146 protein-coding genes, 1 tRNA gene, 16 pseudogenes and 1 riboswitch (1 of these 164 cut by a window edge) are annotated in these 170,294 nt (G+C 46.7%); of the genes and pseudogenes, 103 read left to right on the top strand and 60 right to left on the bottom strand.

Annotated elements, in window-relative coordinates; genetic code table 11:
- Positions 1–808 precede the first annotated feature (808 nt).
- From rpmH to LBPC_RS14640, 10 genes are all read left to right on the top strand, one after another.
- Positions 809–949: a 50S ribosomal protein L34 gene (rpmH, locus tag LBPC_RS14690; protein ID WP_003568442.1), complete on the top strand. Its 141-nt coding sequence runs from the start codon at positions 809–811 to the stop codon at positions 947–949.
- Positions 950–1,277: 328 nt separating this feature from the next.
- Positions 1,278–1,634 carry a ribonuclease P protein component gene (gene rnpA, locus LBPC_RS16855; protein ID WP_012492235.1) on the top strand — a complete coding sequence of 119 codons (357 nt, stop codon included), beginning with the start codon at positions 1,278–1,280 and terminating at the stop codon, positions 1,632–1,634.
- Positions 1,635–1,778: 144 nt separating this feature from the next.
- A complete protein-coding gene (gene yidC, locus LBPC_RS14680; RefSeq protein WP_016365313.1) occupies positions 1,779–2,615 on the top strand; it encodes a membrane protein insertase YidC in 837 nt (278 codons plus the stop codon).
- A 17-nt stretch (positions 2,616–2,632) separates the two neighbouring features.
- Positions 2,633–3,397, top strand: a complete 765-nt coding sequence (jag, locus tag LBPC_RS14675; protein WP_003572793.1) for an RNA-binding cell elongation regulator Jag/EloR — start codon at positions 2,633–2,635, stop codon at positions 3,395–3,397.
- A gap of 511 nt (positions 3,398–3,908) precedes the next feature.
- Positions 3,909–5,297, top strand: coding sequence for a tRNA uridine-5-carboxymethylaminomethyl(34) synthesis GTPase MnmE (gene mnmE / locus LBPC_RS14665; RefSeq protein WP_003568424.1), 1,389 nt, complete (start codon positions 3,909–3,911; stop codon positions 5,295–5,297).
- A 41-nt stretch (positions 5,298–5,338) separates the two neighbouring features.
- Entirely contained in the window at positions 5,339–7,240 is a 1,902-nt protein-coding gene (gene mnmG, locus LBPC_RS14660) for a tRNA uridine-5-carboxymethylaminomethyl(34) synthesis enzyme MnmG (protein ID WP_003572790.1), read from the top strand.
- A gap of 260 nt (positions 7,241–7,500) precedes the next feature.
- Positions 7,501–7,710: a hypothetical protein gene (locus LBPC_RS14655; RefSeq protein WP_003568420.1), complete on the top strand. Its 210-nt coding sequence runs from the start codon at positions 7,501–7,503 to the stop codon at positions 7,708–7,710.
- A 161-nt stretch (positions 7,711–7,871) separates the two neighbouring features.
- Positions 7,872–8,636 (top strand): threonine/serine exporter family protein, encoded by a 765-nt coding sequence (locus LBPC_RS14650; protein ID WP_003568534.1) that lies wholly within the window; start codon positions 7,872–7,874, stop codon positions 8,634–8,636.
- Position 8,637: 1 nt separating this feature from the next.
- A complete protein-coding gene (locus LBPC_RS14645) occupies positions 8,638–9,126 on the top strand; it encodes a threonine/serine exporter family protein (RefSeq protein WP_004559880.1) in 489 nt (162 codons plus the stop codon).
- Positions 9,123–10,322 carry an amidohydrolase gene (locus tag LBPC_RS14640; protein ID WP_003662326.1) on the top strand — a complete coding sequence of 400 codons (1,200 nt, stop codon included), beginning with the start codon at positions 9,123–9,125 and terminating at the stop codon, positions 10,320–10,322. Before LBPC_RS14645 ends, LBPC_RS14640 begins: the two co-directional genes overlap by 4 nt.
- A gap of 143 nt (positions 10,323–10,465) precedes the next feature.
- Here LBPC_RS14640 and LBPC_RS14635 read toward each other — a convergent pair whose 3' ends face one another.
- A complete protein-coding gene (locus tag LBPC_RS14635) occupies positions 10,466–11,551 on the bottom strand; it encodes an iron-containing alcohol dehydrogenase family protein (RefSeq protein ID WP_003662328.1) in 1,086 nt (361 codons plus the stop codon).
- 641 nt (positions 11,552–12,192) lie between these two features.
- On the opposite strand from LBPC_RS14635, the gene LBPC_RS17520 reads away from it, so the two are divergent.
- Positions 12,193–15,402, top strand: coding sequence for a leucine-rich repeat protein (locus LBPC_RS17520; RefSeq protein WP_003662332.1), 3,210 nt, complete (start codon positions 12,193–12,195; stop codon positions 15,400–15,402).
- A gap of 12 nt (positions 15,403–15,414) precedes the next feature.
- The gene (locus LBPC_RS17515) at positions 15,415–19,017 is read left to right on the top strand and encodes an MBG domain-containing protein (protein ID WP_253733087.1); all 3,603 of its coding nucleotides are present in this window, start codon (positions 15,415–15,417) and stop codon (positions 19,015–19,017) included.
- Between the two features lie 155 nt (positions 19,018–19,172).
- Here the strand turns inward: LBPC_RS17515 and LBPC_RS14620 are convergent, their stop codons facing one another.
- From LBPC_RS14620 to nagB, 7 genes are all read right to left on the bottom strand, one after another.
- On the bottom strand, positions 19,173–20,363 hold the full coding sequence (locus LBPC_RS14620; protein ID WP_003662335.1) for an ABC transporter permease: 1,191 nt from the start codon (positions 20,361–20,363) through the stop codon (positions 19,173–19,175).
- Complete coding sequence (locus LBPC_RS14615; protein ID WP_003577163.1) at positions 20,350–21,039, bottom strand: ABC transporter ATP-binding protein; 690 nt, start codon at positions 21,037–21,039, stop codon at positions 20,350–20,352. The genes LBPC_RS14620 and LBPC_RS14615 overlap by 14 nt, the downstream gene beginning before the upstream one ends.
- Complete coding sequence (locus LBPC_RS14610) at positions 21,032–22,096, bottom strand: efflux RND transporter periplasmic adaptor subunit (protein ID WP_032775392.1); 1,065 nt, start codon at positions 22,094–22,096, stop codon at positions 21,032–21,034. The genes LBPC_RS14615 and LBPC_RS14610 overlap by 8 nt, the downstream gene beginning before the upstream one ends.
- Positions 22,097–22,666: 570 nt before the next feature.
- Positions 22,667–22,843 (bottom strand): hypothetical protein, encoded by a 177-nt coding sequence (locus LBPC_RS17145; RefSeq protein WP_003662341.1) that lies wholly within the window; start codon positions 22,841–22,843, stop codon positions 22,667–22,669.
- Positions 22,844–22,853: 10 nt separating this feature from the next.
- Positions 22,854–23,114, bottom strand: coding sequence for a hypothetical protein (locus tag LBPC_RS14600; RefSeq protein WP_003568398.1), 261 nt, complete (start codon positions 23,112–23,114; stop codon positions 22,854–22,856).
- A gap of 342 nt (positions 23,115–23,456) precedes the next feature.
- Entirely contained in the window at positions 23,457–24,242 is a 786-nt protein-coding gene (locus LBPC_RS14595; protein ID WP_003568396.1) for a Cof-type HAD-IIB family hydrolase, read from the bottom strand.
- A gap of 297 nt (positions 24,243–24,539) precedes the next feature.
- Positions 24,540–25,250 carry a glucosamine-6-phosphate deaminase gene (gene nagB / locus LBPC_RS14590; RefSeq protein ID WP_016365389.1) on the bottom strand — a complete coding sequence of 237 codons (711 nt, stop codon included), beginning with the start codon at positions 25,248–25,250 and terminating at the stop codon, positions 24,540–24,542.
- Positions 25,251–25,651: 401 nt separating this feature from the next.
- Between nagB and LBPC_RS14585 the strand changes: the two genes are divergently transcribed.
- The 5 genes from LBPC_RS14585 to LBPC_RS14565 all read left to right on the top strand — a co-directional run bounded on the left by LBPC_RS14585 (position 25,652) and on the right by LBPC_RS14565 (position 32,252).
- Positions 25,652–27,478, top strand: a complete 1,827-nt coding sequence (locus tag LBPC_RS14585) for a PTS mannitol transporter subunit IIBC (RefSeq protein ID WP_003568392.1) — start codon at positions 25,652–25,654, stop codon at positions 27,476–27,478.
- Positions 27,479–27,514: 36 nt separating this feature from the next.
- A complete protein-coding gene (locus LBPC_RS14580; protein WP_003662350.1) occupies positions 27,515–29,572 on the top strand; it encodes a BglG family transcription antiterminator in 2,058 nt (685 codons plus the stop codon).
- Between the two features lie 4 nt (positions 29,573–29,576).
- On the top strand, positions 29,577–30,020 hold the full coding sequence (locus LBPC_RS14575; protein ID WP_003658978.1) for a PTS mannitol transporter subunit IIA: 444 nt from the start codon (positions 29,577–29,579) through the stop codon (positions 30,018–30,020).
- Between the two features lie 3 nt (positions 30,021–30,023).
- Positions 30,024–31,178: a mannitol-1-phosphate 5-dehydrogenase gene (locus tag LBPC_RS14570; RefSeq protein ID WP_003568386.1), complete on the top strand. Its 1,155-nt coding sequence runs from the start codon at positions 30,024–30,026 to the stop codon at positions 31,176–31,178.
- A 117-nt stretch (positions 31,179–31,295) separates the two neighbouring features.
- Positions 31,296–32,252, top strand: a complete 957-nt coding sequence (locus LBPC_RS14565) for an alpha/beta hydrolase (protein ID WP_003581611.1) — start codon at positions 31,296–31,298, stop codon at positions 32,250–32,252.
- Positions 32,253–32,349: 97 nt separating this feature from the next.
- Here the strand turns inward: LBPC_RS14565 and LBPC_RS14560 are convergent, their stop codons facing one another.
- Positions 32,350–33,279: an alpha/beta hydrolase gene (locus LBPC_RS14560; RefSeq protein WP_003662352.1), complete on the bottom strand. Its 930-nt coding sequence runs from the start codon at positions 33,277–33,279 to the stop codon at positions 32,350–32,352.
- Positions 33,280–33,478: 199 nt separating this feature from the next.
- Here LBPC_RS14560 and LBPC_RS14555 point away from each other — a divergent pair, with 199 nt between their 5' ends.
- The 4 genes from LBPC_RS14555 (at position 33,479) to LBPC_RS17140 (ending at position 35,496) form a co-directional block, all read left to right on the top strand.
- Positions 33,479–34,399 carry a ribose-phosphate diphosphokinase gene (locus tag LBPC_RS14555; RefSeq protein WP_003568380.1) on the top strand — a complete coding sequence of 307 codons (921 nt, stop codon included), beginning with the start codon at positions 33,479–33,481 and terminating at the stop codon, positions 34,397–34,399.
- Between the two features lie 370 nt (positions 34,400–34,769).
- A tRNA-Lys gene (locus LBPC_RS14550) sits at positions 34,770–34,842 on the top strand.
- A 249-nt stretch (positions 34,843–35,091) separates the two neighbouring features.
- Positions 35,092–35,340, top strand: coding sequence for a GlsB/YeaQ/YmgE family stress response membrane protein (locus LBPC_RS14545; protein WP_003568375.1), 249 nt, complete (start codon positions 35,092–35,094; stop codon positions 35,338–35,340).
- 15 nt (positions 35,341–35,355) lie between these two features.
- Positions 35,356–35,496 (top strand): hypothetical protein, encoded by a 141-nt coding sequence (locus LBPC_RS17140; protein WP_003568371.1) that lies wholly within the window; start codon positions 35,356–35,358, stop codon positions 35,494–35,496.
- A 206-nt stretch (positions 35,497–35,702) separates the two neighbouring features.
- Here the strand turns inward: LBPC_RS17140 and LBPC_RS14540 are convergent, their stop codons facing one another.
- A complete protein-coding gene (locus LBPC_RS14540) occupies positions 35,703–36,593 on the bottom strand; it encodes an IS3 family transposase (protein ID WP_121497147.1) in 891 nt (296 codons plus the stop codon).
- Positions 36,594–36,859: 266 nt separating this feature from the next.
- Positions 36,860–37,789 (bottom strand): IS30-like element ISLpl1 family transposase, encoded by a 930-nt coding sequence (locus LBPC_RS14535; RefSeq protein ID WP_041091633.1) that lies wholly within the window; start codon positions 37,787–37,789, stop codon positions 36,860–36,862.
- 99 nt (positions 37,790–37,888) lie between these two features.
- Here LBPC_RS14535 and LBPC_RS14530 point away from each other — a divergent pair.
- The 3 genes and pseudogenes from LBPC_RS14530 to LBPC_RS14520 form a co-directional block, all read left to right on the top strand.
- Positions 37,889–38,893: pseudogene (locus tag LBPC_RS14530) on the top strand (IS91 family transposase); the annotation flags it as partial.
- Positions 38,894–38,994: 101 nt separating this feature from the next.
- The gene (locus tag LBPC_RS14525) at positions 38,995–40,011 is read left to right on the top strand and encodes an IS30 family transposase (protein WP_011674977.1); all 1,017 of its coding nucleotides are present in this window, start codon (positions 38,995–38,997) and stop codon (positions 40,009–40,011) included.
- A 59-nt stretch (positions 40,012–40,070) separates the two neighbouring features.
- Positions 40,071–40,298: pseudogene (locus LBPC_RS14520) on the top strand (IS91 family transposase); the annotation flags it as partial.
- Between the two features lie 188 nt (positions 40,299–40,486).
- On the opposite strand, the gene LBPC_RS14515 reads toward LBPC_RS14520, so the two are convergent.
- The 3 genes and pseudogenes from LBPC_RS14515 to LBPC_RS14505 form a co-directional block, all read right to left on the bottom strand.
- Positions 40,487–40,732, bottom strand: coding sequence for an IS3 family transposase (locus LBPC_RS14515; RefSeq protein WP_016383505.1), 246 nt, complete (start codon positions 40,730–40,732; stop codon positions 40,487–40,489).
- Positions 40,733–40,814: 82 nt separating this feature from the next.
- Positions 40,815–41,087: pseudogene (locus tag LBPC_RS14510) on the bottom strand (response regulator); the annotation flags it as partial.
- A pseudogene (locus LBPC_RS14505) lies at positions 41,065–41,712 on the bottom strand (Spo0B domain-containing protein); the annotation flags it as partial. The pseudogenes LBPC_RS14510 and LBPC_RS14505, both read right to left, overlap by 23 nt.
- Positions 41,713–41,817: 105 nt before the next feature.
- Between LBPC_RS14505 and LBPC_RS14500 the strand changes: the two are divergent.
- Positions 41,818–42,738, top strand: a complete 921-nt coding sequence (locus LBPC_RS14500; RefSeq protein ID WP_003574021.1) for an IS30 family transposase — start codon at positions 41,818–41,820, stop codon at positions 42,736–42,738.
- Positions 42,739–42,758: 20 nt separating this feature from the next.
- Here the strand turns inward: LBPC_RS14500 and LBPC_RS14495 are convergent.
- Positions 42,759–43,664 (bottom strand): annotated as a pseudogene (locus tag LBPC_RS14495) (PAS domain-containing protein); the annotation flags it as partial.
- Positions 43,665–43,816: 152 nt separating this feature from the next.
- Between LBPC_RS14495 and LBPC_RS14490 the strand changes: the two are divergent.
- The 5 genes from LBPC_RS14490 (at position 43,817) to LBPC_RS14470 (ending at position 49,836) form a co-directional block, all read left to right on the top strand.
- The gene (locus LBPC_RS14490; protein ID WP_003568305.1) at positions 43,817–45,142 is read left to right on the top strand and encodes a 2-hydroxycarboxylate transporter family protein; all 1,326 of its coding nucleotides are present in this window, start codon (positions 43,817–43,819) and stop codon (positions 45,140–45,142) included.
- Positions 45,143–45,334: 192 nt separating this feature from the next.
- Positions 45,335–46,513 carry an NAD(P)-dependent malic enzyme gene (locus LBPC_RS14485; protein ID WP_003662358.1) on the top strand — a complete coding sequence of 393 codons (1,179 nt, stop codon included), beginning with the start codon at positions 45,335–45,337 and terminating at the stop codon, positions 46,511–46,513.
- 658 nt (positions 46,514–47,171) lie between these two features.
- Positions 47,172–47,591: a YjdF family protein gene (locus LBPC_RS14480; protein ID WP_003596605.1), complete on the top strand. Its 420-nt coding sequence runs from the start codon at positions 47,172–47,174 to the stop codon at positions 47,589–47,591.
- 111 nt (positions 47,592–47,702) lie between these two features.
- Positions 47,703–48,287: a YdeI/OmpD-associated family protein gene (locus LBPC_RS14475; protein WP_016365255.1), complete on the top strand. Its 585-nt coding sequence runs from the start codon at positions 47,703–47,705 to the stop codon at positions 48,285–48,287.
- Positions 48,288–48,441: 154 nt separating this feature from the next.
- Positions 48,442–49,836, top strand: coding sequence for an aspartate ammonia-lyase (locus LBPC_RS14470; protein ID WP_003662365.1), 1,395 nt, complete (start codon positions 48,442–48,444; stop codon positions 49,834–49,836).
- A 139-nt stretch (positions 49,837–49,975) separates the two neighbouring features.
- Here the strand turns inward: LBPC_RS14470 and LBPC_RS14465 are convergent, their stop codons facing one another.
- The 7 genes and pseudogenes from LBPC_RS14465 to LBPC_RS14435 form a co-directional block, all read right to left on the bottom strand.
- Positions 49,976–50,770 (bottom strand): Cof-type HAD-IIB family hydrolase, encoded by a 795-nt coding sequence (locus LBPC_RS14465; protein WP_003662366.1) that lies wholly within the window; start codon positions 50,768–50,770, stop codon positions 49,976–49,978.
- A 22-nt stretch (positions 50,771–50,792) separates the two neighbouring features.
- Positions 50,793–51,440 carry a sugar O-acetyltransferase gene (locus LBPC_RS14460; protein WP_003568292.1) on the bottom strand — a complete coding sequence of 216 codons (648 nt, stop codon included), beginning with the start codon at positions 51,438–51,440 and terminating at the stop codon, positions 50,793–50,795.
- 167 nt (positions 51,441–51,607) lie between these two features.
- A pseudogene (locus tag LBPC_RS14455) lies at positions 51,608–52,639 on the bottom strand (glycosyltransferase family 4 protein); the annotation flags it as partial.
- Positions 52,640–52,660: 21 nt separating this feature from the next.
- The gene (locus LBPC_RS14450) at positions 52,661–53,581 is read right to left on the bottom strand and encodes an IS30 family transposase (RefSeq protein ID WP_003574021.1); all 921 of its coding nucleotides are present in this window, start codon (positions 53,579–53,581) and stop codon (positions 52,661–52,663) included.
- Positions 53,582–54,251: 670 nt separating this feature from the next.
- The gene (locus LBPC_RS14445; protein ID WP_003662371.1) at positions 54,252–56,414 is read right to left on the bottom strand and encodes a transglutaminase domain-containing protein; all 2,163 of its coding nucleotides are present in this window, start codon (positions 56,412–56,414) and stop codon (positions 54,252–54,254) included.
- Positions 56,407–57,399 (bottom strand): annotated as a pseudogene (locus LBPC_RS14440) (DUF58 domain-containing protein). Before LBPC_RS14440 ends, LBPC_RS14445 begins: the two are co-directional and overlap by 8 nt.
- A gap of 4 nt (positions 57,400–57,403) precedes the next feature.
- A complete protein-coding gene (locus LBPC_RS14435; RefSeq protein ID WP_016376561.1) occupies positions 57,404–58,339 on the bottom strand; it encodes an AAA family ATPase in 936 nt (311 codons plus the stop codon).
- Positions 58,340–58,705: 366 nt separating this feature from the next.
- On the opposite strand from LBPC_RS14435, the gene LBPC_RS14430 reads away from it, so the two are divergent.
- A complete protein-coding gene (locus tag LBPC_RS14430; RefSeq protein WP_003581575.1) occupies positions 58,706–59,329 on the top strand; it encodes a stage II sporulation protein M in 624 nt (207 codons plus the stop codon).
- A gap of 107 nt (positions 59,330–59,436) precedes the next feature.
- On the opposite strand, the gene LBPC_RS14425 is transcribed toward LBPC_RS14430, so the two are convergent.
- Complete coding sequence (locus LBPC_RS14425) at positions 59,437–59,985, bottom strand: GNAT family N-acetyltransferase (RefSeq protein WP_003662379.1); 549 nt, start codon at positions 59,983–59,985, stop codon at positions 59,437–59,439.
- A 207-nt stretch (positions 59,986–60,192) separates the two neighbouring features.
- Between LBPC_RS14425 and LBPC_RS14420 the strand changes: the two genes are divergently transcribed.
- The 3 genes from LBPC_RS14420 (at position 60,193) to LBPC_RS14410 (ending at position 64,043) form a co-directional block, all read left to right on the top strand.
- Entirely contained in the window at positions 60,193–61,653 is a 1,461-nt protein-coding gene (locus LBPC_RS14420; RefSeq protein ID WP_003571929.1) for an ABC transporter substrate-binding protein/permease, read from the top strand.
- Positions 61,654–61,896: 243 nt separating this feature from the next.
- A complete protein-coding gene (locus tag LBPC_RS14415; protein WP_223602832.1) occupies positions 61,897–63,306 on the top strand; it encodes an amino acid ABC transporter substrate-binding protein/permease in 1,410 nt (469 codons plus the stop codon).
- The gene (locus LBPC_RS14410) at positions 63,303–64,043 is read left to right on the top strand and encodes an amino acid ABC transporter ATP-binding protein (protein WP_003568275.1); all 741 of its coding nucleotides are present in this window, start codon (positions 63,303–63,305) and stop codon (positions 64,041–64,043) included. The genes LBPC_RS14415 and LBPC_RS14410 overlap by 4 nt, the downstream gene beginning before the upstream one ends.
- A gap of 116 nt (positions 64,044–64,159) precedes the next feature.
- On the opposite strand, the gene LBPC_RS14405 is transcribed toward LBPC_RS14410, so the two are convergent.
- The 5 genes from LBPC_RS14405 to LBPC_RS14385 all read right to left on the bottom strand — a co-directional run bounded on the left by LBPC_RS14405 (position 64,160) and on the right by LBPC_RS14385 (position 68,426).
- Complete coding sequence (locus LBPC_RS14405) at positions 64,160–65,029, bottom strand: fructosamine kinase family protein (RefSeq protein ID WP_011675049.1); 870 nt, start codon at positions 65,027–65,029, stop codon at positions 64,160–64,162.
- A gap of 97 nt (positions 65,030–65,126) precedes the next feature.
- Positions 65,127–65,903, bottom strand: coding sequence for an AAA family ATPase (locus tag LBPC_RS14400; RefSeq protein ID WP_003662385.1), 777 nt, complete (start codon positions 65,901–65,903; stop codon positions 65,127–65,129).
- Entirely contained in the window at positions 65,893–67,458 is a 1,566-nt protein-coding gene (locus LBPC_RS14395; protein ID WP_003662386.1) for a PH domain-containing protein, read from the bottom strand. Before LBPC_RS14395 ends, LBPC_RS14400 begins: the two co-directional genes overlap by 11 nt.
- Positions 67,448–67,921: a PH domain-containing protein gene (locus LBPC_RS14390; protein ID WP_003662387.1), complete on the bottom strand. Its 474-nt coding sequence runs from the start codon at positions 67,919–67,921 to the stop codon at positions 67,448–67,450. Before LBPC_RS14390 ends, LBPC_RS14395 begins: the two co-directional genes overlap by 11 nt.
- 181 nt (positions 67,922–68,102) lie before the next feature.
- Positions 68,103–68,426 (bottom strand): hypothetical protein, encoded by a 324-nt coding sequence (locus LBPC_RS14385; RefSeq protein WP_003568265.1) that lies wholly within the window; start codon positions 68,424–68,426, stop codon positions 68,103–68,105.
- 157 nt (positions 68,427–68,583) lie between these two features.
- Between LBPC_RS14385 and LBPC_RS14380 the strand changes: the two genes are divergently transcribed.
- From LBPC_RS14380 to LBPC_RS14365, 4 genes are all read left to right on the top strand, one after another.
- Entirely contained in the window at positions 68,584–68,922 is a 339-nt protein-coding gene (locus tag LBPC_RS14380) for an iron-sulfur cluster biosynthesis family protein (RefSeq protein ID WP_003568263.1), read from the top strand.
- 72 nt (positions 68,923–68,994) lie between these two features.
- Complete coding sequence (locus LBPC_RS14375; RefSeq protein WP_003568260.1) at positions 68,995–69,705, top strand: DUF975 family protein; 711 nt, start codon at positions 68,995–68,997, stop codon at positions 69,703–69,705.
- A 179-nt stretch (positions 69,706–69,884) separates the two neighbouring features.
- Complete coding sequence (locus tag LBPC_RS14370; RefSeq protein WP_003662388.1) at positions 69,885–71,159, top strand: ABC transporter substrate-binding protein; 1,275 nt, start codon at positions 69,885–69,887, stop codon at positions 71,157–71,159.
- A 25-nt stretch (positions 71,160–71,184) separates the two neighbouring features.
- A complete protein-coding gene (locus LBPC_RS14365; protein WP_003662389.1) occupies positions 71,185–71,439 on the top strand; it encodes a hypothetical protein in 255 nt (84 codons plus the stop codon).
- Positions 71,440–71,461: 22 nt separating this feature from the next.
- Here LBPC_RS14365 and LBPC_RS17355 read toward each other — a convergent pair.
- From LBPC_RS17355 to LBPC_RS14355, 3 genes and pseudogenes are all read right to left on the bottom strand, one after another.
- Positions 71,462–71,660 (bottom strand): annotated as a pseudogene (locus LBPC_RS17355) (hypothetical protein).
- Positions 71,661–71,807: 147 nt separating this feature from the next.
- The gene (locus LBPC_RS14360) at positions 71,808–72,554 is read right to left on the bottom strand and encodes an amino acid ABC transporter ATP-binding protein (protein ID WP_003568254.1); all 747 of its coding nucleotides are present in this window, start codon (positions 72,552–72,554) and stop codon (positions 71,808–71,810) included.
- Between the two features lie 3 nt (positions 72,555–72,557).
- Positions 72,558–74,165 (bottom strand): ABC transporter permease subunit, encoded by a 1,608-nt coding sequence (locus LBPC_RS14355; protein WP_003568253.1) that lies wholly within the window; start codon positions 74,163–74,165, stop codon positions 72,558–72,560.
- 103 nt (positions 74,166–74,268) lie between these two features.
- A riboswitch (Lysine riboswitch) is annotated at positions 74,269–74,441 on the bottom strand.
- Between the two features lie 426 nt (positions 74,442–74,867).
- Between LBPC_RS14355 and LBPC_RS14345 the strand changes: the two genes are divergently transcribed.
- Both LBPC_RS14345 and LBPC_RS14340 read left to right on the top strand, forming a co-directional pair.
- A complete protein-coding gene (locus LBPC_RS14345; protein ID WP_003662391.1) occupies positions 74,868–75,743 on the top strand; it encodes a helix-turn-helix domain-containing protein in 876 nt (291 codons plus the stop codon).
- Positions 75,740–76,588, top strand: a complete 849-nt coding sequence (locus tag LBPC_RS14340; RefSeq protein WP_003662392.1) for a helix-turn-helix domain-containing protein — start codon at positions 75,740–75,742, stop codon at positions 76,586–76,588. Before LBPC_RS14345 ends, LBPC_RS14340 begins: the two co-directional genes overlap by 4 nt.
- 166 nt (positions 76,589–76,754) lie before the next feature.
- On the opposite strand, the gene LBPC_RS14335 is transcribed toward LBPC_RS14340, so the two are convergent.
- On the bottom strand, positions 76,755–77,774 hold the full coding sequence (locus tag LBPC_RS14335) for a helix-turn-helix domain-containing protein (protein ID WP_003662393.1): 1,020 nt from the start codon (positions 77,772–77,774) through the stop codon (positions 76,755–76,757).
- A 234-nt stretch (positions 77,775–78,008) separates the two neighbouring features.
- Between LBPC_RS14335 and LBPC_RS14330 the strand changes: the two genes are divergently transcribed.
- From LBPC_RS14330 to LBPC_RS14310, 5 genes are all read left to right on the top strand, one after another.
- The gene (locus tag LBPC_RS14330) at positions 78,009–79,280 is read left to right on the top strand and encodes an MFS transporter (RefSeq protein WP_003662396.1); all 1,272 of its coding nucleotides are present in this window, start codon (positions 78,009–78,011) and stop codon (positions 79,278–79,280) included.
- 234 nt (positions 79,281–79,514) lie between these two features.
- Positions 79,515–80,489 carry a mannose/fructose/sorbose PTS transporter subunit IIA gene (locus tag LBPC_RS14325; RefSeq protein ID WP_003662397.1) on the top strand — a complete coding sequence of 325 codons (975 nt, stop codon included), beginning with the start codon at positions 79,515–79,517 and terminating at the stop codon, positions 80,487–80,489.
- Between the two features lie 27 nt (positions 80,490–80,516).
- Complete coding sequence (locus LBPC_RS14320; RefSeq protein ID WP_003568238.1) at positions 80,517–81,332, top strand: PTS mannose/fructose/sorbose transporter subunit IIC; 816 nt, start codon at positions 80,517–80,519, stop codon at positions 81,330–81,332.
- A gap of 17 nt (positions 81,333–81,349) precedes the next feature.
- Positions 81,350–82,261: a PTS system mannose/fructose/sorbose family transporter subunit IID gene (locus LBPC_RS14315; protein ID WP_003581553.1), complete on the top strand. Its 912-nt coding sequence runs from the start codon at positions 81,350–81,352 to the stop codon at positions 82,259–82,261.
- A 298-nt stretch (positions 82,262–82,559) separates the two neighbouring features.
- On the top strand, positions 82,560–82,925 hold the full coding sequence (locus tag LBPC_RS14310; RefSeq protein WP_003568234.1) for a DUF956 family protein: 366 nt from the start codon (positions 82,560–82,562) through the stop codon (positions 82,923–82,925).
- A 125-nt stretch (positions 82,926–83,050) separates the two neighbouring features.
- Here the strand turns inward: LBPC_RS14310 and LBPC_RS14305 are convergent, their stop codons facing one another.
- The 6 genes from LBPC_RS14305 to LBPC_RS14280 form a co-directional block, all read right to left on the bottom strand.
- A complete protein-coding gene (locus LBPC_RS14305) occupies positions 83,051–83,980 on the bottom strand; it encodes an aldo/keto reductase (RefSeq protein WP_003662399.1) in 930 nt (309 codons plus the stop codon).
- Positions 83,981–84,040: 60 nt separating this feature from the next.
- Positions 84,041–85,234 carry an MFS transporter gene (locus LBPC_RS14300; protein ID WP_003662400.1) on the bottom strand — a complete coding sequence of 398 codons (1,194 nt, stop codon included), beginning with the start codon at positions 85,232–85,234 and terminating at the stop codon, positions 84,041–84,043.
- Between the two features lie 267 nt (positions 85,235–85,501).
- Entirely contained in the window at positions 85,502–86,923 is a 1,422-nt protein-coding gene (locus LBPC_RS14295; RefSeq protein WP_016365955.1) for an MFS transporter, read from the bottom strand.
- 260 nt (positions 86,924–87,183) lie between these two features.
- Positions 87,184–87,807 carry a hydrolase gene (locus LBPC_RS14290; protein ID WP_003662402.1) on the bottom strand — a complete coding sequence of 208 codons (624 nt, stop codon included), beginning with the start codon at positions 87,805–87,807 and terminating at the stop codon, positions 87,184–87,186.
- A 296-nt stretch (positions 87,808–88,103) separates the two neighbouring features.
- Positions 88,104–88,625 carry a kinase gene (locus LBPC_RS14285; RefSeq protein WP_003662403.1) on the bottom strand — a complete coding sequence of 174 codons (522 nt, stop codon included), beginning with the start codon at positions 88,623–88,625 and terminating at the stop codon, positions 88,104–88,106.
- Entirely contained in the window at positions 88,622–89,086 is a 465-nt protein-coding gene (locus LBPC_RS14280) for an NUDIX hydrolase (protein ID WP_003568221.1), read from the bottom strand. The genes LBPC_RS14285 and LBPC_RS14280 overlap by 4 nt, the downstream gene beginning before the upstream one ends.
- 137 nt (positions 89,087–89,223) lie before the next feature.
- Between LBPC_RS14280 and LBPC_RS14275 the strand changes: the two genes are divergently transcribed.
- Positions 89,224–89,745, top strand: a complete 522-nt coding sequence (locus tag LBPC_RS14275; RefSeq protein ID WP_003662405.1) for a GNAT family N-acetyltransferase — start codon at positions 89,224–89,226, stop codon at positions 89,743–89,745.
- A gap of 173 nt (positions 89,746–89,918) precedes the next feature.
- On the opposite strand, the gene LBPC_RS14270 is transcribed toward LBPC_RS14275, so the two are convergent.
- Positions 89,919–90,248 (bottom strand): PTS lactose/cellobiose transporter subunit IIA, encoded by a 330-nt coding sequence (locus LBPC_RS14270; RefSeq protein WP_003577029.1) that lies wholly within the window; start codon positions 90,246–90,248, stop codon positions 89,919–89,921.
- Entirely contained in the window at positions 90,248–90,580 is a 333-nt protein-coding gene (locus tag LBPC_RS14265; protein ID WP_003568216.1) for a PTS sugar transporter subunit IIB, read from the bottom strand. Before LBPC_RS14265 ends, LBPC_RS14270 begins: the two co-directional genes overlap by 1 nt.
- 116 nt (positions 90,581–90,696) lie before the next feature.
- Here LBPC_RS14265 and LBPC_RS14260 point away from each other — a divergent pair, with 116 nt between their 5' ends.
- From LBPC_RS14260 to LBPC_RS14245, 4 genes are all read left to right on the top strand, one after another.
- A complete protein-coding gene (locus LBPC_RS14260) occupies positions 90,697–91,407 on the top strand; it encodes a GntR family transcriptional regulator (protein ID WP_003662409.1) in 711 nt (236 codons plus the stop codon).
- Positions 91,408–91,575: 168 nt separating this feature from the next.
- Positions 91,576–92,934: a PTS sugar transporter subunit IIC gene (locus LBPC_RS14255; protein ID WP_003581533.1), complete on the top strand. Its 1,359-nt coding sequence runs from the start codon at positions 91,576–91,578 to the stop codon at positions 92,932–92,934.
- 55 nt (positions 92,935–92,989) lie between these two features.
- Complete coding sequence (locus LBPC_RS14250; RefSeq protein ID WP_003568211.1) at positions 92,990–93,409, top strand: DUF3284 domain-containing protein; 420 nt, start codon at positions 92,990–92,992, stop codon at positions 93,407–93,409.
- Positions 93,410–93,421: 12 nt separating this feature from the next.
- The gene (locus tag LBPC_RS14245; protein WP_003662413.1) at positions 93,422–94,522 is read left to right on the top strand and encodes a DUF871 domain-containing protein; all 1,101 of its coding nucleotides are present in this window, start codon (positions 93,422–93,424) and stop codon (positions 94,520–94,522) included.
- A gap of 353 nt (positions 94,523–94,875) precedes the next feature.
- Here LBPC_RS14245 and argH read toward each other — a convergent pair whose 3' ends face one another.
- The 4 genes from argH to LBPC_RS14220 form a co-directional block, all read right to left on the bottom strand.
- Complete coding sequence (gene argH / locus LBPC_RS14235; RefSeq protein WP_003568204.1) at positions 94,876–96,258, bottom strand: argininosuccinate lyase; 1,383 nt, start codon at positions 96,256–96,258, stop codon at positions 94,876–94,878.
- A complete protein-coding gene (locus LBPC_RS14230) occupies positions 96,251–97,471 on the bottom strand; it encodes an argininosuccinate synthase (protein ID WP_003600136.1) in 1,221 nt (406 codons plus the stop codon). Before LBPC_RS14230 ends, argH begins: the two co-directional genes overlap by 8 nt.
- A 52-nt stretch (positions 97,472–97,523) precedes the next feature.
- Entirely contained in the window at positions 97,524–98,972 is a 1,449-nt protein-coding gene (locus LBPC_RS14225) for an ABC transporter substrate-binding protein/permease (protein ID WP_003662415.1), read from the bottom strand.
- A 100-nt stretch (positions 98,973–99,072) separates the two neighbouring features.
- Positions 99,073–99,747: an alpha/beta fold hydrolase gene (locus tag LBPC_RS14220; RefSeq protein WP_003577014.1), complete on the bottom strand. Its 675-nt coding sequence runs from the start codon at positions 99,745–99,747 to the stop codon at positions 99,073–99,075.
- Positions 99,748–100,325: 578 nt separating this feature from the next.
- Between LBPC_RS14220 and yycF the strand changes: the two genes are divergently transcribed.
- The 9 genes from yycF (at position 100,326) to LBPC_RS14170 (ending at position 111,786) form a co-directional block, all read left to right on the top strand.
- Entirely contained in the window at positions 100,326–101,039 is a 714-nt protein-coding gene (yycF, locus tag LBPC_RS14215; RefSeq protein WP_003658889.1) for a response regulator YycF, read from the top strand.
- 15 nt (positions 101,040–101,054) lie between these two features.
- Positions 101,055–102,965, top strand: a complete 1,911-nt coding sequence (gene walK, locus LBPC_RS14210; protein ID WP_003662416.1) for a cell wall metabolism sensor histidine kinase WalK — start codon at positions 101,055–101,057, stop codon at positions 102,963–102,965.
- Positions 102,955–104,382, top strand: a complete 1,428-nt coding sequence (locus LBPC_RS14205) for a YycH family regulatory protein (RefSeq protein ID WP_003568191.1) — start codon at positions 102,955–102,957, stop codon at positions 104,380–104,382. Before walK ends, LBPC_RS14205 begins: the two co-directional genes overlap by 11 nt.
- A 54-nt stretch (positions 104,383–104,436) precedes the next feature.
- Complete coding sequence (locus LBPC_RS14200; RefSeq protein WP_003662418.1) at positions 104,437–105,234, top strand: two-component system regulatory protein YycI; 798 nt, start codon at positions 104,437–104,439, stop codon at positions 105,232–105,234.
- A gap of 69 nt (positions 105,235–105,303) precedes the next feature.
- Positions 105,304–106,122, top strand: coding sequence for an MBL fold metallo-hydrolase (locus LBPC_RS14195; RefSeq protein ID WP_003568187.1), 819 nt, complete (start codon positions 105,304–105,306; stop codon positions 106,120–106,122).
- Between the two features lie 508 nt (positions 106,123–106,630).
- Positions 106,631–107,959, top strand: a complete 1,329-nt coding sequence (locus tag LBPC_RS14185; RefSeq protein WP_003662420.1) for a S1C family serine protease — start codon at positions 106,631–106,633, stop codon at positions 107,957–107,959.
- Positions 107,960–108,571: 612 nt separating this feature from the next.
- On the top strand, positions 108,572–108,976 hold the full coding sequence (locus tag LBPC_RS14180) for an iron-sulfur cluster biosynthesis family protein (protein ID WP_016376159.1): 405 nt from the start codon (positions 108,572–108,574) through the stop codon (positions 108,974–108,976).
- 159 nt (positions 108,977–109,135) lie between these two features.
- Entirely contained in the window at positions 109,136–109,573 is a 438-nt protein-coding gene (locus LBPC_RS14175; RefSeq protein ID WP_003571862.1) for an Hsp20/alpha crystallin family protein, read from the top strand.
- Between the two features lie 365 nt (positions 109,574–109,938).
- Positions 109,939–111,786, top strand: a complete 1,848-nt coding sequence (locus LBPC_RS14170) for a heavy metal translocating P-type ATPase (protein ID WP_003577000.1) — start codon at positions 109,939–109,941, stop codon at positions 111,784–111,786.
- A gap of 160 nt (positions 111,787–111,946) precedes the next feature.
- Here the strand turns inward: LBPC_RS14170 and LBPC_RS14165 are convergent, their stop codons facing one another.
- On the bottom strand, positions 111,947–113,119 hold the full coding sequence (locus tag LBPC_RS14165; protein ID WP_032781149.1) for a hypothetical protein: 1,173 nt from the start codon (positions 113,117–113,119) through the stop codon (positions 111,947–111,949).
- Between the two features lie 795 nt (positions 113,120–113,914).
- Between LBPC_RS14165 and LBPC_RS14160 the strand changes: the two genes are divergently transcribed.
- Both LBPC_RS14160 and LBPC_RS14155 read left to right on the top strand, forming a co-directional pair.
- Positions 113,915–115,525: a peptide ABC transporter substrate-binding protein gene (locus LBPC_RS14160; RefSeq protein ID WP_003662428.1), complete on the top strand. Its 1,611-nt coding sequence runs from the start codon at positions 113,915–113,917 to the stop codon at positions 115,523–115,525.
- A 24-nt stretch (positions 115,526–115,549) separates the two neighbouring features.
- The gene (locus tag LBPC_RS14155) at positions 115,550–116,893 is read left to right on the top strand and encodes a M20 family metallopeptidase (RefSeq protein WP_003662429.1); all 1,344 of its coding nucleotides are present in this window, start codon (positions 115,550–115,552) and stop codon (positions 116,891–116,893) included.
- A 123-nt stretch (positions 116,894–117,016) separates the two neighbouring features.
- On the opposite strand, the gene LBPC_RS14150 is transcribed toward LBPC_RS14155, so the two are convergent.
- Positions 117,017–117,847 (bottom strand): hypothetical protein, encoded by an 831-nt coding sequence (locus LBPC_RS14150; RefSeq protein WP_003662430.1) that lies wholly within the window; start codon positions 117,845–117,847, stop codon positions 117,017–117,019.
- Between the two features lie 375 nt (positions 117,848–118,222).
- Positions 118,223–119,323, bottom strand: a complete 1,101-nt coding sequence (locus LBPC_RS14145) for an SLC13 family permease (RefSeq protein ID WP_003662431.1) — start codon at positions 119,321–119,323, stop codon at positions 118,223–118,225.
- Positions 119,324–119,687: 364 nt separating this feature from the next.
- Here LBPC_RS14145 and rlmH point away from each other — a divergent pair, with 364 nt between their 5' ends.
- The 5 genes from rlmH (at position 119,688) to LBPC_RS14120 (ending at position 122,725) form a co-directional block, all read left to right on the top strand.
- A complete protein-coding gene (gene rlmH, locus LBPC_RS14140; RefSeq protein ID WP_032781151.1) occupies positions 119,688–120,167 on the top strand; it encodes a 23S rRNA (pseudouridine(1915)-N(3))-methyltransferase RlmH in 480 nt (159 codons plus the stop codon).
- Between the two features lie 190 nt (positions 120,168–120,357).
- Positions 120,358–120,819 (top strand): GNAT family N-acetyltransferase, encoded by a 462-nt coding sequence (locus LBPC_RS14135; protein WP_003662436.1) that lies wholly within the window; start codon positions 120,358–120,360, stop codon positions 120,817–120,819.
- Positions 120,820–120,860: 41 nt separating this feature from the next.
- On the top strand, positions 120,861–121,361 hold the full coding sequence (locus LBPC_RS14130; protein WP_003662438.1) for a GNAT family N-acetyltransferase: 501 nt from the start codon (positions 120,861–120,863) through the stop codon (positions 121,359–121,361).
- Between the two features lie 90 nt (positions 121,362–121,451).
- On the top strand, positions 121,452–121,973 hold the full coding sequence (locus LBPC_RS14125) for a GNAT family N-acetyltransferase (protein ID WP_003576872.1): 522 nt from the start codon (positions 121,452–121,454) through the stop codon (positions 121,971–121,973).
- Positions 121,970–122,725 carry a tyrosine-protein phosphatase gene (locus tag LBPC_RS14120; protein ID WP_003585954.1) on the top strand — a complete coding sequence of 252 codons (756 nt, stop codon included), beginning with the start codon at positions 121,970–121,972 and terminating at the stop codon, positions 122,723–122,725. Before LBPC_RS14125 ends, LBPC_RS14120 begins: the two co-directional genes overlap by 4 nt.
- Here LBPC_RS14120 and LBPC_RS14115 read toward each other — a convergent pair.
- Positions 122,708–123,743 (bottom strand): annotated as a pseudogene (locus LBPC_RS14115) (NADP-dependent oxidoreductase). The gene LBPC_RS14120 and the pseudogene LBPC_RS14115 overlap by 18 nt on opposite strands.
- A gap of 231 nt (positions 123,744–123,974) precedes the next feature.
- Between LBPC_RS14115 and LBPC_RS14110 the strand changes: the two are divergent.
- Positions 123,975–124,259 (top strand): annotated as a pseudogene (locus LBPC_RS14110) (HAD-IIIA family hydrolase); the annotation flags it as partial.
- 4 nt (positions 124,260–124,263) lie between these two features.
- Here LBPC_RS14110 and LBPC_RS14105 read toward each other — a convergent pair.
- A protein-coding gene (locus LBPC_RS14105) for an IS5 family transposase (protein ID WP_371859054.1) occupies positions 124,264–125,063 on the bottom strand; the annotation gives its coding sequence in 2 pieces (ribosomal slippage) (positions 124,264–124,784 and positions 124,784–125,063; 801 coding nt in all).
- 70 nt (positions 125,064–125,133) lie between these two features.
- Here LBPC_RS14105 and LBPC_RS14100 point away from each other — a divergent pair.
- From LBPC_RS14100 to LBPC_RS14075, 6 genes and pseudogenes are all read left to right on the top strand, one after another.
- Positions 125,134–125,376 (top strand): annotated as a pseudogene (locus LBPC_RS14100) (HAD hydrolase-like protein); the annotation flags it as partial.
- Positions 125,377–125,386: 10 nt separating this feature from the next.
- Positions 125,387–125,887 (top strand): GNAT family N-acetyltransferase, encoded by a 501-nt coding sequence (locus tag LBPC_RS14095; protein ID WP_003662443.1) that lies wholly within the window; start codon positions 125,387–125,389, stop codon positions 125,885–125,887.
- Positions 125,888–125,923: 36 nt separating this feature from the next.
- Positions 125,924–126,655: pseudogene (locus LBPC_RS14090) on the top strand (GNAT family N-acetyltransferase).
- Positions 126,656–126,755: 100 nt separating this feature from the next.
- Positions 126,756–127,010 carry a hypothetical protein gene (locus LBPC_RS14085; protein ID WP_003568143.1) on the top strand — a complete coding sequence of 85 codons (255 nt, stop codon included), beginning with the start codon at positions 126,756–126,758 and terminating at the stop codon, positions 127,008–127,010.
- Between the two features lie 170 nt (positions 127,011–127,180).
- On the top strand, positions 127,181–127,501 hold the full coding sequence (locus LBPC_RS14080; protein ID WP_003662448.1) for a DMT family transporter: 321 nt from the start codon (positions 127,181–127,183) through the stop codon (positions 127,499–127,501).
- A 79-nt stretch (positions 127,502–127,580) separates the two neighbouring features.
- Positions 127,581–128,330, top strand: coding sequence for a class I SAM-dependent methyltransferase (locus LBPC_RS14075; protein WP_016365311.1), 750 nt, complete (start codon positions 127,581–127,583; stop codon positions 128,328–128,330).
- Between the two features lie 579 nt (positions 128,331–128,909).
- On the opposite strand, the gene LBPC_RS14070 is transcribed toward LBPC_RS14075, so the two are convergent.
- Complete coding sequence (locus LBPC_RS14070; protein ID WP_003662450.1) at positions 128,910–129,842, bottom strand: DHH family phosphoesterase; 933 nt, start codon at positions 129,840–129,842, stop codon at positions 128,910–128,912.
- Between the two features lie 102 nt (positions 129,843–129,944).
- Between LBPC_RS14070 and LBPC_RS14065 the strand changes: the two genes are divergently transcribed.
- The 9 genes from LBPC_RS14065 (at position 129,945) to LBPC_RS14025 (ending at position 138,169) form a co-directional block, all read left to right on the top strand.
- Positions 129,945–131,012, top strand: coding sequence for an endonuclease/exonuclease/phosphatase family protein (locus tag LBPC_RS14065; RefSeq protein WP_003568135.1), 1,068 nt, complete (start codon positions 129,945–129,947; stop codon positions 131,010–131,012).
- A gap of 327 nt (positions 131,013–131,339) precedes the next feature.
- Positions 131,340–132,176, top strand: a complete 837-nt coding sequence (locus tag LBPC_RS14060; RefSeq protein WP_003568133.1) for a PTS mannose/fructose/sorbose/N-acetylgalactosamine transporter subunit IIC — start codon at positions 131,340–131,342, stop codon at positions 132,174–132,176.
- Positions 132,169–133,005, top strand: coding sequence for a PTS system mannose/fructose/sorbose family transporter subunit IID (locus LBPC_RS14055; protein WP_003568131.1), 837 nt, complete (start codon positions 132,169–132,171; stop codon positions 133,003–133,005). Before LBPC_RS14060 ends, LBPC_RS14055 begins: the two co-directional genes overlap by 8 nt.
- Before the next feature lie 66 nt (positions 133,006–133,071).
- A complete protein-coding gene (locus LBPC_RS14050) occupies positions 133,072–133,557 on the top strand; it encodes a PTS sugar transporter subunit IIB (protein ID WP_003568129.1) in 486 nt (161 codons plus the stop codon).
- Entirely contained in the window at positions 133,554–134,486 is a 933-nt protein-coding gene (locus tag LBPC_RS14045) for a MurR/RpiR family transcriptional regulator (RefSeq protein WP_003585938.1), read from the top strand. The genes LBPC_RS14050 and LBPC_RS14045 overlap by 4 nt, the downstream gene beginning before the upstream one ends.
- Positions 134,413–135,330, top strand: coding sequence for an N-acetylmuramic acid 6-phosphate etherase (murQ, locus tag LBPC_RS14040; protein ID WP_080543870.1), 918 nt, complete (start codon positions 134,413–134,415; stop codon positions 135,328–135,330). The genes LBPC_RS14045 and murQ overlap by 74 nt, the downstream gene beginning before the upstream one ends.
- Positions 135,317–136,339, top strand: coding sequence for a serine hydrolase domain-containing protein (locus LBPC_RS14035; protein ID WP_003662453.1), 1,023 nt, complete (start codon positions 135,317–135,319; stop codon positions 136,337–136,339). The genes murQ and LBPC_RS14035 overlap by 14 nt, the downstream gene beginning before the upstream one ends.
- Positions 136,327–137,394, top strand: a complete 1,068-nt coding sequence (locus tag LBPC_RS14030; RefSeq protein WP_003662454.1) for a dipeptide epimerase — start codon at positions 136,327–136,329, stop codon at positions 137,392–137,394. Before LBPC_RS14035 ends, LBPC_RS14030 begins: the two co-directional genes overlap by 13 nt.
- On the top strand, positions 137,384–138,169 hold the full coding sequence (locus LBPC_RS14025; protein ID WP_003662456.1) for a serine hydrolase: 786 nt from the start codon (positions 137,384–137,386) through the stop codon (positions 138,167–138,169). The genes LBPC_RS14030 and LBPC_RS14025 overlap by 11 nt, the downstream gene beginning before the upstream one ends.
- Before the next feature lie 413 nt (positions 138,170–138,582).
- On the opposite strand, the pseudogene LBPC_RS17475 reads toward LBPC_RS14025, so the two are convergent.
- A pseudogene (locus LBPC_RS17475) lies at positions 138,583–142,848 on the bottom strand (TIM-barrel domain-containing protein); the annotation flags it as partial.
- A 98-nt stretch (positions 142,849–142,946) separates the two neighbouring features.
- Between LBPC_RS17475 and LBPC_RS14015 the strand changes: the two are divergent.
- Positions 142,947–143,963 carry an IS30 family transposase gene (locus LBPC_RS14015; protein ID WP_011674977.1) on the top strand — a complete coding sequence of 339 codons (1,017 nt, stop codon included), beginning with the start codon at positions 142,947–142,949 and terminating at the stop codon, positions 143,961–143,963.
- 47 nt (positions 143,964–144,010) lie between these two features.
- On the opposite strand, the pseudogene LBPC_RS16690 reads toward LBPC_RS14015, so the two are convergent.
- From LBPC_RS16690 to LBPC_RS17340, 3 genes and pseudogenes are all read right to left on the bottom strand, one after another.
- Positions 144,011–144,760, bottom strand: a pseudogene (locus tag LBPC_RS16690) (hypothetical protein); the annotation flags it as partial.
- Positions 144,761–144,813: 53 nt separating this feature from the next.
- Entirely contained in the window at positions 144,814–145,830 is a 1,017-nt protein-coding gene (locus tag LBPC_RS14005) for an IS30 family transposase (RefSeq protein WP_041091620.1), read from the bottom strand.
- Positions 145,831–145,922: 92 nt separating this feature from the next.
- Positions 145,923–146,282: pseudogene (locus tag LBPC_RS17340) on the bottom strand (maltodextrin glucosidase); the annotation flags it as partial.
- 396 nt (positions 146,283–146,678) lie between these two features.
- Here LBPC_RS17340 and LBPC_RS13995 point away from each other — a divergent pair.
- The 11 genes and pseudogenes from LBPC_RS13995 to LBPC_RS13945 all read left to right on the top strand — a co-directional run bounded on the left by LBPC_RS13995 (position 146,679) and on the right by LBPC_RS13945 (position 156,905).
- A complete protein-coding gene (locus LBPC_RS13995) occupies positions 146,679–147,410 on the top strand; it encodes an NrtR DNA-binding winged helix domain-containing protein (RefSeq protein WP_003662464.1) in 732 nt (243 codons plus the stop codon).
- A 93-nt stretch (positions 147,411–147,503) separates the two neighbouring features.
- On the top strand, positions 147,504–148,064 hold the full coding sequence (locus tag LBPC_RS13990) for a cysteine hydrolase family protein (RefSeq protein WP_003662465.1): 561 nt from the start codon (positions 147,504–147,506) through the stop codon (positions 148,062–148,064).
- Positions 148,065–148,097: 33 nt separating this feature from the next.
- Positions 148,098–149,534, top strand: coding sequence for a nicotinate phosphoribosyltransferase (locus tag LBPC_RS13985; RefSeq protein ID WP_003662466.1), 1,437 nt, complete (start codon positions 148,098–148,100; stop codon positions 149,532–149,534).
- Between the two features lie 256 nt (positions 149,535–149,790).
- Positions 149,791–150,936 carry an ABC transporter ATP-binding protein gene (locus LBPC_RS13980; protein ID WP_016365304.1) on the top strand — a complete coding sequence of 382 codons (1,146 nt, stop codon included), beginning with the start codon at positions 149,791–149,793 and terminating at the stop codon, positions 150,934–150,936.
- Complete coding sequence (locus LBPC_RS13975; protein ID WP_003662470.1) at positions 150,899–151,831, top strand: carbohydrate ABC transporter permease; 933 nt, start codon at positions 150,899–150,901, stop codon at positions 151,829–151,831. The genes LBPC_RS13980 and LBPC_RS13975 overlap by 38 nt, the downstream gene beginning before the upstream one ends.
- On the top strand, positions 151,828–152,643 hold the full coding sequence (locus LBPC_RS13970) for a carbohydrate ABC transporter permease (protein ID WP_003568106.1): 816 nt from the start codon (positions 151,828–151,830) through the stop codon (positions 152,641–152,643). The genes LBPC_RS13975 and LBPC_RS13970 overlap by 4 nt, the downstream gene beginning before the upstream one ends.
- A complete protein-coding gene (locus LBPC_RS13965) occupies positions 152,640–154,016 on the top strand; it encodes an ABC transporter substrate-binding protein (protein ID WP_003568103.1) in 1,377 nt (458 codons plus the stop codon). Before LBPC_RS13970 ends, LBPC_RS13965 begins: the two co-directional genes overlap by 4 nt.
- A gap of 166 nt (positions 154,017–154,182) precedes the next feature.
- Positions 154,183–154,596: an arsenate reductase (thioredoxin) gene (arsC, locus tag LBPC_RS13960; protein ID WP_003576828.1), complete on the top strand. Its 414-nt coding sequence runs from the start codon at positions 154,183–154,185 to the stop codon at positions 154,594–154,596.
- A gap of 50 nt (positions 154,597–154,646) precedes the next feature.
- Positions 154,647–155,344 (top strand): annotated as a pseudogene (locus LBPC_RS13955) (glycerophosphodiester phosphodiesterase family protein).
- 753 nt (positions 155,345–156,097) lie between these two features.
- Positions 156,098–156,655, top strand: a complete 558-nt coding sequence (locus tag LBPC_RS13950) for a helix-turn-helix transcriptional regulator (RefSeq protein WP_003662474.1) — start codon at positions 156,098–156,100, stop codon at positions 156,653–156,655.
- Positions 156,656–156,677: 22 nt separating this feature from the next.
- On the top strand, positions 156,678–156,905 hold the full coding sequence (locus LBPC_RS13945) for a DUF3923 family protein (protein WP_003576821.1): 228 nt from the start codon (positions 156,678–156,680) through the stop codon (positions 156,903–156,905).
- A 208-nt stretch (positions 156,906–157,113) separates the two neighbouring features.
- Here the strand turns inward: LBPC_RS13945 and LBPC_RS13940 are convergent, their stop codons facing one another.
- Positions 157,114–157,431 (bottom strand): hypothetical protein, encoded by a 318-nt coding sequence (locus tag LBPC_RS13940; protein WP_003662475.1) that lies wholly within the window; start codon positions 157,429–157,431, stop codon positions 157,114–157,116.
- A 213-nt stretch (positions 157,432–157,644) separates the two neighbouring features.
- Entirely contained in the window at positions 157,645–158,148 is a 504-nt protein-coding gene (locus LBPC_RS13935) for an isochorismatase family protein (protein ID WP_003662476.1), read from the bottom strand.
- A gap of 113 nt (positions 158,149–158,261) precedes the next feature.
- Here LBPC_RS13935 and LBPC_RS13930 point away from each other — a divergent pair, with 113 nt between their 5' ends.
- On the top strand, positions 158,262–158,741 hold the full coding sequence (locus LBPC_RS13930; protein ID WP_003662478.1) for a GNAT family N-acetyltransferase: 480 nt from the start codon (positions 158,262–158,264) through the stop codon (positions 158,739–158,741).
- Positions 158,742–159,388: 647 nt separating this feature from the next.
- Here the strand turns inward: LBPC_RS13930 and LBPC_RS13925 are convergent.
- From LBPC_RS13925 to LBPC_RS17330, 3 genes are all read right to left on the bottom strand, one after another.
- Positions 159,389–161,029 carry an AAA family ATPase gene (locus tag LBPC_RS13925; protein WP_025376083.1) on the bottom strand — a complete coding sequence of 547 codons (1,641 nt, stop codon included), beginning with the start codon at positions 161,027–161,029 and terminating at the stop codon, positions 159,389–159,391.
- 101 nt (positions 161,030–161,130) lie between these two features.
- The gene (locus LBPC_RS17335) at positions 161,131–162,042 is read right to left on the bottom strand and encodes an IS3 family transposase (RefSeq protein ID WP_275451469.1); all 912 of its coding nucleotides are present in this window, start codon (positions 162,040–162,042) and stop codon (positions 161,131–161,133) included.
- Positions 162,043–162,059: 17 nt separating this feature from the next.
- On the bottom strand, positions 162,060–162,311 hold the full coding sequence (locus LBPC_RS17330; RefSeq protein ID WP_041091356.1) for an IS3 family transposase: 252 nt from the start codon (positions 162,309–162,311) through the stop codon (positions 162,060–162,062).
- Positions 162,312–162,588: 277 nt separating this feature from the next.
- Here LBPC_RS17330 and rpiA point away from each other — a divergent pair, with 277 nt between their 5' ends.
- From rpiA to LBPC_RS13875, 8 genes are all read left to right on the top strand, one after another.
- Positions 162,589–163,278: a ribose-5-phosphate isomerase RpiA gene (gene rpiA / locus LBPC_RS13910; protein ID WP_003662483.1), complete on the top strand. Its 690-nt coding sequence runs from the start codon at positions 162,589–162,591 to the stop codon at positions 163,276–163,278.
- A gap of 427 nt (positions 163,279–163,705) precedes the next feature.
- Complete coding sequence (ulaG, locus tag LBPC_RS13905; protein ID WP_003571790.1) at positions 163,706–164,776, top strand: L-ascorbate 6-phosphate lactonase; 1,071 nt, start codon at positions 163,706–163,708, stop codon at positions 164,774–164,776.
- Positions 164,777–164,913: 137 nt separating this feature from the next.
- Positions 164,914–165,372 carry a PTS sugar transporter subunit IIA gene (locus LBPC_RS13900; RefSeq protein WP_003568036.1) on the top strand — a complete coding sequence of 153 codons (459 nt, stop codon included), beginning with the start codon at positions 164,914–164,916 and terminating at the stop codon, positions 165,370–165,372.
- A gap of 19 nt (positions 165,373–165,391) precedes the next feature.
- Positions 165,392–166,912 (top strand): PTS ascorbate transporter subunit IIC, encoded by a 1,521-nt coding sequence (locus tag LBPC_RS13895; RefSeq protein WP_003568034.1) that lies wholly within the window; start codon positions 165,392–165,394, stop codon positions 166,910–166,912.
- 30 nt (positions 166,913–166,942) lie between these two features.
- Complete coding sequence (locus tag LBPC_RS13890) at positions 166,943–167,236, top strand: PTS sugar transporter subunit IIB (protein WP_003568032.1); 294 nt, start codon at positions 166,943–166,945, stop codon at positions 167,234–167,236.
- A gap of 116 nt (positions 167,237–167,352) precedes the next feature.
- Entirely contained in the window at positions 167,353–167,994 is a 642-nt protein-coding gene (locus LBPC_RS13885; protein WP_003568031.1) for a 3-keto-L-gulonate-6-phosphate decarboxylase UlaD, read from the top strand.
- A 29-nt stretch (positions 167,995–168,023) separates the two neighbouring features.
- On the top strand, positions 168,024–168,803 hold the full coding sequence (locus LBPC_RS13880) for a DeoR/GlpR family DNA-binding transcription regulator (RefSeq protein ID WP_003568030.1): 780 nt from the start codon (positions 168,024–168,026) through the stop codon (positions 168,801–168,803).
- A 189-nt stretch (positions 168,804–168,992) separates the two neighbouring features.
- Complete coding sequence (locus LBPC_RS13875; protein ID WP_003662486.1) at positions 168,993–169,862, top strand: L-ribulose-5-phosphate 3-epimerase; 870 nt, start codon at positions 168,993–168,995, stop codon at positions 169,860–169,862.
- Positions 169,863–169,955: 93 nt separating this feature from the next.
- On the opposite strand, the gene LBPC_RS13870 is transcribed toward LBPC_RS13875, so the two are convergent.
- Positions 169,956–170,294: the 3' end of a Cof-type HAD-IIB family hydrolase gene (locus LBPC_RS13870; protein ID WP_003568028.1), read on the bottom strand. It continues 483 nt past the right edge of the window; 339 of the gene's 822 nt are visible here — the last part of the coding sequence; the start codon falls outside the window, past its right edge; the stop codon is at positions 169,956–169,958.

Below are 170,294 nucleotides of genomic sequence, written 5' to 3'. Positions count from 1 at the left end.
TCATGCCCCTCCTCCAATTATGTCCGGTAGCAAACCAGCTTATAGCTATGCTGACGAGTGATGACGGACATTCCTATATAAAAACGCGCTCATTGGCACCGAAACCTGCGTGTAAGGACCTTGACTGTATTGACCAAAGCCCGGTCATCACAGTCAAGGCCGCTTACACTTCGGTTACTGAACGCGCCAATTCACGCTCTGCTGAAACGCGCTCGCATGCCCAGAAACCTCCACATAAGGACCTCGAGTCTAAATGGCCAAAGAGCAGCCATTTAGACTCGAGGCCACTTATGTTCCGGTTTCTAACCGGGCATGCGAGTGCTCTGTAAAAATAAGTTTAGCATTGCTGGCGTAAGTTTTCCACAGAAAGCACAGTTTTCCACAAACAAAAAATTGAGAAATGAACAGGGTGCGAACAGACTATCCCCAAGGTCGGGGACAACGAAAGCGAGATGACAATAAATTCGCAGTTATGCACATTAACACTGTGGAACAAAAACCTTGTAGCAGTAAGTGTTTCACAAGATATGAACAGGGCTTTGACAACTTGTGGATAACTTTCTTCACACCCCTGTTTATCTGCGAATTTCCTGTGATTGGTTTGTGGAAATGACCGAAACCTAAAAATTTGAGACACAAGTTATCCACAGGTTCATAACTATCTGTGGATGTCGTGTCATCATCATGAGATCCTGCTTTCAATGGAAAAAACCTTGACGATAGTTGCTTCCTCGTGTAAACTAGGATGATGTCTGATAATGCAAGTCATCTTAATAAGATAAATCGTTTTTCATAGGAGGTGTCGTCAATGACAACCAAACGGACTTTCCAACCAAAGAAACGTCACCGTGAACGTGTTCATGGTTTCATGAAGCGGATGAGCACAAAGAACGGCCGCAAAGTTTTAGCACGCCGTCGCGCTAAAGGACGTAAAGTATTATCTGCCTAAGCCACTGACCGCGTCAGTGGTTTTTTTTAGAGCGCAAACAAACGCGGTTAGGAACCGGAGCGTAAGCGGCCTAAGTCGTGATGACCGGTCTTTGGTCATTGCGACTTAGGTCCTTACGTGCAGGTTTCTGCGCTTGTTCACGCGTTTCGGCGGCAGCAGCATGACCCCAATGAACGGCAATGGCCCAATCGTTGGTCGTTGCCGTTCATTTTCTGCTCAACAGCTTAATTTCAATGTGCAGATTAGAAACCGTCAACAAACCGCTGATACATATAGGAAAACACCGAGTCATCTTGTATACTTAGAACCAGATTGTGAGGGAGCATCATTGCGCAAGTCATATCGGATCAAAAAAGAAGCTGAATTTCAGAATGTGTTTGACCATGGCGATTCGGTTGCCAACCGCAATTTTGTGATCTATCACATGAAACGCGACCAACCGCATTTTCGTGTTGGTATCTCAGTGGGGAAGAAAGTTGGCCACACTGCGGTCATGCGTAACCAGATTAAGCGCTATATTCGGCAAAGTTTACTGGAGTTAAAACCTAATATTGACGCGCAAACCGATTTTTTGGTTATTGCACGTAAATCTGCTAACCAGCTCGACATGGCTGGCACCAAGAAAAATTTGATTCATGTCATGCGATTGGCTGGCATCCTGAACGAAGACATCGAGGTCATCTGACCAGAGCGTGAGCAGGCGCGTTTAGAAACCGGAGCATAAGCGGACTCAAATCTAAATGGCTGGGCTTTAGCCATTTAAATTTGAGGTCCTTCTGTGCAGATTTCTGCGCCTAGCGACCGCGTTTAAAAAAGAGAGGGATCATTTGTGAAAAATCGTCAAATCAAACGTGTGCTCGTCATTTTGAGCATGCTAAGTCTGGTCTTCATTTTGACGGCCTGCGGAACCGGACCCGTTACGCAAAATAGTACGGGGTTCTGGGATCGCTATGTTGTCTACACAGCCGGTCAATTTGTTATCTGGCTGGCGAATTTGTTCGGTGGCAACCCTGGTGTCGGGATTATTGCCTTCACCTTGATCATCCGAATTTTGATTTTCCCGCTGAGTTACATGTCAATCAAGAGCATGTCCAAACAGCAGGAAATTGCGCCGCAGCTAAAAGAACTACAAAAGAAGTACAGTTCAAAGGATACGGAAAGCCAGACACGACTGCGTGATGAAACACAGAAACTTTATGCTTCAGCTGGGGTTAACCCAGTGATGGGCTGTCTGCCGATTGTGATCCAGATGCCATTCCTGATTGCGCTGTATCAAGCAATTTTGCGCACATCATCACTGCAAACTGGTACTTTCCTTTGGATGAACCTGTCACAACCAGATCCGTTGTGGATTATGCAGATTCTGGCAACTTTATTCACGTTGGGTACTAGTGTCTTATCCATGATGGCACAACCAACGCGTAATTCTAGCAGCTGGCTCATGATGATCGTCTCGCCTGTCATGATTTTCGTTTTCTCAATTACCTTGCCAAGTGCGCTGGCCATTTACTGGGTAGTTACCAATGCCTTTTCAATGATTCAGCAGTTGCTGATCCAGAACCCATTCAAGATTCGCCGCGAACGTGAAGCAAAAGCGCAGGCTGAAAAAGAAAAAGAACGGGCACTCAAGCGAGCGTACAAAAAAGCAACCAAACGGCGTAAATAACAACGGGAGGAAGCAAGATGCCAACCTTTCAAGGCAGTACGATTCAAAAAGCCATCGAAACTGGTCTCAAGCAGCTTGGCTTGCCGCGTGATGCCGTTAGCGTTGAAGTCGTTCGAGAAAATAAGAACGGATTTCTGGGCTTGATGCGTAAGCCAGCGATTGTTAATTTAAAACCCTTGGAACCGCCGATAGACGCTGATCCGACGCCAAGCGACGATCCGCCTGCCAAACCGCGGGCAGGGAAAAAACTTGCAACGGCTTTAACTGATGGTGCAGGCAAGAAAATTGCCAGTGCTTTCAACGATATCACCACCAAAAAGCGAGATAATCAAACCGCATTGGCCATGGTGCAGAGTTATCTGGAAGACATCACCACTGGTATGGGGATCGACACTCAAGTCACAAGTGAACGGCAAGGTAACACGGTCACATTTCAGTTGAAAACAGATGAAGAAGGCCTGTTGATCGGTAAGCATGGCAAAATCATCAATGCAATTCAATACTTAGCCCAAACTGAGTTCAATCATTATGCCAAAAGTAAATGGACAATCATGCTTGATGTCGGCGATTATCGCGAACGACGGCAGGCGACCGTCACACGTTTAGCAGAACGCACCGCTCGCGAGGTTTTAGCAACTGGCAAAGCCGTCTATCTCGACCCGATGCCATCATTTGAACGCAAAACGATTCATACGACACTTGTGGACAATACGTACGTTGAGACCCATTCAGAAGGCGTCGATCCTCGGCGATATGTCGTAGTCACACCCAAAAGACCGTAACTAACTTTTGACAAGTGACCGTTGCTTAAGTATGATAGTCACAGTTTAATAACGATGAAGTAGTCAAAGTGCTTTATCCAGTCTTTCCCTGATAGGGGGAAAGACTGGATTTTGCGCTTTTTTTGTAGAGCGCAATCAGACGCGGTTAGAAACCGGAGCATAAGTGGCATCAGACCTAATGGCTGGTTTTGCCATTTAGGTCTGATGTCCTTATGTGCAGGTTTCTGCGCCTGATTGCGCGTTTCGGAACCGCCTAGCCCCTTAACCAGAAAGTCTGGGCTTTGGGCCATCTGGTTGGACTGTCCTTCGCATAGCCGAGATGCGCCTGATTGCGCGTTTCAGAGGCCATGAAGGGATTGGCCTTTACCACACAAATCCCTACATGCAGGCTCTACAATTCCATTGCGTGTTTCAGAGGCCGCCACATCACTCATCCGCCTCAGTCGCCTGCCGTGTCCAATCCCATCAACTCATTGTTCTTACCGAATCATCTCAAAAAGGAGTCTTTCAAATGTCTGCATCCATCACTGCGTACGACACCATCGCTGCCATCTCCACCCCGCCTGGCGAAGGTGCTATCAGCATCGTTCGGCTCAGCGGTGAGACAGCCGTAGCGACAGCTAATCAAGTTTTCAAGGGAAAAGACCTCTCGCAGGTTAAAAGCCATACGATTCATTATGGCCATATTGTCGACCCTGAAAGCGGCGAGTTGATTGATGAGGTCATGGTTAGTGTCATGTTGGCACCTAAGACCTTTACCCGTGAAGATGTTGTCGAGATTAATTGTCATGGCGGTATTGTTGCCACTAACCGCATTTTGCAGTTGCTCTTAGGCGAAGGCGCACGGATGGCTGAGCCAGGTGAGTTCACCAAACGGGCATTCCTGAACGGCCGCATTGATCTCACAGAAGCTGAGTCGGTCATGGATCTGATTCGAGCCAAAACCGATCGGGCGATGCAGGTGGCAGTCAATCAGCTAGACGGTAATCTGCATACATTGATCAAACGCCTTCGTCAGGAAATCCTCGAAGTGTTGGCACAGGTGGAAGTCAACATTGACTATCCTGAGTATGATACTGATGAAATGACCACCAAAATGCTGCTTGAAAAGGCGCAAACCGTTCAAAAAGCTATCAGCAATTTGCTGAGTACCGCCAGTCAAGGCAAGGTCTTGCGCGAAGGTTTAGCCACCGCAATTGTTGGCCGTCCCAACGTTGGAAAAAGTTCGCTGTTAAATCACATGTTGCATGAGGATAAAGCGATTGTGACCGATGTAGCTGGTACGACTCGTGATGTGCTAGAGGAGTATGTCAACGTGCGTGGTGTCCCGCTAAAACTGGTCGACACAGCCGGTATTCATGACACGACTGACAAAGTCGAGAAAATCGGTGTTGAACGCTCACGTCAAGCCATCACACAAGCCGATTTGATTTTGCTAGTGTTGGATCAAAGTGAACCATTGACGGATGAAGACGAACAGCTCATTCAAGCAACAGCTAATAAAAAACGGATTATCGTTTTGAATAAACAGGACTTACCTGCACAGCTAGATACCACCGCCTTGTTGAAGTTGGTTTCGCCGGATGAAATCATCAAGACCGCTATCCCGACTAGCGCAGGCATGGATGCCTTAGACGAACGGATTGCGAAGTTGTTCTTCGGCGGCATCGAAAATAGCCAAACAACAGTGATGGTTTCCAACGCTCGGCAGATCGGGCTATTACGCCAAGCCAACAAGAGCTTGGACGCTGTGATCGCCGGAATCCATGCTGGTATGCCAATTGATCTCGTGCAAATCGACATGACTGCGGCGTGGGATAAACTTGGTGAAATTACTGGTGAAAGTGCGCCAGATGAACTAATCACCCAATTGTTTAGTCAATTCTGCTTGGGCAAGTAAAGCTCAGTGCCAATTAGAAACTTATTCATGGAGGAAATCGAATGCCTGATGTCAAAAAATTTGAAGCCGGTACCTATGATGTCATCGTTGTTGGTGCTGGTCACGCTGGTTGTGAGGCCGCTTTGGCAGCCGCGCGGATGGGCCAAAAGACGTTACTATTGACGATCAGCTTGGAAATGCTGGCGTTTATGCCGTGTAATCCAAGTCTGGGCGGCCCAGCCAAGGGAATCGTAGTGCGTGAAATTGATGCACTCGGTGGTGAAATGGGCAAGAATATTGATCGAACATATATTCAGATGCGGATGCTTAACACCGGCAAGGGCCCAGCCGTTCGTGCATTACGGGCCCAGGCTGATAAGGCAGCCTATCACCGCAGCATGAAACACGTGATTGAAAACACGCCAAATCTGGATCTGCGTCAAGGCCTCGCTACTGAGGTGCTCGTCGAAAATGGCCAAGCTGTCGGTATCGTGGCGGCAACTGGCGCAATGTATCGGGCCAAGAGTGTTGTTTTGACCGCAGGCACCAGTTCTCGCGGCAAGATTATCATCGGTGAGTTGATGTACAGTTCTGGCCCTAATAACAGCCTGCCAAGTATCAAGCTGTCAGAAAATCTTGAACAGCTCGGCTTCAAATTGCGGCGATTTAAAACCGGGACTCCGCCGCGAGTCAATGGCAACACCATCGACTTTGATAAAACCGAGGAACAGCCTGGCGATAAGACTCCGAATCATTTTAGCTTCACGACGCCGGATTCAGTTTATTTGAAGGATCAGCTTAGTTGCTGGATGACTTACACTAATGCAACGACCCATCAAATTATTCGCGATAATTTGGATCGGGCGCCAATGTTTTCCGGTGTGATCAAAGGGGTTGGCCCGCGCTATTGCCCATCAATTGAGGATAAGATCGTTCGTTTTGCTGACAAGCCGCGGCATCAACTGTTTTTAGAGCCAGAAGGTCGCGATACCTCCGAATACTATGTCGGTGATTTTTCGACTTCTATGCCAGAAGAAATTCAACTGAAAATGCTGCATAGTGTGGCTGGGTTGGAACATGCCGAACTCATGCGTGCCGGGTATGCAATTGAGTACGATGTGATCGAGCCATGGCAACTGAAGGCCACGTTAGAAACCAAAGTCGTTGATAATCTTTTCACTGCCGGCCAGATGAATGGTACCAGCGGCTATGAAGAAGCAGCTGGCCAAGGCATTATGGCTGGCATCAATGCGGCGTTGCGTGCCCAAGGCAAAGGGCCGTTCACGCTCAAGCGTTCCGATGCCTATATTGGTGTGATGATTGATGATTTGGTGACTAAGGGCACGAATGAACCTTATCGCCTGTTGACCAGCCGTGCTGAATATCGACTTTTGTTGCGCCATGACAATGCCGATCTGCGGCTGACACCAATGGGCCATGAGCTTGGTTTAATTAGCGATGAGCGCTATGCTGAATTTTTGGCAAAGCGTCAGGCCATTGAAACTGAACTTAACCGGCTGAATACGACCCGGTTGAAGCCTAAAGACGTGAATCCATGGCTAGAGGCCCATCATTATGCGCCACTTAAGGATGGCGTCTTGGCTAGCGACTTCCTGAAGCGGCCGGAAATCGACTATCAGACGATGGCGCAATTCTTGCCAGATAATCCGACTTTGGATCATCGTGTCATTGAGCAGGTTGAGATTCAAATTAAGTATGCTGGCTATATTGCAAAGGAAGAAGCCAGTGTCGCCAAACTGAAGCGCCTAGAAGGCAAAAAGATTCCGCTACGTATTAACTACGCGGCCATCAATGGTTTGGCAACTGAAGCACGTCAGAAGTTGGTTAAAATCCAGCCAGAAACCATTGCGCAGGCGAGTCGTATCAGCGGCGTCAATCCTGCTGATGTGGCGATTTTGTCAGTGTACATTGAGCAGGGACGCATTAGTAAAGTGGCCCAATAAATTGGAAACCGAATTGCCAAACTAGCTGGCGATTCGGTTTTTTTGATGCCAAGCCAGCCCGGGAAGAGACCGACATGTGTAGCCTTGGACGGGGGCGCGTGATCATGAGAAGCAACAGTTTTGTGCTTTGAAGCAACCTTTGATAAGCTGAAAAAGTCTACTGGACATGACGCCTTTTTGCCTTGTCACTGTCGGCGAATTATCGATTTAAAAAATGGGGAACGGCTAAGTAGCAAGATGAAATTAGAGGAGTGGTAACCATGTTAGGCTTTTGGACATCTAGAGCACTACTTTTTTTCTTTTTATTTCTGGTGCTCATCTTATTAGGACTTGGGATAGTCGTCATTTTGCGCAGAAAAGATTTTTCATTAGCAGTGAAACTGGCTTTGGCGCTACTGCTGATAATCGCATTTTTAGGCATTGGTTATGTTTTGTTATTTATTTCTTTCATTGGTTTTAACACGCCATAACGCGCTTGTGTTTTCATTTGTTTAAGGGGTTAATAAATGAAAAACCTTTTCAGAAAAATTTGCTGATGATTGCCTAATGTCATCACTTGCCACCGCTATCAAAAAAGCCGACAATTAATAAAATGCAAAATGCGGAAACGCGATCTTGAGGAGCAAACGCGATGAGTCAACCAGGAACAGAGGAAATTTTAGAAGTCTGCGGCAAGGTGGGAGAGATTTTACTGAATGCCGGCGCCGAGACATCACGGATTGAGACAACCGTGGAATATATCGGGCATGCGGCAGGGGCAAGCGTTGCGTGTTATGCCACGATTACGGCAGTTTTTGTCAGTTTGGAGAACGAAAGTCGTACGCGCTTAATCAAATCAACATTAGGCGGATTCAACTTGCAAAAGGTCGATGAGTTGAATCAACTGTCACGTGAATTCGTCGCTCATCGGATAACATTTGAAGCCCTTAAGCAAGAAGTTGCGCGAATTGATCACCAAGTCATTAATTTCCCATGGTGGGCGCGGATTCTGGGCGCCGGTTGGGTTTCGGTCGCGCCAATGCTGCTTTTCAAAGCGACAAATGGTGATTTGGCTTTAGCCTTTTTTGTTGGTATTTTTGGTTATCTTGCGGCTGAGTATGTCGGTCGCCGCACGACGACGCCTTATTTCAAAGAAGCGACTGGTGCCTTTGTGGTGGCCATTTTAGCTGAATTACTGGTGAGCATCGGGTGGGGCGATAGTTCCGGCAATATTATTATTAGTGCCCTCATGCCGTTGGTTCCTGGGGTGGCCATCACCAATGCGATTCGGGAAATTCTTTCGCGGCAAATCATCAGCGGCATTGTTCGCACTGTAGACGCCATTTTTGTAGCGGGCGCGATTGGTTCTGGGGTCGTTATTGCGATTGTACTGAATAATGTTTGGGGAGGGCGCTAGCATGCGCTTATTAATTGAATTTATGATTAGCGTCTTGTCGAGCATCGGGTTTGGCGTCATCACCAACATCCCCAAACGCGCCTTGCTGCCAGCTGGGATCACGGGCGGCGTTTCGTGGTGTGCATACTGGCTCATCAGCCTGCAGGATCACAGCCTCATATTACCGAACTTCACGGCCACGGTAATCATCGGGTTGCTGGGGAATTATTTTGCTATTCGTCACCGGGTGCCGGTTAATACGATTTACATACCAAGTCTTGTATCACTGGTGCCAGGCGGCATTGCTTATCTGGGTGCGCGCAGTTTCACCATGGGAAAAGCCGCGAGTGCTGCGCAGCAAATCTATAACGTCATTTTGATTGCGATGGCACTGGCAGTCGGTTTTGTGGTCGCGGAGGTTATTTTTAAGGCCGTTCGACCGCAACTTGTTCGCCTAATTGCAAAGTTGCCGAAAGTTCAGACAAAATCACAGAGAGGAAAAAGACCATGACTTTAACAGAACAATTGATGCAGACACTGGCTGCCGATGAATCAGAAATGCTTGCGATTCGGCGGCATCTCCATGCTCATCCGGAAATTTCGTTTCATGAGAAACAAACGGCTGCTTATATCAAACAATATTATGCAGCCTTGAACGTCCCCGTGACGCCGTGTGGGGAGGGCTATGGCATGTACGTTGATATTCAAGGCGGTCAACCGGGTCCGACGTTATCGTTGCGGGCGGATTTTGATGCCTTGGCGATTCAAGAGGATAACGACCTGTCGTTCAAGTCTCAGAATCCTGGGGTGATGCATGCGTGTGGCCATGATGCGCATACGGCTTATTTGCTGGTGTTGGCTAAAGAATTGATCAAGATCAAAGCCAAATTGGCCGGTACCATTCGAATCATTCACCAGCCCGCTGAGGAAGTCTCTCCAGGTGGTGCCAAGGGGATGGTAGCAGCAGGGGTTCTCGAAGGCGTTGATAATGTGTTAGGCGTTCATGTCATGTCATCGATGCCGACAGGGTTGATTGGCTACCATACAGGCGCAACCCAAACCGGGCGGGCCAACTTTACCGATACGATTATCGGCAAAGGTGGACACGCTTCTATGCCGCACCTGAGCAACGATGCTATCGTGGCTGGCAGCTATTTGGTGACGGCACTGCAAACGATTGTGTCGCGGCGAGTTGATCCTTTTGACACGGCAAGCGTCACCATCGGCTCATTTGACGGCGCTGGTTCTTTCAATGCGATTAAGCAAGACGCTGTATTGAAAGGCGATGTCCGGATGATGAAGGAAACAACGCGCAAAACGATTCGACAACAGATCGTCACCATGAACCAAGGACTAGAAACCATGTTTGGGGTTAAAACAAAGCTGGACTATGATGACAATTATCCGGTTTTGATGAATGATGCGACCTTAACCGAAAATGCGATGGCCGCGATCAAAGCAGCAAATATTCCGGAGATTAAGGCCATTAAGGACACTGGCGTTCAAGACCCATCCGAAGATTTTGCGTATTTTGCCCAAAAGGTACCAAGCAGTTTCTTCTACATTGGCTGTCAACTGCCAGACGGCTCTAATCATCCTCACCACAGTCCCGACTTTATGATGGACGAAGATGCGATTCTGATTGCTGCCAAGGCTGTTGGCGCGGCGGCGTTAGGGTATTTGCAAAGTGAATCGACAACGCGATGAACAGGTAGGACTTTGCGCGGTCGTGGTTTGATATGCTTTCTTTAATACAAAAACGAAAAAACCTTGCAACCATTTTAAGAGGGCTGCAAGGTTTTTTAAAATTTTTGTGAAACAGTATTCATTAGATTGTCCGATTTCGGACTTTAAGCTGCTGGCTCACTGGTGACTTGTTCCACTTTTGTCATCGCATCTGCTACTTTGGCAGGGGTTAAAGTTGGATCAACCAAGATGAAGGTTTCATCTGGTTTAGCGGCAAATTCGGCCACTTGCTTAATCTTTTCATCGACTTGATCGGTGACATGCAAATCTTCAAGGTTCAATGGCAAACCGATTTTTTCATAGAATGGAATCAAGTTGCGAATTTCGCTATCATCTCCGGTTTCAGCCAGTTGCACCAGAATGCCGTAAGCCACTTTTGAACCGTGCAAGATGGCATGGGTTTCTGGTAAGTAGGACAGGCCATTGTGAGTGGCGTGAGCACCGGCAGCGCGACCATCAATGCCGCCGAAGCCACCGACTTCACCAGCCAAGCCGATAATGGTATCGGCAACCGCCTCAAAAGCCGGGGTGTCGCGGCCGGCATCCAAATCGGCCAAGGCCTGTTCAGCATCTTTAAAGAGAATCTTTTGAATCGTTTTGGCCGCGGCACGACTCAACTGGCCGTATGCCTTTAACTGATCCACTTTATCACGGGTAATGCCGTCCATCTCGTACCATTTGGCCAAGGTATCGCCAATCCCAGCAACAAAGAAATCATGTGGGGTGGACAATAAGAGGTTATAGTCTACCAAAGTAATATAGGCAGATTTTTTAAAATATTCAACGTAACTAAAGGTATGACCTTGCGGATGATAAATCGCAGCAAGCGGTGTGAATGGCGCACAGTTAGAGGCCAAGGTGGGGATGCTGATGAGCTCAGCACCCAAGGCTTCGGCCGCAACTTTGGCGGTATCGATCAAGCGACCAGCACCGATTCCTACCACGGCATCAGCATGACCGATTTCCTGTGCAAGTTCGTGTCCATTCTCATCACTGGCGGAGCCGTCGTAATGATAGACTGGCAAGTTCAGTTCGCCGGGATAAGCCTTGGTGAAAGCAGCAAAACTTTTTTCGCCGGTAATCACAACTGGTTGATTAAAATCCGCTAAGATCGTATCTAAGTATGCCAAGGCACCTGACTCACTCACAAAACGATTTGCCCCAGGGCGTAGTTCCAAATCTAACTTCATCGACAAAAATCCTCTCATGTAAATCTCATCTTATGTGATAATTTTTAACATACGCGATGTTCTGTATGAAGTCAACTAGAAAATGAAAACAATCTGCAAAGCCTTATTGTTACGATTACAACAAAATGCTTGCCATTTGTTTAGAATGCAAACAAACGAATCTTAATTAAAAATATACTGATAGAATGATGAAAAGCTTTGAAGATAAGTGTGGTCAGAAGCTCAACTTAAGCAAGTTGCTGATGAGTCCGGCACGATTAAAAGAATCAGCTGCGCAAAAATTGGTAAGTAGGGTCTGCTCTAAAAAGATACTTGTCAAAAAACACGATGGATCGTTGACCAACATCGTGTTTTTTTATTGTGATCGAAGATGTAGCTGATTTGCAGAAACAACAGAGGATCGGCGATACATTTAAAAACAAGCACTTGAGTTAATGCCGGTTTCAGACTGGTTCTATCGCAATATTTATAAAATTATTTTCTGAAAATTGGATACAAATTTTTCCGTTTTTTTAATAAAATCAGTTATATAATGAAAAACAGATTCTACACGCTTACTGTTTCCAAGTGAATCATCGTATCTGAGATGGTTCGTTAAGCGTCGTGACGGGAATCGCTATTAACATGGCTGTAGGAGGATCATGATCTTGAAACTAGATTCTAAACGGATTCAATTGGCTCGACAGGCGGAACAGACGGTTCATGTCCGTTTTCGGATGTATAAAGCAAAAAAGCGGTGGCTTATTGCCGGAGCTGCTTTACTGTTTATACCAGCCTTTTTTCAACCAGGTCATGAAGTTAAGGCGGATACAAGCTCGCCACAGACACAAGTAACGGCAACGTCACAGGCAGCGGAGCCAGCGACATCTCAAAGTGCGGTGACTAGTGATCAAGCGACAACATCAAGCAATGCTGTGAATGCTACTAACTCCGGCGAGGCTGTCAAGGCTTCATCTGCGGCGAGCGCGGCTAGCAGTCAAACATCCAGTTCATCAGCAGCGCAAACACTTACGAGTCAGGCGGCTGTCCCTGAACAGACAACTGATGCGTCACAGGTAGCCTCAGCAACCTCGGCACAGGTGGCCTCGGGGTCTGGAGCGGCTCAATCAGCCGCGGCTGCAGACCAAGCTGCTACACAGGCTGCCACTGCTAGTGAAACAGCAGCATCTTCAGCTGCGAGCAGCCAAGCTTCCAGTGCACAGCAGTCGGCCAGTAGTCAAGCCCAACCGGTTGCGACAGCTGCTGCTCAACCTACAGTAACAGCCAATACCACGACCACTGACGCAACGGTTGACGGTTTAACTTACAGTTTTGATGAGACAACCAAAACGGCAACCGTTACGGGTCATGACTCTGGTGCAACGCTTACCGACATTAATATTGGGCCAACTGTCTCGTATAATGGTCAAGCTTATACGGTGACTGCGATTCAGGATGTTGCATTCTTTAACTTGAGTAATTTGACTAGCTTACATGTTGCCTCTACGGTCACGACAATTGGTGCTTCAGCCTTTGCCTATAGTAAATTCACTGGTGGGATCACCGTCGATAATGCGGCTGTTATTGATAAAGAGGCTTTTGCCGGTGTCAATGCGAGTGCGATTACATTGAACGGTGCAGGGAACATTGGTGAGTCGTCTTTTGCCTATGCCACGATTACTGGTGCGGTCAGTGTCGCGGGTCCGGCAACAATCGGTCAAAATGCTTTTTATGGGCTTAAGGCCGAGTCGCTGACGTTGGATGATGAAGTTGCTAATATTGGCGAAGCGGCGTTTGCCTACGAAACCATTAATGACACGATTAATGTGGCAGGATCAGCGACGATCGGTAAGAATGCCTTTTACGGTACTAAGGCTACATCGCTGACGCTGGGCGGCAAGGCAACAACGCTTGCTGAAACTGCTTTTGGCTATGCACGCATTACGAATGTGACCGTCGATGCAGCAACGATTAGCAACCAAGCCTTCTTCCATCTCTTCACGGATAATCTGATGTTTGGTCCTGATGTTCAGACGATTACAGGCGGCGCTTTTCAATTTATCCAAAACATGAAGGATTTGCCTAACATTAATGGTCAGGATAATCCTGGCAATCAAATTCCGACGCTGACAATACCGGCGAACATCAGCGTAATTGATGGATCGGCTTTTTATGGGTCAAAACTAGGAACGGTTGCAATCGCAGACAATAGTCGGCTGACAACATTGGGCTTTCAGGCATTCGCATTTTCCAGTGCGATGGCGATTAATTTACCAGACTCACTTGAACAAATTGGGGATCAAGCTTTTTACGGTGGACACCTCATCCAAGTAGCATTTGGTCCTAATCTCCAGACAATTGGTGATCTAGCTTTTACTGAGTTTGGACCGTTGCAAAATGTTGACTTCAGTCGGGCAACAGCGCTGGAATCGATTGGTGACAGTGCTTTTGCCTATAATACGATTAACAATGCAATTGTGTTGCCACCAAATTTGAAGATAATTAAAAATGCGGCGTTTGTCGGCAACAAGATCCCGGCACTAACTTTAAATGACGGGTTACAGACAATTGGCGACAGTGCTTTTGGCTACAATAAGATTCAAAATGGTTTGGCTGTGCCGGATAGTGTCACCGCGATTGGCAAATATGCGTTTGTCTATAACTCAATTAGCAACTTAACCTTGGGGACAGGTCTGCAGACAATAGGCCAAGAGGCGTTTGAAGCAAACATCATCTTAAATGCGCTCAATATCCCAGCGAGTGTGACTGCCATTGGTGCTAAAGCTTTTAATGCTAATCTGATTCCTGAAGTGGCGATTGCTGGGACACCGACAATTGATCAAGAGGCGTTTTCCAATAACCGGATCACAGTTTTGCATGCCGCGACGGCTGTACCGACAACCCCGGATGCTCTAAATCAAAATGCCGACGCCTATACAGATTCTGCTCATGTTAGTTTGCGTGATCTATTTAGTGTGGCGATTTCAGGTGTCAGTCAGGATCAAATTGTGGTTTCGAATATTCAGGGAACCGGCGTGGCCTTTAATACCGCGACAAAATCCTTTACGATGCCTGCAGGAACTGAACAATTCAGTTTTAATTGGTCATTAAAGGCGGCAGATGGCACAACGTACACTGGTCTTTACAAGGTTCATCTGAATGACCCCGTTATCCATGCCCATGACATTAACCTTTTCACGGGTCAGGTTTGGAAACCAGAACTGAACTTTGGCGGCGCCGTGAAAAAGAATGGCACTGAGATCATTGAGATACCACTTAGCGATTTGACTTGGACTGTAACGGACCAGAACGGGGCTGTGATCGCCTCTAAAGATAGAGACGGTGTTGTCACAGGCAGTGTGCCTAGTGATCAGGTGACTTGGTATACAGTCACTTACGCGTATGGGGCTGAAAGTGGCTCAGCTAAAATTTTTTATAATCAACGGCTGGCGGCGTCATATTCGTTGACTGGTACTCAAACGGCAACTGCGACGGGTCAACCGATTACGGTGGATCTGACGGCCTTTTCTCTGAGTCTTGGGGATGGCTTCAATGCTGGTGCTTTACAACTGAGTGACCTTAATTTTTTTGATGCATCTGGCAACCAGATTGCTGCTGATGCATTGACGAAAACGGGTGTCTACCGTGTTGAACTTTCAAAGGCGGCATGGGCGCGGATTGCTGAATTGACAAATGATGCTGGTGAGTCAGCGGCTAACTATAATTTTACCGGTACGAGTACGGCACAACTTATCATCGGTCGCACAGCTACAGGTCAGTTGAATAATAGTGGGTTCACTTATGATGGCACGACATTGGCCAGTCAGGCGCCAAAACTGGTTCTTAATGTGACTTTGAGTGATGGCTCATAGCAAGCCATTGATTTGACTTCGACAGATATTTCACTTGTTGAAGCAGACTCACCAGATGTAGGTACGTATCGATATCTTCTTAATGGTAGTGGATTGACACGTATTCAAGCGATTTTGGGTGATGAAGTCACGATTGATCAGACAGATATCAATACTCACCCAGGGGTTATCACGATCACACCTGCTACTGCAACTGCAACTGTTAATGGGACACAATTTGTATATGATGGCAAAACGACTGCTAGTCAGGCTTCAGGATTGCAGTTAACATTAACGGCCGGTTCTGGCACGACAGTTGTTGATCTTAGCTCGACTGATATTGTGGTGGGATCGGACAGCGTCAATGTCGGTGATTATCAATATCAACTGAGTCAGAGTGGTGTAGCGAAAGTCGAGCAGGCGTTGAATGCCAATTATCAGTTGCCAAGTGACTTGCTGGGCAGCTTAACAGGCACGATTACGATTGCACCAGCACAAGGCACTGCGGAGTTGCGTGATGACTCATTTATTTATGACGGGCAGACGGAGGCAAGTCAGGTACAAGGTTTGACCGGCGATGTCACAATTGGCAATGTCACGGTGCCGGTGATCTTGACGTCAGCCGACTTTGTTGTTGCCAATGATGGTGTGAATGTTGGGAGTTACCAGTACACGCTGACCGCCACCGGTATAGCAAAACTACAACAGGCCGTCGGTAATAACTATCAGTTAAACGCTTCTGAACTGGCAAAACTGACTGGTACGATCACGATTACGCCAGCTGAAGGTGCCGTAAATCTCAGTGACACATCGTTTGTTTATGATGGGAAGACGAAGGCAAGTCAGGCACAAGGCTTGACTGCAAACGTCACAGTTGGCAATGAGACGGTGCCGGTGACCGTGACGTCCGCCGACATTGCTGTTGCCAATGACGGTCTGAATGTTGGAAATTATCAGTACAGCCTTACAAACACTGGTATCGTAAAGCTACAACGGGCAGTCGGTAATAACTATCAGTTAAACGCTTCTGAGCTGGCAAAACTGGCTGGTACAATCACAATTACGCCAGCTGAAGGTGCCGTAAATCTCAGTGACACATCGTTTGTTTATGATGGGAAGACGAAGGCAAGTCAGGCACAAGGCTTGACTGAAAACGTCACAGTTGGCAATGAGACGGTGCCGGTGACCGTGACGTCCGCCGACATTGCTGTTGCCAATGACGGTGTGAATGTTGGGAGTTACCAGTACACGCTGACCGCCACCGGTATTGCAAAACTACAACAGGCGGCCGGCAGCAATTATCAGCTAAACGCTGACGACTTAGCAAAATTGACTGGTACAATCACAATTACGCCAGCTAAGAGTACTGCTGATGTGAACAATGCCTCGTTTGTTTATGATGGGAAGACGAAAGCCGGTCAGGCACAAGGCTTGACTGCAAACGTCATAGTTGGCAGTGCAACGGTGCCGGTAACCTTGACGTCAGTTGACTTTGTTGTTGGCAATGACGGTGTGAATGTTGGGAATTATCAGTACAGCCTTACAAACACTGGTATCGCAAAGCTACAACAGGCAGTCGGTAGCAATTATCAGCTAAACGCTGATGACTTAGCAAAATTGACTGGTACAATCACAATTACGCCTGCAGCAAGCACCGCAACTCTGACCAATACTTCGTTTGTTTATGATGGGAAGACGAAGGCAAGTCAGGCACAAGGCTTGACTGCAAACGTCACAGTTGGCAGTGCAACGGTGCCGGTAACCTTGACGTCAGTTGACTTTGTTGTTGTCAATGATGGTGTGAATGTTGGAAGTTATCAGTACAGCCTTACAAACATTGGTATCGCAAAGCTACAACAGGCAGTCGGCAGCAACTATCAGTTAAATGCTTCTGAGCTGGCAAAGTTGATTGGTACAATCACAATTACGCCTGCAGCAAGCACCGCAACTCTGACCAATACTTCGTTTGTTTATGATGGGAAGACGAAAGCCGGTCAGGCACAAGGCTTGACTGCAAACGTCACAGTTGGCAATGAGACGGTGCCAGTAACCTTGCCGCCAGCCGACTTTGTTGTTGCCAATGATGGTGTGAATGTTGGGAGTTACCAGTACACGCTGACTGACGCCGGCATTGCAAAACTACAACAGGCAGTCGGCAGCAACTATCAGTTAACAGTTTCAGAATTAGCAAAATTGACGGGCAACATTAACATTACACCGGCAACAACAACCGCTGATTCGAATGATGGTTCATTTATGTATGATGGCCAAACAAAGGCGAGTCAGGCTCAAGGGTTAACAGCAGTGATTGAACTTGGCGACGATACAACATCAATTAAGTTAGACGCTTCAGATATCGTGGTTGCTGATGATGGTGTCAATGTTGGCAGTTACCACTACCGGCTAAGTACTGACGCCATCACGAAACTGCAACAAGTAGCTGGACCAAATTATCAATTGAAAGCAGATGATCTAGCAGCATTAATGGGTATTATTACGATCACCCCAGCTGAAGGAACTGCAACGGTAAATGATACGACATTTGTTTATGATGGTCGTACAAAGGCAAGTGAAGCGTCAGGTCTCAATGGCGTCGTTTACCTCTCGCGCGGGACTGCTAGGCTAACTGTTGCATTGACGACGCAGGACATTGTTGTTGACGGCGATAACACGACAACTGGCACGTATCATTATCATCTTAGTCATTCAGGAATAGCGAAGTTGAAAGCAGCAGCCGGCACCAACTATGCACTTAATGAAACCGATTTGAACGCATTGACCGGCACGATCACCCTCACGCCACTGACAGTCGTGGCCACCGTTAATAATGGTCATTTCCAGTATGACGGGGTTACCCGAGCAAGCCAAGCTAGTGGATTACTGGTAACAGTTCAACTACCAACTGGTGCACAAACAGTCGCCTTAACGAATGCAGATATAGATGTTGCCAATGATAGCGTTAATGTTGGCACCTACACGTATCGATTAAGTGCTAGTGGCATTGCTAAAGTGATGGTTGCACTTGGTCCTAATTATCAAATTAACGACACAACAATGAATGGTACCATTACGATCACACCCGCGGTTTTGTCAGGACAGCTCAGCGGCATGCAGCAAAAAATCTATGATGGCCAACCTGGAGAACTGAATGCTCAACATTTCGAATTGATTTTTACGGATGGTAGTCACATCATACTTGAAGACAGTGACTTGGCTTTTGCTGATGGTATTGCCCCAATTGTTGTTGGTCGTTACGCCGTGACACTTAGCGCAGGCGGCCTCAAGCGTATCCAAGCGTTGCTGCCAAATTATCTGCTTGAAAATGTCGATACCCAGCAAGCGGTCTTTGAAATCGTTGCGAAATCAGGGCCGCTTCCTGATACAGGTACTGGTACAGATAGCGGCACTGGCACAAATACCGGTACGAGTACTGGTCATGAGACAGGCAAAGTGCCGAGTGTTACTGGTCGACCTAGTCAGTCAATTAATCAGCAAACACCTGTGAAAACGACTCATCAGCTACCGCAAACAGGTGATAGATCGGCGAATGATTTGTCTATTGTTGGGCTGATCTTGACTAGCATAGCGAGCTTGTTTGGGTTAGCAGGGGTTCGCAATAAGAAGCGCTCGGAATGATGTCTTCAGCAATGACGGCTTTTGGCTAAAAGCAGTAGCAGTAATAGCGTATAAAAAACGGTTAGATCTCGCAGATCTAACCGTTTTTTCGTTGGTTCAAGAACTTTCAATGTAGAAATAGAAAGCTGCATGCTGCCACTTAGATGGGAGCATTTTTATGATTTCAGAATATCGATCAGGTTCTTATTGGCAGCACTTTTAGCTGGCAGGATGCCAAAAACAATGCCGACAATGCTGGAAATTGCAAAGGTGCCGATGATGGAACCAAGCGTTATGACGGGTTTAAATGGCAAGAACGCTGTGATCATCCAGGCAATCAAGCCACCGAGAACAAGACCCACAACGCCGCCGGTTAATGTCAGCATGACTGACTCTAACAGAAACTGTTTCATAATTTCTGCTGGGGTAGCGCCAACGGCCATTCTGATGCCAATTTCCTGTGAACGTTCGGAGGCGGAAATGTACATCATGTTCATGACACCGACACCTGCGATCAGTAGCGAAATACCCGCAATGGCCCCGACGAACAACGTTAAACCGCTGATCACATCACCGATACCCTTTAGTAATTCACCATAATCAAAATATTGGTACGAGCCATTGCGGCGTTCAGTACCAGATTTCTTCAACTGACGAACGATGGCGTTTGCCAACTGGGAAATGTCACTGCCACGTTGGAAGGTGATGGCCAATTTTTGCCCTCCTGGGTTTAACTGGCCAGCGGTATAAGCCTTTTCAGGAATTAAAACGTCAACATCTAAAGCTGAATAGGACTCTTTAGGCGTGTTGAAAATACCAACAATGTTGTAGCTTCGCTTCCCGATAAAAACAGATGACGTCAACGCGGCCGCATTACCATGAAAGACCTTTTTAGCTAACTTTTTCGACAAAAGCACATCATGTCCATCTGTTTGTAAAGAATCAGGGTTTAGTTTATGCCCAGCTGCAAGTTGCACTTTAGGCATAGATGTAACAAGTGTGGCAGATAGCATCGTATCTTGATTGGCTAACTGACCATTCAGTTGTAGGCGTTCTTTTTCATGTTTGATAGTCACTTTTTTGATTTTGTCTGGAGCGGTTTGATAGGTGAGATCCACATCATCTTCCTTAAAACCAGCAGTGGAGGCAGTGCTACTTTCAGGAAGGAAGGTGATTTCAGCCGTTTGTTGGCCAAATTGATCAGTTTGCAAATTTTTGAGTGTGGCAGCTTTGATACCGTTACCGAGTGCCATGATGGTTACAACAGAAGTGATACCGATGACAATGCCAAGCATGGTTAGGAGGCTGCGGCGTTTGTTAGCAGTTAGCGCACGGAAGGAAATTCGAATTAATTCAGTTATTCGCATGGCTAACCTCCGTGTCACTGATGATCTGCCCGTCTAATACTTTAATCATGCGATCACTTTGTAGCGCCACGTGTTCATCATGCGTCACCATAATGATGGTCACGCCTTGTTGATGGAGTGTTTTAAAGAGTCGCATGATCTCTGCCGAAGTATGGCTGTCTAAGGCGCCGGTCGGTTCATCGGCAATTAAGAATTGCGGCGAATTTGCAAGGGCACGAGCGATTGCCACCCGCTGCTGCTGACCGCCAGATAAATTGCGCGGTAATTTCGTTTCAACATCGACTAGGCCAACAGAATGCAGCAACTCAGTGATTTTTTCTTTAACATCACTTCGTCGATTGCCACCATAACTCAGAGGAATAAGAACATTTTCAAAAATGTTTAAGTTATTGATTAGGCTGAAATTTTGAAAGACAAAGCCGACATGCTGATTTCGCATTTTTGACGCAGTGGCGCGATTAAAGGCGGCGACATTTTCGTTTTGAAAAAGGTAGTCGCCCTCAAAAGCTGTATCAAGGAAGCCAATAATATTGATTAATGTGGTTTTGCCAGAGCCAGACGGGCCCATAATTGCGACGAACTCGCCTTCATCAATGTGTAAGTTGATATCTTTAAGCACTGGGAAGGCTGTGTCGCCTTGCAGATAGCTTTTGTTGACATGCCGTAAATCAATCATCAACGTTCACCTTCGCCCCGTCTTTGATTGTTTTGTCGGGTTTTTGAAGAATGCGGTCGCCGCTGCTGAGGCCATCTGAGACTTCATACATATCGTCTTTTGCCACATAGGTTACTTTAGTTCGGATGGCGCGTTTATTGACGATTTTGAAAACGGCCCCGTCCTTAACCGCTTCTTTGGGAATTAACAAACCGCTTAGGGGAATCGTGATGGTGATGGATTGGCCGTTTAAAAAGCCGTCACGTAATTTCGTCGTGAGTTCATACTTGGCGAGATTCGGCTTGCTGGATTTAGCCGGATCACTGCTAATAAAATTGATGTCTGTCGCTTGCTTTGTTTTGCTTGCCAGCGCCTGTACGGTTGCAGATTGACCGATTTTAACACTTGAATAATCAAATTCGGAGACCTCACCAACGGCTTCAACTTCAGCCGAGGTTTCCGTGATGGTCTGACTGCCATTTGCTTGATAGTCAATGTACAGCCGACCTGCAAAGGGAGCCTTAACCACCGTATTCAGACTTTGCTTTAATTTAGCGATATCCTGATTCGATTGGGTGATGGCATCAGCCGAATCTTGGCGATTATTCTGCGCCTCATCAAGTTGTGTCTGCAAGGCGGACTTCTGTGGATCATCGGCGGCGGTCTTACTTAAAGTAGCTTTGATTTGGCTGATTTGCTGATCAAGTGTGGCTTGACTGCGTTGCTGTTTTTCAAGTGCCCGCGAAGCTTCATCAACCTTGGTTTGTACGTCAGGCTTGTAAACTGTCAAAAGCTGTTGATCAGCCGTCACACTATCGCCATTTTTAACCGTCATGTTTTGGACGGTGCCTTCAGGAATGTCGATTTTTTGCGTACGTACGGCCTGTACCTGTCCCGGCACTCGTAACTCATGCTTCTTCACTTGGAAGGTGGCTATCGTTGTCGGTGCGGGTGATGATGTCGGTTTTTTGGATGTGACTAGGAAAAAAACGGTGACGCCAATCATGGCTAATGCACCAATCCCAATGATCACCATGCGTTGCGAAATACGTTTACCCTTTGATCGTCCTTTATTCATACTTGCCCCTCCTGAAAGTGCTTCCCTAATCGCTTTGTTGGTGCAAGTATACGGATAGAATTGGATGACGTCCATTAATAAAAACGCTATTTGGCGGAAAAGTTTCCTTATTTTGACAGGCTTAAAATTGCTTCAATTCGCGGGTATTCGGATTCTAATACATCAAAATGTTCAATTTTGCGACAAATGCGATGTTGAATTTTAACATCTTGGGTCGTCTTCAAGGAATTCAAATGCTGTATTTTGCGCGTTTTATTTGCTAAAGGGTGTTGCATAAAGAGGGAGGGCATCAGCCAAGTCATTTAATTTTGAAGAAAAGTAGTGATCAATGGCATCAACTGTGAAGGCCAATCATCCGATGCCAAAAATAAAATCCATTATATTGCGGTTGTTGGGCCATATTAGACGAGAAGAAGGCCTTTTGTTCCACGTGGAACCAAACGAAAAGGCCGCTTTATAACGCAAAGCGGCCAACTATATAGTGAATAATAATTTTTTTAAATCCTGCAACATGTTGAAAGCTCAAGTGTGCCAGCCTCAGAACAGACTTGGCTGTTTTACCAAGTTGCCTCATCTAACTGTTAGCAAGCTAATACCAACGCCCAGTAGGACCACGGCGACAACCGATTGAACACCGAGTTGCCAAGGTTTAAAATTTTTAGCGCGCCATTCTGCAAAAATGACGAGCAGTGTTACCAGAAAAGCAACAACGACCATGATCAGAAGCTGAATAACCAGACTATCCATGTGTACACCTCTAAACCTCTAAGTCGAAATACGGGTTGATCTTCTTTTGAATGTTGTGAATCTGAATCAAGTCGATCTGTGGGAAGAGTCGATAGATGAATCCGGCAAAGTTATCACGGTGATATTTGTAATTCATCCGGGCCATCCGATGCTGCCGATTTTCGTCGGTAATCTCCCAGACTTCTAAATTATAATCCGCATTTTTGACGATACTGATATAAGTATGTTGATTGATCCAAACCACCGGATGCATTGTCGATTGTTCTAACATGAGAGACCCCTCCATCAGCAGATTTTGCGCTGTTGTACGATTATTGATCGGTGTTTCGACCACGCCCAAATAACGCACAGCATGCTTTGAGTATAGCAGAAAATTTGCGCTGCCGCGGTCTTGACTTTAATTGGCCAACACGGTATAGCAAGTGTTACAAACCTTAATATGACAGTGTTTTTGCACCTAAAATTAAATTTTTAAGTTCACAGTTCACACTTATTATTATGGGAACATACGTTTGCAAAGTCAACCGAAATTTAGCGGAAAATGCTGCTGGATAAGCGCCATAAAAAAAGCACACCAATAGGCTAATATTGATGTGTTTTTACGCATTAAAAATTAAATCAAGTTAAAATGTGCAAGTGCATTTGGAATACCGTTTTCGCGATAATCGTCCGTTTGATAATCCGCAACAGCCGCAACTTTTGGATAAGCGTTCCCCATCGCAATTCCGGTGTCAGCTGCTTGCAACAACGGAATGTCATTATAACCGTCGCCAAATGCGTAGGTTGGCAGACCACGTAAGGATGGCTGATTTAACAGGATGGCCATGCCACTGCCTTTGGAAATGCCATGATTGACAACATCAAACGTATAATGCGAGTTGCGGTAGAACGTCATTTCTGGGAAATCTTGGATGAATTGTTTCCCAATCTGGTCACCTGCATCGGTCCATGGTACAAACATTAACATCATACAGATTGCTTCATGCTCGTAGAAAGATGGCTTGACCGGCGGCGGTGTTTGCCGCACCTGCGCATAGTTATCGGTTGTGAGCTGATTATGGCCGGTCAGCGCCGATGCTTCACTGTTGTACATGGCAACTTGAATGTCTTGTGCTGCACTCGTATTGAGAAAACGGGTGAGTTGCGGCTCGCCAATCACACTTTGAAAAATGTGATCGCCGTCAAGAAAAATGTCACCACCATTAGCAGCAATTGCACTGCGGACCCCAGTTGCTGCCATAATGTCAGCCAGTTCGTAGTAATTTCTGCCAGTCGCAATGACCGGCAGAATCTGGTTGGCTTCAAGGGCTTTGAGCGCAGCAACATTTTCGGGTGGCACCTGTTTGTCATCATTGAGCAGCGTTTGATCTAAATCAAAAAAAACGACAGCTTTGTACATAATTTCCTCCGTTACTAAATGTTGTGATGGCCTCATTCTACCATGGAATACGTACGGCAGAGGGCAAGAAATCGAAACGCTTACAGGAAAAGACGGATACTACTGGGTTGAAAGGGATTCACACGCTTGTCAGCCCGGAAACCTGCTTGCAAGGAGCGCGGGGTCATGGCCAAAACCCGGTCATCACAGCCAAGGCTGCTTACACGCCGTTTTCTAACTGGGTTAAGCTACACTTCCATAAAAAAACAGGCCGATGAGCATCGGCCTGTTTCATCTCAGCTGATTGAAAGAAATAGCTTATTTCTTGCTCAGCTTGCTTGCAGCTGCTTTGTCCAAGATGACAACAACATCTGAATGCTTTTGCAGTGCGGACGCTGGCACATCGTTGGTGACAGGGCCTTCAATCATTTTTTTGACAGCATCTGCCTTGTTTTCGCCAAAGGCTAACAGCAAAATCTTCTTGCTCTTCAAGATTGAGCCGATCCCCATGGAGTAGGCGTAGCGAGGTACGTCATCTTCACTTGCAAAGAACCGGGCGTTAGCGTCAATAGTGCTTTGGGTCAGCGGTACTTTGCGGGTTTCTGCGTCAAATGGTGAACCGGGTTCGTTGAAGCCAATGTGACCGTTACGGCCAATGCCAAGTACTTGGATGTTGATCGGATGGTCGGCGATTACTTTGTTGTAACGCGTGGTTTCTTCTTCAGGATCCTTAGCCAAGCCGTTTGGAACAAAGGTTTCCTTGAATGGCTTTTTGTCGAAGAGGTTACTCTGCATGAAGTAACGGTAGCTCTGGTCATTGTCTGGAGCCAACCCAACATATTCATCCAAGTTAATGGAAGTCATGTTGCTGAAATCAACATCACTATTAACCATTGCTTTGTACATGGTGACTGGTGTGCTGCCGGTAGCCAAGCCGAGCACTTTGGCACCGTTATCCATACCTTGCTTGATCAAATCAAATGCGTACTTGCCTGCTTCTGTATCGTTATCAAAAATTTTTACATCCATCATTGATATCCCCCTATCTGGTCTAGTCCAATGTAGCATCAAAAAACCTCCATGTCAATAGTGGTCTATACCGTAATGCCGAAAATTTTGATTTTCTGTGTTTATGCTGAGTCGATAGGGCGTCAGGCACAACTGACATATAGTAGATAACAACATCAGATAACAGCGTCCTCAGTATGATGCGAGCAAAAAAGTAGACAGCGGTAGCGTTTTCCATAACTTGTGAAACAGTTAACGTACACTGTTATGGTTTTAAACCAGATGCTTTCCTTAGTAAACTGTTAGCTGGGGATTCAACCTGAATGTTTGGCACAGACAACTGTGCCAAAGAAGCTTTTGTCAGCGATTACATGAAGCGGTTACAATAATACTTGTAAATAAGGGAAAGGAGTGTGTTTGCCTTGGGTGCAAAAACAGCAAACACGCCGGCAGCAGAAAAAAAGAAATTTAATCTGAAAGCCGGTATGCAATCATTCGGAACCAAGCTTTCTGGCATGGTGTTGCCAAACATCGGTGCCTTTATTGCTTGGGGTCTTATTACAGCCATCTTCCTTAAAGGTGGTTGGTATCCAAACGCTCAGCTCGCAAAAATGATTTCGCCAATGGTAACTTATCTGTTACCATTACTGATCGCTTTTTCAGGCGGTTCGATGGTGGCAGGTCATCGTGGCGGCGTTGTTGGTGCGATTGCTGCCATGGGGGTCATCGTCGGTACTGATGTGCCAATGTTTATTGGCGCAATGGTGATGGGTCCACTTGGTGGCTGGTGTATTAAGAAGTGGGACGACCGTTTTCAAGATAAGATCAAACAAGGCTTTGAAATGTTGGTCAACAACTTTAGTGCCGGCATTATTGGGATGTTGCTAGCAATCGTTGGCTTCTTCCTAATGGGTCCAATTATCTCTACGTTGACTAACGGCATGGCAACTGGGGTTGATTGGATTATCAATCACGGGTTGTTGTGGGTAGCAAACGTCTTTATTGAACCCGCAAAGATTTTGTTCCTAAATAATGCGATCAATCAGGGGATTTTGACACCGCTTGGGATTCAGGCGGCAGCCGAACATGGTAAGTCAATCCTGTTCTTACTGGAACCTGATCCAGGTCCAGGCCTTGGTGTTTTGTTAGCATTTGCGCTGTTTGGTAAGGGATCTGCTAAAGGTTCCGCACCTTCCGCCATCATCATTCACTTCCTTGGCGGGATTCACGAAATCTATTTCCCATATGTTTTGATGAAGCCAGCACTGTTCCTGTCTGTTATGGCTGGTGGTGTTACTGGGACGACACTTTTCTCCATCTTCAATGTTGGTTTGAAGAGCTCGCCATCTCCAGGTTCTATCTTCGCATTATTCGCAATGTCACCGGTTAACATTGGGAATTATATTGGTTTAATTGTTGGTGTCACAGGTGCTACACTTGTTTCTTTCCTGATCTCGGCTGTCATTTTACGCCGCGATAAGAGCGCAAGCGGTGACGAATTAGCCGAAAGCGAAGCCAAAATGAAGTCCATGAAGGCTGAAGCTAAGGGTCAGCAAAATGTTGCGGCAGCTAAAGATGTGATGTCAGCCGCCAAGGGCATTAAGCAGATTATCTTTGCTTGCGATGCCGGCATGGGTTCCAGTGCCATGGGTGCTTCCATCTTGCGCGACAAGGTAAAGAAGGCAGGTCTGGATCTTTCGGTTACCAACACAGCAATCAGTAACCTGCAAGACAAGCCAGGACTGCTGGTTGTGACACAAGAAGAATTAGCTGATCGGGCTAAGGACAAGACACCTGATGCCGCTCATATTGCGGTTGATAATTTCCTGAACAGTCCGAAGTATGATGAAATCATCGCAAGTTTGAAGGCTGAAGCAGTTGGCGGTACTGACGAGGCAATGCCAGCAACTGAGACGTCTAAAGCTAAACAAGAAACACCGGAAGACGAATTAAAGGAACTTGATCTCGATAAGATTACCGAAGTTGACTTCCTGCATCATGATCAAAACATTGGTTCCGCAACCATGGCACAGGCAACATTCCGTGCTGAATTACGGAAACTGAATAAAGACGTGAAAGTTCGTAATGTCGCAATCGGCGAGATTGATGACAAGGACAATGTGCTGATTATTGCTTCGAAAGAAACAGCACGTCGCGTTAAATTGCAGTTTGCCAATGTTCAGGTCTACACCGTTGATGGCCTCTTGAACGCAACGAACTATGATAAGCTTATTGAGAAGATGAAATAAGTTCGGTCGGTGTTGCGGCCGCTTGAGGCGAAAAATATGTTACTAACGAATCGTGAACAGGAAATGATCAGACTCATGATGAGTCAGCCCGCCGGTGTTAGCCGAGATGAGCTGGAACGGCAGCTGGGTGTCAGCCGTCGGACCATTTACCGTGAGCTTTCGCAATTGGAAAGTGACATCGCCACAATCGGTTTAAAACTCGATAAAGGCACTGGCAGCACGTATCGGTTGGTCGGGGATACCAATGATTTGGCTACCTTAACCGCGACTTTGGCAAAACAGGATCAGGTGGTGACATTTGATCCTAGCCAACGACAAAGTGCTTTAACATTACGGTTGCTGAATGCCAACGGTCCGGAAACAATGACGGCGTTAGCGGCAGCGGTTGACGTGAGTGTCACCACCATTAAGCAAGATCTGGATATTCTTGAACCCGCTTTGAATGAATATCATCTGCAATTAAATCGCCAAAAAGCTGCCGGTATCTGGATTGATGGTGCGGAAGGCGATATTCGCGGAGTATTGGTAGGCGTGTTGAATGCTGAGATTAATCCGTACGTTTTCTTCCGCTTTCTCCGTGATCCTCAGCAGACATTCGATCCAGTCACACATTATTTTGTTGAACGATTACCGCAGGAAGAGTTACTGGCAGCAAACGCGGCTTTGCTGCGCATCAAGGCGTTGGCGGATCTCAGCGACAACCAGCGCAAAGCGGTGTTACTGACAGTAGCAGTTAATACCCGCCGATTGCGAGAAGATCAGCATGTTGAAGCGCAACGCCATTTCGACCAGGAACGGCTTTTCCAGGACCAACAATTGGCTCTCGAGTTTCTGGCGGAGATGGACTCCGCGATTCGCCAGAAAGTCCGCGTTGGCGATTATCAGTTTCTTGCCGTTGAGCTCAGTACCATTCGCGGTGGCTTGGCTGGAGAACCAGTTGATCCGTTTGATTTAACGGTTAACCTTGAAGTGCAGGAATTGATTCGTGAAGTTGCCAGATCATTTCCCGGGAAATTTTCCGGGAATACGCAGCTTTACTCATCGCTGTTGGCTCATGTCCAACGAACCGCTGGCGGTGATTGGCTGCCAGGCGTCACGATGACGAATCCAGTGCTGGCTCATCTGCGCGACGATTATCCTGAACTTTACCACGCAGTTCAACAAGCGGCTGACGATGTTTTTGGTCGCGATGCCTTTACTGGAAATGCGCTCGGGTATCTGGTGTTGTACTTTGCTTCAGTCTTGGACCATACCCACACCGAAGTGCCAGCAGCTGTCTTGCTGATTACGAGCGATGGTCCGGGGACCGGCAGTCTGATTGCTGGGAAGCTACGTGTACAGGTGCCGGAAATTCGAGAGATCAAGATCATTCAGGTTAGTGATCTGCCGAACCAGAATCTGGCACATTACGGTTTGATTCTTGCGACGATGCCATTGCCGGGATTCAAGCATCAGTATCTTGTCATCACGCCAATCTTGGCGCGTGATGAGATTAGTGAAATCAGACGGTTATTGCAACAGGTCAAGCCGAAAGAAGCGACCCAGCAAAGACAACCGTCATTAGATCAGACTGTGACGGCGTTTGAAAGTCTCAAAACCATGGTATTAGCAGCTGATGACATGTTACAGCACTTCGCTGTGACAGAGATCACCGAAGCGGTGACAACCTCAGGAGCGACAATCGATGTCATGCTAGCACATTTACCAGACGTGGTGGCAGAAGCGCCGGTCGTCAAAGACGCCTTGCTAAAGCGACTAGAATTAGCGCCAGTTGGGATTCCCGATACCGGACTCGCCATGATTCATACCAGTAGCCAAGGTGTGACAGTGCCTTACATCGGCGCATTCGATTTAAAAACGCCGCTGTCGCTTCCAGCCATGGATATGGGCACGATCATGTTGCATCGGGTATTGCTCCTTTTGACACCGAACCCAGTTGCTCAGGAAACACTGACGCTATTGAGCGCTGTCAGCGCAAAGCTGATTGCGTCAACAACGAATTTACAACTTTTTGAAAAAGGGCATTATAGCCAGTTGTATCAAATCATCACAGAAGTATTTATGAATGAAATCAAAAAAATTGATCGAAGGTGACATGATGAAAGGACTAGACGTTAAAACGATCAAACTTGGTCAGGAAGCAAAGACCAAGGAAGAAGCCATTCGTCAGGCCGGCCAACTCTTGGTCGACAATGGTAATGTCGAACCAGCTTATATTGATTCGATGCTTGATCGGAATCGCGATGTTTCTGTTTATATGGGTAACTTCATTGCTATTCCCCACGGCACTGAGGCCGGGATGAAATATATTAAGTCGACGGCTATTTCGATTGTGCAATATCCATGGGGTGTTGACTGGTCGGATGATCCGGCTGATGAGAACTTGGTCACGGTTGTTTTTGGGATTGCTGGCTTAAATGGCGAACATCTCAAATTGTTGTCGCAAATTGCGCTTTATTGCAGTGATGTTGAAAATGTTCAGAAACTTGCCGACGCCCAAACGCCGGAGGAAATCGTCAATTTACTGAAGGAAGTTGAATAAATTATGATGGAAGCAGTACATTTTGGTGCAGGTAATATTGGTCGCGGATTTATCGGTGAAACACTTGCCGCTAACGGTTTCAAAATCAATTTTGTCGATGTTAACGAGACGATCATCAATGCGTTAAACCAACGCGGCGAATATACGATCACCTTAGCAGCGCCCGGTGAGAAGAAGATTCATGTGGACAATGTTGACGGGTTGAACAATGCCAAGGATCCCGAGGCAGTTGTGAAGGCAATTGCGCAGGCTGATCTGGTGACCACCGCCATTGGTCCGAAGATTCTGCCAATCATTGCACCCCTAATTGCCCAAGGCTTGCAGGCACGTGATGCAGCCAACAATCATCAGGCATTAGATGTGATTGCATGTGAAAATATGATCGGTGGCTCTCAGTCACTTAAGAAGAGTGTCTACGAGCATCTCGATGACGCCGGCAAGACCTTTGCTGATACGTACGTTGGCTTCCCTAACGCCGCGGTTGATCGAATCGTGCCACAACAAAAGCACGATGATCCCTTGGCCGTTAGTGTTGAAGATTTCAAGGAATGGGTTGTTGACGAGAGTCAGATGAAGAACAAGGATCTGAAACTCAAGACTGTAGACTATGTGCCCGACCTGGAACCTTATATCGAACGGAAACTCTTCTCCGTCAACACTGGTCACGCTACCACGGCTTACACCGGCAAGTACCTTGGCTATACAACAATTGGCGACGCCATCAAGGATCCTAAAGTCTTCAATCAGGCAAAGGGTGCGCTGGCCGAAACCCGTTCGTTGTTGTTGTCAGAGTTCAAGAATTTTGACGAAAAAGACCTCGAAAACTATCAAAATCGGGTGTTGCAACGTTTCCAGAATCCGTACATCTCAGATGATATTTCTCGAGTTGCCCGGACACCAATCCGCAAACTAGGTTACGACGAACGCTTTATTCGCCCAATTCGCGAATTGAAGGAACGCGGTTTGAATTACAGCGTTTTGATGGACACCGTTGGCATGATGTTCCATTATGTTGAACCTAATGATGCCGAAGCTGTGAAGTTGCAAGCGATGCTGAAGGATCAGCCGCTGGTGGATGTCATCAAAGAAGTGACCGGTTTGAAAGATGCTGGCTTGATTGATGAAGTCGAAGCTAGCGTTAAGTCCAAAGATCGTTAATAGATAAGGTTAATTCATACGATTAGACTGTCAGTTGACTCACTGGCAGTCTTTTTGCGTTAAGATGGGATTAATCTTTTAATGCGATTTGAACATGGTGAAATGGAGGCCTTGGTAATGGCAGATGATGACATTTTAGCAAAAATTCAGGCAGGCTGGGCGCAGACGGCAGCGCGCGATAAGGCACGCTATGCGGATGAACGGGTGCCAGAGGATGTCCACTGGGAAACGGAATACCGGTATGAAAACTCTGCTGACCCGCAGCAGACCTTGAACTTATATTATCCGGCAAAACGCCGCAATGCGACGTTGCCAACTGTGATTGATGTTCATGGCGGCGGTTGGTTTTATGGCGATCGCAATCTCAACCGAAATTATTGCCGCTATTTGGCGAGTCAAGGTTATGCGGTGATGGGCATGGGGTATCGCTTGCTGCCAGATGTCGATGTGCGCGGGCAGATTCAAGACATCTTTGCTAGCTTACGTTGGTTGTCGCATTTTGGTCCACAGCGCGGCTTTGATCTCGATCATGTTCTATTGACCGGTGACTCGGCAGGCGGCCATCTAGCGTCACTAGTGGCCTGCATTCAGCAAAGCGAAGAGCTGCAAGAACTTTTTGGCGTTGATCGAGTTAATTTCAATTTCACTTTGGTGGCCTTGGTGTGCCCAGTCGCTGAACCTGGCAAACTGCCAGAAGCCGCTGGTGATATGAGCGATATGGCCGCTTTTTATCTTGATAAGCTGAGCGGTGGCGATGCTGCATTGGCTGACCACCTTAACTTTTCTCAAGTTGCCAAAGACCTCAAGTTGCCGCCATTCATGCTGATTGGCGGCCAAAATGACAGCTTCTATTTGCAAAGTCAGGCTTTGCTAGAAGTGTTTGCTGCCGATAAGGTGACCTATACGACCAAATTGTGGCCAGCCAGCGCCGGTCCGCACCTCAAGCACGTTTTTAATGTTCAGCATTGGGAATGGCCGGAAAGTATCGAGACAAATTTGGCCATGTTGCGTCAATTCGACGCGCTAAGTAAACAACGCGATGAGGCTGAAGCAGATGATGAGGATGACCTCTAGACTGTGCTGCGCGTTTTTGATTAGACATTAAAATGGACCGTTTGAATGGTGGTGATCATTCAGACGATCCATTTTTGTGATGGTTACAAAGCAACAGTTAGAAAAAGATATCTAGAAAACGTTTGACGTGTGCCTGATAAGCTTCCGGGTTGATCCAGTAGCTTTCCGCGTGCGCCGCGCCCGGAACGATCCAGAGGGCTTTAGGACCCGCAGAAGCCGCATAATTTTGCCGACCCATTTTCGTTGGCACATAGACATCTTCCGCACCGTGAATAACCAATAGTGGCAAATGGTTGCGGGTGAGTGCTTGGCGGATGTTGACAACGCGTAAAGGATAACCTAACCGGCGATAGTTAAGAAAACTTGCCAGTGGCACCAACGGCATTGGTGGCAGGTGAAACTGCTTTTTCAGTAAGTAGGCCAATTCGGTTTCAACATCAGTGTAGCCGCAGTCTTCAATGACAGCCTTCACTTGTTTGGGCAAACTGGGTTCGCCTGCCACCAACGAAACTGTGGCACCACCCATGCTGGTACCAAACAACAGCAGTTGACTGTCTGCACCGATTCGATCAATGATACGTTGCAGCCAACCCAAATAATCCAGCCGATCCAGCCAGCCGAAACTAATGTATTGGCCATCCGATTCACCATGCCCGCGATCATCCGGTAGCAGGACATTGAAGCCTAGATCGTAAAACATGTGGGCAAAGTTGCTCATCGTAATCCCAGTACCTTTGTAACCGTGGCCCACAATCACCGCTTTTTTACTGCCGGGATGCGGCAACCAAAGAGCTTCAAGTCGTTGATTATCCGGGGCTGTCATATGCCATGCCTCAATATTGGCCTGACTTTCTACCCAGTGGACATGGCGATAATATGAAGCCGCATACTTTTGCATCGAACGCCGCGCGTCTGGAATATAGTTAATGCGGCGAAATGCATATTGATAAAAGCTTTCGGCGGTCGCTAACGTGCCAGCCGATAATAACAGTGGGGTTGCAAGGCCGATCAAATGGCTTTGTTTCATGACTCAGTGCCTCCCATTTCCAAGTCTTGCAGTCAGGGCAAAGCACGGCGGAGACCGGGGTGCCGCCTGCTGGAGCGCTGCTTATGAATCTGCAAATGTTATGATATTACTTTACCGCATTGGATAATCAGTCGCAATTTCTTGCCTTTTCTCGTATAATGACGGTGCAGACCGTTAAATACGAAAAAGGGAGAAATCGATGCACGAATTAAAATTATTCAGTCTTAATGGGAACCGGCCATTAGCTGAAAAGATTGCGGAAGAGGTCGGGCTACCGCTGTCGCCAGCTCGAGTGAATCATTTTGCTGATGGGGAAGTTCAAATTGAACTACCGGAAAGTGTTCGTGGCGCTGATGTATATGTGATCCAGTCGGTCTCTGATCCGGTTAATGAGAACTTCATGGAACTTATGATCATGGTTGATGCGTTGCGGCGGGCGAGTGCTCACCATATTAATGTCGTGATTCCTTATTATGGCTACGCACGGGCTGATCGCAAGGCGCGCTCCCGTGAGCCAATCACAGCCAAACTTGTTGCTAACATGCTGGAGATGGATGGCGTTAATCGGATCATTGCTGTTGAACTTCATGCGGATCAGATTCAAGGCTTTTTCGATATCCCAGTTGACCATCTCAAGGCCCACCACTTGATCGGTGATTACTTCAAGAAGCTAGATCTTGGCGATAATGTCGTTGTCATCGCGCCTGATCACAGTGGTACCAAGCAAGCGCGGGCATTGGCTGAAGAATTACATACGCCAATTGCTATTGTTGATAAGCGCGATCAAGAGCACATCGGGGTTATCGGGGACGTTGCCGGCATGCACGCCATCGTGATTGATGACCTAATCGATACCGGCGATCGCATCGTGGACTCTTACAAAGCCCTGAGTGAAGCAGGTGCACTTGATGTCTACGCGGCAGCCACCCACGGCGTATTCTCCCGTGGCGCTGTTGATCGCATCAAGCATCTGGGACTCAAGCGGGTCGTCATCACTGATACCATTAAGCTCGATCCTAAGCACAAATTCGAAGGCTTAGATCAGATCTCGGTCGGTCCAATGCTTGGCAAGGCGATCAAACTGATCAACAGCAATCAATCCATTCACGTTTTATTCTAGAATAGGTTAGTGAAAAAAAGGCGGCGATGGCCGTCTTTTTTTGTGAGCGCGAGCAGGAGCGCATTTAAACCGGAGTGTAAGTGGCCTTGAAGCCAAATGGCCAAGTTTTGGTCATTCGACTTCAAGGTCTTTACATGCAAGGCGAATGCGAGCACATTATCACGAAATAAGAGCGTGAACAACCACTCGTCAAATGACCATCAGCAAATTGCCAGTAACCGACGAAATCGCTGCCTAACCGCTTGATGACACAATGCAGCAGTCAGCTTTTTGTCACATTCTTTGAAAAAAGATTTGCAAAACACTTGCGCCAGTAAGGGGTACATGATATTATATTTAAGTCGTGAAGCGCGACAGACATAAGCAGCATGGGTGGTTAGCTCAGCTGGCAGAGCAACGGACTCTTAATCCGTGGGTCCAGGGTTCGATCCCCTGACCACCCAGAATAGCGTTATCAACCAGTAGCAAACGTTGTCAAAACAGCGTCGTTACTGGTTTTTATTTTAACCAGATTGTCATTGGTTATCATTGATTATCAATAAAAGAAAACCACGAGAAAACCACGGAGTTCATTTCTGCTTGGCAGGCGGTGGCCGTCCATTATGGGCGGCTATTTTATTATCTATTGTTGCTACTGTATGTTATACTGTGTTCGTCTATAGAGACAATATAACCAAAAAGGAGGAATTATCATGCATTTTCTTTGGGCTTTAATTGTTGGTGCTATTATTGGTGCAATTGCTGGTGCTATCACTAGCAAGGGCAAATCGATGGGCTGGTTTGCTAACATCATTGCAGGATTAGTGGGTTCTGCAATTGGTGAGGGACTTTTAGGCCATTGGGGGCCACAGCTGGCAGGAATGGCTTTGATTCCTTCAATTATCGGCGCAATTATTGTTGTTGCCGTAGTCTCCTTCTTTGTTGGCAGATCAAAAGACTGATAGGAGGCCATCTTTATGGACGCTTTAAAAGCTGCATTTAAGTTTATGGTTGCTAGTACTCTCATCGTTGGCGGTGTTTTAGTTGCAGGTACAGTCTTCGCAGCTAAGGGCATTGATAATGCTGGAGATAAACTACAAGAAAAGCTACATGACTAACACAAAATTGCCACTTCATTATGAGGTGGCTATTTTTGTATCCATTGACTAGGTGAATATTTGTCACTTGGTTCTCATAAGCAGTGGATTGAAGTCAATATTTGAGACAGATTTTAAGAGACATTCAGGACCGCGTTTACCTTCCACAGCTCAAATAAATCATTAATCGCGATTAATAACTTATTTGAACCCTGGAAAGCATTAAATCAGGCGGCCATTTGGCTCGTAAGTGTTGCAATTTCAACTTGTAAGGGGGTCTGGTAGCCCAGTGAACTATGAATTCTCTTCCTATTGTAGAAAGCATGCACATATTCAAAAAGGACGGCAGCGGCAGTTTCATAATCTTCAAAGACCGGCACTGGATAAACACATTCCTTTTTGAGGGAAGCGTGAAAGGATTCCATTGGCGCATTATCATACGGACAACCCTTACGGCTGTATGAGTGGCGGATATGTAGTTCAGTTAAACGTTGATTGTAATTATCGCTGGTATACTGTGATCCTAAATCCGTATGGATAATCAGGTCCCCAGTAATGGTTCGATTTTTAACCGCGCTTTCAAGGGTCTTTAAGACTAAATCAGTATCCATCTTTTTTGAGAACGAATAGCCGATAATCCGTCGTGAGTGCAGGTCCATGATGGTTGATAAGTAACACCAGCCATTACGCTTCGTTTGAATATAGGTCATATCAGCGGTCCATTTTTGATTTAAACCAGTGGTCGAGAAATCCTGCTTAAGCAAGTTGGGACGCTGTTCAACCTTGGTTTTGGAAGCCGAAGCCGCTTTCCACTTATTGACGGTAACGGAGTGGATATCCAGTTCCTTCATGAGCCGGGAAATCCGTCGTGGACTGCACCGAAGCTGCAGTGGTTGAAGTTCCAGATTCAATTCATGGTGGATCTTCATAACACCGTATCGCTGCTTAAATTCCGCAAAGATCCGCAGAATCCGTTGTTTCAAGTCCGCATCTTCGGCCCGGCGTTTTGAAGTTTTGGGGGATCGATAACGATAATACTGAGCTCTGGAAACACCGAGGATTCGGCACATCTTGGTTACCTGGTGGTGATGGCTTTCTTGGTGAATGTAATCAAAGATATTGGTTACTTCTGCGCAAGGAAGCCCAGGGCTTTTTTTAACGTATAAGGGATTATAAAATTTTGGGGTTCATGAATCCTTGGTACTCAAGGGTTCAATTACTTTTGATCCCGTCAAAACTTCGGTAAAATTTTGGTATGAAAAAGAATATTCTTCAGACGATCTTTTTCGACAAACATCAGAACTGGGCTAAATTCTTGAAGAATCATGGACGAAGAATTCGGCCGGTGGTCAAAAAAGAAGTTGCCAAATGGTAGATTGCAAATTTAATCCGAATTTTTGGACAAATTTGTCAGCATAACCTGATACGGTGTTTGCCAGTCGAGTATTTTAAGCGGTCGCTGGTTAATTTGGAGTAACGTCGTCGTTAAATCTTGAGCACTAATGTGCTCAAAACGAGTCCCTTTAGGATAAAAATAACGTAAATTCCGATTAAAGCGTTCATTACTACCACGTTCAGCTGGAGTATAAGCATGGCAGTAATAGGTCTTAATACCATATTGTGATTCAAGTGATACTAGCCCACTAAACTCAGTGCCACGGTCCACAGTAAAGCTGTGCACCGGACCATTAAAAGTGGTTAGGAACTTAGTTAGTGCTTCATTAACAGTCGCTGTCGTCCAATCTTTTAACCGGTATGCCCAAAGGAACCGTGATTTTCGATCGATTAAAGTTAATAAAACTGCCTTACTATGCCCACGAGGACCAACGACTGTATCTAGTTCAAAATCGCCGATGCGATTACGTTGATTAATCATCATGGGACGCTGTTCAATTGATCGCCCCAAAGATTGATTATATTTGGATCGTTGGTCAACGTTACGCCGTTGGCGTACGCCATGTTCAGGTAGATCATTCAAGGAGAAACCAATTCTCCCCTGATTTAGCCAATTATAAATAGATTTAGTAGCTAGTTTAAATTCGTGAGCAATCATTCCTGGTGACCAGCTTAGACGTAAATGGTTGAGAATTTTTTGCTTTAACTCATCGCTCAGCTTAGTTTTCCGACCACATCGTGATCGCTTGTATTCGGCATCTGTTTGTGCTAATTCAGCCTGATAAGGTTGACATCGAGATAATTCATAAGAAATTGTTGACGGTGATCGGTTCAGCCGAACGCCCATTTGGATATTGGACAGCCCTAGTTCACAAAAGGTTTCGATTTTAATTCGTTCGGAATAGGTTATACTAGACAAAAGATCAGCTCCTAAAAGATGGGTTTGTGGTAAACACCATTTTAAAGGAAGCTGATCTTTTTTGTCCGAACAGCGTTCGGATTAATTTTACAATCTACCAAATTTGAATCTTGTGGTGATATTCGGAAAGGCTATCGCTTATTTGTTTGTGAAGGCTGTCATAGCACCAAACTCATTGCGTTAAAATGCAAAGGCAAGTTTTGCCCGACTTGTGCTGTGGGCGAAAGCCAGCGATGGAGCGATTTGGTTGCACATGATATGTTTGCCGTTAATCATCGACATGTGATCTTTACGATTGATGAAGGCTTACGCGAGATCTTTCTCATGGACAAATATCGATCGGTGCTACTCAAGGGTTTGATGGATGAAGCGGCGCGAGTAGTTTTGGAAGCGTTGGGAAAGAATAGGAAGGTACAGGGCGGTGTGGTGGCCGCCCTGCATACCTTTGGATCAAAACTAGAATTTAATCCGCATGTGCATATGGTGGTCACGATGGGCGGGATTACCCCGGATGGACAGTGGAAGACCTATGATTATCTTCCGTATAAGCGCCTAAGAGTTTACTGGCAAAATGCAGTGCTTAAGCTAATTCGCCGGACACTCTCGCCATGGGATAAGAAAAGAGTTCAACCACGCTTACAACGAGCCTACAAAGCCAATGCGGAAGGCTTTTACGTGAATGCCCCAAAGCGAAGTCGTACACACCTCAAAGGGTTACTAAAATACATCAGCCGTTACATGAAGCGGGGTCCCATCGCCATGGATCGAATTGTCATGTACGACGGCGAATCTGTGCTCTTTTCGTACAAAGATAAACGAACCAATCGCAAAGAGACGCATTTAATGTCAGTAGAAGCCTTCATTGGGGTGTTGACTCGGCATATTCCCGATCGACATTTTAAAACGATTCGCCGTTACGGCATTTACAGTCGACGCATCAAGACATTAATGAAACAAGTTATGGCAGTGTATCAAAAAGCCGTTAGGCGGCGCTTGGTCGAACTGAAACAGGTTATGAGGGTTAAGTCATGGACAGAAAAAACAGTCGAAGTATTTGGTTATGATCCCTTGAAATGTTCCGATTGTGGTGAGTTTTTCGAGTTCCCCAGTTTACAATTCAAGTGCAACACCCTGACGACTAGACCATAAAGGCCATGAAGACCTATTCTTGTTAGTGCTAGCTAAACAAGAAAGCAGGAATCTTCATGACCCACTCTCAGACTAACACTCACAAGCATTACCAACAACTCAGTTTTAGCGACCGTGCTACAATTCAGGCCCTTCAGGCTGCTGGTGACACCGCGACCGTGATTGCACAGAAGCTTCATCGCAGTAAAGCGACAATCTCACGAGAAATCACGCGTGGATCTGTAACTCAGCTCGACTCGAAGCGTCACTCGCATCAAGTCTATCTTGCGGAAACTGCCCAAGCCATGCACGACCGTAAACGCGATAGAACCGGTCACTACGCCTTTCTTAAGACCGGCCGTGCGTTCTTCAAGGCTCTCTCCAGGGAGCTTACTCGTAAGCCGCGCGTACACAGCGTTGATAGCTTCGTACACTTCTATCGCGACCAGGGCAAGGCTTGCCCTTCAACGACAACTGTGTATCGCTACATCGACGCCGGGCTGCTTGAGCTAGACAACATGACACTTCCCAAGAAGCTCCGACGCCGCATCAAAGGCTATAAGAACGCCCACAAGCGCAAGAATAAGAAGATATACGGCGACTCAATCGAGTTGCGTCCTGCGGCCGTGAATGACCGCACAGGCGTGGGACATTGGGAAGGCGACTTGGTCAAGGGTATTCGCTTAGCTGATGAGCCAGCATTAATGACGCTCACAGAACGGTACAGCCGGACTGAGATCATCGTCAAGATTCCTGACTATCATGCGGGCACCTGCCTTAAAGCCTTGCAGGACACGATCGACGACTACGGGGCCAAGGAATTTGAGAGTATCACTTTTGACAATGGTTCCGAGTTTGCCAAGTTATCAGAGATTGTTGGAACCCAGATTTACTTCGCACATCCGTACTCGCCTTGGGAGCGTGGCACAAACGAGAACGCCAATGGACTGCTTAGGGAATTCTTCCCGAAAGGGAAGTCTCTCAGAGCAGTTACCCTGGTTGAAATTCAAGCAGTCCAATCCGCACTGAACCATCGTCCCAGACGTATTCTGAACTATCTTCGCCCATGCGATTACTACCGATGCATGGCGTAACAGCCTAGACCACTATCAAGAATTCGTTATCATCGTTGCACTTGCCTTGAAAATTGAGGGAGTTTTTCGAGTTCATGGGGACGAGTGTGGCCAAAAATGGGCGCCTCAAGGTACAATATGCGAAAGATCGACAAGCACGCCACTACATGTTGGAGGTAAATCAAAACATTGCGAAAGAAGCCTATCAAACCAAATACAAGCAAGCAGAAGCAGCAGCATATGACCGATGCCGCTTCAGTTGGGAACGACAACGTCGAATTTATCTGTCAGAAATGCCACAAGCATGAGGAAATACCACGAGAGATTGTGATCATGCTTGATGGAAGTGACTTAGCGTATAGTCCTGATCAACCGCCTCAATTTGTGTGTGAAGATTGTGGTGGTGCCATGTCACCGGTGTATTACCGAAACGAACTTGGCTATGAATTTAGACTCGAAGACAAGTAAGTGGCAGTGGCCACTAACTAAAAAGACCTCAGGGCGGGTTTCCCTGAGGTTTTCTTAGGATTTCGTTCTCCTCAGACAGCGAAGCCAGTCGCTTTTCCATCGCTTTGATTTCGTCTGGCGATTTACCGGATTGAGTTTTGGCCTGGCCCTGGATCCACTTATGAACTGTTGAATAGCCAATGCCATATTCTCTGGCCAGTTGAGCAGCTGATTCGCCTTGCTTATATAGGTTGATAATGTTTTGTTTGAATTCTTTGTCGTAACGAGTTGGCATGTAAAAATTCCTTCCTTTTGAGAGACGATTTATTCATTATACCCTCTCTTAAAAGTTGTCTCAGGAATCAGCTTACATCCACATTGACAATGTTGACCTCGTTTGCCGCGGTGATGAGGATGACATCAACGGTTTGTTTGGTGCGGCGCAGGTCGGTTAAAAAATCAATGCCGTTCCCGTCTTTGAGGCGAATGTCGAGTAAAACGAGTTGGATGGATCGGCTGGACAAGAGTTTTTTGGCTTCAGCGATGGTTTCTGAAGAGTAGATGGTGTCAAAAGTACCGATTTTTTCTAAATAATTGCGGTAGATAAATTGCACCATTGGATCATCTTCAACGATTAGAATGTTCGTCATTTTGAGCCTCCTCGTGGTAGTCCACAGTTAATGTTAGTGTCAGCGGATCGGTTGAGCTAACGGTGACTGAGCCGTTCAACTCCGTCAGCAGTTGTTGGAAGTAGTCTTGATGAATAAGCGAGATAAAGTCCGTTCGTTTGGCTGGTTCGTCTAAATGATAGGCGATCGTGAGACGATTCTGTGCGTACTCTAGCTGGATCAAAATGGTGTCCGGCAAATCGTGCTGCAGTAGCCCGAAATGTAGATAGCGGCTTAATGTTAACAGCGTTTTGGTTTCTTGGGTATTAGGATTAGGTGGTAGTTCGGGGGAAATTTCAAAGTCGAGGGTCGTTTTGCGCTCGGCAAACTTTTCGCGTTCACCAATCATGAAGCCGGCAACGAGTGGATTTTTGACCAGCAAGGCCAAGCAATTTGCAAATTCCTGCTCTGGTTTTAACAAATCTTGCAAGTAGATGGCCAATTCGTCATATTGTTTTATTGCCACCAAGCCGTAAATCACGTGCAGCTTATTCATGAATTCATGTGACTGGCTTTGCAGTGCGTTGGCATAGGCGGTGGTGTTGGCCAACTGATCGGCGACAAAGATCGCTTCGGTAGCGTTTCGTAGAAAGATAACGTAACCTAGATTGCATAATTAAAGTTACCACCCAGAAAATGTGAAAAAAGACCTGTCCGTTCTTGCTAAAATGGTGTTTGCATAACATACCATCTAGAGAGAAGGACAGGTCCCATGGCCATTATAACCTTAATTGAACGATCTCAGATAGAACTGATGCAACACCACACGATTCAATACATCGCCGCGACCTTAGGCCGCTCTCGTATTTCTATTAGGCATGAGCTTCACCGTTGCCCTGAAGGTGATTACTGCGCCATTATAGCTCAGGATCATGCCGATACTTGTCGGCATCGTTGTGGTCGGCACTCGATTTTAACGCCTAAGTTGAAGCGGATGGTAACTGAGAAGCTAAACCTAGGTTGGTCCCCTGAAATGGTCGGTTATGCCGTTCACTGTGCGCCACACACGATTTACCACTGGATTTATCAAAGACAAGTCGATTTTCAGCCAAGCCAACTCTTTGATCACGGTAAACGTCATAAAAGAAGACAAGACCTTCGGTCGCGCTATAACCAAGCAGTAGGCACCTCAATTGAGATTCGCAGTGAGTCAGCTAATCGGCGAACCGAAAAAGGACATTTAGAGATGGATACAGTTCGCGGTGGTCGCGGGTCAAAGGCTGCTGTTTTGACCATTGTCGATCGGGTGACACGTTTAATGGCGACAACTAAGCTTGAAAACTTATCACAAAATGCTGTTCTCAAGGGATTTGCAAGACTGATGGTGGACTTTCCGGGTCCGGTTCGATCAGTGACGGTTGATCACGGTAAAGAGTTTTCCTGCGATCAGGCGCTTACAAAGCGCTATCGGATACCGGTTTACTTTTGCCACGCCTATCACCCGAATGAACGGGGCACAAATGAACGGTTCAATCGAGAACTTCGCTACTATTTCCCGAAGGGAACACAGTTTGATCAGGTTTCAGAGACCGATATTCAACAAGCCACAGCGCTTATCAATAACAAACCTAGAAAATGTCTCCGTTGGCAAACCCCAGTTCAAGCAGTGAGCAAGCCTCTTTCTAGGTGGTAACTTTATTATTGCAATCTAGGGTAACCTATTTTTTGTTTTTTCACCATAACAGGTGCGGCAGAGAAAAGATAATCCTGGCCATCCTGTTGATAAAACTGCTCGGTTTTGACATTCAGATTGACACGTTCAGGGTTGGCAATCAAGGTCGTCAATGGCTGGCCAATAAAGGCGCTTTCGGTGATAAGGTGATTTTGCAGCTTGGCAGCGGCTTTGTTGATGAGCATGATGACTTGGTGCAAATCAATCACAATGACAGGGTCCTTGGTTTCTTCAAGCATTGCATTGCGTTCTTCAAGCAGCCTAGCAATTTCTTTGGGCTCAAGGTCATGAAGCTGATGCTTAATATAGTAGGTGACTAAAAACGCTGTCAGCAGGCCTATGATCGTACCGGCGAATAGCGCCAGCCGGAAGCCATCTTGCGAGGTCTTGATGAGTGTTTGCAGTGAGGTGACCTTAATGCCTAGTGCCACAACACCGATCTCTTTGCCTTGGCGATACACTGGGACGAATCCGCGCAGTGAGCGGCCCAAGGTTCCGCGCCGAACCGAAACATGCTCATGACCGCGCAAGGCAGTCACTTCATCACCACCTTGAAAATGTCGATTGATTTGTTTGGGATCGGGATGCGTCAGGCGAATGCCTTGCATATTCATGATGACAACAAAATCTAAATCAAAATTTTTCTCGACAGTCCCTGCGTAGGTGCGCGTGGCTGAATCAGCCTTGTTTGCTTCAAGTGCGGCGGTTACACGGGGATCCTTTGCTAACTGACGGCCAATTGAGATCAACAATTGACCTTCACGGCTTTCAAATTGCTGACGGTTTTCCAGCATGGTCAAACCATAAACAGTTAGAACCGTTAATAACAAGGTGGAAGTAAAAATTAATGAGAGCCAGCCCCATAACCGCCATCCTTTTATTGTCATGATCATACTCCTGTTCAGTAAAGAAACCATCTTGTGAATAGTAAAACAATCGCTTAAATAAATGGGTTTATGGTTTAATAAGTTAAATAACCTTCCCCTGATGAAGCGCTTACAATATGCTGTAAGTAACAAAAGATTGGGGGTAAGGAAACATGGAGAACAAGACGGTTACACCCAACAAATCAACGAGTCCGCAGAAAAAGTGGATGGACTTCAAGGTAGGGTCGGTACCATTGCCAGTTTATATCGTGATGGCAGCGATCATCGTCCTTGCCGGTGTGATGCAGCAACTGCCAGTTAACATGCTCGGCGGGTTTGCGGTCATTCTGACGTTGGGTTGGTTATTAGGTACGATCGGAGCCAATATTCCGATTGTGAAGAACTTTGGCGGTCCGGCGATTTTATCGCTGTTGGTACCTTCGATTCTCGTTTTCTACAATGCGATGAATCCGAATGTGTTAAAAGCTGCAGACATGCTCATGAAACAAGCAAACTTTCTTTATTTCTATATTGCCTGTCTTGTCTGCGGCAGTATTTTGGGAATGAACCGTAAAATTCTGATTCAAGGATTGATGCGGATGATTATTCCAATGATGCTCGGCATGATTCTTGCAATGGGTGTCGGGACACTGGTTGGCGTATTACTAGGTTTGGAATGGAAACACACGATGTTCTTCATCGTCACGCCAGTATTGGCAGGCGGTATTGGTGAAGGTATTTTACCGCTATCTCTAGGATACAGCACGATCACAGGCACGACCAGCGGCGCGCTTGTCGCTCAGCTTATTCCGGCGACGATTATTGGAAACTTTTTCGCGATTATGTGTTCAGGTTTATTGAATCGATTAGGGGAAAAGCGGCCAGAGTTGTCAGGCCAAGGGCAGCTGGTTCGATTAAACGGGGCCGAAGATGATCTCGCTGATGCGATGAAAGACGATACCGGCGAAATTGATTTGAAAATGATGGGCGCTGGCGTCTTGACCGCCTGTACTTTATTCATCTTGGGCATGTTGCTTCAGTCCATCACAGGCTTCCCAGGACCAGTGCTGATGATTGTTGCTGCCGCAATTTTGAAATATCTCAACGTTATCCCAGGAGAAACGCAACGTGGCGCTAAGCAATTGTATAAATTTATTTCCAGTAACTTCACTTTCCCATTGATGGCGGGACTTGGTCTCTTATACATTCCGCTAAAAGATGTGGTTGGTATGCTAAGTTGGCAATATTTTATCGTCGTGATCAGTGTTGTGTTGACGGTTGTTTCAACCGGCTTCTTTGTGGCTCGGTTCTTGAATATGAATCCGATTGAAACGGCCATCGTGACAGCCTGTCAAAGCGGCATGGGCGGGACCGGCGACGTGGCGATTCTGAGTACGGCGAACCGCATGAACCTCATGCCATTTGCGCAGGTCGCAACACGCTTGGGTGGTGCCATCACTGTTATCTCAATGACCGCGATTCTACGGATGCTTTCATAATTAGATAGAGCGTGAGTCGGCCCGGTTAGAAACCGGAGAGTAAGTGGCCTAGGGCGTGATGGCCGGGCTTTGACCATTGCGACCAAGGTCCCTACACGCAGGTTTCAGGGCCAGCGATCGCGTTTAGGCGGAGCGTGGACCAGTCCAGTTTCAGGACTTGGGAGCGCATTTTAAACAAGGGGGAAAAGAATCATGGCAAAGAAAGATTTTAATCAACTGGCACTGGATCAGGCAAAAGAATTTGGCGGCAAACTCAGTGTTGTCTCAAAGGTCCCGATTGAGACGCGGGATGATCTCAGTATTGCTTATACACCGGGAGTTGGTGCGGTTTCCTCGGCAATTGCAAAAGACAAGTCTTTGGTTTATGACTTGACGACCAAGAAAAACACAGTGGCAGTTATTAGCGACGGTTCAGCAGTATTAGGTTTGGGAAACATCGGTGCTGAAGCTGCTATGCCAGTCATGGAAGGCAAGGCCGCGCTGTTCAAGCGGTTTGCAAAAGTTGATTCAATTCCGATTGTGCTTGATACGCAAGATACTGAAGAGATTATTGCAGCAGTTAAGGCAGTGGCCCCAACGTTTGGCGGGATTAATCTTGAGGACATCAGTGCGCCGCGTTGCTTTGAAATTGAGGCACGATTGATCGAGGAGCTAGATATTCCGCTATTCCATGACGATCAGCACGGAACTGCCATTGTGGTTCTTGCCGCGCTATACAATGCACTGAAAGTCGCTGGAAAGGATATTGGCGATATCAGGGTCGTTGTCAACGGTGGCGGTTCTGCTGGACTATCTGTTGCCCGGCGCTTCTTGGCCGCTGGCGTTAAGCATATCATGGTGGTCGACAAGGTTGGTATCTTAGCTGAAAAGAATGCCGATCAACTACCGCCACACCATGCCGCCATTGCGAAAATCACGAATCATGAAAATCGGACTGGCACCTTGGAAGATGCGCTGCAAGGTGCAGATGTTTTCGTAGGGGTATCCGCGCCACATGTTTTGAAGCCAGAATGGATCAAAACAATGGCCGACAAGCCGATTATCTTTGCGATGGCTAATCCAGAGCCGGAAATTTTCCCAGATGAGGCATTGGCAGCAGGTGCTTATATTGTCGGTACTGGGCGGAGCGACTTTGCTAATCAGATCAATAATGTGCTTGCTTTCCCAGGCATTTTCCGTGGCGCTTTGGATGCACGCGTACGCAAGATCACCATTGACATGCAAATCGCTGCGGCGAAGGGCATCGCAAGTTTGATTCCGGATGCAGAGCTATCGACCACCAACATCATTCCTAATGCTTTTGACGGGGATGTTGCGGAAGTCGTGGCGGAAAGTGTCCGGCACGCGGCAGAAGCAACAGCAGAAGCTTAAAAGCAATATTGAAACCTCCTGACAAGGTTGGCAAGGGTCAACTTAGTGGGGAGGTTTTTTGAATATTGACGTTAATCATAGAAAGCAGAACGTTTATTTTTTTCTGACGTTATCATGCGTGTCGTCCGTTACACTAGATGCTGCAGGAGGTGAAGAAATGACTCGAAATCTTGGCATGTCGGTCCTATAGGGTGACAGCAAAAATTTTAAAAGCTGACGAGTTGTTGCATAAAAATGAAGCTTTCAAAAAAATATCGGAGATTATTTCCCGTGCATTTGCTTTTGTTGGGCGGCCTTGTCACCATGACGAGCTACATGCTGGACATGAATTGATATCTATGAAAGGATTCATTCTGGTTATTGGGATACTACTGCTTATTTTTACGGAAGTAGTGACTTATCGATGGCTGACAAGGCAGTCCACAGCTGACTAAGTACCTATGTAGTAGTGAGGCTAAACGGACTTATATGCACTTGGTAAGAGACATTGATATTGTCATACACTAGCTTGGCTTGACAGGACCTTTATCAAAGTCAGACAATAACATTGCGCTATCAAAAACACAGTCTGGTTGGTAGTCCAGACGCGGCTTAGGCTGTCAGTATCCTTCCTCCTTGGATGTCCAGATTGCGTGAAAATCTTAAAGGAGGTGTTAGTTTGACAATTCAAGGCAAGCTAACAGTTTATTTTGAACGACCTTTTTATCGCGGATTGTTCGAACAAACAATGGGAGACACGTATCGTGTTGCTAAAGTCACATTTGGGACACAAGCCCCGACAGCAAGTGAGTTGTTACATTTAATTCAACAACGATGGGAAGACTTACATTGGGTAGCCGCACAGGATGTTATTCTCCCCAAGTTACAGATGACAACAAGTCCAAAAAGGCGTAGTCGTCAGGCTCGAAAAGAAGTCCGTAACGCTAAAAGGACCCAAGCAACAACTTTTTTGAAGCTAGCACACAAGCGAAATTTGCAGGTGAAAAAGCAACGACGCAAGCAACTGAAAGACCAGCACGCTTGTGAGGTTCGCTTGAAGAAGCAGGCGAAACGTTTAGAAAAACATCAGGGACATTGATGGGCAATTCAGCATCAATAAATTAGGTGAAAAATCTACGCGGATAAATACGTCGCGTAGATTTTTTTGTAAAATGACCATTGAAAGTTGTTATGTGAGGAGGCGGATTTATTGACTAGAAAAATCGTCAATCATCTAACGGTAGCAAATCGCCACCAATTTCGTAGTTGGTTAACAGCTCACTATCAAGACGCCTCGGAATGTTGGGTAGACGTTAAGCGTGGTGTACCGAAACAGGATGACACGTTTTGGTATGTTGACGCCGTGGAAGAAGCCATGTGTTTTGGCTGGATCGACAGTACCTACAAAAAGTTGGCACCTGATCAACCAGCATCGCAGCGCTTTGTACCAAGAAAAGTGGGGAGCGCGTGGTCGGAATTGAATAAAGAACGATGTCGCCGCATGATTCACTTAGGGAAGATGACGGCAGCTGGGTATGCTGTTTTGCCTGATATGAACCCGCGTCATTTCAAGTTTGATCCCAGAATTATTCGAGCACTTAAACGTCGTCCGGGTGCGTGGCAGTATTTTCAGTCGTGTCCGCCTTTGTATCAACGAGTCCGTTGTGACACGATTCAAATCAAAAGTCACCAACCTAAATTATTTCGTCAACGGCTGACAAAGTTTGCTAACGCTTGTCAGGCAAAGCAAATGATCGGGCAATGGCGTGACGGCGGACGGTTACCTGTTAAATGAATACGTTTAACGCATTTAAGCTTCATCACAGTGATTTTTTAAATTGGTATACTTTTTATAGGTGTTGTCAGACTACCTAACAACAAACGTTGACGCATGTTTTTACCCGATTATACTGATAAAGTAAATATTGGTATACGAAAGGAAGTTCACAATGCGTATCGAGGAAGATTGTATTGGTAAGTTGGCAATTGATGAGGATGTCTTATATGGAATTCACACGACCCGTGCGCTAACGAATTTCCCGATCAGTACAGAGCGGACTGATCCGCTACTTTTCAAAAGTCTGATCATCATAAAAAAAGCAGCTGCACAAGTGAATGCAGCTGCAGGTACGTTAGATGTTCGAAAGTCGCGGGCGATTGTTGCTGCGTGCAACAGCTTGCTGATGGGGGAACATCAAGATGCGTTGGTCGCGCCTGCGATTCAAGGTAGCGCTGGGACTTCCGTGAATATGAACGTCAATGAAGTCGTCGCCAACTTGGCCAGCGCTGAGCTCAAAACGATTCGCGTTCATCCAAATGATGATGTTAATCAGAGCCAGTCGACCAATGATACTTATCCAACAGCCGGAAAGATGGCAGCATTACAGGCATTGCCACCGCTGAAACAAGCATTAACGTTTTTGATAAAAACCTTGGACGCTAAAGCACATGAGTTTGCGGATGTTGTTAAAGTGGGCCGCACGCAACTGCAAGACGCTGTTCCTACAACATATGGACACAGTTTTCACGCGTATGCCAGCTTGTTCCGTCGAGACTTAGCCCGATTGACACGGGCTGCGGCCGATTTACAGGCGGTTAACTTAGGCGGTACGGCGATTGGAACTGGGTTGAATGCGTCGCCTTATTACCGTAGTCATATTATTCGTCAGGTTAATCAATTGATTGATCTGCAATTGAAGCCAGCTGAGGATTTTATTGATGCAACGCAGAACTGCGACGTTTTGGTGGCCTTCTCTGGTGCTATGAAGGGACTTGCCACTGATTTGTCAAAAGTAGCCAATGATCTTCGCTTGTTAAGCAGTGGTCCACAGGCGGGACTTAATGAGTTACATTTACCAGCAAAACAGGCTGGTTCATCGATTATGCCAGGAAAAGTCAATCCTATCATTCCAGAAGTCGTTAATCAAATTGCCTTTCAGGTGATTGGCCAAGATGTCACGATCAGTATGGCAGCCGAAGCCGGACAGCTTGAACTGAATGCTTTTGAGCCGATTATTTTCTGTGATTTGTTGCAAGGGGAGCGGTACTTGGCTCGCGGCATTGCAACCTTAACGTCAAACTGTGTGGCTGGGCTGACGGTTAATCGTGAGCAGTGTGAAACCGCGGTTCACCATTCGGCTATCAGTGCCACAGTTTTAAGCCCGTATCTTGGTTATGAGGCGACGGCTAGATTGATTCAGCACAGCATGAAGCAGCACGTTGCTATTCCTGACTTGTTGCGCTCGGAACATAAGCTGTCGGCTGCGATGATCGCGCGATTGTTTTCGCCAATGGTCATGACGAATCAGGAAACAGTGCCAGACTTATCAATTGCTGAAAAGTAGGGATTTGTTAAGCCTAGTTCCACATGAAACGTCCGCGTATTCGAGTGAGTTTCACGTGGAACACAAAAAAGGAGGCCGCATGCATCGCAAAATCGAGATGCATGCGGCCTCCTTTTTAGTGGCTTCTTCCAACAAGGCTTCAGGGTTCAGATAACAGATGATGCATAAACTGCAAGACACCTTGTTCCTGATTGCTCTTAGTGGTTGTGTCGGCGACTGCCAGTACTGCTGGCGTTGCATTTGCCATCGCCACACCAAGACCAACTTCCCGTAGCATTTCTAAATCGTTGCCGCCATCGCCAAAAGCGCACATATCAGCAAGTTGAATGTTTAAATGCCGACCAAGTGTTGCCAATCCGGCAGCTTTGTTCATCCCGGGCTGAATGATATCAATGTCGCCGTGGCCGCTGCTTGTCGGTTCTCCCAAGCCAACCAACAGTTGGCGCATTTCGGCAACAATAGCCGCGGTTTTTTCTGGAGGACAACTAATGGCAAATTTTAAAATGCGATCATCGAGATTGTCGAAAGTATCAACTAGACGTAATTGCTTGTAGTATTGTCGTGCCGTTGCGATATGGGCAGCATCAGTAGTTTTCAGGGCATAGGCGCTTGATTGACCACAGACAAGAATTTTGAGATCAGGTATGCTAGTTAGTTTAGTCAGAATTGGTTGAATGGCACCGTTTTCAAAAGAACTTAAAGCATACACTTTGTTAGCATCGCGAATGTAGGCGCCGTTTTCAGCAACATAAATCGTATCAGGGAAAGCTTCAAAAAAGGAAGTCAGCTGAAAGTATTGATTACCACTGGCCACCACCCACTGAATGCCTTGCGCTTGCATTTTTTCATGTAACGTCGCAAAAAAATCGCGATCATAGGTCATGTCGTCTCTCAAAAAGGTGCCGTCCATGTCTGTTGCTATTAATTTGAACATTGTTCTCTCCGTTAATGGTCAGTTAAGACTGCTTTGATTGTTGGCTTTCATCAGCCTGTTGCTGCCAGGTTAAGAACTCATCTTTTTGTTGTTGCCACTGGGCATGATCTTTATCAGTAATCCGCCGAATCATGCGAGCAGGATTGCCAGCAACGATGACATGATCAGGAACGTCTTTTGTGACCACCGATCCAGAACCGATAACAACATCGCTGCCGATGGTCACACCTGGATTAATAATGACGCCGCCGCCAATCCAGACATCATCGCCAATTTTGATAGGCTTACCATATTCTAAATCTTCACCGCGGATAGCGGCATCAATTGGGTGGCCGGCTGTAAATAAACTCACTTTAGGCGCTAAATAAACCCGGTTGCCAATGGTAATTGGCGCGGTATCCAAGAAAACACAATCTGTGTTGGCATAAAAATGATCACCGATTGACGTGTGAGCACCGTAGTCAACGTAGAAAGGAGGCTCAATGTAGTTATTGTCTCCAAATGCATGAAATAATTGTTTTAAAACCGCAGCTCGTTCTGCTTTTTTATCAGGGGCTAAATGATTAAACTGCCAGACGAGATCACTGCCTCGCTGACTCTCAACGCTGATTTCTGGATCGTTTGCTTTATACAGTTTGCCACCAAGCATTCTTTGCTTCATTGATTCCATATTGGTTAGAGCCTCCATACTTAAGATAAGCTCATTGTACCGAATCTTGGCTGTCATGACCAAACTACAGTCGTTATGGGCCGATTTTTAATCGGGATTGTACGTGTATCATCATAACGCGCTCACAAAAAAGCCCCGATGCAACAGGCGCTTGCATCGGGGCTTGTTTAACCAGTAACTGAAACACGGGTTGGTTGATGTTCGATAATCGGCATCCATTGACTCACAATGGTTTCGGGGCTAAAGTGACTGGCACGTTCGAGACTTTGATGGGCATAATGATGCCGTAATGCTGGCTGTGACATCATCTTTTGGAGATTATCAACGAAATCAGGGACGTCTTGTGCCTTTGTGAGTAAACCGTAGTCATTGTTGCCAAGATATTCGCGTGAGCCAGTATTTTCCATTGCTACGATAGGTAAGCCAGAAGCCATGGCTTCACCGATAACTAACGGCATACCTTCCCAACGAGAGGTCGATACGAAGATTGAAGCATTACGATAATGATCGCGTAAGGCTTGGTCTTTCAGTGGGCCTTGGTAGATTAACTTGTCGGCCACATGGAAATAGTCAATCAAATCGTAGAAATTTTTCATATCTTCATCAGTGCCTGAGCCGGCAATCGCAATTTGCCAGTCATCTGGTAAAGATGCGGCGGCTTCGAGTAAGAAGTCGATACCTTTGTGGGCAATCGCAATGCGCCCAGTGAAGGCGATCCGGTGCGCGTCGAGATTTGCCTCACCAGTGGGGTTAAGGGTGAGGGGATTGTAAATTTTAACCGTGTTCGGATTGAAACGCTTGTAAGAATTTAGGTCACTTTCAGTGAGGGTGACCAAGGTATCAACAGCTTGCAAGCCGCCTTCAAACTCAGCTTGCATTTGAACGTAGTAATCTTCCATGTACGTTGCGTAGTTATTGTGCATCCAGCCAATCAGATTGACATCTGGTAATGCCTGCTTGATGAGCGGTGCGAAGCTGGTCGTCAAACCAGCAGGCAAAATCACAGCCTGAAAATGCTGGTCACGAATCGTCATAATCAAGTCATTGATTTGATCACGATAATGTGTATATGGGTCGCTTCCAAAGAAGTTAAGCAACTTGGGATCTGTCGGACGCGGGGCAATAAGTAGCGGGGCGTCCAATTCAAAATATGCAGGGGCATCTGCTAAACTATAGAAACTGACATCATAGTGTTTAACGCCTAGATTGCAATAATAAAGTTACCACCTAGAAAGAGGCTTGCTCACTGCTTGAACTGGGGTTTGCCAACGGAGACATTTTCTAGGTTTGTTATTGATAAGCGCTGTGGCTTGTTGAATATCGGTCTCTGAAACCTGATCAAACTGTGTTCCCTTCGGGAAATAGTAGCGAAGTTCTCGATTGAACCGTTCATTTGTGCCCCGTTCATTCGGGTGATAGGCGTGGCAAAAGTAAACCGGTATCCGATAGCGCTTTGTAAGCGCCTGATCGCAGGAAAACTCTTTACCGTGATCAACCGTCACTGATCGAACCGGACCCGGAAAGTCCACCATCAGTCTTGCAAATCCCTTGAGAACAGCATTTTGTGATAAGTTTTCAAGCTTAGTTGTCGCCATTAAACGTGTCACCCGATCGACAATGGTCAAAACAGCAGCCTTTGACCCGCGACCACCGCGAACTGTATCCATCTCTAAATGTCCTTTTTCGGTTCGCCGATTAGCTGACTCACTGCGAATCTCAATTGAGGTGCCTACTGCTTGGTTATAGCGCGACCGAAGGTCTTGTCTTCTTTTATGACGTTTACCGTGATCAAAGAGTTGGCTTGGCTGAAAATCGACTTGTCTTTGATAAATCCAGTGGTAAATCGTGTGTGGCGCACAGTGAACGGCATAACCGACCATTTCAGGGGACCAACCTAGGTTTAGCTTCTCAGTTACCATCCGCTTCAACTTAGGCGTTAAAATCGAGTGCCGACCACAACGATGCCGACAAGTATCGGCATGATCCTGAGCTATAATGGCGCAGTAATCACCTTCAGGGCAACGGTGAAGCTCATGCCTAATAGAAATACGAGAGCGGCCTAAGGTCGCGGCGATGTATTGAATCGTGTGGTGTTGCATCAGTTCTATCTGAGATCGTTCAATTAAGGTTATAATGGCCATGGGACCTGTCCTTCTCTCTAGATGGTATGTTATGCAAACACCATTTTAGCAAGAACGGACAGGTCTTTTTTCACATTTTCTGGGTGGTAACTTTAATTATGCAATCTAGGAACGAGATCATTTCCTAAAACAGTTGATGCGCGTTTAACACCGTCCATGACGATGTTTTCAAGTACGATCATAACTTTCATAAGTGTTCGCCGCTAAAGTCAGCGGCTCCCCCCTTTCTTCTGAGTACGTCACGATCTAACTGCAGAGTCCAGTCGAAAAGGCACGGCTGCTAAAAGAATAGCAGCAGGGGCCAAACAATTTCTAAGGTCTACTCAGAAACTGTTTGTATTATCATACTCGCTTTTTATTAGTAAGTGCAAGGATTTTCTGTTAAATGTTGGTATAGCAAGGTTCTCACGGGGTAGACGAGCCGGAAAAGAATGAATTGTGACATTTCCATGAATAATAGGTGTTATGTTTCGTGTGAAACCTTCAGATGGTGCTTATGACAATGAATAGGGATGAATAATTTAACGAGAATTTCTAGGAAAGTAAGGGAAACTTTTTTGGAAATAGTACCGGCATTAGTGGTATGTAAAAACCGAGTATTTTTGTTAAACACTCAAAAAACACAGCAGAAATGCTGCTGTGTTTCATGTGGAACGATTATTGCGTAAAGTTAATTTTGTTTCACGTGGAATTTGCGTCGTGCGTATTGGGCTAGCTGCGTGCTCAAGGATTTTAGGGATGTTGTGAGCGGATCAGGATGAATTGCGACATGTCCAAATGTCCAAGCTTCGTAGGCATGCGTGAGCGTGGTGAAGTGTCGTTGATCGCCTAATCGTGTATCAATGCGGTGTGCATAGACTGTCAATGGTTGACTTGACCGGCGTCGTGTCACGCGCCGTAATGACCAAAGTAACAAACGATAACGGCGGGGAAAGTTTCTCTGTGTCAAATTGAAACTAATGGTGAACGCCACCAGCGCTGGTAGTTGCCAGATTAAGACAATGCATAAAGTCAAGACGACAGTCAAAACGATGATAGCTGTCCAATGAAAGCTGCCGAGAGACGATCGAGAAGACGGTTTCGGTTGAGTAGATGAGGCGCTCACAATGGAACGCGATTCTGACGAAGATACTGCTGATCTGACTGCTGAACTGCTGGCTGATTGTGAGGCTGTATTGCTTGCCGCGGAAGGCATTACAGGATCATCAGGGGTGGCCGGATTGCTGAATCCTGGTGTTGGTTCGAAGGGAACCCAGCCTAAATTGTTGAAATAAATTTCCGGCCAAGAGTGTGCATTGCTATTGCGAATGATGTATTGTTTGTTCGCGCCACTTCCGCCTTCAAAAGTGCCAGTATTAAATCCTTTTGCCCATCGTGCTGGCAGGTTAATGCTGCGGCATAGGACAACCATAGCACTGGAAAAATTATCACAGTAACCAATAGGTGAATCGAACAGAAAGTAATCAACATAGTCACCATTTGCCGGTGTTTGCTGTGCATCTGTTTTTGAATAGGTGAAGCGCGGATCTGAGCGCAAGTAAGTTTGAATGGCGATGACTTTTTCATAAGGCGTTTTGGCATCAGCCGTGATTCTTTTTGCCAGTGTTCTAACTCGTTGCGGTAGTGAACTAGGAAGCCGTAAATAATTAGATGAAATTAACTGAGTTGAACTCGTAGCAGTTTCGAGTTGCGTATCGGTAAACTGTTTTTGCTGCACCTGAATATCAAGGCGTTCGAAGCGTTGATCATCGCTCGCAGTTATCCTTTGTGTGGCTGAGTTAAGCAAAAAATCGGTCGTGGGGTCTGGTTTACCGCCAGTAAAAGTTAATTGCCCATACGGTAATGGCAAAAAGGTTTTACCGCCGTTAAAAACTAGTTTCACTGACGTTGCTTGACCATAATCGACTCGAGCCGATGGATCACGCATAATAGCACCGTCTAAAGGAGCAGCTTGCGTCTGAAATGCAGATGGTCGCCAACCCGTTCCTGTATAAAATGAGTCAACCTCGACGCGATAATAATGAGCTTCACGACTGGTGGCGGTGAATACTGGTGTGGGATCATCATATACCGGACCGCCTAAAACACGACTGTTTTCGGTGAATCCTGTGCGGCCTGAGCCGTTAGCGTAAGCTTCAAGGCTGGCATAGAAGCCTCGCTGATTGAGTCGTTCGCGCGCAGGAACAGAGATATTAGCTAACCAGTCATTCAACGGAGTGCTGGTGCTGAGCCACATGAGTCCAAGGGTTAAGCCAACAATACTAAGACTGCCAATTAAAAACGCTCGCCAGCGGGTGTGATAAAGGTGCAAAACAGCCAACAACCCGGTGACAACAGCGAGCTGGAAAAATTGTGTCGTCAGGTCGCTGCCATTGAAAACATGTACAGCAAGTAAATAACTGAGCACAATGGCCACTGCGCCAGGATAAAGTTGGAGAACAACGGTTATTAATAGTAGAAAGGCGACAAGAGCTACAATCAACGTCATGCTGAGGGTCGCAGGGACATCCACGCCACCAACTTGCAAAAATCGCCTAGTCGCGGTATTGAAGGTTTGGACATAAGTGTTAAACCAGGTAAGACCAAAATGCTGTTTAAGCGGCAGTATTGCCCAAAGGCCAACGATCATGCTCAAGAAAGCAGTGGTTAGCCAAATTGGCCAAGCCCGTGGCCATAATGCGGCAAGATAACTAATTAAGCTGATGATGACAACATAGCCTGCGAGTTCACGAGGATGTGCTATCGGATTAATCACCGAGAAAGGCTGTACAAAAAGTGCCAATAGCCACCATGTCAGCAAAATGGTAAGGAGACGTTGTAGCCATTTAGGCATGGTCATCACCTCCAGACAAGTCGACTAGTGTTGTAGCAGCCGGAGCCAGTGCATGTGTGAAAGGCACTGCGGCCTGTGTATCAGCAGTTAAAATAAGATAGGCGCGATGCTGATGTTGTGGGGTGGTCAAAGCAGCTAAAGAATCAGGCGTGGCGGTACCGTCAGGCTCAAAGTTGGCTAGCGATGTGTTTTGCCGTCCTTGTATGACGGAGGTTAACCGACTGTCTAGCAGATAGCCGTTCCCGCTGAAGATGCCTGTGTCCATGAGACTTGCGAATAAGCTCAAGGCAGGCTCGAGTGACAGCGTTGGTGTGATTAGCAACAGCAATGTTCAGCTGGCCTGACCTTCATGCTTATCGTCATGAACAATCAGCGTATCGGCATGTGCACTGACTTTCCAAGCGATTTGTTGAATATTATCACCCGGGAAATAATCGCGGAAATTTTTAATGCGGTCACTGGGCAAGCCAGCGTCAGCAGCAGACATTTTTTGCGAAAAGTCATCTGCAATTCGTGCGGCAGCTTCTGGTCTGCGTGCGGGGCCAACAGTGATCGGTGTGGCTAAACGCAAGGGTAATGTTTTACGAAACCAGCCGAATAAATCAGTCACGGTGACGGTCATCGGTAACTGCTCATAAATGCCGCGCTGTAAGGTTAAACTGATTTTGGCTGTCCGTTGTCCGATTGGCAAATGCCATGTATGTGTTTTGGCACTGTCAAGCAGAAAAAGATTAGGTAGCCATCTGCCATGAGTCAGCGTGAAAAGGCGCGTTACCGGTCTATCGGCGATCATGTCAGGATTATCTGCTGTGAAACGCAGTGTGTTTTTCAATGGCCACAATAGCGGTATCGCAAGTAGTAGTATCAGGATAGCAAAGTCACTGGCAAACCAGCTGGTAGATGAGTTAAATGCCACGCCAAAAACGATCAGCAGGCTGAGCACAAGCAAAATGCCAGCATTGATAAAAAAGTTGCGCCAGTTCATGTGCTCACCCCCGAATCGGAACGGCGGTGTTTTGCAGAATATCTGCTAAGATCGTTGCCGTCGAAAGTGTCGGATCCTTGGCAATGAGCCGATGACCAAAAACAGGATCGAGTAGCGTTTGAATATCGCTTGGATCAACGTAAGTACGTCCGTTAAGCGTAGCGAAGGCTTTGGCGGCAGTGACCAAGGCAATGCCACCACGCGGGCTGATACCTAGCCGAACACGATTGTCGTGTCGGGTTGCCTGTACTAGCGCGAGAACGTAACTGGCGATTGCATCGCTGACCGTCACGTTAGCCACGAGTTTTTTGGCTTCAGCTAGTAACGATGCGTCTAGTCTAGGTGTTAATTGAGCAATCATCGTTTTACGATCAGGCGTTAGCAGCAAACTTTTTTCCGCGTCAGCATCTGGGTAGCCAAGTGAGAGGCGAAGCATGAACCGGTCCAACTGTACTTCAGGGAGCGGGTAAGTCCCTGCATAATCAGTCGGGTTCTCAGTTGCCATGACAAAAAAGTCAGGGGCTAGCTGATAGGTATGACCATCCGTTGTAACCCGTCCTTCACCCATGGCTTCTAACAAGGCGGCCTGTGTTCGTGGCGTGGCGCGATTGATTTCATCTGCTAATAAAATACTGGTAAAAATAGGTCCTTTTTGAAATTCGAATTGATTAGTGGCCCGATTAAAGATTGATGTGCCAAGAACATCACTTGGCAGCATATCAGGTGTGAATTGAATGCGGGAAAATGGCACCGCTAAGGTTTTGGCCATCGCTTGAACGAGGGTGGTTTTCCCAACACCGGGAATATCCTCGAACAACACATGACCACCTGCAAGTAAGGCGGTGAAAGTCAATGTGATCGGCATTGATTTGCCCACCACAATCGTCGCTACTTGATCCCGTGCTGCATCAAAAATGGCTTGTGCTTCATTGACTTCCATCATGACACCTCCATGCCGTCATTATTCACGAAAAAAAGCTAAACAGCAAGCATGCGAACTGACGGCTGGCATGGCGAAAGATGTGAAACGCTGTTTATAGTTTATAAAGGCATTTATTCAGAGCGTCATTTCAATTTTAGTGCTAAGGCAGAACAAGAAAATAGGCGACGCCAAACGTCCCAGTTCGTGGCACGATGTTGGATTAAGTAACGGCTAGTGAGAACTGATGGACACTCAGCTTGGATAATAGGAGAAGGCCTGATTAGAAGAAAAATGATACATACCGCCAAACCCTCAAAATAGCCACCCTTTCCACCCTGGAGTATACTTACCCTAGCATCTGTTATTAGGAAAGAGGGGCAACCTATGAAGAAACGGCTTGGATACAATTTGAATGTTATTGGCCATTATCTATTGATCGGTTGGCTCATTTTCTTTGGTGTCACCATTTTTGTTGGTCTGGTGACATATCTGGTCATGGGCGCGAACCCCAACTTTGTTCGTGGTATTTTTACTGGCCTCTCTGGCAAGTTTGCTAATACTCACGACAGTCTCAGTGCATTTTGGGCCATTTTAGTGAATAACGAACGCGTTGCCTTTGGCCTCATGATCATTGGTATGATTCCGATTCCTTTTCTATACTGGATTTCGTATTATCTCACCTGTGCTTCTGTCGGCTTGGTGCTAGGCATTTATGCCGCTAAGCTGGGTATCGGTGGAGCTTTGGCAGCGTTTGTCTTAGGCATTTTGCCACATGGTATTCTGGAGATGAGTGCTTTGATTATCGGCGTCGCGCTCGCTGCTCAAGTCAACAAGGCCCTTCGCCAGTCAATCAAGCGTTTTTTTGCCGATCCATATTATCGAAAGTCGTCGTTAGATGCGAAGGCTATTGCATTACAGTATGTTTGCATCATCATTCCGATGATTGCCGTTGCTGCCTTAATCGAAGGCTTTGTGACGCCAGCGTTGCTGCGACTGCTTGTACATTGACCTAATTAGAAATAGGGCGCAAAAATAAACCCCGCATGCTGATTTTGCAAGCGGGGTTTTCATATGGCGTGGTGAGATGGAGGTGACAATTGTTTCGCATGAAACAATTAAGCCCACTCCGAACGCAACAGCGAATAAGTATTCACATCTAAGAAGGTGCCGTCAGCTCGTTGATCGTCTTGACGCAAAGTGCCATCGAAATGAAAGCCGGCTTTTTCGGCAACGGCATTGCTCGCGCGATTTGCCACAGCGGCATTGATGGTTAGCTTATTTAAGTCGTAATCGTGGAAGGCAATATCGGCCAGTGCTTCAATGGATTTGTGCATAATGCCTTTGCCGCGTTCGGGAATGGTTAGCCAGTAACCAATGTCGGCTTTATGGCGAACCAAGGTGTCAATCGTGTTCAAACTGATCATGCCAACTGGAGCATCGGCTTGGTAAATGGTCAGATGCAAGGCAGTCCTTGCACCAAAAAGCTTGAGTGTTGTATTTAAAAAGTTGATTTCGTCGTCGGCAGTCAGTGTCGTTGCGACCCAAGGCAAGTAGGCAGCCAACGAATCGCGGCTAGTCTCAATTTGTTCGAATAAAAGGGGACCGTCGATTTCCGGTCGCGGTAGGGAAAGTTTCAAATCATAGTCGATTAGGTAGCTAAACATAAGGTCACCACATTTTTCTTTAAGTTTCTCTTAGTATAAAGCAATCTTGCTTTTCTTGCGCGTAGACAACCTTTAGAAAAATCGGTACACTTGTAAGCTGTGAATGGGAGCTGGGGTTACAGGTCTCAAAACACATGAATTGAAGTAGCATGCGTCATTAGCAGTTTTTGAAAGAAACAGGAACTAAATGAGAAAGATGGTGTTTTCATGAGACGAGTTTGGAAGTGGTGCGTTGCTGGGGTCATGGCGTTGATGCTGGCGGTCGTGCTAGGCTCACCGGTGTCAACGCAGGCGGCCGAGAAAACTTATGTGATCGGTACAGATGTCACGTATGCCCCGTTTGAGTTTGCGGATAAAAATAATCAGTATGTCGGGATCGATATTGACCTGATGCAGGCAATTGCAAAGGCCGAGGGTTTCAAGGTTGATATCAAACCTTTGGGGTTCAATGCAGCTGTGCAGGCCTTGGAAGCTAATCAGATTGATGGTGTCATTGCTGGTATGCAGATTACTCCTGAGCGGCAGCAAAAGTTTGCCATGAGTGATCCTTATTACAAAACGGCGGTTGCCATGGCCGTGGGGCAAAATAGCGAAGTCAAAAGTTTGAAGGATTTACGCGGCAAACGTGTGGCCTTGAAAACTGGGACGGCAGCCGCAGACTATGCTTTAAGTTTGAAGGCAAAGTATGGTTTTACCACGGTGACCTTCGATGATTCCAACAATATGTATCAGGACGTCATCACTGGCAATTCGGTCGCTTGTTTTGATGATAAACCGGTTCTGCAATATGCCATCGCCACAGGGTTGAAGCTCAAGCTGGCTGGTCCAGAAAGTAAGGCCAGTTATTACGGTTTTGCAACACAAAAGGATCGTAGCGATCATCTTGATCAACGATTCAATGCCGGACTCAAAAAGGTCAAAGCTGACGGTACATATGCCAAAATCGTTGCCAAGTATTTAGGCAATGGCACACAAGCCGCCCAAAAACAAACCAGTGCCAAGACTCAAGATAGTGATCGCAGTTTTCTCGGATTATTGCGCGAAAACTGGGGAACCTTGATGGGTGGCTTGAAAGAAACCATGATTGTGACGATTGTCGCGATCTTCTTCGCAACCGTTGTCGGGATTCTTGTGGGCTTGCTTGGCGTTTTGCCAAATCAGTTTGCTCGCGGTGTAGCCACGACATTTATCTACATTTTCCGCGGATTGCCGCTGCTGGTATTGGCCTTATTCATTTACACAGGCGTGCCAAGTCTAATCGGTTCAAAAATTCCGGCATTCGTGGCTGGGATCATCACCTTGACCTTAAACGAAGGTGCGTACACCGCGGCCTTCGTCAAAGGTGGGATTCAGGCGGTTGATGATGGTCAAATGGAAGCCGCACGCAGTCTGGGATTGCCTTTTGGAAAAGCGATGCGGCGCGTGATTTTGCCACAAGGGATCAAAATTATGATTCCGAGCTTCATCAACCAATTCATTATTACCCTTAAAGATACGTCCATTCTCTCAATCATTGGTATTCTTGAATTGACCCAAACTGGGAAAATTATCATTGCGCGCAACATGGAAGGCTTTAAGATTTGGACCATGGTTGCTTTGATTTACTTGATCATTATTACGCTATTAACTTGGCTCAGTAATTGGGTTCAACGGCGTATGGAGGCCTAGACCGTTGGCGTAAAATAATGTGACAAATGTCAATTAATCTAACATCAGGACTGGACAGCGACTGTTGCTTTCCGCTAGCATAAAAAGTAGTTTTTTTAATTAAGGTCGCTTAAGTCAGCCTGATCGTGGGCAGAAAGCGCATTTGTTGCAAGCTAAACGAGTTTGCAATCGGATATCATAGAAAGCGTGGTGTTAGGGTTGAAACGAAAATGGCTGCTAGGGCTGCTAATCGCCCTGCCTTTAATGCTGGGAGCTTTATTACCCGGCAAGTCAGTGGCAGCGGCACAAAAAACATATACAATCGGGACGGATGTGACCTTTGCACCGTTTGAGTTTGCGAACCAGGATAACAAGTACGTCGGCATTGACCTTGATCTCATTAAGGCAATTGCCAAAACGGAAGGTTTTAAAGTTGAGATCAAGCCGCTGGGATTCAATGCGGCGGTTCAGGCACTTGAAGCTAAGCAAATCGATGGTGTCATTGCTGGCATGTCGATTACACCTGAGCGGCAACAAAAGTTTTTGATGAGTGATCCTTACTACAAATCAGGCGTGGTCATGGCGGTGGCAAAAAAAGGGACTATCAAGTCGCTAAAAGATTTGCGCGGTAAGCGAGTTGCGGTTAAGACCGGGACTGATTCTGCGGATTATGCCAACAGTATTAAAGACAAATACGGTTTTTCAACGGTGACATTTGATGATTCGAACAATATGTATCAGGACGTCATCACAGGTAATTCAGCTGCTTGTTTTGAAGATCAACCGGTGATGCAATACGGGATCAACAATGGCATGGCCTTGAAAATTATCGGTAAGCCAGCCCGTGAAGGTTCATACGGCTTCGCAGCTTCGAAGAATAATCGGGCGCTCATCACGAAGTTTAACGCTGGTTTGAAGAAACTTCGGGCAAACGGCCAATACGATAAGATCATTGAACGTTATCTTGGCAACGGCAGTGCAAAGTCCCAAAAAACTGCCGCTGGCAATGCGCAAACAACTGATCGTTCTTTCTTCGGTTTGTTGAAGGCTAACTGGGGCACCTTAATGAGCGGCTTGGAAGAGACAATGGTTCTCACAGTTGTCGCCATTTTCTTCGCTACCTTGGTTGGGATTCTTGTTGGGTTGTTAGGCGTCTTGCCAAATAAATTTGCCCAAGGGGTCGCGACGACCTTCATTTACATTTTCCGCGGTCTTCCACTGATGGTTTTGGCTCTGTTTATCTATACCGGGGTGCCAAGCCTGATTGGATCAAAAGTACCAGCATTCATTGCTGGGATCGTAACTTTGACCTTGAACGAAGGGGCGTACACAGCGGCCTTCGTCAAGGGCGGTATTCAGGCGGTTGATCCGGGCCAGATGGAAGCGGCGCGAAGTCTAGGCCTGCCATTTGGTAAAGCGATGCGGAAGGTTATTTTGCCGCAAGGAATCAAAATCATGATTCCAAGTTTCATCAACCAATTTATTATTACATTGAAGGATACCTCAATCCTGTCGATCATCGGCTTGCTGGAACTGACCCAAACCGGGAAGATCATCATTGCCCGCAACATGGAAGGGTTCAAGATCTGGACGATGGTCGCCTTGATTTACTTGATTATTATTACGTTATTGACCTGGCTGAGTAACTGGGTTCAGAAGAAGGTGAAGGCATGAGCGATTATCGCGTTGAAATGAAAAATGTGCACAAGAGTTACGGTGACAATGATGTGGTCAAGGGTGTCAATCTGAATGTGGCGAACAATGAAGTGGTCGTTATGATCGGGGCATCCGGTGCGGGGAAAAGTACCGTCCTGCGCATGATCAACGGTCTTGAAACCGTCACAAGCGGTGAGATCTTGATTGATGGTGAAGATATTGCCCATAAAGGCACCAACATCAACAAAGTTCGTGAAAAAATCGGGATGGTGTTCCAGCATTTTAATCTGTTCCCGAACATGTCAGTGATGGGTAATGTGACCTTGGCGCCAACCGAGCTGGGAATCGCCAGCAAGGAGGAAGCCATCAAGCAGGCAAAAGCCATGTTGGAAGTTGTTGGTTTGACGGACAAGGCAGATGCGATGCCAGCTCAGCTTTCTGGTGGGCAACAGCAACGTGTCGCGATTGCGCGGGCGTTGGCGATGCATCCTGATATCATGCTGTTTGATGAACCGACCAGTGCGTTGGATCCAGAAATGGTCGGCGATGTGCTAGGTGTTATGCGGCGGCTGGCCAAGCAAGGCATGACGATGGTCATCGTGACTCATGAAATGGGCTTCGCCAAAGAAGTGGCTGATCGGGTTGTCTTCTTTGACAATGGTACTATCCTTGAACAAGGCACGCCTGAAGACATTTTCGAGCATCCAAAGGAAGAACGGACCAAGAGCTTCCTGAACAAGGTGCTGAACGCTTAAATATTGATTTTTAGAAGATAGCAAAACGGCCAATCCATCAACTAGTGGGTTGGCCGTTTTGCTGTTTTAATTTCCTGGGAAATAGTTTTCGTTTCGAAAATACATAGCGAAGCGATTTATTCAGTTAAGCCATGATCGAGAATTTGATTCATCACTGCGGCCACACTGCCAGCGTAACCCATGCCGAACTTATCAAGATGAACCATCAGATAATACAGCCGGTAAAAGTCAAGGCGGAAGTGATAACCAGCATCAAGTGGGTAGACTTCTTGATAGCCAGTGTAAAAGTCTTGGGTGAATCCGCCAAAAACTGTCGTTACCCCGATATCGAGTTCGCGATCACCATATACTGCTGCAGGATCAATCAGAGCTGGCTGACCATCGGCAGTAAACATGTAGTTGCCACCCCATAAGTCACCGTGCAGCAGGGAAGCATCGCTGTGATGATGGGCCAGTGTTTTGCTGATGATGGTGCGCACCTGTTGGAAGGTTGCTTCATCGTCGGCTTGCCACAGCTCCTTTTTAAGCAGGTGTGCGGCGAGTTTGTCCAAGCGTTGGTGAATGAATAGATCTGCCCATGAATCGGTCCAGGTGTTGGTAAATGAGACGCTGGTGCCCGCATAAGGGTAGTCAAAGCCGAATCGGCCATTTGGTTCATGATGTTGATGCAAATGCGCGACTAATCGCCCTAAATCGCGTTGCGACCCATTGCCGCTGGTAAGGAAACTGAGTAGCAGAAAACCATCGCCTTCAATTTGACCATTAGCAATGACACGCGGTGCTAAGATTTGTGCCTCGTCAAATGCTTTTAAGCCAGCTATTTCGCCAGCATAAAAATCAGCAGGATAACCCGGTTGAACCAGCAAAAAGTAAGGCTTTGTCGCCGTATCGATCCGGTATGCCTGATTGACGTCACCGCCACCAACCGGGGTGACTTGCGTGATGGCGGTCAGCGGTAATTGTTTGATCCAAGATGAAGTCAGCATATTATTCCTCCTCATTAACGCGATCTCCAGCGTAGTTACCCGCGCTGGAGATCGCTCGCCCCCACCTTAGAACAGCCAGGTGCGTGATTGCAACGGGTCAGTCGTTTAACAGGTGATAAATAAATCGTTGCGGATCATCTAAAAAGTGACGTAGAAAAGCGACATGTTCGATTTGATCATATTGAGTGGGTGCTAGTGTGTCACCCAACGCCAGTAGTTGCGCATTCGGATAGGCCATGAGAATCGGCGAATGTGTACTAATGATAAACTGCGAGCCATTTTCTACCGCATCATGTAGTAAGGCTAATAGACTGAGCTGATTTTCCGGCGTGAGCGGTGATTCTGGTTCATCTAGCAGGTAAAGTGCATTTGGGCGCAGTCGAGCACGAAATAAAGCAAGGAACGTCTGACCATGGGAAAGCTTGTCGAGATCAACTTGATAAAGATGGTGAATGGCACTGAGTGTATTGAGATAAGGCAAGCGTTCCAAACTATCGGGTGCCAGTTGCTCAAGCTGTGTCTGCGCGTATTTGATCCGGCCACGGGTTGCGCGAATGAATGAGATAAAATCGTCTGCCCGAAAGAAAAAGCCTGCCTTCGTCCGATATTGCCAAGTCAACTTGAGACAACGGGCTAAGGCACGGCTATTTTGATATTCCGGGTCCTCATCAAGGGAAGCCCCACTCATGAGGATTGCATTGTAATTAGCAGCAATAGCATTCAGCAAAGTAGACTTGCCACTACCATTGTCGCCTGTCAAAATCGTGACGGGTTGCGACAATGTCAGGTCACGAAAGGAAGCTTGCCAAGGCAAGTTGAATGGATACGCGGTTTTTGATTTTGGCGGGGTGTACTGGATACGATTAAGCAGCATGATTGTCTCCTTCTTGCGGCACTGATGGTAATGGCTGATACCAAGTCATAATCTGCTTGGCCAAATCAACGGCCATATAGCGGGAGTTGACTGTCTGATCGCTGTTGCCTTTGCGAATATGCACCTCTAAATGGGCAACGCCACGCGCCTTCATCCAGATAGATTGTTTGATCGTCATGGCTTGAATGTCTTTTTTACGGACAAAATAACGTTGCCTTGTCCACATTTCACCGACTTGAATGATAAGTTGCTTAGGTGGCGCAATAGCAATGGCGGCTGTGGTTGCCGCATATTGACCTTGCAACGCCATGACGACTAACCAAATCAAGCCAGCCAGTACCAGCCACAGCCACCAACTGACGTGCAACCAAAACACGCTTGCGAGCACAGCCGGCAACACCAGTAGTGTCAGATGACCTAGGACCATGTTGCGCATGTAGTACCAGCGGTTGCTAACTGGGATTGGCTGCAGTTTCGGTGATGTTTCCGGCAACCAGCTGACGAATGCCCGCATGCTGCTGAGTGCTTGCCGTTCTGGGATAACCGGCATCAGGACCAGATCATTATTTTGCTGGTCATCAGCGGCGCTTGAGGCTAATAACGCCTGAACGGTGCTAAGATGCAGCCATTGCCGCAAAATGCTCTGCTTAAAGCGAACCGCCTGCAAGCGTGACAGTCGGGCACTGACCGTATTGGTTTGAAAAAAGCCGCGGCTGGTTCGTAGTTCGTCGCCGGTTCGGTCCAAAGTGAAGTGGTAGTATTTTTGAATAATATTCAAATAGGAGATCAGGAAACCTAGAATGAGAATAATAAGTGTCAGACCGATAATAAGGTAAACCGCTAAGCCCGTGATGGCATGCTCAGCATTCTTGTACCAGCTATCTGGCAGGTATTCTTGAGCTTTTTGTGTTAACCAAAGAATCCCGGAAATGATGGGGATGAAGCCTAGTGAAGTGAGCGCGTATTGATTAAGATCATGGCCGTTGATTTTATAGGCCGCATCTGCCACAGGCGCGGCTGGTGCGGCGGTGGTGCTTGTTTGATCGGGTGCAGCAGGGATAGCCTGATTATCAGTCGCATCAGGTGTCACTGGCTGAACGTTTCCTTGACGGTAGCGGTTGATGGCATCAGCTACGGCTACTGGCACGGCCGAGAGCATTCCTTCGGCTTTTTTAGATTCTTTGCCAGCTGTTTCGATGGCAACCTGTTCGAGACCTAGTGGCTTTAGAAAAAACCATTGTTGCCGTTGTACCGTCTGAATACGGTCATAAGGGATGTGATTGACTTTACGAATCAACACACCACTGTTGATGGTCAGACCGTTCGGGGCAACAAGATAGGTAAATCGCAAATAATGCAGGATTGACCAGGTGAGGGTGAGTACCAAAACGCCAACAATTAGGCCGCCCCACAATAGAAATTGATTGAAGCTCATGTCTGCGCGCAGTATTGAAAGCCCTCCGCCAACAAATAACGGCCACCACGAAATAAAGCCTCTGATCCAAATAATTAGTAGCGCGACAGGCGCGAGTCGTTGCGGTTGGTCAGTCTTCATCGCGCGCCTCCTGAGCCAATTGGAGGATTTGATTGCGCAATTGGTCGGCCACTGGTCGCGTCACACCATCAATCACGTGGGCGGTGCTGGCGGTTTCGATGTTGACTTGTTGCAGTGTCTGCCACTGAAGTAAAGGACCGGCTTCTAACGTGACATTTTGAATCCGCGAAATCGGAATGGCTTCATTTTTTTGGAAGAAAAAGCCTTTTTGCAAGAAAACCGCGGTTGGCGTGATGTTGTAGCGCCAAAAACGATAGCGATACGGCACAAGTGCTAATCGGAACAGCAGTTGAATAATCGCAATGCCAATAAGACCCAACCCAAGCCAAAAGGGCCAATGCCAGAAAAACCAAGCGGCAATGAGTCCCAAACCGATGATCATGAGCACTAGCGCCCACAACGCAGCACTTGCCCGCCAAATTCGTTGAATGGTTGCTGGTAGCGCTTGTCCCGTTTGTTCCATTTCCTCGCCTCCGTTTTCGTCAGAATAGCAGAAAATAGACCTAAGTGAAACTGTTACAACAAGAATCGGGCAAGATTTTTCACTAAAGGAGGGATTCCGCAGGCACATAAAAAGCGCGTCATCTTCGCCGGGATAAGACACCGGTAAAAATGGCCGCGCTATTATGATAAAATAAACAAACCTAAACCATTGGTGCGTAAATCAACTCGATCAACTGCTTTTTCATCGCAATATTGACGCCAGTGATCGGCTGCTCAAGAATTTTTTGATATTCTTCAAGGACATCATAGGGCAGCGGGGTGAGCAGATTGAGGTCATCAATCACATCGCTGACCCGATCGGTTGTGCTAAGGTCAACGAAAATGTCAATTTTGTTCAAGCAGTCAGCCAATAAGTCGGTCATGCCGGCATCAGGCTTGCCGCTTTGATCAGTGATGACAACTTGCAGGTGATTGACTGGCTCATGATCGATTTGGATAAACTTTAAAGCCGAATAAATATTCATGGCACACCTCGTCCTAGCTGAATAAAATCACATCGGGTTAAATTCAGTTTAACCCAATTTTAGGCATTTGGTGAAATTTTTACAAGAGAGTTGTATCTTGATCGGTCGGGCGCCATAATATTGGTGACAAGGATTATTTTACTTTTGGGGGCAAAATATGGAGCTTAATGTATCTGCTGTGGCCGCCTCACGATTGGCGCCGATGTTACATGCCGATAAGGCGCTAATCCTTGATATTAATGACGGTATTGGTCCTTATTCACGGCCATCAAAAACATCAGGACAAGCGAAATTCAATTTATTGATTCTACCGCGTACCAATGTACCCGATGTGTATGATGCACACCTTGATTCGCCGGTGGGGCCGGTATTGATCAAAAGTTATACGAGTGGGTTTTTTAAAGCAGAAACAGAATTAACAGTCAGCGGTGATCACTTTGCTATTGTTCCCGGTGAACCGCAACTTGATCCCAATGTCCGGTTGAAGTTTGTATAACTCAACCGTCTTTTTCTGTTATGATAACCCCAAGGATTGTGATGACTTGTCACAGTTAGAGGGGGAATATCTATGGATCGTACTTCTTTAAAAGATCAGGCCAAGGCTGAGCTGAATCCCAACTTTAGCTATTATTTACGGATTAGTTTACCGGCATTATTATTGACAGCCTTTGTGGCGCTGGTGCCATTCCCGCTTAATGAAAATATGCATCGAGCTGGTATCCGTGTCGTGGCTCATGGCAGCCGACGGATGATGACAAATGGTTATTGGAACAACATCGCAATGTGGCAGACAGCAGTGACATTTATCGGTTTGCTGACAGCGCTGCTCATGATCGGTGTCAGCTTCGCTATGATTGACGGGTTGCGCGGTCGGTCGGATCACCGGTTTAGCTGGACGCAGATGTTCAAAATTTTTGAACGTGGCGAATATTTTCTCGGCAGCTTGCTGATCGGTTTGCTGCAAGTCGTTTGGGTCAGCCTGTGGATGTTGTTATTGGTTGTTCCCGGGATTGTCAAAGGATTGGCTTATTCACAAGCCCAGTTGATTTATCGTGATGCCATTGATGCTGGCCAGCCAATTGGCTATACCGAGGCTGTCACGCGCAGCCGTCAATTGATGTACGGCCATAAGTGGGAGTTCTTCGTTTTGCTCCTCAGTTTCCTAGGTTGGTGGTTGTTGGAAATGATCACGTTTGGCTTAGCGTCAATTTGGGTCATACCATATCGCACGATGACACTGGCTAATTTCTATCTAAAATTGACCGAAGAACAAGCCTGACATCATCTCATAGCTTCATGCTAAAAAAGAAGGCATACGCTTTCTTTTTTTTGCCTTTAGTTCCCCATGATCCGGTAAGTATTGGTATACTATTCGTGGTTGACGACAACGCACTTATATCCGAATAGGGATAGGTCAAGTTGTCTCTGTTCACGACAAACCGCGATAATGGAGGGAAAATGATGAAGAGACGTTGGTTGCTTGGGTTTGCGACAGTGTTGATGGCAGTCCTGCTGGTTGCTTGCGGTAGCGGCAGTTCAGCGCAAAAGAGTACGAAGGGGCCAGTGACGATTACATTCTGGCACCGCATGACAGGAAATTATAACAAGGCGCTTGAAGGTTATATCAAGACGTTCAACAGCAGTCAAAAGCAGTACAAAGTTGTTGCTACTTCGCAAGGGTCTTATGATAACCTACAAAAAAAGTATCTGGCTTCAGCGAAATCTCGCACGTTGCCAACCATTGGGCAGGTAACTGATACGATTATTCCTGAATACGTGCATGACGGGATGTTAGTTAACATTGACAGTCAGGTGAAGTCACAATTTTCCGCAAATGAGCTCAAAGCCATTTATCCGGGCATTGCGACAAACTTGAAGTATGAAGGTAAATATTACCAAATTCCATTTGCCACTGGGACACGATTGATGTTCTATAACAAGGATATTTTGGATAAGTACCATCTCAGCGTGCCCAAGACTTGGGAAGAACTGACTAAAATGAGTCAGCAGCTCAAAGACGACGGCATTACTGGGGTCGCATTCAACAAAAGTTATGATTTTGAATTTGAAACCTTGGCCTATGATACTGGTAATCGCCTGATCACGCCGAAGTATCAGGCAAAAATTGACACACCGGCCAGCATCAAGGCTATGACCGCCATCACGACCATGTTAAAAGATAAGACGGCGGTCACTGCCGGCTTGGACAATTATTTTAACGTGCCATTTGTTCAAGGTAAAATTTTTGCCGGGTTTGGCTCTAGTGCGACTATTCAGCAAATTGCAGCAACAGCGCCGAAGTCCATGCACTGGGGAACCGCTGTGATGCCAAGCTTTGCTGGCAAGGCCAGTTCTGTACTGGGCAACAATGGGATTTCCGTTTTCAAAGGCGCTTCAGCTGATCAGATTAAAGGTGCGGTTACCTTCATGAAATTCCTGATGAGCACCAAGATTCAAACGCAATGGGCTAAGGCTAGCGGTTATGTGCCGGTTGTGAAGACCGCAACCCAGTCCAGCGCTTATCAAGCCTACTTGAAAGAGAATCCGACCTATCAGGCAGCAGTGGATGCTTATGACGATGCGTTCTCCTCAACGCCATTTATTGGTTACAATACGTACCGCAATAACTTGCTTGATGCTGTGGACCAAACCGTTTCAAAAAATGCTGAGCCCAAAACAGTACTGACGAATTTGCAGAAGCAAGCTGATACGATTTTGAAAGATAATAAGTAAGACTCATTAGAAAGCAGGTCACCGCATGACGACATTCAAACGCATTTTAAAACGAACGCTGATGTACACGTTGCTGGTTTTAGGGCTGGCTATTCTCATGACATTTGGCTACGTCGGCTATCGGGATGTCACAGGCGGTAAGGGCTACTTGGCCATGCGTTATTTGATTGTGACACTAGAATCGGTCGTTGGCGGCTTTTTCCTGTTTCTTATTGTGGTGAGCTTGGATACGTGGAGTGAACACCGTAAGCAGAAGCGTGAGCAGCAGTCAAAAAAGTAAAATCGTTGTAAAAGGGACTTGGTTAAAAGTTCTTTGCCGTGCCAAACTCCGCAATCTCCGGCCAGCTGGGGTGGCGACGCGTAGCTAGAGCGGAGACGGCGCTTCGAGCCCGCAAAGCCCGCGGTCTCGAAGTCGCCTAACAACATCAGCGACAAAGCCCAGTCGCTGTGTTGTTTGCACGGCTGAGCCCCATCTGGCCTACGATTGCTTCGCCTTGGCACTACGGTCTTTAAAATCGCAGTAAAATAATCCACGAGAAACTAAAAAGGAACAATTTTTCCCACAACAATCGGAAAATTGTTCCCTTTTATTCGTTTGACTGAGAATTATGTCTCAAGCTCTTGTTGCCCAAGAATCGAGCCATAGGTTTAGATTCGGTTCAAGTACCGTTTCAAGAACTCTTTTGTTTCAGGTTGCTGTGGATCGCCGAAGATCTGATCCGGTGTGCCTGCTTCGGCAATAACGCCATTGTTCATGAAGACGACCCGATCGGACACTTCGCGCGCGAAGGCCATTTCGTGGGTCACAATGATCATGGTTAAACCAGTATGTGCCAAAGCAGTCATCGTGTTTAAGACATCATCGACCATTTCCGGATCAAGTGCACTGGTTGGTTCGTCGAAGAGCAACACTTCTGGATCCATCGCCTCAGCCCGCGCGATGGCGACACGTTGTTCTTGACCGCCAGATAATTGGTCCGGTTTTGCAGCGATGAATGGATCCATCCCGACCTGCTTCAACAAGTCGAGGGCGTGCGCTTTAGCTGTGGCAGCATCGCGCTTTAAAACCGTTTGTTGCGGAACCATCACATTTTGCAATACCGTCATGTTATTGAACAGATTGAAACTCTGGAAGACCATCCCAACTTTGGCGCGATAAGTGCTTAGTTTCTCTTCATCGCTTAAAATACTTTTTCCGTGGAAAAGGATATCCCCGCCAGTTGGGGTTTCCAAAAGGTTGATATTTCGCAAAAGTGTCGATTTCCCAGAGCCGCTACGGCCAATGATCGAAACGACTTCACCGGCATTCACGTCCAGATTGATGTTGGTCAAAACTTCGTGATTGCCAAAGGCCTTTTTTAAATTTTTGACTTGGATTAAAGGTTCGTTTGCCATGGATTAGCCCTCCTTTGCCGTACGAGTTTTCGGGGTTTCGACCTGCATCTGGTTGGTCATGACGTTGTAATCTTTTGGCCCGTCGAGATGCTTTTCAATTAATCGGAATAGGCGACTGATTGTGAAGGTCATGATGAGATAGATGGCGCTGACAATCAGATAGGTGTGGAAGAATTGGAAGCTTTGTCCGGCAATTGTCTCACCACTGAAGAACAATTCGGAGACAGAGATAACGGACAGAACGGACGTATCCTTGATGTTGACAATAAATTCGTTGGTCACAGCTGGCAGTGAGTTGCGCACGGCTTGAGGCAAAATGACCTTCATCATGGTTTGCAGATGGGTCATTCCCAGAGCGTTGGCAGCCTCGAATTGACCTTCGTCAACCGAGATAATCCCACCACGGATAATTTCGGAAATATAGGCCCCAGTGTTGATCGAAACAATCAATAAGGCAGCGGTGGTCCGGTCCATGTTCAAATGCCAAGCTTGCGCGGCACCATAATATAGGACCGCGGCCTGAACAATCATTGGCGTGCCACGGAAAACTTCGATGTACAACGACAGCAGCCAGTTGATCACGGCGCGTAAGCCGCGCTGACCGAGTTTTTTCGGCTTAGGAGTTGTCCGGATAATCCCGACTAACAACCCGATGATAAAGCCGACGATTGTCCCAACAAGGGAAATCAGTAAGGTCATGCCTGTCCCGCGTAACAGCATTGGACCATATTGCTTCATAATCGCGATGAACCAGTTGCCATTGCTTTCAGTTGATGGCTGGTTATCGACAGCTTCATTCATCAGCTGTGCTCGTTCTTTACTTGAAATCGTGGCAAGTAGTTCATTGATCTTTGCTTTATTCGGATCATTCTTGCGCAAGCCAATCGCCAGATTCGTGTCACTGGCATCGGTTTTAAAACCCTGACCTTTTGCAAAATGGATATACATCAAGTTAGGATTAGCACGTTCTGCCGTGATCCCTTCAGGCACTTCGGAAACGTAACCATCAATGGTTCCGGATTCCAAGGCCACACGCATAGCTGGAAAATCGTTCATAGCCGGTTCCTTGACGACACCCTTGATTTGATTGATCGCCTGATAATGATAGGTGCTGAGCTGCGCGGTGATTTTAGCACCCTTAAAATCCGCAATGCTCTTGGCTTTGGCGTACTTGCTGTCTTTGCGAACAACCATCGTCAAGTTGGAGATGTAGTAGGGATTACTGAAATCGATGGTCTTGCGACGATCAGGTGTCGGTGACATGCCGGCGATGATGGCATCGATTTTGCCTGAAGTTAGAGCTGGTGGCAATCCGTCCCAAGATGTTTTGACGACGACTACCTTTTTGTGTAAGGCTTTGGCAACCTTACGTGCAATCTGCACATCGTAGCCGTTAGCGTATTCCTGACTACCTTGAATCTTGACGGCGTTGTTAGCGCTGGTGGTTTGCGTCCAGTTGAATGGCGCATAGCCAGCCTCCATGCCGACTTTAAACGTGCCGCTATCACTAGCAGCATTGACCGGGGTGGCAGCAAAACTGCCTAGTAAGAGGCTCAAGGCGAACCCCAGCACGCCTAAACGTGCAACCCAATGCTTTTTCATAACTGACATTTCTCCCTTCTTGTAGTGGGAAATAGAGCTGGAAACAAAAAATCGACCTTATTGTGTTGTGATACCGCAATAAAGGTCGATTCCATCGATTTTAGTCATAAACCAGAATCATAGCGCCCCGAAGCGAGTGCTTCGACAGTCCATGGGTTATGCACCCATGGCCCAATGCGCACGATCCGAATATCGTGCAACATTTCGGCGGTGGCACTTACAACTGGTTCAACATGATACGGCACTCCCCAGTTTTCGTTGCCCACCGCAACCTCTATTTCTTGGTGGTGTATTTAAATGTCAAAATTGAGTTTAGCGGAGTCAGGGATGGATGTCAATTTATAATGGCAGAGCGTGAGCAAGTGCAGTTTCTACGTCTGCTCACACGTTTTAGATGGCACAGTAGAAGGATTCGCTCTTCTGATGCTTGTTGGGCACGCTTCGATAGTCTGAGCTGGTTTTGTGAAAATTCGGAGTAGCGACCGCCAAGGCTAAGGCGCTGGTATGGCCGCGTCCATTGAATTTTCGCTACTGCCTGATGTCTATCAGAAAAATGCGTAAAAAATTCTTGGGACTAGCACCCATGTTTAGGCAGCGTTTAAAAACAAAAATATTCAAATTTGAGGTGCAATAAGTAGTAAGATATTTTGAAAAAATGGCAAAACGTGTTAAGTTTGTCTAATAAAGTTCTCATAAAAAGGTCGGGTGCTGATGCCAGAAGAACATGTCAAAATCGGGGCATATTTGCGGGCTTTACGTCTCGAGGAAAATGATTCATTAGAAGAAATTGCAGCTGGGATTACGACAGCTGCAACTTTGTCGCGGTTTGAACGTGGGGAAACGCAACTGAGTGCGGCAGTTGTTTTGAAATTATTAACACGGTTTGATCAAGACGTTGAATCCATCCAACAAGGATACCGCGCCTTGAATCAGGATAACTTTTTCCAGCAGGTGAACCGGGCGACTGTTGCTGGGAAACCGACGCTACTGGCACTGGCTAAGCGACAGTATCGGTTATGGCGGGAAACGGGGCTTATTTTTTACCGACTTAATCAGATTAACATCGTGGCGCACAACGGGTTCAGTGATCCGAGTTTTCAAACAACCCCAGCCATGAAGACTGACGTTATGCGTTACTTAAAACGAATTAAGCACTGGGGACTTTATGAGCTGGATCTTTTTGCGGCGACGTTGGTGCTTTTCGACAGTAAACAGTTGGTTAGTTTAGTGGCAGGGATGTTACTGGATATGCCAAAAACCGAGAGTCACCGGACGCGCGATCAATATTTGTGGGCGATTCTCACGAATAGCATTGCGTTACTGATCCATCGGCGCGAGTTTAGTGAAGCAGTTCGCTTGCTAACCATTGCGACCAGTATGCCAGTGCCGCCGGATGATCTCTATTCCCGATTGATGCTTCGGTATCAGCAGCAATTATTGGTGTACCATCGCGGTAAGCATCGAGCAGCAACGGCAGCGGTTGAGCAATTGTTAGCCAGTTTGCGGTTATTAGAGTCACCATTTTTTGCTCAATTGTTAACAACTAGTTGGCAGCGGTTTCTTAAGGAGGAGGGGGCTGCGAGATGACGATTGGTAGACAATTTAAGTTATTACGTAGGGAACGAGGACTGACTTTAAAAATGGCAGCGCATGGCATTTTATCGGTGTCAAGTTTGTCAAAGTTTGAAAATGGTACCTCGCAGTTAGCTGCTGATCGTTTCTTTTTGTTGTTGGATCAGTTGAATTTAGATTGGGATGTGTTTGCAAAACCTCGTTCTAGGGATAAGCAACCTTTTTTACAACGTTATTTGGCGGCTGCGCGTCACGCTGACGTTCAGGAATTGGCCAGCATTTTACGTCAATTGCCACTCGCCAATGTTAATCAACGCCTGTTGTTGCATTTGACCTTACATAATGACGCGCCGGAATGCTTTTCAATTTTGCCGCATGAGCAATCACAAGCGCAGTCATTGCTGATGACGACGGCTGACTGGTCGTTACTATTACGACTGATTGCCGTCCAATTGGCTAAAATTATTGGCCTGGATGAGCTGAGTCAACTGATAGCTGCTTTTTCAAATCAGATACAACGTCCTAACACGCCGCAGGATCATTTTAATCTTGCTAACCGCACGTTTCTAGCGGCTGTGCTTCGCTATGTGGCAGCGGGTAAGTTGACTGAGGCACGAAATGCTTTGAATCTTATCGGGCAAGCAACTGTTGGTGATCTAGGCATTGAGTTTCAGATTGCTTGTGTGAAACGATTACTTATGATTTATTCATCCGACAAAGTGGTGGCGTTACAAGGACGGCAAGAGTTTTTGCAATTAAAAAAAATGCTGGCGCAATTGGGGGCACCAGCATGGACGGCGACGTGGCTTCCTACAATTGAACGGCTTGCAGCAGCAAAAGGGTGTAGCCAAGAAGCTTAAAGATCCGCGCCAGCAATCATGCAGTCAAAAATCGGTACTGAGAAAAGACACTTTCCAGTACCGATTTTTGACGCCATTAGGACGCCATTAGTGAGAAGATTGCCAGAAGCGTGTCTTGCAAATGCTCAAAAGTTCCACGTGAAACTTCAACTGCCGATAAATAAGTTTAAAGGAAGAAAGCACTTTTTTCCGGATTGTTGACATTTTGATGAATAAATTCTAATGAATAACGCAACTGTTGTTCTTGTTTAGGCTGATCAAGGATGTGTGCCAAGCTAATAGCCTGATGGCACAACTCCCAGCCAATTTCAGGCTGATCGGCGATGACGTGATACCAACCGCGTAAAAAAAGTAACATAGCAGCGTTGGTCAAATCGTCACTGTCATGCAATAAAGTCTTGGCAGTATCGAGCGCTTTTTTCGCATCGGTGAGCTGCCGATCATTAATAAAAACGGAGAAGGCCGCAAAAAGTGTCCTGATTCGGATATTGCGGATTTGGTTAAAAGCACGATACTTTTCCGAGCGTTTGATGGCAAGTGGCAGTAAGTTTTGAATCGTGGCTGTCGGTAAGGCGACCATAAGATGGCGAAACCAATAGAGTTCAAAGTAGTTCCATGTTTCGACCGAATAAAGATAACTCACGACTGGCTTTGCCAAAGCTTGAAGTTGGGCCATAGCGTCAGCGACACTTTTGAATGGAGATGGTTGGTTTAATTGGTTAACCCGATCAATCATGGTTAGCCGAAAAAGTTGAATGCTGATCAGCTCGAAGCGGGTTTGGCGGTTGTGGTCTTGGGCATAACGAGCTTGCCATTCCTGCTCCTTTTTGAGGAAATAAGCATAGTCTGCTGGTGTCGGTTCCTGAGTTAAAAAACGATTCTGATAGTCAAGTACTTCGACAAAGACGCGATGCGTTAAGGTGTTGTACACAAAATTAGGATCATTCGATGTCGGCACAACGCCGGATTGAAGATCACGGATAAAGACAAATTCTTCGACAGAGATATTAATGCGATACAGCAAATGGGTTAAACGCGAAAAGCTGATATTAGACTTGCCTTGCTCAAATTTACTGATAAAAGCAATCGAATTATGGTCGTCTGCCACTTGCGCTAAGGTTAGCTGATGATTATGTCGCAACTGCCGAAAAACCGCACCATCTGTGGCCTTTATTTTTTCTACCATAGTGGAATTTCACCTCAATCCGATTTTACCCTGCGTACACTCTAGATACAAATAAGCAGAGCGTGAACTGGCGCGTTTAGAAACCGGAGCATAAGCGGGCGCAACCTTAAATGGCAGGGTTTTGGCCATTTAAGGTTGCGGTCCTTATGAGCAGGTTTCTGCGGCCGTGGACGCGTTTTGAAAACTCATAGGCGTGTCTAGAAACCAGTAAGCACCTTGAGGAGGAAGATTGAGATGCATGAATATCTTACCAATCGCGGGTATCGTGCGATTTTAAATGCCAGTTTGTTAAGTGGTATTGGTGATAGCCTCTATAATATTGTGTTCATCATTTATGCCGCAACTATGCCATTCAAAAGTCTGGCGGTGACGTTAGCCGCCATGGCAACCAGCGTGCCGACCATGCTGTCACTTTTAACTGGGAGTCTGGCAGATCGGACACATGCTAAAACTCGGCACATGGTGGCAACCCGTTTGGGACAAATGTTGTTGTTCCTAAGTTTAGCGGTCATGATTTTACTACCGGCCAGTTTTCCGCTATTTCTATCATTACTTTTAATCAATATTGTTTCCGATTCGTTAGGTCAGTACGGCAATGGTTTGATGCTGCCGCTCCTGCATCGCTTGATTCCCGCAAAAGAGCTTAACACTGCCTTAAGTTTCCAAAGTGCAACGAGTTCAACCGTGCAACTGGTTTTTCAAGGGCTTGGAGCCAGTTTGATCGTGTTATTGAATCACAATTATGCACTTTTTGGCTTGCTCAATGCGTTGACCTTTTTACTAGCCGCTGTGACGCTTGTCTTCCGAAAAAAGCAATTGAAGCAAGCAGAACCGCCAGTGACGACGGGCAAGTCACAGCCAGTTATCGGTAATATCCGGGCAGTTCTTAAGTTTCTTGCTGGCAATCAATTCCTATTCGCGGTTATTCTCTTCGCGATGTTAGTCAATACGCTTGGCTCATCCGTTGACGGGTTGATGAATATCACGCTTGTGCAGGAGCCAGACCTATGGCTGCGCGACTTTGGAACCACCGTTGCAATCATCAATGTTGTGTTTTCTGTCGGCCTTATCTTTGGAGCTTTATTTGCCAAGGATGGTTTGCAGCATTTGAGCACGTTCAAATTGCTAAGTCTGCTGATGGCGGCCATAGTGGGTTTAAGCAGCAGCTTTTTCCTGCTCCATTCGATCGTGGCGGCACTGGGGTTCAGCTTTGTGACAGCATATCTGATGGGCAAAATCAATCCACGTTTAGCCACCGTGATGATGCGGCAAGTGCCTGAACAGCAGATGGGTACGACAGCAGGGGTGGTCAACCTGGCAGCATTGATCGGCATGCCAGTAGGACAAGTGATTTTCTTCACGATTGCGAACCTTGCTAGTGCTCATGTTAGTTGGATCGTTATGGCAGGGTTGGCGACAGGATTATTTTTGGTTTTGATTTGGATGAGCACTAAAATTTTGGACCCAGTCTTTACCGATTCCGACCAATATTCGCAAAAGGCTTAATCCAACATAGGCAAAATTGGTACTTACCAATAGACCAATTCAGCGAAATCGCTTTTCAGAAGTGCATAGAGAATGTATGCGCTTCTTTTTATGCACCCTTTTCAAGGGAAAATGCTTGCATAGCTGTGCGAAGGACGTCATACTATTCTATTGGGAAGCCTTGTTTTTTAGATTATTTTCGTTTATTGCAGATATTATTTTCAAGGCAACCACAAATTTTTAGGAGGCGTAAAAATGGTCGGAATTATTCTTGCTAGTCACGGCCAATTCGCTGCTGGCATCAAGCAATCCGGTCAAATGATCTTCGGTGAGCAAGAAAAAGTCGAAGCTGTGACCTTCATGCCCGATGAAGGTCCAGATGACTTACACAAGCACCTCGAAGATGCGATCGCTAAGTTCGACCCAGACGATGAAGTGCTTTTCTTGATCGACTTATGGGGCGGCTCACCATTTAACCAAGCGAACTCGATTTATGAGGCGCATAAGGATAAATGGGCAATCGTGACCGGACTGAATTTACCGATGCTGATTGAAGCGTATGGTTCACGACTTTCGATGGATTCTGCACAGGATATTGCAGCACATCTGCTCGATGCTGGACGTGAAGGTATCAAGATCAAGCCAGAATCACTGGACAAAGTGACGAAGCCAGCTGCTCAAGCAGCACCAACTACTTCGAATGCTGGTCAGCCAGGCTCACTTGAGTATGTTCTGGCGCGGGTTGATTCTCGGTTGCTACATGGTCAGGTTGCCACAACCTGGACCAAGACAACCAACCCGACACGCATCATTGTTGTCTCTGATTCAGTTGCTAAAGACGACTTGCGAAAGAATCTGATTAAGGAAGCTGCACCAGCGGGCGTTAAGGCGCATGTTATTCCTATCGATCAGATGATTAAGATCGCTAAAGACGATAAGCATTTCGGCGGGGAACGTGCATTGCTATTATTTGAAACACCTGAGGATGCACTTCGAGCAATCGAAGGCGGCGTTCCACTCAAGGAACTTAACATTGGTTCCATGTCCCATTCAGTTGGTAAGGTTCAGCCGAACAAGGTGTTGGCCTTTGATCAAAAAGATATCGACACTTTCCATCAATTGGAAAAAGACGGTGTCAAATTTGATGTTCGCAAGGTGCCTGCAGACCATGCCGAAAACATGGATGCAATTTTGAAGAAAGCCCAAGACGAACTGAATGCACAGAAGTAATTTTTTTGAAACGGAGGAAGAAGACTTATGACTTTAAACTTTATTCAAGTCATTCTGGTCCTCATCGTGTCATTCCTTGCTGGTATGGAAGGTATTTTGGATGAATTTCATTTCCATCAGCCAGTTATCGCGTGCACGTTGATCGGACTTGTGACCGGCAATTTGGCACCTTGCTTGATTCTAGGCGGCCAATTGGAAATGATTGCCTTAGGTTGGGCCAACATTGGCGCTGCTGTCGCACCTGATGCCGCTTTGGCATCTGTTGCATCTGCTATTATTCTGGTTCTTGGCGGTCAGGGCACGAAAGGTATCAGTTCAGCGATCGCGATTGCGGTTCCACTGGCTGTTGCCGGTTTGTTGCTGACCACTTTGGTACGTACCTTGGCAACCGCGATTGTTCACTTTATGGATGCAGCTGCTGAAGAAGGCAGTTTCCGGAAGATTGATATGTGGCAATGGATTGCGATCTGCATGCAAGGCCTGCGTATTGCCATTCCAGCTGGCTTGATTCTAGCCGTTGGTGCTGGTCCTGTTCGGGCATTGCTTGAAAGAATGCCTGACTGGTTGACCGCTGGCCTTGGCATTGGCGGGGGCATGGTTGTTGCCGTTGGGTATGCCATGGTTATTAACATGATGGCGACCCGTGAAGTATGGCCATTCTTTGCGCTTGGTTTTGTTTTGGCAACAGTTAAAGAGATTACCCTGATCGGCCTTGGTGCCATCGGGATCTCTCTGGCGTTGATTTACTTGGCTCTGTCCAAAATGGGCGGCGGCTCAAGCAAAGGCGGCAGCTCGAATAGTGGTGCCGGTGATCCTGTCGGCGACATCATTGACAACTACTAAGAAGGAGGTTGACAAACATGGCTGAAGAAGTTCATTTAACTAAAAGCGACCGAATCAAGGTTTGGTGGCGGTCAACCTTCATTCAAGGTTCTTGGAACTACGAACGTATGCAGAACGGTGGCTGGGCTTACACCCTGATTCCGGCACTGAAACGTTTGTATCATACCAAGGAAGACCGTTCCGCTGCTTTGAAACGGCATCTAGAATTCTTTAACACGCATCCATATCTGGCATCACCAATTATTGGTGTTACTATGGCACTGGAAGAAGAACGTGCCAATGGGGCGCCAATTGATGACAAGGCGATTCAGGGTGTCAAAGTTGGGATGATGGGTCCGCTGGCTGGTGTCGGCGATCCAGTGTTCTGGTTCACGGTTAAGCCAATTATTGGTGCCTTAGCTGCATCCTTGGCAATGGCCGGCAATATCATGGGACCAATCTTGTACTTCGTGCTTTGGAATGCAATTCGTATGGCTTTCCTGTGGTACACGCAGGAATTTGGCTACAAAGCTGGGAGCAAGATTACCGAAGACCTTTCCGGTGGTCTGTTGCAAGAAGTGACGAAGGGTGCCACGATTCTTGGGATGTTTATCTTAGGGTCGCTGGTTAACCGTTGGGTTTCTGTCAAATTCACACCAGTCGTATCAGACGTACCTAACCAAAAGGGTGCTTACATCGACTGGAGTTCACTACCAAGTGGATCCAAGGGTATTCAGAAGGCTTTGGAATTACAATCTCAAGGTCTGTCACTGACCAAGAATAAGGTCTTAACGCTGCAAGATAACTTGGATAGCTTGATTCCTGGTTTGATGGGCTTACTGCTGACCTTGTTCTGCATGTGGTTACTGAAGAAGAAGGTTTCTCCAATTGTGATTATCCTTGGCCTGTTCGTTGTCGGGGTTGTCTTCCACGTTGTCGGCTTGATGTAATATCAACCGTTAAAACGAACAAAGAATCACGGAAGCTCAGGCGCAAAGTCTGGGCTTTTGTTTTATAATGGAGAGCGTGAACAGGAGCGGTTAGAAATCGTAGTGTAAGCGGCCTTGGGTGTGATGGCCGGGCTTTGGCCATTGCGCCCAAGGTCCTTACACGCAGGTTTCTGGGCTGGCGATCGCGTTTAGAGCGTGAACAGGAGATTTCTGCAACTGTAATTGCGTTTGGAGAACAGACCGAGTCGTCTCCATCAGTAAAAAATCGTTCAAGATGAGTTTAAAAGGATGGCGGAAAATGGTTCAATCGATCAACACGAAGTCCGAATTAGTGGTCGAAGGCACGGCCTTCATGGGGATGCCGACATATGGCAAGATCATGATCGGCGATAAAGGGTTTGAATTTTTCAACGAAAAAAACGTGCGCGATTTCTATCAGATCCCGTGGAATGAGATTGATTTGGTCATTGCGTCGGTGATCTTCAAAGGCAAATGGATCCCACGGTTTGCAATCAAAACGAAGAAAAATGGGACATATACCTTCGCGGCAAGAGATCCGAAACGCGTTTTGCGCGCCATCAGAAATCATTTCCCAGCAGATAAAATTGTACAATCACTGACGTTTTGGCAGGTTATCAAACGGGCATTTAGACGCAAAAAGTGAGTGATGCCTGCTCACCATCCGTTTTTCGATAATAAAAAGAAGCAGCTCGTTTCCGCATGTGTGACATGCTGGAAGCGGGCTGCTTTTTGGATTGTGCGAAGTCTGTAGCCTAGAACAATGCGCGATTATTCAGTACGGAATTTTTTGAACAACTCGTCAATAGATGCATATTCAGCATCGCGTAAATTGACGTCTAAAGCTTTAGCATTGCTTGTAGCTTGTTCAGGTAGGCGGGCACCGGGAATCACAACCGCAATGGCCGGATTCTTCATGTACCAAGCCAAGAAAACCTGAGCCAAGGTTGCCTGATGGGCATCAGCGATGCCATCGACTTCTCGCAAAGCGGCAAGAATGGTCTTGAACTGATCTGCCGAGAAACGTCGACTAAACTTGTCAGCATCATCAAGGCCATACTTACCAGTTAACAAGCCGGATGCGAGTGGAAAGTATGGGACGAAACTGATCTGGTGTTCATTCAAATACGGGAACAGGTTTTGCTCAGCATCGCGATGTACCAAACTGTAATTGTCTTCAACGACATCAACCTGATTGTCTTGGTTGGCCTCTTTGATTTGGTCTAATGAGAAGTTAGAAACGCCGATCGCCCGAACCTTGCCGGCCTTGCGGGCATTGGCAATGGCATTGACCACCTCCGCTTTGTCAGTTTTGTCATCAGGAAAATGAATATAGAAAATATCAAGGTAATCGGTTTTAAGGCGTAACAAAGCATCATCAATTGCTTGCGTTAAAAATTTGGGATCGTTATTTGGTTTGAGATCATTGTGCGGATCCTGTGCTGCCTTGGTTGCCAGAATAATTTTGCTGCGATCATAGCCTTGTGTGGCTTCACCGATTAATTTTTCCGACTGCCCTAAACCATACATGTAAGCGGTATCAAGCATGTCAATGCCGTGGTCAAGCGCAGCTTTCACGACGGCGATGCCATCTTCGTCATGCAGATTAGGGAACAAGTTGTGGCCGCCGACTTTATTGGTGCCTAAACCTAGTTTCCCGGTTGTGACCGTACTTTTACCAATTGTCGTTGTCATTGCCATTTTGTGACCTCCTTAGCCATTCATGCTTAGTGTAAAAAAAGTAATAGAAACTTGCAAGCGCTATCTATTCATCTTTGATGGAAAAATCCGATGGTTCGCATTGATGATCAGCCCTGCCACAAACATTAGCAGCGTGAGCCCGACTGTCAGCCACAACAATAAATCCCACGAACCTGTAGCCGTTTGGATGAAGCCGTATAATACTGGACCAACCGCCGCAAATAAGTAGCCGACACTTTGAGCAAAGCCAGAGAGACTAGCCGTTTCATAAGCATCGGCGGTTTTCTTCTGGAAAAAGACAATGCAGATGGCAAAAGCGGCCCCAGAAGCAACGCCCATGAGCAGCGCGTAGACAACGTTTAAGCCAAAGTTCGCCGCAGGGATAAGAATACCCAAAGCACCTAGTACAAAGCCTAGCATGATGCCCCAGACACTATATAAGAGGCCATGGCGCTTTTCAGCAATGAATGGGATGGATAATGTTGCCGGCATCCCGCTCAGCTGAAAAATGGTAGCCAGATTACCCGCCGCGATTTGGGAGAAACCGGCCGCTTGCCAAAGACTTGGCAGCCAAGTCAGCAAAGAATAGTAGAGAAAGCTTTGCAGGCCGAAGAATAAAGCGATCCACCACGCTAGCATAGATCGCGAAACGGCGATATTTTTGCGCTGGACGTCTTGCCGGGCTGCTTTCTTTGGTAGTGTGCGAAAGGCCAACGCCCAGACGAGTAATCCAAAGACGCCGACTAACGAAAAAGCTGCCAGGGTGATCTGCATGTTGAATTGCTGATTTAGCAATCCTGCGAGTCCAGTACCGAGGGACGCAATAAGTCCCATCGTCACGGTATAAAGACTGGTTTTAGCACCGATAGCGTGGGGAAATTGGTCCTTGATGATTGCAGGTAAAAGGACGTTACCGCCAGAAATACCAAATCCGATGAGCAAAGTACCAGCAATTAAAGCTGTCAGGCTGGGAATGATTCGCAGCAGGCTACCAGCCAACAAGATAACCAGCGCTACCAGCAAGCTCCACTCATTACCACAACGATTACCCATTTTGGCGATTAACGGTGAGGCCAGCGCGAACATGAGCAATGGAATGGTTGTCAGCATACCTGCCATGGATGCAGGCAGGCCGAGTGTTTGCTTAATTGTCGGCAGCAACGGTGGGATCATCGTGATGGGCAGCCGCAGATTGGCACCGACCAGCATGATGCCCCAAGTCAACCAGGCTGTCGAGGTGTGGTTCTTTTTCATGGCTGTTTTCCTCCGTCATTAGAATACGCCCACAGTCGCAGCAACCTACATGTAAGCATGCCAGTCAAAACTCGGCCATTCAGGTTATGCTTCCTAAGCACGTCTGCTGACGCTGTGCAAGCGGACACAATACTCTTATGCTAGCACTTTTTGAGCCGAAGGGAAAAGTGGGCTTGTTACACGAACGTTGATTTACCGGCGAAACAATCGTCTGCTTTCATTGGAAGATGAGGTGTTCTGACGGATGAACTGTCATAAAAACTGACACTAGTTTTTTTCGTGTGCCTGCCACGGTTTGATTGTCAGGCCGATGGCGATGGCTCCGAGGATAGCGAGCACAGCCGCGACAATCATGGCAACTTGTAAACCGCTGATAAAGAATTCGGGATGTGCTGTTGGATAGTTCGTTACGCGGCTGCCAGCAAGTTGACTCATCGTGCCAAAGAGCACTGTTGTCGCAACCGCCGTGCCGCTGACCATCCCAAGATTGCGTGCGAGCGCATTGAAACTGCCAGCGATGCCAAGCTGATTTTTCGGAACAACTGACATGACAACATCGCCAATTGGGGATTGAAAAAGACCGCTGCCGATGCCGACAAGGAGTGTACTGATGATGTAAATGGTCAACGGTGCGTTTGATTTCAACGTGGCACCGATAAGACTGCCGACAGCGATAAAAATGCTGCCGAGCAAAGCAACTGCCGGGACGTTCCATTTATCGGCCAGCCAACCGCCAAACGGGGCGAAGAAGACCATCATCAGTGGATAAAGCGATAATAGCGTGCCAGCCGTACCTGGTGTCAGGCCACGAGCATCTTCAAGGTAGAACGGCATCAGCACTGTGCTGAAAAACTGCACCATAAAGATGAAGAAGACAGTGACCACACCGAGTGTGAAAATACGGACACGGAAAATACGCAAAGGAAGCAATGGTGCTTGTTGCCGTTGCTCAAAGCCGATAAAGGCGATGAGAGCAACGACTGCCAATGCAAGGGTGCTGAGGACAACTGGATCGTCAAAACCGCTTTGCTGAGCAAGATTCAGTCCCCAAAAACCGCTTGCAATCGCTGTTGCCTGCAAAATCATCCCCCAACCATCGTACGTACCGCGTTGTGGGATGCCATTGTTCATAGACCACAAGGAGACACCCAATGCGATTAAACCGATAGGAACGTTGATGAGAAAAATCATTGGCCAACTGAAATGGGCCAAAATCAAACCGCCTAGACTTGGACCAGCGACACCCCCCAATGCGACGAAGGTACTCACAACCCCCATTGCCCGGCCACGTTCAGCAAGTGCGAAAGTCGAGGTGACGATCCCGTACGTATTCGCCAAAGTCATCGCCCCGCCAAGTGCCTGGATCATCCGGGCTAACATCAAAAAATTAAAGCCGAGATTAATCCCAGCCATCAAGGAACCTAAGACAAATGTACCGGTGCCCCATTTAAAAATCCGCTGCTTACCGATGCGGTCGCCAAGTTTACCAAAGGGCAATAGCAGCGCACTTAAAACGATTAAATACAGCGAAACCGTCCATTCCATCTGACTGGCCGGAACTTTTAGATCCTTGGCCATAATTGGCACGGCAATATTCACAATTGAACCGTCGAGATTGGTCATGAAGGCAAAAAAGCCCAGCGCGACCAGTAGCCACCAACGTTTTGGTGCCGTTTCAGAACGTTGCATGTTGAATCCCCCTAACCATAACGCGTTTGCCAGAGCAGTCACCTGCGTGTAAGGACCTCAGTCGCAATGGCCAAAGACCGGCCATCACGCCAGAGGCCGCTTACGCTCCGGTGACTAACCGCTCTGGCTCACGCTCACCAATAAAATAAGGTACCTGTTCATGGCATCATGCGATGTCATGGGCAGGTACACATCATAAGCGATAAGAAACGAAACGGGGCTGCTTTAATCAGCCCCGTTCATGTCATATTGTTAAAAAGCTAGTCGCCTAAATTGATAAAGTCGCCTGCACCCAGCAGCAGTTTAACAAAATCCGGTACAGTGTCGGTTCGGTTCCAGTCGCGCTGCCATTCGCAAGCCAGTTGGGCATTTGTGGTCAATTGTGCACCTGCTTGTTCAACGCGGCGTAAAGCAGTTTCATGAGCAATTTGTGAGGTGCCGCCAACAGCATCCACGACAGGATAAACATGATAGCCTTCAGCCAAGGCATCAATTGTTGGGAAGGTTAGGCAGGCTTCTGTCCATAAGGCCGCAATAACCAAGTTCTTACGGCCAGTTGCCTTGACTGCTTCGACAAACTCTTTGTCTTGCCAAGCATTAATCGAAGAGCGATCAATACTTGGTATATCGCCGAGGGCTTTTTTCAAATCGGGGATGGTGTCTTTATTGCGTCCGCTTTTAACGTTAACGGTAGAGAGAACAATTGGCACATTGTACGTTTTAGCCAACTTGGCCGTCATCACAACATTTTGGATCAAAGCGTGATGGTTCATGGAACCGATGGATTCAATTTGTGTCGGTTGGTAGTTAATCAGAATCAAAGCAGAATTTTCCGGGGTGAGCAGCCGGTCAGTAACCGGGTCACGGCGTGGATAACTTGTCATCAAAAATCACTCCTTTTAGTGAGCGTGAGTCAGCACGGTTAGCAACCGGGGCCTGTCCGTGATGGTCGTAGTTTGACCATTGCGAGCAGGGTCCTTACATGCAAGCTGCTGTGCTGACGAGCGCGTTATAGCCATTACTAATAATGAACTAACCTTTACGAACCCATTCTAGTCTGAAACCCATGAAAACAATAATATTTTGCCCGATTATGCCAATGCTGATTTTGCCCGCCGTTAAGGACAAGAAGACGCTATCAAATCAGTTTGGAAAAGAGCCCGCGAGTTGGTGTCTTTTGTCAGTGAATAGGTTTAACAGATTCTGTATTGTTCAATCCAGCCAGATCGGTCAAGATGTGGTTGACGACCATGGTTTGCGACCAATCGGCAGAAATGAGCTGCTCAGTCGGCACATTTAAACGATCATGGGGCAAATACCAGTCACGCATGACGTCGGCTCCGAATTCCTTGGCTTTTGCGCGATGGGCATGGCGGCGCAAAGTCTCATCAAACGAGAGGTCATAGTAGTAAACCAGACTTTGATCAGCTTCTGCAATGAGTGTTTTCAACATGTCGCCATAGCGTGCTGCCGACAGAATCCCCTCAAGGATGACAGTTCGCTGATGCTGCAATCCAAAGCGAGCAATCGTTTCAATTAGTTCAATTGTGGGATTGCCCGGTTTGTCTTTTTCGGCGAGCATGTCACGGCGCACGACGTCTTGAGATACTAGCAGCGTATTGGCCAGTTGGGTACGCAAGGCGGTTGCGGTGGTGGTTTTATCACTGCCTGAATTGCCACGCAGAATGATCAATCGATTCAATCAAAATACCCCGTTTCATTTGCGATAAAGTGCGCCAAGACTTCCCGATGTTGTTGATTAAACAGGTCAGGAGCGGCTGCTGGATCCCAAAATTTTAAGGCTTCAGTCTCACTGTTGTCACTATTTAACACACCACTTAATTGTTTCACAAGAAACACCGGGCACAGCCATTGGGCAACATCGCCATTTGGATAGGTGAGGGTGAGATTGCCATTAACGCCAAGCAACCGGACAACTTCAACCTCCAGATTGGTTTCTTCTTTGAATTCACGCACCATCGTCTGGGCAGGGGTTTCGCCGTATTCGATCGTCCCGCTAATCAAGCCCCATTCACCGGTAAAATCGCTGCGTTGTTGGAGTAGAACGCGCCCAGCCTGATCGGTCAGGATGCCAATCACGCCAGCCATAATCAAGGGCGCATGACCAACCTTTGTCCGGATATCTTTAATATAATCTGCCACTATGAGATTCACTCCTTATCTAAGATTAACTCGAATCGTTTACCGCTATACTGACATTAACATAGTTGACGATTGCATTATTTCCTGGGCAATAATTGTGGTATGTTGTTAACAAACATCAAAGGAGCGGTGAACGCATGACAGTGACGCTAAAACATTTTCAATCTGAAGATCTAGAAACACTGTGGAAGGTGGCTTTTTCTGATCCAAAGGCTGAATGGCATCAGTGGGACGGACCGTATTTTAACCAAGAAGTACCGACACTACAAGAACTGCAGGAAAATCAGGCCAATCAAACTGGCTTTCACTGGGTTGCCAATCCATTTGTCAACGGCATTTGGTCAAACGGCGTTTTGATTGGGCTCGTCTCTGCCCATTATGAAGATGGCGATCTGCAGCGGTGGCTGGATCTTGGCATCGTTATCTATGACTCGGCTGATTGGGGAAAAGGTTATGGGCAAGATGCGCTGGATCAGTGGATTGATCGCATCTTCGGACTCGTCAACCTGCCGCATTTAGGTATCACCACCTGGTCAGGCAATGATCGGATGATCGGTTTGGCTAAAGCAGTTGGCATGCAGGAGGAAGCGCGTGTCCGACAAGTTCGTTATTATCAGGATCGTTACTGGGACTCTGTTAAGTATGGCATTCTGCGGTAAGAATGGCAGGCAGGTCGCCAGCAAAAATAACATATAGTATTAAAAAGGCGGCTCATTTGCTGAGTCGCCTTTTTGGTGCGATTATTTGGGATTTCATAACAGCCGTTTATTCACAATGGCCACTGCAAATAAGCCTTCATGCGTCATCGCGTGGCGAAGGCTTATTTGTTTTCCTAGGCTTCTTTCTCGCTTAATCGTTTGTACAAATCAACCATTTCACCAGCTAAATCGCGGAAGGTGATGGCATTCATCAGATGATCCTGACTGTGAACCATTAACAAGGTAACCTCGGCATGATCGCCTTGGGCTTCAGCGGTTAACATGCCTGTTTGAACGTTGTGGGCTTCAGTCAGAAAGTGGTCGGACTCTTTAAGCTTTTCGTCGGCCTTTTCAAAATCGCCTGCTTTGGCTGCGTGAATAGCTTCAAAGGCAGAACTCTTGGCGTTGCCACCATTCATGATCAAGCCCATGACAGTTTCGAGGTTCTGATCTTCTTCACTCATTATGCTTCTTCTCCTTGTTTACCATCTGCAATTGCCTTCAAGGACGCCTTGAGGACTTTTTCGCCGTTCATCAAGCCGTAATCCTGCATGTTAATCACATCAACCGGAATATCGAGATCCTTTTTGAATTGACCTTCAAGATAGCGGACTTGAGGTCCTAACATCAGAACATCTGGTTTTTCCTCAGCTAATTTGTTGTCTGCATCGGAAGCGGCGGTTGCAAAAATATTGACCTCAACGCCATCTTTTTCGGCGGCTTTTTGCATGCGTGCAACCAGCATACTTGTTGACATACCAGCGGCGCAGACCAACATAATCTTTTTCTCTGCCATTTTTTTCGGCTCCTTTTTAAAAAAATGTAATCGTTTTCTGTTTCTTGTGCTATTATAATTCGTAGGTACAAATTTTACAAGCGTTTTCAAAACCACACCTTTGGAGGGGGTCATAAATGTATCACGATATTGCAGAGCAATTGATTCAAGATATTCTGGCTGGTAAGTATCCAGTGAAGTTGCCGACCGAGCAAGTGTTGATGAATCGCTATCAAGCCAGCCGCAACACTATTCGTAAGGCGCTGGATGTCATTTTTGCCCATGGACTCGTGCGCAGAGTGCAGGGCAGTGGCTACTACGTCATTGATCATTCGGAGCAATCAAGTGCCGTCTTGAATATGTCAATCGGGTTTGATCAAACCGCGATGGTCAAAGGCGGTCCGCTTAAATCGAAAGTCGTCAAATTTGCTTTGATACCAGCAACTGCGGCATTGGCCCGCCGCGGCAACGTAGCAGTTGGCGATCCGGTTTATCAGGTTGTGCGTCTGCGCTATTTAAAAGGGCAGTTGTACGACTTGGAAGAATCATACTTTCCACAAATCATTGTGCCGCATCTCTCGGAAGAAATTGCTGCGGGGTCAATCTTTACCTATTTGCGCAACACCTATGACATGGTTGGAAGCACAACCGAAAATTATATTCAGTCTCGGCCGCTGCCGGCTGAATATGCTGACCTGATGACCACATCCGGAAAAGGCGATCTTTTATGTCTGGATGGGATTAACTATCTAGCCAGCGGCAAAGTCTTCAACTTTTCTCGAACTTATTTTGTTTATCCAGGTCTCACACTGTATTACCACACGACCAACATTGATTTGGACCAATGAGGCGGGGACCTCAGTTCAAATTAATAGCTCGCGCGTTTGCAGTTGCCGGAATCTGACGCTGTCAGCTTAAAAACAATGATCAAAAGCAGATCATGACCGTCAAAGCTGGCTACGTCTTGATTTCACGCCGTGCCTGCTCGCGCCCACTTAAAAAGGAGTGTTATAAAAATGAACGGACTTATTAATTGGCTCAATAAACATGTTGTCCCAATCGCTGCCAGAATCGGCTCAATTCGTTGGCTGGTTGCGTTGCGTGATGCTTTTATTGCCATCATGCCGGCCATGATGGCTGGTGCTGTATCGACGGTGCTGAACGCTTTGATTCGTGATATCCCGAACCAGTTTGGCTGGACGGGCTTTGTTAATTCCATGCAATGGCTGATCGGTATTAACGCCGTTGTCTGGACAGGGACACTGGCAATTTTAGGCCTGATCTTCTCGTTCACTTTTGGGTACCAACTGGCAGTTCAGTATAAGGTCGAACCAGTCACGGCGGGGATCGTGACGCTTGGTACCTTCATCATGAGCTTGCCGCAAAACTTCACCATGACGGTTAAAACCGGCTTGGGTAAAGCAGCGATCAAGTCACTGACCGATGCTGGGGCAGCAGTTACCGGCAAGGATGTCAGCATGTGGGGCTTCTTCAATTTTGGTAAGTTCTTTGGGGCATATGGTTTCTTCACGGTGATGCTGATGGGGGCCATTGCTGCTACCATCTATATCTGGCTGATGAAGAAACACATAACCATCAAAATGCCTGATTCCGTACCGCCAGCAGTTGCTAATGCGTTTACTGGGATTGTCCCTGCTGCTGTTGCTATGTATGCTGTCGGTATTATCAACTATATCTTCACTCAATATGGCACTACAGTAATTGAATTCATTGCTAAAGTCTTGCAGGAACCGCTGTTGAATCTGAGTCAAGGTTACGGATCCGTGTTGATAATGACGATCTTGGTTCAGGTTTTCTGGTTCTTCGGAATTCACGGTACGAACGTCTTGGCACCAATCCTTGATGGAATCTGGCTGACGGCTCAGATTGCTAACACTAACGCCTTTTCAAAAGGTGAAGCCTTACCATATTTGTGGACCCGGAACTCCTTTGATCTGTATGCTTGGATCGGCGGGGCTGGTTCAACTCTACTACTTCTGATTGCGATTCTGATCTTCTCAAAACGTGATGATCAGCGGGCGGTTGCTAAATTATCGATTGCACCAGGCTTCTTCAACGTCAACGAACCAGTCATGTTCGGGATGCCAATTGTGCTTGATCCGATTTACTTCATTCCGTTTGTTTTGGCACCGGTAGTGATGGTTTCAATTGCCTATGGCGCCGTAGTTAACGGTTTGGTTTCACCGATTAAGGCTCAGATTGTTTGGTCAATGCCACCGTTCCTGAATGCCTTAGTTGCAACGATGGACTGGCGTGCTGCCGTGCTACAATTAATCAACATGGTGATCGGTTTCCTGATCTATGTGCCATTTGTTAAGGCAGCCAATAAGATCAAACCGACTGAACTCGACTAACATCCCATCACGCTGGTTTTGGGCTGAACAACGTTTTTAGAAAGGTGGCTTTCACTTGGAAATCCAAATGACATTTAAGGTGCCAGCAGCATTTATGTATGGCCAACTCATTCGATCCGCGCAGGAAGACATCAAGGCCCATACCGGCCGCGAGGTGTTAACTGGCAGTCTCAATGGTTTCTCTTACAAGAAGAAATGGGCTAATGGCATGACTGGGACACTCACGATAACCCATGCCATTGCCAACCAACGTTATGCTTACGAACTGGATACTGATCGTGATCACTATACGGTTGACTATCAGCTAAGCGACGCTGGTGACAACAAAACGGCTTTACATTACACGGAAACGATTGAAGGCAAAACCGCGAAAGGCAAAGCTAACAATCGCACAGCCGGCTTTTTACTCAACTGGCAGCGTAAGCACCGGTTCAAAAAGATGTCTCGCCAGATGGCGGCACAATACACGGCTTAGAAAGGATTTTCAATGAAACGACTAGGAATATCGCTCTATCCGGATCAAAGCAGTTTTGATCAGAACAAGGCCTATCTCGAAATGGCGCATAAATATGGTTATACCCGCATCTTCACCTCGTTATTGCAGATGTATGGGGATGACGGAGAGGATCTGTTCGCTGTTTTCGGCCAAACCATTGATTATGCTAATCGACTGGGCTTCCAAACGATTGTCGACATCAATCCGGCCTTGTTCAAAGAGCTAAAGATCAGCTATGACGATCTGAGCTTTTTCAAAAAGCTCAATGTTTGGGGACTGCGACTAGATGAAGGTTTCACCGGTGCTGAAGAAGCGCGCATGACGCGTAATCCATACGGGCTGAAGATTGAGCTGAATATGAGTCGCGGAACCAATTATTTGGCTAGTATCATGGCCTATGAACCGGACCGTGACAACCTGCTGGGCTGTCATAACTTTTATCCACAAGCCTTTACGGGATTAAGTGATCAGATTTTTGCTGAGTACTCTCAGCAATATCGTGATTATGGACTGCACACAGCGGCGTTTGTCTCTTCGCCAACCGGCAAGATCGGTCCATGGGCGGTCAATGATGGTCTGCCAACAATGGAAAGCGATCGCCATCGAAGCATCGCCAGCCAAACCAGCCACTTAGTCATGACCGGTTTGATTGATGATGTCATCATCGGCAATGCCTTTGCTAGTGAAGCTGAGTTGCAACAGGTGGCTGCTAACTTCGTGGCACCATATCCGATTTTGCATGCTGATATGCTGCCGGGGATGTTGCCAATTGAGGCGAAGATTGCCTTTGAAGCGCCGCATCTCTACCGTGGCGATGCCTCAGCCTACTTACTGCGCGATACACAACCGCGGGTGAAGTATGGCAAAGAAAGCATTGCGCCGCATGACAATCACCAGTCCTTTGAACGCGGCGATATCCTTGTTGTGAATGATGCTTATGGCCGTTACAAAGGCGAGCTTCAAATTGTGCTAACGCCATTTGCCGATGACGGTCAGCGCAATAAAATTGGCCAAGTCAGTGCTGATGATCTAGGCTTTCTGGATCTTATTCGCCCGTGGTCAACATTTGTTCTTGAAAAAACGAATGCTTAATAGGTTAGGCTAAAGATTCTTTGCCGTGCCAAACTCCGCAATCTCCGGCCAGATGGGGTGGCGACGCATAGCTAGAGCGGTGATGGCACTTCGAGCCCAAAGACCGGTCTCGAAGTCGCCTAACAACATCAGCGACAAAGCCCGGTCGCTGTGTTGTTTGCGCAACTGAGCCCCATCTGGCCTACGATTGCGCCGCCTTGGCACTGGGATCTTTGACTTCCTACGAGCTATTTATCAAAAAACTAAAGACGACTGATTTCTCCACGTAGTAGGGAAACCAGTCGTCTTTTAGTGCCTGTAAAACGATATTCCAACCTCAATTATTTCGTGAATGCCAAGGTGATCACGTACCGCTAGTGAGAAGCAATCATTTCCTCATCGCGAGCAACTTCTTTCAACACATTGCTAACCGCAGTACCACCTAACGAAGTCCGTCGATCTACGGCGGCCTTTGACGTTAATTCAGCGTAAACATCCTGCTGAATTTGCGGTGCGGCTGCTTGCAACTCGCTTAACGGCATTTCCTGCAAGGCAGTGTTGGTTTTGATCCCCTTGAGTACCAACTCACCAACAATGGCATGTGCCTGCCGGAATGGCACACCCTTTGTCGCGAGGTAATCCGCTAACTCCGTTGCATTGCTGAAGTCATGCGTGGTTGCCTCTGCCATCCGTTTTTCGTGAACGGTCAGGTCGCTTAACATGCCAGTGAAAATGTGCAAAGAGCCAAGAATAGTGTTATAAGCATCGAAAATGGGTTCTTTATCTTCTTGCATATCTTTGTTGTAAGCCAACGGGATTGCCTTCATCGTTGTCAACAAGCCCATTAAGGCGCCATAAACACGGCCAGTTTTGCCACGAATAAGTTCCGCAAAATCAGGATTCTTTTTTTGCGGCATAATTGAGCTACCGGTTGAAAAATCATCGCCGAGTTCAATGTAATTAAACTCGTAAGTGGACCAAAGAATGAGCTCTTCTGCCATGCGACTCAAGTGCTGCATCAAAATGGCACTATTGCTGAGAAACTCAAGCGCAAAGTCGCGGTCTGAAACAGCATCGAGGCTGTTGTGATAAATTTGGTCAAATCCCAGCTCTTGAGCAACCAGCGTCCGGTCAATCGGGAAGGTCGTACCAGCGAGGGCGGCTGCCCCTAATGGCAAAATGTCGGTGTGCTTTTGGGTAAAGTCGAAACGTTCCCAATCGCGCTGGAACATTTCGAAATACGCCAACAAATAATGACCATAAGTGATCGGCTGGGCGTGTTGCATATGGGTATAACCGGGCATGATTGTTGCTGCGTGGACCTTGGCTTGACCAACCAACACGGTTTGCAGGTTGGTCAAAGCTTCTTTGATTGTTGGTAGGCGATGTTTCAGCCAGAGGTGCAGATCGGTTGCGACTTGATCATTGCGCGAGCGGGCAGTGTGCAGTTTGCCAGCAACGGGGCCGATTTCAGCGGTCAACAGGGCTTCCATATTAAGATGAATATCCTCATTTTCAACCGTGAAGTGCAGTTTGCCAGCAGCCAATTCCTTCTGCAGATGCTGCAAACCCGCCGTGATCGTGTCGGCATCGGCTTGGGGGATGATGCCGGTTTTGCCCAGCATCTTGACATGTGCAAGCGACCCCTCCAAATCTTCTTGGGCCATTTGCTGATCAAAACCGATGGAGGCTCCAAAAGCATCAACCCAGTGTGCCGCTTTTTCGGTAAACCGACCGCCCCATAACTTATCAGTCATGTTGTTTTTCCTCGGAGTGCACATGGTTGACTTGCTCGAAAACGGTTGTCGGCAAGGTCCAGAGTTTGATAAAGCCAGCTGCTGCTTCTTGATCGAAGGAATCAGCGCTTGTGTAAGTCGCGAGATCTTCATCGTAAAGCGAGTTGTGGGCGGATTTGCGAGCAACGGCTGTGGCGTTGCCTTTGTAAAGCTTCATTTTCACTGTGCCATTAACGACAGCCTGAGTCTTGTCGATGAACGCCATCAAGGCATCAAACAACGGTGAGATCCACTGCGCTTCATAGATCATGTTGGTGATTTTATCTTCGATGGTTGGTTTAAAATGCTGAACGTCACGTTCAAGCGTCAGGTTTTCTAGATCGTGGTGGGCTGCCATAATGACAGCAGCGGCTGGTGCTTCATAGACTTCACGCGACTTGATGCCAACTAGCCGATTTTCGATTTTATCAATCCGGCCAATGCCATTGTCGCCAGCCAGCTTGTTTAGCTCCTTGATCATCGTTGCCAGCGCCATGGGTTCATCATTTAACGCCACCGGAACGCCTTGCTTGAAGGTGAGATCAATGAAAGTTGGGTCATCAGGAGCGGCTTCAGGCGAAACGGTCATTCCCCAAGCATCATCTGGTGCCTGGTTCCAAGGATTTTCAAGAATGCCGGCTTCATTTGCACGGCCCCAGAGGTTGGCATCAATGGAATAAGGAGATTTTTTACCAATTGGTACCGGGACGTTATGCTCCTTGGCGTAATCAATTTCTTCCTCACGGGACCAGTGAAAATCACGGATCGGGGCTTCGATTTTCATTTCCGGGTCCAAGGCGTGGATCGCGGCTTCAAAGCGAACTTGGTCATTGCCTTTACCGGTTGAACCATGGGCAATCGCTGTGGCATTTTGCGCGTGGGCAATTTTCACCAGATGTTCAATGATCAATGGCCGAGATAAGGCGGAAACCAGCGGATAGTCGCCTTCGTACAAGGCATTAGCTTTAATGACCGGGGCAACATAGTGATCGGCAAATTCATCTTGGGCGTCAACCACAATCGAATCGAGTGCACCGACGTTGAGTGCTTTTTGCTGAATGGCGTCAAAGTCGGCTTTTGGCTGGCCGACATTTAATACCACCGCAATCACTTCATAGCCTTTGTCTTTTAACCACGGGATGGCAACCGAAGTGTCCAAGCCGCCTGAATATGCCAGTACGATTTTTTCTGTCATGAGTTAAAAATCCTCCTTAGTTTTGAGGTGCTATTTGAGCGTTACTTTGATCTTAATTAAAGCGTTTTTCAATCAGTCGCAGCAGGCGTGAAAGGGTGAAGGTCATGATGAAGTAGAGAATTGCCACAACGACTAGCGGTAAGAATGGTTTGAATGAAGCACCTTGAACGACGGTTCCTTCAAACATCAATTCAGTGGCACCGATCACGGACAAGACGGAACTTTCCTTGATATCGGTGACGAATTCATTACCCAACGCTGGCCAAATATTCTTTGTTGCTTGCGGCAGGATGACATAACGCATGGCCTGACCTTGATGGAGTCCGAGTGAACGGGCGGCCTCGGTTTGACCGATCGGGACGGAGTTGATCCCACCACGAATGATTTCGGCAACATAGGCACCTGAGTTGATGGCCATGGCGATGGCACCGGCAACGAATGCGCTAAGATCGAGACCGAGAATTTGCGTTCCGAAGAAGACGATGAAAGCCTGCACCAGTAATGGGGTACCGCGAATGAATTCGATGTAGACGTTCGCGATTGCCTTGGCAAACCAACTGTGGCTTAGTTTCATCAAGGCGAGCAGCGTGCCAATCACAGTCCCGAAGAAAACAGTCAAAACCGCAAAGATCAGAGTGTAGAGTGTGCCGCGAAGGAAGTAGTTGCCATATTTAGCCCAGAAACTTTGGTTTTGATCCTGTAGTTTATAAGCGGCTTGCAGATAGGTCTTGTATTTGGCGCCTTTGACCTTACTGATTGTCTTGTTGACCTGAGCGAGCAGGGCTGAATTTTGTTTGCTAACGGCAATGGCCGTTGGTGCTTTGGGGGTAGCAAAATGCGGATTGAGTACCATTAAGCTTGGTGTCCGCGCCACATAAGAATCAGCGATGGTGCTGGCTAAAACGGCACCATCCAGCTTGTTATAGGAGACTTGAGCAATGACATCATTGGCCTTGTCGAGACTTGAAATTTTGGCACCTGGGAGTTGCGTTTTAGCAAGCTGCTCCTGCGTCGTTTGCTTTTGAGCCCCGACCTTTTTGCCGGAAAAATCAGCGATCGATTTATACTTGGCTTTATCAGCCTTCCGAATCACCATAACCTGTGTCTCATATAGGTAAGGCGTTGAAAAATTGACTTCTTTTTCACGTTCAGGGGTTTTTGACATACCGGAGACGATCAAATCAATTTTGCCGGTTTTCAAGGCACCAATTAAGGCGGTGAAGTTCATTTCCTTGATCTGCAGTTTCACGCCCATGTCTTTGGCGATCTGTTTTGACATGGAGATATCTGCACCAACAATGGTATCGGCCCCATTGAGGGTGGCATGGAACTCAAGTGGTGCGTAATCGGCTGACAGACCAACAACCAAGTAACCACGTTTTTGAATTGCCGCCAGATCCTCGCTTGCTGCCGCCGTTGGTACCGGCTGATTTGCAGCGAAGCCGACGAGCATAGCCACCAGCGCAATGAAGGCCATGGCCCAATGTTTGATTCCCCGCATATGTTTCACTCCTCATTTTTGATTATGGATTGAATATATACTCATTTATATGAATATGCAATGAAAATGTTAAATATGCAAAAAAAATACAGACTAAACTTTAGTCTGTTCTGTTTAAACCAGCAAGAAAAGGCCGAATCAATTGCCAGAGTTTCGCGTTGTCTTTGATGTACGAATTGTGATTTTCACCGGGAAGAATATGCAGCTCGGCGTTTTGAATATTAGTCGCAATGGTGAGCGTTTCTTTTCGTGCAATCAAGTCACGACTGCCTGCAAGGACCAATGTTGGTATGGCTACCCGATGCAACATGGCCGGTGTGATTTGCGGTTCATGGAGCATCATCGCCATTTTAGGTGATGGATGGTAACCAGCAGCAACCCGAAAAGCAACTCGCGAATACCAGCGTAAGCCTTGCGGGGTCAGATTCGCCCCAGCAAGAATTAAAGCGCCGGCTAACTGGGGTTGACGAATCGCCAACTGCAATGCCACAATCGCGCCATCAGAAAAGCCAAGTAAAATCGGCTGCTCAAGCTCCAAGCCAGTGATCAGGGCCGCTAAATCTGCCGTCATCGCATCATAACTCAAGCGATTCGTCCGCGAACTCTGACCATGATCGCGACTATCCACTGCAATCACCGTATACAGCGGTGCCAATTGCTCAATCAGGTTAGCAAAAATCGTATGGTCCTCACCATTCCCATGCAACAACACGATCACTGGTCCCGAACCGCACCGTTGATAGTAAAGCCTGAGCTGATCATGATAAAAGAACATATTAGCAACCTCCAAAGTTCATAATTGGGTGATTAAATGACGGCAAGCACCGGAATAGCGATGCGCGTTTAGTGTGAAGACGAGGTGAATGGCGAAGTGTTTATTAACTGACCCTTTCAAGCTTGCTTATGAATTAACAGCACTGATTTGAAATGATGTGATATTGAGACATTGGATAGAAAGGCAAGCTGGCGGAGCGGCGATGGGCTCAGCACTGAAATTTTCCTTAAGCGGGTGGTTTTCCCGCTTTAGGAAAAGGCCGAGCTTTTAGACAGCGCGCCGGGCTTGCGCGTTGGCTAAAAGTCGTGCCCAGTGCGTTCCAGCCCAATCGCCGCGGAGCCAGCTTGCAGCAGCATTTAATGCAAGCCGGAATCTATCGAAGTGCGACCTAACGTGCTTGTAGAAAATGCGCTCGCGGTCCCAGAAACCTGCATATAAGAACCTCAAGCTTAAAGGAACTAAGTCCTGCCATTTAGGCTTAAGGCCGCTTATGCTTCGGTTTCAAACTAGGCCCCTCGCGCTCTTTCCCTAAAACCGTTATACTACAGTAGTGTATCTTAAACCAAGGAGGGCCAATGATGGCGAAAAAAATCCTGGTCGTTGACGATGAGAAGCCTATCTCTGATATCGTCAAGTTTAATTTGGATAAAGAAGGTTACGATGTCGTAACCGCTTATGATGGCGAAGAAGCCTTGAAAAAAGTCGAAGCAGAGTCACCCGACTTAATTTTACTTGATCTGATGTTACCAAAAATTGATGGGCTTGAAGTCGCCCGACAAATTCGTAAAGAACATGACACCCCAATTATTATGCTGACAGCTAAGGACTCAGAAATTGATAAAGTGCTCGGGTTGGAACTCGGTGCTGACGATTACGTCACCAAACCATTTTCCAATCGTGAACTGGTGGCACGTGTCAAAGCTAACTTGCGCCGAACCGCATCATCCAACGCAGCCAGCAATGAAGAAGACGAAGCAAACAAGGAATTAGAAGTCGGAGATCTAACGATTCACCCCGATGCCTATACAGTCTCTAAACGCGGTGAAAACATCGAATTAACCCACCGTGAATTTGAGCTGCTGCACTACCTTGCTCGACACCTTGGGCAGGTCATGACCCGTGAGCATCTGCTGCAAACCGTTTGGGGCTACGATTACTTTGGCGATGTCCGCACCGTCGATGTGACCGTCCGCCGTCTGCGTGAAAAAATCGAAGACAACCCGTCTCACCCTGAATGGCTGGTGACTCGACGCGGTGTCGGTTACTATCTGCGGAATCCCGATGCTGAATAATTAGGAGCACCACTGTTGAATAAAAAGATTCGCTTCTTTCAGTCAATCCACTTCAAAATTGCGATCGTCTTTATTCTCTTGCTAGTCGTGACGTTGGAGTTAATTGGGGCTTACTTTGTTAAGACCCTTGAGCAGCAAAACATTGAGCAGTTTAAGACCAGTGTGAACGTGGACAGCTATATTCAAGATAAGCTGGCCGCGGATTTGTTGCGGACTGATACAGAAGGCGCCAATGATGATATTAAAAGCACGTTGAGCCAGGCAGATATTGCCAACTCGGCGGATTTACAAGTGGTTGATGCGAAGGGCACTATTCGCGGCGACAGTGATATTAATGCGCAAACTAATGTGGGGCAAAAGTCAGCTAACTCCAGCATTAAAAACACATTGTATTCTGGCCAGCAATACGAAGGTTATGAATACCGTGATCGAACGGGATCAACTTATTATAAAGTGATCCCGATCAAAAACCCGAATGCGACAGGCGACAACAATTCAGTGATCGGCGCCATTGCCATTTCGGCATCTATGGAACAGGCCTACGATAGCATCAATAAAATCGTGGGCATTTTCCTAATCTCAAGTTTAGTAGCTGGCTTACTGGGCACGTTACTATCGATTGTCATCAGCCGGGCTATTACTCGTCCAATTGATGAAATGAAGAAGCAAGCGATTCGCATGGCCCGCGGCGATTATTCTGGACAGGTTCGGATTTATGGACAAGACGAGCTGGGTCAGTTGGCAGTTGCCGTTAACAACCTCAGTGTTCGCGTTGAAGAAGCACAAGAGGCGTCTGAAGCGGAACGTCGGCGGTTGGATAGTGTGCTGGCTCACATGACGGACGGTGTTATCGCGACTGATCGGCGTGGGAATGTTATCATCATCAACCAGACGGCACTGAATTTCCTGAACACCAGGAATGAAGATGTCATCGGTGTTTCAATTCTAAAGCTGTTGAACATCGCTAAGGATTACACGTTGCGCGATCTGCTGGAACATCAAACAGAACTGTTGTTGGACTTTTCGGAGCAACTGGATCATGAATTGATTCTACGTGTCGATTTTAGTCTGATCCAGCGGGAAACCGGGTTTATTTCCGGTTTGGTCGCTGTTTTGCACGATGTTACCGAACAACAAAAGATTGATCGTGATCGCAAGGAATTTGTTTCCAATGTGTCACATGAATTGCGGACGCCCCTCACATCAGTTCGCAGTTACATTGAAGCTTTGAGTGATGGTGCGTGGAAAGATCCAAAGCTGGCGCCACGTTTTCTCAACGTGACCCAAGAAGAAACGGATCGGATGATTCGGATGATTAATGATCTCTTGAGCTTGTCACGGCTTGATTCTGGCACCAGCAAGTTCAATTTGGAAACCGTTAATCTCAACGAATTCTTCAATTATGTGCTTGATCGTTTTGACATGATGTTAAAAACCGATAATGAACACACGGGTGAAGCCAAAACGGCCCAACCGCTGCCACAGCCAGATGGTCAAAAGAAACGGTACTCGATTAAGCGCGAGATTACTGATCAGGACTTATGGGTCGAAATTGATACCGATAAGTTTATGCAAGTGATTGATAATATTATGAACAACGCAATTAAATACAGTCCGGATGGCGGGACCATCACGGCGCGGCTGTTCCAGACGCATGACCACGTGATCCTATCGATTAGTGATCAAGGACTTGGCATTCCACGTCAAGATCTGAGCAAAATCTTCGATCGCTTCTATCGGGTCGACAAGGCACGATCACGCAAGCAAGGCGGTACCGGTTTAGGATTGGCAATCTCGAAGGAAGTTGTTGAAGCCTTGCATGGCCGAATTTGGGTCGATTCGCAAGAAGGCCGCGGCAGCACCTTCTATATCTCACTGCCGTATGAACCGATCACAGACGGAGGTGATGATTGGGATGAAGCTTAGTAATTGGATCTTAAGAATCAGCCTGATCGCCATGGTGATCTTGAGTTTTATTTTCACATCCTTAATTTGGCGTAATCCATCGCGTCAGGAACGGCGCAGCACTTCAAGCATGCAGGTCACAACTGAAAATGATCCCAATGTTAAAAAGATGGAAGCAACGGTTTATCTTCCTAGTCGCGTGTACTACACGCATGGCGACCAGAAGCAAATGCTCTTTCAGGCAAATGCCAGTATGGGATCACGTGTCCATCAAGAGATGGCAAGTTGGCATATGCAACAGATCAAAACCATTGGAAAAGTTTCGCAGAATAACTATGAGAACTTTTTGACTCAAAATGGCAGTCTGCAATTAGTTTACCAAGACGTGATGAGTTTTAATCATTTTGAGCGATGGTTCTTTAACAAGCAGCCTAATCTAAAATCAGCTGATTTTCATTTTAACCGGATCCTGTTTGATTTAGATGGATCAGGCAATAAACTGATTTTTATCAATGACGCGACAAGAACGGTTTACGAGGCCAAAATGGCTAACGTTACAACCAACAAGTTACGCGATGCGGTGGCTAAACAGGCTACAGGGGCCTTTCCGGTCGAGGAGAGACGCTTGGGCAATAGCGAAGTCGCTTTCTTCACCCGTCCAATTAAGTTGCAGCCATATGCCTATCTGATGGATCAACAGAGTGCTAATTACTATGTTTCGCTGTTAATGCCATCGAAAACCGCCAGCAACGTGGATTCACGAGAAATTGGCGATAGTACGTTATACACCGCCGGATCAACTCGGCGGATGACAGCTGATTCATCCACTGGGGCAATCGAGTTTGAAAATTATGCGGCCAATTTTCCTAGTACTGGGTTAGCTAATTTCTTCCATGCGACGTTTGAAGGGCTTAGTGATTTGCAGATGACCAATCTGGCCAGCATGCGTTATTTTCAATATGACGCAAGTCGCAGTGCTGTTATCTATAAGACCTTTGTTCAGGGCTTTCCGATTTTTAATGGCTATCAAAAAGGGGATGTTACGGTGCGCTATACCCAGACATCTGAAGAGATTAATTTCTCAAACACCAATTTGACCGTCCCGATCCCAACCGATCAAGCTGCCCAGACCTTGCCAGCAACTGCGACGATCCTGAGTCAATTAGAAGCCGCTGGCTATCGCGCTAATCAAATTACGGATATTTTGATTGGCTATCAATGGACGGGCAGCAGCAATGATCAACAAGTGGTCGATTTGCAGCCGACGTATTATATTGAGATGAAAGGCGAATACCGCGATTATCAGAGTTGGATCAATCACCAAACAGATCAGCAGGCTAATGCTGCTAGTGAACAAACAGCTGCCAGCACGGCTACACCGAGTAATGATGCAGCAAGCGCGAGTGTCAGCACATCAGGTTCAAGTCAGTCGCAATAAGTCATGTTAACAGCGTAACAACGCAGCTTCGGGCACGCTGAGGGAGGCGATCTTGTGGATTTTCGACGCATTGAATGGATTTTTCTAGTCGTGTTTGTTGGTCTGAATATTTTCTTAGGCATTAGCTTTTTTCAGGCGCAGCAGGTCGATTTGGCAACAACCAAAAGTGGAGATGCCGCCACGATCACCGACATTACGCGTGACCAGATTAAGCTGCCGCATTTGAGCAAGCAAACACCAGAAGGCGATTATCTTGCAAGTCAGGCGAACACAGCGTTAAGTGCTGCGCACAGCAAGTTGGTGAAGCAACGGGTCAGCATCAGTGAAGGCGATTACCAAGAGTTGCAGGCAAGCTTAGACACGCCGATCACTTTGAAAAAGAGTCAGCAAATACGCCAACTGACGACATTTGTGAAAGACAGTATTTACCATGGCAGCGAATACGAATATGCGGCGGCGCTTTCCAGTGATGAACGTGTTGTCTTTGCTCAGCACCCCAAGGCTGGCTTGATCTATGATCGGCGGGCTGCAGTGACCTTGCATGTAGTTGACGATCGGTTGGTCAGTTATAGCCAAACTTACCTTGCAAAGTTAAGTGTTTTGCGCGACCGCTTAAATTTAATGAGTGAACAGGATGCGGTGATTACGTTGTATCGAGATAACGATATTCCGAACAATTCCGCGATTGTATCTACTAAATTGGCCTATAGTTACTTGTTAGATGCAAAGGGGAGCACGGTTTACGTGCCAGCGTGGTATATCGGTGTTAAAAACCGTGCAACCGGCAATGTGACGGTTAAACGCGTGAATGCCATTACCCGAACCGTTATGAAGAATCGTAATGACAATTAGTGTTAGAATGTAATGAAATAACAACTGGATGATCAATTTGTTCATCAGTTAAATGGTAGAAGATGGGAGATGTTGATCGTGGGCGAAGATTTTGGGATGCGTGTCAGTGTCCTTGCTAGCAGCAGTTCAGGCAACGCAACCTATATTGAAACGCCGGGTCATAAGGTGCTGGTCGACGCCGGCTTGTCCGGCAAAAAGATCGAGACGCTGATGCAAAGCATCGGGCGCGACCTGACAGATGTCGATAGTGTCTTCATCACCCATGAACACAGTGATCATGTCCGTGGTGTCGGTGTTTTAGCACGACGTTATCCGAAACTGAGTGTGTATGCGAATGCAAAAACCTTTGCGGCACTGCCCAAAAGTGTTGGCAAAATTCCAGAAGACCAATTGCGGCTTTTTGACATGGGCGCAACGTTGACATTAGGTGATTTGGATGTTGAGAGTTTCGGCGTTTCACACGATGCTGCGGCGCCGCAGTTCTATCAGTTCCATCATGACGGGAAAACCTTCACGATTCTAACGGATACAGGGTATGTTTCTGACCGTGTTGCAGGTACCATTCGTGATGCAGATGCCTATGTCATGGAATGTAACCATGATCTTGAGATGTTACGAACGGGGCCTTATCCATGGCCACTAAAACAGCGTATTTTAGGCGACCAAGGCCATCTTTCCAATGAGGACGGCGCTGATGCCTTGATGGATGTTATCGGGCTGCGAACCAAGCGCATTTATTTAGGACACCTTTCTCCGCACAACAATAATAAACCACTCGCACACCTAACCGTCGCTTCACTATTAGCTCAACAAGGCCTAGCCGTCGATCACGACTTTCGTATCTACGACACCGATCCTGCAGTTGCAGATCCGCTGTTTGTGGTATAAAGCAAAGCGCGAGCAGGAGCGCTTAGAAACCGGAATGTAAGTGGCCTCAGGCGTGATGGCTGGGCTTTGGCCATTGCGCCTGAGGTCCTTACATGGAGGTTTCTGCGACTGCGAGCGCGTTTCCGCAGCAGCAGCGGTGGCGTCTTAAGCATTTTCCGTCATCCAACGCTACCACACGCTACCCAAGGCAGTGAATATCCCGACCCAAAAATCCGGTCGCATATTCACTGCCTTTCATTTTTTATTGATGGTGCAAAAAATAAGCAACCCCACGAACTAATATCGCGATACCGCGGGTCTGAGACTGTATTAAAAAATCCCGAGATTGTTCATAATTTCGTCAAAATTGCCCCTTACAATTATAAATGTAATCAGGGCGAGTTAGAACTGCCCATAGAGCGCGAACTAGTCCAGGTAAAAACCAATGTATCAGCGGCCTCAGCCAAACGGCTAGGTCTTATGAGTCAGTTTCTGGGCAAACGAGCGCGTTTAAAGGAGGAATTCCGTTATGGATAATGGAAGTCATAACTTTCAAGAGACACCACAAAACGAGCAACAGCCACAGCGGGCACCAAAAAAGCCTAAGAATAGTGGCTGGAGGCAGATTGCGATTGTTGCTGTTGTGGCAGCCTTGATAGGTGGCGGTGTTGGCGGCGGGACTGCCTATTTGGCAATCAACCACAGTCAAAGTCTCGGTGTAACCGATACGTCAGGGAAAGCCGGTACGACCAAGATTTCCAACGTTTCTGTTAATGAAAACAGTGCATCGGAACAAGCCTTTGCGAAGGTTAAAGGCGCTGTCGTTTCCGTTGTGAATATGCAAAAAGCCGAGAGCAACAGTGATGGTCTAGACACATTTGGCGGTCTCGAAGGTATTTTTGGACAAGACAGTCAAAGCAGTAGTAGTTCGCAGAGCAGTTCGTCCAGTCTTCAAGAGGCCAGTGAAGGATCGGGTGTCATTTATCAAAAGAAAGATGGCAAAGCTTATATCGTGACGAATAACCATGTTGTTAGTGGTTCAGATAAGTTGGAAGTCATTTTGAGCGATGGTACGAAACTAACGGCCAGTCTTGTTGGCACGGACTCGACGTCTGACTTGGCAGTGCTGACAATTGATGGTAGCAAGGTCAATACAGTAGCCAGCTTCGGAGATTCTAGCAAGATTGCTACCGGTCAAACTGTCTTAGCGATTGGTTCTCCGCTCGGTTCCCAATACGCGACAAGTGTGACGAAAGGGATTGTCAGCGCAAAGAGTCGGACAGTGGATGTCACTGATGACAGTGGTAACACAACAGGCCAGGCAACGGTTATTCAAACGGATGCAGCGATTAATTCTGGGAATTCCGGTGGTCCGCTGATTAATCTTTCAGGGCAAGTCGTCGGTATTAACTCTATGAAATTATCCGGCAACACTGGCAGTAATGCCACCATTGAAGGCATGGGCTTCGCAATTCCAAGTGATGAAGTCGTTTCAATCATCAATCAACTCGTTGCTAACGGGAAAGTGGTTCGACCAGCGCTTGGCATCGAAGTTCGTGACTTATCCACTGTTTCTGCAACACAGCAGAAATCGGTTCTGAAGTTGCCTGCTAGTGTGACGGATGGTGTTGTGGTTGCTGGCTTTACCAGCGGCAGCAGTGCTAAATCTGCTGGTTTGAAGCAGTATGATGTGATCACGGCCCTTGATGGGGTAAGCACCTCAAACACAGCAGCCTTGCATACACAGCTATACAAGCACAAGGTTGGCGACACGATTAAATTAACTTTGTATCGTGCCGGAGAACAGCAGACAGTCTCTGTGAAGCTGTCGCAAACGACAAGCGACCTTAAGAACTAAATCACACAAATAGATAATCCTTGAGTCAGAAAATGTTCGTTTCTGGCTCGAGGATTTTTTGATGCACTTGCGAAGTTAGTGGCAAGCGGTTTCTCTGCAGTTTTGAGCTTTTATCCGAAAATTCAAGGGGCCAACCTGTGGAAAAGTTCAAGAAAAAGATTTGTCAAGAGTGGGTAACTTTTACCTAAAGTTGATGCTTTACCTGTGGATAACTCTGTGGATACTGTTCATAACTAAGATTCTGGGGTGTGACTAAGTTATTCACTGACTTGGGGATAACCTGTGGATAAACTTTTTTAACTTGTGACAAAACGTTTGTTCCCAGCGGCTGGAACGGGATGCGTGAGCTGAAGTTTGTGAAATCGAACGATCAAAAACTGTGGATGACTTCTTTTTAAAAAATTTTTTGCTTGAATTTTTTAAATCGCCTATTTGGTGTCAATTCGAATACTTAATACTATATTTGGCGTATGAAGTTATGAACATGTGGATAAGACGTGTGGATAACCTGTTGGTCGTTGCGAAAAACTCGGAATTTGACTTCATTTGGAAATGTGAGTACGATAAAGAAGGTAAAAGGTTGTGCACAACTCAATAGAGAGGATGGTTCGGATGCAAATCTCAATCAAACCAGCAGCAGTCACTTACTTGAAGGATCATGTCAATCAGGATCAACGGTTATTCTTGGCACTGGATGACGGCTCAAGCAAATATTCCAAACTTGGCGGTTCTTGTGCCATTGGAAATAAATATCAGTTAGTGGTTGCCGATGAGGATGATCAAGATTATGCGCTGCCACTGGACAACGAAGCTGGTTTCAAACTGACAACGGGTGACCCAGAAACGGATTATTTCGGCAGTGGTCTGACACTTGATTTCAAAAACGCATCGTTGGCTCTGCGTGATGACAGCGGCATTCTTGATGGGGCTGTGACCTTGAATAAGGACGCTGCCTTACCACAAAATGATGCACAACGTCGGGATGACATGACAAAACTGGGCAGCAAAATTTGCTAAGGTAGCTCTGGGCTATTAAGTCACTTTTTGCATCAACCAGTCATTGAATAGGACCACAAAATTAGGACTCGACGTTTGCGAGTGCTAATTTTTGTGGTATACTAAAGGTGTTGTAGGGAAGACATGAAACGCCTTCGATATGAAAGGAAGTATTCGAATATGGCTAATGATTTGATGCGTCGTAATGATTGGCTGAGCGATCCTTTCTTTAACGATTTGGGTCGTCATCTTTTTGACAGCTTGACACCAGCAAATGTTGATCGCAGTCGGGTTCTAAAGACTGATATTCAGGAAAACGATCAGGCGTATGTTGTGAAAGTTGATGTGCCTGGCATTGAGAAGCAAAATATCAGTCTGAGTTACGATCGTGATGTGCTCAGCATTGCCGTTAAACATGAGGAGCAGGCTGATCATGCTGACAACGACGGTAACATGTTAATGTCAGAACGTAGCTATGGCCGCATGAGTCGTAGTTATCGGCTGCCAAATGTCAATGAAGGTCAGATCAGCGCCAAGGTCAATGATGGTGTCCTGACGATCGATCTGCCAAAAATGACAAGCGACCAAAAGGGCAATCATCAGATCAACATTGATTGATCTACGAATTATTTGCCTAGCTTCATTTATATACGAGAGACCGTACCGATTTTAATGGTGCGGTCTTTTATTTTGTTAAAAAAGCAAGTTATGTGAGCCTTATCATATGAGAAGCGTATAATATGAAGTGAATATTAGGGAAGCCATAAAATTAACGGGGTCAATCATTGCCGGTTTAAGATTCTGGTTGGGGATGATGGACACTTGAGTTAATTTTCGGTAGAAGAGTTTAGCCATGGCTCAATTAATAGAAACCATGAATGTCGAGCATCTAAGTGGGACAGATTATATTCGTTCTAAAAAAGGTTGTGCTTTCAGATTGTAATGGTTATAATTGGGGTACTTAGAAAAAGGGAGTGGCAGTGATGAAAAAGAACTGGCAATTAATGATGGTGCTTGCTGTAAGTGCCATTGCGCTAGTCTTTGCTTTCGGTTTAAAGCAACCATTGATCGCGCAAGGGCTGATCACGGTGATGGGGTCAATCATTGCTTTAATTATGTTCTGGGGCATGGTGAAGACAATTCGTTCTGGTAACTTCGGTGTTGACTTGCTTGCCATTACGGCGGTTGTTGCCACCTTGGCGGTTGGCCAGTATTGGGCTGCGATGATCGTGTTATTGATGCTGACTGGTGGCGATGCGCTTGAAAGCTACGCAGCAACAAAAGCAAGCAGTGAATTAAAGCAATTACTCGAAAATGCACCGACAACCGCGCATCGTATGGTTGATGGACACGTTGAAGATGTTGAAGTTGAGGCCGTCCAAGTTGGCGAAACGATTTTGGTTAAGCCGCAGGAAGTCGTGCCAGTTGATGGTACGGTTTTGGCAGGTGAGAGTTTGGTGGATGAAGCCAGTTTGACGGGTGAATCTAAACCGGTTGCCAAAAACGCAGGTAGTGACATTATGTCTGGGACCGTCAATGGTGACGCTGCCCTAACTGTTAAGGTCACGCAACGGGCTGAAGATAGTCAGTATCAAGGGATTATTAAACTGGTTAAGGAATCCGAAGCGCGACCAGCACATTTTGTTCGGATGGCTGATCGTTATGCGGTACCGTTTACGTTGATTGCTTATGTGATTGCGGGTCTTGGCTGGTTCTTCTCTGGCGACCCAGTTCGTTTTGCACAGGTATTGGTTGTGGCCTCGCCTTGTCCGCTGATTCTGGCCGCGCCAATTGCGATGGTCTCCGGCATGAGTCGTAATAGCCGCAACGGGATCATTGTCAAGTCAGGGACTACGCTAGAAAAGTTAAGTGATGCTAAAACCTTTGCCTTTGATAAAACCGGCACCGTGACACGCGGTATTTTAAAAGTTGCGACGATTTTGCCACAAGCCGGTTTCTCACAGGATCAGCTTTTGAAGCTAGCCGCAAGTGCGGAAGGTCAATCGACTCATATTTTGGCGCGTTCACTGACAGATGCTGTGCCGACAGCTGATCGGCTGCCAGCGACAGATGTGTCGGAAACAACTAGCTTTGGCGTTAATGCCACGGTGGATGGCCGCAAAGTCAAGGTCGGTAAAGCCGAGTTTGCTGGGACGAAGGCTACGGTTGATACGACTGCCGTGTATGTGAATGTTGATGGCCAGTACGCAGGTGCGATCACATTTTCCGATCAGATTCGTCCAGAAGCAAAAGAAACGATGACGAAACTGCACGAATTAAATGATGCTAAGCTGATTATGATTTCTGGCGATCAGCAGTCAATCGCTGATAAAGTGGCGGCACAGGTCGGCATTGACCAAGTCTATGCGGAACAATTGCCACAACAGAAGATTGAAGTTTTGGATAACGTCCCTAAGGATGGCCGGCCAGTTGTGATGGTTGGTGATGGTGTCAATGATGCACCTTCATTGGCGATTGCTGATGTCGGCATTGCAATGGGTGCACATGGGGCAACCGCGGCAAGCGAATCGGCTGATGCCGTGGTTCTGCGCGACGATTTGGCGAAAGTTGCTGCGGCCACTTTAATTGCTAAGGAAACCATGGTCATTGCCAAGCAAGCGGTCCTCATCGGCATTGCGATTTGTACAGGTTTGATGTTAATCGCCAGCTTCGGTGTCATTCCAACAATTATTGGCGCAATGCTGCAAGAAGTTGTCGATACCGTGACGATTCTCTATGCTCTGCGAGCGCGCAATGGCTTGCATCGGCAGGCACTTGTGGATCCTGTCCGGGCAACTGCTGAACGTGAACAGATTCAGCAGATCAACTAGTAGAAAACCCAAAGACCCGCATCAATTCGACGTAGCTGTCGAACTGATGCGGGTCTTTTGTGAGACTTAAACGTTGTTTGAATCATATGATAACGTAGCGAAACGCCGATGATGGTGGGTGAAGAGGCCATTATCAGCGATTTTTGAAAGTAGCAAAGGTCTAATGCTGCGGTTGACTGTTTTTGTTTGCATCTTGCCCTGTGGGATTGGAAGAAGATGGCGCAGAGGAACTTGGTTTTGAACTACTGCTACCACTGTCGCCGTTTGGTCCCCAAGTCCACTGAAAGGAACCGTCGCTCATTGTGACAGACCTGATCGTCATGTCATCAACGGCTTTGCCTTGGATTTTGATGGATGCAACTGCATCGTCATAGGTTTTATACAAACCGCCGCTCAAAACGGCCGTCATGGGCTCTGCTTTGTTGGCTGATGCTGATATTGACGAGGAAGCACTTGCACCAGCATTATTGTCGGTGCTTGAACTTGTCCCACTCGGTGAAGTAGTCGGTTGACTCGGAGCTTTCTGGCTCGGTTGACTTGTTTGATCAGAAGCTTGACCTGCAGTTGTCGCGTGATTCCCAGACACGCCGTTAGCTGGTTCACCAGTGTCTTGCTGATTTTGCCGACCAGTAGTTGCGGTTTGCTTGGTTGAAGATGTGTCTGTCGATTCCATTGCCACGGTCGTATCATTGTTAGCTTGTGATTTCTTCGCTACTTGGACCAATGGCAACACGTTTTTGGCAAAGTCCTGATTTTCGACATTTTCAATGGCGTTGATGGCTAGGTCAATGTTACTGCTGCTCAGATCGGCCTTTGGGTGCTGTAAATTCTGGTCGTTATAAAGTTTTTTGATCTGCGCAATCGCTAAAGATTTCTTGTAAAGTTGTGTGACAGCTTGCTGATAGTCAGCTGCAAATGCCGGTTTGATTGCGACAATGGCCTTATAGGCTGCACTGGCTCGGGTACCTTCCGATTCGATCTGCGCCAGATTACTACTCTGGGCGTTAGTTGCCTCTTGAATCGTTAGCATTTTACTGGCAGCGTCAGCATCCCGTTTGTCCTTGGCGACAATTTTCTTTTGATCGCGATTTTCCACGTTATGAACTAATTGGTTGACCTTGGCCTGAGCTGCGGTCACCATGGATCGTGATAAGTGTTTCGCAGGGAAAGTTCGCTTGGATGACGAGTATAGTTGGCTGATTTGTTGCGTTGCCGCTTGGACGGCGTGTTGTTCAAATGAGGTATCGATCGTATTCCGCATCCCGTAAAAAACGGTTAAGTAACCTGCAAGCAGGGTTACGATCAAGATTTGGAAAATATGTTTTCGCTTCATTGATGGCACCTCCAATATCCTAATGATACGGGCCGGACTTAACAAGACCATTGCAAACAGGTCACGAAACAACTTCTTTTTGTTACACATTAATGTATTTGTAATATAAGGGGTTTACTAAAAAGGTGCAAGTTCATTCAAAAATGAGAATGAACTTGCACCTTTTTTCATGCTCTTTAGTTTTTTCCTGATAATCCGAACTGAATGCTCTTGATGCCAAAATTTGCTGGATCAGCATGACTACACTTTTTGAGGAAATGAAAAGCCGTTATTTTATAAGCCTCGCGAAGCGTTTCCCGTTATTTAATCGGTGGATGCTTGACAACCATGCAGGTATTCGGTTAGTGTTTGAGTCAATCAAATAACCGTTCATGCAAACCTTTGAAGTGGAGATCAAGCTGATTGTGCACGTACAGAGAGCCGGCGATGCTGCGAGTCCGGCCGAACGCAGGTCAGTAAATGGACCACTGAGGGTTCCCCCGAAAGTTTTTCGAGTACGGGGAAACGTGTTGACATACGTCAGTTGTCGCCGGGGTGTTGGCCTCGGGCTAAGCGTGATCAAACACTGCCAGATGCTACCATCACACAGGCACACAGGCGCAGTCTCTTTGATCAAACTAAGGTGGCACCGCGGGAAACCGTCCTTAACAAGATGTTTGTTATGGACGGCTTTTTTTGTGAGCGCGAGTCAGCCCGGTTTCTGGGCTGGCGAGCGCGTTATGGAAGCTAGTCCATCAAGCAAAACATGCTTGATGGCAGCACGCGACACAAATCAACCAAACGAGGTGCACAAAAATGAAAAAGCATGTTTTCTTGGGTTTAGGCTTATTCGGGATCACCGCACTACTTGCTGCATGCGGACAGCAAACCAAGGCTGCAACGACCCAGCGTACGCTAAACGTTGCCGTCAGCACAGAGGCCAGTTCACTTGATCCGGCGCATGCCGTTGATGCAACCAGCGGCGGTATTTTGGAACAAATTATGACGCCGCTTTACGACCATGATAAGGACGGGAAGATCATTCCGGCGATGGCGACAAAGGTTGTCAAACCAACTGATGGCGGGAAAACATATACGTTGACGCTGCGCAAAGATGTGAAGTGGAGTGATGGTACCCCGGTAACAGCCAAAGATTTTGTTTACTCCTTGAGGCGCATCGTTGATCCTAAGACGAAAACCGAATTTGCATATCAATACGATGCGATTGCTAACTATCAGGACATTGTTGCTGGCAAGAAATCCCCTGATACATTAGGTGTTTCGGCACCAAGCAAATATGTACTCAAAATTCAGCTCAGCCAGCCAACCCCCTATTTTGCTAGTCAGATGACTGGCTATTATCCGACTAATGAAGCCGCTGTGAAACGGTATGGCAAGCAATTCGGAACGAGCGCGGATAAAATCGTGACCAATGGCGCATATAAAATTAAAAACTTTAATACCACGAGTGATAGCTGGGACTATGTGAAAGATCCCGAATATTTTGCCAAAAAGGCTGTCAAAATCGCTAAAGTTCATGTGACGGTTTTGAAGGATTCCAGCACGATCGATAACCTTTTTGCAACGGGCAAGCTCGATGATGCACCGTTGTCGGGCAACTTAATCCAAAAAGAAGCCAAAAATCCTGCGTTGACCAAAACAGTGGCGGCCAACATGAATTATCTGCAATTCAATACCAAGAACCCACAGCTCAACAATGTTAATTTGCGGCGAGCTGTCTCTGCGGCGTTAGATCGTCAAGCCATGACAACTAAAGTGTTGCAGGACGGCTCCAAGCCTGCTAAAGCCTTTGTTCCGCAAGGCTTAGCCACGAATCCATCAACTGGCAAAGATTTCACCGCAGATGCTGACACACCACTGACTTATTCACCAACTAAAGCCAAGGCTTATCTCAAAGCGGCCTTGAAAGAATTGCATACCGACAGCATCAGTTTTGCGATTCTGACCTCAGATGTTGACACCGATAAACAAGTTGGCGAGTACATCCAAAGTCAGCTCACCAAGGTTCTACCGCAGTTAAAAGTTACCGTCAGCAGCTTGCCAAAAATGACCCGAATTCAACGCTCACTTGATGGTAAGTTTGATGCCGTACTGATGAGCTGGAACTCAACGATTCAAGACCCATCCGACTATCTCAATACCGCCACAGCCACTAACATTTCAAACTTTTCTAAGTTCAGTGATATCCAGTTCACTGCCTTGATGGCTAAAGTAAATAACACCAATGGCCAAAGCGCGAAGGCACGTTATCAGGAAGAATTGGCCGCTAATGCGCGGGTTATTGATGTTGCGGGATACATTCCCGTTTTCCAAAGTGCTAATAGTCGGCTGATCAATACTAAGGTTGGCGGGCTTCACTACAGCATGTTACAACCGGCGGAATACCGGCACGCTTACTTCAAATAGTGACAAAAGAAAGCAGGTCGAAAAATGACAATACCCATGCAGGATTTTCTAACGAAGTATTTACAGTTTCATTCCGTCTCTTTAGCAGAGGAAAATGAAATTCCAGAAACCGCCGAATTTCTACGAACCCAGTTTACCAAGCTGGGCGCAACAACAAGCCGCATCTTGCACACAGACCGCACCAACCCAGCTGTGTACGCGGTTTTTCCGGCGCAGACAGCAGATGCCCCCACAATCTTGTTCTACAATCATTACGATGTTCAACCAGTTGAACCACTAGCCTTATGGCAAAGTGATCCCTTTCAGTTGAAAATGACCGACACCCATCTGTACGCTCGGGGGATAAATGACGATAAAGGTGAACTGGCGGCACGCTTGGCAGCACTTCAGCGCCTGCAAGCGCAAGGCAGTCTTCCTTGTACCATTAAGTTCTTGGTTGAAGGGGCAGAAGAACAAGGCAGTCCAAATCTAGATCACCTGTTAGCGCAATATGCTGATCTGTTAGCCGCTGACTTCTGCCTATGGGAATCTGGCGGTCGAAATGAGCAAGGCAAGTTTCAAATATCGCTTGGCGTGAAAGGTGGCGTCGCGTTTCAGCTGAGCGTTAAAACGGCAGATTTTGATCTTCATTCTAGTTTAGGGGCGATCACAGAAAATCCGGCATGGCGGTTGGTTCAGGCTCTAGCAACATTGAAAAATGCAAAGGATGAGATTACGATTCCGCATTTTCTTGATGTCGTCAAGCCGCTGACAGCTACTCAAAAGCTGTTAATTCAAGACGCCGCCTTTGACTATGCAGCGTTTGCTAAGAACTACGGCATTACCCGCCCGGCAACGGGGCCAGCTGATGACATTAAGGCGGCCCTTTATAATCGGCCAAGTATGACCATCAACGGGTTATCCAGCGGCTATGAGGGTCCCGGCATTGGCAAGACCATTTTGCCGCACACCGCGCTGGCGAAGCTTGATCTGCGCTTGGTGCCAGATCAGACACCGGCAGAGACCGTCCGGCTAGTCAAAGAAGCGTTGATGGCTGGCGGTTATGACGATGTGATGGTGTCTGACTTCCTAGGCGAGCCGCCATTTAGAACCGATCCTGACGATCCACGTGTTCAGACGGCTTTGCAACTGGCGCGTACGACTTATGGGGATGATGATGTTCAAGTTGAGCTGAACTCTCCAGGCAGCGGACCGATGAAGTACTTTTATGATATCAATCACGCACCGATTATTTCATGCGGCATTGGCAATGCCCATTCTGCCGCCCATGGTCCCAACGAAAATGTGGTCATTGCTGATTACTTGAGCTTTATCGACTATTTGACCCAGTTAGTGCCGCAATTGGCCAAGACGAAAACAGCAAATTAATTGGCACTGACTTTTAGCGGTGGCCAATAAAAAATGACGATCCGCACAAGTCTGCATGTGTGCGGTATCGTCATTTTTTTGACAGACAACGCGTGCCTGAGTATCGGTTAGTGATCCAAAAAATTACGGATTCTGGCTAGATGAAGAAGTTGCTGTCGAGGTTGAGCTAGATGCCTGACTTTGCTCCGATTCACTGCTGCTAGCGGTAGATGAGCTAGCCTGACTACTGCTGTCTGCAACAGATGGCTGACTACTATCGGCGGAGCTAGGCAGTACTGACGATGCTGACGGTTCGGTGTCACGACTGTCTTCTCCGGCAGTGGCATCTTGAGCGGTACTGATTAGCGGCATAACTTGGTCGGCGAATTGTTTATTGTCCAATTTTTCAACGGCAGCCAATGCAGCCTGTACTTGTGCCGAGCTCAGATTTGGCTTAGGAGTCTTGAAATCAGTGTCACTAAAAAGACTGGCGATTTTCGCGACAGCCGCTTCTTGATCAGACAGTTGTGCCACCCGTTCCTGATAGGTTTGGACAAATGTCGGTTTCTGTTTGGCAAGCTCGGTTAATGCTTGCTGCGACTCATCTGACAACGTTTTTAGCTCATCCAGTTTTGTTGAATTTTGAGTGACAGCATCTTTAACAATCAGCATATGTTTAGCGGCATCAACATCGGCTTGAGCGCTGGCAAGTGCGGCAGCGTGGTCTGCATCATTGGCCTTCTGACGAGCCTGTTGTAATTTGGTCTCGGCAGCTGCTATAGCCTGCTTATTTAGCTGGTCTGAAGGTAATTGATGCGATTGATCCTTGAACAAATCATTGACTTGGTCGGTAGCGGCTTGAACGGCCTGCGCTGACCGGGTATCTGTCCAAGTACTATGCATACCGTAAAATAAGGTAAAAAATCCTGCGGTCAGCGTGATGACGATGATCGAAAACAACGTCCTGCGCTTCATAAATACATCCTCCTAAGAGCGAGCGTCAACCAATATCTTTAGCGGACAAGGTGCCAACACCTCCTGATGTGATGATTAAAATTTGATCATCACATCAGGAGGCAGATAGACAGCTTGCTTCATTGGCAGACGCATTATAGAACGGCTCAACTGATGTACAAACAAAGTGCGACAGGTCCATAAATAACCTGTCGCGGTGGTTCGCTTCGAATGTCGCTGTTCCTTTTAGCAAATCCTAATTCTAGCACGTTGCCGGAGAAAAGCAATGAAAACGCATACATTACCGGTGTTATGTAATATTTGACTACTGTCATGACCTGATTTTTAACGAAGCATGTCGAATTGGCTGACTTTTTCGAGGTAGGTTATTGCTGCTTAACGAACCGTCAACCAGTAACCGGCACAACCCAACAAAATCAAACCAATTAAGTTAAAAATCGTAAAGCCGACAAAAAAACGAGTATGGGGCAGGTTACCATAAATCATGTATTGCTTGAAGACAAGCAAGTTAGCCATTGAACCAACGAGTGTCCCAACACCGCCGATGTTCGATCCATAGAATAAAGCCTCGACATAACCTGTAAAGCGTGCCAGCAGCACTGTAGACGGGACGTTGGAAATAACCTGACTGGTGAAAACACCACTAAGATAAACAGATTCCTCTGAGTTTTCTAAACCAGCAAGGAAGTGTATTACCCATGGAATCTGGCCAACGACGCTGACAATAATGAAAAAGCCAGCAAACGTTAAGACCACCGCGTAATCAACGTCTCGCATATCTTTAGGGTCCAGTGCTAAGGATAAGGCAATCGCCAAAACAGCCCCTAACCAAGCAGGAACAAGACCAATGACCCCAGCGAAGACGACACACGCAACGGCAATGGCAAACATGGTCGGCCGCATTTGAATATGGATGTGCTCAGCTGGGACATTCGGGACAGGCACATTACGCAAGAAAAGGCTTAGCAATACTAACACTAAAAAGCTAACGGCAAGTAACGGAATTGACCAGCCGAAGAACTGGCGCAAGTCAATTTGAAATTGGTGCATCAGAAAGATATTGTGGGTATTGCCAAATGGTGTGAAGGCGCTTCCAAAGTTGGCGGCCATGCCAATCAAGGTTACCGGGAGAATCTCGGGTAACTGATACTTCTTGGCAACCCGCAGATAGAGCGGCACCAAGGTCAAGACGGTCACGTCATTTGAAAGAAACATGCTGGCAAAAATCGCAAGAAAAAGAAACCACCACGTTAACTGTCGCGTGTTTTTCGCCCGGGAAGTCAGTCGATAGGCCCAGTAATCAAGAATATGTAGGTGCTCGAAGATTTGAATCACCGTCATCATGGCGAGAATTGACCATAATGTGGCAAAACTTATGTCGCTTGCTTTTGGCCGGCCAATGAACAGACTTATGACGACCAACAAGGCGGTGATCTGCAGGACCCGATCTTTGATCAGACGCTGAATAACAATCATCAATTTACCTCATTAAAAAAACCTCAACCAGACTATTTTGCGCCATAATCCGAACATTGACAATAGGCAAACAGGCAGAGCGTGAACAGGCCCGGTTAGAAACCGGAGCATAAGCGGCCTCAAGCCTAAATGGCTGGGCTTTGGGAGGTCCTTATGTGCAGGTTTCTGGGCCTGCGAACGCGTTTTGAAGCGACTACACGCGAGCGGCTTAGCCGTTTTGTTTTTGTTGGGCGTCCCTACATCAGCTCTCAACGATCCCAACCAGTTTGTTGTTGGATGCATTGCTGGTCGACCCAGAACGTCTGGTATACTTGAAACAGAAAAAAATCGGTCAAACAACGAGACTATGGGAGATCATACCAACATGAACATTAAGATCATTGGCGTAGGTAAATTAAAGGAAAAGTATTTTCGCGACGGCATTGCTGAATACTTAAAGCGCATGGATAAATTCGCTAAGGTTAAGATCGTTGAAGTTGCCGATGAAAAAGCCCCAGAGAATCTCTCCGAGGCTGAGATGGCTGATGTGAAAGTTAAAGAAGGCGACCGTATCTTAGGCAAAATTAAGGATAAGGAATGGGTTATTGCTTTGGCGATTGAAGGCAAGCAGCGGCCATCCGAAGTTTTCGCGAAAGAAATCGCCGATCTTGGAACCTATGGGCATTCCGACATTACTTTCGTGATCGGTGGGTCGCTGGGCTTGTCGCCTGCAGTCATGAAACGTTCCAATGATACTTTGAGTTTTGGCAAGTTGACCATGCCGCACCAATTGATGCGCTTAGTCTTGATGGAACAGATTTATCGAGCCTTTATGATTAATATTGGCAGTCCCTATCATAAATAGGGACAACGTGAGGATCGCCGACTGGTTTTTAGTTGACAGCCGAGTAAGCCAATCAGCTGGATTTGATATTGACAAGAAGAAACGGGGTTTTGAGCATGACACCAGAAACATTTTTCGCCCAAGCTAAGCAGGCAATCGGCTTGCCAGCCGCCACACCGCTCCAAAGTGCCTATCAAAAAGGAGTCGTTTGTTGATAATCAGATCCTACCAGCCAAGTGACGCTGCACCTACCTTGGCGCTTTTTAGAGACACCGTTCAAAAAATCAACGCGAAAGACTATACCGCTGATCAGATTGCCGTTTGGGCTGGCCATGAGCGATCGCTTGCGGCGTGGCATGCCAGCTTCATGAAACACGTGGCGCTGGTAGCATTGGATGAAGCCGAGACAATCATTGGGTTTGCTGACATGGCGTCTGATGGCTACTTGGATCGGCTTTACGTCAGTGCGGCGCATCAGCGTGAAGGGGTCGGCAAACGACTAGTGGCGGCACTTGAGCAACGAGTCGGGTCATCGCAGTATACAGCTTATGTTTCGATCACCGCTCAGCCGTTTTTTAAGGCGATGGGCTACAGTACGATTCGAGAACACCGCGCCTTCATCGGTACGACATCTTTTCGCAACTGCTTAATGGGAAAAAAGGTGCGAATGTGACAGCAATTGGTTAAAAGCGGCACTGATGGCTTGAAGTTACGATGCAGCTAAAGTTTCACATGAAAACAGTGAATTCAGAGGTTAAGATGACAACTTATACGATTCAACTAGTAACCCAGCCAACACCCCCGCAACTTGATCGAATTATGGCGATCTGGCTACAAGGTAATTTGCAGGCCCATGATTTTATCCCAGCGGACTATTGGACTGGAAATGTGCCGCTGGTGCGTGATCAGATTAGCAAGGCAACACTTTGGCTTGTTCAGGATCAGCGTGATCATGACATCATTGCTTTTTGTGGCCTGCAAGATAACTACATTGCTGGTTTCTTTGTTGATGAGCAGGCCCGCGGAAGAGGCGTGGGGGCAGCGTTGATGGCCAAACTGCAACAGACCTATCCTAAGCTGACGTTAGCGGTTTATCAGAAGAACATAGGCGCAGCTCGTTTCTACCGTCGACATGGCTTTACGCTTTTAAAGCAAGATCGGGATGAGACAACTGGACAATTAGAAGACGTCCTGGTCTGGCAACAACCACGGTGAAACATAACGATATTTCCCTAATGGATGAATAAGTGTGATAAATTAGTCACAACTTGATAAAGCCAAAATTGTTTCGTGAGGTGATCAGTTATGATTCAAATTCGCCGATTTCGACCAGCAGATGCAGCAGAAGTCGCACAAGTTGTTGCCACCACATTAAACATTTCCAATAGCCAAGATTATTCATCAGCTTATCTTGAAGCTACGATTAAGCGAATGTCGCCGCAATTTTTCTTAGACAAAGCCGAGCAGACTCATTTTTATATTGTTCATGACGGTAATCGCATCGTTGGTACTGGTGCGATTGGGTCGTACTGGGGCAGTACAACTGAATATAGTCTTTTTGATATTTTTGTGTTGCCAACGTATCAAAAACGCGGAATAGGAGAGCTTATCATTCACACGTTGGAGCATGATGTCTATTTTCGACAGGCGGAGCGTGTTGAGATTCCGGCGTCAATCACTGCTGTAAATTTTTACCGACACATGGGTTATACCTTTAAAAAAGGTCACGAAACGGTGGACGAAGAACAGCTTTATCGGCTAGAAAAATTTCCACATCAGCAAACGGCATCATCGTCTTCGTCGCAGCAACAGGAAGGGGCATCGTGACGTTGAAAAAGATTACAAATTTCCGGTCACTAGGCGGGTACCAGAACGCCCACGGTCAAATGGTGAAGGATGGGTTGATTTTCCGTTCTGGGCAGCTTTTTGAATTAGAGGATGATCAAAGTCACTACCTTGGTCAGACGCTAGGAATTAAGCACATTGTGGATATGCGCAGTGACGACGAGCGGACGGAATTTCCGGACACAGTGTGGGAAGGGGCGGACTATGCCGTGTTGGACATTCTCAAGGATGCGACCGCCAATAATGCTAGCCTTGGGCGCATGATTACAGAGAAGGGCAATGTTCATGAAAATATGCTGGCGACTTATGAGCAGTTAGCGCTGAGTGATTCGGCCAAGACTGGGTATCGCCAGTTTATTCAAGGTTTGTTGCGCCCAAACGAACCCACCATTTTCCATTGTTTTGCAGGCAAAGACCGCACTGGCGTTGGCGCCGCATTGATTTTGAAAATACTGGACGTGAGCGAGCAAGACATCATGGCCGATTATCTTCAGACCAATGCTGAGCGCACAGTCGCCAATGAAGAGATTCTTGCTGGACTCAAAGAACGGGGTTTTACTGATCAACAGTTAAAATCAATCGGAGAAGCCCTGAAAGTTGATGCGGATTATCTGAGGCGTTATTTTCAAGTAATTGATCAGCAATTTGGGTCATTTCAGCAATACTTGCGCGAAGGACTCAAGCTATCGGCAGGTGAGATTGCACAATTTCGCGATTTATACCTGCAAAAGTGAGTTAGGGTTATCGACCAGCTTTAAAATGATTTTTCCTTTGGCGTGACCAGCCTGTGAATAGGCAAATGCCTTTGGTAATTCAGCAAAAGGGAAAATCCGATCAATAATGGGGCGTAGCTTGTCACTTCCGACAAACTCGCTTATTTTTTTAAGTTCTGATCCGCTGGGATGCATAAATAGAAAACGGTAGGAGACACCGGTTTTTCGAGCGATCTTGCTGATATGGTGATTTGCCAAGCGAAAGGCTACTTTTTTCCGAATAGGGACGTTATAAGCATCGCTAAACTTTTCATCAGGGATGCCAGACGCTGACAATCATGCCGCCGGGTTTGACGATTTGGAACGCATTCGCAAGACTGGTGCCGCCGAGTGTGTCAAAAACGCCGTCATAGTCCGACAGAACATCCTGAAATGGCACACGGTGATAATCAATGACGTGATCGGCGCCTAGTGATTTAACAAAAGCGATATTCTGACTACTCGTGGTGGTGGCGACCTCTGCACCAAGGGCTTTGGCAATTTGAATCGCGACGGTACCGACACCACCGGCTCCGGCTTGAATCAGAACTTTTTGACCAGGCGTTAAGTGCATCAAGTCGTGTAGCGCTTGATAACTGGTGAGACTGACAAGGGGTAAGGCGGCAGCTTCTTCAAATGTCAGCCGACTGGGTTTCAAAGCAATATCGTGTTGATCAATCGCAAGAAAATCTGCAAATGTTCCGATCCGGTCTTTTTGTGGTCGGCCAAAAACGGCGTCGCCGACTTTAAAACGAGTCACGTTGGTTCCGACTTTTGTGACGATACCTGAAAAATCGCTGCCAAGAATCAATGGCATCTGGTATTTTAATAATAGTCGCAGCTTGCCGTCTTTCGTTTTGAGATCAATTGGATTAATGCTTGCTGCCACAATGCGCACCAAAACATCATTTGGTCGCACAGTGGGTAAAGGGACATTTTGAATTTCAGGCATAGCCTGTTTATAATGCGTGATAAGCGCGGCCTCCATGGTTTTGGTCATGACATATTCCTCGACTAATGGTTTATTTTTTTGAACTAATAACAAGGAATATAGAGCACTTGCATTTTAAAGTCAATTATCAAGGTGTCGCTTAAAAAAACACGCCATGAACCATGTGGGGATGATATTGATCTACGGAAATGTTCGGATGGTTGGAAACGCATCACTGACATATAATGAAAGCAATTCAATGGAATTAGTTGTTTGATACGACTGAAAGGAGCCTCACACTTGGTCATCAAGACAGTTTTCATTGATCGCGATGGCACCATAGGCGGGGACGGTCATTTTATGGCGATTCATCAATTCGAACCTTATCCCGGCAGTGTGGCGGCCATCCGATCTTTGCGAATGGCTGGGTTGCAAGTTTTTGCGCTGACGAATCAGACAAAAATTGCTGCTGGTCAGTTGGACGAAGCCGCGCTGCGCATCTCGTTACTTGAAATGGGATGTTCTGATGCCTTTATTTGTCCACATGCTGAGAACGCTGGATGTCCATGTCGAAAACCTAAGAGCCTGTTTAGTGTCTTTTGAGCATGAAGCGAAGAAAGGCTAACGTTATCATCATTGTACTAGTGTGAAGCTTGCGTTCGCAGTTTTTCCAGAGGCGACGGCATTTTTCTAGCCAGCCAAAGCTTCGCTCAATCACCCAACGTTGTGGGGTTACATGGCCATGCTTTAAATCACTTTGCTTGGCAATGATGACATCTGCACCGATGCTATTGCCAACTAAGCTGGCAAACTTATCTCCCGTATAGCCGCCGTCAACCATGATTCGCTGGACAAGGTCAAATTGATCTGCATGTAACATCAATAGCGAACTAGCAGCGTCACGATCAGATACGTCACCAGTGGTGACGTGAATTCCTTGGGGCAATCCTTGATTATCAACAGCTAATGTCCGTTTGATACCTTTAATCTTTTTGCCGCCATCATAACCTGAATTCTCTGCTGTGTCCGTGTTTTTAACACTTTGAGCATCCAGTATCAGGAACGAAGTTCTAGTTGACCGGCCTTGGCTAAATCGTAGGAAAGCGACAGTTTTTTTAAAACCCTGGTTAATAGGGCCATCTCGATTGGGTTCTCTTGTTTTGTCCAAAGCACCCAGTAATAATAAACAGTTTGCCACTTTGGAAAATCACTCGGGAGATCACGCCAAGTACACCCATTTTTCATGGTATACAGCATTGCACAAAAGACATCGTACAAATCAATTTGTCTTGGTGCAGTATGTTTCCGTGCATCTTCAAGATCAGCTCGAATGAGGTTAAATTGGTCACGCGTAATATCGCTACCATATCGATGGGTAAAAGTTCGCATAGTTAGCTCCAGTTTTTGTGCAAAGCATACCTGAAATTTAGCTATTCCGTAAAGACACTAAACAGGCTCTAAGACCGGTCTGATTGCACAAGCACATCTTCGCTATCGTTTTGCGAATCGTGATGCTGTGATCGTTGGTGATAGTTATCTGGCTGATATGCAATGTGCCATTAATGCTGGCATCTTGGGGATTCATGTCGCAACAGGGCGTGGAGATGCAGGTTATCAAGAGGTGGCGGGTTCGTTTGTTGAATGTGCCAGTTTGGCGGATGCTGCGACTTGGATTTTGGCTCAGCAAGGTAACGGTAAATGAGGCGAAGAGAATGACTGCTAAAGTGAAGGTTATTGAAGCCACAGCTAGCTCTGATTTTGATGCTATTCGGCAGGTTTACTACGTGACGTGGCAGGACGCATACCACGGACTCATATCAGATGACTTTTTGGCGCACCTCTCACCGGCCAGTTGGCACCCGGAACGGCGCTGGCAAGACACGCTGTTAGCAGTTGATGACAAAGATAAAATTGTTGGTGTTTGCAGCTTTGGTCCAGCGCGGTTGCCGGATTTTAACGGCTGGGGTGAGCTTTATTCAATTTATGTGCTGCCGCAGTTTCAACACACAGGTGTCGGTGCTGTCATGATGACGCGGGCATTACAACGCCTGCATGAGAAATTTGACCAGTTTTATATTCGTGTTTTGGATAATAATGTATCTGCGCAGAAATTCTATCAGCATTTTGGCTTTAGCGTGACAGATCAGATTATGGAAGATACGACCAAGTTTGGGACGATTCGCGAACGTGTCATGGTTAAGCAAGACCCTTGAAAAGTAACGCCCAACATTTTAAATCTGGAGGATGAGATGTCACTTATCACGAAACAATTAGCACTGGATTTGCAAGTGCCAGCATCGCGGCTGCAAAATACAGGAAATCTTTTCGTGACTAGACCGCCTGTGCCGACTGCCCGCAGTTGGGCGCGTGATGTTGGTGACATTGTCATTCGCAAAGGACGACTATGGGTGCGCACAACGAAGCCAGAGGTCACAGCTGCCTTAGCAGATGCTTTTGGACAGGCAGACGGGGCGTGGTTCCTTGAAATGAAAACCGTAGAGCAACTCACCGAATTGCTTCGGAATTTTGGGTTAAAAGTGACCAATATGGCACCTTTCTTCGTGCCGAGTAGCCAGCTAAGTCGCCAATTAACCGCGGGCATGCATTTAATTGAAGCGGATGCGATTCCGAAATACCAAGCCAATCATGCGATCAAAATGGCGTTTGGTTATGATCCAGCGGCACCGGATCGCCTTGGGATTGGCTACGAACTAGACGGAGACCTCGTGGCCGTAGCAGGCGCCAGTCAAAATGGCAGGTACTGTTGGGAGATCGGCGTTGAGCTGCTTGACCCTGCCTTCCGTCACCAAGGCATTGCCAGCCGGTTAGTACAGCAACTAACCGCTGAAATCCAGCATCGACGCCAAGATGTCTTGCCACTTTATGGGACCCAATTCTCCCATGTGTAATCAATGAATGTTGCGATTAGAGCGGGTTTTGTGCTGGGATGGACAGAGCTGCTGATTGGCAAAGCTGTTTAAAATGGTGCCTTGGATCAAGTGAAGACATAATATGGTTAAGAAGTACGGATAGAATGTTTTGCAAAATAACTAAGGTATGCGCTCGAAATGGGGTAGCGTTATGGTACACATCATCGGGGTTCTTTTGGGTGTTTCAATCACATCAATGATTATTTTCTGGATCATGCGCACTTCAAAGGGACCAATCGACCATCGTACAAGAGCGTTGTTGTGGCTTGTAATGGCATTGGTGGTGATTGGCAATCTTGCTGGGCATCTCATGGTTGTTGAACATAGCAAATGGGCGCTGGCTTTTACTTGGTCGTTTGCATTTGCGCAACTCATCATTTTGTGGGTCATTGCGCGGAACTTTTAGCAATTTCCTTGACGCAGTTGTCAATATGTGAAAAAATAACATCAACATTTATTTAAATAGCAGTCACTACCGGGTGACAGTATCGCAACCGCATTAGGTCAATGCAGCGGTTGCGTATACTGTCGCCTTTTTGTTTTGAGGCTGCAAAATGATACGAGGAGGACACATTCATGCAGTGGTTCTATTTAGTTTTAGCAGGTGGTTTTGAAGTCGTTTGGGCAACTTTTATGAAAATGTCGCATGGTTTTAGTCGTTTGGGATTTACGTTAGCGACTTTGGCCGGGATGGTTTTAAGTTTTTGGTTCTTGGCCCTTGCCGTTAAACATCTGCCATTAAGTCTGGCGTACCCGGTTTGGACCGGGATCGGCGCTGTCGGATCGATTATTGTTGGTGTGGTCCTGCTTAAAGATCAACTGCAACCAGCGACTTGGTTCTTCATCGCACTGCTTGTGATTGGGATCATTGGGATTAAAGTGACGAGCGGCGATTAAGGCGAAGATGGTTGGGTATAGTGGTAAACTGACCTCATGAAAACGCTGGTGTAACGACGTGATGAAGAGGGATGACACAATGCAGACAATCGAATCAGAGTGGCTTGCTGAAAGTCAACAGGCCATGCGTGGCTGGGACTTTAGCCATTTAAAGGGACGTTGCCAAACCGAAGAACTGCCGTGGAATTATTCGGCCTGGGTTCGTCGACATTTGAAGCCAAGTGATGAGTGGCTCGATATGGACACAGGCGGTGGTGAATTAATGCAGACTTTTCAGCATCCTGTCGAAAAAACAACCGTCACAGAAGGTTGGCAACCTAATATTGATCTGTTAAAACGCACGTTGGTACCGCAAGGCGTTACGCTATATCCGGATCCAGAAGAACGATTGGCGCAGGTTCCTGATGAGCATTTTGACATTGTCACCAACAGTCACGGCGGTTTGCCGATACGCGACATTGCCCGTGTGTTGCGGCCGCATGGTCTCTTTATCTCACAACAAGTCGGCGCAACTAATAATTACAGTCTGTCACGGTTTTTGAATGCCAACTATGTACCAGCTTTTCCAGATAATAATTTACCGCAAGTTATGACCGAGTTGCGGGAAGCGGGCTTCGAGATTCTGAAATCAGACGCGGCCTTTGTGAAAATGAATTTCACTGATGTTGGCGCAATTGTTTATTATGCCACGGTTATTCCATGGGAGTTTCCGGATTTTGATGTAAAAAAAGTAATGCCGCAGTTGCATCAACTTCAGAAGATCATCGATAGCCAAGGTAGCGTGACAACGTTTGAAGACCGATTTATTGTTTTAGCAAAAAAGAATTAATAGGGATAAAATTAGATAGGAATAGGAACATATTAGCAACGTTTTTAAACTAAATGGATAAAAAACGTTCGTTATAGTTTCTCTTTATCTATGTCTGTCCCACAACCTTTGCTATAATCAAACATGGCAACTGCCCTGGGAGGGGGGTGTGACCGTGATTGATTTTCTAAATCAGATTATCGCCCCGCTCATTGTGGGAGTGGTACTCCTGCTGCTCGAACATAGGTTGAATGATCGGCGATAGTCTTTGCAGTTGCCTTCAACCCACACGCCCGTCGTCCACGATTTATCGCAGCGGGTGAAAAAAATAGCCGTTTCCCGTACAGGGGAAACGGCTATTGTGATGTGACCGTAAAAGTTTTTCTAAACCAAAGTCATTATATCATGGATTTGTTGACTGACAAGGTAGAAAACACACTAGTACGTGTCAACTTTTCCTCGATTCTAATATTTTACCGTATTTTTTGAAAACCAAGTCTACCAGTCGTTATCACAACAGCTATCCATTAGAAATGAGGCAACGCTCTGGCTTTGGGGTTTAGATCATTCGTCTGGGCCATTACCATTCTTCAGGACACCTTATAACGATGCAAGTTCCTCTTCAATAGCATGAAGTTCAGCAGCATTATCTGCCACGGCGCCGCTTGCCAGCGGATGGCCGCCACCACCGTGTTGAACGGCCAGCGTATTGATTTCTTTGGTTTTGCCGCGGAGTTCAACCCGATAGCTGCCATCAGTTCGTTCGGTGAAGACCACCCAGCGATCAATGCTGGCTAGCTTGCCGATATTGCCGACTGCGCGCTGTTCTTCGCCATACGCAAGGCCAAATTGGGCGAGCAGGGCCTTTGTGATGAGGAGCGATCCGGCGCCAGTGTCAGTGATTTTGACATTTTCTAAGGCCCAACCAATCAAGCGGCCAACATTTTCCGGGAACTGGTCTTCTTGACGGCCAATTGCGGCGGCATCGATGCCGGTTGCAAGTAGGTCAGCAGCAGCTTGGTGGGTGCGGGCGGTTGTTAAATCATACAGAAAACGGCCAGTGTCACCAATAATGCCTGCGTAGAGTGCTGTGGCGGCTGCTTTGGTGAGTTGCAGCTGTGGGCTGTGACGTACTAAGTCCCACACCATCTCTGATGCACTGGAAGCATGGGTGTCAACCCAGTTGATGGTGCCAAGCTGATCTTCATCCAGATGATGGTCAATTTTGATCAGCATCGCTCCTTGATCAAAATGATCACCGGCAATGCGTTCGCGATTAGAAGTATCAATCACAACGACGAGCGCACCAGTGTAAGCTTCAGCGGACACTTGTTGTTGTGGTCCGATCCAAGCTAAATCGGGGGCGGCCGGTCCCGCTGTGTAGATGGTTTTGGCAGGATAAGCGGCACGCAGCAGCAAGGCTAATCCGGTTTGTGAGCCAATCGCATCAGGGTCAGGATTAATATGACGATGGATAATAATGGTGTTGAATTTTTCGAAAGCAGCTAAAATGCTGTCAGTTTCAGTCGACATGGCGATCCCCTTTTTATAAAAAAGTCTATCCTCATAGTACTGGTCTCAGAGGAAAAGACAACTGCTATAATAAGCAAAACAACTATTTTGGGAGGAACGACGGTGAAACGAATTTTGAAATGGGTTGGCGGCATTCTCGGTGTCTTGTTGTTGGCCGCCGGCGGATATTTGATTTATTTATTCACCACTTATTATCGCGTGCCTGATGATCAGGCGCTAAAAGTGAAGAACCAACAAAGTACGCAGTTTAAACCGGGCCAGACTTATACGGCGATGACTTACAATATCGGGTATGGTTCCTACCCGCCAAGTTATAGTTTTTTCATGGATGGCGGCAAATATTCGCGAGCCTACAGTAAAAAGTCCGTGCGTACCAGCATTAATGGTGTGATCAAAACCACGCAGGCGCAAAATCCTGATGTTGCTTTCTATCAGGAAATTGATCCGGATGGTGATCGATCACAACATGTGAATGAAGTGAAGATGGTCACTGGGGCGCAGCAACAATACGCCAATATATACGGTCAGAATTATGATTCGGCTTACTTGTTCTACCCGTTCACCCAACCGATCGGCAAAGCGAAGTCCGGTATTCTAACGTTAAGTAAAGCCAAGGTCGATAGCTCCCGGCGCTACAGTTTGCCAGTGGACACTGATTTTAACAAAATCATTGATCTGGACCGAGCTTTTACGGCAACCAAAACCACGGTGGCGAATGGTAAACAATTCGTCATGGTCAACATTCATATGTCAGCATTCACACCGAACGTCAAGATTCAGCAGGCACAGTTCACCAAGTTGTTTAAATATATCGAACAAGCGTATCAGCAAGGTAATTATGTGATGGTTGCTGGCGACTACAATCATCGCTTGTTAAAAAATACCGCTGAAATCTTCCACACAAAAGATCTTGATGAAACGTGGACCCATCTTTTCCCGAAGTCCAAACTCCCTGCAGGTTTTCATATCCCGACCATGGGCTTGGCCAAGGCTGCCGTGCCGTCAGTTCGAGCCTTGGATCAACCGTATCAACCGGGTAAAAGTTTTGTGACGTTAATCGATGGCTATATTCTTTCGCCTAATATTAAAGCTGAAAGTGTGCATGTCGTTTCGACAGGTTTCCAGTATTCCGATCACAATCCGGTGGTGTTAAAGTTCCAATTACAATAACAGGCTTACTAACCTCGTCCATGAGGCGGCGTTTTTTTCGGCAAACTGTACAAAGTGGACTGAGAAAGCATCGTCATGATGGTTAATTTCAAAAAATTCTTTTTAAGAAATAAGATGCGCCCGCTACCTGTTGTAGTACAGAAGAATGCTGCTGTGTCTCATATGAAGTAAGCCTTTTTTTAGAAAATGGTACACCCGTATTGACGCTGTTTTTTTAAGAAACTAAATTTCAATGTCAATTATTCTTACGCAAATACTTGAAATACAGTTTCATATGGCGGCATAATTGACTTGATTCATGACATCCTATTAGGGAGGGGAAAGATCATGTCAATATCTGCTTTTGCACTTATTTTCTTGACGATCTATGTGGGCATTGCACAACTTGATGCATTGTCTGTTAAGATCGGATTATTCTCGCCAGTGTTTGGCGGGGCGGTAACTGGTCTAGTTATGGGTGATCTCAAAACCGGCTTGATTGTCGGCGCAACGCTGCAATTAGCCACATTGGGGGTTGCAACGTATGGCGGTGCAACCGTTCCTGACTTTCTTTCTGGATCCATCATGGGCAGTGCCTTTGCGATCATGTCGGGTCGGGGCGCGGCTTATGGAATTGGCTTGGCGATTCCAATCGGCTTACTGCTGACACAAATGGATATTTTGGCGCGGATGACGAACACAATTTTCCAACATCACGCTGACCGCTTAGCTGAAAAAGGCGACTATAAAGGGGTTGAGCGCAATAACCTTTACGGGATTATTCCGTGGACAGTTTCACGAATGCTACCGGTTTTCGTTGGTTTGTTCTTCGGTTCCGCGGTTGTTAAAGCGATCAACGCTTGGATCCCAGCATGGTTGATGGTTGGTTTGAAAACAGCCGGGATTATCTTACCAGCGATGGGGATCGCGATCCTGATGCGGTATCTGCCACTCAAACGCTATTTTCCATATTTCATTCTCGGATTTGTTTTAATGGCTTATTTCACGAAAACATTCTCCTTGCTGGGCACAGCGCTGGTTGGCTTCGTCTTCGCGGCACTACATGTTTTAGATGCCAACGACCGCAAGCGCAACGAATCGAATAACCACGGCCCAAGCAACCATAACAATGGCGGCAGCAACGGCGGCGATGATTCCGATGAGGAGGTCGAGATCGATGTCTGAACTGAAATTAAATAAGATAACTAAAAAAGATCTCAAGCAGATTTTCATTCAAAACGTGTTGGGTCTGCAATTGGGATGGAACTACGAAAAAATGCAAGGTCTTGGCTATGCCTACTCTGTCATGCCAGCTTTGAAACGGTTGTATAAAGACGATCCTAAGAAAATGAAACAAGCCCTGAACATGGAAATGGGCTTCTTCAACACCACGCCGCAAATGGCACACTTAATTGTCGGCGCGGATGTTGCTTTGCAGGATCAGTTGGGAATGAACGATGAGAATGAAAAAGCGATCACTGGTCTGAAAACTGGCTTGATGGGTCCGTTCGCTGGCGTCGGTGATACGATTTTCGTGGCAATTTACAATGCGATTATCTATTCGATCACCGCATATCTAGCTTTGTCGAATCAACCAATCGGGTTACTCATTCCGGTCATTGGTTGCTTGGTCATTTTATGGGTTCGCTGGAAATTGTTCCAAGTTGGCTTGTCACAAGGGACCCGGCTGGCAACAACCTTTGCGGATAGCATGGCGACTTTCACGGAAGGTGCTTCTATCCTTGGGTTAACGGTTGTTGGCGCGATGATTCCGGCGGTTATCAACTACAAGCTTGACCTGACCTATAAAGTCGGCAAGGTCACGATGAATGTGCAAGACATGCTTGATAAAATTATGCCAGCACTGATTCCACTAGCAATTGCCTTGTTCTCATACTGGATTCTGGGTCGCAAGCATATGAACTCAACGCGACTAATTTTTGTCCTGATTCTGATCGGGATGGTGTTGGGCAATCTGGGCGCCATCTTCGGCTGGATCGGTAGTTTAGTTTAAAATCATGATAGGCGAAAAACACGGGCGCGATGATATCGGCCCGTGTTGTTTGAAAGGAAGATTCTAATGACAATTGTGGCAGCACGTGTTGACGAACGGATGATTCACGGCCAAGTAGCGATGGTCTGGACGAACACAGTCGGCGCTAACCGCTTAATGGTGGTTAACGATGAGGTGGTACGCGATGAGATGGCGATTCAAGGTTTGAAAATCGCCCGACCAGCAGGGAAAAAACTAGCAATTAGCTCCGTTGCCAAAGCCATCGAGAATTTGCAGAATGGCAAATTTGCAGATGATCAAGTCTTTGTCATTACTCGAAATATTCCCGATATGGCGAAGTTGATTGATGGCGGCGTACCAATCAAGGCCTTTAACGTTGGCAACTTGTCGGAAAAACCAGGCACTAAGAAAATCAAGCCTTCCGTTGCCGTATCACCAGACGATATTGCGATTATTCGGCGCTTATTGAAACAGGGAGTCACCATCACTGCGCAAATGGTTCCCAACGAAAGTGCAACGTCCATCGCAACTTTTATTGATAAGGCCGAATGAAGACAATCTTAGAGACGTTGCAGTCGCGTCTGTCGCAATTAAGTCCGGTGAATCAAGCTTTGGCTCGTCATGTTATAACCGATCCTGAGACTTTTATCGCACAGACAACAGCGCAGATTGCCCACGCAAGCGGGGTATCGGCCGCATCTGTCATTCGGTTTGTTCGTCAATTTGAGTTTGCCGACCTGCAGTCGTTTAAACTAGCTCTCGCACGGGAAAAGACGTTACCTGCAGAGGTGATGCCACTTGATCCGCTGGTTCAGGATGACGACGACTTGTCGACCATGATGCATAAATTAAGCCAGACTGCGATTGCCGCAGTGCGTGATTTGCCTGATGAGTTGGATCAATCTGCCGTGCAGTCAGCCATTACAACGCTGCGACAGGCACGTCATATTTATTTGGTGGGAGTCAGTGCTTCCGCCCTAGTTGCTCAGGATCTTTATTTGAAATTGATTCGCGCTGGGTACGTGGCCATTTTTGACCACGACACCCACACGGCAGTGGAGCGCGCTTATTATACGACACCGGCCGATGCCATGGTCGTTTTTTCATACAGCGGTTTGACTAAAGAGGTCGTATTGGCGGCTCAGCAAGCGCGGCGAAACCAAACGCCTGTAATTGCAGTGACACGGCACGAGCCGAGTCCGTTGCGTGAAGCGGCAAGTTGCGTGATTGCCTTGCCGCCGACAGAACCGTTGTTGCGAATCGGTGCGGTGACCTCAATGTTCACGGAGACTTATGTCGCGAACATTCTTTTTCTGGGGGTCGTTCAAGGTGAGATCAAAAAAACTGAGCAGAATTATCGCGCAACGTCACAATTGACAAGTGAGTTAAAGATTCGAGGGGAAAAATATGTCAATCGCAGACTTAATGACCGAGCAAAGAAATCCGGCCAGCACACACATCGACACAATGACAACGCCTGATTTGGTGGCGTTGATTAATGCTGAAGATGCAAAAATTGCACCAGCAATCGCCAAAGAAAATAGCCACATTGCCGCGGCAATCGATGCTGCCGGGCAACGATATAATCGTGGCGGCCGGTTGATTTATGCCGGGGCGGGCACTTCTGGCCGTTTGGGAGTTTTGGATGCAGCTGAACTCGTACCAACTTATGGTATTCCGCCAGAGCGGGCAGTCGGGCTAATTGCTGGCGGCATGTCGGCCATGTTCAAGTCGGTTGAAGGCGCGGAAGATTCTGCGGAGCTAGCCGAGCATGATCTCAAAAGACTGAATTTGAACGCCAATGACACGGTTATCGGGATTGCCGCATCTGGCCGGACGCCGTATGCGATCGGAGCTTTAGCATTTGCGCAACAAACCAAAGCGCTTGCGATTTCGGTGGCCTGTGTCCCTGACAGTGTCTTGGCACAACATGCGGATATCGCCATTGCCCCAGTTGTTGGCCCGGAAGTGATTACCGGATCAACACGCATGAAAGCTGGGACTGCGCAAAAGATGGTTCTGAATATGTTGTCGACAGGGGTCATGATTCGCGCCGGGAAGGTTTTTGAAAACTTAATGGTTGATGTTTTGCCAACCAATGCCAAGTTGGTTGATCGCGCAGAACGCATTATTGCGGCCACAACCGGCGTTGATCAAATCCAAGCTGCAACCTTGCTGAAAACAGCGGGATATAAGGTCCCAGTCGCAATTGTGATGGCTAAAACCGAGCTGGATGCCGCCGATGCAACGCAGGTCTTGGCGGATCATGATGGTGTTATCAGTGCAGTTTTGGCGGCTTGGGAGGCCAAGCATGGGCACAAATAAGCAAACAGCTTTGCTGCCAACGGTTAACCAAGCGATAACTGATGGCGCGGTTTTCGGCGTGTCGTATAGTCTGCTTGGCCCGCAAGAAAATGCCTTGCATGTGATCGGCTACCAAGGTGCCGGGGATGACCGGCTGCCGTTGTTGCCGCAAGCGCGGTATGATCTGGCGTCGTTGACGAAAGTTGTCGGCACGACCACCCGACTGCTGCAGTTGCTTATAGCCGGCAAGTTAGAATTAACCCAACCCATTGGCTCGTTGGTCAGCGGTTTGCGCTACCCACAACTGACGATTGAACAACTCATGCTGCATCGCAGTGGCTTGCCAGCAGATGTCCCTGATGCCCATGCGCTCGATCAAGCGGGGCTGATTCATGCCGTCAAAACAATGGCTGCTGTCGCTGCACCAGACACTGAGACGATTTATTCGGATTTGAACTACATCATACTCGGTTGGGCGATTGCTGCACTCGATGGTGATTTGGCAACAAGCCTGACGCAACATATTTTTGCACCACTGGGCATGCATGCGACCGGTTATCGACCGCAACACGTGGCTGCAGCCGATTTTGTGCCAACCGAAAACGTGCCTGCTCGCGGTGGCATCATTCGTGGGACAGTTCACGACCATAAAGCCTTTTTACTGGATGGGGTTAGTGGTCATGCAGGGTTGTTCGCCACGCTTGCGGATCTGACTATTTTCACACGGTTGTTGGCTGGTCTGCCCGTGACAAATGGCGATCAAGTTCTGCCACCAGCGGCGTTTGTGCTGCTTGACCGCTTTTGTAAAGGCGGTCGGACACTCGGCTGGCGCTGTTGGGCGCAAGGACGTCATCAATACTGGCACACTGGGTTTACAGGGACATCAATAGCATTTGATCGTGATACCCAGCGCGGATTTGTCTGTTTGACCAATCGAATCTATCCTAGCCGCGCCAATCGTGCATGGTTGGCGGTTAGGCGCCAGTTATTAACCCAATTTTTCGAGGTGGCGACTTCATGGCCGGATTAGAACCAATTATTCAAAAAATACAGTTACGGCCGATCAGTTTACCGCTGGTGCGGCCTTTCACAACAGCGATGCATACCGTGACGGCTGCGGATGCTGTTCAAGTTGACGTTTTGCTGACAAATGGCACAGTTGGTCATGGCGCCGGCACCCCCAACGCGGTGGTGACAGGTGATACGATGTCGACCTTGCAGGAAAACTTGCAGACACAGGTGATACCGGCACTCATTGGCCGTGACATCCGAGACTGGAATAGTTTGCTGACGCGGCTTCATGCCAGCACATCGGAGCAACCCGCCATTGCAGCGGTTGAATTGGCACTTTATGATTTGCGTGCAAAGCAGGTTAGCATCCCGCTGACAGCGTTACTCGGTGGTCAACAGCGAACGGTCACGACTGACATGACGATTGGGATTCAAGTGCTGCCCGATATGGTAAGCGAAGCGAAGGCATTTGTTTCCCGAGGCTTTAAGGCTTTAAAAATCAAAGTCGGTGGTGGTCGATTGGCAGATGATTTGGAGCGCGTCAAAACGATTGCCAAAGCTGCAGGCCCTGATATTCGCCTGCGTCTCGATGCCAATCAAGCATGGACAACTGATCAAGCCAAGGTTGCGGTGACCGAACTGGCGGCTTTGCAGTTACCGATAGATTTTATTGAACAGCCAGTTGCTGCGCGCAATCACGAAGGCTTGGCAACGTTGACTGCTATGCGACAGTTACCAATCATGGCGGATGAGAGTGTCTTTGGGTTTCAAGATGCGCTGGCATTACTCAGTCGCCACGCAGTCAATCACATCAATATCAAACTAATGAAAACAGGCGGTTTGGCGGAGGCTGCGAAGATCGATGCAGCTTGCGCGTCTTTTGGCGTGACGACCATGGTTGGGTGTATGATCGAAAGTAACCTGAGTCTGGTGCCGGCGATCGCGTTTGCCGCGGTTCATGATAATGTTACGTTCACAGATTTGGACGCGGTCTACATGGTCAAAAAGCAGCAAGCAGGCATTCAAACGAACGGGCCACAGCTTACAATTGGAGATCCTATGCATGACGCCTGATAAAATCGTGACACGGCTTGATCAAGTGAATCAGAAATTTGACGAAAAACACGCCTTGCTGGTTGCTGATACCCGGCATGTGCTGTTTGGCGCGCAGGTTGATCAACCATTTCCCGCTGCTAGTTTGATCAAACTGGGCATTGCCGCCTTTGTAAAGGAAAAAGCGGCAGATGATCCCAGCCAACTCGAGCGGCAAGTGACGCTTCCGGAATCGGTCGGTGGGGCAGGTGTTTTACGTTTCATGTCACCACAAGCTTGGCGCGTGCGTGATTTGCTGACGTTGATGCTCACGGTATCGGATAATCTGGCTACCAATGCGCTATTAACCACGTATGGGCTGCCGACCATTGCAGCATGGCTAACTCGGCATTATTCTGGCGTCCAACTACGGCGACCCTTGATGCAATCAACCTTTGATGGCGATAATATGATCACCGCAAGCGCTGCCTGGCAACTATTGCGCGCTTTGTTAACGTCGGACGGCAACGAACCGGCAGCGGATATCTGTGCCCAAGCCCTGCGGCATCAGCAAAACCGCACCAAGCTGCTGTTAGCGCCGACCATGGAAAACTTCGTCGGTTGGCTAGCCGGTAAAACTGGCGAGTTGCCTCATTGCGAACATGATGCGGCCTGTTTTGCCGCTGAAGGTGAGCGCTTGTATGCGGTGGTGCTGACACAATTTGATTATGATCGGCAGACGGCTATGCAATTTAGTCAACAGGTTGGGCACCTTATTGTGCAAGCTTTTCAGGAGAAACGGGATCGGTTTTTGTGAGGTTGAGTGATTTATAAAGGTGTTAATGATTTTGGAAGGACAATTTTACGCGGGATACAAAAGATGTTAGACAGGATTTTCTTTGCCGTGCCAAACTCCGCAATCTCCGGCCAGCTGGGGTGGCGACGCGAAGCTAGAGCGGAGACGGCGCTTCGAGCCCAAAAAACGGTCTCGAAGTCGCCTAACAACATCAGTTCCAAGGCCCGTCGCTGTGTTGTTTGCACGGCTGAGCCCCATCTGGCCTACGATTGCTCCGCCTTGGTACTGGAATCTTTAAATCCTATTCATTTATATATAAGAAAGAACGAATAAGTTTCCCCTATTTGAGAAAACTCATTCGTTCTTTTTGTGGCTATGAAGACTATCCCAATCTCATGAAGCTGTTTCACTTTCTGAGATGAGTCATGGAGTAGCTATTTGTCTTTTTTAGGTTGTCGTAGCTTCAAGTAACCCAGTACGCCGATGATGGTCGCGCCCAGTAGTGCCAGGGTTGATTGGGTATGTTCGCCAGTATCGGGGATGTTGCTGGCATGATCGGTCTTGGTTGGATCTTTTGTCTGGCCCTTTTTAATCGTGGTGTCACCTTGGAAGCCGCCTGATTTAGGCGGGTTATTGCTTGGCTTTTCTTTATCAGGAGTGGGAGCCGGTGTTTGTTTGACCAGTTTGTCGAGCGCAGTCTTTAAGTCAGTTACTGCCTTTGCAACTGTTTCCCCAGAAGTCTCTGGATCTTTGTTCACTTCTCGGGCATACGTCAATGCCTTTTTTAGATCAGCAAAACTGGCAGGTGTATAGTCTGTCTCCTTTAGTTCTGCTGCTTTGGTGATCACGTTGACGAGTTCAGCCTTGTTCGGCTGCTTGATAAGTTGCTGAAGCGCTTTGCTCAAGGCATCTGTTGCCTTCGTCACTGCATCTTGAGTTGCATCGACATCGTTCAAAACGTTGCGGGTTGGCTGTAAAACCTCCGTCAATTTTGCAAAGGAGCCAGGGGTATAATCATTTGCCTTTAGTTTCTCGGCGGTGTTTAGCAAATCGGCCAGTTGTTGTTTATTTCCGCGCGGCACAAGAGCATCGATGGCGGCTTGTAGTTGAGTTGACAAGGTTTGAGCTGTATCAGCAGACGTTGCTGTATCAGCAAGCGCCTTTTTTGCTTCTGCTAGAGCTGCGGTCAACTTGTCAAAGCTGGCAGGCGTGTATTGGTCAGGATTTAAGGCTTCTGCAACTCTTACCCACTGTGCTAAGTCGGATTGCGGCTGTGTCTGCGTGAGGACTAATGCAAACCAAGCACGACTAAGTGATTGAATGGCCTCCTGAATCTGTTTCTGTGAGGCACCGGCATCAGTGCTAACGGTCTTTGCAGCGGTTATTTCGGTTTGCAAGTTGGCATAACTTTCGGGCGTGTAACGGTCTGCCTTTAGTGTTGCAGCTGCTGTGATCAGTGCTTTCAGTTGGTCTTGATTGACACCGCGATCTGCTTCCAGTTTGCCCAATGCGGTTTTGAGATCAATGTAGGCAGCTGTGAGATCAGATGGGGACACAGCGTCATCTTTGAGCAACTGGCTGGCTTTTTCACTGGCTGCAAGGACAGGTTGCCAACTGGTGGCGGTGAATAGCTTCGGATCGAGGGCATGCACAGCATCAATCAATGCCGCTAGCTGCTCTTTAGCATGATTATGCTCTGAATTGTCTTCAGGACGCAGCACAATTGGCGCTGGGGCTTCCGGCAAAGCCTCTGGTCCCCACTGGTTGGTAAGCATTGGATCAGTCAAAGCAAAGCTTAGATCGGCTTTCGTTAACTGTGTTTTTGCTTTAAGTGTGATCGTTGCCAGTTTTTCATTGCCAGTGAGCCGCTTTTGTTCCCCTTCATTTGCGAAAATGAGATATAGGTCGCGACTGCTATTCGAATGCGTGCGGACTTTGCTGAAGTTGACCATACCTGCGGTTGCAGCAGTGGGTTCGACCTGAATTAAATCAACATTTGGGTTGGTTAATGGCAACCGGGCGAATAAGCTATTAACGTTTGTCAGATCCTTGCCAATCAAATTGAGCGTGATGGTTTCGCCAGGGGCATAAGTGGTTTTATCAGACTGCAAGGCTAGGGTGCCGCTTGGAATCTTCTCATCTGGTTTGGATACTGGTGTTTTGCCGAGTTTGGTCATCACATAGTTGATATCAAATGCATCAATCACACCGTTTTGGTTTAAATCGCCATTTTGAACGTAACCATTGAAGTCACTGTCGATATTAGCTGTCAAACCAGCATAGTTCACGAGCGACATCTGATCATCACCAGTAATCGCGCCATCGTTGGTAATATCGCCTAATACTTGTTTGTTGGTACCGTCACGCTTAAATAGCAGAAATTCTTTGCCTGAAACAAAGTCGCCTAGCGTTGATGCCTTAGGGATGGTGAGCCGAATGTGCTGGGCTTTTTCCTTTTGGCCAAAAGAAATTGTTTTTTCTTGAGCATCAAATGTCCACCCTTTGCCTTCACCAGCTTCATGCTAATGAATACCATCGAGACTGGTTTCAACTTTCAATGCTGATAGATTACCATTGCCGCCATTTTCTCGCGGTACGTAGGTGAGATGATCGAGATCATAGACACCGTCTAGGTCAGCGGTAATCGTCATCGGCGTTGCCGACTGCTTCTCGCCGCTGGTAAACCAGTTGGTGTGGGCTTCGGTGGTTAAGTCTTGATCAAAAAGTTTATCGACCGTTTGTTTGCCTTGCCATACTGGGACATCCTTAATGGTTGAATCGACTTTCAAGTTGGTCATTTTCAGAGCTAAGCGCAACGGATTTTCATCAGAGCTAAAGGTTTGTTTATCACTCCATTTCGACACGGCATCCTTTGTGACCGTTCGTACTTGGAACGAGTGCTTAGTTTGTTCTTTAACCGGTGACAAAACGAATGCTGGTTTTTTGAGACTGCGATAAACCACGCCGTCAGCTTTGACGTCGTAACTTAATGCGTCTGTTACAGGCGACCAGTTGATGCCAACCGCGGTGTCTGTTGTCGTCTTTTCATCTTGTTTGATTGTGCTTGGGATCGCCAATTCGTCATTCACTGGCAGATCGTCGGTTGACGGATCATCTTTAGCATCAATACCAGAGACAGTTAACTTGATCCCATTGGTTGCCGCGTTTGTTTTGGCAAGTTTGACTTGGAGGAAGGGTTGGTCAATAGCCTTCTTGTCGGTCAACTTTTCGAGATACTGATTGGTGTGGTACTCGCTATTCACAAAGTAAACATTTTCGCCGGCATCATAGTCTTTCTGATTGGTGACTGCTTTTAAAGCGACTTGCTGACTGCCAACAGTTGCAATGACATTGCTGGGATTGCCACTCGTGCGAATAGCAAATTCGGTTGTTCGTTCGGATTTCAAACCTGTGTAATCACCTGACAGGGGTGCCACATTGACCTCAAGCTGACCCTCTTGCAGGTTGCTTGTCACTTTGGTTTCCGCGTAGGCACCCTTTAGATATTTTCGAGAGATACCGTCATCTTCATAGACGGTAAAGTCTTGCTTGCCAGCCATTGGGAAAATTTGGAATTGTCGCTTGGTTTGATCCATTTCCTTAGGCGTGTTATGTGCCGGTGTAGTCGGAATGATAGCACCTTTTTTTACGAAAACAGGCAGTTTCCACAAGGGAGCTTCAAAATTGTTCAAAACCTGACCGCCGCGGTATTCCTTACCAGTGTAATAGTCGATCCATACCTGATCCTTGTCCGGTAAATAGATGCCATTGCGGACATCATTGCCTTGATCGTCTGAAGCGGTATTTTGGTAAATTGGTGCAACCAAGAAGTTGTCACCCCATAAGTATTCGTACTTAACCAAGTCCGTGTAAGCTTCAGGCATATTTGGGTAGTCAAGGAATAAACCGCGAACCATCGGCTTGCCATCAAAAACGCTTTGGGCAGAGGCGGTATAGTTATATGGCATGAGCATCGTCTTTTGCTTGGTATAGGCTCGGTTGATATCAGTCGTATGTTGATCAAAAGAAAATGGGGTTTTTGGATTACTGCCCCAGCCATCCATGTTGAGTTGAATTGGCGTGAAGGCCTTCCATTGAAAGTCACGAGCATTGACAATTGAATTTCCGCCGCCAAAGATGCCGTCCATATCGGAACCAACGTATGGCTGGCCCGACAAACCGGTGCCGATGTAGGTTGGAATGTGGAAACGAATGTATTCCCACTGGCCACCAGTTTGATCGCCAGTCCAAATACCAGCATAACGCTGTGTGCCAGCCCAACCGTCTAATGTGATGCCAAAAGGCCGTAAGTTATCGCCTTTGACTTTTTTCATCATGTTGTCGGCTTTTTCAAGCCCATCCAGCCCAAAAGAATAACCGTCACCGACCCAAGCAACATCGGTCTTCAAAGCTTTAACACCATTAGCGACTTCTTTTGAAAAATCGCGATCATCCGGCTTAGGTTTATTTGGGTCAACTGGCGACAGATTTTGCTGTGTCCATAAACCGACTTCGACACCTTCCTTACCGGCATAATCCGCAAAATCTTTGAGGTTTTTTAGGTTGCCAGCCAGCGTATTAGTTTGACCATAACCGGCGCCGTAACCGTCATTAGGAAGAAACCATCCCAGTGGCATATCGTTTTTTTTGTAACGATCAATCACCGCACGGGCACTGAATTGATAGTTGTTCAGTTCCCCAGTTTACAATTCAAGTGCAACACCCTGACGACTAGACCATAAAGGCCATGAAGACCTATTCTTGTTAGTGCTAGCTAAACAAGAAAGCAGGAATCTTCATGACCCACTCTCAGACTAACACTCACAAGCATTACCAACAACTCAGTTTTAGCGACCGTGCTACAATTCAGGCCCTTCAGGCTGCTGGTGACACCGCGACCGTGATTGCACAGAAGCTTCATCGCAGTAAAGCGACAATCTCACGAGAAATCACGCGTGGATCTGTAACTCAGCTCGACTCGAAGCGTCACTCGCATCAAGTCTATCTTGCGGAAACTGCCCAAGCCATGCACGACCGTAAACGCGATAGAACCGGTCACTACGCCTTTCTTAAGACCGGCCGTGCGTTCTTCAAGGCTCTCTCCAGGGAGCTTACTCGTAAGCCGCGCGTACACAGCGTTGATAGCTTCGTACACTTCTATCGCGACCAGGGCAAGGCTTGCCCTTCAACGACAACTGTGTATCGCTACATCGACGCCGGGCTGCTTGAGCTAGACAACATGACACTTCCCAAGAAGCTCCGACGCCGCATCAAAGGCTATAAGAACGCCCACAAGCGCAAGAATAAGAAGATATACGGCGACTCAATCGAGTTGCGTCCTGCGGCCGTGAATGACCGCACAGGCGTGGGACATTGGGAAGGCGACTTGGTCAAGGGTATTCGCTTAGCTGATGAGCCAGCATTAATGACGCTCACAGAACGGTACAGCCGGACTGAGATCATCGTCAAGATTCCTGACTATCATGCGGGCACCTGCCTTAAAGCCTTGCAGGACACGATCGACGACTACGGGGCCAAGGAATTTGAGAGTATCACTTTTGACAATGGTTCCGAGTTTGCCAAGTTATCAGAGATTGTTGGAACCCAGATTTACTTCGCACATCCGTACTCGCCTTGGGAGCGTGGCACAAACGAGAACGCCAATGGACTGCTTAGGGAATTCTTCCCGAAAGGGAAGTCTCTCAGAGCAGTTACCCTGGTTGAAATTCAAGCAGTCCAATCCGCACTGAACCATCGTCCCAGACGTATTCTGAACTATCTTCGCCCATGCGATTACTACCGATGCATGGCGTAACAGCCTAGACCACTATCAAGAATTCGTTATCATCGTTGCACTTGCCTTGAAAATTGAGGATAGTTGTTCAGTTCGCCATTCAGTGATTCCTTTGTGCCGCTTTGACCAGCGGGTACTTTTCCTGGCTGGTATTCTTTATAAAATTTGCCGTCTTCGAATCTGATTCCGCCACTGGTGCCTTCAGGAACTTCAACCCAAGTGTCACGATTATAAGCGTTCAGATGGGCCTCATAGAAGCCATACCGTGGCATCATCGCTGGCGCACCGGTTAAATCGTAGTAGTCTTTTAGCAAGTTGTACGGTTTGTCATCGAAGAAATAGACGGCATCGAACCGCTTTTCTTGATGCGTCGTTTTAATTTCACCATTATTTGCGGCATCAAAGTCATAGGTCCCTGGCGTGAAGGTGTTGCGGATGACGCCATAACCAGCCGTTGACCAATAGAACGGATTTGGCGATGCAACGCCGCCGTCTACCCAATTGTTGGTATTCACAATTTTGATCTTTTCGCCAGTTAACGTAAAGTTACCGTTTTGCGTACCGCCGCCGAAGTATTGATCGTTGTTATGCTTAAGCGTTTGGGTAGTATCGTCTGCTGTGATACTAAGTGGCTGACTTTCGGCCATAATAACCTTTGCGCCGCGTTTAACTTGCAAGGTAGCGGCAGTCTTGTTTAGATTAATGGCGAGCGAACCAGTTTTAATCGACCAGCCGTCACTAGTACTAGTCAAGGCAGCAGACGCAAAGTCTTTTACCGAAGACGCATTGATTGATTTGGTAAAAATCTTGGCCCTCAATTTTCAAGTCAAGTGCAACGATGATAACGAATTCTTGATAGTGGTCTAGGCTGTTACGCCATGCATCGGTAGTAATCGCATGGGCGAAGATAGTTCAGAATACGTCTGGGACGATGGTTCAGTGCGGATTGGACTGCTTGAATTTCAACCAGGGTAATTGCTCTGAGAGACTTCCCTTTCGGGAAGAATTCCCTAAGCAGTCCATTGGCGTTCTCGTTTGTGCCACGCTCCCAAGGCGAGTACGGATGTGCGAAGTAAATCTGGGTTCCAACAATCTCTGATAACTTGGCAAACTCGGAACCATTGTCAAAAGTGATACTCTCAAATTCCTTGGCCCCGTAGTCGTCGATCGTGTCCTGCAAGGCTTTAAGGCAGGTGCCCGCATGATAGTCAGGAATCTTGACGATGATCTCAGTCCGGCTGTACCGTTCTGTGAGCGTCATTAATGCTGGCTCATCAGCTAAGCGAATACCTTTGACCAAGTCGCCTTCCCAATGTCCCACGCCTGTGCGGTCATTCACGGCCGCAGGACGCAACTCGATTGAGTCGCCGTATATCTTCTTATTCTTGCGCTTGTGGGTGTTCTTATAGCCTTTGATGCGGCGTCGGAGCTTCTTGGGAAGTGTCATGTTGTCTAGCTCAAGCAGCCCGGCGTCGATGTAGCGATAGACAGTTGTCGTTGAAGGGCAAGCCTTGCCCTGGTCGCGATAGAAGTGTACGAAGCTATCAACGCTGTGTACGCGCGGCTTACGAGTAAGCTCCCTGGCGAGAGCCTTGAAGAACGCACGGCCGGTCTTAAGAAAGGCGTAGTGACCGGTTCTATCGCGTTTACGGTCGTGCATGGCTTGGGCAGTTTCCGCAAGATAGACTTGATGCGAGTGACGCTTCGAGTCGAGCTGAGTTACAGATCCACGCGTGATTTCTCGTGAGATTGTCGCTTTACTGCGATGAAGCTTCTGTGCAATCACGGTCGCGGTGTCACCAGCAGCCTGAAGGGCCTGAATTGTAGCACGGTCGCTAAAACTGAGTTGTTGGTAATGCTTGTGGGTGTTAGTCTGAGAGTGGGTCATGAAGATTCCTGCTTTCTTGTTTAGCTAGCACTAACAAGAATAGGTCTTCATGGCCTTTATGGTCTAGTCGTCAGGGTGTTGCACTTGAATTGTAAACTGGGGGTAAAAATCTTGGCATTCAACCCTTCTCCCGATTGGGCCGGTGCCGCGAATTTTTCTGAAGGGTCAACGTAAAAGCGGAACTGATTGTCGGCCAAGATAAAGAGACGCGCCTTCAGGTCATTTGAATAGGTCACTTCAAAATAATGATCTTGCTTGCTTACGTTCACGATATTGAGCATGCTTTTGGCTGCTCTAGTTGTTGTTGCTTGAACAGGTTGTTTGGCTGCCGCGACATCAAAGGCACTGGCAGCATATACTGCTGCTGCGGTTAGTGATAGGATTGCGCTGCTGTATAACAAAGAGCGTGGCACACGATACTTACGGGTGCTGGTGCTTGAGCCATTATGCATTGGAAAACCCTCCTAAAACTTTTTCATAGACCGACACCCGCCATAGGCCTAGTGGTTGGTACCAGTCAAAGGAATTGTAACCGCATTCAATGCACTATCTCAACCATAAATGAGCGATTATTTGCAAGTGATTTATAGTTTCATAGATTATTTTTCATGAAGTATAAATATATTGCTACTGAGATGATTAAATTAAAAACTTATGACGGCATATCAATAACTGGCGTTGTTCTTCGAATACTCAAGTAATGAGCAGCAGTTGAATGACAGCGGGTATTTTTTTTGAAATAATTCATATGTATCTCATTACATTCACGTTCTTACTTATCCGCATTTCCGCCTCTGTTTTGCTATAATCACAACTGAACACAATCGTTATAAAGAAAGTATGATTTCATGGCTGACGAATTTCTTGCGCATCCTTTGATCACGATTACGAACGTTATTTGGAGTTTTTCGCCGACAACCCACCAGTTGCAGGTGCTTTTGATTCATCGTGCCGGGGCACCGTTTGCCGGTTTCTGGGCATTGCCGGAAACCACTTTGCGTGAACGGGAAAGTGCAGACACAGCGGCGATTCGATTGATTCGCGATAAGATCGGAATTCACGTTAATCGTGGATCGACAGAGCAACTTGCGACATTTACCGATCCGACGCGGACCCCCGGGGAGCGCGCACTGGCGTTGACTTACATGACTTACTTGCCAACGATGCCGAATTTGCAACCGGGTTACGGTGCTACCGATGCACGCTGGTTTGCTTTTAGTGCTGCTGATGAAGCAGGTTATCAACTGCAAAATGGGCGAACGATTTTTCCGCTAGGCACATCGACATCTGAGCTAGCGTTTGATCATGCCCGGATTTTGACGGTGGCCATTCGCCGTATTCGTAACCGACTAGACTATCAGCCTACGATTCTTCAAGTTTTAGGGACGACGTTTACGTTGAAAGAGGCGCGCGAAGTGTATGCACCATTTTTAATGACGACTGCAAATGCGATTGATAATTCTAATTTTAAGAAAACCCACCAACAGCTGTTTATCGAAGTCGGCACTGCTCATGATCGCACGCGTAGTGGCCGGCCACCGAAGCTTTTCAAGCTGGCAGAGTTGAAAAATCCGATGTGACCGCGTATCGTAGAGAGCAAATAAAAGTCGGATCTACTTTTATCGAATGCAAGTTTAAGTAAAAAATACTTTTATTAAGAAAGGATACTAATTATGGCACACACAAATGAAGCGCTGCTGATCATTGATTACACCAATGATTTTGTGGCTGACGAAGGGGCCTTGACCTGTGGCAAGGCTGGTCAAGTGCTAGCACCACAAATTGTTGCTTTGGCCGATGAATTTCTACAGCAAGATGGCTGGGTGTATTTGCCAACGGATGTTCACACGCCGCATGATCCCTATCATCCAGAAAGCAAACTGTTTCCGCCGCATAATGTTTGCGGTACGTGGGGACGTGCTTTTTATGGTTCGCTGGCGCCTTGGTACGACGCGCATCAAGCCGAAGATCATGTCAATATGTTTGATAAGACCCGATATTCTGCTTTTGCCGGGACGCCCCTAGATTTGCGCCTGCGCGAACGGAAAATTGCGACTGTTCATTTAGTTGGCGTTTGCACGGATATTTGTGTGTTGCATACTGCAGTGGATGCCTACAACCTGAATTACCAGATAGTTGTTCATCAGAAGGCAGTCGCTGCATTGACACCAGCTGGGCAAGATTGGGCACTTGATCATTTTGCCCATGTGCTGGGAGCAACCGTTATCGATTAGTGTTGAGACGTCATAAAAGAAGGTTTTATTAAAATGAATATGAATCATGCCATGTTAACTGATTTATACGAGTTTTCAATGGCCAACGGTTATTGTGCGACCTTGCCGCATACAGATCAGGCTGTTTTTGATATTTTTTATCGCACGGTTCCGGATCACGGTAGTTTTGTCATCGCCGCTGGGCTGCAACAGGTAGTGGAAGCTTTGCAGGCGTTTCATTTTGACGATGCTGATATCGACTACTTGCGTTCCTTGAATCTTTACTCAGAGACTTTTCTAAATGAGCTTGCGACGATGAAACTTGCTTGCAGGGTGACTGCTTTACCAGAAGGCACGCCGGTTTTTCCACGGGAACCGCTGCTTACTGTAGAAGGGCCACTGATGCAGGTGCAATTGCTGGAGACGCTTTTGCTAAATTTGGTGAATCATCAGTCACTGATTGCCACGAAGGCGCGGCGGATTACCGCGGCGGCAGAAGGTCGTCCTGTGATGGAGTTTGGCGCGCGCCGGGCACAAGGCCCAGATGCTTCAGTATATGGCGCGCGGGCAGCTGTCATTGGCGGCTGTGCCAGCACGTCGAATGTTTTGGCAGCCCAGCTATTCCATATTCCGGCTGCGGGCACAATGGCACACAGTTGGGTTGAATCGTTTGGTGACGAGCTGACGGCTTTTCGCGCATGGGCTAAGGTGTATCCAGATAATAGTGCCTTGCTGGTCGATACTTATGATGTTCTGAAGTCCGGGGTGCCAAATGCGATCACGATCTTCAAGGAGCTGCGTGCAACAGGGCATCAGCCTGTGGGTATCCGAATTGATTCGGGCGATATCACCCAGTTAGCTAAACAAGCGCGAGTGATGCTGGATGCGGCAGGTTTTCAGGATGCCAAAATCACCGCTTCAAATGCCCTAGATGAAACTGTGATCCAATCGTTGCTAAAAGAAGGAGCACCGATTGACAACTTCGGCATTGGCGAAAAGCTGATCACTAGTGCCTCGTCGCCTGTTTTGAGTGGGGTCTACAAAATGGCGGCTCTGCAAACGGATGGTCAATGGCAGCCGAAGATCAAAGTCAGCGCTAGTCGCGAAAAGACCACATTGCCAGGCCATAAACAAGTTTATCGCTTATACCACCGTGACAGTCATCGTGCTTTTGCTGATGTCATTGCTTTGGCAGACGAAATTTTACCGGAAACAATCGCCGTCGTTAATGCTAATCCTTTGGCAACCCAGACACGGGTCACGCTTGCTGATTTCACGGCCAAGCCATTGTTGCAACCGGTGTTCGCACCTGGCCACACTGCTGATGTACCAACTGATGTTTTCGCGATCCAAAAATATACCCGCGAAACTTTAGCGGCCTTGCCAGAAGCCACCCAGCGGCTTGTTAATCCTGATTTTTACCCGGTTTATCTCACGCCGAAGTTGGCTGAGATGCAACAGAAATTGATTGCGGTTCATCATGGAAATTAATGTGGCTTGATAGTTAATGAACGAACGTTAAAAAGCACACCTGCTCCAAAACCACCATTCTTGCTGATAACTGGTGGTTGTGAAGCAGGTGTGCTCTTTTTTTATCGCAAAAATTAAACAATTTCTGAAAAAAATCTCTGTTTTCCGGCATAAATAGCTAGCTTTACAGAAAACTTACAGAAACAATACAGCCTCTTGCCGCGGTTTTTTACAAACGACCGTTAACCTTAGCATTAAGGTAAGGAGTTGAGGAGAAGTGAGTATTCGATTAGCGAACGTGTCCAAAGATTTTGGCAATACTAAGGTGCTATCCGATGTTTCCGTAGAGATCGAACCCGGTGAGTTTTTCGTCATGGTCGGGCCTTCTGGTTCCGGCAAAAGTACGCTTTTACGAATGATCGCTGGTTTGACCAGCGTAACAGACGGACGTATTTATTTTAATGATCGCGATGTCACGGACTTGCCACCAAAAGATCGTAAGTTGGCAATGGTCTTTCAGAATTATGCTTTGTTGCCATTTATGAATGTAGCGCAAAATATCAGGTTCGGGCTTGAAAATCAGGACCTGAATGATGATGAAAAAAGCAAGCGAGTCGATTGGGCATTGGATCTGGTGCATCTCAGCGACTTACGGGATCGTAAGCCAAAAGAGTTGTCAGGCGGCCAGCAACAGCGGGTCAGCTTGGCGCGCGCGTTAGCAACCAAGGCGCCGGTCGTGTTGATGGATGAACCACTGTCCAACTTGGATGCGCAGTTGCGTACGGAAATGCGTGAAGAGATTGCGCGACTTCATCGCGAGATTGGGATGACACTGATCTACGTGACTCATGATCAGGTGGAAGCCATGACGATGGGTGATCGGATTCTCGTATTGGACGATGAAAAAATTCAACAACTTGGCACACCCCTAGATCTTTACAATCATCCGGCTAACGAGTTTGTCGCGAAGTTTATTGGCTCACCTGAGATGAATCTCATGCCAATTACCATTAATGACGATGGCGATCGCTTCAGTATCGGCGACACCTTCTGGACTGATAATGCGTTTGTCCTACCATTTGATTTGCCAGCTGGTTCTTACCACCTTGGTATTCGGCCAGAAAAATTGGTGCCAGTGTCCATCGCTAATCCAGATACAATTACGGCAAAGGTGAAAAGCCTGCAACAGCTTGGCAATGACACCTTGATTTTCTGTGACTTTGATGGACAGACATTAGTCAGTCGAGTACCCGAGCAATTTACTATCGCTGTTGGCGCCGACCTGAATCTACTGTTGCCGGCAAATGCTGATGAATGGCATCTTTTTGACAGCAACAATGGGGTGCGAATCACCGCTGCTGCGCCAGCACGGGAGGCGGTTGAATATGGAGCTCAACAAAGAACTCAACAAAACCGCAACTGAATCCAAAAGTAAACTTGCAGCGACGATCAAAGAAAACAATAAACCGGCCTTTTGGTTTTTAATACCGTCTTTATTGATTTTAACCTTATTCACGTTCTATCCGATGATCATGACCGTTTACAATAGTTTCTTTGCGACCAATATTCGCGGGGAAGCGGCGAAATTCGTTGGTTTGGGGAATTACTTCTCGATTTTTCAAGATCCCTTATTCTTGAAGAGTCTCGCGGGCACCTTAGTCTATGTTGTTGCCTTTGCTGCCATTACGATTGTTGCTGGCGTTGTCTTGGCACGGTTGGCAACCATGAAGCTACGGCGAATCAGTTGGTTCCAAACAGCTTTTGCCGGCACGATGGGAACGAGTGCTGCGGCAGCTTCCATTCTCTGGCTGTTTCTTTTTAACCCGTCTGTTGGTCTTGCTAGCTTTGCTTTGAAAGCAATGGGCTTGACGAATGCCAACTTATTGGTTGACCCAACTGGCGCCATGATTGTCATCGTGCTGGCCAGCGTTTGGATGGCGTTGGGGTTTGCCTTCCTGATTTTGCTTAGCGCCTTTCAAAGCGTGCCACCGGAATATTATGAAGTAGCTGACATTGCTGGTTGGTCGCAATACAAACAGACCTTGAAAATCACGGTGCCGATGATTTCACCGACTTTATTCTTCCTGTTTGTTGTTGAAATTATTGACGGGTTCAAAATGTTCGCGCAGATAGATTTGATTACTGGCGGCGGGCCAAACAATGCTACCAATTTCTTGGCCTATAAGATCTATCAAGACGCGTTTACCTTCCACAACTTTGGGACCGCAAGTGCTGAATCAATTGTGCTGACGGTGATCATTGCCTTAGCAACTTGGATTCAATTTCATTACACGGAACGGAAGGTGTATTACGCATGACCCACATCAAAAATGGTTCGCGGTATCTTTTATTAACCGTGGTTGCAGTGGCATTGTTGTTCCCGATTTTATTAGGTATATGGGCTTCCTTGTTGCCAACTAAAGACATTGCGGCAGGCAACTTCCTGTCGACCAACATTTCACTCAACAATTACTGGCAAGCATTTGTGACCACGCCGATTATCCGCTACATGATCAACTCCTTTGTCACTGCTGGTCTGATTACCATTGGCCAACTGGTGTTGTGTACATTAGCAGCTTATGCGTTTGCGTTCATAAACTTCCGCTATAAAAAGCAATTGTTCTTCGCCTTTTTGGTCACAATGATGTTGCCTTTTGAAGCGCAAATTATTCCAAACTTTCAAACGGTTAAGGCATTTGGCTGGTTGGACAATTATGCTGGCCTAACCATTCCATTCTTCACTTCCGCGTTCGGGGTTTTCATGCTACGCCAGGCTTTTCTTCAGATTCCCGCTGATCTAGTCGATTTTGGCAACTATCTCGGGCTTGGTCGCTTGCAGTTTCTGTGGAAAATTGCGGTGCCTTATAGTCGCAGCATGTTAATCACCTTTGCCTTGTACACATTTCTGACTCATTGGAATCAGTATCTGTGGCCGTTGATTACGACCTTCTCCGATGATTTCCGCCCCGTGCAGGTTGGCTTGAAGCAGTTGCAATCTGAAGATACATTTGCCAACTGGGGCATGGTTATGGCAACAGCCATCATTGTGTTGCTGCCAACGCTGGCATTGCTACTGATTGGCCAGAAATTCTTCAAGCGGAATTTGAATGCAGGGGGGACTAAGGGGTGAAAACCACATACAAAAAAATGATCGCAATTGTTGCTGCGTTGATCGTCATTTTAGGCCTTGGCTTCTTCTTCACGCACCAACAACATACTGAGGCTGCTGACAATGGCACTGGTCGCACGACTATTACGTTCTGGCATTCAATGAATGGCCCAAATGAACAGGTATTGGAGAACTTGGTTAATCAATTTAATAAAAGCCAGACGAAATATACGATTAAACCAATTTACGTTGGTAGTTATGAACTGTCAATTATGAAATACGCGAATACGGTTGGCAGCAATGTCTCGCCTGATTTAGTTCAAAGCGATCAAGCAAACCAATCCATGATGATTGGTCTAAACGCAACCGTGCCGGTTCAAAAGTTTGTCGACCGTGATCATTACGACTTGAGTCAGCTGTATCCTGGCGTAACTGCCGCTTATAAAATTAACGGGAAGCTTGCCTCCATGCCATTCAACTCTTCAAGTTCGGTGATGTACTACAACGAAAGCTTGTTTAAGAAATACGGCGTTGCAGATTTACCGTTGTCACCAACATACAGTGACGTTACTAAGGCAGCCGTCGCTTTGACCAAAAAGAGTAAAGGTGCAGTCAAAGGCATGACGATGCAAATTTACGGCTGGCTGCCAGAAGAAATGGTGGCTAATCAGAACTCATTGGTTGTTAATCATGACAACGGCCGCAAAGCCATGGCCACTGCAGCAACCCTCAATTCGCCTGAAATGCAAAAGAGCATGACCTGGTTGCAAGACGTTATTAAGCAAAATGCGTTTGAAAACTTTGGCACTGGTTCTGCCGCTGCGAACAACCAAAGTGCAGCATTTTTAGCGCAAAAGGTCGGCATTTTCATGCAAAGCTCAGCAATGTTAGGTCAGCTGCAAAAGAATGCGAAGTTCAAGTATGGTGTAACTTTCACACCACATCCAGATGGCACCAAGGCAAACGGCGTGGCCATTGGTGGTGCTAGCTTGTGGATCACTAAAAATAAGCCTGCCGCTGTTCAAGAAGGCGCTTGGCAATTCATGAAATTTCTAATGACACCGCAGTCTCAAGCAACTTGGCAACTCGGCACTGGCTATTTCGCAGTCAATCAGAAAGCTAACCAAATCCAAACCTTGGCCGCCGCGATCAAAAAGAATCCAGCTTTGGCCGTGCCAATCAAACAACTTAACCAAGGAAATATCAATGCCGCAACGGCCGGCGCCTTCTTCAGCAACATCCAAGAGGAACGCCAAAACGTTGAACTCGCTATGCAACAAATCTACAGCGGTGCCGATGTTAAAAAAGCGCTGAACGAAGCCGAAACTGACACGAATACAGCGATTCAGAAGACAAATGAAGTTAGTGGAAACCTCCTGAATTATAAGCGGTAGCGTGTGAGTCACCGCGGTATCTGCGACTACTAACATGTTTTGGCGGCCCAGATGCAACCAACTACTTAAACTATTTCATTGCCGTTTCAACCTCACCCGCGTATGATCAAGACAGTTTAAAGAACGGTGGTTAGCTCGTCTTTTCAGACTAAGGGAGGCACAACAAATGCCGCAAGTTTACTTCTTATGCACGGGTAATGCCTGCCGAAGCCAAATGGCAGAAGGGTTCGCCAAGAAACTACTCGGTTCTGATTGGCAAATCGCCAGCGCCGGCATTGAAGCACACGGCTTGAATCCGCTCGCTGTGCAAGTCATGGCGGAAAAAGGGATTGATATCTCGCAACAACGATCAAAAGTGATTGATCCGGATTATCTAATGCACGCCGATTTAGTGGTCACTCTCTGCGGAGATGCACGCGATCGTTGTCCGGTCACGCCGCCAAACGTTCAGCACCTGCACTGGCCGTTGCCTGATCCTGCTAATGCAACAGGCTCAGAAGCAGAGGTCGTGCAAGCGTTTCGTGAGGTCCGCGATAAGATTGAAGCAGAGGTGCGCCATTTAGAAACATCAGCCTTTTAACAAATCGCAACCTATTTTGAGTCAATGAATGAACAAATTGGAGGGTTAACATGACAGTAGCAATTTTTGGGCATCGCGGGTATCCTGCCCGTTTTCCGGAAAATAGTCTACAAGGCTTTGAATACGCCTGTGAACATGGCATCGATGGGATTGAGACCGACGTTCAGATGAGCGCTGATGGGCATCTTGTGATAATGCACGATGAACGCGTAGACCGCACGACTGACGGCAGTGGCTGGATCGCTGATCTGACCCGCACACAGCTCAAGGGGATGCGGATTGCCAATGGTGAACACATTCCGTCACTGCGCGAGGCGCTCACCGTGCTTAGCCACTATGACGTCATGGTCAATATTGAGTTCAAAACCGGCAAAATCCGTTATCCGGGTATCGAAGCGTTGACACAAGACTATGTTGAACAATTCAACATGCAGGATCGCGTCATTTATTCCTCCTTCAATCATGACAGCATTAATGTGATCCACACCTTGGCGCCAAAAATGAAAACAGCTTGGCTCACTAGTCGTGTCCTCAGGGGGCATCACTGCCAGCATACTTAGAAGCCGTACACATCGAACATTACAATTCGCGCCTCAACAAGGCCCAGCGTGTTTGGACCATTGACGATCCTCTGAAAATGAAGAAACTGTTTGCTGCACCTTACGTCACCGGCTTGATTACTAACCGGTTTGAGGAAGCTATGGATATGCGAGCATTGGTAGAACAAGGCAGCGGCGCGACAGTGTGAAGTTAGACGATAGTTGGATTTTTAATTGAAGAATAGCCGCCACGCAAATGAGATTGTCATTGCGTGGCGGCTATTTGTATACCGTGAATTGGGCATATGAGTTAGATCACTAGCAAGGATTTGCCACAAAGCGTTGCACATGAATTGACAATCATGGAAAATGAAGTTATCTAAGCATTAGAAGTGACTATACCGTTGTGCAAACAAATTGAGGAAATAAAGCCATGTCAGTCAATTTTTTCTTTTGATTATCTTTGCATTTATCATGTATTACGTTATTGAAGCTGCAGTGGAAAAGGCTGTGAAACGAGCGATGATTGTAACTAAGATCCAGTCAAAAACAATAGCGGCTGAATATCATGCTGAATAGGCCTATTGAGACAACGCAATCATGATTACTGAAAAAATCAATGAACTTAACAAAATATATCCACATCATGCAGAGACTAAACAACAAATCAGGGCATTACAAGCGTTAGCATCTCAAAACAACGGTATTTCCATATGACAAAAAAATAAACTAACGAGCAGAAGTATCAAGCACGACAAGTATTGAGAACCAAGGTTGAACAGATTAAGCGGGATCCTTCCAACACCACCAATTAAAGGATCGTCTGCCAGACCATGATCGCCGGTTCAAGTCTGAGAGCAGGGCTGAGGTATTTTTGTGAAGGACCCCGCTATATCAAGGATGCTAGAGATAATAGCTAGGCTTTTTTTAACTGATGGCTTACGTTAAAGGAGGAAACAGCAATGAGCGATTTAAGCTTAGGCAGCCGACTTAAGCAACTGCGGAAAGCGCGTGGCATGACGCAATCACAGTTAGCTGACGATTTGTTTGTTTCACGTAAAACAGTATCTAGCTGGGAAACTGGTCGTAACCAGCCAGACTTGCAGACGATTTGTCGATTGGCCAGTTATTATCAGCTGACCGTAGATGACCTCCTTCATCAGCAATCAGTCCCACATGCTGATGATCAACGAGCGATCACTTGGCTCGGCCCAGCATTAGCCATCATATTGATGGGGCGGCTTGGATTTGTCGCGCTACCTGAGATGCTGGTGCTTTCCGACGTTGTGGTCATCGCGCTGGCGTGGTTACTCGTTAGCTGGTGGCAGCGATACATGCACCTACGAACGATAAGGTGGGCATGCAGTTTATTGGCAGTTACCTTTATCGTTGCTGCAGGGTTGAATTTGTTCAAAATGGACTTTGGTCTGCAGTTAATTTATTTGGCTGCCGCCGTTACATTGCTGATTCCCATAGCGGGCACTGCACTGATCAAAAAGATTCGCAGTCGCCCAACTTAATCTATGCAAGGGTGCTGTTCATATGAAACATAAAGGCATCTGGCTCATCAATGGTTTACTTGCCTTATTTGCAGTGCCAATAGCGGTCATGATTCTCATTCGCCGCGTTGATGGCAGTGGGTACGTTGAAACCGGTCGTTCGCGATTAGCAGCACTCGCTGTCCTTGGTGCAGCTGTTTTAATCGTCATACTGTGCGAACTAATTTATCTGCTGATGGCACATGCTGTAAAAAAGGCTGATGAAAATTAATAAGTGGTTTGCATACTGAAAAAGTCTTGTATCTTCTCCGGGTTTGAAACTTAAAGCCTACTAGGTACAAGGCGTTTTTTATGGAGACAGCAACCTGCTTCATTTGTTACCAACAAATCAAAACACAAGAATAGAAAACGATCGCATCATACTAGCACAAGACTGGTGATGCGATCGTTTTGACGTTGAATGTGGCGCTGCTCATTTTTTAGGGTTCCTGAACTTGATAATGTTTCAGAAACTTTTTCTTAGAAACGACACGGTGGTTGGTCACATCTAAGAAGTCGCCTGGATAACCTATTGCATACATACCATAGCCAGCAAATCCGCCGCCAATTGTTTCCACAGCGCCTATTTTCAAATTTGTCGCCAATGAAGGATTCAAGCCACTCATTAAAATCCGAAGATGATCGTCTAGCCAATATAGATAATTTTCGTCAAAAGCCTCTTTGACCCAGTCAGGACGCGCACCGGTTTTGTTGATCTCCCAAACGTCAGCTGGATTGCCCTTGTATAAGGCTTTCATGGTAATGCCTTCTTCCAATTCAAATATTGAAAGTGATGAACTACAGTTAAGAAAACGGATACATTTCAAACTCGACCGAATTGTAAACCCGGATGGTAGTCGTGGTCAAACAAATGAGCAACGATTCACAATGATTTTTTGATGAGTTATATTGAGAAAAATACCATGAGGAGTGGGTGGCGTAAGATGCAAAATTTTGGAAGACTAACTGATCTAGAGTTTGACGCTTTCATCCCGAACAACTTCAGCAAACGAACCATCCCAAATACCTTCGTGATGCGCGATGATTTGCTGTGCTGAAAGATCGGGCGTATCAAAGGTCGAATTCAAGCCATGGATCGTCGCCGCCTTGAAGCCGAGATCATGGCCGACGCGGATCGCGGTATCGATACAGTACTCCGTTTGCAGACCGGCGACTTCAATGGTTTGTACGTGCAGGCCGTGTAAGGTGGCAGCCAAACCGGTTTGGAAAAAGGAATCAGAATGATACTTTAGAATGACCTGATCAGATGGTGCTTGATGTAGCCGGGCATCGAGTTGCCAATCGTGGCCGTTATATGGCATGCTCTCATCAGTATGTTGCATAAAAATAATTGGATGATCAGCAGCGTGATAAGCGTCTATACGCTGATTGATATTTGCTAACAGTTGCTTGTAATGGTGGGCGGCGCTTAACCCATACTGAACATCAATCACGACAAGTCCATCTTTTAACATGGCAATTTCCTCATTTCATCGGGACTTTATTGATGCGCTAATTATACGCTGTGATCTAGTTAGATCAATGACACAATTAAAAATTTCTTGATCGTTCATGATAGGAGGATTTCATGAAACTAGAACCGATTGATCGATGGCGATCGGCGACAACTAAATTATTTAAAGAGCTCTGGGGCAGCGATGATATGGTTCTGAGTGGGATCGTGTATCATCTGAATGAACTTCCTGGATTTGTGGCGATTGATGAGCAAAACATCTTAGGTATGATCACCTATCTCGATCGAGGAAACACGCTTGAGGTCATTTCTCTAGACAGTTTGCGTGCGAATCAAGGTATTGGATCCGCTTTACTTCAAAAAGTTGAAACGACTGCGGTGCTTAGCCACAAAACAGGTGTTGAGTTAATCACAACAAACGATAATCTGCATGCATTAGGATTTTATCAACGGCGTGGGTATCGGCTGACGCAGCTTTTTCCCGAAGCGGTAGATCAATCGCGGAAAATAAAACCGGAGATCCCTGTCGTTGCCGACAATGGTATCCCGATCCGCGATGAGCTGAGATTGTTCAAAGATTTGCAGACATTGTGAGAAAGTAAAGTTGAACGGCAAAGAAGTTGAATGAAAGTCGTTTTCATAAATGCTAAAAGGCAATGTTTCACGAGAAACATTTTGGATCTGGTAAGCCTTAAGATTTCGGCTTTTTGGTTTATTCTGGCACAAATCCGGTACACTCTGAACGATTTTCATTCTGGTGTCACTGTGGCTAGTCCTTCAAGTGCATAGAGGCTTCAATGTCGACATTTCGGCAAAGGTGTCTGTGGATCTAAATCTCTAAAGTCGTCCGCATACCTTTGTGACTGAGGGTGATCTCGGATTACTAACGGATTCTCGCACAGACTGATCAAGAGTGACGTAACGCAGACGAAGGGTAGCCGCCTTGGCCAAATCAACATAGTCATACACAATATCATTGATTTAAGTATTGTTTAGCAGTGTACCATTCAGTTATAGAACAAAGCCCGATTGCGTCATTAATCGCTGATCCTCATGCCATTTTCTAGATAGTCAGTGGTTTGCTGGTCGATACTTATGACACGCATGGATACGAACGGTGCCTGCAATCATTGCGCAGGTTGCTTGCATTAGTTGCCACTCCCGTTTGTGGCTTTCGCGTAGCACGCCGCGTTTGGCGACATCGTCTAATCTGCTAATTGCGGATATGGCGCAAAGAATTTCTAAACTGCCAGTTGTCCCCAGACCTTTACTTCGTTCGCATCAAATCCAGTTATAAGCTTCTGTAAGTGAAGGGGATTTAGATCATTCATGAATACCACTAGTAATCTTGCTGTTTTAACAAGCTCACTGTGTGAAATGAAATCGACTGCATTATTGTCCGGTCGGGACTTAACATTTTCTTCACTGTGGCTTTCAGAATTAAAAACGAGTCGATACATAAAAGTTCTAAGAAAATCACGATGTATATCCGGAATATTGTCCAGTATATCCTGATCGTTAAATATTGCACTGACACCGCGTCTGTAACAAAAGGTTGAGAAGGCTTCTATTACTCTTCGCATTATATTACCAATATATAGGTCATCTGGGTGGTAGTCTACTTCGACATCTTGACTATTAGATGCCTGAATGTTGGAGGCGGCGTAGTTATACACTTCTTGTAATTGTTGGGCATAATCGTTGAAGGACTTTGTTCCAGCTTCTGTTAATCTACCAGAACTCAGCTGATAATGGTGGCTGACAATTTTTTCGACATTGGACTTACCTACCTTTGCTAACATACTTCTTCGTTCTTCAATATCATCGTAGATTTTTGCAATATGGTGAAACATTTCTGCATCGTGAGTCATGATTAATACTTTGCTTTCAGGATTGCTAAAAAGCACTTTCTCTAGCTCTTCACGAAGTAGAGATAATATTCCTATTTTATTCTCAAAGTCAAAACTAGATATAGGATCGCCTAGTACAATAAAGAGTGGGCGTTGATAGGCTTGGTCAGCTCGAACGTTTGAGTTTATTCTAGAGAAGAAATAACAAAGACTAATTGCGTTTCGTTCTCCCACTGACAGTTGACTTGTTGCAATAAACTCATCACGAGATAGGACTCGATAACAGTTGTCACCTTCTATCAGTTTAAGTCGGTTGCGATTCATGAAGACGTGAGCCAATTTCTCGTTTATTTGGTCTAGTGCGACCTTTTGTTCGGCAAGCCGTGCTTTAACACTGCTAATACTTCTTTCGTTCTCCTCTCGGGGCGCTTCTGCAGCTCTGACTTTCTCCTCTAGATCACGGTGTCTAAGGCTAGCCGTGGCAAATTGTTCGAATAAATCTCGATTATTGAATTTAGCTATATTCAAATTTAGAAAGTCTGCTTCGGACTTGATAAGTTGTTCATTTTCAAAAATAGCATTGTAGTTTTCGACGGCTGCCTGCACGGCTCTTCCTGCAGAGATGATTGATGAGTATAACTTATTGTTATCGCAATCAATAGTATTCGGGATCGCATATGGATTGTTTATCTTATCGGTAACAGCTTTCGAATATCTAGCTATCATTTCATTGTATTCTTCCACCGCTTCATTGTATGCGAAGATTTCCTGTGGAAACAGCGTCGCTATATCTGTGCCTTTATTAATGATAGCTAGAGTATTCAGGTTCAGAGATTTTAGTTGATTTGTAATATCGTCTTCAGCGTTTTGCTTCGAAATGGTTAATACCTGATTGATTACGTGAACTAGTTCTTCTTTCTCGCGGGTTGTGATTGTACGAAAACATGTAGGACAGTACTCGGTGCTTGGTGCGGAAAATATGTTTTTAGTTTTGTCGAGTTGAGTTCTTCCACTGTTTGATAAGACTTCCATGATTTGTTCTTGGTGGATTGAAGTCAATATTTGAGACAGATTTTAAGAGACATTCAGGACCGCGTTTACCTTCCACAGCTCAAATAAATCATTAATCGCGATTAATAACTTATTTGAACCCTGGAAAGCATTAAATCAGGCGGCCATTTGGCTCGTAAGTGTTGCAATTTCAACTTGTAAGGGGGTCTGGTAGCCCAGTGAACTATGAATTCTCTTCCTATTGTAGAAAGCATGCACATATTCAAAAAGGACGGCAGCGGCAGTTTCATAATCTTCAAAGACCGGCACTGGATAAACACATTCCTTTTTGAGGGAAGCGTGAAAGGATTCCATTGGCGCATTATCATACGGACAACCCTTACGGCTGTATGAGTGCGGATATGTAGTTCAGTTAAACGTTGATTGTAATTATCGCTGGTATACTGTGATCCTAAATCCGTATGGATAATCAGGTCCCCAGTAATGGTTCGATTTTTAACCGCGCTTTCAAGGGTCTTTAAGACTAAATCAGTATCCATCTTTTTTGAGAACGAATAGCCGATAATCCGTCGTGAGTGCAGGTCCATGATGGTTGATAAGTAACACCAGCCATTACGCTTCGTTTGAATATAGGTCATATCAGCGGTCCATTTTTGATTTAAACCAGTGGTCGAGAAATCCTGCTTAAGCAAGTTGGGACGCTGTTCAACCTTGGTTTTGGAAGCCGAAGCCGCTTTCCACTTATTGACGGTAACGGAGTGGATATCCAGTTCCTTCATGAGCCGGGAAATCCGTCGTGGACTGCACCGAAGCTGCAGTGGTTGAAGTTCCAGATTCAATTCATGGTGGATCTTCATAACACCGTATCGCTGCTTAAATTCCGCAAAGATCCGCAGAATCCGTTGTTTCAAGTCCGCATCTTCGGCCCGGCGTTTTGAAGGTTTGGGGGATCGATAACGATAATACTGAGCTCTGGAAACACCGAGGATTCGGCACATCTTGGTTACCTGGTGGTGATGGCTTTCTTGGTGAATGTAATCAAAGATATTGGTTACTTCTGCGCAAGGAAGCCCAGGGCTTTTTTTAGGATTTCGTTCTCCTCAGACAGCGAAGCCAGTCGCTTTTCCATCGCTTTGATTTCGTCTGGCGATTTACCGGATTGAGTTTTGGCCTGGCCCTGGATCCACATATGAACTGTTGAATAGCCAATGCCATATTCTCTGGCCAGTTGAGCAGCTGATTCGCCTTGCTTATATAGGTTGATAATGTTTTGTTTGAATTCTTTGTCGTAACGAGTTGGCATGTAAAAATTCCTTCCTTTTGAGAGACGATTTATTCATTATACCCTCTCTTAAAAGTTGTCTCAGGAATCAGCTTACATCCAGAAGGGATGCAGCAAGCCTTAAATCCGGAGGCGTATCGAATCATTGTCCAAATGAATAGATGAGGATGTTCCTAATAGTAAGAAAAGACGGATTCGAGCACTCTAGAGTTTACCAAATCTTTTCGTGTAAGAAGTTTTTCTCACGACTCTTCTGTGACTTGTAGGGTAAAAAACAAATTAAAAAGGATGCGTGGTTATGAATCAAAATGACTTGAAGCAGCAGGCTGCTCAGAAGGCGGCAGAACTAGTTAAAGACGGCATGACAATTGGTTTAGGGACCGGATCGACGGTCTATTATCTTGTTAAAGCCATTGCACAGCGAGTCGAAACCGAACATATACAGTTGACTGGTGTTGCCACTAGTATCCGCACGCGTGAGCAGGCTGAGTCCTTAGGGATTCACATGAAAGATTTAGATGAAGTGGATCATATTGATTTGACAATTGATGGTGCGGACGAAGTTGATAAGCATTTTCAAGGCATTAAAGGCGGCGGGGCGGCCCACTTAATTGAAAAGGTCGTCGCGATTAATTCCGCGCAAAATATATGGATTGTTGATGAATCTAAACTTGTTGACACGCTGGGTAAATTTCCATTACCGCTTGAAGTGATTCCATTTGGCAGTGGCAAGCTCGTTCAGCGTTTAGCCAATGAAGGGCTGAATCCTGAATATCGACTCACTAATGATGGAGAAAAGGTATTGACAGATTCGGATAATTTTATTGTTGATCTTCATTTAGGGCGTATTGAGCATCCTCATCTGTTAGCTTCTTGGTTAAACGAACAAGTTGGGTTGGTTGAACATGGGCTTTTCCTTGATGTAGTTAAAAAGGTAGTCGTTGGAACAGAGAACGGACCAAAGATTTTGGATGCATATCGCGGTTAATTATCTGGGTCATAATATTCAAATGATTTTATGAAATTAAAACGGCCACCTTAGTCAATCGAGAGATTAACTAAGGTGGCCGTTTTTGGCTGCTCACTTGTATGTATCTTCTAAAATCCGCATTCAAAGTTTAACATTAAATAGACAATGCAGAAGTATTAGCTGAAATAAGATTCAAGAAGAACTAATTACTTGTATTCAAGTATTCTTTTAATTAACCGAAGAAATTGTAAGTTTTATGATTGTCATCTGAATTTTTAGACGATTTAGTTCATAAAAATGGAACCTTTAAACTTGCGAGAGCGCATATAAAGTTCATAAAATGGCGTATAATACCCAAACAGTTCATATACCGGTATTGTAAGCGCATTCAAGTTCATCTACCATGTTAATTGAAAGCAGAAACAAAGCCTAAGGAGGAAATATCATGGCAGACAAAAATATCAATAACATCACTCGGGAAAAATGGATTCTTAGCACATTCCCAGAGTGGGGGACTTGGTTGAACGAGGAGATTGCTGACAAAAAGGTGAAACCTGGCACATTTTCAATGTGGTGGTTGGGTTGTACCGGTATTTGGTTGAAGACGGCTGAAGATACCAACATTTTGGTTGATATGTGGTGCGGCACTGGTAAGCAATCACATGGGAATGGCATGATGCGTAAGGGTCATCAGATGATGCGGATGAGTGGTGTGCAGAAGATGCAACCGAATCTGCGCAATCAACCGTTTGTGATTGATCCATTTGCCATTAAAGATGTTGATGCTTTGTTTGTGAGTCATATTCATAGTGATCATTTGGATGTGAATACGGCGGCTGCTGTTAATAAGAATTGTCCGGATGCGAAGTTCTATGGCCCAGAAAAGGTTTGTGAGATTTGGCAAGGCTGGGGTGTTCCGGCAGAAAAGACGGTTGTTGTTAAACCTGGCGATGTGGTTACTATCGGCAAGACAAAGGTCAAAGTACTTGAAGGATTTGATCGGACAGCTTTAATCACCGAAGACGATCCTAATGTGAAGTTGGCAGGCAAGATGCCGCAAGATATGAACAAGATTGCGGTTAACTATCTGTTTGAAACCACCGGCGGCAATCTTTATCATGCTGCTGACTCTCATTACTCCAATCTATTTGCTAAGCATGGTAATGAAAATAAGATTGACGTTGCATTGGGTGCTTATGGTGAAAACCCACGCGGTATCACGGACAAGGTAACTTCCATCGATATTTTGCGCATGGCTGAATCTTTGAACACCAAAGTCATTATTCCTGTTCATTATGATATCTGGACCAACTTTATGGCTGACCCTAAGGAAATTGAAGCGCTCTGGCAAATGCGCAAGGATCGTTTGCAATACAAGTTTAAGCCTTTCATTTGGCAAGTTGGCGGTGAATTCACCTTCCCAGATGACAAAGACCGGATGGAATTCATGTATGATCGCGGTTTCCACGATGCTTTCTCAATTCCAAACGACACACCGTTCCCTGCATTCCTATAGAGAGCGTGAGCAGGAGCGCTTAGAAACCGGAGCATAAGCGGCCTCAGGCGTGATGGCCGGGCTTTGGCCATTGCGACTGAGGTCCTTATGTGGAGGTTTCTGCGACTGCGAACGCGTTTAAGAGAGGTGAATCAACTATGTTACTGAAAGACTTTTTGGAGAAAGATCTCGTTGATATTCGACCAGAACCTGCTAAGGATTGGCGTGACGCCTTGCAACAAGCCGCGGGAAAGCTGATCGAACACAAGTATATCCTGCCGGGGTATATTAACGAAATTATTGCTAACGTTGAGAAGAACGGGCCATACATCGTGATCGTGCCTGGCGTGGCCATGCCGCATGCGATGGCTGAAAGTGAGAATGTTTTGGGGACGGCGATCGGGTTTGCAAAATTCCCTGAGCCTGTCATTTTCGATTCAGACGACCCTGATAAGCAGGCACAGCTGTTCTTTACCTTAGCTGCAAAAGATCCGAAGCAACACTTGCAAAACATTGGCGACCTTTCCGACATGTTAATGACGGAAGGTCTGATCGATAAACTGTTGGCCGTCAATAGTGTTGATGATTTTAAAGCACTCATCGATGCGGGGAGTTGAAGGGGAAAGGTAAGAAATCATGCAGCAAATTCTAGATTTTCTAGTTAAAATATGGGACTACTTTGCGTCGAATATTCTGACGCAACCAGCCTACATGATTGGGTTTATCGTTTTACTCGGATATATTTTGGAACGCAAGCCATTATATGAATCAATCGCTGGGTTTCTAAAGGCGGTTATTGGCTACATGATCTTGATGGTTGGGTCTGGCGGCTTGGTTAACAGCTTCCGACCGATCCTGACCGGCTTGAAAGATCGCTTTAATTTAACCGCTACCGTTATTGATCCGTATTTTGGGCAAAACGCGGTTACTGAAGGTTTGGAAAAGACGTTTGGTCGAACATTCGGCGATGTCATGCTGTTGCTGCTGTTCGCGTTCGTCTTCAACATTTTGCTAGTTCGATTCCAGAAATGGACGAAGTTGCGGGCAGTCTTTACAACTGGTAATGTCCAAGTGCAACAAGCTGCAACGGCTTTCTGGATTCTACTTTTCTGTTTCCCGAAGATGGGTCGGATTGAAGTGCTGCTGGTCATGGGTGTTGTTTTAGGCCTGTACTGGGCAGTCGGTTCAAACATGACCGTTCGTTACACGCAGGATTTGACCGATGGCGGCGGGTTTGCCGTTGCCCATCAACAAATGTTTGGGATTGCCTTTGTTTCTTGGCTGGCTGACAAGTTTAAGGCTCGTGAAGTAAAAGCGAAGAAAAAGGCACGTCGTCTTGAGGATATTGAATTGCCTGGTTTCCTCAAGATCTTTAACGAAAACATGGTTGCGACCGGCATTCTGATGCTGTTCTTCTTCGGCATCATCATGTTAATTCTTGGCAAGCCATACTTCGTTGGGGTTTTCGCAGCAACAAAAGGCGCCTCAGGTTTAGCACCAAATGCTAGTTTCCTGTTCTATATTATGACCACTTCCCTTGGGTTCGCGGTTAACTTGACCATCCTGCAACTTGGGGTACGAACCTTCGTTGGGGAACTGACTGAAAGTTTTACCGGGATTTCCGATCGTCTGCTGCCAGGTTCCGTACCTGGTATCGATGTGGCCGCAACCTTCGCATTTGGCGAACCAAACGCGGTTACCATCGGCTTCCTGTTTGGTGCATTAGGTCAGTTCCTAGCCATTGGTGCTTTACTGATTTTCCATTCACCAACTATCATTATCGCTGGGTTTATCCCATTGTTCTTTGATAATGCCGCATTCGGGGTCTTCGCAAACCGGCGAGCTGGTGCTAAAGCAGCCATGATCTTACCGTTCTTCAGTGGTTTGATTCAAGTGTTCGGCGCAGCATTGATTTCAACTTGGATTGGTTTGTCGAAGTTTGGCGGCTATCTGGGGATGTTCGACTGGGACACTGTATGGCCATTCTTCACCGTCTTGATGAAGATTCTCGGCATCGCTGGCATCGTGGTTGTTGTTCTGATCCTTGTCTTGATCCCACAACTCGAATATCGTCACGATCCGAAGAACTACTTCTTGATGGTAACGGATTACGAGCAATATAAAGAAAATATGGCAAAGAAAAAAGCTACTAAATAAGGGCTTTGACTTACAAGGAGGAAATTTCCCATGAAGATCTTAGTATCGTGTGCAAATGGTTCAGGTACCAGTTTAATGATGATGCGCAGTGTTCAAAAAGCATTTAAACGGTTGAATATTCCGATTACGCAAATTGAGCATACCAACTTGGCAGAAGGCAAGAGTACGGCTAAACAATACGACATGGTGTTCACAACAACCAACTTTGTCGACATGTTCAAAGACGCTCAGAGTAAAGGCGTGCAAGTAATTGGCGTCAAGAACGTTATGAGTGATAAAGAAGTAGAACAGCATGTTCGTGAAGATACGGATCTTGTGAAATAAAGCGAGTCATTAAGCAGATCGGACGCCGGCACGGGCCGGTCTGCTTTTGACGTTAAGGAAAGGCGTGCGACACATGACCAGATCGTGTGATTGTCGCACAATAGGAGGGAAACATTTTGGCTAAACCAAATTTGCAAGTGGCATTGGATAATAATACGTTGGAAAGTGCTTTGGCAGATGTTCGCGCAGTTGGGAACATTGTCGATATTGTTGAAGCCGGGACGATCTTGATTTTGCAGGAAGGCACGATTGCCGTTCGCGCATTGCGAGCCCTTTTTCCTGATAAAATCGTGATTGCGGATACGAAATGTGCTGATGCAGGGACAACCGTTGCTCGTAACATGGGCGATGCTGGTGCAGACTGGATGACTTGTATCTGTGCGGCAACGATTCCGACCATTCAAGCAGCTCAAAAAGAAGTTAAAGAGATCCAAATTGAATTGTATGGTAATTGGACCAAAGAAGATGCCCAGTCGTGGCTGGATATTGGTGTGACGCAGGCGATTTATCATCAGAGTCGTGATGCTTTGCTTTCCGGTGGCTCATGGGGCGAGAAGGATTTAGCTAAGGTTAAGATGCTGGTTGATATGGGCTTCCGAGTTTCCGTGACTGGCGGTTTGAGTGTGGATACCTTGAAACTGTTTGAAGGCGTGAACGTTTATACCTTCATCGCTGGTCGGGCAATCACGCAGGCACCAGATCCTGCAAAAGCAGCAACGGATTTCCAAAACGAAATCATCCGCATCTGGGGCAAGTAAGCAAGCAGGCAATTCGTTGCTGAGAGGTGATGACAGTGAAAAATTCAATGGCCAATGTGCAGGCACGCCGGGAAAAGATCTTGTCAGCGGTGGATCAGTCTGAGCCAGTTGCTGTTGAGGGCTTGGCCCAACGATTCAATGTTTCGATCACGACGCTTCGCCGTGACTTGAAAGCTTTGTCAGACATGGGACAGGTGAAGTGGCACCATGGTTTGGTTGAAAGAACCAATGTGGTGACCGCCAGTAATCACGGCTCGCGTTCAGGCATCGAATTAATTAAAGATACGATTGCGGCGGCGGTTCCAGCTTATATTGTTAAAAATAGTACGCTTTTCGTCAACTCCAGCTCATTGTGTTGGCGGGCAATTAATCAGTTAGCGATCATGCCGCTGACGATTATCACAAACAATATCAAGGCAACCGAGTGCGTGCGCCATCCAGAAACCTCCATCATCCTGACCGGCGGCGAAATTCGCTATCCAAAAGAGTCGTTGGTCGGCACAGTTGCGATGCAGATTCTGGAAACGATGCAGTCAGATTATACGTTGATTGGCTGTGACGGCATTAGCGTCGCGGGTGGCGTGACAACCCAAAATATTTACGAAGCGCAGATCAACAGCACGATGATCTCCAGAACCAAGCAAAAAGTGATCTGCGTGGCCGATTATCGAAAAGTTGGCGTCACAAGCAATTACCATGTCGCAGATTTAACCGGCGTTGATATTTTGATCACAGATAACTTTGCGAATGAAAAGGTCGTCCGCGACTTGCGCCGGCAAGGTATTGATGTGATTCAGGTATCGAATTAAACGTGATATAGGACAGTAAGCAAGCTGGCGGTGACCATTAGCTTAGCCGGTGTCCAGCCTGAAAAAGGGTTGGAGCGCGGGCTTGCTAAGGCCACCGTCTTTTTAATAGCAATTGTGTATTTATGAAAGCGAATACAAAACGCGTGCGCAGGTTTCTGGGGCAGCAAACGCGTTTAAGGAGGCACAACATTGAATTCACTAGGAATCTACGAAAAGGCACTCCCAAAAACTGATTCATGGAAGCAGAGGTTGCAACAGGCTCACGATTTAGGATTCAACTTTTTGGAATTGTCGATTGATGAAAGCGATGAACGCTTAGCCCGACTTGATTGGACGAAAGCACAGCGAGCAGAAGTACGGGATGCAAGTTGGCAAACCGGTGTGAGACTGCACACCTTAATGCTCAGTGGCCATCGTCGCTACCCACTTGGCTCGGCTGATCCGGCAATTCGAGAAAAAAGCCTTGAAATGCTTTATAAGGCAATCGATTTAGCCGGTGATCTCGGCATTCGTAACATTCAGCTTGCTGGCTATGATGTTTATTACGAACCAAAGACGGTGACCTCGCGAGAATACTTCATTGAGAACTTAAAACGCGGCGTCGCTTATGCTGCAGCTAAAGAAGTCATGCTTGATATTGAAACAATGGATGATCCTTTCCTAAACGCCTTGACCAAAATTAAGGACATCAAAACGCAAATTCGCAGTCCGTGGTTGCAGGCATACCCAGACGTCGGCAATCTGACTGCTTGGCCGGAAAACAATGTCGGTCAAGAGTTAGAACGAGGCATTGATAATATTGTTTCGGTTCATTTAAAAGATACCTTGCCAGTCACCGCCGAAAGTAAAGGTCAGTTCCGAGATGTACCGTTTGGCGATGGCACCGTTGATTTCGAAGGCTGCCTGCGTACTTTAAAGCGCCTTAATTATGGCGGGGCCTTCACTATTGAGATGTGGACGGAAAAGGCCGATGATCCGCTGGCAGAAGTGAAAAAGGCGAAACAGTTTTTTGATGATCTTTTTGAACGGGTTGGATTGGAGCAGGAACCGGTAGTTTAGTAGTCGTGTAAAGCTATTGATCACAACAGGCGAACGGATGAAAAAACGCCGCCCACGAAAAAAGCCGCCTCATGGAAGGTGGCTTTAGACGAGTTATGGGTGGATCGCAGTTGGACTGATCTGGAAGTAATCAATCAAGAATTTCGCAACGCCATCTTCATCATTGGATTGCGTCGTAATATCAGCGATTTTCTTGATTTCAGGAATCGCGTTACCCATGGCGATGCCAATACCAGCGTAGTCAAGCATATCTTGATCGTTTTCTTCATCGCCAAATGCGGCTAATTGCTCGCGCGGAATGCGATAAAAGTTGAGGGCTGCTTTCAAACCGTTCTTCTTATTCACATTAGGCGGCATGATTTCCAGTAAGGTACGTCGTGATCTTGTCACCGTGACGCCCTCAAGTGATTGCGCAGCTTCTGAAGCCGCATC

Source organism: Lacticaseibacillus paracasei subsp. paracasei, assembly GCF_000829035.1.
GTDB lineage: Bacteria > Bacillota > Bacilli > Lactobacillales > Lactobacillaceae > Lacticaseibacillus > Lacticaseibacillus paracasei.
Note: the sequence above shows the minus strand (reverse complement) of the source record. Positions and strands in the feature narration are given on the sequence as shown.

Bases quoted from the DNA above. Each gene is read 5' to 3' on its own strand.
- rpmH (WP_003568442.1), top strand. From the start codon at position 809: ATGACAACCAAACGGACTTTCCAACCAAAGAAACGTCACCGTGAACGT.
- jag (WP_003572793.1), top strand. From the start codon at position 2,633: ATGCCAACCTTTCAAGGCAGTACGATTCAAAAAGCCATCGAAACTGGT.
- mnmE (WP_003568424.1), top strand. From the start codon at position 3,909: ATGTCTGCATCCATCACTGCGTACGACACCATCGCTGCCATCTCCACC.
- mnmG (WP_003572790.1), top strand. From the start codon at position 5,339: ATGCCTGATGTCAAAAAATTTGAAGCCGGTACCTATGATGTCATCGTT.
- LBPC_RS14655 (WP_003568420.1), top strand. From the start codon at position 7,501: ATGTTAGGCTTTTGGACATCTAGAGCACTACTTTTTTTCTTTTTATTT.
- LBPC_RS14650 (WP_003568534.1), top strand. From the start codon at position 7,872: ATGAGTCAACCAGGAACAGAGGAAATTTTAGAAGTCTGCGGCAAGGTG.
- LBPC_RS14645 (WP_004559880.1), top strand. From the start codon at position 8,638: ATGCGCTTATTAATTGAATTTATGATTAGCGTCTTGTCGAGCATCGGG.
- LBPC_RS14640 (WP_003662326.1), top strand. From the start codon at position 9,123: ATGACTTTAACAGAACAATTGATGCAGACACTGGCTGCCGATGAATCA.
- LBPC_RS14635 (WP_003662328.1), bottom strand. From the start codon at position 11,551: ATGAAGTTAGATTTGGAACTACGCCCTGGGGCAAATCGTTTTGTGAGT.
- LBPC_RS17520 (WP_003662332.1), top strand. From the start codon at position 12,193: ATGATCTTGAAACTAGATTCTAAACGGATTCAATTGGCTCGACAGGCG.
- LBPC_RS14620 (WP_003662335.1), bottom strand. From the start codon at position 20,363: ATGCGAATAACTGAATTAATTCGAATTTCCTTCCGTGCGCTAACTGCT.
- LBPC_RS14615 (WP_003577163.1), bottom strand. From the start codon at position 21,039: ATGATTGATTTACGGCATGTCAACAAAAGCTATCTGCAAGGCGACACA.
- LBPC_RS14610 (WP_032775392.1), bottom strand. From the start codon at position 22,096: ATGAATAAAGGACGATCAAAGGGTAAACGTATTTCGCAACGCATGGTG.
- LBPC_RS17145 (WP_003662341.1), bottom strand. From the start codon at position 22,843: ATGGATAGTCTGGTTATTCAGCTTCTGATCATGGTCGTTGTTGCTTTT.
- LBPC_RS14600 (WP_003568398.1), bottom strand. From the start codon at position 23,114: ATGTTAGAACAATCGACAATGCATCCGGTGGTTTGGATCAATCAACAT.
- LBPC_RS14595 (WP_003568396.1), bottom strand. From the start codon at position 24,242: ATGTACAAAGCTGTCGTTTTTTTTGATTTAGATCAAACGCTGCTCAAT.
- nagB (WP_016365389.1), bottom strand. From the start codon at position 25,250: ATGGATGTAAAAATTTTTGATAACGATACAGAAGCAGGCAAGTACGCA.
- LBPC_RS14580 (WP_003662350.1), top strand. From the start codon at position 27,515: ATGTTACTAACGAATCGTGAACAGGAAATGATCAGACTCATGATGAGT.
- LBPC_RS14575 (WP_003658978.1), top strand. From the start codon at position 29,577: ATGAAAGGACTAGACGTTAAAACGATCAAACTTGGTCAGGAAGCAAAG.
- LBPC_RS14570 (WP_003568386.1), top strand. From the start codon at position 30,024: ATGATGGAAGCAGTACATTTTGGTGCAGGTAATATTGGTCGCGGATTT.
- LBPC_RS14565 (WP_003581611.1), top strand. From the start codon at position 31,296: ATGGCAGATGATGACATTTTAGCAAAAATTCAGGCAGGCTGGGCGCAG.
- LBPC_RS14560 (WP_003662352.1), bottom strand. From the start codon at position 33,279: ATGAAACAAAGCCATTTGATCGGCCTTGCAACCCCACTGTTATTATCG.
- LBPC_RS14555 (WP_003568380.1), top strand. From the start codon at position 33,479: ATGCACGAATTAAAATTATTCAGTCTTAATGGGAACCGGCCATTAGCT.
- LBPC_RS14545 (WP_003568375.1), top strand. From the start codon at position 35,092: ATGCATTTTCTTTGGGCTTTAATTGTTGGTGCTATTATTGGTGCAATT.
- LBPC_RS17140 (WP_003568371.1), top strand. From the start codon at position 35,356: ATGGACGCTTTAAAAGCTGCATTTAAGTTTATGGTTGCTAGTACTCTC.
- LBPC_RS14525 (WP_011674977.1), top strand. From the start codon at position 38,995: ATGACCCACTCTCAGACTAACACTCACAAGCATTACCAACAACTCAGT.
- LBPC_RS14515 (WP_016383505.1), bottom strand. From the start codon at position 40,732: ATGCCAACTCGTTACGACAAAGAATTCAAACAAAACATTATCAACCTA.
- LBPC_RS14500 (WP_003574021.1), top strand. From the start codon at position 41,818: ATGGCCATTATAACCTTAATTGAACGATCTCAGATAGAACTGATGCAA.
- LBPC_RS14490 (WP_003568305.1), top strand. From the start codon at position 43,817: ATGGAGAACAAGACGGTTACACCCAACAAATCAACGAGTCCGCAGAAA.
- LBPC_RS14485 (WP_003662358.1), top strand. From the start codon at position 45,335: ATGGCAAAGAAAGATTTTAATCAACTGGCACTGGATCAGGCAAAAGAA.
- LBPC_RS14470 (WP_003662365.1), top strand. From the start codon at position 48,442: ATGCGTATCGAGGAAGATTGTATTGGTAAGTTGGCAATTGATGAGGAT.
- LBPC_RS14465 (WP_003662366.1), bottom strand. From the start codon at position 50,770: ATGTTCAAATTAATAGCAACAGACATGGACGGCACCTTTTTGAGAGAC.
- LBPC_RS14460 (WP_003568292.1), bottom strand. From the start codon at position 51,440: ATGGAATCAATGAAGCAAAGAATGCTTGGTGGCAAACTGTATAAAGCA.
- LBPC_RS14450 (WP_003574021.1), bottom strand. From the start codon at position 53,581: ATGGCCATTATAACCTTAATTGAACGATCTCAGATAGAACTGATGCAA.
- LBPC_RS14445 (WP_003662371.1), bottom strand. From the start codon at position 56,414: ATGCCTAAATGGCTACAACGTCTCCTTACCATTTTGCTGACATGGTGG.
- LBPC_RS14435 (WP_016376561.1), bottom strand. From the start codon at position 58,339: ATGGAAGTCAATGAAGCACAAGCCATTTTTGATGCAGCACGGGATCAA.
- LBPC_RS14430 (WP_003581575.1), top strand. From the start codon at position 58,706: ATGAAGAAACGGCTTGGATACAATTTGAATGTTATTGGCCATTATCTA.
- LBPC_RS14425 (WP_003662379.1), bottom strand. From the start codon at position 59,985: ATGTTTAGCTACCTAATCGACTATGATTTGAAACTTTCCCTACCGCGA.
- LBPC_RS14420 (WP_003571929.1), top strand. From the start codon at position 60,193: ATGAGACGAGTTTGGAAGTGGTGCGTTGCTGGGGTCATGGCGTTGATG.
- LBPC_RS14415 (WP_223602832.1), top strand. From the start codon at position 61,897: ATGCTGGGAGCTTTATTACCCGGCAAGTCAGTGGCAGCGGCACAAAAA.
- LBPC_RS14410 (WP_003568275.1), top strand. From the start codon at position 63,303: ATGAGCGATTATCGCGTTGAAATGAAAAATGTGCACAAGAGTTACGGT.
- LBPC_RS14405 (WP_011675049.1), bottom strand. From the start codon at position 65,029: ATGCTGACTTCATCTTGGATCAAACAATTACCGCTGACCGCCATCACG.
- LBPC_RS14400 (WP_003662385.1), bottom strand. From the start codon at position 65,903: ATGCTGCTTAATCGTATCCAGTACACCCCGCCAAAATCAAAAACCGCG.
- LBPC_RS14395 (WP_003662386.1), bottom strand. From the start codon at position 67,458: ATGAAGACTGACCAACCGCAACGACTCGCGCCTGTCGCGCTACTAATT.
- LBPC_RS14390 (WP_003662387.1), bottom strand. From the start codon at position 67,921: ATGGAACAAACGGGACAAGCGCTACCAGCAACCATTCAACGAATTTGG.
- LBPC_RS14385 (WP_003568265.1), bottom strand. From the start codon at position 68,426: ATGAATATTTATTCGGCTTTAAAGTTTATCCAAATCGATCATGAGCCA.
- LBPC_RS14380 (WP_003568263.1), top strand. From the start codon at position 68,584: ATGGAGCTTAATGTATCTGCTGTGGCCGCCTCACGATTGGCGCCGATG.
- LBPC_RS14375 (WP_003568260.1), top strand. From the start codon at position 68,995: ATGGATCGTACTTCTTTAAAAGATCAGGCCAAGGCTGAGCTGAATCCC.
- LBPC_RS14370 (WP_003662388.1), top strand. From the start codon at position 69,885: ATGATGAAGAGACGTTGGTTGCTTGGGTTTGCGACAGTGTTGATGGCA.
- LBPC_RS14365 (WP_003662389.1), top strand. From the start codon at position 71,185: ATGACGACATTCAAACGCATTTTAAAACGAACGCTGATGTACACGTTG.
- LBPC_RS14360 (WP_003568254.1), bottom strand. From the start codon at position 72,554: ATGGCAAACGAACCTTTAATCCAAGTCAAAAATTTAAAAAAGGCCTTT.
- LBPC_RS14355 (WP_003568253.1), bottom strand. From the start codon at position 74,165: ATGTCAGTTATGAAAAAGCATTGGGTTGCACGTTTAGGCGTGCTGGGG.
- LBPC_RS14345 (WP_003662391.1), top strand. From the start codon at position 74,868: ATGCCAGAAGAACATGTCAAAATCGGGGCATATTTGCGGGCTTTACGT.
- LBPC_RS14340 (WP_003662392.1), top strand. From the start codon at position 75,740: ATGACGATTGGTAGACAATTTAAGTTATTACGTAGGGAACGAGGACTG.
- LBPC_RS14335 (WP_003662393.1), bottom strand. From the start codon at position 77,774: ATGGTAGAAAAAATAAAGGCCACAGATGGTGCGGTTTTTCGGCAGTTG.
- LBPC_RS14330 (WP_003662396.1), top strand. From the start codon at position 78,009: ATGCATGAATATCTTACCAATCGCGGGTATCGTGCGATTTTAAATGCC.
- LBPC_RS14325 (WP_003662397.1), top strand. From the start codon at position 79,515: ATGGTCGGAATTATTCTTGCTAGTCACGGCCAATTCGCTGCTGGCATC.
- LBPC_RS14320 (WP_003568238.1), top strand. From the start codon at position 80,517: ATGACTTTAAACTTTATTCAAGTCATTCTGGTCCTCATCGTGTCATTC.
- LBPC_RS14315 (WP_003581553.1), top strand. From the start codon at position 81,350: ATGGCTGAAGAAGTTCATTTAACTAAAAGCGACCGAATCAAGGTTTGG.
- LBPC_RS14310 (WP_003568234.1), top strand. From the start codon at position 82,560: ATGGTTCAATCGATCAACACGAAGTCCGAATTAGTGGTCGAAGGCACG.
- LBPC_RS14305 (WP_003662399.1), bottom strand. From the start codon at position 83,980: ATGGCAATGACAACGACAATTGGTAAAAGTACGGTCACAACCGGGAAA.
- LBPC_RS14300 (WP_003662400.1), bottom strand. From the start codon at position 85,234: ATGAAAAAGAACCACACCTCGACAGCCTGGTTGACTTGGGGCATCATG.
- LBPC_RS14295 (WP_016365955.1), bottom strand. From the start codon at position 86,923: ATGCAACGTTCTGAAACGGCACCAAAACGTTGGTGGCTACTGGTCGCG.
- LBPC_RS14290 (WP_003662402.1), bottom strand. From the start codon at position 87,807: ATGACAAGTTATCCACGCCGTGACCCGGTTACTGACCGGCTGCTCACC.
- LBPC_RS14275 (WP_003662405.1), top strand. From the start codon at position 89,224: ATGACAGTGACGCTAAAACATTTTCAATCTGAAGATCTAGAAACACTG.
- LBPC_RS14270 (WP_003577029.1), bottom strand. From the start codon at position 90,248: ATGAGTGAAGAAGATCAGAACCTCGAAACTGTCATGGGCTTGATCATG.
- LBPC_RS14265 (WP_003568216.1), bottom strand. From the start codon at position 90,580: ATGGCAGAGAAAAAGATTATGTTGGTCTGCGCCGCTGGTATGTCAACA.
- LBPC_RS14260 (WP_003662409.1), top strand. From the start codon at position 90,697: ATGTATCACGATATTGCAGAGCAATTGATTCAAGATATTCTGGCTGGT.
- LBPC_RS14255 (WP_003581533.1), top strand. From the start codon at position 91,576: ATGAACGGACTTATTAATTGGCTCAATAAACATGTTGTCCCAATCGCT.
- LBPC_RS14245 (WP_003662413.1), top strand. From the start codon at position 93,422: ATGAAACGACTAGGAATATCGCTCTATCCGGATCAAAGCAGTTTTGAT.
- argH (WP_003568204.1), bottom strand. From the start codon at position 96,258: ATGACTGATAAGTTATGGGGCGGTCGGTTTACCGAAAAAGCGGCACAC.
- LBPC_RS14230 (WP_003600136.1), bottom strand. From the start codon at position 97,471: ATGACAGAAAAAATCGTACTGGCATATTCAGGCGGCTTGGACACTTCG.
- LBPC_RS14225 (WP_003662415.1), bottom strand. From the start codon at position 98,972: ATGCGGGGAATCAAACATTGGGCCATGGCCTTCATTGCGCTGGTGGCT.
- LBPC_RS14220 (WP_003577014.1), bottom strand. From the start codon at position 99,747: ATGTTCTTTTATCATGATCAGCTCAGGCTTTACTATCAACGGTGCGGT.
- yycF (WP_003658889.1), top strand. From the start codon at position 100,326: ATGGCGAAAAAAATCCTGGTCGTTGACGATGAGAAGCCTATCTCTGAT.
- LBPC_RS14205 (WP_003568191.1), top strand. From the start codon at position 102,955: ATGAAGCTTAGTAATTGGATCTTAAGAATCAGCCTGATCGCCATGGTG.
- LBPC_RS14195 (WP_003568187.1), top strand. From the start codon at position 105,304: ATGTTGATCGTGGGCGAAGATTTTGGGATGCGTGTCAGTGTCCTTGCT.
- LBPC_RS14185 (WP_003662420.1), top strand. From the start codon at position 106,631: ATGGATAATGGAAGTCATAACTTTCAAGAGACACCACAAAACGAGCAA.
- LBPC_RS14180 (WP_016376159.1), top strand. From the start codon at position 108,572: ATGCAAATCTCAATCAAACCAGCAGCAGTCACTTACTTGAAGGATCAT.
- LBPC_RS14175 (WP_003571862.1), top strand. From the start codon at position 109,136: ATGGCTAATGATTTGATGCGTCGTAATGATTGGCTGAGCGATCCTTTC.
- LBPC_RS14170 (WP_003577000.1), top strand. From the start codon at position 109,939: ATGAAAAAGAACTGGCAATTAATGATGGTGCTTGCTGTAAGTGCCATT.
- LBPC_RS14165 (WP_032781149.1), bottom strand. From the start codon at position 113,119: ATGAAGCGAAAACATATTTTCCAAATCTTGATCGTAACCCTGCTTGCA.
- LBPC_RS14160 (WP_003662428.1), top strand. From the start codon at position 113,915: ATGAAAAAGCATGTTTTCTTGGGTTTAGGCTTATTCGGGATCACCGCA.
- LBPC_RS14155 (WP_003662429.1), top strand. From the start codon at position 115,550: ATGACAATACCCATGCAGGATTTTCTAACGAAGTATTTACAGTTTCAT.
- LBPC_RS14150 (WP_003662430.1), bottom strand. From the start codon at position 117,847: ATGAAGCGCAGGACGTTGTTTTCGATCATCGTCATCACGCTGACCGCA.
- LBPC_RS14145 (WP_003662431.1), bottom strand. From the start codon at position 119,323: ATGATTGTTATTCAGCGTCTGATCAAAGATCGGGTCCTGCAGATCACC.
- rlmH (WP_032781151.1), top strand. From the start codon at position 119,688: ATGAACATTAAGATCATTGGCGTAGGTAAATTAAAGGAAAAGTATTTT.
- LBPC_RS14130 (WP_003662438.1), top strand. From the start codon at position 120,861: ATGCAGCTAAAGTTTCACATGAAAACAGTGAATTCAGAGGTTAAGATG.
- LBPC_RS14125 (WP_003576872.1), top strand. From the start codon at position 121,452: ATGATTCAAATTCGCCGATTTCGACCAGCAGATGCAGCAGAAGTCGCA.
- LBPC_RS14095 (WP_003662443.1), top strand. From the start codon at position 125,387: ATGACTGCTAAAGTGAAGGTTATTGAAGCCACAGCTAGCTCTGATTTT.
- LBPC_RS14085 (WP_003568143.1), top strand. From the start codon at position 126,756: ATGGTACACATCATCGGGGTTCTTTTGGGTGTTTCAATCACATCAATG.
- LBPC_RS14080 (WP_003662448.1), top strand. From the start codon at position 127,181: ATGCAGTGGTTCTATTTAGTTTTAGCAGGTGGTTTTGAAGTCGTTTGG.
- LBPC_RS14075 (WP_016365311.1), top strand. From the start codon at position 127,581: ATGCAGACAATCGAATCAGAGTGGCTTGCTGAAAGTCAACAGGCCATG.
- LBPC_RS14070 (WP_003662450.1), bottom strand. From the start codon at position 129,842: ATGTCGACTGAAACTGACAGCATTTTAGCTGCTTTCGAAAAATTCAAC.
- LBPC_RS14060 (WP_003568133.1), top strand. From the start codon at position 131,340: ATGTCAATATCTGCTTTTGCACTTATTTTCTTGACGATCTATGTGGGC.
- LBPC_RS14055 (WP_003568131.1), top strand. From the start codon at position 132,169: ATGTCTGAACTGAAATTAAATAAGATAACTAAAAAAGATCTCAAGCAG.
- LBPC_RS14050 (WP_003568129.1), top strand. From the start codon at position 133,072: ATGACAATTGTGGCAGCACGTGTTGACGAACGGATGATTCACGGCCAA.
- LBPC_RS14045 (WP_003585938.1), top strand. From the start codon at position 133,554: ATGAAGACAATCTTAGAGACGTTGCAGTCGCGTCTGTCGCAATTAAGT.
- murQ (WP_080543870.1), top strand. From the start codon at position 134,413: ATGTCAATCGCAGACTTAATGACCGAGCAAAGAAATCCGGCCAGCACA.
- LBPC_RS14035 (WP_003662453.1), top strand. From the start codon at position 135,317: ATGGGCACAAATAAGCAAACAGCTTTGCTGCCAACGGTTAACCAAGCG.
- LBPC_RS14030 (WP_003662454.1), top strand. From the start codon at position 136,327: ATGGCCGGATTAGAACCAATTATTCAAAAAATACAGTTACGGCCGATC.
- LBPC_RS14025 (WP_003662456.1), top strand. From the start codon at position 137,384: ATGACGCCTGATAAAATCGTGACACGGCTTGATCAAGTGAATCAGAAA.
- LBPC_RS14015 (WP_011674977.1), top strand. From the start codon at position 142,947: ATGACCCACTCTCAGACTAACACTCACAAGCATTACCAACAACTCAGT.
- LBPC_RS14005 (WP_041091620.1), bottom strand. From the start codon at position 145,830: ATGACCCACTCTCAGACTAACACCCACAAGCATTACCAACAACTCAGT.
- LBPC_RS13995 (WP_003662464.1), top strand. From the start codon at position 146,679: ATGGCTGACGAATTTCTTGCGCATCCTTTGATCACGATTACGAACGTT.
- LBPC_RS13990 (WP_003662465.1), top strand. From the start codon at position 147,504: ATGGCACACACAAATGAAGCGCTGCTGATCATTGATTACACCAATGAT.
- LBPC_RS13985 (WP_003662466.1), top strand. From the start codon at position 148,098: ATGAATATGAATCATGCCATGTTAACTGATTTATACGAGTTTTCAATG.
- LBPC_RS13975 (WP_003662470.1), top strand. From the start codon at position 150,899: ATGGAGCTCAACAAAGAACTCAACAAAACCGCAACTGAATCCAAAAGT.
- LBPC_RS13970 (WP_003568106.1), top strand. From the start codon at position 151,828: ATGACCCACATCAAAAATGGTTCGCGGTATCTTTTATTAACCGTGGTT.
- arsC (WP_003576828.1), top strand. From the start codon at position 154,183: ATGCCGCAAGTTTACTTCTTATGCACGGGTAATGCCTGCCGAAGCCAA.
- LBPC_RS13950 (WP_003662474.1), top strand. From the start codon at position 156,098: ATGAGCGATTTAAGCTTAGGCAGCCGACTTAAGCAACTGCGGAAAGCG.
- LBPC_RS13945 (WP_003576821.1), top strand. From the start codon at position 156,678: ATGAAACATAAAGGCATCTGGCTCATCAATGGTTTACTTGCCTTATTT.
- LBPC_RS13940 (WP_003662475.1), bottom strand. From the start codon at position 157,431: ATGAAAGCCTTATACAAGGGCAATCCAGCTGACGTTTGGGAGATCAAC.
- LBPC_RS13935 (WP_003662476.1), bottom strand. From the start codon at position 158,148: ATGTTAAAAGATGGACTTGTCGTGATTGATGTTCAGTATGGGTTAAGC.
- LBPC_RS13930 (WP_003662478.1), top strand. From the start codon at position 158,262: ATGAAACTAGAACCGATTGATCGATGGCGATCGGCGACAACTAAATTA.
- LBPC_RS13925 (WP_025376083.1), bottom strand. From the start codon at position 161,029: ATGGAAGTCTTATCAAACAGTGGAAGAACTCAACTCGACAAAACTAAA.
- LBPC_RS17330 (WP_041091356.1), bottom strand. From the start codon at position 162,311: ATGCCAACTCGTTACGACAAAGAATTCAAACAAAACATTATCAACCTA.
- rpiA (WP_003662483.1), top strand. From the start codon at position 162,589: ATGAATCAAAATGACTTGAAGCAGCAGGCTGCTCAGAAGGCGGCAGAA.
- ulaG (WP_003571790.1), top strand. From the start codon at position 163,706: ATGGCAGACAAAAATATCAATAACATCACTCGGGAAAAATGGATTCTT.
- LBPC_RS13900 (WP_003568036.1), top strand. From the start codon at position 164,914: ATGTTACTGAAAGACTTTTTGGAGAAAGATCTCGTTGATATTCGACCA.
- LBPC_RS13895 (WP_003568034.1), top strand. From the start codon at position 165,392: ATGCAGCAAATTCTAGATTTTCTAGTTAAAATATGGGACTACTTTGCG.
- LBPC_RS13890 (WP_003568032.1), top strand. From the start codon at position 166,943: ATGAAGATCTTAGTATCGTGTGCAAATGGTTCAGGTACCAGTTTAATG.
- LBPC_RS13880 (WP_003568030.1), top strand. From the start codon at position 168,024: ATGACAGTGAAAAATTCAATGGCCAATGTGCAGGCACGCCGGGAAAAG.